Annotated in this window: 206 protein-coding genes, 2 tRNA genes, 1 other RNA gene and 2 riboswitches (2 of these 211 only partly in view); of the genes, 108 read left to right on the forward strand and 101 right to left on the reverse strand. The window is 62.3% G+C overall.

Features of this window, described 5'->3' with window-relative positions; genetic code table 11:
* Positions 1–1,180, forward strand: the 3' portion of a protein-coding gene (locus tag BVG79_RS06505) for an adenine deaminase (protein ID WP_236951321.1). It extends 584 nt beyond the left edge of the window; 1,180 of the gene's 1,764 nt are visible here — the last part of the coding sequence; its start codon lies beyond the left edge, outside the window; it ends in the stop codon at positions 1,178–1,180.
* Here BVG79_RS06505 and BVG79_RS06510 read toward each other — a convergent pair.
* On the reverse strand, positions 1,158–1,817 hold the full coding sequence (locus BVG79_RS06510; RefSeq protein ID WP_085786168.1) for a phosphoribosyltransferase: 660 nt from the start codon (positions 1,815–1,817) through the stop codon (positions 1,158–1,160). The two genes, BVG79_RS06505 and BVG79_RS06510, sit on opposite strands and share 23 nt — an antisense overlap.
* Before the next feature lie 64 nt (positions 1,818–1,881).
* On the opposite strand from BVG79_RS06510, the gene BVG79_RS06515 reads away from it, so the two are divergent.
* Positions 1,882–3,045: an amidohydrolase gene (locus BVG79_RS06515; protein WP_085786169.1), complete on the forward strand. Its 1,164-nt coding sequence runs from the start codon at positions 1,882–1,884 to the stop codon at positions 3,043–3,045.
* On the opposite strand, the gene BVG79_RS06520 is transcribed toward BVG79_RS06515, so the two are convergent.
* From BVG79_RS06520 to BVG79_RS06540, 5 genes are all read right to left on the reverse strand, one after another.
* Entirely contained in the window at positions 3,042–4,418 is a 1,377-nt protein-coding gene (locus BVG79_RS06520; RefSeq protein WP_085786170.1) for a M20/M25/M40 family metallo-hydrolase, read from the reverse strand. The genes BVG79_RS06515 and BVG79_RS06520 overlap by 4 nt on opposite strands.
* Positions 4,418–5,491, reverse strand: coding sequence for an ABC transporter ATP-binding protein (locus BVG79_RS06525; RefSeq protein ID WP_085786171.1), 1,074 nt, complete (start codon positions 5,489–5,491; stop codon positions 4,418–4,420). Before BVG79_RS06525 ends, BVG79_RS06520 begins: the two co-directional genes overlap by 1 nt.
* Positions 5,488–6,276 (reverse strand): ABC transporter permease, encoded by a 789-nt coding sequence (locus tag BVG79_RS06530; RefSeq protein ID WP_085786172.1) that lies wholly within the window; start codon positions 6,274–6,276, stop codon positions 5,488–5,490. The genes BVG79_RS06525 and BVG79_RS06530 overlap by 4 nt, the downstream gene beginning before the upstream one ends.
* 1 nt (position 6,277) lies before the next feature.
* The gene (locus tag BVG79_RS06535) at positions 6,278–7,105 is read right to left on the reverse strand and encodes an ABC transporter permease (RefSeq protein ID WP_085786173.1); all 828 of its coding nucleotides are present in this window, start codon (positions 7,103–7,105) and stop codon (positions 6,278–6,280) included.
* 65 nt (positions 7,106–7,170) lie between these two features.
* On the reverse strand, positions 7,171–8,187 hold the full coding sequence (locus BVG79_RS06540; protein ID WP_085786174.1) for an ABC transporter substrate-binding protein: 1,017 nt from the start codon (positions 8,185–8,187) through the stop codon (positions 7,171–7,173).
* A gap of 216 nt (positions 8,188–8,403) precedes the next feature.
* Here BVG79_RS06540 and BVG79_RS06545 point away from each other — a divergent pair, with 216 nt between their 5' ends.
* A complete protein-coding gene (locus BVG79_RS06545) occupies positions 8,404–8,805 on the forward strand; it encodes a DUF2177 family protein (protein ID WP_418268952.1) in 402 nt (133 codons plus the stop codon).
* A gap of 12 nt (positions 8,806–8,817) precedes the next feature.
* On the opposite strand, the gene BVG79_RS06550 is transcribed toward BVG79_RS06545, so the two are convergent.
* Together BVG79_RS06550 and BVG79_RS06555 are read right to left on the reverse strand one after the other, a co-directional pair.
* A complete protein-coding gene (locus BVG79_RS06550; RefSeq protein ID WP_085786176.1) occupies positions 8,818–9,453 on the reverse strand; it encodes a ChrR family anti-sigma-E factor in 636 nt (211 codons plus the stop codon).
* The gene (locus tag BVG79_RS06555; protein WP_335617545.1) at positions 9,450–10,094 is read right to left on the reverse strand and encodes a sigma-70 family RNA polymerase sigma factor; all 645 of its coding nucleotides are present in this window, start codon (positions 10,092–10,094) and stop codon (positions 9,450–9,452) included. The genes BVG79_RS06550 and BVG79_RS06555 overlap by 4 nt, the downstream gene beginning before the upstream one ends.
* A 160-nt stretch (positions 10,095–10,254) precedes the next feature.
* Here BVG79_RS06555 and BVG79_RS06560 point away from each other — a divergent pair, with 160 nt between their 5' ends.
* The 4 genes from BVG79_RS06560 to BVG79_RS06575 are packed head-to-tail and all read left to right on the forward strand — an operon-like array spanning position 10,255 to position 14,904.
* A complete protein-coding gene (locus tag BVG79_RS06560) occupies positions 10,255–11,547 on the forward strand; it encodes an NAD(P)/FAD-dependent oxidoreductase (RefSeq protein WP_085786177.1) in 1,293 nt (430 codons plus the stop codon).
* Complete coding sequence (locus BVG79_RS06565; RefSeq protein WP_085786178.1) at positions 11,544–12,332, forward strand: DUF1365 domain-containing protein; 789 nt, start codon at positions 11,544–11,546, stop codon at positions 12,330–12,332. The genes BVG79_RS06560 and BVG79_RS06565 overlap by 4 nt, the downstream gene beginning before the upstream one ends.
* The gene (locus tag BVG79_RS06570; protein WP_085786179.1) at positions 12,329–13,453 is read left to right on the forward strand and encodes a class I SAM-dependent methyltransferase; all 1,125 of its coding nucleotides are present in this window, start codon (positions 12,329–12,331) and stop codon (positions 13,451–13,453) included. The genes BVG79_RS06565 and BVG79_RS06570 overlap by 4 nt, the downstream gene beginning before the upstream one ends.
* Positions 13,450–14,904 (forward strand): cryptochrome/photolyase family protein, encoded by a 1,455-nt coding sequence (locus tag BVG79_RS06575; protein WP_085786180.1) that lies wholly within the window; start codon positions 13,450–13,452, stop codon positions 14,902–14,904. Before BVG79_RS06570 ends, BVG79_RS06575 begins: the two co-directional genes overlap by 4 nt.
* Here BVG79_RS06575 and BVG79_RS06580 read toward each other — a convergent pair whose 3' ends face one another.
* Positions 14,905–15,540, reverse strand: coding sequence for a hypothetical protein (locus BVG79_RS06580; protein WP_085787295.1), 636 nt, complete (start codon positions 15,538–15,540; stop codon positions 14,905–14,907). It abuts the gene before it with no gap.
* Between the two features lie 202 nt (positions 15,541–15,742).
* Between BVG79_RS06580 and BVG79_RS06585 the strand changes: the two genes are divergently transcribed.
* Positions 15,743–16,093: a RidA family protein gene (locus BVG79_RS06585; RefSeq protein ID WP_085786181.1), complete on the forward strand. Its 351-nt coding sequence runs from the start codon at positions 15,743–15,745 to the stop codon at positions 16,091–16,093.
* 45 nt (positions 16,094–16,138) lie between these two features.
* Here BVG79_RS06585 and BVG79_RS06590 read toward each other — a convergent pair whose 3' ends face one another.
* On the reverse strand, positions 16,139–16,894 hold the full coding sequence (locus BVG79_RS06590; protein ID WP_085786182.1) for a cytochrome c biogenesis CcdA family protein: 756 nt from the start codon (positions 16,892–16,894) through the stop codon (positions 16,139–16,141).
* Between the two features lie 694 nt (positions 16,895–17,588).
* On the opposite strand from BVG79_RS06590, the gene nrdH reads away from it, so the two are divergent.
* The 5 genes from nrdH to BVG79_RS06615 all read left to right on the forward strand — a co-directional run bounded on the left by nrdH (position 17,589) and on the right by BVG79_RS06615 (position 22,292).
* Complete coding sequence (nrdH, locus tag BVG79_RS06595) at positions 17,589–17,810, forward strand: glutaredoxin-like protein NrdH (RefSeq protein ID WP_085786183.1); 222 nt, start codon at positions 17,589–17,591, stop codon at positions 17,808–17,810.
* A gap of 104 nt (positions 17,811–17,914) precedes the next feature.
* Positions 17,915–18,304 (forward strand): class Ib ribonucleoside-diphosphate reductase assembly flavoprotein NrdI, encoded by a 390-nt coding sequence (gene nrdI, locus BVG79_RS06600; protein WP_085787296.1) that lies wholly within the window; start codon positions 17,915–17,917, stop codon positions 18,302–18,304.
* Entirely contained in the window at positions 18,304–20,460 is a 2,157-nt protein-coding gene (gene nrdE / locus BVG79_RS06605) for a class 1b ribonucleoside-diphosphate reductase subunit alpha (RefSeq protein WP_085786184.1), read from the forward strand. The genes nrdI and nrdE overlap by 1 nt, the downstream gene beginning before the upstream one ends.
* A gap of 17 nt (positions 20,461–20,477) precedes the next feature.
* A complete protein-coding gene (gene nrdF / locus BVG79_RS06610) occupies positions 20,478–21,431 on the forward strand; it encodes a class 1b ribonucleoside-diphosphate reductase subunit beta (protein WP_085786185.1) in 954 nt (317 codons plus the stop codon).
* Between the two features lie 24 nt (positions 21,432–21,455).
* Positions 21,456–22,292, forward strand: a complete 837-nt coding sequence (locus BVG79_RS06615) for a sulfite exporter TauE/SafE family protein (RefSeq protein ID WP_085786186.1) — start codon at positions 21,456–21,458, stop codon at positions 22,290–22,292.
* Here the strand turns inward: BVG79_RS06615 and BVG79_RS06620 are convergent.
* The gene (locus BVG79_RS06620; RefSeq protein WP_085786187.1) at positions 22,283–23,536 is read right to left on the reverse strand and encodes a D-amino acid dehydrogenase; all 1,254 of its coding nucleotides are present in this window, start codon (positions 23,534–23,536) and stop codon (positions 22,283–22,285) included. The two genes, BVG79_RS06615 and BVG79_RS06620, sit on opposite strands and share 10 nt — an antisense overlap.
* A gap of 217 nt (positions 23,537–23,753) precedes the next feature.
* A riboswitch (glycine riboswitch) is annotated at positions 23,754–23,854 on the forward strand.
* Positions 23,855–24,002: 148 nt separating this feature from the next.
* Here BVG79_RS06620 and gcvT point away from each other — a divergent pair.
* From gcvT to cysW, 11 genes are all read left to right on the forward strand, one after another.
* Positions 24,003–25,124, forward strand: a complete 1,122-nt coding sequence (gene gcvT, locus BVG79_RS06625; RefSeq protein WP_085786188.1) for a glycine cleavage system aminomethyltransferase GcvT — start codon at positions 24,003–24,005, stop codon at positions 25,122–25,124.
* Between the two features lie 8 nt (positions 25,125–25,132).
* Complete coding sequence (gene gcvH, locus BVG79_RS06630; RefSeq protein ID WP_085786189.1) at positions 25,133–25,492, forward strand: glycine cleavage system protein GcvH; 360 nt, start codon at positions 25,133–25,135, stop codon at positions 25,490–25,492.
* Positions 25,493–25,527: 35 nt separating this feature from the next.
* On the forward strand, positions 25,528–28,353 hold the full coding sequence (gene gcvP, locus BVG79_RS06635; protein WP_085786190.1) for an aminomethyl-transferring glycine dehydrogenase: 2,826 nt from the start codon (positions 25,528–25,530) through the stop codon (positions 28,351–28,353).
* A gap of 178 nt (positions 28,354–28,531) precedes the next feature.
* Positions 28,532–28,717, forward strand: coding sequence for a hypothetical protein (locus tag BVG79_RS06640; RefSeq protein ID WP_085786191.1), 186 nt, complete (start codon positions 28,532–28,534; stop codon positions 28,715–28,717).
* A 208-nt stretch (positions 28,718–28,925) separates the two neighbouring features.
* Positions 28,926–29,744, forward strand: a complete 819-nt coding sequence (locus BVG79_RS06645) for a UDP-2,3-diacylglucosamine diphosphatase (RefSeq protein ID WP_085786192.1) — start codon at positions 28,926–28,928, stop codon at positions 29,742–29,744.
* 36 nt (positions 29,745–29,780) lie between these two features.
* A complete protein-coding gene (locus BVG79_RS06650; protein ID WP_085786193.1) occupies positions 29,781–30,878 on the forward strand; it encodes a glycosyltransferase in 1,098 nt (365 codons plus the stop codon).
* A gap of 211 nt (positions 30,879–31,089) precedes the next feature.
* Complete coding sequence (locus BVG79_RS06655) at positions 31,090–31,569, forward strand: Lrp/AsnC family transcriptional regulator (RefSeq protein ID WP_085786194.1); 480 nt, start codon at positions 31,090–31,092, stop codon at positions 31,567–31,569.
* A 15-nt stretch (positions 31,570–31,584) separates the two neighbouring features.
* On the forward strand, positions 31,585–32,691 hold the full coding sequence (locus BVG79_RS06660) for a sulfate/molybdate ABC transporter ATP-binding protein (RefSeq protein ID WP_085786195.1): 1,107 nt from the start codon (positions 31,585–31,587) through the stop codon (positions 32,689–32,691).
* Positions 32,688–33,686, forward strand: coding sequence for a sulfate ABC transporter substrate-binding protein (locus tag BVG79_RS06665; protein WP_085786196.1), 999 nt, complete (start codon positions 32,688–32,690; stop codon positions 33,684–33,686). The genes BVG79_RS06660 and BVG79_RS06665 overlap by 4 nt, the downstream gene beginning before the upstream one ends.
* The gene (gene cysT / locus BVG79_RS06670) at positions 33,683–34,531 is read left to right on the forward strand and encodes a sulfate ABC transporter permease subunit CysT (protein WP_085786197.1); all 849 of its coding nucleotides are present in this window, start codon (positions 33,683–33,685) and stop codon (positions 34,529–34,531) included. Before BVG79_RS06665 ends, cysT begins: the two co-directional genes overlap by 4 nt.
* Complete coding sequence (cysW, locus tag BVG79_RS06675) at positions 34,528–35,352, forward strand: sulfate ABC transporter permease subunit CysW (RefSeq protein ID WP_085786198.1); 825 nt, start codon at positions 34,528–34,530, stop codon at positions 35,350–35,352. Before cysT ends, cysW begins: the two co-directional genes overlap by 4 nt.
* On the opposite strand, the gene BVG79_RS06680 is transcribed toward cysW, so the two are convergent.
* The 4 genes from BVG79_RS06680 to BVG79_RS06695 are packed head-to-tail and all read right to left on the reverse strand — an operon-like array spanning position 35,353 to position 40,967.
* Positions 35,353–37,755: a DUF3772 domain-containing protein gene (locus BVG79_RS06680; protein WP_236951322.1), complete on the reverse strand. Its 2,403-nt coding sequence runs from the start codon at positions 37,753–37,755 to the stop codon at positions 35,353–35,355.
* Positions 37,752–38,780: a cysteine synthase A gene (locus tag BVG79_RS06685; RefSeq protein ID WP_085786199.1), complete on the reverse strand. Its 1,029-nt coding sequence runs from the start codon at positions 38,778–38,780 to the stop codon at positions 37,752–37,754. The genes BVG79_RS06680 and BVG79_RS06685 overlap by 4 nt, the downstream gene beginning before the upstream one ends.
* Before the next feature lie 34 nt (positions 38,781–38,814).
* Positions 38,815–39,759 (reverse strand): NUDIX domain-containing protein, encoded by a 945-nt coding sequence (locus tag BVG79_RS06690; protein ID WP_085786200.1) that lies wholly within the window; start codon positions 39,757–39,759, stop codon positions 38,815–38,817.
* Positions 39,759–40,967 carry an SAM-dependent methyltransferase gene (locus tag BVG79_RS06695; protein WP_085786201.1) on the reverse strand — a complete coding sequence of 403 codons (1,209 nt, stop codon included), beginning with the start codon at positions 40,965–40,967 and terminating at the stop codon, positions 39,759–39,761. Before BVG79_RS06695 ends, BVG79_RS06690 begins: the two co-directional genes overlap by 1 nt.
* 295 nt (positions 40,968–41,262) lie before the next feature.
* Between BVG79_RS06695 and BVG79_RS06700 the strand changes: the two genes are divergently transcribed.
* The 6 genes from BVG79_RS06700 (at position 41,263) to BVG79_RS06725 (ending at position 45,083) form a co-directional block, all read left to right on the forward strand.
* Positions 41,263–42,309 (forward strand): ABC transporter substrate-binding protein, encoded by a 1,047-nt coding sequence (locus tag BVG79_RS06700; protein ID WP_085786202.1) that lies wholly within the window; start codon positions 41,263–41,265, stop codon positions 42,307–42,309.
* A 48-nt stretch (positions 42,310–42,357) separates the two neighbouring features.
* Positions 42,358–42,705: a transfer-messenger RNA gene (gene ssrA, locus BVG79_RS06705) on the forward strand.
* A 100-nt stretch (positions 42,706–42,805) separates the two neighbouring features.
* The gene (locus tag BVG79_RS06710; RefSeq protein WP_236951323.1) at positions 42,806–43,270 is read left to right on the forward strand and encodes an SspB family protein; all 465 of its coding nucleotides are present in this window, start codon (positions 42,806–42,808) and stop codon (positions 43,268–43,270) included.
* Between the two features lie 20 nt (positions 43,271–43,290).
* On the forward strand, positions 43,291–44,685 hold the full coding sequence (fumC, locus tag BVG79_RS06715) for a class II fumarate hydratase (RefSeq protein ID WP_085786203.1): 1,395 nt from the start codon (positions 43,291–43,293) through the stop codon (positions 44,683–44,685).
* A 1-nt stretch (position 44,686) separates the two neighbouring features.
* Complete coding sequence (locus BVG79_RS06720; RefSeq protein ID WP_085786204.1) at positions 44,687–44,866, forward strand: DUF4169 family protein; 180 nt, start codon at positions 44,687–44,689, stop codon at positions 44,864–44,866.
* Positions 44,856–45,083 (forward strand): ribbon-helix-helix domain-containing protein, encoded by a 228-nt coding sequence (locus tag BVG79_RS06725; protein WP_085786205.1) that lies wholly within the window; start codon positions 44,856–44,858, stop codon positions 45,081–45,083. The genes BVG79_RS06720 and BVG79_RS06725 overlap by 11 nt, the downstream gene beginning before the upstream one ends.
* Here the strand turns inward: BVG79_RS06725 and BVG79_RS06730 are convergent.
* The 9 genes from BVG79_RS06730 to efp all read right to left on the reverse strand — a co-directional run bounded on the left by BVG79_RS06730 (position 45,037) and on the right by efp (position 54,164).
* Positions 45,037–46,422: a cytochrome P450 gene (locus BVG79_RS06730; protein WP_085786206.1), complete on the reverse strand. Its 1,386-nt coding sequence runs from the start codon at positions 46,420–46,422 to the stop codon at positions 45,037–45,039. The two genes, BVG79_RS06725 and BVG79_RS06730, sit on opposite strands and share 47 nt — an antisense overlap.
* Entirely contained in the window at positions 46,419–47,639 is a 1,221-nt protein-coding gene (locus BVG79_RS06735) for a hypothetical protein (protein WP_085786207.1), read from the reverse strand. Before BVG79_RS06735 ends, BVG79_RS06730 begins: the two co-directional genes overlap by 4 nt.
* Positions 47,640–47,645: 6 nt before the next feature.
* Positions 47,646–49,250, reverse strand: coding sequence for a glucose-6-phosphate isomerase (gene pgi, locus BVG79_RS06740; protein ID WP_085786208.1), 1,605 nt, complete (start codon positions 49,248–49,250; stop codon positions 47,646–47,648).
* On the reverse strand, positions 49,247–49,918 hold the full coding sequence (gene pgl, locus BVG79_RS06745) for a 6-phosphogluconolactonase (protein WP_085786209.1): 672 nt from the start codon (positions 49,916–49,918) through the stop codon (positions 49,247–49,249). The genes pgi and pgl overlap by 4 nt, the downstream gene beginning before the upstream one ends.
* Positions 49,919–49,921: 3 nt before the next feature.
* Positions 49,922–51,370 carry a glucose-6-phosphate dehydrogenase gene (gene zwf / locus BVG79_RS06750; protein WP_085786210.1) on the reverse strand — a complete coding sequence of 483 codons (1,449 nt, stop codon included), beginning with the start codon at positions 51,368–51,370 and terminating at the stop codon, positions 49,922–49,924.
* A gap of 152 nt (positions 51,371–51,522) precedes the next feature.
* The gene (locus tag BVG79_RS06755) at positions 51,523–52,122 is read right to left on the reverse strand and encodes an HNH endonuclease (RefSeq protein WP_085786211.1); all 600 of its coding nucleotides are present in this window, start codon (positions 52,120–52,122) and stop codon (positions 51,523–51,525) included.
* Between the two features lie 70 nt (positions 52,123–52,192).
* Positions 52,193–52,861: an alpha/beta hydrolase gene (locus tag BVG79_RS06760; RefSeq protein WP_085786212.1), complete on the reverse strand. Its 669-nt coding sequence runs from the start codon at positions 52,859–52,861 to the stop codon at positions 52,193–52,195.
* Positions 52,862–52,925: 64 nt separating this feature from the next.
* Complete coding sequence (locus BVG79_RS06765; RefSeq protein WP_236951324.1) at positions 52,926–53,549, reverse strand: DNA-3-methyladenine glycosylase family protein; 624 nt, start codon at positions 53,547–53,549, stop codon at positions 52,926–52,928.
* Between the two features lie 48 nt (positions 53,550–53,597).
* The gene (efp, locus tag BVG79_RS06770; protein ID WP_198167825.1) at positions 53,598–54,164 is read right to left on the reverse strand and encodes an elongation factor P; all 567 of its coding nucleotides are present in this window, start codon (positions 54,162–54,164) and stop codon (positions 53,598–53,600) included.
* 104 nt (positions 54,165–54,268) lie between these two features.
* Here efp and epmA point away from each other — a divergent pair, with 104 nt between their 5' ends.
* Positions 54,269–55,312 carry an EF-P lysine aminoacylase EpmA gene (gene epmA, locus BVG79_RS06775; RefSeq protein WP_085786215.1) on the forward strand — a complete coding sequence of 348 codons (1,044 nt, stop codon included), beginning with the start codon at positions 54,269–54,271 and terminating at the stop codon, positions 55,310–55,312.
* A gap of 52 nt (positions 55,313–55,364) precedes the next feature.
* On the opposite strand, the gene ndk is transcribed toward epmA, so the two are convergent.
* Positions 55,365–55,787: a nucleoside-diphosphate kinase gene (ndk, locus tag BVG79_RS06780; RefSeq protein ID WP_085786216.1), complete on the reverse strand. Its 423-nt coding sequence runs from the start codon at positions 55,785–55,787 to the stop codon at positions 55,365–55,367.
* Between the two features lie 150 nt (positions 55,788–55,937).
* On the opposite strand from ndk, the gene BVG79_RS06785 reads away from it, so the two are divergent.
* From BVG79_RS06785 to BVG79_RS06800, 4 genes are all read left to right on the forward strand, one after another.
* On the forward strand, positions 55,938–57,797 hold the full coding sequence (locus BVG79_RS06785; RefSeq protein ID WP_157115646.1) for an ABC-F family ATP-binding cassette domain-containing protein: 1,860 nt from the start codon (positions 55,938–55,940) through the stop codon (positions 57,795–57,797).
* Positions 57,798–57,996: 199 nt separating this feature from the next.
* On the forward strand, positions 57,997–60,342 hold the full coding sequence (locus BVG79_RS06790; RefSeq protein WP_085786217.1) for a bifunctional diguanylate cyclase/phosphodiesterase: 2,346 nt from the start codon (positions 57,997–57,999) through the stop codon (positions 60,340–60,342).
* 67 nt (positions 60,343–60,409) lie between these two features.
* Positions 60,410–61,036: a MarC family protein gene (locus tag BVG79_RS06795; RefSeq protein WP_085786218.1), complete on the forward strand. Its 627-nt coding sequence runs from the start codon at positions 60,410–60,412 to the stop codon at positions 61,034–61,036.
* A gap of 3 nt (positions 61,037–61,039) precedes the next feature.
* Positions 61,040–61,618 carry a retropepsin-like aspartic protease family protein gene (locus tag BVG79_RS06800; protein ID WP_085786219.1) on the forward strand — a complete coding sequence of 193 codons (579 nt, stop codon included), beginning with the start codon at positions 61,040–61,042 and terminating at the stop codon, positions 61,616–61,618.
* 6 nt (positions 61,619–61,624) lie between these two features.
* Here the strand turns inward: BVG79_RS06800 and BVG79_RS06805 are convergent, their stop codons facing one another.
* The 5 genes from BVG79_RS06805 to BVG79_RS06825 form a co-directional block, all read right to left on the reverse strand.
* Positions 61,625–62,365, reverse strand: a complete 741-nt coding sequence (locus BVG79_RS06805) for an ABC transporter permease (RefSeq protein ID WP_085786220.1) — start codon at positions 62,363–62,365, stop codon at positions 61,625–61,627.
* Positions 62,362–63,189: an ABC transporter ATP-binding protein gene (locus tag BVG79_RS06810; RefSeq protein WP_085786221.1), complete on the reverse strand. Its 828-nt coding sequence runs from the start codon at positions 63,187–63,189 to the stop codon at positions 62,362–62,364. Before BVG79_RS06810 ends, BVG79_RS06805 begins: the two co-directional genes overlap by 4 nt.
* Positions 63,190–63,342: 153 nt before the next feature.
* Positions 63,343–64,416, reverse strand: a complete 1,074-nt coding sequence (locus tag BVG79_RS06815) for an ABC transporter substrate-binding protein (protein ID WP_085786222.1) — start codon at positions 64,414–64,416, stop codon at positions 63,343–63,345.
* Positions 64,417–64,732: 316 nt separating this feature from the next.
* The gene (locus BVG79_RS06820; protein ID WP_085786223.1) at positions 64,733–65,539 is read right to left on the reverse strand and encodes a BtpA/SgcQ family protein; all 807 of its coding nucleotides are present in this window, start codon (positions 65,537–65,539) and stop codon (positions 64,733–64,735) included.
* A 43-nt stretch (positions 65,540–65,582) separates the two neighbouring features.
* Positions 65,583–66,383: an SDR family NAD(P)-dependent oxidoreductase gene (locus BVG79_RS06825; RefSeq protein WP_085787300.1), complete on the reverse strand. Its 801-nt coding sequence runs from the start codon at positions 66,381–66,383 to the stop codon at positions 65,583–65,585.
* 148 nt (positions 66,384–66,531) lie between these two features.
* Here BVG79_RS06825 and BVG79_RS06830 point away from each other — a divergent pair, with 148 nt between their 5' ends.
* Genes BVG79_RS06830 through BVG79_RS06845 form a run of 4 tightly spaced genes read left to right on the forward strand, consistent with a single transcriptional unit; the run spans position 66,532 to position 71,380 of the window.
* The gene (locus BVG79_RS06830) at positions 66,532–68,016 is read left to right on the forward strand and encodes an FGGY-family carbohydrate kinase (RefSeq protein ID WP_085786224.1); all 1,485 of its coding nucleotides are present in this window, start codon (positions 66,532–66,534) and stop codon (positions 68,014–68,016) included.
* A complete protein-coding gene (locus BVG79_RS06835) occupies positions 68,013–68,660 on the forward strand; it encodes an HAD family hydrolase (protein WP_085786225.1) in 648 nt (215 codons plus the stop codon). The genes BVG79_RS06830 and BVG79_RS06835 overlap by 4 nt, the downstream gene beginning before the upstream one ends.
* A 9-nt stretch (positions 68,661–68,669) precedes the next feature.
* Entirely contained in the window at positions 68,670–69,890 is a 1,221-nt protein-coding gene (locus BVG79_RS06840; protein WP_085786226.1) for an amidohydrolase family protein, read from the forward strand.
* A gap of 2 nt (positions 69,891–69,892) precedes the next feature.
* Positions 69,893–71,380, forward strand: coding sequence for a gamma-glutamyltransferase family protein (locus BVG79_RS06845; RefSeq protein ID WP_085786227.1), 1,488 nt, complete (start codon positions 69,893–69,895; stop codon positions 71,378–71,380).
* Here BVG79_RS06845 and BVG79_RS06850 read toward each other — a convergent pair.
* The 5 genes from BVG79_RS06850 to BVG79_RS06870 are packed head-to-tail and all read right to left on the reverse strand — an operon-like array spanning position 71,371 to position 76,608.
* Positions 71,371–72,228, reverse strand: a complete 858-nt coding sequence (locus BVG79_RS06850; RefSeq protein WP_085786228.1) for a DeoR/GlpR family DNA-binding transcription regulator — start codon at positions 72,226–72,228, stop codon at positions 71,371–71,373. The genes BVG79_RS06845 and BVG79_RS06850 overlap by 10 nt on opposite strands.
* 59 nt (positions 72,229–72,287) lie before the next feature.
* Positions 72,288–73,520 carry an amidohydrolase family protein gene (locus BVG79_RS06855; RefSeq protein WP_085786229.1) on the reverse strand — a complete coding sequence of 411 codons (1,233 nt, stop codon included), beginning with the start codon at positions 73,518–73,520 and terminating at the stop codon, positions 72,288–72,290.
* Between the two features lie 3 nt (positions 73,521–73,523).
* Positions 73,524–74,549 carry a questin oxidase family protein gene (locus BVG79_RS06860; protein ID WP_085786230.1) on the reverse strand — a complete coding sequence of 342 codons (1,026 nt, stop codon included), beginning with the start codon at positions 74,547–74,549 and terminating at the stop codon, positions 73,524–73,526.
* Positions 74,546–75,955, reverse strand: coding sequence for an FAD-dependent oxidoreductase (locus tag BVG79_RS06865; RefSeq protein ID WP_085786231.1), 1,410 nt, complete (start codon positions 75,953–75,955; stop codon positions 74,546–74,548). The genes BVG79_RS06860 and BVG79_RS06865 overlap by 4 nt, the downstream gene beginning before the upstream one ends.
* A complete protein-coding gene (locus BVG79_RS06870; protein ID WP_198167826.1) occupies positions 75,955–76,608 on the reverse strand; it encodes a pyridoxine/pyridoxamine 5'-phosphate oxidase in 654 nt (217 codons plus the stop codon). Before BVG79_RS06870 ends, BVG79_RS06865 begins: the two co-directional genes overlap by 1 nt.
* 157 nt (positions 76,609–76,765) lie before the next feature.
* Positions 76,766–76,913, forward strand: a riboswitch (FMN riboswitch).
* 109 nt (positions 76,914–77,022) lie between these two features.
* Between BVG79_RS06870 and BVG79_RS06875 the strand changes: the two genes are divergently transcribed.
* Positions 77,023–77,661 (forward strand): riboflavin synthase subunit alpha, encoded by a 639-nt coding sequence (locus tag BVG79_RS06875; RefSeq protein ID WP_085786233.1) that lies wholly within the window; start codon positions 77,023–77,025, stop codon positions 77,659–77,661.
* Here BVG79_RS06875 and BVG79_RS06880 read toward each other — a convergent pair whose 3' ends face one another.
* Positions 77,662–78,117, reverse strand: a complete 456-nt coding sequence (locus BVG79_RS06880) for a DNA polymerase III subunit chi (RefSeq protein WP_085786234.1) — start codon at positions 78,115–78,117, stop codon at positions 77,662–77,664. It lies immediately after the preceding gene.
* Positions 78,118–78,127: 10 nt separating this feature from the next.
* Complete coding sequence (locus BVG79_RS06885) at positions 78,128–79,603, reverse strand: leucyl aminopeptidase (RefSeq protein ID WP_085786235.1); 1,476 nt, start codon at positions 79,601–79,603, stop codon at positions 78,128–78,130.
* Positions 79,604–79,753: 150 nt separating this feature from the next.
* Between BVG79_RS06885 and lptF the strand changes: the two genes are divergently transcribed.
* Genes lptF through rsmA form a run of 6 tightly spaced genes read left to right on the forward strand, consistent with a single transcriptional unit; the run spans position 79,754 to position 87,210 of the window.
* Complete coding sequence (gene lptF, locus BVG79_RS06890) at positions 79,754–80,893, forward strand: LPS export ABC transporter permease LptF (protein ID WP_085786236.1); 1,140 nt, start codon at positions 79,754–79,756, stop codon at positions 80,891–80,893.
* On the forward strand, positions 80,890–81,981 hold the full coding sequence (lptG, locus tag BVG79_RS06895; RefSeq protein WP_085786237.1) for an LPS export ABC transporter permease LptG: 1,092 nt from the start codon (positions 80,890–80,892) through the stop codon (positions 81,979–81,981). The genes lptF and lptG overlap by 4 nt, the downstream gene beginning before the upstream one ends.
* 3 nt (positions 81,982–81,984) lie before the next feature.
* The gene (locus tag BVG79_RS06900) at positions 81,985–84,150 is read left to right on the forward strand and encodes an LPS-assembly protein LptD (protein WP_236951325.1); all 2,166 of its coding nucleotides are present in this window, start codon (positions 81,985–81,987) and stop codon (positions 84,148–84,150) included.
* Between the two features lie 22 nt (positions 84,151–84,172).
* On the forward strand, positions 84,173–85,408 hold the full coding sequence (locus BVG79_RS06905) for a peptidylprolyl isomerase (RefSeq protein WP_085786238.1): 1,236 nt from the start codon (positions 84,173–84,175) through the stop codon (positions 85,406–85,408).
* Positions 85,405–86,364: a 4-hydroxythreonine-4-phosphate dehydrogenase PdxA gene (pdxA, locus tag BVG79_RS06910; protein ID WP_085786239.1), complete on the forward strand. Its 960-nt coding sequence runs from the start codon at positions 85,405–85,407 to the stop codon at positions 86,362–86,364. The genes BVG79_RS06905 and pdxA overlap by 4 nt, the downstream gene beginning before the upstream one ends.
* Positions 86,365–86,367: 3 nt before the next feature.
* Positions 86,368–87,210: a 16S rRNA (adenine(1518)-N(6)/adenine(1519)-N(6))-dimethyltransferase RsmA gene (gene rsmA / locus BVG79_RS06915; protein WP_085786240.1), complete on the forward strand. Its 843-nt coding sequence runs from the start codon at positions 86,368–86,370 to the stop codon at positions 87,208–87,210.
* A 28-nt stretch (positions 87,211–87,238) separates the two neighbouring features.
* On the opposite strand, the gene BVG79_RS06920 is transcribed toward rsmA, so the two are convergent.
* Positions 87,239–87,883: a DUF4167 domain-containing protein gene (locus BVG79_RS06920; RefSeq protein ID WP_085786241.1), complete on the reverse strand. Its 645-nt coding sequence runs from the start codon at positions 87,881–87,883 to the stop codon at positions 87,239–87,241.
* 80 nt (positions 87,884–87,963) lie between these two features.
* Between BVG79_RS06920 and BVG79_RS13835 the strand changes: the two genes are divergently transcribed.
* Positions 87,964–88,098 carry a hypothetical protein gene (locus BVG79_RS13835; RefSeq protein ID WP_257789400.1) on the forward strand — a complete coding sequence of 45 codons (135 nt, stop codon included), beginning with the start codon at positions 87,964–87,966 and terminating at the stop codon, positions 88,096–88,098.
* On the opposite strand, the gene prmC is transcribed toward BVG79_RS13835, so the two are convergent.
* Complete coding sequence (gene prmC, locus BVG79_RS06925; protein WP_085786242.1) at positions 88,095–88,925, reverse strand: peptide chain release factor N(5)-glutamine methyltransferase; 831 nt, start codon at positions 88,923–88,925, stop codon at positions 88,095–88,097. The genes BVG79_RS13835 and prmC overlap by 4 nt on opposite strands.
* A complete protein-coding gene (prfA, locus tag BVG79_RS06930) occupies positions 88,922–89,980 on the reverse strand; it encodes a peptide chain release factor 1 (RefSeq protein WP_085786243.1) in 1,059 nt (352 codons plus the stop codon). Before prfA ends, prmC begins: the two co-directional genes overlap by 4 nt.
* A 103-nt stretch (positions 89,981–90,083) precedes the next feature.
* Between prfA and BVG79_RS06935 the strand changes: the two genes are divergently transcribed.
* From BVG79_RS06935 to BVG79_RS06945, 3 genes are all read left to right on the forward strand, one after another.
* A complete protein-coding gene (locus tag BVG79_RS06935) occupies positions 90,084–90,944 on the forward strand; it encodes an ATPase (RefSeq protein WP_085786244.1) in 861 nt (286 codons plus the stop codon).
* Positions 90,945–91,030: 86 nt separating this feature from the next.
* Complete coding sequence (locus BVG79_RS06940; protein ID WP_085786245.1) at positions 91,031–91,957, forward strand: homoserine O-succinyltransferase; 927 nt, start codon at positions 91,031–91,033, stop codon at positions 91,955–91,957.
* Between the two features lie 12 nt (positions 91,958–91,969).
* Positions 91,970–92,539, forward strand: coding sequence for a TetR/AcrR family transcriptional regulator (locus BVG79_RS06945; RefSeq protein WP_085786246.1), 570 nt, complete (start codon positions 91,970–91,972; stop codon positions 92,537–92,539).
* Here BVG79_RS06945 and BVG79_RS06950 read toward each other — a convergent pair.
* The 8 genes from BVG79_RS06950 to BVG79_RS06985 all read right to left on the reverse strand — a co-directional run bounded on the left by BVG79_RS06950 (position 92,523) and on the right by BVG79_RS06985 (position 99,901).
* Positions 92,523–93,614, reverse strand: coding sequence for an ABC transporter ATP-binding protein (locus tag BVG79_RS06950; protein ID WP_085786247.1), 1,092 nt, complete (start codon positions 93,612–93,614; stop codon positions 92,523–92,525). The two genes, BVG79_RS06945 and BVG79_RS06950, sit on opposite strands and share 17 nt — an antisense overlap.
* Entirely contained in the window at positions 93,611–94,420 is an 810-nt protein-coding gene (locus BVG79_RS06955) for an ABC transporter permease (protein ID WP_085786248.1), read from the reverse strand. The genes BVG79_RS06950 and BVG79_RS06955 overlap by 4 nt, the downstream gene beginning before the upstream one ends.
* Complete coding sequence (locus tag BVG79_RS06960) at positions 94,417–95,292, reverse strand: ABC transporter permease (protein WP_085786249.1); 876 nt, start codon at positions 95,290–95,292, stop codon at positions 94,417–94,419. The genes BVG79_RS06955 and BVG79_RS06960 overlap by 4 nt, the downstream gene beginning before the upstream one ends.
* Before the next feature lie 154 nt (positions 95,293–95,446).
* On the reverse strand, positions 95,447–95,935 hold the full coding sequence (gene rpsI, locus BVG79_RS06965) for a 30S ribosomal protein S9 (RefSeq protein ID WP_085786250.1): 489 nt from the start codon (positions 95,933–95,935) through the stop codon (positions 95,447–95,449).
* Positions 95,936–95,937: 2 nt separating this feature from the next.
* A complete protein-coding gene (gene rplM, locus BVG79_RS06970) occupies positions 95,938–96,399 on the reverse strand; it encodes a 50S ribosomal protein L13 (RefSeq protein WP_085786251.1) in 462 nt (153 codons plus the stop codon).
* A 147-nt stretch (positions 96,400–96,546) separates the two neighbouring features.
* Entirely contained in the window at positions 96,547–98,010 is a 1,464-nt protein-coding gene (locus BVG79_RS06975) for a carboxypeptidase M32 (RefSeq protein ID WP_085786252.1), read from the reverse strand.
* 3 nt (positions 98,011–98,013) lie between these two features.
* Positions 98,014–99,150: a heme A synthase gene (ctaA, locus tag BVG79_RS06980; RefSeq protein WP_085787302.1), complete on the reverse strand. Its 1,137-nt coding sequence runs from the start codon at positions 99,148–99,150 to the stop codon at positions 98,014–98,016.
* Between the two features lie 13 nt (positions 99,151–99,163).
* Positions 99,164–99,901 (reverse strand): RNA methyltransferase, encoded by a 738-nt coding sequence (locus tag BVG79_RS06985; RefSeq protein WP_085786253.1) that lies wholly within the window; start codon positions 99,899–99,901, stop codon positions 99,164–99,166.
* A 126-nt stretch (positions 99,902–100,027) separates the two neighbouring features.
* Between BVG79_RS06985 and BVG79_RS06990 the strand changes: the two genes are divergently transcribed.
* Positions 100,028–100,654, forward strand: coding sequence for a thiamine phosphate synthase (locus BVG79_RS06990; RefSeq protein ID WP_085786254.1), 627 nt, complete (start codon positions 100,028–100,030; stop codon positions 100,652–100,654).
* Between the two features lie 6 nt (positions 100,655–100,660).
* On the opposite strand, the gene BVG79_RS06995 is transcribed toward BVG79_RS06990, so the two are convergent.
* Positions 100,661–101,110, reverse strand: a complete 450-nt coding sequence (locus BVG79_RS06995) for a type II toxin-antitoxin system RatA family toxin (protein ID WP_085786255.1) — start codon at positions 101,108–101,110, stop codon at positions 100,661–100,663.
* Positions 101,111–101,290: 180 nt separating this feature from the next.
* On the opposite strand from BVG79_RS06995, the gene hpt reads away from it, so the two are divergent.
* Positions 101,291–101,836, forward strand: coding sequence for a hypoxanthine phosphoribosyltransferase (gene hpt, locus BVG79_RS07000; RefSeq protein ID WP_085786256.1), 546 nt, complete (start codon positions 101,291–101,293; stop codon positions 101,834–101,836).
* A 177-nt stretch (positions 101,837–102,013) separates the two neighbouring features.
* Here hpt and BVG79_RS07005 read toward each other — a convergent pair whose 3' ends face one another.
* Positions 102,014–103,099, reverse strand: a complete 1,086-nt coding sequence (locus BVG79_RS07005) for a DUF6456 domain-containing protein (protein ID WP_236951326.1) — start codon at positions 103,097–103,099, stop codon at positions 102,014–102,016.
* Positions 103,100–103,329: 230 nt separating this feature from the next.
* Here BVG79_RS07005 and BVG79_RS07010 point away from each other — a divergent pair, with 230 nt between their 5' ends.
* Both BVG79_RS07010 and guaA read left to right on the forward strand, forming a co-directional pair.
* Complete coding sequence (locus tag BVG79_RS07010) at positions 103,330–103,686, forward strand: DUF6477 family protein (protein ID WP_085786258.1); 357 nt, start codon at positions 103,330–103,332, stop codon at positions 103,684–103,686.
* 9 nt (positions 103,687–103,695) lie between these two features.
* Positions 103,696–105,252 carry a glutamine-hydrolyzing GMP synthase gene (gene guaA, locus BVG79_RS07015; RefSeq protein ID WP_085786259.1) on the forward strand — a complete coding sequence of 519 codons (1,557 nt, stop codon included), beginning with the start codon at positions 103,696–103,698 and terminating at the stop codon, positions 105,250–105,252.
* A gap of 65 nt (positions 105,253–105,317) precedes the next feature.
* Here the strand turns inward: guaA and BVG79_RS13535 are convergent, their stop codons facing one another.
* Entirely contained in the window at positions 105,318–105,503 is a 186-nt protein-coding gene (locus BVG79_RS13535) for a hypothetical protein (RefSeq protein WP_157115648.1), read from the reverse strand.
* 170 nt (positions 105,504–105,673) lie between these two features.
* Between BVG79_RS13535 and ccmI the strand changes: the two genes are divergently transcribed.
* Positions 105,674–106,879, forward strand: a complete 1,206-nt coding sequence (gene ccmI, locus BVG79_RS07025; RefSeq protein ID WP_085786261.1) for a c-type cytochrome biogenesis protein CcmI — start codon at positions 105,674–105,676, stop codon at positions 106,877–106,879.
* Positions 106,876–107,346, forward strand: a complete 471-nt coding sequence (gene ruvX, locus BVG79_RS07030) for a Holliday junction resolvase RuvX (protein ID WP_085786262.1) — start codon at positions 106,876–106,878, stop codon at positions 107,344–107,346. The genes ccmI and ruvX overlap by 4 nt, the downstream gene beginning before the upstream one ends.
* On the opposite strand, the gene dusA is transcribed toward ruvX, so the two are convergent.
* From dusA to BVG79_RS07045, 3 genes are all read right to left on the reverse strand, one after another.
* Positions 107,335–108,339 carry a tRNA dihydrouridine(20/20a) synthase DusA gene (gene dusA / locus BVG79_RS07035; protein ID WP_085786263.1) on the reverse strand — a complete coding sequence of 335 codons (1,005 nt, stop codon included), beginning with the start codon at positions 108,337–108,339 and terminating at the stop codon, positions 107,335–107,337. The genes ruvX and dusA overlap by 12 nt on opposite strands.
* A gap of 95 nt (positions 108,340–108,434) precedes the next feature.
* On the reverse strand, positions 108,435–111,548 hold the full coding sequence (locus BVG79_RS07040) for an efflux RND transporter permease subunit (protein WP_085786264.1): 3,114 nt from the start codon (positions 111,546–111,548) through the stop codon (positions 108,435–108,437).
* Positions 111,549–111,550: 2 nt separating this feature from the next.
* Complete coding sequence (locus BVG79_RS07045; protein ID WP_085786265.1) at positions 111,551–112,825, reverse strand: efflux RND transporter periplasmic adaptor subunit; 1,275 nt, start codon at positions 112,823–112,825, stop codon at positions 111,551–111,553.
* A gap of 338 nt (positions 112,826–113,163) precedes the next feature.
* Between BVG79_RS07045 and BVG79_RS07050 the strand changes: the two genes are divergently transcribed.
* The 4 genes from BVG79_RS07050 (at position 113,164) to BVG79_RS07065 (ending at position 118,392) form a co-directional block, all read left to right on the forward strand.
* A complete protein-coding gene (locus BVG79_RS07050; protein ID WP_085786266.1) occupies positions 113,164–114,744 on the forward strand; it encodes an ABC transporter substrate-binding protein in 1,581 nt (526 codons plus the stop codon).
* 96 nt (positions 114,745–114,840) lie between these two features.
* Positions 114,841–115,824 carry an ABC transporter permease gene (locus BVG79_RS07055; RefSeq protein ID WP_085786267.1) on the forward strand — a complete coding sequence of 328 codons (984 nt, stop codon included), beginning with the start codon at positions 114,841–114,843 and terminating at the stop codon, positions 115,822–115,824.
* Position 115,825: 1 nt separating this feature from the next.
* Entirely contained in the window at positions 115,826–116,761 is a 936-nt protein-coding gene (locus BVG79_RS07060) for an ABC transporter permease (RefSeq protein WP_085786268.1), read from the forward strand.
* On the forward strand, positions 116,758–118,392 hold the full coding sequence (locus tag BVG79_RS07065; RefSeq protein ID WP_085786269.1) for an ABC transporter ATP-binding protein: 1,635 nt from the start codon (positions 116,758–116,760) through the stop codon (positions 118,390–118,392). Before BVG79_RS07060 ends, BVG79_RS07065 begins: the two co-directional genes overlap by 4 nt.
* 44 nt (positions 118,393–118,436) lie before the next feature.
* On the opposite strand, the gene BVG79_RS07070 is transcribed toward BVG79_RS07065, so the two are convergent.
* Entirely contained in the window at positions 118,437–119,171 is a 735-nt protein-coding gene (locus BVG79_RS07070; protein ID WP_085786270.1) for an RlmE family RNA methyltransferase, read from the reverse strand.
* Positions 119,172–119,358: 187 nt separating this feature from the next.
* On the opposite strand from BVG79_RS07070, the gene BVG79_RS07075 reads away from it, so the two are divergent.
* Both BVG79_RS07075 and BVG79_RS07080 read left to right on the forward strand, forming a co-directional pair.
* Complete coding sequence (locus tag BVG79_RS07075) at positions 119,359–120,468, forward strand: Ppx/GppA phosphatase family protein (protein ID WP_085786271.1); 1,110 nt, start codon at positions 119,359–119,361, stop codon at positions 120,466–120,468.
* Positions 120,465–121,412 carry a glucokinase gene (locus tag BVG79_RS07080; RefSeq protein ID WP_085786272.1) on the forward strand — a complete coding sequence of 316 codons (948 nt, stop codon included), beginning with the start codon at positions 120,465–120,467 and terminating at the stop codon, positions 121,410–121,412. The genes BVG79_RS07075 and BVG79_RS07080 overlap by 4 nt, the downstream gene beginning before the upstream one ends.
* A gap of 105 nt (positions 121,413–121,517) precedes the next feature.
* On the opposite strand, the gene BVG79_RS07085 is transcribed toward BVG79_RS07080, so the two are convergent.
* Both BVG79_RS07085 and BVG79_RS07090 read right to left on the reverse strand, forming a co-directional pair.
* A tRNA-Asp gene (locus BVG79_RS07085) sits at positions 121,518–121,594 on the reverse strand.
* Between the two features lie 28 nt (positions 121,595–121,622).
* Positions 121,623–121,699, reverse strand: a tRNA-Asp gene (locus BVG79_RS07090).
* A 263-nt stretch (positions 121,700–121,962) separates the two neighbouring features.
* On the opposite strand from BVG79_RS07090, the gene BVG79_RS07095 reads away from it, so the two are divergent.
* Together BVG79_RS07095 and BVG79_RS07100 are read left to right on the forward strand one after the other, a co-directional pair.
* Positions 121,963–122,982, forward strand: coding sequence for an LLM class flavin-dependent oxidoreductase (locus BVG79_RS07095; protein WP_085786273.1), 1,020 nt, complete (start codon positions 121,963–121,965; stop codon positions 122,980–122,982).
* A gap of 222 nt (positions 122,983–123,204) precedes the next feature.
* Positions 123,205–123,816 (forward strand): outer membrane protein, encoded by a 612-nt coding sequence (locus tag BVG79_RS07100; RefSeq protein ID WP_085786274.1) that lies wholly within the window; start codon positions 123,205–123,207, stop codon positions 123,814–123,816.
* Between the two features lie 48 nt (positions 123,817–123,864).
* Here BVG79_RS07100 and BVG79_RS07105 read toward each other — a convergent pair whose 3' ends face one another.
* Genes BVG79_RS07105 through BVG79_RS07120 form a run of 4 tightly spaced genes read right to left on the reverse strand, consistent with a single transcriptional unit; the run spans position 123,865 to position 127,781 of the window.
* On the reverse strand, positions 123,865–124,599 hold the full coding sequence (locus tag BVG79_RS07105) for a proteasome-type protease (RefSeq protein ID WP_085786275.1): 735 nt from the start codon (positions 124,597–124,599) through the stop codon (positions 123,865–123,867).
* Between the two features lie 9 nt (positions 124,600–124,608).
* Positions 124,609–125,409 (reverse strand): transglutaminase family protein, encoded by an 801-nt coding sequence (locus BVG79_RS07110; RefSeq protein WP_198167827.1) that lies wholly within the window; start codon positions 125,407–125,409, stop codon positions 124,609–124,611.
* Between the two features lie 4 nt (positions 125,410–125,413).
* The gene (locus tag BVG79_RS07115) at positions 125,414–126,355 is read right to left on the reverse strand and encodes an alpha-E domain-containing protein (RefSeq protein WP_085786277.1); all 942 of its coding nucleotides are present in this window, start codon (positions 126,353–126,355) and stop codon (positions 125,414–125,416) included.
* A 1-nt stretch (position 126,356) separates the two neighbouring features.
* Entirely contained in the window at positions 126,357–127,781 is a 1,425-nt protein-coding gene (locus BVG79_RS07120) for a circularly permuted type 2 ATP-grasp protein (RefSeq protein WP_085786278.1), read from the reverse strand.
* 171 nt (positions 127,782–127,952) lie between these two features.
* On the opposite strand from BVG79_RS07120, the gene murD reads away from it, so the two are divergent.
* The 4 genes from murD to BVG79_RS07140 are packed head-to-tail and all read left to right on the forward strand — an operon-like array spanning position 127,953 to position 132,746.
* A complete protein-coding gene (gene murD, locus BVG79_RS07125; RefSeq protein ID WP_085786279.1) occupies positions 127,953–129,353 on the forward strand; it encodes a UDP-N-acetylmuramoyl-L-alanine--D-glutamate ligase in 1,401 nt (466 codons plus the stop codon).
* Positions 129,354–129,394: 41 nt separating this feature from the next.
* A complete protein-coding gene (gene moaA, locus BVG79_RS07130) occupies positions 129,395–130,414 on the forward strand; it encodes a GTP 3',8-cyclase MoaA (RefSeq protein ID WP_085786280.1) in 1,020 nt (339 codons plus the stop codon).
* Entirely contained in the window at positions 130,414–131,694 is a 1,281-nt protein-coding gene (locus BVG79_RS07135; RefSeq protein WP_085786281.1) for a 3-deoxy-D-manno-octulosonic acid transferase, read from the forward strand. Before moaA ends, BVG79_RS07135 begins: the two co-directional genes overlap by 1 nt.
* Positions 131,691–132,746, forward strand: coding sequence for a glycosyltransferase family 4 protein (locus BVG79_RS07140; protein ID WP_085786282.1), 1,056 nt, complete (start codon positions 131,691–131,693; stop codon positions 132,744–132,746). The genes BVG79_RS07135 and BVG79_RS07140 overlap by 4 nt, the downstream gene beginning before the upstream one ends.
* Here the strand turns inward: BVG79_RS07140 and BVG79_RS07145 are convergent.
* From BVG79_RS07145 to BVG79_RS07170, 6 genes are all read right to left on the reverse strand, one after another.
* A complete protein-coding gene (locus BVG79_RS07145) occupies positions 132,743–134,092 on the reverse strand; it encodes an NAD(P)/FAD-dependent oxidoreductase (protein ID WP_085786283.1) in 1,350 nt (449 codons plus the stop codon). The two genes, BVG79_RS07140 and BVG79_RS07145, sit on opposite strands and share 4 nt — an antisense overlap.
* Positions 134,093–134,197: 105 nt before the next feature.
* A complete protein-coding gene (locus BVG79_RS07150) occupies positions 134,198–135,370 on the reverse strand; it encodes a type III PLP-dependent enzyme (RefSeq protein ID WP_085787303.1) in 1,173 nt (390 codons plus the stop codon).
* Between the two features lie 305 nt (positions 135,371–135,675).
* Complete coding sequence (locus BVG79_RS07155; RefSeq protein ID WP_085786284.1) at positions 135,676–137,100, reverse strand: NAD(P)(+) transhydrogenase (Re/Si-specific) subunit beta; 1,425 nt, start codon at positions 137,098–137,100, stop codon at positions 135,676–135,678.
* Between the two features lie 15 nt (positions 137,101–137,115).
* Positions 137,116–138,702, reverse strand: coding sequence for a Re/Si-specific NAD(P)(+) transhydrogenase subunit alpha (locus tag BVG79_RS07160; protein WP_085786285.1), 1,587 nt, complete (start codon positions 138,700–138,702; stop codon positions 137,116–137,118).
* 236 nt (positions 138,703–138,938) lie between these two features.
* Positions 138,939–139,724 carry a gamma-glutamyl-gamma-aminobutyrate hydrolase family protein gene (locus tag BVG79_RS07165; protein ID WP_085786286.1) on the reverse strand — a complete coding sequence of 262 codons (786 nt, stop codon included), beginning with the start codon at positions 139,722–139,724 and terminating at the stop codon, positions 138,939–138,941.
* Positions 139,725–139,817: 93 nt separating this feature from the next.
* The gene (locus BVG79_RS07170) at positions 139,818–141,947 is read right to left on the reverse strand and encodes a malate synthase G (RefSeq protein ID WP_085787304.1); all 2,130 of its coding nucleotides are present in this window, start codon (positions 141,945–141,947) and stop codon (positions 139,818–139,820) included.
* Positions 141,948–142,141: 194 nt separating this feature from the next.
* Here BVG79_RS07170 and pepN point away from each other — a divergent pair, with 194 nt between their 5' ends.
* On the forward strand, positions 142,142–144,706 hold the full coding sequence (pepN, locus tag BVG79_RS07175) for an aminopeptidase N (RefSeq protein WP_085786287.1): 2,565 nt from the start codon (positions 142,142–142,144) through the stop codon (positions 144,704–144,706).
* A gap of 54 nt (positions 144,707–144,760) precedes the next feature.
* On the opposite strand, the gene BVG79_RS07180 is transcribed toward pepN, so the two are convergent.
* Complete coding sequence (locus tag BVG79_RS07180; protein ID WP_085786288.1) at positions 144,761–145,369, reverse strand: transglycosylase SLT domain-containing protein; 609 nt, start codon at positions 145,367–145,369, stop codon at positions 144,761–144,763.
* A gap of 174 nt (positions 145,370–145,543) precedes the next feature.
* On the opposite strand from BVG79_RS07180, the gene gatB reads away from it, so the two are divergent.
* Both gatB and BVG79_RS07190 read left to right on the forward strand, forming a co-directional pair.
* The gene (gene gatB / locus BVG79_RS07185; RefSeq protein ID WP_085786289.1) at positions 145,544–147,055 is read left to right on the forward strand and encodes an Asp-tRNA(Asn)/Glu-tRNA(Gln) amidotransferase subunit GatB; all 1,512 of its coding nucleotides are present in this window, start codon (positions 145,544–145,546) and stop codon (positions 147,053–147,055) included.
* A gap of 24 nt (positions 147,056–147,079) precedes the next feature.
* Complete coding sequence (locus tag BVG79_RS07190; protein ID WP_085786290.1) at positions 147,080–147,514, forward strand: DUF4177 domain-containing protein; 435 nt, start codon at positions 147,080–147,082, stop codon at positions 147,512–147,514.
* Between the two features lie 12 nt (positions 147,515–147,526).
* Here BVG79_RS07190 and BVG79_RS07195 read toward each other — a convergent pair whose 3' ends face one another.
* Entirely contained in the window at positions 147,527–147,781 is a 255-nt protein-coding gene (locus BVG79_RS07195; protein WP_085786291.1) for a BolA family protein, read from the reverse strand.
* Between the two features lie 92 nt (positions 147,782–147,873).
* Here BVG79_RS07195 and BVG79_RS07200 point away from each other — a divergent pair, with 92 nt between their 5' ends.
* Together BVG79_RS07200 and cobS are read left to right on the forward strand one after the other, a co-directional pair.
* Positions 147,874–148,509, forward strand: a complete 636-nt coding sequence (locus BVG79_RS07200) for a J domain-containing protein (protein ID WP_085786292.1) — start codon at positions 147,874–147,876, stop codon at positions 148,507–148,509.
* A gap of 94 nt (positions 148,510–148,603) precedes the next feature.
* Positions 148,604–149,578 carry a cobaltochelatase subunit CobS gene (gene cobS / locus BVG79_RS07205; protein ID WP_085786293.1) on the forward strand — a complete coding sequence of 325 codons (975 nt, stop codon included), beginning with the start codon at positions 148,604–148,606 and terminating at the stop codon, positions 149,576–149,578.
* Between the two features lie 68 nt (positions 149,579–149,646).
* On the opposite strand, the gene BVG79_RS07210 is transcribed toward cobS, so the two are convergent.
* A complete protein-coding gene (locus BVG79_RS07210; protein WP_236951327.1) occupies positions 149,647–150,231 on the reverse strand; it encodes an NADPH-dependent FMN reductase in 585 nt (194 codons plus the stop codon).
* Between the two features lie 78 nt (positions 150,232–150,309).
* Between BVG79_RS07210 and BVG79_RS07215 the strand changes: the two genes are divergently transcribed.
* The 6 genes from BVG79_RS07215 (at position 150,310) to aat (ending at position 157,014) form a co-directional block, all read left to right on the forward strand.
* The gene (locus BVG79_RS07215) at positions 150,310–150,681 is read left to right on the forward strand and encodes a winged helix-turn-helix transcriptional regulator (RefSeq protein ID WP_085786295.1); all 372 of its coding nucleotides are present in this window, start codon (positions 150,310–150,312) and stop codon (positions 150,679–150,681) included.
* A 48-nt stretch (positions 150,682–150,729) separates the two neighbouring features.
* Positions 150,730–152,595 (forward strand): cobaltochelatase subunit CobT, encoded by a 1,866-nt coding sequence (cobT, locus tag BVG79_RS07220; protein WP_085786296.1) that lies wholly within the window; start codon positions 150,730–150,732, stop codon positions 152,593–152,595.
* A 9-nt stretch (positions 152,596–152,604) separates the two neighbouring features.
* A complete protein-coding gene (locus BVG79_RS07225) occupies positions 152,605–154,407 on the forward strand; it encodes an aminopeptidase P family protein (RefSeq protein WP_085786297.1) in 1,803 nt (600 codons plus the stop codon).
* Between the two features lie 127 nt (positions 154,408–154,534).
* Positions 154,535–155,017, forward strand: a complete 483-nt coding sequence (gene accB / locus BVG79_RS07230) for an acetyl-CoA carboxylase biotin carboxyl carrier protein (protein WP_085786298.1) — start codon at positions 154,535–154,537, stop codon at positions 155,015–155,017.
* Between the two features lie 9 nt (positions 155,018–155,026).
* Positions 155,027–156,376, forward strand: a complete 1,350-nt coding sequence (accC, locus tag BVG79_RS07235; protein WP_085786299.1) for an acetyl-CoA carboxylase biotin carboxylase subunit — start codon at positions 155,027–155,029, stop codon at positions 156,374–156,376.
* Positions 156,377–156,381: 5 nt separating this feature from the next.
* On the forward strand, positions 156,382–157,014 hold the full coding sequence (gene aat / locus BVG79_RS07240) for a leucyl/phenylalanyl-tRNA--protein transferase (RefSeq protein WP_085786300.1): 633 nt from the start codon (positions 156,382–156,384) through the stop codon (positions 157,012–157,014).
* On the opposite strand, the gene BVG79_RS07245 is transcribed toward aat, so the two are convergent.
* From BVG79_RS07245 to BVG79_RS07260, 4 genes are all read right to left on the reverse strand, one after another.
* Complete coding sequence (locus BVG79_RS07245) at positions 156,978–157,340, reverse strand: DUF2155 domain-containing protein (RefSeq protein WP_085786301.1); 363 nt, start codon at positions 157,338–157,340, stop codon at positions 156,978–156,980. The two genes, aat and BVG79_RS07245, sit on opposite strands and share 37 nt — an antisense overlap.
* Positions 157,333–157,725 carry an NADH:ubiquinone oxidoreductase subunit NDUFA12 gene (locus tag BVG79_RS07250; protein WP_085786302.1) on the reverse strand — a complete coding sequence of 131 codons (393 nt, stop codon included), beginning with the start codon at positions 157,723–157,725 and terminating at the stop codon, positions 157,333–157,335. The genes BVG79_RS07245 and BVG79_RS07250 overlap by 8 nt, the downstream gene beginning before the upstream one ends.
* 25 nt (positions 157,726–157,750) lie before the next feature.
* Positions 157,751–159,022, reverse strand: coding sequence for an ATP-dependent Clp protease ATP-binding subunit ClpX (gene clpX, locus BVG79_RS07255; protein WP_085786303.1), 1,272 nt, complete (start codon positions 159,020–159,022; stop codon positions 157,751–157,753).
* Between the two features lie 150 nt (positions 159,023–159,172).
* Positions 159,173–159,796 carry an ATP-dependent Clp protease proteolytic subunit gene (locus BVG79_RS07260; RefSeq protein ID WP_085787305.1) on the reverse strand — a complete coding sequence of 208 codons (624 nt, stop codon included), beginning with the start codon at positions 159,794–159,796 and terminating at the stop codon, positions 159,173–159,175.
* 278 nt (positions 159,797–160,074) lie between these two features.
* Between BVG79_RS07260 and BVG79_RS07265 the strand changes: the two genes are divergently transcribed.
* Both BVG79_RS07265 and BVG79_RS07270 read left to right on the forward strand, forming a co-directional pair.
* On the forward strand, positions 160,075–160,455 hold the full coding sequence (locus BVG79_RS07265) for an ElaB/YgaM/YqjD family protein (protein WP_085786304.1): 381 nt from the start codon (positions 160,075–160,077) through the stop codon (positions 160,453–160,455).
* Positions 160,455–160,799: a phage holin family protein gene (locus tag BVG79_RS07270; RefSeq protein WP_085786305.1), complete on the forward strand. Its 345-nt coding sequence runs from the start codon at positions 160,455–160,457 to the stop codon at positions 160,797–160,799. The genes BVG79_RS07265 and BVG79_RS07270 overlap by 1 nt, the downstream gene beginning before the upstream one ends.
* Positions 160,800–160,813: 14 nt before the next feature.
* Here the strand turns inward: BVG79_RS07270 and BVG79_RS07275 are convergent, their stop codons facing one another.
* On the reverse strand, positions 160,814–161,680 hold the full coding sequence (locus tag BVG79_RS07275; RefSeq protein ID WP_085786306.1) for a YihY/virulence factor BrkB family protein: 867 nt from the start codon (positions 161,678–161,680) through the stop codon (positions 160,814–160,816).
* Positions 161,681–161,889: 209 nt separating this feature from the next.
* Between BVG79_RS07275 and BVG79_RS07280 the strand changes: the two genes are divergently transcribed.
* Positions 161,890–163,521: an alpha-D-glucose phosphate-specific phosphoglucomutase gene (locus BVG79_RS07280; protein ID WP_085786307.1), complete on the forward strand. Its 1,632-nt coding sequence runs from the start codon at positions 161,890–161,892 to the stop codon at positions 163,519–163,521.
* On the opposite strand, the gene BVG79_RS07285 is transcribed toward BVG79_RS07280, so the two are convergent.
* Positions 163,514–164,200, reverse strand: coding sequence for a fumarylacetoacetate hydrolase family protein (locus BVG79_RS07285; RefSeq protein WP_085786308.1), 687 nt, complete (start codon positions 164,198–164,200; stop codon positions 163,514–163,516). The two genes, BVG79_RS07280 and BVG79_RS07285, sit on opposite strands and share 8 nt — an antisense overlap.
* A 141-nt stretch (positions 164,201–164,341) precedes the next feature.
* Between BVG79_RS07285 and BVG79_RS07290 the strand changes: the two genes are divergently transcribed.
* Both BVG79_RS07290 and BVG79_RS07295 read left to right on the forward strand, forming a co-directional pair.
* A complete protein-coding gene (locus tag BVG79_RS07290; protein WP_085786309.1) occupies positions 164,342–165,607 on the forward strand; it encodes a capsule biosynthesis protein in 1,266 nt (421 codons plus the stop codon).
* Entirely contained in the window at positions 165,604–167,556 is a 1,953-nt protein-coding gene (locus BVG79_RS07295) for a capsular polysaccharide biosynthesis protein (RefSeq protein ID WP_085786310.1), read from the forward strand. The genes BVG79_RS07290 and BVG79_RS07295 overlap by 4 nt, the downstream gene beginning before the upstream one ends.
* Positions 167,557–167,571: 15 nt before the next feature.
* Here the strand turns inward: BVG79_RS07295 and nrdR are convergent, their stop codons facing one another.
* From nrdR to dnaG, 4 genes are all read right to left on the reverse strand, one after another.
* Positions 167,572–168,036 carry a transcriptional regulator NrdR gene (gene nrdR / locus BVG79_RS07300; RefSeq protein WP_085786311.1) on the reverse strand — a complete coding sequence of 155 codons (465 nt, stop codon included), beginning with the start codon at positions 168,034–168,036 and terminating at the stop codon, positions 167,572–167,574.
* Positions 168,037–168,121: 85 nt separating this feature from the next.
* Positions 168,122–168,703, reverse strand: coding sequence for an exonuclease domain-containing protein (locus BVG79_RS07305; RefSeq protein ID WP_236951328.1), 582 nt, complete (start codon positions 168,701–168,703; stop codon positions 168,122–168,124).
* Positions 168,704–168,766: 63 nt separating this feature from the next.
* Complete coding sequence (rpoD, locus tag BVG79_RS07310; protein ID WP_085786313.1) at positions 168,767–170,746, reverse strand: RNA polymerase sigma factor RpoD; 1,980 nt, start codon at positions 170,744–170,746, stop codon at positions 168,767–168,769.
* 212 nt (positions 170,747–170,958) lie between these two features.
* The gene (gene dnaG, locus BVG79_RS07315; protein ID WP_085786314.1) at positions 170,959–172,941 is read right to left on the reverse strand and encodes a DNA primase; all 1,983 of its coding nucleotides are present in this window, start codon (positions 172,939–172,941) and stop codon (positions 170,959–170,961) included.
* A gap of 125 nt (positions 172,942–173,066) precedes the next feature.
* Here dnaG and BVG79_RS07320 point away from each other — a divergent pair, with 125 nt between their 5' ends.
* Entirely contained in the window at positions 173,067–174,350 is a 1,284-nt protein-coding gene (locus BVG79_RS07320; RefSeq protein ID WP_085786315.1) for a hemolysin family protein, read from the forward strand.
* Between the two features lie 57 nt (positions 174,351–174,407).
* On the opposite strand, the gene BVG79_RS07325 is transcribed toward BVG79_RS07320, so the two are convergent.
* The gene (locus tag BVG79_RS07325; protein WP_085786316.1) at positions 174,408–175,181 is read right to left on the reverse strand and encodes a hydroxypyruvate isomerase family protein; all 774 of its coding nucleotides are present in this window, start codon (positions 175,179–175,181) and stop codon (positions 174,408–174,410) included.
* A gap of 148 nt (positions 175,182–175,329) precedes the next feature.
* On the opposite strand from BVG79_RS07325, the gene fsa reads away from it, so the two are divergent.
* Genes fsa through BVG79_RS07340 form a run of 3 tightly spaced genes read left to right on the forward strand, consistent with a single transcriptional unit; the run spans position 175,330 to position 177,614 of the window.
* The gene (gene fsa, locus BVG79_RS07330; RefSeq protein WP_085786317.1) at positions 175,330–175,983 is read left to right on the forward strand and encodes a fructose-6-phosphate aldolase; all 654 of its coding nucleotides are present in this window, start codon (positions 175,330–175,332) and stop codon (positions 175,981–175,983) included.
* On the forward strand, positions 175,984–176,694 hold the full coding sequence (locus BVG79_RS07335; RefSeq protein ID WP_085786318.1) for a DUF484 family protein: 711 nt from the start codon (positions 175,984–175,986) through the stop codon (positions 176,692–176,694).
* Positions 176,691–177,614 (forward strand): tyrosine recombinase XerC, encoded by a 924-nt coding sequence (locus tag BVG79_RS07340; protein WP_198167921.1) that lies wholly within the window; start codon positions 176,691–176,693, stop codon positions 177,612–177,614. The genes BVG79_RS07335 and BVG79_RS07340 overlap by 4 nt, the downstream gene beginning before the upstream one ends.
* A 6-nt stretch (positions 177,615–177,620) precedes the next feature.
* Here the strand turns inward: BVG79_RS07340 and ileS are convergent, their stop codons facing one another.
* The 3 genes from ileS to BVG79_RS07355 form a co-directional block, all read right to left on the reverse strand.
* Positions 177,621–180,533 (reverse strand): isoleucine--tRNA ligase, encoded by a 2,913-nt coding sequence (ileS, locus tag BVG79_RS07345; RefSeq protein ID WP_085786319.1) that lies wholly within the window; start codon positions 180,531–180,533, stop codon positions 177,621–177,623.
* A 194-nt stretch (positions 180,534–180,727) separates the two neighbouring features.
* Positions 180,728–181,714: a YcjF family protein gene (locus BVG79_RS07350; protein ID WP_085786320.1), complete on the reverse strand. Its 987-nt coding sequence runs from the start codon at positions 181,712–181,714 to the stop codon at positions 180,728–180,730.
* Positions 181,711–183,099 (reverse strand): YcjX family GTP-binding protein, encoded by a 1,389-nt coding sequence (locus BVG79_RS07355; protein ID WP_157115650.1) that lies wholly within the window; start codon positions 183,097–183,099, stop codon positions 181,711–181,713. Before BVG79_RS07355 ends, BVG79_RS07350 begins: the two co-directional genes overlap by 4 nt.
* Before the next feature lie 92 nt (positions 183,100–183,191).
* Here BVG79_RS07355 and truA point away from each other — a divergent pair, with 92 nt between their 5' ends.
* From truA to topA, 5 genes are all read left to right on the forward strand, one after another.
* On the forward strand, positions 183,192–183,959 hold the full coding sequence (gene truA / locus BVG79_RS07360) for a tRNA pseudouridine(38-40) synthase TruA (RefSeq protein ID WP_085786321.1): 768 nt from the start codon (positions 183,192–183,194) through the stop codon (positions 183,957–183,959).
* Positions 183,960–184,053: 94 nt separating this feature from the next.
* A complete protein-coding gene (locus BVG79_RS07365; RefSeq protein WP_085786322.1) occupies positions 184,054–185,892 on the forward strand; it encodes an autotransporter assembly complex protein TamA in 1,839 nt (612 codons plus the stop codon).
* 14 nt (positions 185,893–185,906) lie between these two features.
* A complete protein-coding gene (locus tag BVG79_RS07370; protein ID WP_085786323.1) occupies positions 185,907–190,007 on the forward strand; it encodes a translocation/assembly module TamB domain-containing protein in 4,101 nt (1,366 codons plus the stop codon).
* A 57-nt stretch (positions 190,008–190,064) separates the two neighbouring features.
* Complete coding sequence (gene dprA, locus BVG79_RS07375) at positions 190,065–191,150, forward strand: DNA-processing protein DprA (RefSeq protein ID WP_085786324.1); 1,086 nt, start codon at positions 190,065–190,067, stop codon at positions 191,148–191,150.
* Positions 191,151–191,246: 96 nt separating this feature from the next.
* On the forward strand, positions 191,247–193,862 hold the full coding sequence (topA, locus tag BVG79_RS07380) for a type I DNA topoisomerase (RefSeq protein ID WP_085786325.1): 2,616 nt from the start codon (positions 191,247–191,249) through the stop codon (positions 193,860–193,862).
* Between the two features lie 53 nt (positions 193,863–193,915).
* On the opposite strand, the gene BVG79_RS07385 is transcribed toward topA, so the two are convergent.
* From BVG79_RS07385 to BVG79_RS07395, 3 genes are read right to left on the reverse strand one after another with little or no spacing between them, the layout of a single operon-like run.
* Positions 193,916–195,757 (reverse strand): methyl-accepting chemotaxis protein, encoded by a 1,842-nt coding sequence (locus BVG79_RS07385; protein WP_236951329.1) that lies wholly within the window; start codon positions 195,755–195,757, stop codon positions 193,916–193,918.
* Positions 195,758–195,793: 36 nt separating this feature from the next.
* Entirely contained in the window at positions 195,794–196,312 is a 519-nt protein-coding gene (locus BVG79_RS07390) for a chemotaxis protein CheD (RefSeq protein ID WP_085786326.1), read from the reverse strand.
* Positions 196,313–196,323: 11 nt separating this feature from the next.
* Positions 196,324–197,256, reverse strand: coding sequence for a CheB methylesterase domain-containing protein (locus BVG79_RS07395; RefSeq protein ID WP_085786327.1), 933 nt, complete (start codon positions 197,254–197,256; stop codon positions 196,324–196,326).
* Between the two features lie 170 nt (positions 197,257–197,426).
* Between BVG79_RS07395 and BVG79_RS07400 the strand changes: the two genes are divergently transcribed.
* The 7 genes from BVG79_RS07400 to BVG79_RS07430 are packed head-to-tail and all read left to right on the forward strand — an operon-like array spanning position 197,427 to position 202,160.
* Positions 197,427–197,681: an STAS domain-containing protein gene (locus tag BVG79_RS07400; protein WP_085786328.1), complete on the forward strand. Its 255-nt coding sequence runs from the start codon at positions 197,427–197,429 to the stop codon at positions 197,679–197,681.
* Positions 197,678–198,046, forward strand: coding sequence for a response regulator (locus BVG79_RS07405; RefSeq protein WP_085786329.1), 369 nt, complete (start codon positions 197,678–197,680; stop codon positions 198,044–198,046). Before BVG79_RS07400 ends, BVG79_RS07405 begins: the two co-directional genes overlap by 4 nt.
* A gap of 4 nt (positions 198,047–198,050) precedes the next feature.
* Positions 198,051–200,072 carry a chemotaxis protein CheA gene (locus tag BVG79_RS07410; RefSeq protein ID WP_157115651.1) on the forward strand — a complete coding sequence of 674 codons (2,022 nt, stop codon included), beginning with the start codon at positions 198,051–198,053 and terminating at the stop codon, positions 200,070–200,072.
* A 2-nt stretch (positions 200,073–200,074) separates the two neighbouring features.
* The gene (locus BVG79_RS07415; protein ID WP_085786330.1) at positions 200,075–200,548 is read left to right on the forward strand and encodes a chemotaxis protein CheW; all 474 of its coding nucleotides are present in this window, start codon (positions 200,075–200,077) and stop codon (positions 200,546–200,548) included.
* Complete coding sequence (locus BVG79_RS07420; RefSeq protein ID WP_236951330.1) at positions 200,542–201,396, forward strand: CheR family methyltransferase; 855 nt, start codon at positions 200,542–200,544, stop codon at positions 201,394–201,396. Before BVG79_RS07415 ends, BVG79_RS07420 begins: the two co-directional genes overlap by 7 nt.
* A gap of 18 nt (positions 201,397–201,414) precedes the next feature.
* On the forward strand, positions 201,415–201,804 hold the full coding sequence (locus BVG79_RS07425; RefSeq protein ID WP_085786331.1) for a response regulator: 390 nt from the start codon (positions 201,415–201,417) through the stop codon (positions 201,802–201,804).
* Positions 201,801–202,160, forward strand: a complete 360-nt coding sequence (locus tag BVG79_RS07430; protein ID WP_236951331.1) for a hypothetical protein — start codon at positions 201,801–201,803, stop codon at positions 202,158–202,160. Before BVG79_RS07425 ends, BVG79_RS07430 begins: the two co-directional genes overlap by 4 nt.
* 6 nt (positions 202,161–202,166) lie before the next feature.
* Here BVG79_RS07430 and glmS read toward each other — a convergent pair whose 3' ends face one another.
* Entirely contained in the window at positions 202,167–203,978 is a 1,812-nt protein-coding gene (gene glmS / locus BVG79_RS07435) for a glutamine--fructose-6-phosphate transaminase (isomerizing) (protein WP_085786332.1), read from the reverse strand.
* 128 nt (positions 203,979–204,106) lie between these two features.
* Here glmS and pepT point away from each other — a divergent pair, with 128 nt between their 5' ends.
* Complete coding sequence (pepT, locus tag BVG79_RS07440) at positions 204,107–205,339, forward strand: peptidase T (RefSeq protein WP_085786333.1); 1,233 nt, start codon at positions 204,107–204,109, stop codon at positions 205,337–205,339.
* Here the strand turns inward: pepT and prpB are convergent.
* The 9 genes from prpB to BVG79_RS07485 form a co-directional block, all read right to left on the reverse strand.
* On the reverse strand, positions 205,336–206,238 hold the full coding sequence (gene prpB, locus BVG79_RS07445; protein ID WP_085786334.1) for a methylisocitrate lyase: 903 nt from the start codon (positions 206,236–206,238) through the stop codon (positions 205,336–205,338). The two genes, pepT and prpB, sit on opposite strands and share 4 nt — an antisense overlap.
* Positions 206,239–206,260: 22 nt before the next feature.
* A complete protein-coding gene (locus BVG79_RS07450; protein ID WP_157115652.1) occupies positions 206,261–206,896 on the reverse strand; it encodes a GntR family transcriptional regulator in 636 nt (211 codons plus the stop codon).
* A gap of 41 nt (positions 206,897–206,937) precedes the next feature.
* Complete coding sequence (locus tag BVG79_RS07455) at positions 206,938–208,458, reverse strand: MmgE/PrpD family protein (RefSeq protein ID WP_085786335.1); 1,521 nt, start codon at positions 208,456–208,458, stop codon at positions 206,938–206,940.
* Between the two features lie 22 nt (positions 208,459–208,480).
* Positions 208,481–209,965 (reverse strand): tripartite tricarboxylate transporter permease, encoded by a 1,485-nt coding sequence (locus BVG79_RS07460; RefSeq protein ID WP_085786336.1) that lies wholly within the window; start codon positions 209,963–209,965, stop codon positions 208,481–208,483.
* A 1-nt stretch (position 209,966) separates the two neighbouring features.
* Positions 209,967–210,452, reverse strand: coding sequence for a tripartite tricarboxylate transporter TctB family protein (locus BVG79_RS07465; protein WP_085786337.1), 486 nt, complete (start codon positions 210,450–210,452; stop codon positions 209,967–209,969).
* 68 nt (positions 210,453–210,520) lie between these two features.
* Complete coding sequence (locus tag BVG79_RS07470) at positions 210,521–211,492, reverse strand: Bug family tripartite tricarboxylate transporter substrate binding protein (protein ID WP_236951332.1); 972 nt, start codon at positions 211,490–211,492, stop codon at positions 210,521–210,523.
* Between the two features lie 193 nt (positions 211,493–211,685).
* The gene (locus BVG79_RS07475; RefSeq protein WP_085786338.1) at positions 211,686–213,158 is read right to left on the reverse strand and encodes an inorganic phosphate transporter; all 1,473 of its coding nucleotides are present in this window, start codon (positions 213,156–213,158) and stop codon (positions 211,686–211,688) included.
* 109 nt (positions 213,159–213,267) lie between these two features.
* Positions 213,268–213,738 (reverse strand): NUDIX hydrolase, encoded by a 471-nt coding sequence (locus tag BVG79_RS07480; protein WP_085786339.1) that lies wholly within the window; start codon positions 213,736–213,738, stop codon positions 213,268–213,270.
* A gap of 142 nt (positions 213,739–213,880) precedes the next feature.
* On the reverse strand, positions 213,881–215,356 hold the full coding sequence (locus BVG79_RS07485; protein ID WP_085786340.1) for an MDR family MFS transporter: 1,476 nt from the start codon (positions 215,354–215,356) through the stop codon (positions 213,881–213,883).
* A 483-nt stretch (positions 215,357–215,839) separates the two neighbouring features.
* Between BVG79_RS07485 and BVG79_RS07490 the strand changes: the two genes are divergently transcribed.
* Complete coding sequence (locus tag BVG79_RS07490) at positions 215,840–219,802, forward strand: non-ribosomal peptide synthetase (protein ID WP_085786341.1); 3,963 nt, start codon at positions 215,840–215,842, stop codon at positions 219,800–219,802.
* On the opposite strand, the gene BVG79_RS07495 is transcribed toward BVG79_RS07490, so the two are convergent.
* On the reverse strand, positions 219,771–221,021 hold the full coding sequence (locus BVG79_RS07495; RefSeq protein WP_085786342.1) for a glycosyltransferase: 1,251 nt from the start codon (positions 221,019–221,021) through the stop codon (positions 219,771–219,773). The genes BVG79_RS07490 and BVG79_RS07495 overlap by 32 nt on opposite strands.
* A 145-nt stretch (positions 221,022–221,166) precedes the next feature.
* Here BVG79_RS07495 and BVG79_RS07500 point away from each other — a divergent pair, with 145 nt between their 5' ends.
* The 6 genes from BVG79_RS07500 (at position 221,167) to BVG79_RS07525 (ending at position 228,340) form a co-directional block, all read left to right on the forward strand.
* The gene (locus BVG79_RS07500; RefSeq protein WP_085786343.1) at positions 221,167–222,333 is read left to right on the forward strand and encodes a nucleotide sugar dehydrogenase; all 1,167 of its coding nucleotides are present in this window, start codon (positions 221,167–221,169) and stop codon (positions 222,331–222,333) included.
* A gap of 125 nt (positions 222,334–222,458) precedes the next feature.
* Positions 222,459–223,313, forward strand: coding sequence for an ABC transporter permease (locus BVG79_RS07505; RefSeq protein ID WP_085786344.1), 855 nt, complete (start codon positions 222,459–222,461; stop codon positions 223,311–223,313).
* A gap of 2 nt (positions 223,314–223,315) precedes the next feature.
* On the forward strand, positions 223,316–224,137 hold the full coding sequence (locus BVG79_RS07510) for an ABC transporter ATP-binding protein (RefSeq protein WP_085786345.1): 822 nt from the start codon (positions 223,316–223,318) through the stop codon (positions 224,135–224,137).
* A 108-nt stretch (positions 224,138–224,245) separates the two neighbouring features.
* Entirely contained in the window at positions 224,246–225,982 is a 1,737-nt protein-coding gene (locus tag BVG79_RS07515) for a DUF1800 domain-containing protein (protein ID WP_085786346.1), read from the forward strand.
* Positions 225,983–226,001: 19 nt separating this feature from the next.
* Positions 226,002–227,243: a DUF1501 domain-containing protein gene (locus tag BVG79_RS07520; protein ID WP_085786347.1), complete on the forward strand. Its 1,242-nt coding sequence runs from the start codon at positions 226,002–226,004 to the stop codon at positions 227,241–227,243.
* A 47-nt stretch (positions 227,244–227,290) separates the two neighbouring features.
* Entirely contained in the window at positions 227,291–228,340 is a 1,050-nt protein-coding gene (locus tag BVG79_RS07525; protein WP_085786348.1) for an ABC transporter substrate-binding protein, read from the forward strand.
* Positions 228,341–228,376: 36 nt separating this feature from the next.
* Here the strand turns inward: BVG79_RS07525 and BVG79_RS07530 are convergent, their stop codons facing one another.
* From BVG79_RS07530 to BVG79_RS07540, 3 genes are all read right to left on the reverse strand, one after another.
* On the reverse strand, positions 228,377–229,966 hold the full coding sequence (locus BVG79_RS07530) for a gamma-glutamyltransferase family protein (RefSeq protein WP_085786349.1): 1,590 nt from the start codon (positions 229,964–229,966) through the stop codon (positions 228,377–228,379).
* 27 nt (positions 229,967–229,993) lie between these two features.
* On the reverse strand, positions 229,994–230,509 hold the full coding sequence (locus BVG79_RS07535) for a cell wall hydrolase (RefSeq protein WP_085786350.1): 516 nt from the start codon (positions 230,507–230,509) through the stop codon (positions 229,994–229,996).
* 102 nt (positions 230,510–230,611) lie between these two features.
* Positions 230,612–230,686 carry the 3' portion of an error-prone DNA polymerase gene (locus BVG79_RS07540; RefSeq protein WP_418268889.1) on the reverse strand. It continues 3,255 nt past the right edge of the window, so only the last 75 of its 3,330 coding nucleotides appear in the window; its start codon lies off the right edge, out of view; its stop codon occupies positions 230,612–230,614.

Here is a 230,686-nt window from a genome sequence, read left to right on the forward strand (position 1 = left end):
GCGCGGGATTGTCGATGCTGGTTTGGCATCGGGCAAGCTGGTCTGCGGCCATGCCCGTGGGCTGCTCGACGCCGAACTCCAAGGCTTTGTTGCCGCGGGCATTTCATCTGACCACGAAATCAGCGCCGCAGATGATTTCATGCAAAAAATCCGTGCCGGTCTGACGATAGAACTACGCGGCTCGCATGACTATGTCTTGCCCGGCGTCGTCGCCGCGCTGAAGACGCTGCCCCACATGCCGCAGACGCTGACGATCTGCACCGACGACGTTTTCCCCGACGATCTGACGGCCAAAGGCGGCATGGCGGATGTGCTGCGACGCCTTGTCGGCCACGGCATGCCCGCTATCGACGCCCTGCGCGGTGCCACGCTGAACGCGGCGATGCGCCTCGGGCGGGCCGACTTGGGCGCGGTCGCCCCTGGCCGCCGCGCCGATATTGCGGTTTTTGCTGATCTGGTGGGCTTCCGCGCGACGTTGGTGCTGGCCTCGGGGCGCATCGCGGCGCGCAACGGCATGCCCACCCGCACCGAATCCGCCACTTCGGACCTGCCCTTCACCGATACGATGAAGCTCGATCCGCTGATTGCTGACGCGTTCGACATTCGCGCCAGCGGAGATGTGGCGACAGTGAACACCGTCGTCACGCCCCGTTTCACGCGCTGGGGCACCGCCGATCTGCCCGTAAAAGACGGCATCGTTCAGGTGCCCGCCGATATGCTGCGGATGGCCGTGATCCACCGCCACGGCCTTGCCGACCCGACGCCAGTTGTCGGACTGCTGCAAGAATGGGGCAGCTGGTCAGGCGCGATCGCCACCACAATCGCGCACGATAGTCACAACCTGAACGTCTTTGGCTCGAACACGACCGACATGGCGGTCGCCGTAAACGCGCTGATTGCATGCGGTGGCGGCATGGCCGTGGCAAAAGACAGCAAAATACTGGCTCTCTTGCCCCTGCCTGTCTGCGGCCTTCTATCGGATGCGCCGACACCCGAGGTTGGCGTCGCGCTGGAACAGCTGCGCGACGCGGCCGATCAAGTGGCCGATTGGCTGCCGCCGGTGCGCACGTTCAAAGCCTTGGTCGGCGCATCGCTGGCCTGCAACCCCGGCCCGCATGTCACCGACATAGGCATCGCCGACGGCAGCACGGGCGAAATCAGGCAGACTGTTGCGGGCTGACCGCCCATCCAGCTGCGCCTTGGTGCAAGATCGGGGTGGAGAACGCCCCGATCACCGGCAAACTCAACCGTCCGCGCCAGCTATCGCCCTGCAGCATCGCAGCGCCCACGGCCAAGGGCGCAACGCCTGCAATGTCCATCAGCTTCAACACTGTCGCAATGGATGCGCCGCTGGATAACACGTCATCGACCACCACAACCCGCTTTCCTTGCAGCAAAGCCAGCATACGCGGGTCGATATACAGCCGCTTGCCGCCGCCGGGCGTCGTGATCGAGGATAAGGGCAGCGACAGCGCCTCATCATACCAAAACTTGCGTGAATATCCCAGCGGAACCAAGCGATTATGCCCCAAGCGGCGCGCTACAGCCTCGGCCAACGGCAAGCCCAGCGTGGGCACAGCAACCACAACCTCGGGCGCATAGTCATGCAAACCAGCGGCGACAGCATCGGCCAAGGCGTCCAGCACCGAAAACCCCGCTTGGTTCAAGATCAACGAGGCTACGCCCCGCCCATCGGGCAGCTTGCGAATGGGCAACAGAATTTGCCGATCGCCTAACGCCACCGCAAAGCTGTCCTGATCTGCCTGCACTCCCAGCGTCAGATCGGTGTAAAGCTGTTGCCAGACATCTGTGCGCATGCGCGCCTCCTTTGCAGTGGATGTTTTCCGCTTTAATATGGCCGCAATCGAAAGGCCCTAAAAAATGACTGATCTTATCTCGCCCGCCGCCCACGCCGACCTTACGGCGCTGCGCCGCGACCTTCATACCCACCCCGAGCTGGGATTTGAAGAACATCGCACGTCCAAAATCGTGGCCGAACGTCTGGCAGCCGCGGGTCTGCAGGTGACGTTGGGTCTGGGCGGCACGGGCGTCGTGGGCACGCTGCGCAAAGGTACCGGCAACCGCGCAATCTTGCTGCGCGCCGATATGGACGCGCTGGCCATGACCGAGGTCACAGGCCTGCCCTATGCCAGCTTAACACCCGGAAAAATGCACGCCTGCGGGCACGACGGCCACACCGTCATGCTGCTGGGCGCGGCCGAGGAAATGACCAAGCGCGACTTTTCGGGCACCGTACATTTCGTGTTCCAACCCGCCGAGGAAGGTCGTGGCGGCGGTGCAGCAATGGTGCGTGACGGGTTCTTTGATCAGTTCCCTGTTGACGCTGCTTACGGCCTGCACAATGCGGTCGACATGCCGCTGGGCGCCATCGCTGCTGTCGAGGGGCCGCAACTGGCCAGTTCCGACCGCTGGCGGGTGACCTTCCGCGGCATGGGCACGCACGGCGCCAAGCCCCACAACGGGCGCAACCCCATGACCGCTGCCGGTCTGTTCCTTGCGCAGGTGCACAACATCGTCGCGCAAGAGGTTAACCCCCTGAAAACCGCCGTCATCAGCGCCTGCGCCATGCATGCCGGTGACTTCGAAGCGCTGAACGTCATCCCCGCCGAGGCCGCTATCGGCGGCACCGCCCGCAGCTATGACCCAGCGGTGCGCGATTATCTGGAAGAGGCCATCGGCCGCCACGCGCGGGGCATCGCCGCCAGCCTCGGGATTGCGGTGGATTACACCTATACGCGCGGCATTTCAGCCGTCGTGAACGAGGCCGCGCCGACCGAGGTCGCCCGCCGCGCCGCCGCCCGCGCGCTGGGCAGCGATGCGGTGATCACCGCGAATGACCCTGTCATGGCTGGTGATGATTTTTCGGAATTTGGTATGCGGGTGCCCGGCTGCTACGCGCACCTCGGCATGGGGCCGATGCGCCCAGGCGGCCAGCACCACGGCACAAACTACGACTTCAATGATGAATGCATTCCCGCTGGCGTCGCATGGTGGTGTGCCGTGGTCGAGGAAGAGCTGCGCTAAACCTTAGCCAGATCATCCATTACATTAACCCAAGCTTTCATGCCTTTGTGAAAGCTTGACAAATCATACTTCTCATTGGGCGAGTGGATGCGGTTGTCAAAGCGGGCGAAGCCCACCAGCAGCGCATCCACACCCAAAATACCGTTCAGCGCCCCGATGATCGGGATCGTCCCGCCGGTGCCGCATGTGGTCGAGCTGCCCCATTCGGCGGCAAGCCCCGCCAATGCGGGGGCCAGATAGGGGTTATCGGCCTGCGCGGCCCACGCGGGCGACAGGCCGTGGTCGGCAAATTCCACCGTGCAATCTGCGGGCATTTGCGACCGGATATGCGCCTGAAAAGCCGCGCGGATCTTTTCGGGGTCTTGCCCTGCCGCCAAACGGAACGACACTTTGGCATGCGCTTTGGCGGGGATCACGGTTTTAAAGCCCGGCTCGGTATAGCCGCCCCAGATGCCGTTGATCTCACAACTCGGGCGTGCCCAGATTTGCTCGAGCACGGAATAGGCCGCTTCGCCCGCAGGCACGGCACGGCCGACGCCGCCCAAAAAGGCCGCCGCATCAAAAGGCAGCGCTGCCCATTCGGCGCGGCGTTCTGCGGGCGGCATTTGCACGTCATCGTAGAAACCCGCAAAAGCGACCCCGCCTTCGGGGCTACGCATGCTGGCCAAGGCTTGCGTCAGCACAGTCACCGCATTGGCGGCGGCGTTGCCAAACATGCCCGAATGCAGATCGCGGTCACCCGCGGTGACGCTCACTTCCTGCCCCAGCAGCCCACGCAGGCTTGTGGTGATGGCGGGCGTATCCTGCCCCCACATATCGGTATCGCAGACCAGGACCAGATCGCAATCCAGCTCGTCCTTGGCGCTTTCAAGGAAGGCGGCCAGCGATGGCGAGCCGCTTTCTTCCTCGCCCTCGAACAGGAACGAGACGCGCAGCGGCAGGCTGCCCTTCACCTCGATATAGGCACGGCAGGCCTCGACAAAGGTCATCAGCGCGCCCTTATCGTCTGATGCACCGCGCGCGACGATGTGAGTCTCGTCGCCAACTTTGCGCAAGATCGGCTCGAACGGATCGCTGTTCCACAGCTCTAGCGGGTCGGCGGGTTGGACGTCGTAATGGCCGTAGAACAGCACATGCGGCGCATCGGCTGGCCCCGGCAGGTGGCCGACAACCATCGGGTGACCGGTGGTCGGGCGGACGCTCGCCTCGGCCCCCATCGCCTGCAACGTTTCAGCCAACCACGCGGCGCAGCGGGCCACATCGCCGGCATAGGCAGGATCCGTCGAAACCGAAGGGATACGGATAAGTTGGAACAGCGACTGAAGCCGCTGATCCAAGGTGGCGTCGATATGTGCCAGAACGTCGGCCGACATCAGGATTCGACCGGAAGCAGGCAGCACTGGTCGGCGTCCGGCACCAGAATGGCGGCGGTGCCACTCTCGTACGGGGTCGCCAGCGGGCCGTTTGCGGTGATCTGACCGGCGGGCGTCGCGCATTGGTACTGATAGGCGCGGCCCAGATAGGTGCGCAGGCCCAGCGATACCGGCAGGCCGGTTCCCACGGGTTGCCCTGCGGCGGGCGTCGCCACCAAACCTTCGGGACGGGCCGCCAGAATGAAACGCTTGCCCGGCACAGCGAAGCGGTCTTTGGGCAAGTCAACCAGCATACCGCCAGCCGCCTCAGCGCGGACGCTGGTGCTGTCTTCCGACACCACGGTCATTTCCAGCAGGTTCTCGAACCCGACGAAATTGGCGACAAACGCGTTTGCAGGCTTGGAATACAGCACTTCGGGCGTATCCAGCTGCATGATCTGCCCCTTGTTCATGATCGCGACACGGTCCGAGATCGAGAACGCCTCTTCCTGATCGTGCGTCACATAAAGCGCGGTCGTGCCGTTTGCCTGTTGCAGACGGCGGATTTCAACCCGCATGTCAACGCGCAGCTTGGCATCAAGGTTGGAAAGCGGCTCGTCGAACATCAGCAGCGGCGGCTGGATCACCAGTGCGCGGGCCAAGGCGACGCGCTGACGCTGCCCGCCCGACAGGTTTGCCGGATAGCGATCCGCGTAACCGCCAAGGCCTACCAGATCGACAAACTCGTTCGCGCGGCGCTTGCGTTCATCGGCGGGCACGCCGCGCTGCTTCAGACCAAAGGCCACGTTATCGCGCACGCTCAGGTGCGGGAACAGCGCGTAGGTCTGAAAGACCAGACCAATGTCGCGCGCGTGGGCCGGCAAGCGCGTCAGATCACGCTCGCCCAGCTTGATCGTGCCGCTGGTAGGTTCCAGAAAGCCGGCCACCAGACGCAGGGTTGTGGTTTTGCCGCAGCCCGATGCACCCAGAAGCGAGACAAGCTCGCCCTCTTTCACGTGCAGGGACAGATCCTCCAGCACCTTGGTGGTGCCGTAGTGGGCGGTGATGTTTTCAAGGTTCAGAGATACGGTCATTTTGTCATGAATGTCAGGCCGAGTGTCCGTTCAACCATTGCCATAACGACAACGGTGACGAGCATCAGCAATACGGAAACAGAGGCGATGGTCGGGTCGAAGAACTGCTCCATATGGGCGAGCAGTTGGATCGGCAGGGTCGAAACCCCCGGCCCCGTCAAGAACATCGAGACGGAAACATCGTTGAGCGAGGTAATAAACGCTAGGATGAACCCAGCAATAATACCCCCACGGATGTTCGGCAGTACGACGGTGAAGAACGCTTTCCAGCGCGGGCAGCCCAAGCTGACGGCCGCTTCTTCGATCGAGAAATCGAAGCTGTTCAGCGAGGCGCCAACAACACGTACGCAGTATGGCAAAACCAACAGCGCGTGCGCCAGCATCAATGTAGTCATCAGCGGCAGGTTCGCGCCGATAGCTACGGTTTTCATCATAGAAAAGCCCAGCACGATCTCGGGGATCAGGATGGGCAGAACATAGATATTGCCAAGGAACTGCGGTAGCTGCACGCGAAAGCGCGCCAGCGCGTATGCGGCCGGAATACCGATCACCATCGACAGCGCTGTGCCGGCAACGGCCAGTGTAAACGACGTGATAGCAGTGCGGCGGAACGCACTGATATCAAAAGCGTTTTGGAACCAGTGCAGCGTCAGCCCCTGCGGCGGAAACGTCAAATACGTCGTATTCGACAGTGCCGCGCCCAAGATGATGATCAGCGGCGCCAGCAAGAAGACAAAGACGACTGCGGCAAAGGCAATCAGGAACGGATTGATTTTTTGCTGCATGTCAGCCTGCCACGGGGTTAAGACGGCGTGCCAGTCGCGACATCGCCAGAACGGTGATCAGCGTGATCACGACCATGATGGCCGCGACCGTCGAGGCCCCGACCCAGTCGAACATGACCATCGCGCGTTGGTGCAGGAACGTGCCCATCATCATCTGACGCTCGCCGCCCAGCAATTGCGGTGTGGCATAGGATGTGAACGATCCGGTAAACACCAGCACCGCCCCCACGATCAGCCCGGGAACCGACATCGGCAGGATCACCTGCCGGAACGCCGCACCGGGTTTCGCCCCCAGCGAGGATGCAGCCTCGGTCAGGTCTTTCGGGATGCTTTCCAGCACGCCAACCAGTGTCAGGATCATCAGCGGCACGAACAGGTAAACCATGGCCGAGATCACCGCACCTTTGGTGTAAAGCATCGAAAGCGGTTCCGATATCACCCCCGAGTTAAGCAGCGTGGTGTTGACGATGCCGTTGCGCCCCAGCAGCACCAGCCATGCGAACGAACGCACGACCACGCCCGTCAACAGCGGGAAAACTGCGGCCACGATCATCAGGCTTTTCAGGCGCGCCGGTGCGCGCGCAACCACCCAAGCGGTCGCAAACCCGATGACGACCGAGATAACGGTTGTGATTGCGGCAATTTCAAACGTCCGCCACAGCACCCTACGGCGCAGGCCCGAATTGAAAAAAGCCTCGTAATTGCCAAAAATTCCATTGGCGTGATCAAACGATGATCCCAGCGTAGCCAGAACCGGCCACCCCAAGAACAAAAGCACCAGCAACAATGCTGGTGCGCTGAGCAGCCAAGCGCGAAGGCGATTGGACATTCACGGTCCTTCCTAAATGAAAGGTGCCCCGATTGGGGCACCCCTTAATCAAGTTCTGCGGCTAATTACATGCCGAAGATTTCGTTCCAACGTTCAATCCAGTCGGCCTTGGCGGCGTTCATGGCGGCGTAGTCGATGCGGTTCAGGGCGTTTACAGCGTCTGCGCCATATGTCCAGAGGGCAGCTTGCTCGGGCTCAAGCAAAACTTCGCTATTGATCGGTGCGTCGACGCCCTGCTCGGCGTTCTTCTGTTGCACTTCTTGCGACAAGATGAAGTTGATGAACTGGTACGCCAGTTCGGTATTCGCAGCGCCCGTCGGGATGTTGACGGTGTTCAGCGTAGCGATATCGCCTTCTTCCAGCGTAGCCCATTGCATGGTGGGCACGGCAGCGGTCAGCGATGCAAAGGTGAAGTCCTGCGCGATAGCGACCGATGCTTCGCCGGTCGAAATCAGGTTCACCATTTCCGAACCCGTATTGTAGTTCTTGGCCGAGTTGACCTTCAGTTCCTCGATCGCGGCAAAGGCTGCGTCGGGGTCTGCGAACGCGTCAACGCCTGCATGTTGGCCAGCCAGCGTTACGACCATGGGGCCCGCGGTGGTGGTGATGCCCGGCAGCGTGACCGACGAGGCCAGATCAGCGCGCCACAGGTCGTTCCACGAAGTCAGCGGCTCGGCGCGGGCGGTATCGTATGCGATGCCAACGCGGCCGATGGTGTAGGCCGGGCCGTAGCCGCCTTGCGGGTCGCGACCGATTTCATAGATGTTTTCCAGATTCGGGATCTTCGATGCGTCGATCGGCTGGAACAGGCCCTGCTCGATCCCCTGCTGCGAGAACGAGTCAGTCAGGTAAATGATGTCGATGCCCTGCCCGCCGCGCGCGGCCAGCTTGCCCAGACGGTCAGCGTTGTTGCCGGTTTCGAATTCGATCTCGCAACCGCAGATTTCCTTGAACGGGTCAATGATGTTTTCTTGCAGTTTGTCGCCGTTATAGCCCCACCACGAAATGGTGAAGGTTTCGGCATGCGCCATGCCTGCGCCCAGCGCGAGGACGATGGCCGAAAGGCTGGTAACAGATTTCATCGAAGGGCTCCTGAAAGGTGGACTGATGTTTCCGATAGAGAGCACACCCGCGCTGCGCAACCGCTTTACCGCGCAAAGCACCTAACGTGATCGGGCGTTGGCTGTAGCCTACCATCCATTCGATCATTTTTTAAGCTGTTCAATTGCCGCATGTGTGATCCAATTGCGCGGAAGGCGCGTAATACGACCGAAATCGGTTAAGGGGTCTGCCTTATGTTGCACGCGATTGGGTTGTATGTTGTCACCGCCGTCCTGTTTTTAGCGCTGGATGTGATTGGTATTACCAAGATCGTCCAGCCGGTGTTCGCGCGCCATATAGGGCCCCTTTTGGCCGATCCCATCCGGATCGGTCCAGCGGCGGTGTTCTACCTTTTTTACGTCCTCGGCCTTTTGTGGCTGGTGTCGCTGCCCGCACTGCGGGCGGGGGCACCGCTGCAGGCGCTGGTCGGCGGGTTGATACTGGGGTTGTTGTGCTACGGCACGTACGAATTCACCAACTACGCGACACTTGCCGACTGGACATTGGAACAGGTCGCGGTTGATCTGGTTTGGGGCACCTGCCTCACCGGATTTTGCGCTTGGGCCGGCGTTGCGATCTTCAGCGGAAAGCTGGCGTAAGCCAGCCAACCGCTAGATCCGAAACAGCGGCTGCAGCAAGCGCGGGATGAAGGAAAAAAACTTCAGCGGCGCATCGGTCGCCGCAAGGCAAATGCAAGCCTGACCCGCGTCTGCGATGGGTTGATGTTCGACATCATCATGCGCGGTTTCAAGATCGCCCCGGCCAAAACGGCCCTGCACATCCGAAAAGCTTCCCTGCAGCACCAGCGTCAGTTCCAACCCTCCATGGGTGTGTTCGGGAACGGCGCAGCCTTGCGGAATATACAGCAGCCGCAGTGACCCCGTATCGTCGGCAGACAGGATTTGCTGGCGAATGCCGCCCCCCAACATACGCCAGCGCGGCGGCTGGCCATTCAGCGCCTGCATTACAGGGGCAGGAAAAATACCCGAAGCCCGCACCGCAGGCGGCTGAGCCACAGGGGCATCCAGCGCCGCCAACATGCGCGCGCGCGCATCGCTGTGCAGGGCGACGGTGTCCAACGCTTCCAATACGATGCCTCCAACCGTGTCGGAAACCTCCAACCGAGTGCGGCATTCGTCGCAAATCGATATATGCGCAGCAACAACAACGGCAAATGGATGCGCCAGACGGCCATCTGCATATTGGCGCAGCAGATCGTCGGTGATGTGGTGATTAATCTCGGTCATGGCTTGATATCTTTCAGCTCGTGCCGCAATCGATCCAGCGCAAGGCGTATGCGCGATTTGATCGTTCCCAGCGGCAGGCCGGTTATCTGGCTGATTTGGCTATGCGGCAGGTCTTCGATATAGGCCTGCTGGATGGCGCCCTGCTGTTCGGGCGACAAACGCGACATGGCATCGCGCAAACGCAGCGTTTCCTCGCGCAGGGCCATCGCTTCGGTGGCGTCACAGGCCTCGGTCGGCATATGGACGATCAGGTCCGGCAGCGGCAGCGGCTTGCGCCGCGTCAGGTCGATCTGACGGTTGCGGGCGATGCGGTAAATCCAGGCGGAGGCCTCGGCCCGCTGCGGGTCGAACTGGGCGGCCTTGTGCCAGACAGCCAGCATCACATCCTGCACGACATCCTCGGCCGATCCGTCGCGCAAACCGCGCCGCATCATCATCGCCTTGAGGCGCGGGCCGAAGTGGTCGAACAACACCCCAAACGCCGCGCGATCACGCCGGTCGCGCACTGCGATCAGCGCGGCGGTCATGTCGGAATAGGGGCTTTGTTGCACAGTCGCGCTCTCCTCGGCTGTGGCGATGTTTCGCACAGCCGCGCGCACAGGCAACCCCATATCGTCGCGCACCAGTTCTGATCCTTGCATTTCAAGCCCTTGTCGCATGCAAGCGATTACGCCGCTCGCACAGGATTGGATCATTAGCGGACGATTTTGCTGATCCAGTTTGCTACAAGATGCGTAATCACCTGCAGAACGACCGCACCAAGGCCCGCAGAAACAGGCCCCACAAACCAAGGAATGTCCGATGCCTTTTGATCTGAGTAAAGGCGCCCCCCAGCGTATCGCCATTATCGGCGGCGGCATCGCAGGGCTTTCCAGCGCGTGGTTGCTGGGGCGCCACCACCAAGTCACCGTTTACGAGGCCGCGCCGCGCTGGGGTGGCCACGCCCGCACCGTGATGGCGGGGCGCAACGGGGATGTGGCGGTCGATACGGGGTTTATCGTCTTCAACCACGCCAACTATCCGCACCTGACGTCCCTATTCCATGCGCTGGACGTGCCGATCAAGAAAAGCGACATGAGCTTCGCCGTCTCGCTCGATAGCGGGCGCGTCGAATTTGCGATGAACACGCTGGGGTCTATTTTTGGCCAGCGCCGCAATATGGTCGACCCGCGCTTTTACAGCATGCTGACGCAGATCCTGCGGTTCAATGCGCAGGCCGAATCCGTCGTTGCGGCCTATCCGGGGCTGAGCATCGCGCAGCTGCTAGACCATATGCGCCTGGGCCGACGCTTTCGCGAACACTATCTATATGCCCTGTGCGGCGCGATCTGGTCGACGCCCCGTGGGCAGATCGGCGATTTCCCAGCCGAGGCCCTGCTGCGGTTCCTGCGCAACCACGCGCTGCTCTCGCGCGAGGGGCAGCACCAATGGTGGACGGTCGGCGGCGGCAGCATCAGCTATGTGCAGCGCTTGACGCAAGCCTTGCGGCAGATGGGCGTTGCGCTGCGCGTCGGCACGCCCGTCCAATCCGTCACGCGGGCGGCGGATGGCGTCACCTTGCGCGCCGCTGGCAGCACACCCGAGGTGTTTGATCAGGTGATCTTTGCAAATCACGCCGATCAGGCGTTGGCGCTGCTGGGCGACCCCACCCCGCCCGAGACGCAAGCCCTCGGCGCGATCAGGTTTCAGGAAAACCGCGCGGTGCTGCACAGCCACACTGGCGTCATGCCGCAGCGCCGCGCGTGTTGGAGCTCGTGGGTCTACCGCACGGACCGTTCCCTCGGGGCCGAGCGGAACGTCGGCATCAGCTATTGGATGAACCGGCTGCAAAGCCTGCCCGACAGCGACCCGCTGTTCGTAACGCTGAACCCCGAAATCCCCTTGCCGGACGCCGCAATTTACGACGAAACAACCTTTCATCACCCCGTATTCGACGGCCCTGCTTTGCAGGCGCAAAGCCAGATCGCGCAGATGCAGGGCGATAACCACACGTGGTTTGCAGGTGCATGGCTGCGCAACGGCTTTCATGAGGACGGTTTCGCCAGCGCCATGCGGATCGCGCGACGCCTCCTTCCGCTTGGGGTCCGGCCGTGACGGTTTCGCTTGCTGATCGGTTGGCGGGGGGTGCCGTGCTGCACCTGCCGACCGACGTCGGCCATGCACGGCGCGGCCCGCTGCAACACCGCTTCCGCTATCACGTTGACTACCTGCTGTTCGCACCCGAAGCCACATTGAAACGACCCCGCCTGTTCGGGCGCAACCGGCTCAACCTGTTTTCGTTTTACGATGCCGATCACGGCGGCGCGCGGGGGAACGGGTCAGGCGCTGACTGGGCGTGGGACCAGTTTGCCGCTGCGGGTCTGCCCAAACGCGCGGGGCTGGTCATGGCCCTGCTGACACAGCCGCGCTTTCTGGGCTACTGGTTCAACCCCGTCAGCTTCTGGATGGTGATCGAGGGCGACACCCTGCGCGCCGTCATCGCCGAGGTGAACAATACCTTCGGGCAGCGCCACAGCTATATTTGCCACCGCCCCGCGTTTGCCCCCATTGCAGCACGCGACCAAATCGCCGCGCAAAAGGTGTTCCATGTCTCGCCCTTTCAGGACGTGCGCGGTGCATACTTTTTCAACTTCAGCCTGCACCCCGACCGCCTTGCGATCCGCATCCAGCAGATCGACGGTGAAAACGGGCTGGATGCGGCGATGACAGGGCGCTTTCGCCCCCTGACCAGCCGGGGCATTGCCGCAGCCGCCGCACGCAGGCCCGGCGGCGCATTGCGCGTATCCGTCCTGATCATCTGGCAGGCACTGAAACTGCGTCTGAAAGGCGCCGCGTGGCGCAATCTCCCCCCTCCACCCTCGAACGAGATCAGCAAATGACTCCTCCTTCTCAGCATCGTTTTCTGGCCGCACTCGAAGGGATCGAGCATGGACGCCTGCACCTGCGCACCCCGGAGGGGCACCAGTATCAATTCGGGTCTGGCGGCCCCGAGGCCGACATCGAAATCCGCGACTGGGCTGTGTTGGCGGGCCTGACAGGGCGCGGAAAGATGGGCCTTGGCGAGGCGTGGATCGACGGCAAATGGCACGGCTCGTCCCCCGAGGCGGTGCTGGCCCTGATGCTGCGCAACCTTGACCGCCTGCCTGCTGCGGGCCCGCTGTCGCGTCTGCGCGCACATTTGGCCGCCCGCGTGCTGCGCGGCGCTACGCGCCAGCCGCATTGGGGCGGAAACGAATTTTTCCAGATGTGGCTTGGCCCGTCGATGGCGTGTTCAGGCGCATTTTTCGGCGCGCATGATGATTTGGAACAAGCCCAGTTGGAAACCCATCACCGTATTTTGGACTGCTTGGGCAACCGCAGCACTCTGCTGGAATTGGGCTGCCAATGGGGCGCGTTTACCGAAGTCGCCGCGGAATCGGGCTATCGCGTCACGGCCGAGGCTGCAAACCAATCCCAAAAAGGCTACGCCGATGCGCGTCTGGATGGCCGCGCCGTGGTGCGGCTGCGGCCCGCCCCGATGCACGAGCGTTTCGACAGTATCGTCGCCATCGAAACGATTGAAACTCTGCCCCAGCGCGCGTGGCCCGCGTTCTTTGCCAAAATCAAGGCCAACCTTGCCCCGAACGGGCGTGTGGTTTTGCAAACAGTGACGGTGCCCGATAGCGAGTTTTCCCTCCACCGCACCCGCCGCGACCTGCTGCGCCAGCAAATTATGTCTGGCGGCACCCTGCCCTGTAACGCGATTATCGCGCATCTGGCAGCCCGCGCGGGGCTATCGCTGCAAACCAGCCATTCATTTGGGGCCGATTACGCGCGCACCTGCCGCCAATGGCGCGACAGGCTGCTGGGCAATAGCGACCGTCTGCGTCAGTTGGGCTATGATGCGCGCTTCGTGCGGGGTTGGCAATTCTACCTCGAAGGGTGCGCCGCGGCTTTCGCCACCGGCCTAACCGATGTCGCCCAGATAGAGTTGACCCATATCCATGGTGCAGCCGCATGACCGCCCCGGGGGTTTTCTGGCTGACGCGCGATTTTCGCTTCGCCGACAATGCCGCACTCGCGGCGGCGTGCATCGATGGCCCCCTGCTCGCGGTTTTTTTGCTAGATCCGGTCACGCTGGCGCAGGGCGCGGCCAGCCGTTGGCGGTTAATGCAGGCGCTGCGTGCCTTTGACGCCGCCTTGCGGCGGCGCACGGGCGGCGTCGGCGTGACTGTGCTGAGCGGTGCCCCCGAGGATGTCTTTCCGCCGCTTTTGCAGCAAACGGGTGCGCGGCGAATCCACCAGTCCGACTGGCCCGTACCGCAGATGCAGGCGCAGCAGCAGCGTCTGCGTGGCGCGCTGGCACCTCTAAACGGGGCGCTGCATCTGCATGGCGGCCACCTACTGACGCACCCCCATCGCGTGATGACCCAACAAGGCACGCCGTTTCGGGTCTTCACCCCCTTTGCCCGTGCCCTGCGCCGGTTGGGGCCGGACCGTCCCGGCCCAGATGCGCCGCCGCGCATTACTGCATCAACAACAGGCCCAGCAGGCATATCGCTGGATAGTGTCAATCTTTCGCCCGATATGCACAGTGGCGCCTCGGTTTTAGAACACTATGCCCTGCCCTCTGGCGAGGATGCCGCGCTCGCGCGGCTGGAGGCGTTCTTCACCCGTGCGGCACCCTATTCCAGCGCGCGCGATCGCCCCGACATTGATGCGACATCCGGCATGTCCGAGCACTTGGCCTCGGGCGAGATCAGCCCCCGCCGCCTGTGGGCCATCACTGCCCTGCGCGCCGAGGCTGAACCCGCGCTGGCCGGCGCACTGCACACCTTTTTATCCGAGGTGATCTGGCGCGAGTTTGCATGGCACCTGTTGCTGGCATTTCCGCAAATGCCCCGTGCCGAATGGCGCGGCGAATGGGCTGATTTCCCGTGGCGCGGCGCGAATAGCGGCTTCACAGCATGGCAGCAGGCCCGCACAGGAATAGGATTGGTAGACGCAGGTCTGCGCGAGATGCGAGTGACCGGACGGATGCATAACCGTGTGCGTATGGTGGTGGCCAGCTGGCTGACAAAACACCTGCTGACCGACTGGCGGCTGGGTCTAGCGCATTTTGCCGACAGCCTGACCGACTGGGACCCCGCCGCGAATGCGATGAACTGGCAATGGGTCGCTGGCTGCGGGCCAGACGCCTCGCCTTACTTTCGCATTTTCAACCCCGAAAAGCAGGCGGCCCAATTCGACCCCGATGGCACCTACCGCGCCAAATGGTTGGCAGGATGGAACGCAACTACCGCGCCCCACGCTGCCGCCTATTACGACACGCTGCCATCATCGTGGCAGGTGCCGCAGCCCTGGGTCGCCGATGGTGATGCACAGCGCTTGTCAGCCGGACGTAACGCCGCGCTTGCGGCCTACTCGGCCTTCAAATCGAACGACGCCTCGCCGCGTTTTGAGGGTCTTTAGTTAAAACAGCACGCCAACGGCCAAGGTAATAAAGGGCACGACCGGCAGATCGTCGAGATCCGCGTTCAACCGTGCGATTTCACCTTCCACATCTGCACGATCGGCAGGGGACAAGGCGCTGATACCGTCAACCTTCAGCGCGTGTTTCACCAACTTCGCCCCGACCTCGGCCCGCAACGTCATCCCCGAGAAGAAGGCATAGCGGTAGCCCAGCGCCAAAACCGGTGCCACATTGCGCGTCTGCCGCATCTGGAACCGGAAATCCCCCGTAATATCGCCAGAATCTGTGCTGATCGTATCGGCATGCCCATCAAACGCATAGCCGCCGAACAGTAGCCCCGTAGACAGGTATAGCCCGCGATAAAGCCGGTAGTCGGCGACGACCCCCATCGCTTGAACATCCAGATCACCGCGAAGACGCGTGCCGTCGACGTCAAACTCGTCCTCGAGCCCCCCGAAAAAGATGGGCAAGCGTATGGTCGTGCTGTCGCCCGGGGCGAAACTGGGCGCGGCGTATAGCCCCAGCGTCGAGGCCCCCGCCTCGACCCCAAAGGGCCCCGATGGGGTTTGCGCCTGCGCCAGCCCTGCAAAAACGGCGGCACATAACGCAATGACGGCAGTCAGTATAGCTTTCATCGGCATTGCTCCTGCGGGCGCGGCTATGCCACGCTTTCCTTCGGGACATGCTATCCGCCGCGCCTTAAGGAACGGTTACCACCCCACAGCGGCTGAACGCTTGCGCGCTGCGCGCCGACCTGCCACAACATCCGCGCAGTACAGTTGCATATCAAAGGTGCCGGGCCGATCCGGCGCCCCAGCCCAACAGGAAGAGACCCGTATGTCCGAGATTAAGCGCATCGAAACTGGGGCCCGCATGAGCGCCGCCGTCGTCTTCAACGGTATCGCCTATTTGGCCGGCCAATGCGAAGCCCCCGGCGAAGATATTACCACCCAGACCACCGCCGTTCTGGCCGAGATTGACCGCATTCTGGCCTTGGCTGGCACCGACAAGACCCGTCTGCTGACCGCGCAAATCTGGCTTAAGGACATCGACGCCGATTTCGCTGGTATGAATGCTGTGTGGGACAAGTGGGTCGCCGCAGGCCACACGCCTGCGCGTTACACGGGCCAAGCCTCGCTGGCGACGCCGGACTACAAGGTGGAAATCATCGTGACGGCGGCTGTCTAAAACTGCGTCATTGCGCGCCCCGCCTGTCTGCGCGGGGCGTGCGCCTTAGCCAATGACGGCCAGCGCCGGAAATGTTTCCAGCAACCACCAGCTGAACGCCGTGAATTGCCCGGTGATCATCAGCAGGCCTACCGTCCACAGCATCAGCCCCGAGATCCGCTCGACCCGCTCCATATGGCGGCGCATGAAGGCCATTGCGCCCGTCAGGCGCGGGAAGAATGCCGCGACCAGCAAGAACGGAATGCCGAGGCCCGCCGCATAGAACGCCAGCATCGCGGTGCCGCGCCCCAAGTCAGCCCCCGATGCGGCGAGGCCCAAAATCGCGCCCAGAATCGGCCCGAGGCAGGGTGTCCAGCCGAAGGCGAACGCCAATCCCAGCACATAGGCCCCCAGGGCCGAGCCACCCTTGTCCCCCGCATCGATGCGCGCCTCGCGCGCGAGAAACGGGATGCGCAGGATGTTCATGAAGTGCAGCCCGAACAGCATGATGATCAAGCCTGCAATAATCAGCGTAATGTCTTGATAGCGCAGGAACACCCGGCCCATGGCCGAAAACGCGAATCCCAACAGGATGAAAACGGTCGACAGCCCCAAAACGAAAAAGACGGCGGCCAGCAGAACACCCCGGCGCGCCCGCGTGTCTTGCCCCATATCCTTAACCGAGACGCCCCCCATATAGGCCAGATAGGGCGGCACGATCGGCAGAACGCAGGGGCTGAGGAACGACAGCGCCCCTGCCAGCAAGGCGATCAATGCGGCAAGAAGGAACCCCGCGTCCAGAAAGGTGGCTGCATCCAGCATTTTACGCCTCGTCTTTGAAATCGTTTCGTTCAAATCGTTGCAACCGCTTTAGCCGCTTGTTGCAGCAAGGTCACGCCCCGCTGCGCCGCGCGCGCTTCACAAGTTGCTTAGCAGTCTGGCCGCGGGTTACGCGCCAGGCAGAATCGTTCGCGCCGTTAACCATTGGGATGAAAAATCCGCGGTCAGGCTGCGAATCTACGCTCCGTTGCCGTGCGCAAGACGGCTGTTCGGCGGTATGCGCGACGGGTCTTGCCGATCGCACAATTATTGACCTTTCGTCACGCAAACCGCCCAGCCCCTTGCCCCGTTGGCCCCGCAGCCCGCCGCGAAATGCGAGGACCTAAAGATAGTTGCGATGCGGACTTGCCTTCACGGATCGCCGCGCTTTAAAGCTGGTTCCACGCGCCCCAATTGGCGCTGTGCGCGCTGACGTTCGGTCGCCACCGGGCCAGGCGCAAAAATCATCACAGCCGCTGCCATCGGTTCTTGACTACAAGCGCACCGACGCAATATGTTGACGGAAGACCAAGCAAGACCACAACCTGATGTTTCGACGCGGCCTAAAAGCCATCATCGGCAGCATGTTGCAGATGCTTTAAATTGAGTGACTTACAACAGTAATGGCACCCTGCCGCGACCCATTTCACCCATGGGCCGACCGGTAGCGGCGCCCCAAAACAAAGGGACACGAGGCATGTCGATCATGATCTATTCCAAGCCCGGCTGCGTGCAGTGCACGGCAACCGCTCGCGCAATGGATGCACGTCAAATCACCTTTGAAATGGTCGATATTACTGTCGACGAAAGCGCCTTTGCGGCCGTCGAAGCCTTGGGCTATCGCCAGCTGCCCGTCGTCGTGGCCGATGACCAGCATTGGTCGGGCTTTCGCCCTGACCGCATTGCTGCCCTCGCTTAACAGGGCGCTGTTTTAATACGGTGCCCGTCATACGGCACCGTGCTCGCATTTCCTGACCTGCCGCCTACCACCGCACCCTAGCGGTGCTGCGGCGGCGAGGCACCATGATACCCGTGATCTATTTTTCGTCCGGAACGGCGAATACGCACAAGCTCGCCGTCAAACTTGAACGCCCGCTGATGCGAATCCCGATCCGACAGGACGACCCCCTGCCGCAGCCGGACGCGCCCTTCGTGTTGATGGTGCCAACCTACGGCGATGGCGAGGGGCGCGGCGTGGTGCCAAAGCGGGTGATACAGTTTTTGAACCTGCCCGAAAATCGCGCCCTTTTGCGCGGGGTGATCGGTACAGGGAACAGGAACTTTGGGACATTGTTTGCACAGGCCGCCAAAGTTGTGGCCGCAAAATGCGGTGTTCCAGTGCTATATACTGCGGAGCTGGCTGGTACCTCGGCCGACGTCCGCGCCATAAACGATATACTAGCGAGGCTGTGATGCTCGACCAAGACTCCAAAAACCACGTGATCCCATCGGTTTGGAACGGGCTGGACTATCATGCCCTGAACGCTGTGCTGAACCTGCCCGATGGCAACGGGCGAATCTCATTCGAAGCGGACCGTCTGGCCGCGCGCGAGTATTTTCTACGTCATGTGAACCAGAACACGGTGTTTTTCCACAGCCTGGAAGAAAAACTGCGCTATCTGGTCGACGAAGGCTATTACGAGGCCGAAGTGCTGGACCAGTACTCGACCCCGTTCAAGGAATCGATCTGGGCGCAGGCTTGGGCGCATAAGTTCCGCTTCTCGACCTTCCTCGGCGCGTTCAAATATTACACCAGCTACACGCTGAAGACCCGCGACGGTAACCGCTATCTGGAGCGGTTCGAGGACCGCGTCGTCATGGTCGCGCTGGCACTGGCCCGCGGCAACGAAGTGCTGGCCCGCCGCATCGTCGACGAAGTGCTGACCGGCCGCTTCCAGCCCGCGACCCCCACCTTCCTGAACGCGGGTAAAAAGTCGCGCGGCGAGCTGGTGTCGTGCTTCCTGCTGCGCTTCGAAGACAACATGGAATCCATCGGCCGCGGCATCAACTCTGCCCTGCAGCTGTCCAAGCGTGGCGGCGGCGTTGCCCTGCTGCTGTCGAACCTGCGCGAAGCTGGCGCCCCGATCAAGGGCATCGAGAACCAATCCTCGGGCGTGATCCCCGTGATGAAACTGCTGGAAGACAGCTTCAGCTACGCCAACCAGCTGGGTGCGCGCCAAGGCGCCGGTGCCGTGTATCTGCACGCCCACCACCCCGACATCATGCGCTTCCTTGATACCAAGCGCGAGAATGCGGACGAAAAGATCCGCATCAAAACGCTGTCGTTGGGCGTCGTGATCCCTGACATCACATTCGAATTGGCCAAGCAAAACGCAGATATGTACATGTTCTCGCCCCACGATGTGGAAAAGGTGACGGGCAAGGCGTTCGGCGACATCTCGATCTCGGATCACTACCATGATTTCGTGAACGATCCGCGCATCCACAAGACCAAGATGAAGGCCCGCCAGTTCTTCCAGACGCTGGCCGAAGTGCAGTTCGAAAGCGGCTACCCCTACATCCTGTTCGAAGACACGGCGAACCGTGCGAACCCGATCGAGGGGCGCATCAACATGTCGAACCTGTGTTCAGAGATTCTGCAGGTCAACAGCCCCTCGGTGCTGAACGAAGACTTGGGCTTTGCCGAAATTGGCTCCGATATTTCGTGCAACCTCGGCTCGCTGAACGTAGCCAAGGTGATCGACAGCGGTGATATCGGCGCAGCGGTGGAAACCGCCATCCGCGCCCTGACCGCCGTCTCGGAAATGAGCGCGATCGACTCGGTCCCCTCGGTGCGCGCCGGTAACGACCGATCGCACGCCATCGGCCTTGGCCAGATGAACCTGCACGGCTTCCTGGCCCGCGAGCGGATCCACTACGACAGCCCCGAGGCTTTGGACTTCACCCGCGCCTATTTCGCGGCCGTGGCCTTCCACGCGATTGCCGCATCAAATAAGGTGGCGATCGAACACAAGGCAACCTTCGAAGGCTTCAAGCAGTCGCGCTATGCCGACGGCAGCTTCTTCGATATGTATCTGGAAGAAAGCTTCCTGCCGCAAACCGACAAGGTGCGCGAGATTATGGAACGTTTCGGCGTGGCCCTGCCCAGCTTTGCCGATTGGGGCGCGCTGAAGGAAAAGGTCATGGAACATGGCCTTTATAACCGCAACCTGCAGGCCATCCCGCCGACGGGTTCGATCAGCTACATCAACCACGCGACAGCCTCGATCCACCCGATCGCGGCGCAAATCGAAATCCGCAAAGAAGGCAAGATCGGCCGCGTTTACTACCCCGCGCCCTATCTGACCAACGAGAACGCGGAATACTACCGCGACGCCTATGAAATCGGACCCGAGGCGATCATCGACCTTTATGCCGAGGCCACGCGTCACGTCGACCAAGGTCTGTCGCTGACCCTGTTCTTCCCCGATACCGCCACCACGCGCGATATCAACAAGGCGCAAATCTACGCCTGGAAGAAAGGCATCAAGACGATCTACTACATTCGCCTGCGCCAAGCTGCCCTTGCCGGCACCGAGGTGAAGGCCTGTGTATCCTGCCAACTCTAACCACCAAGAGCCCGACAGTGACATTCCAAGCCATCAACTGGAACCGGATCGCGGATGACCGCGATCTGGAAATCTGGAACCGCCTGACATCGAATTTCTGGTTGCCGGAAAAAGTGCCGCTGTCGAACGACATCCAGTCGTGGTCGGCCTTCACCGACGCCGAGAAAGAGCTGACGATCCGGGTTTTCACCGGCTTGACGCTGCTGGATACCATTCAAAGCAGCACCGGCGCCCCTGTGCTGATGCGCGATTCCATCACGCCCCACGAAGAAGCCGTCTACGCGAACATCGCCTTTATGGAGGCGGTGCACGCGCGATCCTATTCGTCGATTTTCTCGACGCTGTGCACCACGACCGAGATTGACGAAGCGTTCCGCTGGGCCGCCCGCAACCCCGAGTTGCAGGAAAAAGCCAAGCTGATCGAGGCCTGCTACAGCGACGACAGCCAACCCCTGAAAAAGAAGATCGCCTCGGTCTTTTTGGAAGGGTTCATGTTCTATTCCGGCTTCTACCTGCCCCTGCACTGGGCCTCGCGCGCAAAGCTGACGAACACGGCTGACCTGATCCGCCTGATCATTCGGGACGAAGCGGTGCATGGCTATTACATCGGCTACAAGTTCCAGCTGGGTCTGGCCAAGCTGCCGCAGGACGAACAGGACGCGCTGAAATCCTTCGCCTACGACCTACTACTGCAACTATACGAGATTGAAACCCGTTATACGGCCGACCTTTACGACAGCTTGGGCCTGACCGAAGACGTGAAGCAGTTCTTGCACTATAACGCCAACAAAGCGCTGATGAACTTGGGCTTCGATCCGATTTTCCCGGACGAGATCACCAATTTCAACCCGGCTGTTCTGGCTGCGCTGGCCCCTGACGCGAACGAAAACCACGACTTTTTCTCGGGGTCGGGTTCGTCCTATGTCATCGGGCGCACGGTTCCGACCAGCGACGAAGACTGGGCATTCTAAACCGCAAGAAAGGCCCTGTCGCTTATGTTCGAGGCACTTAGCCTGCATACTTTGCTGCCAATGGGGGGCGCGCTGGTTATAGCCGGCGCGCTTTCCGGCCTTTTGGCAGGCCTGTTCGGCATTGGCGGCGGCGCAATCGCCGTGCCCGTGCTCTACGAGATTTTCCGCCTTTTGGGCATAGACCCGACTGTCGCGATGCCCTTGGCCGTCGGCACATCGTTGGCGATTATCGTGCCCACATCTTTCACCTCGGCCCGGGGCCACTACCAACGTGGCACGCTGGATCTGCGGATTATCCGGCTGTGGGCGTTCCCCGTGGTGATCGGTGTCGTGCTGGGCGCGGCCATTGCACGCATTGCCAGCCCCGCTGTGTTCCAGATCGTGTTTATCGTCGTTGCATCGGTCAACGCCGTTAAAATGCTGACCGGCGGTGGCGGCTGGCAGATTGCACAAAGCCTGCCGGGCAAAGCGGTGATGCGTGTCTACGGCTTTATTATCGGGGTGCTATCATCGCTGATGGGCATCGGCGGCGGCACGATCACCAATCTGGTGCTGACGCTTTACGGGATTGATATCCGCCGCGCGATTTCCACCGCAGCAGGCGTCGGCACGCTGATCGCCCTGCCCGGCGCGATCGGCTACATGATCGCAGGCTGGGGTAAGCCGGGCCTGCCGCCCGATGCGATTGGCTATGTCTCGACCCTGGCGTTTCTGATCACCATCCCGACGACAGTGCTGGTCACCCCACTGGGGGTGCGACTGGCCCATACATTGCCGCGCCGCACGCTCGAGGTTGCTTTCGGCGTCTTCCTTCTGCTCGTCTCCAGCCGGTTTGTGTTCGATCTGGTGTTTCAGGCGTAACGCGCAAATGCCAGATCGTCGGACTGGATCGCCGTCTCGCGCCCGCTGATCACATCGGCCAAAACGCGCCCCGAGCCAGCGGACATTGTCCACCCCAGCGTGCCATGGCCGGTGTTCAAAAACAGGTTCGGGTAGGACGTCGACCCCACAACAGGCGTGCCGTCGGGGGTCATGGGGCGGAATCCCGTCCAGAATGTCGCCTTTTCTAAATCGCCCGCATCGCCAAACAGATCGGTCAGCGAGTGATCCAACGCGGCGCGGCGCTTTGGACCAAGGCTGCGGTCAAAGCCGGTAATCTCGGCCATGCCGCCCACGCGGATGCGGTCGCCAAGACGCGTGATGGCAATCTTGTGGGCCTCGTCCATCACGGTTGATTCCGGCGCGCGATCATAGTTCTGGATCGGCGCCGTGATCGAGTAGCCCTTCATGGGATACACGGGCAGTTTCATACCCAAAGGTTTGACAATAAAGGGCGAATAGCTACCCATGGCGACGACATAGGCATCGGCCGTCATCACGCCGGTGCTGGTTTCGACGCCAGTAATCTTGCCGCCATCATGCATCAGGCGATTGATTGTCACCCCGTTATGGAAGGTCACGCCCCGTGCGGCGGCCATCTGCGCCAGATTGTTGGTAAAGATAAAGCAATCGCCCGTCTCGTCCCCCGGCAGATAGAGGCCGGCTACGATTTTGTCTTGCGATGCTGCAAGGCCAGGCTCCAACCGCACGCAGCCAGCCGCGTCCAACATCTCAAAGGGCACGCCTTCGGCACGCAGCACCTCGATGTCCTTCTGCAGGCCGTCGACGGTTTTTTGGTTTCGAAACACCTCCAATGTGCCCTTCTGGCGGGCGTCGTATTCGATGCCTGTCTCGATACGCAGCGCCATCAGGCAGTCGCGGGAGTACTCGGCCAGCCGCATCATGCGCCCCTTGTTCACCGCATAGGCTTTGGGGGTGCAGTTCATCAACATCTGCCACATCCAACCGATTTTACGCGGCTCGGGCATGGGGTTGATGATCAAGGGCGGGTATTTGCTGAACATCCACTTAATGGCTTTCAGCGGGATACCGGGGGCGGCCCAAGGCGTTGAATAACCGGGTGAAATCTCGCCCGCATTGGCAAAGCTGGTTTCCAGCGCAGGGCCGCCCTGCCTGTCAACGACAGTCACCTCGTGTCCATCGGCGGCCAGATACCACGCGGTGGTGACACCAATCACACCCGAGCCCAAAACCAAGATCTTCATTCGTGCCACCGATCGCTGCGTAAAGTCGCCGCGAGTATACGCAATACCCGCGCAAGAGTTTCGCAAAGACAGCGCCCGCGCACCGCCGCTTGCGGCTTTTCAACCGAAAATGGCGCAGTATTCCGAATATTCTACGGTATGATTTAATTTTCATCGAATGATCTTCGACAACCATGAAACCCCTTGTCAGAATCGGCGCGGGCTTGCTAACTGCACCTCGTCAGAATCGGGAGAAACCGGCGCAGCCCTCGGGCAAACGCTGGTGCCGAAGGAGCAACCGCCCCGGTAAACTCTCAGGCAAAGGGACCATTCTGGCAACGGACTCTGGAGAGTGGCGCAAGCCCGCCGAAGGGATAACGATCTCAGGCGCCCGGTAACGGGTGAAGACAGAGGGGGCACGAAATAGCAGGCGCACGCCTGTTTGAGTGCTTGGCCATAGGCCAGCCGTTGCTTTTGGGGGTTGGCCATGGCCGAACTGATGACGAACGCGCTGCAGCAACTGCCGCTTGCAGCCCTTCACCATGAATTGGGCGCAAAGATGTGCCCCTTCGCGGGCTATGAAATGCCCATCAATTACCCCGCCGGCGTGATGAAAGAACACATCCATACCCGCACACATGCGGGTCTGTTCGACGTTAGCCATATGGGCCAAGTCTTGCTGCAGCCCAAAGGCGACATGGAGACGCTGGCGCTGGCGTTCGAACGGCTGATGCCCGTGGACGTGCTGGCCGTAAAGCCCGGCCGCCAGCGTTATGGCCTGTTGACGAACGAAGACGGCGGTATTTTGGACGATCTGATGTTCGCCAACCGCGACGATCACTATTATGTCGTCGTCAACGCTGCCTGCAAAACCGCCGACCTCGCTCACCTGCGCGCGCATCTGTCGGATGTCGCCGATGTGATTGAAGTGACAGACCGCGCCCTGCTGGCATTGCAAGGCCCTGACGCCGAAGCGGTTCTGGAGGCCATCGTGCCCGGGACCGCAGCGATGCGTTTCATGGATGTGGGCGTTTTTGGCGATCTGTGGATCTCGCGCTCGGGCTATACCGGCGAAGACGGGTTCGAAATTTCGGTGCCACTGGATCAGGTCACGGCGTTTGCGCACAGCCTGCTGGCCGACACGCGCGTGCAGCCCATCGGTCTTGGCGCACGCGACAGCCTCCGCCTCGAAGCGGGTCTTTGCCTTTACGGCCACGACATCGACACCACCACCAGCCCAGTCGAGGCCAATTTGACATGGGCGATTCAAAAAGCCCGTCGCACTGGTGGCGCGCGCGAAGGCGGTTTTGCCGGCGCTGATCGTATTCTACGCGAAATGCGTGACGGCCCTAGCCGCTTGCGCGCGGGTTTGCTGCCGGACGGCCGCGCCCCCTTGCGCGAGGGTGTGGAACTGATTGAAAATGAACAGGTGATCGGGCGGATCACATCGGGTGGCTTCGGCCCCACTTTGGAACGCCCTGTCGCAATGGGCTATGTCCCGACTGCCAAAGCCACCGTCGGCACCGAATTGACCGCCAGCCTGCGCGGGCGGGCGCAAGGTGTAAGCGTTGCCGACATGCCCTTCTTTCCAAACCGTTATAAACGCTGAGAGCCCCAATGAAATATACCGAAGACCACGAATGGCTGCGCGTCGATGGTGACGTGATCACCGTCGGCATCACCGAATTCGCCGCCGAACAACTGGGCGATGTCGTTTTCGTCGAACTGCCCGAGCTGGAAACCATGGTCTCGACCGGCGATGAAATTGCCGTGATCGAAAGCGTCAAGGCCGCATCCGAGATTCTCGCCCCGCTGAACGGCGAGATCATCGAGGTGAACGCAGAACTGACCGACAACCCCGCGCTGGTTGGTGAAGACCCGCTGGGCGCCGGCTGGTTCTTCAAGATGAAAGTCGACGATCTGTCGACCCTTGATGGGTTGATGGACGAAGAAGAATACCAGAACCACATCGCGTAAATTCCGCACGCGCAGCATTTTTGGCAAGGTTACCAATGTCTTATACGCCGACTACCTACGATCCCTACGACTTTGCAAACCGCCGCCACATCGGGCCTTCGCCCAGTGAAATGGCCGAAATGCTGCGCGTTGTCGGCACCCAATCGCTCGACACGCTGATCGACGAAACCATCCCCGCCAGCATCCGTCAAAAGGACGCGCTGGATTGGGCGCCGCTGTCCGAACACGACCTGCTGGCGCGCATGCGCGAGGTTGCGGGCAAGAACCGCGTTCTGACGTCGCTGATCGGCCAAGGCTATTATGGCACCGTCACCCCGCCCGCGATCCAACGCAATATTCTGGAAAATCCGGCGTGGTACACCGCCTACACCCCCTACCAGCCCGAGATTGCCCAAGGGCGGCTAGAGGCACTGCTGAACTATCAGACGATGGTCGCCGACCTGACTGGTCTGCCCGTCGCCAACGCCAGCTTGCTGGACGAAGCCACCGCTGCCGCCGAAGCCATGACCATGGCCGAACGTAGCGCGAAATCGAAGGCCCGCGCCTTTTTCGTTGACCGCAACTGCCATCCGCAGACCATCGCGGTCATCCGTACCCGCGCCCTGCCCCTTGGCATCGAAATCATTGAAGACGCGCCTGAGGCCCTAGACCCGACTGCTGTCTTTGGCGCAATTTTCCAATATCCTGGCACCTATGGCCACGTGACTGATTTCACCGCCGCCATCGCCGCCCTGCACGATGCCAAGGCGATTGCCGTGGTTGCAACCGACCTATTGGCCCTGACCCTGCTGAAAGAGCCGGGCGCGATGGGGGCCGACATTGCCGTCGGCTCGTCGCAGCGCTTTGGCGTGCCGATGGGCTACGGCGGCCCGCATGCCGCATTTATGTCTTGCCGTGACGATCTGAAACGGTCGATGCCCGGCCGTATCGTGGGCGTGTCGATTGATGCCCGCGGCAACCGCGCCTACCGCCTGTCGCTGCAAACGCGCGAACAGCACATCCGCCGCGAAAAGGCGACGTCGAACGTTTGCACCGCGCAAGCCCTGCTGGCCGTCATGGCCTCGTTCTATGCCGTCTTCCACGGCCCCGTCGGCCTACGCGCCATTGCCGAGCGTGTGCACGGCAACGCCACCCGCCTTGCCAGCGCGCTGAAGGCCGCTGGGGCAGAAGTGTCGCCCGATGCGTTCTTCGACACCATCACCGTCAAGGTTGGTGTCGGCCAAGCCGGTATTCTGGCCGCAGCCGAACAGCGCGGCATCAACCTGCGCAAAGTGGGCCGCGACCGTGTTGGCATCAGCGTGGACGAGACGACCGATGCCGATGTGATCACCCGCACTCTGGCCGCCTTCGGCATTACCGAAGCCGCGCCCGAGGGCTTTGCCCTTGGCTTCCCCGACGCACTGCTGCGCACGACCGACTACCTGACGCACCCCGTCTTCCACATGAACCGCGCCGAATCCGAGATGATGCGCTATATGCGCCGCCTGTCGGACCGCGATCTGGCGCTGGACCGCGCTATGATCCCGCTGGGCTCGTGCACGATGAAGCTGAACGCAGCCGCCGAGATGATGCCCATCACTTGGCCCGAGTTTAACCAGTTGCACCCCTATGCGCCCATCGATCAGGCCGCGGGCTACCACTTGGCCATCAACGACCTGCAAGAAAAACTATGCCAGATCACCGGCTATGATGCGTTTTCGATGCAGCCGAATTCGGGCGCGCAGGGTGAATACGCGGGGCTGCTGACGATCGCGGCCTTCCACCGCGCAAACGGCCAAGGGCATCGCGACGTCTGCCTGATCCCGATGTCGGCGCACGGCACCAACCCTGCATCGGCCCAAATGGCGGGCATGAAGGTCGTCGTGGTGAAATCCTCGCCGAACGGCGACATTGATCTGGAGGACTTCCGCGCGAAGGCCGAGGCGAACGGCGAAAATCTGGCCGCCTGCATGATCACTTACCCCTCGACCCACGGCGTGTTCGAGGAAACCGTGCGCGAGATTTGCGACATCACCCATGCCTTCGGCGGTCAGGTCTATATCGACGGCGCGAACATGAACGCGATGGTCGGCCTTGTGAAACCGGGTGAAATCGGCGGCGACGTCAGCCACCTGAACCTGCACAAGACCTTTGCCATCCCGCACGGCGGCGGCGGCCCGGGCATGGGCCCGATCGGCGTCAAGGCCCACCTTGCCCCCTACCTGCCCGGCGACCCCGAGGTCGGCGGCGAAGGCGCGGTCTCGGCGGCATATAGCGGTTCGGCGTCGATCCTACTGATCTCGTGGGCCTATTGTCTGATGATGGGCGGCAGCGGCCTGACGCAAGCCACCCGTGTCGCGATTTTGAACGCGAACTACATCGCCGACAGCCTGCGCGGCGACTACCCGATCCTGTTCAAGGGCAACCGTGGCCGCGTCGCGCATGAATGTATCATCGACACCCGCCCATTCGCCGAAGCAGGCGTCACGGTTGAAGATATCGCCAAGCGGCTGATCGACAACGGCTTCCACGCCCCGACGATGAGCTGGCCTGTTACCGGCACGCTGATGGTCGAGCCGACGGAGTCCGAAACCAAAGCCGAAATCGACCGCTTTGTGACGGCGCTGAAGGCCATCCGTGCCGAGATTCGCGACGTCGAAAACGGCGAGATTTCGCCCGAGGACAGCCCCCTGCGCCACGCGCCCCACACGGTCGAGGATCTGGTGGCCGACTGGGATCGCAAATACCCCCGCGCACAAGGTTGCTTCCCGCCCGGAGCCTTCCGTGTCGACAAATACTGGCCGCCTGTCGGCCGCGTCGACAACGTTTACGGCGATCGCAACCTGATCTGCACCTGCCCGCCAATGGAAGACTACCTTTGACCCTTATTTATAAGGGCTAGCGCTAACATGATGCGGGGCTGCCACGGGCCCCGCATCTTCGTCAAAATTAACTTGATTTCCCCCCAGATATCCCTTGAACGCCGCCATCCGCGCATATAGGTGCCCTGCGCAATAGTGCCGGGAGCCCCGGTTCGTAGTGATGCAATTTAGGTGCAACATGTCTGATTCGGTGCCGCAGCAGGGCGACAATCTGCAACAGGTATCGCAGGGGCAATCGCAAGCCGCGATCAGCCCAAACCAATCGCAACGCGCACGCCCCAGTGCCAGCACGCAAATGGGCGCAGGTAGCACGGACGACAGCTATCCGCCGCGTTTCATTTTCCGCGATCTCGCCAGTATCTGATCCAGCATCCGATAAAGCGTGATCTGACAGGATGGGTTTTGGCTGTTCGGGCGCGTCAAACGCCCCCGCCCGACGCAAGCCGTTGTGCCCCGTGGCCGTGCGATCTGCATGTTGGTAACAATTTGCAGCTCGCCCGTAGGCAAGGACGTTGTTTAGGTCTATACGCCTAGGGATTAACGACCACGTTGCAACAGCCACAGGCGACCCGATGAGAAGTTCCACTCCCGTTTCCAGCCAGAACACCGGCGCAGGGCAAACGCCCAAACGTGTGCGCACGCTGTTTCTGTCGGACATGCACTTGGGCTCGCGCGGCGCGCAGGCCAAGATGATCCTGGAATTTCTGGACGCCTACGACGCACCGACGATCTATCTGGTTGGCGATATTGTCGACGGCTGGCGGCTGAAAAAGTCGTGGTACTGGCCGCAGACCCACAACGAGGTTGTGCGCGCCCTGCTGCGCAAGGCCGATAGCGGCACGCGTATCATCTACCTGCCCGGCAACCACGATGAATTTCTGCGTGACTATCCTGGTGTGCACTTCGGCGGGATCGAGATTATCGACCGCGTCATCCATGTCAGCGCCACCGGCAAGCGCTATCTGGTTATCCACGGCGACCAGTTCGATGCGGTGATCACCAAAGCCAAGTGGCTCGCCCATGTGGGCGACTGGGCCTATACGTGGGCGATGGGTTTGAACTCGATCATCAACTTCGTGCGCCGCCGGATGGGCCTGTCCTACTGGTCGCTGTCGGCAGTTGCGAAAAGCAAAGTGAAGAAGGCGGTGAATTTCATCGGCCACTTCGAAGATACCCTGTCGGTCGAGGCGCAGCGCAGCGGTACCGACGGTGTAATCTGCGGGCATATTCACGCCGCTGCGAACCACATGATGGGCGATGTGCACTACCTCAACACCGGCGACTGGGTTGATGGCTGCACCGCGCTGGTCGAACACGACGACGGCGAATTCGAGGTGATCTACTGGAACCGCCCGAATACGTTGCAACTAACCGACAACCGCGTCGCCTGATCTATTGCCGCCCGAATAACGACGACATAGCACAATATGTATACAATACTAGCAGCCTACGCCCTCGGCAGTCTTTGCGCACAGGCCATCACCTGTGCCGTCACTGCGCGCCATGCGACGAAAGACACCCCCGAAGGCGTCGTGCCCGACGGCATTACAGTGCTGCGTCCTGTCTCGGGTCTGCACCCGGGGATCGAGGATACGATCAAATCCAGCTTTGGGCTAACCGGATGCCCGCACGAAGTTATTTTCTGCATCTCGGATGCGAATGATCCGGCTATCCCACTGGTTCAGGCTGCCCTTGCCGCCCACCCCCAGCATGATGCCAAGCTGTTGATCGGGCTGGACGAAAGCAGCTTCAACCCCAAAATCGACAACCTGCAAAAAGGCTGGGCCGCAGCGAAATATGAACGCGTGCTGATGGTCGACAGTAACGTCCGGCTTGCCCCCGATACCCTCTGCGTCGCCGAAGGGTTGCGCCAACAGCAAGACGTGGGCCTTGTCAGCTCACCCCCGCTGGCCGTCGAACCCGAAGGCTTCGCGGCCGAGCTGGAAACCGCGTTTCTCAATTCCCACCAATTGCGCTGGCAGTTGTTCTCGGACGCGCTGGGGTATGGCTTTGCCCAGGGCAAACTGCTGTATCTGCGCAAAGAACAACTGGGTAATATGGGGCTGGATGCGCTGACGGTAGAATACGCCGAAGATGCCGCTGCGACCAAGGTGATCCGCCGCCAGAACATGCGCGTCGTGCTGATGCTGCCGCCTGTCAGCCAAATCGTCGGGCGCCGCCGCCTGAAATCAATCTGGGGCCGCCAAGAACGCTGGGCCCAGCTGCGATGGAATTCGTTCTCGGTTCAATATCTAGCCGAGATCTTTTCGGGCGCGTTCCTGCCCTTCGTTGCGGCCGCTATCGCGTTTGGCTGGTGGGCTTTGGCCTTTGCCGCCGTCTGGTACTTGATCGAGATTTTGATGATCCGCCGCTGTGGCTGGCACCTTAGCCTGAAACAGGCGCTGTGCCTGCCGCTGCGCGATGTGCTGCTGCCTGTGGTTTGGGTGATCGGTCTGATCAAGCGGACCTACGAATGGAATGGCCATATCATCCGCCTATCGCGCGCAGGGCCGGACCAGAACTAACCCGCACGATTCGGAAAAATATTCCCCCTATTCAAGCCTTCCCGCTTGGATAGGGTTTTTTCATGTCGAACGATCATTCAAAAGTAGAATTTAATTCCTTTTTGATCGCAAAAATCGCCAATTCTTTTTCCTTGAAATAGACGACCACAAAAGTCGATATTTATTTAGCGGGTAAAAAAACCTGCAAATCAGCGATGCGGAAGGCGACCAGATGGGGAAACAAGCTTTGGATAGGATCGATCGCAAGATCATCCACGAGCTGATGCGCGACGCCACTCTGCCTATTGCCGAGCTGGCTGACCGCGTGAACCTGTCGCAAACGCCATGCTGGAAGCGTGTCCGTAAACTGGAAGCCGCAGGCATCATCACCGGCCGCGTCGCTGTGGTCGAGCCCGCTGCCATCGGCCTCGGCCTCAGCGTATTTGTCGAGATCGAGGCGACCGAGCACACAGCCGAATGGCGCAGCGCCCTGACACGCGTCGTCAAGGACTTCCCCGAGATCGTCGAAGCGCACCGCATGGCGGGCGATGTCGATTACCTGATCAAGGTTGCCGTGCCCGACATGGCCGCCTTTGACGCCTTCTATGTCAAACTGACCGAGACGCTGCCCTGCCGCAACGTGACATCAAAATTCTCGATGGAGCGGATCAAGGCGACCAACGCCTGGCCCATCGACATTACAACGCCGTAAGCAGGAACCCGACCTATGGCCATCCAGATCAACCAGCTTGCCAAGCACTTTGGCCAAACCCAAGTGCTGCGCGGCATCGACCTGAACATCGAAAAAGGCGAGCTGGTGGCGCTGTTGGGGCCGTCCGGCTCGGGCAAGACCACCTTGCTCAAAATCATCGCGGGGCTGGAATGGCCCGATGCCGGCGCCCTGCAGGTTGACGGTGCCGATTGGCTGCAACTGGCGGCCAAAGATCGCCGCATCGGCTTTGTCTTTCAGCAATACGCGCTGTTCCCGCATATGAGCGTGCGCGACAATCTGGCCTTTGGTCTGACTGTCGGCAGCCGCGCCAATCGCCCGGGCAAGGATGTCATCCGCCGCAAGGTCGATGAGCTGTTGCAGTTCCTGCAAATCCCGCAACTGGCTAACCGTTTCCCGACCCAGCTTTCGGGCGGGCAAAAGCAGCGTGTGGCGCTGGGGCGGGCTTTGGCGATCACCCCCAGTGTGCTACTGCTGGACGAGCCGTTCGGAGCCCTGGACGCAGCCATCCGCCGCGACCTGCGCCGCTGGCTGCGCGACGTGCACGAGGCCACCGGATCGACGACCATTTTCGTCACCCACGACCAAGAGGAAGCCTTCGAACTGGCCGACCGTGTTGTCGTGATGGGTGACGGCAAGATTGAACAAATCGGCACCGCCGACCAGATTCACGACCACCCCGCATCGCCGTTTGTCGCGCGGTTCATGGGCGCGACGGTCGAACTGCCGGTGCAAATGCACGCAGGCCGCCCCGAGGCCCGTGGATTGGATCTGTCGCGCATCGCTCGCCGTCCGCTGCCCGACGGTGCCGCAACGCTGTTCGTGCGCCCGCAAGACATCACCCCCGTCCTTGACCCCCACGGCGACTGGACGGTGACACGCCGCAGCAGCACCGGTGCCCAGCTGCGTCTGGTCGCCACCCACCCTACCTTGGGCGAGGTCGAAGTTGACCTGCCCCGCCGCGACGCCCCCGACGGGCTGGCTGCAGGCGCAACGCTGACCCTGCGCATCGAGGTCGGAACCCTTTTCACGACGCCAGCGGCACCCCAGACCGCAGCGACCCATACCCTTCACGCCGCCCCCCGCAAGGAGAATGCCCAATGAAATCCCGTTTCTTTCTGGCGACCGCCCTTGTCGCCACGCTCGGCACATCGCCCGCCTTTGCACAGGACAAACTGCTGAACGTCAGCTATGACGTCGCGCGCGAACTGTTCGAGGCGCTGAACCCCGTATTTGCCGCCCACTGGCAGGAAACCACCGGCCGCACGGTCACAATCGACCAGTCGCACGGCGGTTCCTCAGCGCAGGCGCGGGCCATTCTGGAAGGCCTGCCCGCCGATGTTGTCACCTTCAACCAAGAGACCGACATCGACGTTCTGGCCAACGGCGGCCTGGTCGACACCAACTGGCGCGAAGCCCTGCCGAACGGCGCATCGCCGTGGTATTCACTGCCCGCGTTCCTTGTGCGCGAAGGCAACCCCAAAGGCATCGAAGACTGGGACGATCTGGCGCGCGAGGGTGTGCAACCCATCTTCCCGAACCCCAAAACCAGCGGCAACGCGCGCTATACCTATCTGGCGGCCTATGCCTATGCGCTGGCGACCAACGGCGGTGATGATGCCGCTGCGCAGGAATTTGTCGGCAAAATCTTGGCCAACGTGCCGGTTTTTGACACCGGCGGCCGCGCGGCAACCCAAACCTTTGCCGAACGTGGCATCGGCGACGTGCTGGTGACGTTCGAGGCCGAGACGGCAGGCATCGCCGAAAGCTACGCCGACCAAGGCTTTGTGCGCGTGACCCCCTCGCGCAGCCTCTTTGCGGCCTTCCCCGTCGCGGCTGTCAGCGCCAATACCGAACGCAACGGCACGATCGAGGTCGCCAATGCCTACCTTGAATGGCTGTATTCCCCCGAAGCGCAGCGCATTGTGGCCGAATACCACTACCGCGTGAACGACCCTGAGGTTGCCGCCGAATTCGCCGACCAGCTTCCTCAGGTCGAACTGGTCACCGTTGACGACGCCTTTGGCGGCTGGGCCAACGTGAACGCCGAACACCTTTCGGACGGTGGTATTCTGGATCAGGTCTTCGTAAACCGATGATTTCACTTGCCCACCCTATCCGGCGCAAGCGTGTGTTGCCGGGGCTGTCACTGAGCCTCGGCACAACGCTGTTGTATGTAGCGCTGATAATCTTGCTGCCGGTCGTCGCACTTGTGCTGAAGGGCGCGGCCATCGGGCCTGAACGGTTCGTGGCGATCGTGACGTCGCCCCGCACCGTCGCCGCGTTCAAAATCACGCTGCTGGCCGCGACCGCAGCGACGATTATCAATGCGCTCTACGGCCTGCTGATGGCTTGGGTGCTGGTGCGGTACGAATTTCCCGGCAAGCGCATTCTGGATGCGCTGATGGATGTGCCCTTTGCCCTGCCAACAGCCGTCGCGGGCCTTGCCCTGACGGCGCTGTTTTCCGCGAACGGCTGGTTTGGATCGCTGCTGGATGCCGCCGGCATCAGCGTGGTCTATACCATCTGGGGCATTATCATCGCCATGACCTTCACCTCGATCCCATTCGTGGTGCGCACGGTGCAACCGGTGCTGGAGGACCTTGACCCCGCGCTGGAACAGGCCGCCGAAACGCTGGGCGCTAGCCCGTTTACCGTGTTCCGGCGGATCGTGCTGCCCGCCATCTTGCCCGCATGGCTGGCGGGGGCCACCGTGTCTTTCGCGCGGTCATTGGGCGAATTCGGGGCAGTTGTCTTTATTGCGGGCAACATCCCGATGAAGACGGAGATCGCCTCGCTGCTCGCGTTCATCCGGCTGGCCGAATACGACTATAACGGCGCTGCGGTGATCGCGCTTTGCCTGCTGGCCATCGCGCTGGTGCTGCTGGTCGTGTCGAACATCTTGCAACACTGGGCATCCCGCTACCGCGAGGCAAACCGATGAGCACGCACCCGATGACAGGGCGCCCCACGCGCACCGCGCATATCCTTATCGCCACCGCGGTTGTTCTGACGTTAGCGCTGGTTGTGGCCCCGTTGGTCTATATCTTCAGCCGCGCCTTTGCTGATGGCTGGCAGGTCTACGCCAGCAACATCATGAACCCGATGACACTGCACGCTATCGGGCTGACCGCACTGGTTGCAGTCATAACGGTGCCGCTGAATATCGCGTTTGGCATTGCGGCCGCGTGGGCCATCGCCAAATTCCGATTTCCGGGGCGTGGGGTTCTGGTCACGATGATCGAGATTCCCTTCTCAATCTCGCCCATTATTGCGGGTATTGCTTACCTGTTTCTGTATGGGCGTTCGGGCCTGTTGGGGCCGTGGCTGCTGGAACATAACCTGCAGGTCATGTTCGCCCTGCCGGGCATCGTCCTTGTGACGATGTTCGTGACATCGCCTTTCGTTGCGCGCGAGATCTTGCCGCTGATGCAGGCGCAAGGTTCGGAACAGGAGCAAGCTGCGGTCACGTTGGGGGCCAGCGGGTGGCAGATTTTCCGCCGCGTGACGCTGCCCAACATCCGCTGGGCGCTACTTTACGGCGCGGTGCTGTGTACCGCGCGCGCTGTGGGTGAATTCGGGGGCGTTTCGGTCGTCTCGGGCAATATTCGGGGTCAGACCAACACCCTGCCGCTGCATGTCGAGCTGCTGTTCAACGACCTGAACACAACGGGCGCCTTTGCTGCCGCATCAACCCTGACCGTCATTGCACTGATCGCGCTGGTAGTGAAAGCGGCGCTGGAATCGCGCCGCCAAGCCCACTGATCAGGTCGCCGCTGGCAGCGGAACCAGCCCGTTACGGGTCTGGATGCCTGCGGCGTTAAACCGCCGCGCGATATCGACGGTGATGTCCGAACGCACCGTGCCGCCCGAATTGATGTCGCGCACAAGGGCCTTCACCTCGAAATTCATAGTGTCAGCCGCAAATCCGGTCATCAGAACAGCCGGCTTTGTCGATAGCAGCACCATCGGGTGCGCTTCGGCGGCGGCGCGCATAATGTCCATCACCTGCGTGGGGTCGGTACCGTAGGCGACAGTCGCCGCGACTGTAATGCGCCCGACCGCATTCCCCCGCGTCCAGTTGGTGACCGAGCCCGACACAAGCGTCGCATTCGGCACGATCACGTCGCTGCGGTCAAAAGTCTCGATCCGCGTCGAGCGGACCGACACCTCGCGCACATAACCCGAGACACCGCCAACCTCGATCCAGTCGCCCTGCCCAATCGCGCGACCGGCCAGCAGGATGATACCGGCGACGAAGTTCTGGACCACGGTCTGCAGCCCAAAACCGATACCAACCGACAGCGCACCTGCAACCACGGCCAGACTGGAAAGGTTCAGGCCCGCCAGCGTAAATGCCAGCAGCGCGGCCAGCGCCAAGCCGACATAGCGGATCGCCGACAGCATCGCGGTTTGCGCGCCTTTATCCAGCCGCGTGCGCGGCAAAACGGTGGTCGTCATCGTCGACTGCACCAGCCGCGTGATCATGTAACCCACAGCGAACACAACCAGAAATGTAAGAACGCCGCTGGGCGACAGCTGCACATCACCGACGGTGAAGCCCTCGCCCAGACGCGCGGCAAGCTCGCTCATATCCTCGACGCGCACCCCCCAAATCAGGGCGGCCACAGGTATCGCAGCGATCATCAGGGCAATCGCGACCAATACCGGCCAAAGGGAATTCTGCGCCAGATCGCGCGAATGCAGAACAACAGCAAAGATGTCGAACACGAACCACTGCAGCGCTACCAGCGTTCCCAGCAGCAGTATCGTCATCACGGCGGGGTACAGCATCCATTCTGCGGCCCGGCCATAGCCAATCAACAGGGCAATCGGACCAAGGACAGCAATGACCTGCGCCATTTTGGCGACGAATCGTAGCATCAGCGACCACAAAAGCGTGCTGCGATTATCTTCGCCGTCGCCTGTGCCCTCGCGTTCCACCTGCGGAGCATTGTCCAGCAATCGGCCATAACGGAACAGCGTCAGCGCCACGAAAAGCACCACCGGCAGGCTGAAAGCATTACGGACGGCGGCAGATGTGTCACCGGTTTCCATCATGGCCACCAACAAAATGCCCGCGGCCATGACGACACCCAGTTCACGCGTGAGCCGCTTGCCTCGGGCCCGAACCTCGGGGGTGAAATCGAAGGGACGCGGGTTTGCACGGCTGTAAGCGAAAAAGCGTCCGCCGACCCAGCTAACCGCAACAATCAAACCACCCGCCATGGGCAGCGCGCCGATGACAAAAGCGGCGCGATAGCCGAACAAGCCGCTGGTTTGAAGTGCCCAAGTCAGCAGCAGCACACCAAAGAATTGCAGACCAGCCCGCGCGGCAGCCGACAAAAAACCCGTGACGTTGTCATATTCGGGGTATTTGTGCCCGATGCGCGCGCGCACGCGGCGGCTCGCGGGGCCCGCGCAGAACATCAGCGCCACGCCCAATACCGCGATCAAGATGACCGGGAACGCATGGGCGCGAAAGGTAGCCTGCCGCGACGCGCTTTGAAACGATAATTTAACCTCGGTCGCGAGTGCTTTGATACTAAATATGAATTGCGAATAAGCCTCTGTCAGCGTTGCCGGGTCTAGCGGCGAGTCTGTTCGCGTCAGCAAGGCCGCATGCTGTTTCACCCGCAGCGTGCGATCGATCTCGGCAATCAACCCATCGGCCTGCGCGTAGGCTTCGCCAGCCAAGATCGCCGGTGCCTGCAAGATCGCCAGCTGCGACTGCAGCGCGGTCCGGCGCGACGTGATGGCATTGGCTGCATCGGTGTTGGTCCCCAGCGCCGCGATCTGTGCAGTGACCGTTGCGATCCGTTCCGAATTCTGGTCGCGGGCGGGCGAAAACATATCGCGCCATGTGACCAATTCCGACCGCATACGTTCCAGCGCAAACGTGGACGGCGACGGCAGGGCGACCAGCGCCTCGGCGTGGGCGGCGAATTCAGCCCATCCGGCATAGTCGATGCCACTGAAAATACCAAAGGGAATACGTGCCGTATCAGCGGCGTCATCAGACGCCTGCGCGGCGTCGGCGGCTTCAGCATCAGCGTCAGCGGATTCGCTGGTTATCGCCTCTGCGGTCGCAGCTGTGTCCTGCGCGATAGCGGGCATCACCCATATTGCCAGCAGGGCGGCAAATATACCCGTCCGAAATGCGATCATGCTACGACATCCGGCAACGCCGCTGCCTGGGCGTCCATCCACGCTGGGACAGGCAGATTTTTGGCCCGCAAAAAGTCAGGGTTGAACAGTTTAGACTGATAGCGCGTCCCGCCGTCGCACAGCACCGTCACAATCGTATGCCCCGGCCCCAGCTCGCGCGCGAGGCGGATGGCCCCGCCGATGTTGACCCCCGTCGAGCCGCCCACGCACAGCCCTTCGTTCTGGAGGAGGTCAAAAATCAGGGGCAAAGCCTCAGTATCGGACACGTTATAGGCGAAATCGGGGGTGAACCCTTCGAGGTTGCCGGTGACGCGGCCCTGCCCGATCCCTTCAGTGATCGAGTTGCCCTCGGACTTCATCTCGCCCGTACTATACCAACGGTAAAGGGCAGATCCGTCAGGATCGGCAAGGGCGATTTTCACACCTTTTTCCTGCAAGGCCAGTCCCGTCCCCGCCAAAGTGCCACCTGAGCCGACAGCCGCGACGAAACCGTCGACAGCGCCGCCCGTTTGGTCCCAAATCTCGGGTGCAGTCGTCTCGATGTGGGCCTGCCGGTTCGCGGTGTTATCGAACTGGTTCGCCCAAATCACGCCCTTGGGGTCGGTTTTCGACAAAGCTTCGGCCAAGCGCTGCGAATAGCGCACGTAGTTGTTCGGGTTTGAAAAGGGCGCCGCGGGCACCAAAACCAGCTGCGCGCCCGCCAAGCGGATCATGTCCTTTTTCTCTTGGCTTTGTGTTTCGGGCATAACGATGACAGTCCGAAACCCCATCGACGCGCCTACCAGCGCCAAGCCGATACCGGTATTTCCGGCCGTCCCCTCGACAATCGTGCCGCCCGGCTGCAAATCGCCGCGCGCAATCGCGTCGCGGATGATGAACAGCGCGGCGCGGTCTTTGACCGATTGACCGGGGTTCATAAACTCGGCCTTACCCAAGATGATGCATCCCGTCGCCTCGGATGCGGCGCGCAGTTTGATCAGCGGCGTGTTTCCGACAGCGTCGGCGAGGTCTTGGCGGATTGTCATGGGGAAGGCCTTTTTATTGGGGCGTTCCCTTGATTTAGGACTGGCCTGCCCCCGAAATCAAGCCGCGACGCAAACCTTCGCGGCGGCGGGCCAATTGCAGCAACAGCAACTGTAGTGGCCCCGCATTGATCTCGCCACTATCTACCGCGTCCAATGCCTGCACGAAGGGCAGTATGTGCAGGCGCAAATCCTCGGCCTCCTCGGGTAAACCCCCAAAGGCGGGGTGGTGGTCGGGCAGATCGGTGATTGCTATGAAACAGTGGAAATATTCGCTACTCGCCCCCGGCGATGGGTAATACCCCCCAACATCCACCAGCGAGACAGTGGAAAGCTGCGCCTCCTCGATCAGCTCGCGGCGGGCGGCATCGGCAGGGGCCTCGCCTGCATCGACCAGCCCTGCGACGGGCTCGAGCAGCCAAGGCTGCGGGTCGGCGCGGCGCAGCGGGCCGGGGCGGATCTGCTCGACCAGCAGCACGCGATCAAGGCGCGGGTCGTAGGGCAGCATCAGCGCAGCATCGCCGACAACCAGCACATCACGCAACTGCGGCCCCGAATCGCTGCCGTCGAATCGCTTATAATCGACCGCGATCTGCGCCATCCGGTGAAAGCTGCCGACGAGCGGCGCCGCGTCGCGCCACCTGAAGTCATGCGCGGGCTGGCGGGTGATGCTGAGTGGGCGCTGACTGCCCTGCGCCAAGGCCTGTGCGGCAGCGCGGGCCAGCACACGCGGCATCATGGCAGGCAGGTCGGCTGGCCAACGGCCCAAGGCTAGCTCGCGCAAAGCTAAAGCCAGCGTGGCGGCATCGACGCGCGCGCCACTAACGCGCCCATCCACAATAGTACCGCCGGCGGCCGTCACAAATTCATGAAGCCGCGCCGCGCCTGCGGGATCGGCTTGCAGCGTGTTTCCGTCGACCTGCCCGAAATAGCGCGCCACCTTGGGGTCGGCCCATGGCTCGGCCAGCAGAAAGCGTTCCATCAGGCTGGCTTCGTCATCGAGACTTGCATCACGTTGCAGCCGCCGCCGTGGAAGACCCCCGCGCAGCTGGTCAGGTAGAAGTCCCACATCCGCTTGAACCGGTCGTCGAAGCCCAGCTTCGCGATGGCTGGCCAAGCCTGCTCGAACCGTTCATACCAGCGCCGCAGCGTGATCGAGTAGCTTTCGCCGAATTCCTTTGCACCAGCGTAGGTCATACCCGCCGATGCGATCTGGCTTTGCATCACCGCGTGGCTGGGCAGCATGCCGCCCGGAAAGACATAACGCTGAATGAAATCGACGCGGCTGCGGTAGTCGTCAAAGCGGTCATCGCGGATGGTGATGGCCTGCACGGTCGCCGTTTTGCCGGGCTTCAGGCAGTCGTTGATCTTGCCAAAGTAGGTGGGCCAATATTTCTCGCCTACCGCCTCGATCATCTCAATGCTGGCGATGCCGTCGTAACTGCCAGTTTCGTCACGGTAATCTTGCAGCTTGATGGTGACCTTATCGGTCAGACCTTGGCGGACCATCCGTTCCTGCGCGAAGTTGAATTGCTCTTGGCTGATGGTCAGGCAGGTGACGTTCAGGCCGCGCTCTTTTGCGGCGTATTCGGCGAAACCGCCCCAACCGCAGCCGATTTCCAACACATGATCGCCCGGTTGCGCGCCGATCAGATCGACCATCGACTTATATTTGCGCGTCTGCGCGACCTCGAGGCTCTCTTGCGGGTTTTCGTAGATGGCGGACGAATAAGTCATCGTTTCGTCCAGCCACATGCTGTAGAAATCATTCCCCAAATCATAGTGATACGAGATGTTCTTGCGCGCTTGCTTCTTGCTGTTCGACTGCAGCCAGAACCGGATCCGCTCAACCCACTGGGCCAGCGGCAAGCCGCGGAAGCTATCGAAGACAATCTCGAATTCGTCGTTGATAAGGTCAAAAAACGCCAGCAAATCCGGCGACGACCACTGGCCATCCAGATACGCCTCGGAAAAGCCAAGGTCGCCTTCGCGGATCAGGCGGGCGAAAACCTCGGGGTCGTGAATGTCGATGCGCGCAACATAGCCCGCGCCCGCGCCCTCGGCCCGAAAAACGCGGCCATCAGGCAGTGCCAGATCCAGCCGCCCGCGCGGCAGCTTTTGGGCAATGCCGAAGACCGATGAAAAATAGCGAGGCAGGTTCGACTGACCCTCTGTCGTCGTCAGGATCATAATGTGTTCTCCCTAAACCTTAGCGGCCCCGTTGGGGTCTGATCCGATCCGATTTCTTGGGCCAGATTATCCTGCGCGCGCGCAATGTCACGCGGACTATGGCTGATTTCGCACATTTAATGGCCCCCGCCTGTAAACAGCGCGCAACGGTTGGGCGAAATTTCGCATATAAATTAGGCACAAACCCGAAAAACACCGCCATCCGCAAAGTCATCTGCCCCACTGCAAACTTGCGCGGCAAGGCCAGTGGCGGCTAGGGTTGGCCCAGCACCCCCCGTCGTCAACGGAGATATGAATGAAACTCGCTATGATCCTGGGCGCCGCTTCGTTTGCCGCGCTTGCAACTGCTGCCGCCGCGCAGGACCCCGAGCTGCTGGTCTACGACTATCCGGCGTTTGAAAACCCCGGTTTCCACCAGCCGTATATCGATAAATACGGCGTCGGCCCGACCTTCGCGTTTTTCGGTGATGAAGAAGAAGCCTTCCAGAAGCTGAATGCGGGCTTTCGTGCCGACATCACGCACATCTGCGCCGGCACCGTGCCGAAATTCACCGAAGGCGCCGCCAACCTGATCGAGCCGTGGGACACATCGCGCCTGACGTATTTTGCCGATCTGAACGCCGACCTGCTGGGCACCGATATGCAGGCGCAGGGCGATCTGTTCTTCTTGCCGACTGACTTTGGCACCAGCGCCATCGCCTACAACCCCGACGAGGTTCCGGCCGAGGATGTCGCCTCGCTGAATGTATTCCTGAATCCGAAATACGCCGGCCGCATGACCATTCCCGACAACGTGGATGATGCCTACGCCCTCGCCTATCTGGCGACCGGCGTCACCGATTGGACTGACGCGACCCCCGAACAATTCGAGGCCGCCTCCGCATGGCTGCGCGAGGCGCATGCCAATATGCGCACCTATTGGGTCGATCCGGCCGAGCTGGCGCAGCTGATGGCGACCGGCGAAATTCTGGTCGCCTGGGCATGGAACGAAACCTTCCCGACGATGGTCGCCGAAGGCCGCCCGATCGGCTTCCAACGCGAACCGGCCGAGGGCTCGTCCCTGTGGCTGTGCGGATACCTGAACATGGCCAACGGCCCGGGGTCGGAAGACAAAGCGTATGACTATGTCAACGCCATGCAATCGCCCGAAACCACCAAGGCGCTGGTCGACGCGGGCTTTGCCCAAGCCAACGCCGTCGCCATGGAGAATATCTCGGAGGAAGAGCTGACCGCTGGCGGCATCGGCACGATCGACGCCCCCATACTGGCCCAGCTGCCGATGACCGTCGAACAGCGCGAGCTGCACGCCGAAACGTTCGAGATGATCAAAGCAGGGTTCTAAGCCGAACGAAATGACCTACGGGGCGGCAGCGCAATCTGCCGCCCTTTTCGTATTGAAATCGGCCCCGTTGCGGCCTATCTAGGCGGTGTCCTTCGGGACTATGGGCATAAACGCGCTCGGAATAAGCGGATCGGACCCGGGGGCGGTACCCGGCGGCTCCACCATATCCTTATTGGGGGATCATGGGGCCGAAACAGGATCGACGAACGTGTAAAGGGGATGGCTTTGTCCCGGTGAGGTACCACCGTTATCGGTCCGTATTGTACAGTTGCCAATAACAACCGTGCTCCGGCAATGGCTCTGGCTGCTTAAGCAGTTCGAGTCGCCGAAACTAAGTCCTAACGCTTAGCCGCGTTAGGCGGGGTTCGCAGGTACCTGGCAACAGAAACCTGCACTTCCCCCCTTCCCCAATTCGGCCCGCAGAACCCCAGTTCCCCCTTTCATCCGACGGGCAAATGGGGGTATCTTGCAGTAAATTTCTGGGGTGGAGGAAGAAGTGGCCCGCTCGATCGATTATGGTAAACTCATGCACCGCGCGATGCGGGGTTTGATTCAGGAAATACTGGGCGATGTGGCCCAAGGCGGCCTGCCGGGCGAGCATCACTTCTTCATCACATTCGACACGAACCACCCCGATGTCGAACTGGCGGATTGGCTGTTCGACCGCTACCCCGATGAGATGACGGTAGTGCTGCAGCACTGGTTCCAAAACCTTGATGTGACGGACGAAGGGTTCTCGGTGGTGCTGAACTTCGGCGACAACCCCGAACCGATCTATGTCCCCTATGACGCGATCCGCACCTTCGTCGACCCGTCGGTCGAGTTCGGCCTGCGTTTCGAGGCGCAAGAGGACGAGGAAGACGACGACGCCGAGGCGCCCATGGCCGAGATGCTCGAGCCGGAAGAAGATGGCCCCCGCCCGCAAGCCGAGATTGTCAGCCTCGACCAATTCCGCCGTTAAGCGCCCTAGGATATTTGCATATGACAGCCTTTCGCACCGAGACCGACAGCTTCGGCCCGCTTGAAGTTCCTGCCGACAAGTATTGGGGCGCGCAAACGCAGCGATCCATCATCAACTTCCCCATCGGGTGGGAAAAGCAGCCGGTGCCGATCATCCGCGCACTGGGCGTGGTGAAAAAGGCCGCTGCGACGGTTAACCAAGGATTCGGCGATCTGGATGCGCCCTTGGCCGACGCGATTATCGCCGCCGCGACCGAAGTAATCGACGGCAAGTTCGACGACAACTTCCCGCTGGTTGTCTGGCAGACAGGCTCGGGCACGCAGTCTAACATGAACGCGAACGAAGTCATCTCGAACCGCGCGATCGAGATGCTGGGCGGTGTGATGGGGTCAAAAAAGCCCGTGCACCCGAACGATCACGTGAACATGGGCCAGTCGTCGAACGACACCTTCCCCACCGCCATGCACGTCGCAATTGGCATGCTGGCGCGCGATGTGCTGCTGCCGGGGCTGGACAAGCTGTCCGCCGCGCTTTGGGCCAAGGCTGAGGAATTCAGCGCGATCATCAAAATCGGCCGGACGCACACCCAAGACGCGACCCCGCTGACATTGGGGCAGGAATTCAGCGGCTACGCCACGCAGGTCGATAAAGGCATCGCGCGCATCAAAATGGCGCTGCCCGACATTTACGAACTGGCCCAAGGCGGCACAGCCGTCGGGACCGGCCTGAACACCCGCAAGGGCTTCGCGGAAAAGGTCGCCGCAGAAATTGCGGCCATCACCGGCCTGCCCTTTGTCACCGCCCCCAACAAATTCGAGGCGCTGGCCGCGCATGACGCGATGGTCATGTTCAGTGGTGCGCTGAAAACGGTGGCGGCCAGCCTGTTCAAAATCGCCAATGACCTGCGTTTGCTTGGCTCTGGCCCCCGTTCTGGTTTGGGCGAGTTGATCTTGCCAGAAAACGAACCTGGCTCCTCGATCATGCCCGGCAAAGTGAACCCAACGCAGGCCGAGGCGCTAACCATGGTCTGCGCCCATGTGATGGGTAACGACGCCGCCGTCGGTTTTGCCGGCAGCCAAGGCCATTTTGAGCTGAACGTTTACAATCCGATGATGTCCTATAACGTGCTGCAATCGATGCAGCTGCTGGGCAATGCCGCCAGCAGCTTTACCGACAATATGGTCGTCGGCACGCAGGCCAACGTCGCGCGTATCGACAAGCTGATGAAAGAAAGCCTGATGCTGGTCACAGCGCTGGCGCCGACCATCGGCTATGACAATGCGACCAAGGTTGCCAAAACCGCGCATAAAAACGGCACCACGCTGCGCGAGGAAGCTATCGCTTTGGGGTTGGTCGATGGCGAGACGTTTGACCGTATCGTGCGCCCCGAAGACATGATCGGGCCGCACGGGTAAAATGGCCGAGGTTGTAAACCTCAACAAGGCCCGCAAAGATCGTGCCCGCGCCGAGGAAAAGATGCGGGCCGACCAGAACGCCGTAAAGTTCGGCCGTACCAAGGTGCAACGCGCAATCGAGGCGACCGCACGCGAAAAGGCCAAGCAGGCGTTGGATCAGGCCAAACGTGATGAGCCCTGACCTGCGGCCTGCCAAGCATTCCGTCACCCTGCACGGCCATCGCACCTCGGTCGCGCTGGAGCCCCCCTTTTGGGCCGCGTTTCGCGCCATTGCAGCGCGGCGCGATATGGCGCTGAACGCACTGGTGGCCGAGGTTGACGATGCGCGCGGCGATGTCGGTCTCGCGACAGCTATCCGGTTGTTTGTGCTGGCGGATTTACAGGCCCGCGTGGGGTGACGCGCAGCCAAATACCATCCTTGGCGCGCACGGTCATATAGGCAACGGGCACCGGATCGCGGCCCTCTACCACCTCGAACCGGAAGTCCCGTAGCAGCATTGCCAAGATCAGCGTACCTTCTAGCATGGCGAAGCCTGCACCCACGCATACGCGCGGACCTTCGGAAAACGGCATATAAGCGTCGCGCGCCGATGCTCTGCACTCGGGCGTTGACCAGCGGGCGGGGTCGAAATCGTCGGGCGACTGCCAAAAGCGCGTGTGGCGGTGCAGGTGCCACGGCGACAGCACAATCTGCGCGCCGACCGGCACGGCCCTGTCGCGGAACGTTTCTGGTGCAGTCGCCTCGCGGACCATCATGGGCACAGGCGGGTAAAGACGCAGCGTCTCGCGGAAGATGTCGCGGTTGATGCGCAGTTTTGACAGCGCGCTAAATTCGGCTGCCATACCCTGGGCCTCGCGCGCGGCTTGGTCCTGCCATTCGGGATATAGGGCGACCAAATACAGCGCCCAGGCCAAAGCCGACGCGCTTGTCTCATGCCCCGCCAAAAAGAAAATCGCGACCTGATCCACCATCTCGGCAGGGGTGAATAACGCCCCTGTTTCGGGGTCGGCGGTCGTCATGATCTTTGTCGCCAGATCGTCGGGGGCCGTGCCGGCCGCGATCTGGGCTTGCCGCTCGTCCACCATTTTACTGATCAGCCGACGAATGCGGCGCGCTGTTTCGCCCGTTTTACGGCTGGGAAAGCGCGGCACCCACGCGGGCAAATTGATGAACGCCCCAAGGTTCATGACAGGACGGCTGCGCTGATGATCGCGAAACGCCTCGAACACCTCGCGCGCGACATCACTCTCAATCGGGATCGAGAACAAAGTCCGAAAAATCACGTCGGCGGCGGCGTGACTGGCATGGTGGTCAATCTCGACCACACTTCCTGCTGGGGTCGCACCAAGGCGTGCCACGGCGGCTGCGGCAGATTCCCAAATGACGGGAAAAATCTCGCGCAGGCGGCCCCCTTCAAACGCGGGGTCAATAATCCGTCGCTGCTGCTTCCATTGGGCGCCGTTGGTCAAGAACACGGAATCGCGCCCCAAAAGCGGAATGAGGCCTGCGGCAATACGGTCGGACTTCGGGAAGTCGTCGGGGCGTTCTTTCAATACCACTTTCGTCAAGGCGGGATCATTCACCATGAACGAATGAAAGAAAGGCGTGCGCATTTCAGCCATCCACGCCTGGTAGAGCTTATCGCTCTGCGCGGATAAAATATCGTTACGAAACAACCGCAGATAGCGCCAGATCGAGACGCGACCCACGCGAGATGAGGGTTTTGGCGGGGTCATGCAGTGTCCCGAAAAGAAGAAAGCGGCCGCGCAAGCCGCGAGGCGGAATGGGCGCGCCCCCGATAGCGGTCGGCAAGTTTTACGGGGCCCGCCGTGATCAGGAAATAGTCGTAATCGCGCGGGCGATCAAACGCATGCAGGTATTGAAAGTGCAGCCGGAACCATTTGCCACGCAGATCACGCTGCATCTGCGCCGACAATGTTTGCGTGAACGCAGCGGATAGGACAAGCGGCGCAAGCTGCGGGTCGGGCGCAACGCCAGTTACAGCCGGCGGGTCGCAAAGAGCAAAGCAACAGGCGTCGCCCGGGGCCGACACATCAACCCATGCCACACGCTTCTGCCCAGCCAACATTTGCAGATCGGCCCGCAGGCGCTGCGCATCCGGCAAAAACGACATCATAGGAATGACTTGACCCAACGTCAGAAGTGCCAGCCTGTCGTCTGCCTGCCCCGTGCGCATCACATCGGCGACCACCGAAACCGCCAACTGAGCGCCCGACGAATGCCCGATAACCAGCACCTCGTCGTAGTCTTGCGATAGGGCGGCAGTCACCTCGCCCGCGAACTGCGCCAGCCGTGCCTGCAGCGCGGGGGCATATGCGCCCCGCCAATGGGCCGCAAATGCATAGTCCAGCATCAAATAATGCGCCAAAACCTTGCCATCGCGTGCCTTGAACCAGCGCAGCACCGCATAGGCAGCGGCGGCCGCCAGCGCGCACCACACCAGCGCCCGAGACCAACCCGCAAGTGGCAAGGCAAGGGCCACCGCCCCGACTGCGCCGCCCAACAAAAGCGCGGCAATCGCTTGAACCAGCAAAATCGCAATCGGATAAAAAGCGGCCAAAACAGGCCCGCGGCGCATCTGCGCCAGCCGAAACAGCGTGCCTGTCGTGGTGTAGATCCACAAAGTACGGACCATCTGCAGGTAGCTGTGCAGAATGCCGCCCTTCATCTGGTCCCGCACCAGATCCGACCAGACCAGCAGGGCTATATCGGCTTGACTGGTCTCGCCGTCGACCGTCACCTCGGCCTGCCACCCGAATGGCCCTTTGCCCTTCGAACGCGGTAGTATGTTGAAGGTGTAGCCTGAAATATCGGCCTGCGCGGCGCCCTCGCGCCGGTAAAACTCGCGATACCGGCGCGGATGCATGGGGTCAAATCCGGCGATGTAGAACACCTTGCGGCGTTTGACTTCGGGCGCCCGCGCCGGATTCATCGGGTACTACGCGCCCGCGCTGCGCAAAAAGCCGACTAGCGCCTGCGTCGAGGCGTCCTGCCCCGCCGCCGTCGCGGTGCCGTCCACAACGGGTTGCAGCTGTGTGGCCAGCTCTTTCCCCAGCTCGACGCCCCATTGGTCGAACGAATTGATGCCCAGAATCGCGCCTTCGACAAACACGCGATGCTCGTACAGCGCCACAATCTGCCCCAAGACATAGGGGGTCAGCATCTCGTACGCCAAGGTCACCGACGGGCGGTTACCTTGAAACACACGATGGGCAGCCTGACGGTCCAATTCGGGGCCGGTGAAGCCCTTGGTCGCGGCAATTTTACGCGCCGCATCCAGATCGCGGCCCTGCATCAGCGCTTTGGATTGGGCCAGACAGTTTGCGATCAGCAGCTCTTGCTGATGCTGCAGGTCGGGTTCATGCGCGCGCGCGGCGATCATGAATTCGCACGGGATAACGCGCGTACCCTGATGGATCAGCTGGTAGAAGGCGTGCTGGCCGTTGGTCCCAGGTTCGCCCCAGACAACTGCGCCGCTGTGGTATGGCAACGCGATACCGTCCATCCCGACGCCCTTGCCGTTGCTTTCCATCTCGAGCTGCTGGAGATACGCCGGCAGCCGGCCAAGGCGGTTGTCGTATGGCAGCACGGCCCGGGTTGCATAGCCGCAAGCGTGACTATGCCATAGCCCGACCAGCGCCAGCAGTGCAGGCAGGTTCTGGTCCCACGGCGCGCTGCGGAAGTGGCTGTCCATCGCAGCGCCGCCGGCCAAAAACGCCCGGAAATGGGCCGGTCCCACGGCCAACATCACCGACAGGCCGATCGGCCCCCAGACGGAATACCGTCCGCCCACGTAGCTGCCAAACCCGAATACGCGGTCCGCGGGGATGCCGAAAGCAGCCGTCTTGTCCAAATCGGACGAGATCGCCGCAAACTGCGCCGCAGGATCCGCAACAGACGCCGCCATCCAGTCACGCACGGTTTCGGCATTCGTGATGGTTTCGATGGTGGTAAAGGTTTTGGATGACACAATCACCAGCGTCCGCGTGGGGTCGCAACGCTTCAGCACCTCGGCTACGTCACCGGGGTCGATGTTACTGACAAAGTGGCACCGCGGCCCATCGTGATAGGGCGACAGCGCCCGCACGGCCATCACGGGCCCCAAATCCGACCCGCCGATCCCGATGTTGATCACGTCGGTGATCGACCCACCCGCGCCGGTAAAGCTGCCGTCGCGCACAGATGCGGCAAAAGCCTCCATCCGCGCCAGTGTTTCGCGGATCCCCGACATCACATCTTCGCCGTCGACGATAATAGGCCCGGCATCCATATTGCGCAGGGCGGTGTGCAGCACCGCGCGGCCCTCGGTCTCGTTGATGGGTTGGCCCGTGAACATCGCCTCGCGCTTTTGCGCGACACTCGCCGTATCCAACAGGCCCAGCAAAATGTCGCGGCTGGGGCGGTCAATCGTTGTCTTGGAATAATCGAACAGCAGCCCGTCGTGCGTCAGGCTGAAATCGGCCGCACGCGCCGCGTCATCAAACTGCGCAACAATCGGTTTAGCTACCGCTGCACGGTCTTGCAGTTGTTTGAAATCAATCATGATTCTGCCCAGTGAATGGTTGCGCCGCGCAGCACTGCCGCAACGGGTGCGCTTTCGGGCGACAACGTGCGTGCCCGCTCGAATGCCTCGCGTTTTGCGGGACCAATAATCAGAATATGGCGGTTCAGCGCGCCATTGAGCACGGGCGCCGTCAGCGTCATCCGCACCTCGGGCGCGCCGGGGGCGCGCATTGGCAACAGTACGTCAGGTCCGTTCAGCGCGTCGGTCAGGCGATCAGCCCCCGGAAAGATCGAGGCTGTGTGCATATCCTCGCCCATTCCCAACAGGCAAACGGTCAGTGGCAAACACGGCGCGATCCCCTCGGATAGGGCAGCCAGCGAGTCCTCGGGCTCGGGCGTTTCAGCATGGAGGGGGATGTAGTTCGCCTCGTGCGCGCGGCTTGTCAGCAGGCGCGACTTGATCAGGCGCGTGTTCGACCGCGGGTTGCCTTCGGGCACCCAACGCTCGTCGGTCAACATGACGTCGACACGTCCCCAATCCAAGTCAGCCGCGCAGAGGCTGTCGAAAACCGGGCCGGGCGTTGTACCACCCGGCACGGCCAAACTCGCCCGCGCGCCGCCCGCCAGCGCCAAGCGCAGCTCGCCGGCGATTTGGTTCGCCAGCGTGATCATCATAATGTCGGAATCGGGATATTCGATGAATTCCATGTCTTACGCCTTGATATCGCGCCAGCGGCGCCCGTCGCGATGCAGCAGCATCAACGCATCTTCGGGGCCGGACGAGCCCGGGACATATTGCTTCGGCACGTCATGGCGCGCTTCCCACCCTTCGATGATCGGGTCGGTCCAGCCCCAGGCTGCCTCGACCTCGTCGCCGCGCATGAACAGGGTTTGGTTGCCGCGAATCACGTCCATGATCAGGCGCTCGTATGCCTCGGGCGCGTCAGCCTCGCGCAGCGCCTCGGCGAAGGTCAGGTCCAGCGGCACATCGATCAGGCGCATACCGCCCGGACCGGGTTCTTTGACTGTCACCGTCATATCAATCCCCTCGTTCGGCTGCAGCCGGATCGAGAGGATGTTGCGATGCGGGGTCGTGTCACCCTCGAAGATCGAGTGGCCGAGAGCTTTGAAAATGATCGAGATTTCCGACGTGCGGGCCCGCAATTTCTTACCAGTGCGCAGATAGAACGGGACGCCAGCCCACCGCCAGTTCGCAATCTCGCAGCGCATAGCGACGAAGCTTTCGGTAAACGACCGCAGGTTGCCCGCGTCTTCGCGGTAGCCGGGGGCCGTGTCGGTCGCTTCATACTGACCGCGTACGATGTGGTGCGGCGCGACGGGCTGCAGCGCGCGGATGACTTTCAGCTTCTCATCGCGCAGCGCATCGGCATCGTAGATCGCAGGCGGCTCCATCGCGATCAGGCACAGCAGCTGCATCAAGTGGTTCTGCACCATGTCGCGCATCGCACCGGATTTGTCGTAATAGGCCCCGCGCCCGCCAACGCCAACGGTTTCGGCCACGGTGATCTGAATGTGGTCAATGTAGTGGTTGTTCCACAGCGGCTCGAACATCATGTTGCCGAACCGCAAGACCATCAGGTTCTGCACCGTCTCTTTGCCAAGGTAATGGTCGATCCGGTAGATCTGAGTCTCGTCAAAATGCTCGGCCAGCGTCGCATTCAGTGCGCGCGCGGTTTCCTGATCACGGCCAAAGGGCTTTTCAACCACCACCCGCGCCTGCGAGCCCGCGATCTCGTAGGAGTTAAGCCGCTCGGCCAAGGCGCCGAACAGGCTAGGCGCAACCGAAAAGTAAAAAGCTTGCACGCGGTCGGTGCTGGTTTTGGTCTTCAGTTCTTCCCAACCATCGTCGCCAGTGGCGTCAATCGGGACATAATCCAGAAGATTAAGAAAATCCTCTAACCCCTCTGAATTTTCGTCATATTCTGCAGAAAACTCTTTCAACGCTTCTTTCGCAAATAGCCGATACTCCACCGGCGAGAGGCCTGCGCGCGCAGCGCCGATCAAGCGCGTTCCATCCTCGAACTGGCCGGCCAGATACCGACGGAACAGGGCGGGAATGATCTTGCGGCGGGCCAGATCGCCAGTGCCGCCAAATACGATCAGATCGAAAGGGGCGACCGGGATGACACGAGATACCATGAGATGCCTCCGCTAGGATGCCGGATAATCCGACCAAATACCCCCCCTTGCGGCATGGCGGCAGGGGGTCCAGTCAATACCTTAGCACCGGCTTATGGCAGGCTCAAACCCAACAACTTCACTTGGCAGAAATTTGTCGTCTTTTTCGCGCATCACGCCTCTAACTCGCTGTCCCAGTACAAATAATCCTGCCAAGTGACATGCAAAGCGCGCGGCTTGAACCGCCGACCGACCGATTGCAGATCGGATGCAGTCGGCTCGCGCGCGGGGCGCATCAGTTGCATACCGGCCTGTCGCAAGCTGCGCGATCCCTTGTGCAGGTTGCACGGCTGGCACGCTGCGACAACGTTTGTCCAACTGGTTTTGCCCCCGCGCATACGGGGCACCACATGGTCAAACGTCAGATCACTGGTCGAACCGCAGTACTGGCAACAAAACCCATCGCGCAGAAAAAGATTAAAGCGCGTGAAGGCCACGCGCTTTCTAGGTTTGACGTAATCTTTCAGCACGACGACCGACGGTATCCTGATCGTTCTTCGCGGACTGTGTATCGTGGCGTCATACTCGGCCACGATGGATATTCGATCCATCACCACGGCCTTTACAGCCTCCTGCCATGGCCAGAGTGATAGCGGATAATAGGATAGCGGGCGGTAATCCGCGTTCAGCACCAGCGCCGGATGCCGCTTCAGGTCAGCCTCTTCCCGCACGAAGGCCGTGCGAAAATCCTTGTGATGTGACAGATCCTGCATGGTTCCCCCGCACGGTCATTACGCATAGCGCCACCATATGCGCTTATTGACCCAACGGAAAGACACAAGATCAGCTATACCCCAAGCGATCGCGCATGAAGGCCAGTGCAACCTGCAGACCGTCCTGCGCGATGGTATGGCCTGCCCCTTTCTGGATATGGGCGAAAATCTCTTTGAAACCGGCGTCTTGCATGGTCTGGACGGCGCTCGGCAGGTTTTCGGGGGGAACGGTCGTGTCCTGATCACCGTGAATAAGCAACGTGGCTGGGAATACTTGCGCCTCATCGGCCAGTGCCGCCGGGCGCAGCATGCGGCCAGCGATAGCAACCACGCCAGCCACAGCATCCTCGCGGCGCGGGGCCGCCAGTAACGACATCATCGCACCCTGCGAGAAGCCGAACAAAATGACCTGCTCGGGCAGCAGATCTTCGTCCACCATGATGCCATCCAGAAACGCTTGCAGATCATCCAGCGAACGGGTGACGGATTCCTCCACCTCCTCTTGGCTGGCACCATCGACCCAAGGGATCGGGAACCACTGAAAGCCGCCCGGCCGCCCCGCGCAGCGTTCGGGCGCATCGGGCGCGATGAACAGCGTATCGGGCATATGCTCGCCAATCAGCGAGGCGAGCGAGAGCAGATCCTCGCCATTGGTACCGTAGCCATGCAGGAACACGACGGCGGATCGCGTCTCGCCGCTGACGGGTTCTTCTCGTAGGGCGTTGAGGGCACGGGTCATGGCTTCACTCCTGCAAATGTTTGCCGCAAGGCTAGCTAAAGACCCCTAAAATGGCCAGCACCGATTAGACGCCCGCCCGCCCCTTCACCTCGCGATACCAACGCCATAACAACGTCGCGGCAACGGATCGCCAGGGCTGCCACGCCTCGGCGAGCTGGCGCAGCGCACGTTCACTCGGGCGCGCCTCGAGGGTGAACAGGTCACGCGCGGCCTCTTGCAAAGCCAGATCGCCTGCTGGCATCACATCGACACGCCCCAGCGAAAACATCGCATAAATTTCGGCCGTCCAGCGTCCGATACCCGGTACCATAACCAGCTGGTCGATGACTTCCCCATCCGCCAGTAGCGGCAGGCGGTCAAAATCGATCCCGCTGGCGGCCAGTGCACGGGCGTATTTTACTTTCGGGCGGCTAAGCCCGACCGCCCGCATTTCATCGTCGGTCGCCCCCAGAATGGCGGCAGGCAGATGTAGCCCTGCCCCCTCGACACGGGCCCAAATCGCGCGGGCCGATGCTGTGGACACCTGCTGACTAACGATGGCGGATAAAAGACGAGGGAACCCCTGCGCATCGCGCCGCAATTCCAGCGGGCCGATGATCGACAGGGCATGAGCAAAGCGCGGCTCGGCATTGGACAGCCAATCGCTGCCGCGTTGCAATAAATCTAGATCAAGAACCTGTTCCGCCATGGCCGAACCATGGCACATTGCGGCGGAACAGGGAAGAACAAAAAGGGATCAGTCCTTGGCGCGTTCGACGTAAGAATTATCTTCCGTCAAAATGATGATGCGCGTGCCGGCCGAAATATGCGGCGGCACCATCACGCGGATGCCGATGTCGGTCATCGCGGGCTTGTAGGACGACGACGCGGTTTGGCCTTTCACGACCGGCTCCGTCTCGGTGATTTCAACGGTCACACGCTGCGGCAACTCGATGGCAACGGCGGTGTCTTGGTAGATTTTCAAGAACACACGCAGGCCGTCTTTCAGGAACGCCTTTTGGTCGCCGATCACATCACCATCAACGGTGATCTGCTCATAGCTGTTCGGCTCCATAAAGTGGAAGCCTTCGCCGTCTTCATAGAGGAAGTCGTATTCCACATCCTCAACGTGGGCGCGTTCAAGCGACTCGGTGGTTTTCCAACGCTCGGACACCTTTACACCATCCGAGATGCGGCGCATGTCGACTTGGGTCACAGGCGTGCCCTTGCCGGGGTGGAAGTTTTGCGCGGTCAGCACGGCATACAGCTTGCCGTCGATTTCCAGAACGTTGCCCTTGCGGACGCTAGAGGCGATGACTTTCACGGGGTTCATCCTTGTGATCGGTGCACCACCGCCCTAGGTAGGCGGCAGCTTTGCCTCGCTGCTAGCGTGGTTTGGCCGCAATTTCCAGCCCGCAAGGCAGAATTATGACGAATCCATCCGATCAATGGTGGTCGCCCCACCGCCACAGCGAACGGCGCGGTCTGCTGCTGGCGCGAAACCGCATCCAGCGCGCCCTGCGCGACTGGCTGGACGCCCAAGGGATGACCGAGGTTGACCCGGTCGGCCTGCAGGTCACGCCGTCGAACGAGGCGCACCTGCACGGGTTTGCCACAACTGCTATTGGCAATGACGGCGCACCGCGGCAGATGTATCTGCATACATCGCCAGAATTCGCGATGAAAAAGCTGTTGGCGGCGGGTGAGACCGCGATCTACACCTTTGCCCACGTCTGGCGGAACCGCGAACGTGGCCGCCTGCACAGCCCCGAATTCACCATGCTGGAATGGTATCGCACAGGCGCGGATTACAGCGTGTTGATGGATGATACCGCCGCGCTGGTCCGCACTGCCGCGACCATCACTGGAGCGGCCCAACTGCATTTCAACGGCATATCCTGCGACCCCTTCGCGCCGTTTGAGCGGTTGTCGGTGGCCGAGGCATTTCTGCGCTACGCGGACATCGACCTGCTGGCGACAATCGCCGCCGACGGCACGACCGACGCTGCGGCCCTCGCAACCGCCTTGGCGCGCACGGGTATTGCGAGCAGCGCCGACGACACGTGGTCCGACATGCTGTCGCGCGTTTTAGTGGCACGGGTCGAGCCGCATCTGGGCCACGAACGCATTACCGTCCTTGACCGCTACCCCGCCGCCGAAGCTGCCCTTGCCCGCCGCGTGCCCGGCGATGCGCGCGTGGCCGAGCGGTTCGAGGTTTACGCCTGCGGGGTCGAGCTGGCGAACGGCTTTGGCGAATTGACCGATGCCGCCGAACAGCGCCGCCGGTTCGAGATCGAAATGGACGAGAAAGAACGCATCTACGCCGAACGCTACCCGATTGACGAGGCATTGCTGGCCGCCCTGCCCCTGATGCCGCCAACCGCCGGTATCGCGCTGGGGTTCGACCGTCTGGTCATGCTGGCCACCGGCGCGCCGCGCATCGACGATGTGATCTGGGCCCCTGTCGAATAAAAAACCCGCGCCGATCAGGGCGCGGGTTCAAACCGTAAAACGTGGCTAAAAATTAGCCGACGATTTCGAGGCCTGCGAAGAAGAAAGCGATTTCTTCGGCAGCAGCTTCGGGGGCGTCCGAACCGTGGACCGAGTTCTCGCCAACCGATTCAGCAAATTCTGCGCGGATGGTACCGGCAGCTGCGTCCTTGGGGTTGGTCGCGCCCATGATTTCGCGGTTACGCACAACAGCGTTTTCGCCTTCCAGAACTTGGGCGATGATCGGGCCCGAAGCCATGAATTCGCACAGCTCGTCATAGAAGGGACGCTCGGCGTGGACGATGTAGAACTGGCCAGCTTGTGCCTTGGTCAGGTGAATGCGCTTTTGTGCGACGATGCGCAGGCCAGCTTCTTCGAACTTGGCGTTGATTTTGCCGGTCAGGTTGCGGCGGGTAGCATCGGGTTTGATGATCGAGAAAGTGCGTTGGATCGCCATTTTCTTGTCCCTTATAAGTGTGGGGACACGCGCCCCCGGTTGCATTTGGCGCTGCCCTATCATGCGATTTATCCGCTGAAAAGCCACTTGAGGGCGATTGACCCGCCAAGCGCGTTCAGGCAAGACCCGCGCAAGCGAAAGGGGCCCGTTATGCTGAAGATTTCCGATATTTCCTACTCGGTCGAGGGGCGGCCCCTGTTCGAACATGCCTCCGCCGTCATTCCGACCGGTCACAAGGTCGGCCTTGTGGGCCGCAACGGCGCGGGCAAGACGACGCTGTTCCGCCTGATCAAGGGCGAATTGGCGCTGGACACCGGTGTGATCGAAATTCCCAAAGGCGCGCGCATCGGCGGTGTCAGCCAAGAAGTGCCGGGCAACGAAGTGTCGCTGCTGGATACAGTCATCGCCGCCGATACCGAACGTGCCGAGCTGATGGCCGAATCCGAAACCGCGACCGACCCGCACCGCATTGGCGAAATCCAGACCCGTCTGGCCGACATCGACGCGTGGTCGGCCGAGGCGCGCGCCAGCAACATCCTGCGCGGCCTTGGCTTTACTGACGAAGAACAGCGCATGCCCTGCTCGGCTTTTTCGGGCGGCTGGCGGATGCGCGTGGCGCTGGCAGGGGTTCTGTTCTCGCAGCCCGACCTGCTGCTGCTTGACGAGCCGACCAACTACCTCGACCTTGAAGGCGCGCTATGGCTGGAATCCTATCTGGTCAAATATCCGCACACCGTCCTCATCGTCTCGCACGACCGCGAATTGCTGAACCGCTCGGTCACCGGCATTATGCATCTGGACGAGCGCAAGCTGACGTATTGGAGCGGCCCCTACGACCAATTCGTGCGCCAACGCGCCGAACAGCGGGCCGTGCAAACCGCCGCCGCCAAGAAACAGGACGCCCGCCGCGCCCACCTGCAAAAATTCGTCGATCGTTTCCGCGCCAAGGCCAGCAAGGCCAAACAGGCCCAAAGCCGCGTCAAGATGCTGGAAAAGATGGAAACCATCCGCGCCCCCGAGGATGCGGCCGCCACCGTCTTCACCTTCCCCGAGCCCGAGGAACTGTCGCCGCCAATCATTTCAACCGAGAGCGTATCGGTCGGCTATGATGGGCATGTCGTGCTGCGCAACCTGAACCTCCGCATCGACCAAGACGACCGCATCGCCCTGTTGGGCCGCAATGGCGAGGGTAAATCGACCCTGTCGAAGCTGCTTTCGGGCCGCCTTGCGCCGATGGGTGGCAAAATCGCCCAGTCGAATAAGCTGCGCATCGGCTTTTTCGCACAACACCAAGTGGACGAGTTGTTCGTCGACGAAACCCCGATCCAGCACCTGCAAACCGTGCGCCCGGGCGAGCACCAGTCGCGCCTGCGCGCCCGCCTTGCCGGCTTTGGCCTGATGGCCGATCAGGCCGAAACGCTGGTCGGCAAGTTGTCGGGCGGCCAAAAGGCGCGCCTCTCGCTGCTACTGGCCACGATTGACGCCCCGCACCTGCTGATCCTCGACGAGCCGACCAACCACCTCGACATCGAAAGCCGCGAGGCTTTGGTCGAGGCGCTGACCGCCTACACCGGCGCCGTCATTCTGGTCAGCCACGACATGCACCTGCTATCGATGGTGGCCGACCGGCTGTGGCTGGTCAAAGACGGCCGCGTCTCGCCCTACGAGGACGATCTGGAGGCTTACCGCCGCCTGCTGCTGGAAGGCGCAAAGCCCGCTGCGTCGAAGACCGAGCCCGAAGCCCCGAAGGTCCGCAAGGTCAGCCGCGAGGAAATCGCTGCCCTGCAGTCCGAGGTGCGCAAATGCGAGGATCGCCTGCAAAAGATCGACGACATGCGCAACAAACTGGCCGCAAAGCTGGCCGACCCCGAGTTGTACGAGGACGACCGTCGCGGCGATTTGGCGGTTTGGAACAAAAAATATGCCGAGGTGATGGACGCGCTAGCCCGTGCCGAAAGCATGTGGGTCACCGCCAGCGAAAAGCTGGAAGCCGCCCGTAAGCAAAGCTGAAACATCCAGCCTGCGCCCGCGGATGCACGCTGCATTCGTGGGGGCAGCGCGGCAGGTTTCACACCACACTCCGACAAAATAGCGACAGCAAACGCAATTTTACCAGAAAGCGATGTCATTTCCTGCCCTTGTGGTAAGGAATGTGAAACCCTCGCTATGGTGAAGTTACGACGTTAAGCACTTTATGGTGGTCGCCGGAATGTTCTACGTCCTCGAATGCGTCACGCAAAAGCATGATCCCACTTTGGTGGCGCTGGCGCTGATTATCTGGATGATCGGCGGCACGAGCCTATTTTTGCTGATGCGACGCGCGCAGGAAAGCAACAGACGCCGCCAACGCCAATGGATCGCCATCGCAGCCGTCAGCGCGGGTGTCGCCGTTTGGGGGACGCATTTCGTCGCCATGCTATCCTACGACGGCGGCGTACCCTTCACATTTGAAATTCCGCTGACGGTGGTTTCTGTTCTGGTAGCGATCGTGCTGTTTTGGGTCGCCCTGCAGGCGTATTTCAAGCTGAATACGCCGTATAACCCGCTAATATCAGGAACGCTTCTTGCCTTTGCCATCGCAGGAATGCACTTTACTGGCATGGCCGCGATCGATGCCGCAGCCGTGGTGAATTATGATTTGAGCATGATCGTTTGGGGCCAGATCGTAGCCAGTCTTGCGGCCGTCGCGGCCTTCTATGTCTTCGACAAGATGCCGGGTCGACGCGGCATCATGGTCGCTATGGCGCTGTCGCTAATCGCTGTGGGCGCCATGCATTTCACCGCGATGAGCGCGACGCAGCTGATCCCCGACCCAACGCGAGCCGCCGTCAATGACAGCGACAGCCGCCAACTGATGATCGCGATGACTGTTTCAGCCTCGATCATGCTGGCATTGATCGCACTGGGAACATCTTTTGTAGATCGCTACTTGAACGATCTACGCGGCTTGGTCGATGCGTCACTGGACGCCATCGCCATTTTGCGCGATGGCACAGTGATCGACGCGAACGACCGCTTTCTGACTTTGGTCGGCGCGCGGCGCGACATGGTTATCGGCAGCGAAATTGCAAAAATCGTCGTCGCACAGGACGGCATGCCGCTGGCCGCCCTTTCCAAAACCGCGACCGAAGGCCAACTGACGCAAAGCAACGGCGAAATGCGCCCGGTCGAGATCGCGGCCCACGTCATCGAATACCGCGGGCGCGACTGCCAGGTGATCTCGATCCGCGACTTGACGCGTATCAAAGAAAGCCAACGACGCATCACGCACCTGGCCAAGCACGATTCGCTGACAAATCTGCCGAATAGGGCCACCGCCATGCAGGCCATGTCGCAAGCGATGGAAATGGCCGCACTAAACGGGGAACAGATAGCCGTCCTCGCGCTGGACCTCGACAGGTTCAAGGCGGTGAACGACATTTTCGGCCACCAAGAAGGCGACCGCGTTCTGTGCCAAGTGGCCGACTATCTGCGCACAGCCGTCCGTTCGACCGACCTTGTCGCTAGGTTAGGCGGTGACGAGTTCGTGATTATCCAAACCGGTGCAAGCCAGCCCCAAGGGGCCAAAGCGCTGGCAGATCGCATCATCGCTATTTTCGCGCGTGACCAAGCCGAGGCAAAAAAACTGCGTACCGTCGGCACCAGTATCGGGATTGCGGTCTTTCCCAACGACGCGGCAGACCCATCCAGTCTGCACCATGCTGCCGACTTGGCCCTCTACCGCGCCAAGGCTGCCGGTCGCGGCACCGTCTGTGCCTACGATGTCGCCATGGACAATGAACAGCAGCAGCGGCGCGAGCTGGAACACGACATGACCCAAGCCATTGCGCGCGGCGAGTTTTGGCTAGCCTATCAACCTCTGGTCAATTCGCAATCGCGCGCTGTGACAGGTTACGAGGCCCTCCTCCGCTGGGACCATCCGCGCCTCGGGGCTGTGCCGCCTGACCGATTCATTCCCTTGGCCGAAGAAACCGGCGCGATCATCTCAATCGGCGAATGGGTTCTACAAGAAGCCTGCCGGCAAGCTGCGACATGGCCCGATGACCTGCGGATCGCGGTAAATGTGTCTGCAGTGCAGTTCTGGGTGCCGAACCTTGTCGATACCGTCCGAAACGCCCTCAGCATCAGCGGCCTTGACCCGCATCGTCTGGAGCTGGAAATCACTGAAAGCGTCGTCATGCGTGATAACGACAGCGTCGTCGCAACGCTGGATGAATTGCGTGAACTGGGCGTCTCGATTGTCATGGACGATTTCGGCACAGGCTTTTCATCCCTCTCGAACCTGAAAAGCTATGCGTTTGACAAGATCAAAATCGACCGCAGCTTTATCGCCACGATCGACAGGGACACGTCATCGCGCGCGATCATGCGGGCTATTGTCGGCCTTGGACATTCGATGAACTTGCCTGTCGTCGCCGAAGGGGTCGAGACCGAGGAACAGCTGCACCTTGTCGCACTGGAGGGGTGTGTGCAGGTTCAAGGCTACCTATTCGGGCGGCCTAGCGTCGCACCAGCGTTTGAAACGCGCCAAGTTTCTGCCATTGTTGGGGCCTAATCATCTGGCGCGACAGGCCATCCCTCGGCTAGGTTAGCGCATACGGCAAAAAAAAGCGACGGGACATATGCTGACGACGACGGCCGCGATCACCGCGTTCACAACGATATTCGTCATGATCGACGCCCCCGGCCTGACGCCGATCTTCCTGTCGATGACCCATGGGATGAGCGCGGCGCACCGCAGGCTTGTAGCAATACGCGCTTGCTTGGTCAGCCTCGGGCTGATGATGTTTTTCCTGTTTTTGGGGCAAGCCGTGCTGGATTTCATCGGCATTTCAATCCCCGCCTTTCGTATTGCGGGTGGGGTTCTGCTATTCCTAACCGCCCTTGATATGCTGTTTGAGCGGCGCCAGACGCGGCGGCGCACCAGCGCCGAAGGCGCGCTCGATCCCAGCCACGACCCGTCTGTTTTCCCCTTGGGTATTCCGCTGATCGTCGGGCCGGGGCTAATTACGACGCTGATCCTGCTCGCCTCGACGTCCGAAGGGGCCTTGGGCCTTGCCGTCGTTGCGGCGATGGCAATCATCAATATCGGCATTGTTTTCGTGACATTCTTGGCCGCCCCCAGCATCGGAAAGCTGCTGGGCACCACGGGGCTGAACGTGATGACCCGCCTTCTCGGCATGTTTCTGGCCGCGCTTGCGGTTCAGTTCATTCTGGACGGCATCCGCAGCGCGAACCTGATGGGCTAACGGATGAGCGGAGATGACGTCGTTCGCTTGGTCGCCTTGCTGGTCATTTTGATGGCTGTTGGCGGCACTTTCATCGCCAGCGGGCGCGGACGCATAGGGCAAATGGCGCAGCACGCTGCCATCTGGGGGCTGATCTTTCTGGGCGCGCTGGCCGCCATCGACCTATGGCCGACCATTTCCCAAACCGTGCGCCCCCAGCAAACCCAAGAATCGGGCGGCGTTGAATCGGTTTCGCTGCGCGAGGATGGCCACTATTACCTGACGCTGCAGGTGAACGGTCTGCCCGTCGTATTCGCGGTTGACACCGGTGCAACTGATGTCGTGCTGAGCCAAGCTGATGCGCGCCGCATCGGGATAGATGTAGCAAATCTGGCCTACGTGCGAACGGCGCAAACCGCGAATGGCACAGTACGGCTTGCGCCAGTGACGTTAGATACCGTCGTACTGGGCGACTTCACCTGGCACAAACAATCCGCCGTGGTGAACGAGGGCGAGATGGGCCAATCGCTGCTGGGGATGAGCTATCTGCGCCACTTCCAGCGGATCGAAATTTCCGACGGCCGTCTTGTGCTGACCCGCTAGGTGACACTACCAGCGGATCACCAACCGCTCGGCTAGTGTCACAATTCCGACCAACACCAACGATGTCAGCGCCGACAAGAAAATCGCGGCCCACATCTGCGACAGATTCAGGAAGTTCGTCGCCAACACAATCGTTGCGCCCAGCCCCTTCGACGTTCCCATGAACTCGGAAACGACGGAACCGACCATCGCCGATGTGATCGACAGCTTGGCCCCGGCAAACAAATGCGGCAGACTGCTGGGCAACCGCAGCCGCAAAAACACCTCGGTACGGCTGGCAGACAGCGCGCGAAACACGTCATGCGCCTCGCGATCTATGGCACTTAGGCCCGTCATCGCATTGATCAGCAGCGGAAAAAACGCCGCCACGCTGGCAACGATGATATGCGGCACCGCATTGAACCCAAAGGCCACGATCAGCGCGGGCGAGATTGCGACCACCGGCGTCACATTCAGCAACAGCGCAACGGGAATGATCGCCATCCGCAAAAAGCCGAAATAGACCATCAACACGGCCAGCAAAACTGCCGACCCCGCCCCGAACGCAAACCCCACCAGCGCGTTGGCCAAGGTCACACCCAGATTATCAAGGTAGAACAAGGGCCTCTTGCCGAATTCCGCGATGATATTAGCAAACGGGGGTAGAATGGACTTGAGGTTTTGCGCCACCCATTCCCAGCCAAGGTAAAGGGCACCGAACACCAACAGCGGCGCAACCACGCGCAAAAGCGTCTCGCGGCGGATCATTCGTCGGCCTCCCATCCCTCGCGGAGGATGCTTTGCACCTCGCGCACCTTGTCGATGAAGGCCGCGCTTTCCAAAATGGCGCGGCTGCGCGGGCGCGGCAGATCGATATCGACAACCCGATGCACGCGGCCGGGGCGCGGCGTCATCACCACGACCTTGTCCGACAACAGTACCGCCTCGGGCGCGGAATGGGTCACGAACACCACTGTTTTGCGGTTCTTTTCCCACACGTCCAACAGGCGCAGCCGGATCGCCTCGCGCGTCAGTTCGTCCAGCGCGGAAAAAGGCTCGTCCATCAGCATCAGCGGCGCGCCCTGCACGAAGCCGCGGGCAATCGCCGCGCGCTGGCGCATGCCGCCCGAAAGCTGCGCAGGCCGCGCATGGGCAAAATCGGCCAACCCCAATTCGGCCAAAACCTTGTCGGGGTCTTCGGGTATCCGCTTACGATCGCCCGCAGGCATACGGTCGGCGGCGCGGTTCACAAATTGCGACAGCAGAATATTCGACCGGATCGACAACCACGGCAGCAGCGCCGCGCTTTGCGGCACCCAAGCGACATTTTTGGCCCGCGCCGCCTGTGCGGGGGTTTCGCCAAACAGACTGACGGTGCCTGCGGTCATCTCCTCCAGCCCGGCCAGAATCCGCAGCAGGGTGGTTTTGCCGCAGCCCGATGGCCCGAACAACGTAACAAACGTGCCTTCCTGAAAGGTCAGATTCACGTCAACCAACGCCCGCACCACATCGTCACCACGATCAAAGGTCTTGCTGACCTGATCGATAACGATTGCTCCGGTCGGCGCAGCGGCGCCCAAGGAGGTATTCATACGAGGATCTTCCCCACACAGATGTCGTTTACGGCGCGCCTCGACTTTACAGGGCGACACCCTACCCTGCAATCGCGCCGCACAACAGCCTTGGTGGCGATTAGCGCGGCGGATAGCAAGATATCATTAACGAACCAGAGTGTTAAAGGGTGCTTAGGGCGCAGGCCAGATCAGCGCGCCCGCGTCGTCATAAATCGCATCAACGTAAACGGTGCTCATCGCGGTGGCGACGTCGGGCTTGTTCTGCACCAGGCCGAAACGCTCCAGCATATCGGCTTCGGGTTGCCATTGCGCGACGCTTTGCTGGCCCAGCGCCATACCGGCGGGAAGGCTATCGGCGACCAGCGCCACCTCGGTATTATAGCGCACGCGCGACGTGTCGATGTCATAGCCTGCGGTCGACAGCTCGGCCGCCCACTGCAGCGCTTGGTCCAGATTGTCGGGGCTTTCGTTCATCCACGCATAGGCCTTGAACGTGGCGCGCAGAAAATCCTCGATCACGGTGGGGTTGGCTTCGGCAAAAGCGATATTCGCGATCTGCGTGTTGAAATTCGACTGGATGCCGAACGCGTTCGGATCCCATTCGGTGACCTCAAAGCCCTGCGCTTCCAGCGCGCGGGGCTCGTTCGATTTATACGCCCCAAGGCCCTGCACCTGCCCGTTCGACAAAATGCTGGGGTCGAACCCGACCGAGACCCAGTTGATCGTTTCCGGATCAATCCCGTTATCAAGGAACATGGCCGAGAACTGCGGCGCGACGGCCCCCTTATACCCGACGGTCTTGCCGACGAAATCGGCCAGAGTCTCGATGCCGCTGCCGGCCATGGTAATCACTTCGATCGCGCCGACGTTGCCATAGGTCGCGATGCCGACGATTTCGGCGCCGTTATCAATGCCGACCATCGTGTCGGACGGGCCACCGATACCGGCCAACTGCGCGGTATTGGCCGACACCAACTGAATATTCGTGCCCCCCGGCTGGATGGTCAGATCGATGCAGAGCGCGTCGTAAAGGCCCAGCTCTTTCGCAGCGACAATGTCCAGAATGCCGGTCGACGCCGCATAGGCGAAGGAGGTCAGAAAGATCACCTCGCCCGGCGCTTTGTTCAGCGCGCAACGTTCTGGGCTGATGTCTTGCGCGCTGGCGAGGGCGGGAGAAAGTCCGGCACCTGCAACGGTCAGCGCCAAAAGGCTCAGCTGCGGCATCTGGAAGGAAGGAAGGGTCATGCGGCATCCTTGTGGGTGTAAAGGGGGATGTAGGCTGCATCCAAATTGGTGTAAAATACGGGAACGGCGCACAGCCGCAGCCCCGCAAATCTTGCGCCGACCCTAGACCAGTGACTTCAGCAGAGCAACGCTTTGCCGCAAAGCGCAAACACAAATACACATAAACGAACATTTTTCAGGAATTTCGCACAAAACAAGCGCGATTTTTATACCCTTTGCTCCCCACGCGCAAAGCCGCGAATCTTGTCGCGCTGCAGCCCTATGCAAAACAACCGGGCCACGGTTGGCAGCCCGGTCGTGCAGGGCACTGCCCTACTTAGGCGCGGCCCGCTTTAACGACCGCCATGAACGCTTTGGCGCGCTCAGGATCGACGGCATTCCACGTGTGGCCATCAACCTTCAACGACGAGCCGACGATGCAGCCATCGGCAATCTTTAACACATCTGCGACCGTTTCGTGCTTGACCCCCGTGTTGGCCAGCACCGGCACATCCGGCAGCACTGCTTTGACGTTTTCCAGATCCAGCATTTTGGCCGCCTCGCCCGTGATGGCACCCGATACCAGAACCGCATCGGGGATCGACGAAAACACGGCCGAGCGGGCGCGATCGGCCAGTGGGCGACCATCCATCGAATGGGCGAATTCGGCCGAGACGTTGTTCAAGATCACCAGATCCTTGCGATCCAGACGGCGCGCGTAGCGCATGGCGCGCCCGGCGTTCGGCGTCCACGGCCCCATATCCGATGCGTAAGTGCCGGTGAAAATCTCGCGAATGAACGACGCGCCGGTGGCGGCGGCCAGCGCGACGGTGGCATCGGGGTCCCACAGGACATTGACACCGAACGGTTTTTGCAAAACCTCGCGCAGGCGCCCGATGACAAAAGCCATGGCCGAGGTCGTTGCCACATCGACATTCAATTCGTAGGGGCGGTCGTTTTCGTTGCCGAACATCACCGCGTCGACATCGGCGGCTTGCAGGGCCTGCAAGTCTTTCAAGGCGGCGTTGTAAATCCCCTCGATCCCCGCATCCGCGTCATACAGCGGCGTTCCGGGCATCGGGTTCAAGTGCACCATCGCGATGACGGGCTTGATCCCCGGAAACAACTGCGCGAATTTCGTCATTCTTCTTCTCCGTTCTTGTTCCGCGCGATCCTGCGGCGGAACATCATGTCATGTAGACGCCGCCGGTCACATTGATCGCCTGCCCCGTCATAAAACGCGCGGCGTCCGAACACAGGAAGACGACCACACCGGCCACGTCCTGCGGGGTTTCAATGCGACCCAGCGGGGTCTGCGAAATGTAATCGGCCTGCACGGCGGCGGGGGTCATGCCGCGCAACTCGGCCTCCCACACCAACTCGCGCTCTTGCATGGCGGTGCGGACGAAACCGGGGCAGACGGCGTTCACGCGAATGCCGCGCGGGGCCAGTTCGCGCGCCAGCCCCTGCGTCCAACCCACGACGGCGAATTTGCTGGCCGAATAATGCGCCAACAGCGGCGCACCGACCTTGGCCGCCAGCGATGCGGTATTGACGATGCAGCCCTTGGCTGTGGCCATAAAATAGCGCGCGGCGATCTGGTTGGTCAGGAACACGCCGCGGGCGTTCACGTCCATGTTGAAGTCCCAGTCGTCATCGGTCAAATCGCACGCCGCGCGCATGGTTGAAACGCCTGCGTTTGCGATACAGATGTCGACCGTTCCGGTCAGCACCAGCGCCTGATCGAACGCAGCCTGCACGGATGCGCGTTGACGCACGTCGATGGCCACTGCGTGGTGCCCGTCCCCCAAGGCTGAAGCGGCTGCGGACGCGGCGGGCAGGTCAAGGTCGGCAATCACCACCCGCACCCCCTGGGCTGCCAGCCCCTGCGCGATGGCAAGGCCGATGCCACCGGCACCGCCTGTCACGAACGCGACCTTTCCGCTCAATCCTGGGTGTTGCTGTACTGCCAGTTCGTGTTCGCCCATTTTTCCATCACCTTGCGCCCCTGTTTTTAGCAAGCACAGTTGCGATATGACCTCAAGCACAATGTTTGCAAATGTTCTGTTGCGCCCGAATTTTTGTTCCGCTTTGCTCTTATTTGAACATTCCTGCGCAGACTGAAAGACCTTCGCCATGCCCGTTTTTCTGGGTCTCGATATCGGGACGACATCGACCATCGGTATCTTGATCGATAGCGCCGGGGCCGTGCTGACCAAGGCCGCGCGCCCCGTGACCCTTTACGCCGATCACCCCGGCTGGGCCGAGGAAGACCCACAGCAGTGGTGGGACAACGTCTGCGCGCTGATCCCCGATCTGCTACAGGACAGCGGTTGCGCCGCAGCTGATATCGCGGGCATTGGCGTTGGCGGCATGCTGCCAGCGACGATCTTGCTAGATGCGCAAGGCCACGTGCTGCGCCGCGCGATCCAGCAAAGCGACGGCCGCTGCGGCGCGGAAGTCGCCGAGATGCGCGCCCAGATCGACGAGGCTGCGTTTCTGGCGCAGGCTGGGAACGGCGTGAACCAGCAATTGGTCGGCGCCAAGCTGCGCTGGCTGGCCCGCCACGAACCGCAGGTGCTGGCGCAAGCCGACACCGTCATGGGCTCGTATGACTATATCAACTTCAAACTGACGGGCGTGCGCGCGATCGAACAGAACTGGGCGCTCGAGGCCGGTGTCGTTGCCGTCGCCACGCACCAGATCGACCCTGCTCAGGCCGAGGCGACCGGAATTCCCGCCCGGCTACTGCCCCGCCTTGTCGCCGCAACCGAGGTGCTGGGCCACGTCACCCCCGACGCTGCCGCCGCAACGGGGCTTGCCGCTGGCACGCCCGTGATGGGCGGCGCGGCCGATATGATCGCGTCATGTCTGGGCGCGGGTGTGGTGGCAAATGGGGATGTTCTGCTGAAATTCGGCGGCGCCGTCGATATTTTGACGGCGACCGATACCGCCCACCCCGACGCGCGGCTGTTTCTGGACTACCACCTTATCCCGGACCTCTGGATGCCGAACGGCTGCATGTCGACCGGCGGCGCGGTGCTGAACTGGTTCGTCGATACGTTTGCCGCCGACATTACCCCACTCGACGGCTCGCGCCACAAAGCGCTGGACGCGCTGGCCGCTCAGCGCCCCGCGGGGTCGCTGGGGCTGGTGTTTCTGCCCTATCTACTGGGCGAGAAAACCCCCCTGCACGACCCCGATGCCAAGGGCGTGTTCTGGGGGATGACCCTGTCGCACGATCTGGGGCACATCTGGCGCGCGCTGCTGGAATCCTATGCCTATGCTATCCGCCACCACATCCAGACTTTCGCCGAAATTGGCTACAACCCGCAGCGATTCTTCGTCTCGGATGGCGGCGCGCAAAGCGATGTCTGGATGCAGATCGTGGCCGATGTCATTGGGCAATCGCTGCAACGCCTTTCGGGGCATCCCGGCACCTGCCTTGGGGCCGCATGGGTGGCTGCTGTCGGCACCGGCGCGGCTGAATGGGATGGCATCACAGCCTTTACCCAGAAAGAGGCCCTCATTTCACCCAACGCTGCGCATCGTGCCTTGTATGACGCGCAGTTTGCCGCTTTCCTGAACCTCTATCAGCGATTGAAGGGCTTCGGTGTATGAACAGCTTTCCGTGGCAGGGCGTCGCATGGGATATTGACGGCACCTTACTGGATTCCGAGCCGCTGCACGCGCGGTCGCTGACGGCGGTTTGCGAGATGTTCGGCGTCGCTGTGGCCGCCGATGACGCGCAATTTGTGGGCATGCACATTATCGATGTCTGGAACGTGCTGCGCCCCCTGTTTCCCGCCGGCACGACCGAGGCTGACTTCATGGTGCCCCTGCGCGCCTATTACCGCAACAACGCAAGCGACCTCGCCATTATTCCCGGCGCGCGCGACGTGATCACCGCCCTGCATGATGCAGGGGTGCGGCAGGTGTGTGTCTCGAACTCGACCCGCGACGTTGTGGACATCAACCTTGCCACACTGGGAATGAACGCGCTGCTGCAAGGCGCGCTGAGTTTGGACGATGTGACACGCGGCAAGCCTGCACCCGACCCCTACTTGCAGGGCGCGGCGCTGCTGGGCCTGCCGGTGGATGCCGTTCTGGCGGTCGAGGATAGCCCCACGGGGGTGCGGTCGGCGCAGGCGGCTGGACTGGCCGTTGCCATGTATGTGCCTGCGGGGCACCCCGAACCCACCGATGTCACCCCTGATTTCATCATCAGCCGCCTTGACCAGATCCCCCTGCTAATCCCCCGCTGAGAGGACACTATGGCCATCGTCATCGACAATCTGCATGCGGGCGGCGCGCCCTTTTCCCTGTTGATCGCCGATGGCGTCATCGCGGCCATCGGCCCCGACAGCGACATGCCAGCCGACACGGTGCGTTACGATGCGGGCGGGGCGCTGCTGTCGCCGGGGTTTACCGATGCACATGTGCACCTAGACAAGGCAATGATTCTGGGGCGCTGCCCGATTTGCGAGGGCACCCTGCCCGAGGCTGTCCACCTGACCGCCACCGCCAAAGCCGCCTTTACCGAGGACGATGTCTACGCCCGCGCCGAGGCCGTGATCGAAATGGCTGTCCGCGCAGGCACGCAAGCCATGCGCAGCTTTGTCGAGGTTGATCCCCGCGCGGGACTGCGCAGCTTCCACGCCCTCAAGCGGCTGCGGGCCGAATGGGCCGATGTGATCGACCTGCAACTATGCGTCTTTGCGCAAGAGGGGCTGACGCAAGAGATGGAAACCGTCGACCTGATGCGCGAGGCCATGGCCTTGGGCGGCGACGTGGTGGGCGGGTGCCCCTATACCGACCCCGATCCGGTGGCGCATGTCGGGCTGATCTTCGATCTGGCCGCCGAGTTTGATGCGGATGTCGATTTCCACGTCGACTTCAACCTCGACGCGTCAGGGTCCATCCTGCCCGAAATCATCGACCAAACCACGCAGCGCGGCTGGAACGGGCGCGTCACGGTGGGACATGCGACCAAATTTGCAGCCTTCCCCCCGTCGCAACGGGCCGATCTGGCGCGCCGCATGCACGCAGCGGGTGTCGCGCTGGTGGTGCTACCCGCGACCGACAGCTACCTGAACGGCGACGCGTCCGACCCCATGCGCCCCCGCGGCGTCGCGCCCGCCTATGCCCTGTCCCAACTCGGGGCGACCGTCGCGGTGGCAACGAATAATGTCCAAAATCCCTTCACGCCCTTTGGCGATGCAAATTTGCTGCGTATGGCAGGGTATTACGCCAATATCGACCAGCTATCGTCCGACGCGCAGATGGAGGACGTGTTCGCCATGATCTGTGAAAAGCCCGCGCATATTCTGGGGCGTCAGGGGCATGCGCTCACCGTTGGGGCACCTGCAGATTTCATCTTGCTGGCCGCCGACAGCCGCGCCGATGCTGTGCGCGCCAACAGCCCCGTGGTGGGCGTCATCAAGGGTGGCAAGATGCGGCTTTGGGCCCCACGCCAGCCCCTGACCCGGGGCTGAACATGGCTTTTTGCGCCATCAGCCCCCACCCTGAAGCGACGAAAATCGGCAACGCGCTGTTGGCCGATGGCCACAGCGCCGCAGCCGCCGCCGTCGCCATGGGGGCCTATCTTTCCGTCGCCATGCCACATTTTTGCGGGATTGGCGGCGATGCGGTCTGGTTGGTCAGCGATCGCACGGGCGCGGTACAAGCGATCAACGGCATTGGGCAAGCGTTCGACTTCACCGCGCAGGTCGACCAAATCGACACACGCGGGCCGCGGTCCATCCTTACAACAGCCGCCGCCGTCGCCACGTGGGACGCTGCTCTGCGCCTGTTTGGCGATACCACGGCGCTTTCGACCCTGCTCGGCCCAGCGGCCCGGGCCGCGGCCGATGGGATCGTGGTAACCCCATCGCAAGCGTTCTGGCGCGACATGCGCGCCGAGGAGATGGCCGCGTGGCACGGTTTCGCCCCCTATCGCAACGCGCCTGCTGGTAGCCTGCTGCGACAGCCTGCGCTGGCCAACACCCTGACAGCGTTGATCGAAAACGGCTTGCCTGATTTCTACACAGGCACACTCGCCAACACCATTTTGGATGATCTGGCGCAGTTGGGCGTGCCCGCCACCGCCGCTGATTTGGCCGCGACCAGCGCCCGCGTCACGCCTGCGCTTTCGGTGGGCTATCGCGGCGCGCAGCTTTACGCACCCCCGCCGCCGACCCAAGGGGTCACCACCCTTCAGATCATGGGTATTCTGGCAGCCAGCGGCCCTGCACGAACAGGCGCCGCCGACTACCACCTGATGGTCGAAGCGGTAAAACGTGCCTTTCTGGATCGCCGCACGCTAGACGATTCACCGCAGGCCCACGCGGCAGCTATTGCGACGCTGGCCCCCGCGCATCTGCAAGCGCAGGCCGCAGCGATCGACCCCAATCAGGCCCTGCCCTGGCCGTGGCCCTACAACAGCGCCGATACCGTCTATTTTGCCGCTTACGACCAGAATGGCGGCTGCGTTTCCGCACTGCAAAGCACGTACTTCGACTGGGGTAGCGGCTGCGTTTTGCCCCAAACGGGGCTGATCTGGCATAACCGCGGGGCCAGCTTTGGCTTGACCGACGGGCCGAACCGCCTTGCCCCGCGCAGGCGACCCTTTCATACGCTGAACCCCGGGATAGCGACCAAGGGCGGCAAACCCTGGCTGCTTTACGGCACGCAAGGGGCCGACGGGCAGCCGCAGACGCTGACCGTCCTGCTACGCCACGCGATCGACCAGAACCTGCCCCCCGCCGATGCCCTACGCGCGCCGCGCTTTCTGCTGGGGCGCACATTTTCGGACGGGCGTGATACGCTAAAGCTTGAACCGACGGGGTATGAGGATGCGCTGCGCGCCCTTGGGCACCAGATCAGCCCGATCGCGCCGCTAAGCCCGTTGGCCGGCCAAGCCGGCATGATCCGCATCGAGGGTGAGACTGTGACCTGCGCGCACGACCAGCGCGGTCAGGGCTGATCCTGCCGCCCGCCGACAACGCGGACATCAACGCCCGCCTCGCGCAGCAGCGCATCAAGTTCGGCGGGGGGCGGCGCGTCGGTGATCAACACCGATATATCCTGCAGCGCGCAAATCCGCGTCAGGGACATACGCTCAAACTTCGATGAATCGCACAGAACCACGCGCACGGCGGACTGGTTCACATAGACACGCTTCATTTCGCTGTCTTCGATGGAATAATCGAACAACCCGTCGGCCGTCAGGCCCGACACGCCGATGACCGCGACATCGAAAAACAGTTGCGAGAACTGGCTTACGGCAATAGGGCCGGTGATCGACATCTCGTCCGCGCGCACGCGGCCGCCCGCCAGATACACCTCGGACGGGGATTGCGACAGCAGCTGCGCCACGCGGACCGAGTTGGTGAACACCCGCTTGCGCGCGGGCTTTTCCATCATCTGCGCGACCAGATAGACCGATGTTCCCACATCCAGCGCGACCGTGCGATATTGCGACAAGATCCGCGCCGCTTCGTGGGCGATGGTTTCCTTGGCGGCGCGGTTGCGGGCGAAACGGGCGTCGAACTCGGGCTCGATATCATCGACCACCGCATGGGGCCCGCGCGCGGTGGGCACTGCGCCGCCGTGGACGCGGGCCAGATGGCCCTCGGCCTCCAGCTCGGCCAGATCTCGGCGCACGGTCATGTCGGATACATTGAATTCCTTGGCCAAATCGACGACCGAAACCGACCCGCCCGCATAAAGGCGTTCCAAAATGGCTGCCAGCCGCGCTTGCCCCGGCAGTTTCTGCCGCTCGTGCGGGGCGGGGCTGCGGGTGGTCGGGGCTTGCCAATCGTCAGAATTCATACGTCTCAGGCCCCTGCTGTTTTACTGCGCAAAACAAATCGCAGTGATATGCCCGATTTTTACGATTTTCGGGCCAATGAAGGCAAGCCCGAGTTACCCGGCGACTGCCCCCCAACCAGCTTGCCATCCACAGCAACAACCCGACCCGCCTTGATCACAACCCGCTCGCCCGCGCGGTCGGCGACGGCCTCGGCAATGCTGGCCGCGCGCAGCAGGATAAAATCGGCAGGCGCGCCAACCGCCAGCCCCGTGCCGCTACGCCCCAGCAGGGCCGAAGGCACAGTGCTGACCAAGTCATAGGCCAGCGCCAAATCGGCATCGGCCCGAAAGTCCTGTCGATCACACAGAATTCCCGCGCGCTCTAGCAGATCGCCGTTACCGAAAGGTGACCACGCATCGCGAATATTGTCATTGGCCGCAAACACCTGCACCCCTGCGGCGCGCAGGGCCTTGATAGGCGGCATCGGCACTGGCCCAGGGGCAGATGTCATGATCGACACCCCCGCGCGCGCCAGATGATCGGCCACCTCACCCAGTCGCGCGTCGCCCAACGCGCCCAGACAGAAGGCGTGGCTGACGTTGACGCGGCCCTGCAGGCCCAGCGCCTCGGTGCGCAGGGCAATCTGTTGCAACTCGTGCGCGCCCAGATCAGCGGGGTCGTGCAGGTGAATGTCCACCCCAACGCCGTATTTGTCGGCCAGCCCGAAAACCGTATCGAGATGCCCGGTAATGTCCCCATCAATCCCCGCCGGATCGAGGCCCCCGACCAGATCGACCCCCGCGCGCAGCGCCGCAGCCATCAGATCGGCCGTGCCCTTGTCGCGCAAAATACCCGATTGCGGGAAGGCGACGGTCTGGATGTCGACCAAATGGCCGTGGGTTTCGCGCAGCGCCAGAACTTCCTCGACGTGCCGCAGCCCGATTTCGGTGTCGATATCGATATGGCTGCGCACGGCCACGGTTCCGTAGGTGGCCAGTCGATCCAACAGCGCGCCGCCGCGCAGACGGACGGGCACATCCAGATCGCGCCGCAACTGCCGCTCGGCTGCAATGCGGGCGGCCACCGTTTCGCCGGGCAGGTGCGGAATGAACGGCAGGCCAATCAGCGTCTTATCCAGATGGATGTGCCCGTCGACCATGGCGGGCAGCGCCAAACGCCCGCCCGCATCAAAAACCGGCGTGTCGGCGGGCTCGGGCAGCGCCCCAATGGCCGCGATACGCCCCTGCCGGATCAGGATCGACTGGGTGCCTAAATCACCCAGCCGCAGGTTTTTCACAAACAGATCGTCCATACCCTACCCCCCTATCAACTTTACCCGCCGCGCGGCGACAACGCGGTAGAGCGGATCGCCCCAGAATGCCCCCTCTTGATACGCCGAGAAGGTCAGGCTGATATCATGTTCGTCTGGCGATGCGCAGGCCGCTGAAAAAATATCGGGCCATTCGGGCGCGGGCGCCGCGCGCATTTGCTGCAGGGCCTCGGGGGTGGGAAGCGTCGGAAAGCCGATTTTGGGGATGAGCGCCGCAATAATCGCCCACAGGATTGGGTAAAGCGCATCGGGGTCGTCCAGATGCGGGCGTATGGTGCGCAGCCAATGAAAACCTGTCACGGCGTGCAGGGCGGAAAAATCCATCGTTTGGGCATAAAGGGCCAGCGAGAGCGCCGCCATCTGGCGCGGGGTATCTGGCGTCATTTCCAGTCGGCCCACCAAGGCGGGAAAGGCGGGCAAGGCGCAGACCGCGCGAATGTTGTGCCACAGCAGGTCTTCCTCGACCGTATAGCTGCGGGCACCCGGCAGGTCATACATCCCTGCGATTATATCTTGCGGGTTTTGCGTGCGCGGCAGCGCGGCGCGGTCCATCGGCACGTCCAGATAGCAAGCGGCCCAATAGCCCAGCGCGTGCCCAACCTCGGTCGGGTTTTTCCCGATGATCGCATAGGCCAGCCGCATCAAAGGATGGAACGCGCTGCCCGCCATGCCTTGCGCCAAGCGTGGCACATAATGGCGGATGGCCTGATCGGCCCCGCGCTGCGCGACCTCGGCCACGAAGAAGGCGCGCAGGTCGGCCTCGCGCGTGCGATCGCCGATCGCCGTGCCCCATGTGGTTTGATCCAGCGGGCCTTTCGACGCTGGCTGGGGTGGAACCTGTTTGGCGATGACATAATCGCCATACCACGCGGCGATACGGGCATTATCCGCGCCCATCTGGCGCATGGCCTCCATCACCATCGGGGCGTGATTGGCCAGCAGAACCGGAAATTCCGCCGAATCCGCCTGTGCGCGGGCGAACGCGTCACCGTGGGGGGGCAGGTCTGTCATGCGTTATCCTTCCCGTCGCTGCGCGGCACGAAATGGACATCGTTGAATGCCTCGTAAGCCGCCAGAAAATGGTCGCGGTTTTCTTGAAATAGCTGGCGGGCCAGCGCAGTGACCAGCATCGGTATCCCGTATTTCGCGCCGGTAATCCCGTTGGCAACCGGCCCGAAGCTAAGCATCGCCGCGGCGTTGAACATATGGATGCGGCTGATCCAGACCTGCGCCGGATCATGCGGTAGCAGTTCGAAATCATACCCCAAATAGGGGTGCGCCGCCAGCGCGCGGTGACCTAGCGCTGCGGGCGGCGTGTAGACATCGCCCCACAGCTTGACCAACCCTGCCACCGATGACAGCTCGGGCCGGGCCGACAGGTCGGATGTGTAGCCCGTACCCAGCAGCAGCTGGTCAACCTCGAACGTGCCGCAAGCGTTTTCAATGCGCACGCGCCCCGATCCTGTCAGGCTGTAATGCGAGGCCCCCGCCCCCGCGTGGTAGTGAAAGCGCGGATCAAAGGCCGCGCGATTGTACTGGTCTTGGGTCGGGGGGATGCCCATGGTGAAATAACGGTGCATATAGCGCCAGCGATGGTCATCGGGCAAATCAGCGTAATGGCCCAGAAAGCCGGGGAAGTTCATCCACGCCAATCCCTCGGTCGCCGCGAAACCGGCGCGGCGCGCAAAGTGGGTCACGGATCTCGCGCCCCGTTCCAACGCTGTGACCGACCAGTCGAAGGCTGACGTCGCGCCGCCGATAACGGCAACATCGCGCCCCGCCAAACCCGCATCGCTGCAAATATCGGCCGAATGCGTGTACATATCGCGCGGTAAGGCCGCTATCTCAGGCGGAATCCACGCCGCGCCGCTACCGACCAGGCCCGTGGCCATCACCACGTGCCCCGCCTGCACGTATTTGCGGCCCGTTGGCGTCGCCAGCTCCAACCTCACGCCCGATGGCGCTGGGGCAAGCCCGACCAGCGTCGTATCGTTTTCGACATGCAGGCCCGTCACCGCCCGAAACCAGATCAGATATCGCATCCAATCCTCTTTCGCGGGCTTGTCCAAGGCGTCCCACGCGGCGGTGCCGTAAGTTGCCTCGTACCACGCCCGCAGGGTCAGGCTGGGCACCCCCAAATCGACCGACGCCAGATGCTTGGGCGAGCGCAGGGTTTTCATCCGCGCGGCGGTGACCCAAGGCCCCTCTTGCCCTTTGGGGCGCTGGTCGATGACCAGCACGTTGTTGATCCCCCGCCGCTTCAGCCCGAACGCCACCCCAAGGCCCGCCAAACCCGCACCGCAGATGACCACATCGTAACTGTCCGGCGCGCGGGCGGGCAGCCAATCGCAGGCGAGCCCCTCGATCCGATCGAGTTCCGAGGCGACTTGTGCCTGCAAGGCGGCAAGGGCGCCCATCAGGATTGCACCATGCCCTTGGACCAGACCCCACCGCCCAGCGCGTAATGTATGCGGCGGTTCAGTGCGTTGGAGTGCCCTTCCCAAAATGTCATCGCGTCAGGGCGGATACGGTACCATTTCCAATAGGGCGGCCGCGCGATGGGGTCGTGCCCCTCGGCCAGCGCGCGAAAGGCGGCCAGCTGCGCCGCCTCGTCCGGCAGGGGCCGCCCCTGAAACGACACCGCGCGCGAGGCCTGCACCCAGCGCGGGTCTTGGGCAAAACGGAGGTCGTTTTCCGCATCATCCGCGACCGCGACCGTGCCAGTGAAGTTCACCGATTGCGCCGTCTCGCGCCAATAGATCGACACTGCCGCGCGGCCCGTTTCGGCCATTTCGGTACCCTTGCGGCTGCCGAAATTGGTCGTGAACAAGATGGTGTCGGCCTCGACATCCAACATCTGCACTGTGCGGCTGGACACCACACCCGCCCCGCTGGACGTTGCCAGTGTGACATACATCGGCTCGACCGCGGCGATAGACAGGATGTGCGCGACCCAATCACCCAGCAAGCGCAGCGGGTTTTCCGGGGCGCGTGTCAGGTCAAGCGAGGCTGCAGCTTGCGCAGGTTTCGGGGGTGTATGCGTTTGGGGGCGCAGCAGGTCGTTCATCATCCGTGTCCTTATCGCGTCACCTTTGGCTAGCATGTTCCATTTTGGTGGAAAAGGTTTGATGATGTTTGATCGCCGCGCAGCCCGCAGATGCGCGATTTGGGAACAATTATTGTGCAATCGTGCCGATTGACGTTGGCGGGCCGCGCTGTATTTTGGCTTTTGTCTTCGGGGCGAGGCGTAATTCCTCACCGGCGGTAGGCGCGGCCATCGGCCCGCGCAAGTCCGCGAGCGCCTGCGGTGCAGGGTCAGCAGATCTGGTCAGATGCCAGAACCGACGGTCATAGTCCGGATGCAAGAAGACGGCCCGATGCCGCCCACGCGCACAAAGGGCCCAATCACCCTGGAGCGCCCTTTGACGCACATGAAGGAGCGTACCACATGACGAAATCGACCCAAATGGCGGGGGGCCGCTGAATGTTCACCGGCATCGTCCAAACCACCGCACCCGTTCTGCGCGCAACGCGCGGAAACGAGGTTCTGACCTTCGCCCTCGGCATGACGCCAACGCTGCTGGACGATTTGAAAATCGGCGCGAGCGTGGCAATCGAGGGTTGCTGCCTGTCCGTCACCAGCATGGGCGAAGGCTATGCGACATTCGACGCTATGCTGGCCACGCTAGAGCGGACTAATCTGGCCCGCATCGCCGACGGCGTCAGTGTGAATGTCGAACGATCCATGAAACCCACCGACGAAAACGGCGGGCACATGGTGTCGGGGCACGTCTCGACCACGGCGCAGATCACGGCCCTTGAAACCGAGGGGCCGAAAGCACGCATTTCGTTCCGCGTCGCGCCCGAATGGGCCAAGTATATCTTTGTTCGCGGTTTTCTGGCCGTCAACGGCTGCAGCCTGACCGTGGGCGACGTGCAAGAAGACCCTGCAGGCGACATTTTCACGGTCTATCTGATCCCCGAGACGCTTCGTTCGACCACGTTCGGCACTTACAAGGTCGGCGACTACCTGAATATAGAGGTCGAGCACCAAACCATGATCACCGTCGAGGTGATGGAGCGGACACTGACGCGTCTGCTGCGCGACAAAACCCTCGCGTAATCAGATCTTTTCGGCCTTTTTAACCCAACGCCCATCTTCTTGGGCGAAATAGCTGGCGGGGATCCCCTGCCCCGTCAGCGCCTTCCACTGCGCGCGGGCATGGTCCAGCGCCTGCATGTCGTTGCCGTCGAAAATCAAAACAGTGCGGGCCGTCGCCGCGCATTCGCTGGCGGTGGCGGTCGCCATGTCGATGCAAATCAAGCAATCGCAGGGCGGCAGGTCGTTCGCGGCTGTCAGCAGAACAGGCTGCAACGCATCGTGCGGGCCACCCGCCAGCCCATGGGGCAAAAAGCCATCGTCGCGCCGCCACAGATCCAGATCCAGCGCGGCCAATCGCCCGACATCGGTGCCGCGCACCACCACCTGCCAGCCGCGATCCAGCGACCGGCCCAGCAGCACCGGCAGTGTCGCGACCACCGGCCCCTCGGTCAGGTGGAAGAACTGGATCTCAGCCATTCGAAATGCCTCAGGACTTCTCGAAATGCTCTTGGATCAGGCGGTTGATCAGCGCGACCCCCCAGCCCGTCGCGCCGCGCGGTGCCAGCCGCGAATCGCGCGAGAGCGACGCGACACCCGCGATATCAACATGTGCCCACAGCGTGCCAGGCTGGACGAACCGCGACAGGAATCGCGCTGCGATGATCGCGCCGCCCTGCACTGCGCCTTTATTTTTCACATCGGCCACGTTTGATTTCAGGCTTTCGTCGAATGCGGGGGGCATCGGCATCGGCCACAGCCCCTCTGATTCGGTGCGCGATGCCCCCATCATGCGCGATGTCAGCGTGTCGTCATTGCAGAACAGCCCCGCATATTCGGCGCCCAGCGCAGCGATGATGTTGCCCGTCAGGGTGGCAAAGTCGATCATCACGGCGGGTTTGAAACGTTGCTGCGCATACCACATCACGTCGGCCAGCAGCAGGCGCCCCTCTGCATCGGTCGAGATGATTTCGACCGTATCCCCCTTCATCGATGTGAACACATCGCCCGGGCGATAGGCATTGCCGGCGGGCATGTTTTCGACCAGCCCGACGACGCCCACAACGTTCACCCGCGCGCGCCGCAGGGCCAGGGTGCGCATCACGCCGCACACCAGCGCCGCGCCGCCCATGTCCATGGTCATATCTTCCATGCCGCCGGGGTTTTTCAAGCTAATCCCGCCGGTATCGAAAACGACGCCCTTGCCGATCAGCGCCAGCGGCGGTGCATCGCTGTCGGGTAGTCCCGTCCATTGCATGACGGCGACCTTGGTCGGGGTGACGCTGCCCTCGCCCACCGCCAGAAGCAGGTTCATGCCCAAGGCGCGCAGATCGTCTTCCTCCAGTATCTCGATTTTCAGGCCGAGATCAGCCATCCCAGCAATACGGCTGGCAAATTCGCTGGTGGTCAGGATGTTAGCAGGCTCGTTCACCAAGTCGCGAGTAAAGAAGACCCCCTCAGCTAGCGCTGCCAGCGGCGACGCGGCACGGGCGACAACTTCGGGGTGGCGCAAGTAAAACACGACCTGACCGCGCGCGGGGGCGGCCGCGGTTTTGTGGTCACCGAAGTGATAGCTGCGCAGCGCAAGCGCGTGGGCGACTTCCTCAATCCGCGCGTGGTGACCGGCGAAAATCGCCAAGCCACCCGGCGCCACATGGGCAGCCAGTGCAGCGCCAGCCGTGCGCGCTTCATCAACGCTGGGGCGCATCGGCAGGTTCACGATCAGCAGCTGTTCCGATGCGATCCCCGCTGGAAAGCCAAGGCTGAGAATGGTGCCCGGGCGCGAGGACGTCCAGCTTTCGCTGGCCAGCAAGCGCGACAGCGATTTGCGCGTTGCCGTGTCCAGTTTGCGCAACTGCAAATCCAGTTTACCTGCGGGGTCGATGATCAGGGCCAGACGTTGCCCTAGGGCAGCCAGTTCAATATTGGCGGAATCACGGAAATCGATCGGCAGCGGCGTGGTCATATCGGGCCTTTCAGTCGAACTTTTCAGGGCGATGGCAATGGCTTGTTGGCATAAAGCTACCCGTAAGCGCGCCTGAAAACCAGATACCAGTTCAAACGGACACAGCGATCAGTTATCCAACACAAAGAACCCGCACGAAGGAGAAGGCCATTGGGACGTTTCGACAGATATCTTCTGTCGCAGCTGATGACGCTGTTTGGCTTTTTCTCGCTCGTGCTGATCATGGTCTATTGGGTCAACCGCGCGGTGGTGCTGTTCGACCAGCTGATCGCAGACGGCCAAGGTGTGTGGGTTTTTGTTGAATTTACTGCCCTATCGCTGCCCGCCATCATGAAACTGGTGCTGCCGCTGTCGGCCTTCGTCGCCAGCGTCTATGTCGCCAACCGCATGAGTGGCGAATCCGAACTCGTGGTCGTGCAGGCGACGGGGTTTTCGCCGTGGCGCTTGGCGCGGCCGGTGCTGGTCTTTGGCCTGATGGTCATGGGTCTGGTGCAAGTTCTGGCCCATGAACTGGTTCCGTTATCGAACCAGCGCCTTGCCTTCCGGCAGCTTGAGGTCGCCCAAAGCGCCACCGCCCGCCTGCTGCAAGAGGGGGAATTCACGACGCCCGTCACGGGCCTCACCCTCTATGTCCGCAAGATCGACCCCGGCGGCGAGATGCACGACCTGTTCCTGTCGGATACCCTCGCCACCACCTTGGATACCGTTTACACGGCCACCCGCGCCTATCTGATCAGCACGAACGGCATCCCCCAACTGGTCATGCTTGACGGAACGGCGCAAAGCCTGTCGCGCGCGACGGGGCGGATGACGGTGACGTCTTTTTCTAACTTCACCTACGACATCAGCACATTGATGCCAGGCGGCGGGCCACTTGCGCCCAGCTTGCGCAGCACCACCACGCTGCAGCTACTGCACCCCTCGGATGAACTGCGGGCCCTTTACGACGACAATGCCATCTGGGCCGAGATCCACGACCGCGCGAGCGAGCCGATGCTAGGGCTGATTGGGGCGCTGATGGGCTTTGCCACGCTGCTTCTGGGCGGGTTTAGCCGGTTCGGGCTGACGCGGCAAATCGCAGGGGCTGTCGGGCTAGTGATTCTGATCAAAGGGATCGAATCCGTTGGAACGGGCGCTGTGCGGTCGGATGGCGCGCTTTGGCCGCTGTTGTATCTGCCGTTGGTCTGCGGCTTGGCCATTACCGCGCTGCTGCTGACGCTGGCCGGGCGCCCGGGCCTATTGCGCCGCATTAAAAGCACCCTCACCCCGTGGCGGAGGGCCGCACAATGATCCTGCACCGTTATTTTGCGTGGCGCTACCTGAAGGCATTTCTAAGCACCGCGGCCGGTTTCTTTCTGATGCTGATGATGATCGAATTGGTCGAGCAATTGCGCAGGTTCGGCGGTCAGCTTGATTTCGGGGCGATCATGCAGCTGACGCTGCTGAATGTGCCGGGGACATTCTACACCGTGCTTCCGCTGGTCGTGGTAATCTCCGCGTTGATGCTGTTTTTGGGGCTGGCCCGTTCGTCAGAAATGGTTGTCACGCGCGCGGCGGGCCGGTCTGCCATCATCGCGCTGGTATCGCCGGTGGTCGTGGTGTTTCTGATGGGGATGCTGGCGGTGATGGGGATGAACCCGATCGTTGCGGCAACCAGCCGGCAGTATGATGCGCGTATCGCAACGCTGACTGGCGGCGGTCAGGTGCTGCAGTTCAGCAATGGCGCCATCTGGCTGCGCGAAGGCGACGCCGACGGCCAAAGCGTGATCCGTGCCGGGGCCAGCGACACAGATGGCACGACGTTCCGCGACGTGACGATGATCTCGTTCGACCCGCAGGGCCACCCCTATCGACGCATCGCCGCATTGGATGCGACATTGGATAGCAGCGGCTGGCTGTTTCATGGCGTCAAGGTTTGGCCGCTGGGGCCCGACATCAATTCCGAAGCAGCGTCCGAAGTCTCGGATATGCTGCGTATCCCCTCCAGCCTGACCGCCGATCAGATTCGCGACAGCTTCGGCAGCCCGTCCAGCATATCGGTGTGGGAGCTTCCCACCTTCATCGCACGGATGGAGGCTTCGGGCTTCGCAGCGCGCCGCCATGTAGTTCATTTGCAAAGCGAATTGGCGCAGCCCGCATTTTTGGTCGCCATGATGCTGATCGCCGCCGTCTTCACTTTGCGCCATCAGCGCGGCGGGCACACCGGCATAATGGTGCTATTTGCAGTGCTGATCAGTTTTTCGCTTTATTTCGTCCGCAACCTCGCGCAGATCCTAGGCGAGAACGGGCAGATACCGCCGGTTATGGCAGCATGGGTCACCCCATTGGCCGCCATTGCGCTGGGGGTTGGCCTTTTGCTGCATCTGGAGGACGGCTGACATATGGCCCCGACATATTTGGACCGTAAGTCACACCCCCTGCGCAGCTTGCTGGCGGCACTGCTGGTCAGCAGCAGCATGGTATTGTCGGGCGGCGCAGCTGTTGCCCAGCAACAGGCTGACCAACCTACGCTTTTGGCCGACCAGATCGTCATCGATGATGAAGGGCGTCTGGTTGCAACGGGCCACGTGCAGGTATTCCACCAAGGCACCGCCCTGACCGCGTCCGAGGTTATTTACGACCGAGATAGTGACGCGCTGACCCTGTCGGGCCCGATCCTGATCCAACGGCCCGATGGCACCGTGATTTCGGCCGAGGCTGGGCAGCTTGACCAGGAGTTGCGCGGCGGCCTGTTGCAAGGCGCGCGGATGGTGCTGGACCAACAATTGCAACTGGCCGCTAACGAGGTGCGCCAAAGCCCGAACGGCGTGACCCGCCTGACGCGCGTTGCGGCGACATCCTGTCAGGTCTGCGGCACCAGCACCCCGCTGTGGCAGATCCGCGCCGCCCGCGTTACCCACGATACCGAGAGCCAACAGATCTGGTTTGAAAACGCGGTGCTGATGGTGCGCGACGTGCCCATCGCTTGGCTGCCCGCGCTGCGCGTTCCCGCACCAGGTGTAGCCCGCGCGCGGGGTTTTCTGGCACCGGGCTTGGTGACATCGACCTCCTTGGGCGCCGGTGTGCGGTTGCCGTATTTCCTGCCCATCGGGGATTCGCGCGATGTTACGCTGACGCCCTATCTGGCCGCGAACGGCAAAGCCCTGCAGGCTGACTATCGACAAGCGTTCTCGTTCGGGCGGCTGCGGGTGAACACGTTGGTCGGACGCGATGAAATCCTTCCCGACGATTTGCGGTACTATATCGACGCGGCGGGCGATTTCCGCATCTCGCCCGGCACGACGATGCATCTGCAACTGCAGCAAATTTCGGACACGGCAGTAATGAATAACTATGGTTATTCCTATGCCGACCGCCTGCAAACGGGTGCCGAGGTTCTGCGCATCAACAACAACATCCTGTCGACCTTCGGCTTCTGGGGTTACCGGTCGCTGCGCGGCAGCGAGACTAACCGCTCGCTACCGCCCTATCTGGCCTTTGGCCGCTGGGAACAGGACGTAACCCTTCCCTATGTGGGCGGGCGCCTGACCTATGGCGCGGAATACGCGGGCCTGTGGCGCACCGACGATACGCCAGGGCCGCTGGGCCGTGATGTCAGCCGCCTTTCGACCTTTGCCGAATGGTCGCGCAACTGGACCCTGCCCATGGGCCTGCGCCTGCGAACCGAAGCCGCGAGCTACGTGCTAGCCTACGGTATAAACGACGACCCCGCGTATTACGACCAAGCCGTTCGCGTGCAACCCTCCATCGCCACGACGCTGTCATGGCCGCTGATGCGGCGTGAAAGCGGGGGACGCACCCAGTATTTGGAACCTATCATCTCGATCGGCTGGGCCGACGGCTATGGCCGCAATGTCCCGAACGAGGATTCGCCCATTGTCGAGCTGGACACCGCGAACATGTTCGCTTTGCAGCGCTACCCCGGGCAGGACGCGGTAGAATCGGGCGCGCGGATGGGCATCGGGCTGCGGTGGGGCTTCGTCGATCCATCTGGTTGGGCTGGCGGGCTTACCGTCGGGCGCATTCTGCGGCAGGATTTTGCCGATTCCAGCCCGATCAGCTCGGGCACGGCCGAGCGTGCGAACGACCTGCTGCTTGAGGCCGAACTGGTCTCGCCGGCGGGGTTCAGTCTGGATGCCCGCACATTGATCAATGACAAGCTGGACGGCTTCGGTAAGTCGGAATTGCGGCTGAATTGGTATCATTCCAACTACAACCTGACCGCAGCCTTCATCAACCTGCCCGAAGAGCCATGGGAAGACCGACCGCGCAAAATAACCGAACTCACCCTCGGCGGCGCCTATAGGTTCAATGACACATGGCGCGTGTCCAGCGATCTGCGTTACGATTTTGCGGCAAGCCAGATCATGCGAAACGGATTTTCGATGCAGTGGCAGAACGAATGCGTTGTTGTAGACCTTTCGGTCTCGCGTCGCTACACATCAGCGTTGTATGTCGAACCTGCGACCGAATTCGGTCTGTCGGTGAACCTTACCGGTTTTTCGGTGGGGGGCGTCCGTCGGGCCAGCTCGGCTTGCGGCACATGACTGAACCGGCAGGAGAAGGCCAATGACCCAGATGCCCGAAACCAAAGCGCGCGGCGCGGCCCGCCACATGCGGCTGGTCGGCGCGCCACTGCTGGCGGTGATGCTGATGACGGCGGCCATGCCCGCCGCAGCGCAGGGGTTGTTCTCGCCGGCGATCACGGTGGACGACCGTGCCATCACGCGATTTGAAATCGACCAGCGCGCAAAGCTGCTGTCGTTCTTCAACACCCCCGGCGATCTGCAAACGGTCGCGCGCAACCAGTTGGTCGACGACGCGCTGCGTCAAGCCGAAATGACCCGCTACAACCTCAGCCTGACGGACGAGCAGTATCAGGCCGCGCTGAACGAATTTGCCGGACGCGCCAACCTGACCAGCACCCAACTGGCGACGACGCTGCGCGAACAAGGCATCGATCCGGCGGCGCTGCGCGATTACCTGCGTGTCAACGTCTTGTGGCGTGATTATATCCGCGCGCGGTTCAACACCCGCGTCACGATCACCGATGCAGACATCGACGATTATATCGCCCGAACGACCACGGCCAGCCAAGGCATGCAGGTGCTTTTGTCCGAGGCGATCCTGCCCCTGATCCCCGGGCAAGAGGATCAAATCCGACAGATCGCAACGCAAATCTCGCAGATCAGCTCTGTGCAGGCGTTCTCGGATGCGGCGCGGCAGTATTCCGTCGTGCCCTCGCGCGAACAGGGCGGCCAGATGGACTGGGTGCCGCTGTCTAACTTCCCTGCCGGGTTGCAAAACCTGCTGCGTAGCCTGCGCGAGGGTGAAGTAACCAGCCCGCTTTACGTTGAAGGCGCCGTTGCCCTGCTGCAGCTGCGCGGCCTGCGCGAAGGGCCGGTCAGCGCCCCGCGCATTGCATCGATCGAATATGCGACCTTGCGCGTCGCCAGCACAGACGAGGCCGCCCGCCTGCAAGGCCGCATCGCGGTGTGTGACGACATGTACACCTACGCGCAGGGCGAAAGCGCGGCCAGCGTTGTGCGGCAGACCCTGCCGCCCGCCAATGTCCCGACAGATATCGGCGTGTTGCTAAGCAGCCTGAACCCCGGCAATAGCCTGATCACGCCCGCCGCAGATGGCAGCGCGACCATCGTCATGCTGTGCGCCCGCACGCCCGAAGCCCCCGCCACCCTGACACGCGATGTCGCCAGCAACATGCTGCGCGGCGAGCGTTTGGAAAGCTACGGCGACGGCCTGATTGCCCAGCTGCGCGCGAATGCGGTGATCCGCGGACTATGACCATTGCGATCACTTGCGGCGAGCCCGCCGGTATTGGCCCCGAAATCGCCGTAAAGGCGTTTTCGGCGCTGCGCGGCGAGCTGCCGGTGCTGTGGATTGGCGATCCTCGCCACCTGCCAAACGGGACGGATTTCGTCGTCGTTGATGACCCTACCGGCCCGATCCCGACCGATCGCTTTCCCGTGCTGGCGCAGAACTACGGCCCCGCGCCGCGACCCGGTGTTGCCGATCCGGCGCTGGCGCATGGCGTAATCGCCGCGATTGAAACGGGCAGCCAGCTTGCCCTGCGAGGCGTGATCGACGGCATCTGCACTGCGCCAATCCACAAAGCCGCGTTGGTGAAGGGCGCAGGTTTCCCCTACCCCGGACATACCGAATTTCTGGCGGCCCTCGGTGGGGTCGATCAGGTTGTAATGATGCTGGCCTGCGATGCCCTGCGCGTCGTGCCGGTGACAATCCACATCGCCATCACCGATGTTCCGCGCCGCCTGACGCCCGAACTGCTGGCACAAACCCTGCGGATCACCCACGCGGGGCTACAGCGCGATTTCGGGCTGGCGGAACCCCGCATTGCCGTGGCCGGCCTGAACCCCCACGCCGGTGAAGAAGGCCTAATGGGGCACGAGGAGATCGACATGATCCGCCCTGTGCTGGACGAGTTGCGCGGCGAGGGCTTGAACCTGATCGGCCCGCTGCCCGCAGACACGATGTTCCACGCGGGCGCGCGGCGCGGCTATGATGTCGCCGTTTGCATGTACCACGACCAAGCGCTGATCCCCATCAAGACGCTGGATTTTGCAGGCGGCGTGAATGTCACGCTGGGCCTGCCGTTCATTCGCACATCGCCAGACCATGGCACGGCCTTTGATATCGCCGGAAAAGGCATGGCCGACCCGTCGTCAATGATTGCAGCCCTGCGCATGGCGGCGCAAATGGCGGCAGCACGAAAGGTTTAGCCGATGGCCGCAATCGATTCCCTCCCTCCGCTGCGCGACGTAATCGCAACGCATGAACTGTCGGCTAAAAAGGCGTTGGGGCAGAACTTTCTGCTGGACCTGAACCTGACGGCGAAAATCGCGCGGCAGGCTGGCAATCTTGCCGGATCGGACGTGCTGGAAATTGGCCCCGGCCCCGGCGGCCTGACGCGCGGCCTGCTGGCCGAGGGCGCACGCCGCGTGCTTTCGATTGAAAAGGACGACCGCTGCCTGCCTGTGCTGGATGAAATCGCCGCAGCCTATCCCGGTCGTTTCAGCTACATCCACGGCGATGCCCTGCAGGTCGACCCGCTGGCCCACCTGACGCCGCCCATCCGCGTCGCGGCCAACCTGCCCTACAACATCGGAACCGAACTACTGATCCGCTGGCTGACGCCGCCTCAGTGGCCCCCATTCTGGGAAAGCCTGACTCTGATGTTCCAGCGCGAAGTGGCCGAGAGGATCACAGCAAAACCCGGCACAAACCATTACGGGCGCCTTGCGATCTTGGCGCAGTGGCGTGCGGATGCGAAAATCGTAATGGACCTTCCCCCGCAGGCCTTCACGCCGCCGCCCAAAGTGTCGTCAGCCGTCGTCCACCTGACGGCCCTGCCAGAACCGCGCTATCCCGCCGACCTGAAAGTGCTGGAGCGTGTCACCGCAGCCGCTTTCGGGCAACGCCGCAAAATGTTGCGCGCATCCCTTAAAAGCCTGTCGCCGCAGATCGAAGACATCCTGAACGCGGTTGGCATTCCGCCGACGGAACGCGCTGAACAGGTGGATATTGAGCACTTCTGTGCGTTGGCCCGCGCCCTCGCGACTGCATAAAAAAACCGGCCCTAAGGCCGGTTTTTCATTACTCGGTCGTCTCGTGCGAGACATTGCCCGCTTCAGGCTTGCGCGTGCGGCGCGGGGCGCGCGGCTTTGCAGCAGCACCTTCGCCTTCGTCCGCACGCACAGGCGGACGGCGGCGGCGCTGGGGTGCGGGTGCGTCGGCAGCCACATCCTCGACGGGAACGGTTACAACTTCATCCGCATCGATGCTTTTTTCGGCGGCCTCGGGCACTTCGACCAGATCATCGACGAACGTCTCGTCTGACGCGAAATCGGCGACTTCAGCGGGCATGTCTTGCGCCGTCACCTCGGGGCTAACGTCATTTTGGTTGCGCTGGCGGGCCGAGCGTTCGCGGTCGCGTTCGGCTTGGCGGTCACGGTTGGCTTGTTCCATCTCTTCGCGGGCGCGGTCGACTTCGCGCTGCGCCTCGGCCAACATGCGGGTGTAATGCTCGGCATGTTGTGCAAAGTTTTCGGCATTCACGCGGTCGCCAGACAATTGGGCGTCACGGTGAAGCTGGTTGTACTTTTCGATAATCTGCTGCGGCGTGCCGCGCACCTTACCGTCGGGGCCCGAGCTGTCAAAAACCCGGTTGATAATATTGCCACCAAACGGCCGGTTATTACGGTTCTTATTCCCGCGCGAGCGTGATTTGGAAGATCTCATTGGGCTTTGATCCAGCCTATTGATTGCTATTGCAAATGCACCCCCTACCCGACCCTACGCCGCCAAGCAGTTTGGCGATCATGCAGAAGGTCGAAATGGGCGGGCGTTCAGCGCGGGAAGGTTATCTACCTTCCGCATCGCTGCGTGCAGGTAGCGCGTTATTCAGCCCGAAAGCAAGTAAAAACTGCGAAAAAATTGCTGCAATCACGCATTAATGCGAAAAAATCAGGTTCCGGTCGCGCCCGTCCATATCTTTGCGCAAGCCGGTGCACCGCAGCCCTGCTGCCAGCCCAATCGCGCGGACGGCTTCTGCCTGTGTTGGCCCGAATTCAACGATAATGCGGCCCTGCGGTGCTAACAGGCGCGGCGCATCGGCCAGTATCGCGCGGTAGGCCGCCAGCCCATCGCCGCCATCGGTCAGCGCCATGTCCGGCTCCCACGCGGTGACATCAGGGGCGAGGGTCGGCATTTCGTCCAGCGCGATGTAGGGCGGGTTCGAGACGATCAAATCGAACGGGCCAACAACTGCCGCGCCCCAGTCCGACAGGATGAACTGCGCGCGCGCCTGCAGGCCCAGCTGCACGGCGTTATCCTGCGCTACGGCCAAAGCGGCGGGCGACAGATCAACCCCCACGCCTGTGGCGCTGGGTTGTTCGGACAGCAAGGTCAGCAAGATACAGCCCGATCCGGTCCCGATATCCAGCACGCGGGTGAACGGTGCCTCTAGCGCGGCGGCGACCAACTCCTCGGTCTCGGGGCGCGGGTCCAGCACATCGCGCGTGACGCGAAAGCTACGCCCGTAAAACAACCGCCGCCCGAGGATTTGCGCCATCGGCTGGCGGGCCGCACGCTGATCGACAAAGCCTTGAAACCGCGCGGCAGTGTCTACCGTCACGGGATCGGGCAAGACCAAGGTCAGGCGTGCCGCGGCGATGCCCAACGCTTCGGCCAGCAATAGGCGCGCATCGCGGGGCGCATCCTCGACCCCTGCCGCGCGCAACTGCAGCACAGCCGCGCGGATCAGGTCGTTGCCGCTTGTCACAGCTGCGCCATCTCGGCCAGCAAGGTGGCCTGCGCATCCGCGACCAGCGCGTCGACGATCTCGTCCAGATCGCCCTGCAGGATCTGGTCCAGCCGATACAGCGTCAGGTTGATGCGGTGGTCAGTCATACGGCCTTGAGGGAAGTTGTAGGTGCGAATGCGTTCACTGCGATCACCCGAGCCTACCTGCGCCTTGCGGTCAGCCGAACGCGCGCCATCGACGCGGCTGCGCTCCAAATCATAAAGGCGCGCGCGCAGCACATCCATCGCCAGCTCGCGGTTGCGGTGCTGCGATTTTTGCGAGCTGGTCACGATAATGCCGGTGGGAATGTGCGTGATGCGCACCGCCGAATCCGTCGTATTGACGTGCTGCCCCCCCGCACCCGAGGCGCGCATCGTATCAATACGAATATCTTGCGGGCTGATTTCGATGTCGACGGCTTCAGCCTCGGGCAGCACGGCCACTGTTGCAGCCGATGTATGGATGCGCCCGCCACTTTCGGTTTCGGGCACACGCTGCACGCGGTGCACGCCAGATTCGTACTTCATGCGGGCAAAGACGCCCTCGCCCTCGATCCGCACGACGACTTCTTTGATGCCGCCCAGCTCGGTCGTCTGCTCCTCGATGATCTCAAACCGCCAACCTTTGGCTTCGGAATAACGTTGATACATCCGCAGCAGGTCGGCGGCGAACAGCGATGCTTCGTCGCCGCCGGTTCCGGGGCGGATTTCCAGCATCGCGGGGCGTGCGTCGGCCGCGTCACGTGGCAGCAGCGCCTTTTGCATCGCCAGCTCGGCCTCGGCAAAGGCGCTGCGCAGTTGCGGCAGCTCTTCCTCGGCCAGTGCCCGCATGTCCGGGTCGGTCAGCCATTCCTCGGCACTGGCCAGATCCGCCTCGAGCTGGCGGTAATGGTTCAGGGTTTCGACCACGGGCTTCAGCTCGGAATATTCGCGGCCAAGGCTGGCAATTTCCGCGCCCGACAGGCCGGATTGCATCTTGGCCTCCAGAAACTGGAAGCGATCGGTCAGTTGGGCAAGTTTTTCCGCAGGTATCATGGCGCTTCAATGCCCGTAGCCACGGGGCGGGTCAAGCGTGCGCAGACTTGACGCGCTGCTGCGGGGGCGGCACACCTGAACCACAACGCCCGAGGGAGCCGCCATGATCTATGATTCCGCCCAAAGCTGGCGCGATGCGCCGCAAAAGCGCGTGTTGTTCTTTGGCATGTCAGGCCTTGGCAAAACGCATGTCAGCCAAATCCTGCGCGATCAGGGCGACTGGTTCCACTACTCGATCGATTATCGCATCGGTACACGTTATCTGGGCGAGGAAATCGCCGATAACGCCAAGCGCGAGGCGATGAAAAACCCCTACCTGCGCGAGTTGTTGATGAGCGATTCGATCTATATCGCCTCGAACATCACCTTTGCGAACCTGAAGCCGGTTTCGATGTGGCTGGGAAAGCCTGGCGACGTGACCAAAGGCGGCCTGCCCTTCGCCGAATACCAACGCCGCCAGACCATGTTCCGGCGGGCCGAGGAAGCCGCCCTGCTGGATACGCCCCATTTTATTGATCGCGCGCACGCCATATACGGCTATCCTCATTTCATCTGCGATACCGGCGGTTCGATCTGCGAATGGGTTGACCCGAATGACCCGGACGACCCCGTGCTGACCGCCCTGTCGCGCAACACGTTGATGGTCTGGATCAAGGGCAGCGACGCGCACACCGCCGAACTGGTGCGGCGCTTTGACCGCGCGCCGAAGCCCATGGCCTATCAGCCCGCGTTTTTGGCCCGCAAATGGGATGAATATCTGGCCTTGCGCGCCATTGCGCCCGATGCCGTCGACCCCGACGATTTCATCCGCTGGACTTATGCCCAAGCGCTGGCGCACCGGCAGCCTTTGTATCAGGCAATGGCCGACAACTGGGGCGTGACCGTCACCGCCGAAGATATCGCCGCCGTGCGCAGCGCCGCCGATTTCGATGATCTGATCGCAGCAGTGCTTGACGCGCGTTAACAGGCAGGGGGTGCGGCATTCGCTGCCCCTTGCCCTGCGGCAGCCAGCGGCATACATCAGCGGCCTACGTTAAAAGGTTCCGCCCCATGCCGATCAAACTGCCAGAAAACCTGCCCGCCTACGACGTCCTCTCGCGCGAGGGCGTGATGGTCATGTCGGAATCGCGCGCGGGGCGGCAGGACATTCGCCCCCTGCGGATCGGGCTGCTGAACCTGATGCCGAAAAAGATCCAGACCGAGAACCAGTTCGCCCGTCTTATCGGTGCGACGCCCCTGCAGATCGAGCTGTCGCTGATCCGCATGAGCGAGCACCAGACCAAGAACACCGCCGCCGAGCATATGGAAGAATTCTACCGTCCGTTTTCCGACATCAAAGCCAGCGGCGAGAAGTTCGACGGCCTAATCATCACCGGCGCGCCGATCGAGCACCTGCCCTATGAGGAGGTGAGCTATTGGGACGAGCTGCGCCAGATTTTCGACTGGACGCAAGACAACGTCTATTCGACCTTCGGTGTGTGCTGGGGCGCAATGGCGATGGCCTATCACTTCCACGACATCCCGAAATATGACCTGCCGCACAAAGCCTTTGGCTGCTTCCCCCACCCTGTCGAGCGGGCAGGATCGCACATCTTGCGCGGTTTGTCGGACGAGGTCTATGTGCCCGTGTCGCGCTGGACGGAACTGCGCGCCGATGACATTCGCAACGCGCCTGGGATGGACATTCTGATCTCGTCCCCGGAAACCGGCCCGTGTCTTATCGAAGAACCGGCGCAGCGCCGTCTTTATGTGTTCAACCATTTCGAATACGATAACGACACGTTGAAGCAGGAATACGATCGGGACGTGGCCAACGGCACGCCGATAAACGTGCCCACGCATTACTACCCCCAAAACGACCCCGCCCAGACCCCGAAAAATCTGTGGCGTGGCAGCGCGCACCTGATTTACGGTAACTGGATCAACGAGATCTATCAGGGCACCCCCTACGATCTGGCGACTCTGACCCGCCCCTAGGAAAGCAACGGCATGGCCAAAACCGGCTACCACCACGGCAACCTGCGCGCGGCACTGCTGGATGCGGCGCTAGCGTTGGTGGCCGAACGGGGCCCGAACGGCTTTACCCTTTCCGAGGCGGCGCGCCATGCTGGCGTCACCCCCGCAGCCATTTACCGCCATTTCGCTGGCCGCAAAGACGTGCTTGTAGCAGCGGCTGATCATGGCTTTGCCATGCTGGCGGCTGACCTGCAAAAGATTACCCCCGCGGCAGGCCCCGGCCCGTTGCGCGCGGCGGCACAGACGTTTCTGGCCTTCGCACGGCGGCAGCCAGGCCATTACATCGCGATGTTCGAAAGCGGCCTGTTGGCCGACCCTGTGCTGTCCGATGCGATTGACCGTACTTTTCATGTGATGGACGCCCTTGCTGCGCCGATGCAGATCACCGCAATCCCCCCGCGCGCTATCACGGCGCAGCTGTTGGCTATCTGCCATGGCACGGTCGAGCTTTACGCTCGTTCCGAAAAAACAGACGCCGCCCAGCTGCTGGACGGCGCTGTGTCGATTTACCTGCGTGGGCTGACGGTCAATCCTTCAGAATGACCAAAGCGCGTTCTTCCCATGCGACGCGGGTTTTTTCGCCCACGTTCAGCACGGGGCGGCTGATCAAGTTCTTCATCGAGATCGTCAGCGGCTTTTCCACCCCCGCGATACGCACGTCGTAATAGGTCATATCGCCATAATAGACGACCTCGTCCACGACACCCTCCACGACGCGGCGATCAGTCTGCTCGCCCTCGTACAGGATCGTCAGCGTCTCGGGGCGGATGCCCACGATCGTCTCGCCAAACTCGCAGCCGCCCGGGGCTTGCTCGGGCGGGACAGTCGCCGCACCAAGGCCCACGACATCCAGTTGAATGCTGCCCTCGGCAACCTCGAGGACTTTTGCGCTGAAGAAGTTCATCTTGCCGATGAACGATGCCACGCGCTTGCTGACGGGGCGGCGATACAGCGTTTCGGGGTCGGCCAGCTGGCCGATCTGGCCTTCAAACATCACGGCGATGCGGTCGGACATGACCAGCGCTTCCTCTTGGTCGTGGGTGACCAGAATGAAGGTGATGCCGACCTGACGCTGCAGCTTGATCAACTCGACCTGCATATGCTCGCGCATGTTCTTGTCGAGGGCCGAGAGAGGTTCGTCCAGCAGCAGAACCTTGGGCTTCAAGATCAGCGCCCGCGCCAATGCCACACGCTGGCGCTGGCCACCCGAAAGCGCATGGGCCGAACGGCTGCCGTAGCCACCCAGACCAACCATTTCCAAGGCCTCAGCGACCGCCTTGGCCTTTTCATCCTTGCTGCGGCTGTCTTTGCGCAGCCCGAAAGCCACGTTCTGCGCGACGCTGAGGTGCGGGAAAATCGCGTAAGACTGGAACACCATATTCGTCGGACGTTCGTTCGCGGGCACGCGGCGCATGTCTTTGCCGTCGATCAGCATGACGCCTTCGCCGATTTCCTCGAACCCAGCGATGGTGCGCAGCAGCGTGGTTTTACCGCAGCCCGACGGGCCCAGAAGCGAGAAAAATTCGCCCCGCCCGATCGTTAGGTCAACCTCGCGCAGGGCGTGGTAATCGCCGTACCATTTATGGATACCGCGCAGCGTAATCAGTTCTTCTCTCACAAGAAGCCCCCCCGGTCTTTGACGCCGGCCCGGGCCAAGCCGCGGCGACGGAAAAATTCAGCAATAACCAAAAGCAGGATCGAGAGCCCTACCAAGATCGTCCCCAGCGGCATCACAACCGGCAGTTGGTCGATCTTGCGCGTCAGGCCCCAGATATAAACCGGCATCGTCGGGCTGGAGCCCGTCAGGAACGACGCGATAATGTATTCATCCAAGCTAATCGTGAACGAGATCAGCAGCGACGACACGATCCCGGGCGTAATCAGCGGTAGCGTCACGCGGACAAAAGCCGACCATTCGGTTTCCCCCAGATCCAGCGCCGCTTCCTCGAGCGAGGGGTCGATGTTGGCGAAAGCCCCGTTCAGGATAGCGATGGTAAACGGCATGGTGATCAACGTGTGCGCCGCGATCAGAATCCACACGTTCAGCGTCAATTGCAGGATCTGCACACTGACGACAAGCAAGGCGACCGCCATGATAATCTCGGGCAACACCAAAGGCGCCATGATCAGCCCCATGATGCCCGCCTTGAACGGAAAGCGGTACAGCGTCCCGGCCCGCGCTGCGGCCATGCCGAGCACGGTCGAGAAAATCGCCGACATCATGGCCACGAAAAGCGAGTTCTTCACCGCGACGTGCAGCACACGGTTGTCCCACAAGGCCTCGAACCAGCGGGTCGAGAAGCCTTGAAGCGGGAATGCGATGATCGTGCCGGAATTGAACGCAAACAACGGCAGCAGGGCAATCGGCGCGTACAGGAAGATCAAGTACAACACCGCATAGGTTTTCAGGCCCCAGGATTTCATTGTCGGCCCCCCATCCAGCGACTGCACAGCACCACGAAGATCAGGCTGACCACCGCAACCGACAGCATCGAGATCACCGCGAGCGCCGCCCCCAAGGTCGGCTTGTTGATACCGAGGAACATGCTTTGGATCATGTTGGCCATCAGCTTGCCGCCCGGCCCGCCCAGCAGTTCAGGCGTCACGAAATCACCCACCGTCGGGATAAAGACGATCAGCACCGCCGCGACGATCCCCGTCACAGACAGCGGCAGGGTCACACGCAGGAAGGTGGAAATCTTGTTCTCGCCCAAATCCTGCGAGGCCTCGAGCAGCGAGCGGTCGATTTTTTCCAGCGCAACGAAGATCGGCAAGATCGCAAAAGGCGCATAGGAATGCGCCAGCGTCACGATCACAGCGCCCATGTTATAGTTGATCGCTTGCAGCGGCTGGTCGATCACGCCCAGCCACAGCAGGGCCGAGTTGATGACGCCGTTATAGCCAAGGATCACTTTCCACAGCACAACGCGGATCAGATAGGACGTCCAGAACGGAATGGTGATCAGCAGCAGCCACAGCGACTTGCGGCTGGGATCGACCTTGAATGACACGAAATAAGCGATCGGATAGGCCAGCAGCACCGTGACCAACGTCACTGCCGCCGAAACCATCAGCGACCGCCCTAGCAGCAAGCGGTAAAGCGGGTGGCTCAGCGCCTCTTGGTAGTTGGCCAAGGTGGGCGTCATGTCGTAGCCCACCGTCTGTTTGCTCCAGAAGCTGAGCAGCACAACCGCGCCCAGCGGTATGGCCAGCATCACCAACGCGTAAAAGAACGGCGGGGACACCAGTAGCAGGCCCTTGCGGGCGCCGGGGTCACTTAGCATGCCTTTTGCCATTATCTCAGCACTTCTCCCGCAGAGTTCGTCCCATGGTTGGCCATTGCATGCCGCCTTGGCAACAGCTTTTCGGCCCCTTCCCCCTTTGGGGGCAAAAAATGCAAAAGGGCGCGCCAAACGGCACGCCCCCAAGCCACGGCATAAGCCGTAAAATTTAGCGCTTCGAGAACTGGAAGCTGCGGCGGGCCTTGGCCTTACCGTATTTCTTACGCTCGACAACGCGGCTGTCGCGGGTCAGGAAGCCAGCAGCTTTCAGCGCCGGGCGCAGGGCCGGGTCGAACAGTTGCAGGGCCTTCGAGATACCGTGCTTGACCGCGCCGGCTTGACCCGACAGGCCACCACCGGTGACGGTTGCGAAAACGTCGAACTGGTCGACAACGCCCGCAACTTGGAAGGGCTGACGCAGGATCATTTGCAGCACGGGGCGTGCAAAGTAGACCGGCATTTCCTTACCGTTGACGGTGACCTTGCCCGTGCCCGGCTTGATCCAGACGCGAGCGACAGCGTCTTTACGCTTGCCGGTTGCGTACGACCGGCCCAGCGAGTCGCGAACGGGTTCGCGCGGGGCAGCAACAGCGACGACGACAGCCGATTCACCAGCAGCAGCGGCCAGTTGATCGAGCGATTTGATCTGATCGGCCATGATTATGCAGTCCTCGTGTTCTTCTTGTTCCACGAAGCAACGTCCAGAACCTCGGGGTTTTGGGCTTCATGGGTGTGGGCCGAGCCAGCGAAGACGCGCAGGTGGGTCATTTGCTGACGGCTCAGACGGTTGCCGGGAAGCATGCGCTTGACGGCTTGCATGATCACACGCTCGGGGTATTTGCCCTCGAGGATCTCGCCCGTGGTGCGCGACTTGATGCCGCCCGGGTGACCGGTGTGCCAGTAGTTCGGCTTTTCGCGCTTGTCGCCAGTCACTTGCACTTTTTCAGCGTTGATGACGATGACGTTGTCGCCCATGTCCATGTGGGGGGTGAACGACGGCTTGTGCTTGCCGCGCAAGCGCATGGCGATGATCGAGGCGAGACGGCCCAGAACAACGCCTTCAGCGTCGATCACGACCCACTTCTTCTCGATATCCGCCGGAGTAGCGGTAAAGGTTTTCATTGTCTTTTCCAGTATACGCGGACACCCGTGGGTGCCCCTAATTGGGATGGGTGGCTTATAGGCGGTTAAACGCGCCAGTCAAGCCACCCACACCTGATAAAACCGTTTATAAACAGTGCGTTACAAAAACGGTATTATTTTACCCCATTAAAGTGCGTAAAGCGAACCGAATTTTTGCTGCAAATACGCAATCAGGGGGCCTTCGGTCGGTACGCCGCCACACGCACGGGCGATCAGGTCGGTCGGCGCGAACAGGCCGCCGTGCTGTTGCACATGGGTGCGCAGCCACGCCGTCGCGGGGCTGGGGTCGCCATTGGCCAGTGCATCGTCCAGATTGAGGATGTCGGCACGCAGGGCTGCGTGCAGGCAACCTGCGTAAACATTCCCCAAGGCGTAGGTCGGGAAATAGCCGAACAAGCCAGCGGGCCAGTGCACGTCTTGCAGCACACCTTGCGAGGGCCGCGTGACAGTCAGCCCGAAATCGGCCGCGAAACGGTCATTCCACGCCCCTTCCAGATCGGCGACAGCCAAGTCGCCTGCAATCAGCGCCCGCTCCAGATCAAACCGCATCATGATGTGCAGGTTGTAATGCACCTCGTCCGCCTCGGTTCGGATATAGCCCGGGGCGACACGGTTGACGGTGCGGACGAAATCGCCTTCGGAAACGCCGAAATCGCCAAAGGTGTCGCGCATGCGCCCGAACAGCCAGCTACAGAACGCGGGGCTGCGCGCCAGCTGGTTTTCGTAAATCCGGCTTTGGCTTTCATGCACCCCCATCGACACGCCATTACCCAGCGGCGTCAGCGCAAAATCGGGGCGGATGTTTTGTTCGTAGGTCGCGTGCCCGACCTCGTGAATGGTCGAGAACAGGCAGTTGAATGGATCAGCCGCGTCTGTGCGCGTGGTGATGCGGACATCGGCCCCCGACCCCGACGAAAACGGATGGACTGCTTTGTCGATCCGCCCGCGGTTCAAGTCGTAGCCGAAAGCCACGGCAAGTTCGGTCGACAGCGACATTTGCAACGCCGGATCGAAATCGCCCTGAACTTCGGCCACGGCGGGCTTTTCGGCAATCGCCGCGCGCAGCGCGACAAGGCTGGGGCGCATAGCATCGAAAATGCCCGCGATTTGCGCCGACGGCATATCAGGCTCGTAGCCATCCAGCAGCGCGTCATAGGCCGAACCGCCTTGTGCCAGCGCCTGCCCCTGTTCAGCTTGCAGCGCGATAACCTGCTGCAGCGTCGGCAGGAATCCGGCCAGATCCTCGGCCTTGCGGGCGGCGATCCAGCGGTGCTGCGAGATCGCGTTGACGCGTGCGATTTCTGCAGCCAGATCGGCGGGAATGCGTGTTGCGCGGTCATAGCTACGCTGTGCCTGCGCCACCATGGCGCGCTGCACATCGTCTTGCGGGACAGCGGCCGCCAGCAGCTCGGCGAAGGCAGGCGCGGTGCGGCGCGCGTGGATCACCTCTTCCAACGCGCCGATTTCCTCGGCGCGTTGTTCGGCGGCCCCTTCGGGCATGACCGTTTCCTGATCCCAGCCAAGGCGGCCAACAATCTGCGACAGCGCCTCGGTGCGGCGCAGATAGGCGTGCAATGCGTCATACCCCATGGCTTAGCCTCGCAGACTGTCGGCGACGGGATACCGCGCCAGATAGCGCAGGTTGATCGCGGCCATCCACAGGCCCACTGCGCCGAACTGGTGCAGAATCGCCAGTTCCAACGGCGAGGCGTGAACGACCGTGATGATGCCCAGCGCGACCTGCACCAACATCACCGCCAGCACGATATTCGCGGCAAAGCGGGTACGGCTGAAGGGCGAACGGCGGGTTTTCCACCAGACAAATAGCCCCACCACGAACAGCAGATACGCGACCGAGCGGTGGACGAACTGCACCGTCCCCTCGTTTTCAAAGAAATTCCGCCAGCCGGGGATCAGCGAGAACGGCTCGGGCGGGAAGAAGCTGTCACCCATCAGCGGCCAAGTCGGGAAAGACCGGCCCGCATCGATACCCGCTACCAGCGCGCCCAGCAGAATTTGCAGCAGCGTCAGCGCCACCAACACCGTCGCGATGGTAAACAGCGGGCGTTCCTGCGCGCGCCCCGCGACACGCAAATCCGACCCCGTGCGCGCCAGCAGCAGGAAGAACCACCACATTACGCCGAGCGTCAGGAAGGCCAGCCCCAAGTGCGTCGCCAGACGATAGCTGGCCACCGCGACCATGCCGTCTTGCAGGCCCGAATGAACCATCCACCAGCCGACAGCACCTTGAATACCAATCAAAACGCCAACGCTGAACAGACGCCCCGTCCAACCCGGCGGGATGCGTTTTGCGACCCAGAAACCAATAAAGCCCAGCGCCCACACCAGCCCCAAAGCGCGGCCCAGTTGGCGGTGGCTCCATTCCCACCAAAAGATAAATTTGAAGCTATCGACAGTCATATCCGCGTTCAGCAGGTGGAACTGCGGAATTTGCTGATACTTTGCAAACTCAGCCTCCCACGCGGCCTGTGTCATCGGGGGCAGCGCGCCAGAAAGGGGGCGCCATTCGGTGATCGACAGGCCCGAATCCGTCAGACGGGTCAGACCGCCGATGACGATCATGGCCATGACCATGAAGAACATAAGTGTCAGCCAAATGCGGATAGCCTGACGCGCGGGCTTGCGGCCGCCGTCAATACCGCCGGGTGCAGGGGCAGTCTTTGCCCCCTCGCCGACATCCTCAAAAAGCTTGCGGGGTTGCGTTGCCATCGTTTCCTCCAGCTTAGCCGCGCGGGCGCAATAATTGGCGTAGCATGCCATGCAACGTAGCCACATCGGCACGTGTGAAGGGCATACGACTCCAAAGGTTGCGCAGGTTCAGTTTCATGCTCGCCGCCTTGTGGTCGGGGAAGAAGAAACCAGCTTGATCCAGTTCTTGCTCGAAATGCGTAGCAAGGGCTTCGACATCGCCGGTGGTCGCCCATTCGGCGCCGGCCATCTCGATCCGCTCGGCCGCAACGGCCTCGGTCGCGCGGCGCCACTCATAGGCGCTCAGCAGCACGCATTGCGCCAGATTGAGCGAGGGAAAATCGGGGTTCACCGGCACCGTGATAATCACGTTCGCGCGGGCGATGTCGTCGTTTTCCATGCCGGCACGCTCGGGGCCGAACATGATGGCGACTTTCTCGCCCCGCGCGGTGCGGGCGGCGGCGTCGGCCAAGGCGGCCTCGGGCGACATGACGGGTTTCGTCAGGCCGCGCGGGCGCGCGGTGGTGGCGTACACAAATGTGCAGTCCGCCAGCGCATCGGCGGTCGTGTCGTACAGCTGCGCCTCGTCCAGCAGGCGCCCCGCGCCCGATGCCATGGCAACCGCCTTTTCATTCGGCCAGCCATCGCGCGGCGCGATGACACGCATCCGGTCGAGGCCGAAATTCCACATCGCCCGCGCGGCCGCGCCGATATTCTCGCCCATTTGCGGGCGGATCAAAACAAAGGCGGGTTGAGGCGTTCCAGTGGGCATGCGGGCGTCCAAGCGTTGTTTTGCGAAGCCCTTAGCCCCCCCGTCCCCACAAGACAAGCGCAACCACTGGCCGTGCGCCCCGTTCCGCGCTATAGCCTGCAGCAACTTAAGTTGATGAGACCCGCCATGACCGATACCGCTGATGATCTGCCGCAGATCTACCTGATCTCGCCGCCGGCCTTTGACCTTGATGTGTTCCCCGCCCTGCTGGCCGGTTGCCTTGATCGGGTCGAAACCGCCTGCGTGCGCCTTGCCCTTGCATCGCAAGACGAAGACACGATCCAACGCGCCGCCGACGCGCTGCGGCAAGTGACCCATGATCGCGACATCGCGCTGGTGATCGAAAACCACGCGCTACTGGTCGAACGGCTGGGGCTGGATGGCGTGCACCTGACGGATTCGGCGCGATCTGTTCACAAAATGCGGCGCGATTTGGGCGAAGACGCCATCGTTGGCGCGTTCTGCGGCGCATCGCGCCACGACGGGCTGACTGCAGGCGAGATGGGGGCCGACTATGTCAGCCTCGGGCCGGTGGGCAACAGCCTGCTGGGCACCGGCACCCACGCCACGCTAGAGCTGTTCCAGTGGTGGAGCGAAATGGTCGAGGTTCCGGTTGTCGCCGAAGGCGGCCTGACGCCCGAACTGGTGCGCCAACTGACCCCGCACACAGACTTTTTCGGCATCGGTGCCGAGATCTGGGAAGCCGAAGCCCCGGCAGAAGCCTTGGCCCTACTGGCCGCGGCCCGCAGCTAACGACGATCAGGCCGCGCCGTAAAGATCGGCGGCGCGGCGTTCGAATGCGGCAACGATCTGGCGCATCGCCTCGTGAAAAAACAGGCCAGCCGCGCCTTGCAACAGCTTGTTGCGAAAAGCAAAATCGACATCAAAGCTAACCTCGCATCCCGCATCGGTATCGCGGAACTGCCAGCGGCTTTCCATATGCTCGAACGGCCCGTCGATATAGCTGGTGTCAATGCGCAGATCATCGGGCCACAGCACGACGCGGCTGCCGAACTTTTCGCGGAACAGTTTGAACGAGACGATCAGATCGGCCAGCATCACCTGATGGTCGCCCATATCGTCCACCTTGCGCACGCGCGCGCCTGCGACCCACGGCAAGAACTGGCCATAGGCCGCCACATCGGCAACCAGATCGTAAACCTGACGCCCATTATAGGGCAGCTGGCGCGTTTCGTGGTGGCTGGTCATTTTCTGTCCGACTTACCAATACTTGGTGGATACGCGATCACATCGCAAACCGTCTGGGGCAAAGTGGCCGCAAGTTCAACCCGCAACTTGCCCGCTGACGCGCCCAAAGCCCTTGCCAAACCTGCACCCACGGCGCGATAAGCCCCCTGCCTTAGCCACATCCCCCAAAGGATCGCCCATATGACCGCGCTCAAACCCTATGTCATTGACCAGATGATCTCGGCCAAAGCGATTGCCGCCCGGATCGAGGAACTGGCGCGCACGATTGCAACCGAATTTGCCGACACTGACAAGCTGGTTGTGGTGGGGCTGCTGCGCGGATCGTTTGTTTTCATCGCCGACCTCGTCCGCGAGATTGAACTGCCGATCGAGGTCGATTTCATCGAGGCATCGTCCTATGGCGATGCGATGGAAAGCTCGCGCGAGGTACGTATTCTCAAGGACTTGCGCGGGAAGATTGAGGGCCGTGACGTGCTGCTGGTCGAAGATATTGTCGATACCGGTCACACGCTGCACTATGTCACGCGGATTTTGAACGAACGCGGCCCCCGCCGCCTGCGCACTATCGCGCTGCTCGACAAGCCCTCGCGCCGTGAGGCTGATTTTCACGCCGATTGGATCGGTTTTTCGATCCCCGACGAATTTGTTGTCGGCTACGGGATCGATTTTGCACAACGCAACCGTAATCTGCCCTATATTGGCAAGGTGCGTTTCCTCGAGGAGTGATCCATGGACATGCGATGGCTGATGCGTGCGAAACGCTGGGCGCAAAACCCGCCCAGCGCGAAGCAGGTGCGATTCGTTTTTATCGTAATCGCAATCTGCCTGGCCATCGCGCTGGTGGCGCATGTGTTGGGGGCTGACAGTAAACCCCAATCGATGCGACTACCCCCCATCCGGTAGTCAGCCGACTTTCGGGGCGAACGCCCCGAACGCGTCGCGATAATGCGCGGCCAGCCGCTCCAACGCGATTTTCAGCACGACTTTTCCTGACCGTGCAGCCCATCCGTTGCGGCGCTCGATCACCTCGATCCCTTCAAGATGGCAGCAACATTGCAGCGCCACATCGCCCAGGCCCGGCCCCAGCGCGCGCAGTGCGGCCGTCAAGCGGCGGCGTGCGTCGATGGCCGCAATAGGCCCGCCTGCGGCAAACACACGGCTGTCGGCGGGCCCTGTCAAGAAACGCGCCCAATCCTGCGCGCCGCCGGGGCCCATATTCGCCAGCTCAAAATCTTCACGCAATCTCTCACCTATGCTTATCAAATCTTTGGAAAGATATGGATTTCCGTCATAGTCTTTCCGACGTCCCAGTGCAGCCAGCGGGCTTGCCCCCATGACGCTGCGAAAGTGGCTCAGGCGCGGGGCACCGTCCTCCAGTTCGGGCAAAGGCGCGCGTCCCGCAGCCTTCAACTGCCGCAAATGCGCCTTCCCCGTGGTCGAAATACGATAGCGCGCGACGCGCGCGGCGGGGGCGTCACTGGTAATCCAGTTTTGCAGCACCAACCGTTCAGCCACCGCGCGCGGCACCACGGCAATGCGTGTGGGCGATTGGCCTGCCGCACTCTCGCGCACCAGAATGCCTTTCTCCATCTCGGCGGCCAGCGCCAGCGCCACGCCTGATTCCGCCATACGGTTCAAAATCCGCATGGTTTCAGCATCGTGAAAGCTGCCCTCGGCGGCCGCGGCGCGCGTTTTAGGGGGGGCCGCGCGCGTCTTACGCACCAACCCCGCCGCAACGGCTGCGGGGTCGCGCGCGAGGCTGCGCAGCGCTGTGTCGATCAGCGGGTCGTCGCGCTCCATCTCGACCTTGCGGATCTGACGCAGAATGGTCGAGGGGTGCACCTGCGCCTCGCGGGCGATTTCGCGGATGGGTTTGCCGTCCTCGGTATGTGCCAGATAATGCCGCGCCGCAGTGGGCAGCCACAGAGGCCAGACGGCCTCGTCCTCATGGCCATGCTCTGCGTGGCGTTGCATTTCGATACTGCCCATCGCGTTACCCTTCCGTCCGGCGTTGCGAAACCTGTTCACTGCAGGCCTTCACCACAACCAAGAGGAGAATTGGTTACCTATTGGTTAATAGAAGGCACTGGATCATATAATTATTTCCAAATTCTAAAGACTAGCTACACAATCGGACGTTGCATTGCGCCATCCCGCAACGGCAGCTGCATCATGGCATCTTGGGGGCAACTTGAAACCCGCTATCCCCAGGAATCCCCATGTTAGACACCACACCCGCCCCCCGCCACCCGCTGCTGACACGCGTCGCCGCGCTGCGCCGCCCCGCCCTTTTGGCCAGCGCCGCCCGCTTTGGCCGCGAGGATTACTGCCGCGCAACCCACCTGCCCCGCTTGCTGCACCGCATGACACCGCCACCCCCCGCCGTCGCACTCGCGGCGCTGATCGAGATGGAGGACGCCGCGAATACCGCTCGCCGGCAGGGCGATGCGACCTATGTGATTTCGGCCCATGTTGCCCTTTTGTCGGCGCTGGTGGCCGAGGCAGGTCAACTTACCGCAGATCTACACGCGGCAGCGGCCCAAACAGCCCTTGAAAGGCAACCGGATGCGGCCTAAAGCCAGCCCATGACACATCATGATCGCCTCCTCATCATCGACTTTGGCAGCCAGGTGACGCAGCTGATCGCGCGCCGCCTGCGCGAGTTGAATGTCTACTGCGAAATTCACCCCTACCAGAACGTCACCGACCAGTTCCTGCAGGACTTTGCACCCAAAGCGGTGATCCTGTCGGGCGGGCCCGACAGCGTGACGCGCGACGGTAGCCCCCGCGCGCCGGAAAGCCTCTGGGGCTTTGGCGTGCCTGTGCTGGGCATCTGCTATGGCCAGCAAACCATGATGACCCAGCTGGGCGGCAAGGTTGAACGTGGCCACGGCACCGCCGAATTCGGTCGTGCCTTTGTGACGCCCGCGGCCGACCAGTTGTCGATCCTTGACGGCTGGTTTGCCGACGGCAACGAACAAGTCTGGATGAGCCACGGCGACCACGTCAGCCAGATCGCCCCGGGCTTCAAGGTTTACGGCACATCGCCGAATGCACCCTTCGCCATTACCGGCGATGTCGCGCGCAACTTCTACGCCGTGCAGTTCCACCCCGAGGTGCACCACACCCCCAAGGGCGCAAAGCTGTACGAAAACTTCGTGCGCCTTGCAGGCTTTACCGGCGATTGGACGATGGCCGGCTACCGCGAGCAAGCGATCCAGCAGATCCGCGAACAGGTTGGCGACAAGCAGGTCATCTGCGCGCTTTCGGGCGGCGTCGACAGTTCGGTCACGGCTATTTTGATTAACGAGGCGATCGGCGACCAGCTGACCTGCGTCTTTGTCGACACCGGGCTGCTGCGCAAAAACGAGGCCGAGGAAGTCACGCGGATGTTCCGCGAAAGCTACAACCTCAACCTAATCGCGGCTGACGAAAGCGACCTGTTCCTCGGCGCGCTGGAAGGCGTGACCGACCCCGAGGTGAAGCGTAAAACGATCGGCCGCCTGTTTATCGAGGTCTTCGATAAATACGCCGCGCAAATCGACGGCGCCGAATTCCTCGCCCAAGGCACCCTCTACCCCGACGTGATCGAATCGGTCAGCTTCTCGGGCGGGCCGTCGGTGACGATCAAATCGCACCACAACGTGGGCGGTTTGCCGGAAAAGATGGGCCTGAAACTGGTCGAGCCCCTGCGCGAGCTGTTCAAGGACGAGGTCCGCGCGCTGGGACGCGAGTTGGGCCTGCCCGAGCAGTTCATCCGCCGCCATCCCTTCCCCGGCCCCGGCCTTGCGATTCGCTGCCCCGGCGAAGTGACCCGCGAAAAGCTGGAAATCCTGCGCAATGCCGATGCGGTCTATCTGGACCAAATCCGCAAGCACGGCCTGTACGACGAAATCTGGCAAGCATTCGTTGCGATCCTGCCGGTGCGTACGGTCGGGGTCATGGGCGATGGCCGCACATACGACTACGCCTGCGCGCTGCGCGCGGTGACATCTGTCGACGGCATGACCGCCGACTACTACCCCTACACGCACGAATTCTTGGGCGAGACGGCGACCCGCATCATCAACGAAGTGCAGGGCATCAACCGCGTCACATACGACATCACGTCGAAGCCCCCCGGCACGATCGAGTGGGAATAAACAAAAAGCCGCGCAGGGTCACTCTGCGCGGCTTTTTTTTTGTAATCTACTGCAAGCCTGCCTTCTTAGGGCTGCGGTGGGGTCGGCGTGATACTTTCGGCGGCCTCAACTGCGGGCGGGCGAGTCATCTGTGCAGGCATCACTACCGTGTAAAGCAGCGCAACAGCAACAGCGACCGCGATGGACAGCAGTGCAATCGCCCCCCATCCAGCAGTGCGCGGTGCCGGCGGGCTGTAGGTCGGTTCGGACATCGGCGTCCCCTCTTCCAAATCATGAGCCTTAGTGCCGATTGTCGCGGCCCCGCCCCACACTGTCAATCGACCGATTGTGAACCCCGACAGCGCGATCTGCCGCAACAACCCTTTCGCTAAGCCCCCCGGGCCGTTAGAGAGGGGCAAGCCCGGCATTTGGAGGCCAAGTCATGATGTTCTGGATCGTTGCACTGCTGATGGTGCTGATTGTCACCGCAGGAATGGTCGCGCCCCTGCTGCGCCGTGTCCCGGGCGCAGCCCACAGCGATGCGGAAGACATCACGATCTATCGCCAGCAACTGTCCGAAGTCGACCGCGATCTGGCCCGAGGCACGCTGCTTCCCGAAGAGGCTGAACGCACCCGGACCGAGATTTCTCGCCGTATTCTCGCCGCTGACGTCGCCCGCGCGCGCCCCATCGGCAGCGCCCCGCGCAGTGCAAACGCCATCGCGGCGGTGGCGACGCTTGCCGTGCTGCTGGGTGGCACCGCACTGGTCTATTTCGATATCGGCAGCCCCGACCGTGGCGATCAACCCTTCGCCACGCGCATCAACGCCGCCGAGGATCTGCGCGCGAACTTGCCCAGCCAAGCCACGCTAGAATCTGAGGCCCCCGCATTTGTGGCCCCCGCCGATGCGCCTGCAAACTATGAAACGCTGCAGGCCAACCTGCTGGCCGCCGCGCAAGACAACCCCGATGTTGTCGAAAACTGGCAAATCCTTGCGCTGTTCCAATATCGCTTGGGTGCCTTCGCGCAAGCCGCAGATGCGATGGAAAAAATCATCGAGGTCAAGGGCGGCGATGCGACGCTGGATGACCGTCTGGCGCTGCTGGAAACCATGATTTCTGCAGCCGGCGGCCACGCCTCGGCAGAGGTGCGCGATATGGTCACCAGCATGCTGGCCAGCAACCCTGACCAACCTGGCCCGATTTTCTATCAAGGTCTGGTCGATGTCGATGTTGGCCGCGCGGACCTGACGTTCGCGGCTTGGCGCGCCTATATTGAGGGCAACCCGCTGCCAAGCGCCTACACCGAACAAATGCGCAGCCAGTTGCCCATGGTCGCCGAACTGGCAGGCGTGCGCTACACCCCGCCCGAACTGGTCGCCCCCACAGCCGCCGACATTATGGCCATGTCGCCCGAACAGCAGCGCGTCGCCATTGAAAACATGGTGGATTCGCTGGGGCAGCGCCTTGCTAACGCGGGTGGCCCGCCTGACGAATGGGCACAGCTGGTGCGCGCCTTGCGCACGCTTGGCCGCACGCAGCAAGCAGCGAACATCGTGGCAGAAGCCCGCCGCACGTTCACCGACGACCCCGACGCTGTGGCCATCATTGAAGAGGCGGGCGAAGCTCCGGTTGGCCAGCTGCCGTGATCTGCGACACCGTTGAGGATTTTGCCGCGGCATTGCCCACCACGCGCGCGATCTGCGGGCTCGACTTGGGCACCGTCACGATTGGTGTCGCCGTGTCAGACGGGATGCGGCGCGTTGCCTCTCCGCTCGAGACGATCAAACGCAAGAAGTTTACACTGGATGTGGCGCGGCTGTTGGAAATCGTCGCCGCCCGTAATATCGCCGGAATCGTCTTGGGCTTGCCGCTGAATATGGACGGATCAGAGGGGCCGCGCGCGCAGTCGACCCGCGCCTTCGCCCGCAACCTGTCGCGGCTGACGGACCTGCCCATCACCTATTGGGACGAGCGCCTGTCGACCGTCGCCGCCGAGCGCGCGCTGCTAGAGGCCGACACATCGCGCAAGCGCCGCGACGAGGTGATCGACCACGTCGCCGCAGGGATTATCTTGCAAGGCGCGCTGGACCGGCTGGAATATCTAAGCCGCTAAGCTGATGACGGCGGCCAGCGCCCGTTCGACCGTGGCAACGCCCGCATCATCGCGCGTGCCTTCCTCGGACAGAATCCGCCGCCAGTGACGCGCGCCGGGGCGCCCTGCAAACGCCCCCAGCATATGCCGCGTAATCTGGTGAAGCCGCCCGCCCTGCTGAATGTGATCTTCGATGATGGGGAACATCGCAACGACGGCGTCTTCGGCGGTCGTCGTGGTGCCAGCCCCCCAAATCGTCGCATCGGCCGCACCCAAGATGTCGGCCGGTTCATGGTAAGCGGCGCGGCCGATCATGACACCGTCAAGCCCACGATCCAGTAATTCACGCGCTGCGGCCAGTGATTTAACCCCACCATTCAAGCTGATGTGCAACTGCGGAAACGCCGCTTTCATGGCGAAGACCAGATCATAATCCAACGGCGGCACATCGCGGTTTTCTTTGGGCGACAGCCCCTGCAGCCACGCCTTGCGCGCATGGATAGTGACTCGGCGCACACCGGCGGCAGCGATCTTTTCCAAAAACGCGGGCAAAACCTCCTGCGGATCCTGATCGTCCACCCCGATGCGGCATTTCACCGTTACCTCAACGGGGCTCGCCGCCATCATCTCGGACACGCAGGCCGCGACCAGATCAGGCTGGCGCATCAGCACAGCGCCGAAGCTACCCGACTGCACGCGGTCGGACGGGCAACCGCAGTTCAAATTAATCTCATCATACCCCCACGGGGCCGCGATGCGCACAGCCTCGCGCAGTTGCGCGGGGTCCGAGCCGCCAAGCTGCAGCGCGACAGGGTGTTCAGCCGCGCGAAAATCCAGCAGCCGCGTGCGCATTCCGTGAACAATCGCCGGCGCCGTCACCATCTCGGTATACAGCAACGTGTTTTTGCTGAACTGGCGGTGAAACACACGGCAGGCGCTATCCGTCCAGTCCAGCATCGGCGCGACGGAGAGGCGGCTTTTCTCGGTAACGGTCTGCGGGGCGGTCGGGGACATCGGGGGCTCATCTAACGGGGGTTGGCCGCGCTATAGCGCAAAGGATGCCAGATGACGAGACGCGAAAGGCCCCGCGATGTGCGGGGCCTTTGGGTTTAGTGGCCTGCCTCGGCCCCGTGGTCGGGGGCAGTCGGGAAGAACTTGCGTGCCCATTTACCAAATGTGTCGATAAACGTCAGCACCACGGGCACCACCACCAGCGTAAGAATGGTCGAGGAAATCAGTCCCCCGATCACGGCATGCGCCATGGGTGCGTTCTGCCCCGATCCGCCCTGAATGTTCAGCGCCATTGGCAGCATACCGAAGATCATCGCAAGCGTGGTCATGATGATCGGGCGGAACCGCGTAAAGCCCGCCTCGATCAGCGCATCATACAGGTTCATGCCGCCGCGCACGTGTTGGTTGGCGTTATCGACCAGCAAGATGGCGTTCTTCACCACCAGCCCCATCAACATGATGAACCCGATCGCCGAATAGATATTCAGCGTCGACCCGCCAATCAACAACCCCACAATCACCCCAATCAGCGACAAGGGCAGCGCCATCATGATCGCGAAGGGTTGCAGCAGGCTGCCGAATTGCGACGCCAACACCAGATAGATTGCGATCACGGCCAGCAGCAGCGCCTGCATCGCCGACGATCCGGCATCGCCCAAATCTTCAGCCTCGCCGCCCATCGACGCGCGGTAGCCCGTCGGCAGGTTCAGGCTGTCGATAGCGGCTTGGGTGGCCTGCATAGCGGTGCTGAACCCCTCGCCCGCAAGGTTGGCTTCGACCAGAACCGTGCGCATCTGGTTGTACCGGTTGATTTCCGATGCGCCGAGGGATTCGGTGATGTCGGCCACCTGATCCAGCCGGATCAGCGTGCCGTCGCTACCTGCCCCCACAGGCAGCTTGCCCAGTTCGGCGGGATTCGTCCGCACGGCACGCGGCAGTTGTACATAAACGGCGTAGCTGTTGTCGTCGCTATCGTTCCAGTCCCCGACATCGGCCCCGGCCATCATCGGCTGCAGCGCCGCGCCGATCGACGACATCGAAAGCCCCAAATCACTGGCCGCATCGCGGTTCACCCGCACGCCGATCACCGGCTGCGCAATCGACATGCTTGAGTTTACATCGGCCAGCCCCTCAATCTGCTGCAGCTTGCCTACAAGTTCGCTGCTGATCTGGCCCAGAACATCCAGCGACTCGCCCTGAATGCGCACCTGTATGGGGGCCTGGTTCATGCCCATGCCGCTGGCGGCCATGACTTTCACATCCACCCCCGGCAGCGCGCGCAATGCATCGCGGACGGGCAAGGTGATTTCGGTGGGCGTGATACTGCGTTGGTCTTTGTCGACCATACTGACATTGATCGTCGCTGTCGTGGTACCATCAACCGAACTGCCCGAGGCGACGGTCGCATACGTCCGCTCGATCTGCGGGAAGCTGTGCAGGATGTCGTTCGCCTGACGAATTTTCAGCGCGGTATAATCCAACGACGATCCGGCGGGCGTCTCCAACGTCACCGTGAATTCGCCGTTGTCGCCCGCAGGCGCAAATTCGGCACCCACGCGCGGCAGCAGCGCGAACGACCCAACGAGCGCCAGCAGCGCGAGCAGCAGCGTGGTATAGCGGTGGCGCAGCGCGCCGCGCAGCACGCTACGGTAGCCATGCGACAGCGCCTCGAAAAAGCGGTCAAAATGGTTGATTGTGCGCCAAACTGGGCCTTTTTTGGTGTTTTTATCGGCAGCCGGATCATACCAGATCGACGACAACATCGGGTCGAGTGTAAAGGCCACGAACATCGAAATCATAACCGAAATCGCGACGGTGACGCCGAACTGCAGGAAGAATCGCCCCATGATCCCTTCCATGAAGGCGACGGGCAGAAACACCGCGACGATCGACAGCGTGGTGGCCAGAACCGCCAAGCCGATTTCGTTCGTCCCGTCGAGGGCCGCCTGAATATGCGATTTGCCCATGTGCAGGTGGCGCATGATGTTTTCGCGCACCACGATAGCATCGTCGATCAACAACCCGACCGCCAACGACAGCGCCATCAGCGTCATCACGTTCAGCGTAAAGCCCAGCGCCAGCAGCGCCGTCATCGTCCCGATCAACGAGATCGGCAGCGTCAGCCCCGTAATAACCGTCGATCGCCACGAATTGAGGAATAGGAACACGATCAACGTCGCTAGAACCGCCCCTTCGATAATCATGTCGCGGACAGTGTGGTAGCTTTCTTCGACCGATGTCGAACCGTCGACCACCACCTCGACCCGCACATTGTCGGGCAGGTCACGTTCCATCAACTGGGCGACGGTGTGGCGGATATCCTCGGCGACGCCTACGGTATTGGCGCCCTGCTGCTTCACCACATCAATCGCAAGCGCCGTCTGCCCATCCAGCAGCGCCAACGACGACACCTCGGCCGTGCCCAGATCGACATGGGCCACCTCGCCCAGCCGCACGGGCTGGCCGCCGCGCCGCGCGACGATAATGTCCATAAAGTCCTGTGCGCGCGCGATCTTGCCTTCGATCTGAACCGATTGCACCTCGACGCCATCGTCGAACTCACCCGCCGAAATATCGACGTTCTCGGCGCGGACGGCCGACAGAACCTCGGTCGCGGTGACACCGAAAGCGTTCATCCGGTCGGGGTCGAGCGAGATGTTCACCTGCCGGTCCAGTCCGCCCACCACCGACGCACTACCCACGCCGTTGATCATCGACAAGCGCGGCACGATAGTATCTTCGGCGAGTTGGGTCAGGTCCTCGGGGGCCATGTCATCCGAGCTGATAGCAAGTGAAATCAGTGCCATAGCCGATGGATCGAACCGCAAAATCACCGGATCGTTTGCCGCATCGGGGAAGTTCGCCGAAATCTGGCTAAGCTTTTCGCGCACGTCTTGCACGGCGTCGCTGCTTTGCACATCCAGATTGAAGGTCATAATGACCATCGCGCGCGAGGTTTGCGCGATGGACTCAATCGTGTCGATCCCCGCGATGGTATTCACCGCATCCTCGATCGGCTTGATGAGGTCACTCTCGACCGCTTCGGGTGATGCGCCCTGATAGGTCACCACGGTCGCGACAACAGGGAAGTCGATGTCGGGGAATTGCTCGACCGCCAAGCGGTTGAACGAAAAAGCCCCGAGGACCATGATCCCGATCATCACCATCGCGGCGAAGACGGGCTGATTGACGCTGATGCGTGTCAGAAACATGCTTAATCCTCGACGAAGGTGACAAGGTCGCCCGCGGCCAAGCCCGACAGCGGCAGCGAAATCACACGGTCACCCGCCGCAAGGCCGGTCAACACTTGCACCTGTTCACGCGACCAGTCGGTGTTCAGCGTCACATCGCGACGTTCGACTTTGTCGTCAACGACCACCAGCACGTAGTTCGTGCCCCCCTCGGTCCGGATGGCGCCGACCGGCAGCACCAGCGCATCGGCTTCCTCTTGTGTGACAACCTGACCAATGGCGAACATGCCGCCGCGCAGGAAGCCGTCGGCGTTATCAATCATAATGCTGACCGGAATCGTGCGGCTGCCGGTAGTTGCAACAGGGCTGATACGTTCGACCACCCCTTCGAATGTGCGGCCCGCGATGCCGTCGACGGTGATGGTCGCCTTTTGGCCTACGGCCAGCTGCACGCTATCTGTGACGGCGGCGTTGGCCTGCATTTCCATGCGCGACATATCGACGATGGTCAGCAGCTGGCTGCCAATCGACACGAAGGCCCCAGGGTCTGTATTGCGTTCGGACACGACGCCATCGAACGGCGCGCGCAGGGTCGCTTTCGACAAGCTCAATTCGGCCGAGCGGATCTGGTCTTGCATCGCCGACAGGTTCGCGCGCTGCGCCTCGACGTTGGTGCGCGTCTCGTCCAGCGTGGAGTTGGTCGAAACCCCGCGCCCAACCAGTTCCTGCACGCGCGCCAGTTGCGCCTCGGCCAGTTCCAGTTGCACCCGCGTGGCATCCGCGTTCGAGCGCGCCAGATTAAGCTGCAGCGTCAGCGCCTCGACATTGACCTGCACCAGCACATCACCAGCCTTCACCTGATCGCCAACGCGCACGGAGACGCTTTCGACGACGCCGCTGGCCTCGCTGGAAAAGGCGACGCTATTGGCCGGCGCCACCGCACCCGTAACCTTGACCTGCCGCTGCAACAGCGTGGGTGCCATTACGACATTTTCGGCGGCATTCACCTGCAGGCGGGGGGCATCGGCTGGCACGGCTTGTGTAGCGGCGGCGGCTTGCTGCGCGTCCGCAGCGGCGGTGCGCTGTTGGTAGACAATCGCGCCGCCACCGGCCAACACCACAATGCCCAGAACAATCCATGGCCATTTGCGCCGCTTGGGCGGCAGCCCTTCGCGCGCGCGACGCGCGTTTTCGAATTCGCGCCGCGACATGGCCCATTCGGGCTTGGCCATATCGGCGGCGGGTGTCGGTGTTGTCGCAGGCTTGGCGGACGATTCGGTGCCTTGAGTGTTCGCCATACGTGACCTCTTGTAAAACGTGCGGCTGCGCGGGGCTCGCGCCATCGTGTCGTTTGCATGCATAATTACGGTAAGCGCGCGAAATATCCGAGAGTTATTACGAACACCCTAGTTAAGAGATGCAATAAATCAGGGCTTTGTTGCTGAAATTTCGCAAAAAGTTTTACCTTTTGAAAAAAACCGCCGTTTTTCGTGCAGAAGAGTTGAGAAAACGGCATGCAACGTGCAAGTTTGTCGCACCCAGCCAACCCGTACGTCATTTCCAGTAATTGTTTTACGACAGCCAACGTTTTGTAGTCCGGAGCGGGTAAGATACACACCAAGATCGGAGACGACCTATGTCAAAGACCTTTCTGCGCATCACGGCCGCACTGCTTGCCAGCACAATGCTGGTCACGGGTGCCTCGGCAGAAACCATCCGTTGGGCACGCTCCAGCGACGCTCTGACCCTCGACCCGCATTCGCAAAATCAGGGTGTCACCCACAATTTTGCGCACCACATCTACGAGACGCTTGTCGATCGCGGGATCGACGGCGCGCTGGTGCCCCGTCTCGCCACCGAATGGAATATCAAGGAAGACGACCCCAACGTTTGGGTCTTCAAGCTGCGCGAAGGCGTGGTTTTCCATGACGGCAACCCGTTCACCGCCGAAGACGTCGTCTTCTCGCTGGACCGTGCCCGTTCGGAAAAATCGAACATGCGCCAGCTGCACGTCGGCATCGCCGAGGTTGTCGCCGTTGACGACCACACGGTCGAAGTGCACATGACTGGCCCCTCGCCGCTTTATCCCAACAACCTGACCAACACGTTCATCATGGACAAAGACTGGTCCGAGGCGAACAACGTCGTCGAGGTGCAGGATTTTGCCGCCGGCGAAGAAAACTATGCCGTGCGCAACACCAACGGCACAGGCCCCTACACGCTGGTCGAGCGCGACCCCGATGTGCGCTCGCGCCTTGTCGCCTTCGATGGCCACTGGGCCGAGAAGCCGCAGATCGACGAAATCATCTACCTGCCCATCACCGAAAACGCGACGCGTATTGCCGCGCTGCTGTCGGGCGAGGTTGATTTCGTGCAGGACGTTCCGGTGCAAGACATCGAACGGTTGCAGTCCAGCGATGGCATCAACGTCACCACCGGCCCTGAAAACCGCAGCATCTATTTTGCCTATCGCATGGATGATGCGCCGCTGAAGTCGTCGAATGTGACCGATGCGAACCCGTTTGCAAACCCGCTGGTGCGCGAGGCGATCCACCTGGCGGTTGACCGCGACGCGATCCAACGCGTTGTCATGCGCGGCCAGTCGGTTCCGACCGGCATCGTCGTACCGCCGTTCGTGAACGGCTGGACCGAAGAACTGGACGCCTACCCCGCACCCGACGTCGCCCGCGCCCGCGAGCTGATGACCGAGGCGGGCTACCCAGACGGCTTCACCGTTACGCTGGACACGCCCAACAACCGCTATGTCAACGACGAAGCTATTTCGTTGGCCATGGTCAACTTCCTGGGGCAAATCGGCATCCAAGCGACGCTGGCATCGCGCCCCGTCGCGCAGCACTCGCCGCTGATCACCGCGAACGAGACCGACTTCTACCTGCTGGGCTGGGGTGTTCCGACCTTCGATTCGGAATACAACTTCAACGACCTGATCCACACGAAAGAAGGGTCGTACGGCGCCTATAACGGCGGCCTCTATTCGAACCCCGAAGTCGATGCCATGATCGAAACCCTTGGCACCGAAGTCGATCTGGACAAACGCAACGCGACCATCGCCGCCATCTGGGACATCGTGCAAGCAGAACGTATGCTGCTGCCGATCCACAATCAGGTGCTGGCCTATGCCTCGCGCGGCAACCTCGAGATCCCCGTCCACCCCGAAAACACCGTGCTGATGCACAGTGTGACGCTGTCGGAATAATCGGCTGATCCCGCCGGGCCTGCTGTAGTGATACGGCGGGCCTTTCTCGGCTTACCCCTTGCGCGGTAAGCCACCAGATCAAGAAAGTTTCACCACATGTTGGTTTTCGTTCTGCGCCGACTTGCGCAGTCTGTGGTGGTCATGCTGGCGGTCTCGCTGATCTCCTTCATGATCTTCCGCTATGTTGGCGATCCTGTGGCCTCGATGGTGGGCCAAGACACCCGGATCGAGGATATGGAGCGGCTTCGGCAATCCTTGGGCCTGAATGACCCGTTCTACGTCCAGTTCTGGACCTTCGTCACCAATGCGCTTCAGGGCAATTTCGGAATTTCCTACCGGCTGCAACTGCCGGTCACACAGCTGATCTTTGAAAGGCTGCCGGCAACGCTGGAACTTGCGTTCGTCTCGGTCGTGCTGGCACTTGTCATCGGGGTCGGCCTTGGCATTTTCACCGCGCTCAAGCGCCGCTCGTTCTGGGCGGGGTTAATCATGTCGCTGTCGCTGGTGGGGGTGTCGCTGCCGACGTTCCTGATCGGCACGGGGCTGATGAACCTTTTCGCAGTCGAATTGCAATGGCTCCCCTCGTTCGGACGGGGCGAGACGGTCGAGGTTACCCCGTGGTGGCGCACCGGGTTCTTGACGCAATCGGGCCTGCGGTCGCTGATTTTACCCGCGATCACGCTGTCGCTGTTCCAAATGACGCTGATCATGCGGCTTGTGCGATCCGAGATGCTGGAAGTGCTGCGCCAAGACTACATCCGTTTTGCACGCGCCCGCGGCTTGCCCGAACGCGTCATCAACTTCCGTCACGCGCTGAAAAACACGCTGGTGCCGGTGATCACCATCACGGGTCTGCAGCTGGGGTCTATCATCGCGTTTTCGGTGGTCACCGAGTCGGTCTTTCAATGGCCGGGGGTCGGATCGCTGTTCATCAATTCGGTTGCGACGGTCGATGTACCTGTGATGGCCGCCTACCTGATGTTCATCGCGTTGGTCTTCGTCGTGATCAATCTGGCCGTCGATATTCTGTATTATCTGGTTGATCCACGCCTACGGATCAGCGCACGTGCGGGGGCGTAAGATGAGCGAAACCCAAACCAACCCGACCCGCCTACAGCGGTTTTTCAACAGCGATATCTGGTGGTCGTTCCGCCGCTCGCCAGTGGTGATCGTCGCGGCGATTGTCGCCTTCGCGCTGATCGCAATGGCCGTATTCGCGCCGTGGATCGCCCCTTACACCCCCTTCAACCCGTCCTCGAACAACCTGATGGATGGCTTCACCCCGCCGGGCGGCCAAGGCTTTTCCGGCAACACCTATCTGCTTGGCACCGATAACCAAGGCCGCGATATCCTGTCGACGCTGTTTTACGGGTCGCGCGTGTCGCTGTTCGTCGGGTTCATGGCCACCGGCCTTGCAATGCTGATTGGCATCACACTGGGCCTGATCGCGGGCTATCGCGGCGGCGCAGTCGATGCCGTCATCATGCGTATCGCCGATGTGCAACTGTCGTTCCCTGCCATCCTGATCGCGCTGCTGATCTTTGGTGTCGCCCAAGGCATCCTGCCCGCCAGCCAACGCAATGCTATGGCCGTCTGGGTGCTGATTCTGGCCATCGGGTTATCGAACTGGGCACAATTCGCGCGTACGGTGCGCGGGTCGACCATGGTCGAAAGCCAAAAAGACTACGTCAACGCCGCGCGCCTGCTGGGGCGTAACCCGCTGGCCATTATCGTGCAGCATGTCCTGCCGAACGTGATGGGGCCGGTGCTGGTGATCGGCACCATCAGCCTTGCGCTGGCCATCATCGAGGAAGCTACCCTGTCATTCCTGGGCGTCGGAATTCCGGCAACACAACCCAGCCTTGGCACGCTGATCCGCATCGGCCGCGAATTCATGTTCTCGGGCGAGTGGTGGATCCTGGCCTTCCCCGCCCTCACGCTTGTCCTGCTTGCGCTTTCGGTCAACATTCTTGGCGACTGGCTGCGCGATGCCCTGAACCCGAGGTTGCGTAAATGACCCCTCCTGTTCTGAAAGTCGAAAATCTGGTGGTGGACTTTCCACTTCGGCGCGGCAACTTCCGCCCGCTGCGGGGCGTCAGCTTTGAAATCGCCGCGGGCGAAGTTCTGGGCGTTGTGGGCGAGTCTGGCGCGGGCAAGTCGATGACGGGCGCCGCTGTCATCCAACTGATCGAACCGCCCGGGCGCATCACCGGCGGCGCGGTGTATTTGTCGGGCACCCGTATCGACAACCTGCCCGAGGCCGAGATGGCCACGCTGCGCGGCAAGCGCATCGGCCTTGTCACCCAAGACCCGCTGACGTCGCTGAACCCGCTGTTCACCATAGGTGACCAGTTGGTCGAGACGATCCGCCAGCACATGGATCTGACCGCCGAAAAAGCGCGCGAGCGGGCCATTTCCCTGTTGACCGAGGCGGGGATTCCCGACGCCGCCGGCCGGATTGACGCCTATCCGCACCAGTTTTCGGGCGGCATGCGCCAACGTGTGGTCATAGCCCTCGCCATCGCGGCCGAACCCGAACTGGTCATCGCGGACGAGCCCACATCGGCGCTGGATGTGTCGGTGCAGGCGCAGATCATTCAGGTTTTGAAAGACCTGTGTGCACGGCGCGGCACGGCCATCATGCTGATCACGCACGATATGGGCGTCATCGCCCAGATCGCCGACCGCGTGATGGTGATGAACCAAGGCGAGGTTGTCGAGACAGGCCCCGTCGGCCAGATCATCCGCAATCCGCAGGCGGATTACACGCAGAAGCTGATTGCCTCGATTCCGACGATCCGGCGCGGGGTGGTGACGCAAGCGGCTGTGGTCGCGCGGCCTGAAACGCATGTGCAGGTTGAAAATCTGGTCTGCGATTTCAATGCAGGCGGCGGGCTGATCGCACGCATGCTGGGCAAGTCGCCATCGGTGTTTCGTGCGGTCAACGATGTCAGCTTCAGCATCCCCAAAGGCAAAACCTATGGGTTGGTCGGCGAATCGGGCTCGGGCAAGTCAACTTGCGCGCGGATGATCGCCGGGCTGATCCGCCCGACGGCGGGCCGCGTGTTGGTCGGGGGCAAAGACGTCTGGGCCGATCGAGAAGGCGCCGAACAGCGCCGCCGTAACGTGCAGATGATCTTCCAAGACCCTTATGCCAGCCTCAATCCGCGCTGGCGGGTCAAGGACATCATCGCCGAACCGCTGAAGGCCCTCGGGCTTGCATCGGGCGGGTCCGAGGTGACCGACCGCGTCGCGGGGCTGCTGCGCGAAGTGCGCCTTGATCCGTCGGCGATGGAAAAGTTCCCGCACGAGTTCTCGGGCGGGCAACGCCAGCGGATCGCCATCGCCCGGGCACTGTCCAGCCAGCCGGCGTTCATCGTCTGCGACGAGCCGACATCGGCGCTCGACGTCTCGGTGCAGGCCCAGGTGCTGGATTTGATGGCACGCCTGCAAGAAGAATACGGCCTGACCTATCTGCTGATCAGCCACAATCTGGCTGTCATCCGCCAGATGGCGCTGGATGTCGGCGTTCTGCACCGCGGTGTGTTGGTTGAAAGCGGGCCAGTCGATCAGATCTTCGACAACCCGCAGGCTGACTATACCAAGATGCTGCTGGATGCCGTGCCGGATTTGGCGGCAGTAGCCTAGGCATATGCGCAAAAGGAAAGGCCGGGGGAATCCCCGGCCTTTTTTTATCCCCGAAAGCCCGTCGCGACGACGAACTTTTCCGAACTATCCGACCGCGACGACGGTGGCTTCACGTTTTCGACCTTGGTGAATTTCTGTTTCAGGATTTTCTGCAGATCACCTTCGGCCCCGCCAGCCAAAACCTTGCAAATAAACGTACCGCCGGGCGAGAGGATGTCGAAAGCCAAATAGGCGGCAGCCTCGCACAGCGCGATAATACGCAGGTGGTCGGTCTGCTTGTGGCCCGACGATGCGGCGGCCATGTCCGACATGACGACATCAGCCTCGCCGCCCAGCCATTCCTTGACCTGCGCATCGGCATCATCAGCCAGAAAATCCATCTGCCGCAGCTCGGCCCCCGGAACGGGGACGACCTCTTGCAGGTCAAGGCCGATGATGCGGCCGATAGGCTTGTTCGGCCGCTCGCCCAGCGAATTGATGCGCGGCACGGCCACCTGAAGCCAGCCGCCCGGCGCGCAGCCAAGGTCAACTACACGGGCGCCTGGCTTCAGGAAGCCGAATTTGTCATCCAGTTCCATGATTTTGTAGGCCGCACGCCCACGGTAACCGTCGGCTTTGGCGCGCACGACATAGGGGTCGTTCAGCTGCCGTTCCAGCCACTTCGTCGATGACAGCTTGCGCCCCTTGGCGGTCTTGACCTTGACCGTCAAATCGCGCTGACCCCGGCCCGAGGTATTGCCCGATTTGGCGCCCGATTTCGGCGTAGGGGACTTGCTCATGGGGTATCCTTCAGATCTGGCGCGACAGGTGCGGCGAAGTCGTGCTTTTATCCCCTGCCGCCATGGAAACGCAAGCGATTGACCCAAGGGCGACGACGGAATTCCTGCACCGCAACCCTATGGTGCCTTGCGAAATGTGCAAAGGGTTCTTAACTTCTGACCTAACTTGATAAAGGAGGGCGGGAAAATGCCGCCCAGGCGTCCCCAACGCGCGGGCGCATTCCCCAAGGCGGTCGAGTCGCCCGCGCAGAAGAACCATGCCCGCTCCAGGCTTTATGCCGCGTTGGATCTGGGCACCAATAGCTGTCGAATGCTGATCGCCCAACCAAGGGGTAATCAGTTGCAGGTGGTTGATAGCTTTTCAAAATCTGTCCAGTTGGGACAGGGTTTGGAAAGCACCGGCAAACTGTCGCGCGCTGCCATGCAACGCACGATTGCGGCTTTGCACGTCTGCAAGCAAAAACTGGTGCGTCACGGCGTCAAGCACATGCGGCTTGTCGCGACCGAAGCCTGCCGGCGCGCCAGCAACGGGCGGTCCTTCATCGCGCAGGTAAAGCGCGAAACCGGCCTGCAGCTGGATATAATTAGCCCCGAGGAAGAAGCCCGCCTTGCCGTAATCTCATGTGCACCATTGGTCTCGCCCAAGGCGGAGCAAGTGCTGGTCGTCGACATCGGCGGCGGCTCGACCGAGCTTGTCTGGCTGGATCTGACCGACGTGCCCGAACGCGAACGCTCGCGCGCGATCATGCGGCTGCATGCAGGCTTCCGCCCGACGGGAACCGATAAGCCCGTCGCCAAGGTCGTCGACTGGATCTCGGTTCCCTTGGGCGTTGCGACGCTGCGCGAGCAGTTTCAGGACGTCGAGGACGATGCTGCCCGATTCGCGTTGATGAGCTGGTATTTCGAAGAACACCTGGCCGCTTTTGCCCCATCGACCCAGCAACAGCCGCAAGAAGGCTTCCAAATTATCGGCACATCCGGCACGGTTACCACGGTTGCCGCCAGCCACCTTGGGTTAAAGCGCTACGACCGTACCAAGGTCGACGGGCTGCAAATGACCTCGTCACAGATTGATTCCGTGATCCGCGATTATCTGACGCTTGGCCCCGAAGGGCGGCGCACAGACCCCAGAATCGGCCGCGACCGCCATGCCCTTATCATGTCGGGCGCAGCCATACTGCAAACCATGCTGCGGCTTTGGCCAACCGAGCGCCTCTCGGTTGCTGATCGCGGCTTGCGCGAGGGGCTACTCTACGCTCAAATGAGCGCTGACGGCCTGATGTTGGAGCCCAAATGACGCCTGAACTTTCCTTGGTTGCCGACATCGGCGGAACGAATACGCGCTTGGCGCTGGCTAGTGCGGGGCGCGTGCAGCACGATACGGTGCGCCGCTTTGCGAACGAGGGGCGCCAGCTGCCCGATATCTTGCAAGAGTATCTGGCCGCGGTGCTGCCCGATGGCCGACCCACACGGGCCTGTCTTGCCTTGGCAGGGCCGATCGACGGTGACACCGGCGCTATGACCAACCTGTCGTGGACGATCCGCGCGCCGGAAATCGCGGCCTTTACCAGCGCCGGACGTTGTTTGTTGATCAATGACTTGCAGGCACAAGGGCACGCGCTGGCGGGCCTTGATTCGGCCGATCTGACAGCGATCATCGACGTTACCCCGACCAAAAATGGCGCGCGATTGGTGATCGGCATGGGCACGGGCATGAACGCCGCTGCCGTTTTCCCGACGGCGCAGGGCGCTTTTGTGCCACCCGCCGAGGCTGGCCACGTCAACCTGCCCGCCAACACTGAAAACGGCCGCCGCGTTGTTGACTGGATGCTTGCCAACCTTGGGCAGGCGCAGGTCGAAGACGCCCTGTCCGGCACCGGCTTCGTCAAAGTCCACAACGCCCTGCATGGCGAGGCGCTGACCGCCCCCGACCTGCTGGAGTTGGTCGAGGCTGGCGACGAAAAAGCCGTGCTGACGATGGAAACCGTTGTCGCGCTGATGGGCGGCGTTGTCGGCGATCTGGCCCTGACCTTCCTGCCCCGCGGCGGCATCTACTTGACGGGCGGTTTTGCCAGCGCAATGACCCCTTGGCTGACGAAGCCCCACTATAACGCCATCTTCACGCAAGCTTTTGCGAACAAAGGAAAGATCAGCCCCGTCATGGCGGCGTTCCCCCTTTATGTCATCGGTGATGATTTCGCGGCCCTGCAAGGCTGCGCTGCCCACTTGGCCAACGGCTAAGGGGCAGCCCCCTGCCCGCGTCACAAGTGCGAAACACGGTACGACAAAAACGAAAGAGCCGCTAAAAGCGGCCTTCGCGTTCAAAAACATTTTCTGAAGAAAGGATGGCGCGGTTGACGGGGCTCGAACCCGCGACCCCCGGCGTGACAGGCCGGTACTCTAACCGACTGAGCTACAACCGCGCATCGTCCATTTCACAAAAGTCAGCAGTGGCGCGGTTGACGGGGCTCGAACCCGCGACCCCCGGCGTGACAGGCCGGTACTCTAACCGACTGAGCTACAACCGCGCTTCGCTGCTAACCGGCTTGTGACCGGATGTAGGCCTTCTACGCATAGCCCCCGCAGCCGTCAAGCGCGCAACAGCGCAAATCCGCTACGTAAACCTGCATTTACCCCCCAAAAACCGCATGACCTATCGTCAGCGCGGCCTTGGGCGCACACCTGCACATGCCCTGTGCGTGACTGCAGCGATTGGCGGGGCAATCAGATCTTTAAAAACGCACCCAGATGCACGACCTTTAGGAAAATCCATTCAGCCCCGGAGGGGATTATGAAGAAAATTGGTTTCCTGTCTTTCGGCCACTGGTCGGACACGCCCTATTCGCAAACCCGCAGTGCCGCTGACGTTCTGACTCAATCAATCGAACTGGCCGTTGCGGCCGAGGAAGTCGGTGCCGACGGCGCGTATTTCCGCGTGCACCACTTTGCCAAGCAACTTGGCTCGCCCTTCCCGCTGCTGGCCGCCGCAGGTGCGCGCACCAGCCGAATCGAACTGGGCACCGGCGTTATCGACATGCGCTACGAAAACCCGCTCTATATGGCCGAGGATGCGGGCGCTGCCGACCTGATCGCGGGCGGACGTCTGCAGCTGGGCCTCAGCCGTGGATCGCCCGAACAGGTGATTGACGGCTGGCGCTACTTCGGTTTCGCCCCGGCCGAGGGCGAGAGCGACGCTGACATGGCCCGCCGCCATACGCAGGTCTTTCTGGATGTGCTGCAGGGCAAAGGATTCGCGCAACCGAACCCGCGCCCGATGTTCCCCAACCCGCCGGGCCTGCTGCGGCTCGAGCCGCACTCGGACACTTTGCGCAAGCGCATCTGGTGGGGTGCCGGTTCCAACGCAACCGCAGTTTGGGCGGCGAAGATGGGTATGCACCTGCAAAGCTCGACCCTGAAAGACGACGAAAACGGCAAACCGTTCCATGTTCAACAGGCCGAACAAATCCGCCTGTATCGTGACGCATGGAAAGACGCCGGCCACGAGGGCACCCCGCGGACGTCGGTCAGCCGCAGCATTTTTGCGATCACCAACGACCAAGATCGCAGCTACTTCGGCCGCGATGGCGCCAGCCGCGACCAGATTGGCTTCATTAACGAAACGCGTTCGATCTTCGGGCGTTCCTACGCGGCCGAGCCCGACCAATTGATTAAAGAGTTGGCCGAGGATGAAGCCATCGCTGAAGCAGATACGCTGCTGCTGACGATTCCGAACCAGTTGGGCGTTGAATATAACGCGCATGTATTGGACGCGATCATAAAGCACGTCGCACCGGCGCTGGGCTGGAGATAACTTTCGTGTGATGGCAAATGGCCGCCGATGCCCGTACGGCACGGCGGCTATTTGCTGCTCATGTTAACGCAAGTCGCAAATAAGCAACAAATCTTTACACCTTCACCCATTGAAACGACCCGCATTCAGGCACAGTTAAGGCCCAACGAGGCAGGGATCATTGGTGAGGCCTGATCGTTCTTTTCGCACCACCCAAGGTGGCGCATCCTGAGGAGAAAAAACATGAAGCGCATTCTTGCTGCTACTACCGCCCTTGTTGCTTCGGCAACTGTTGCTCACGCCGGTGGCCTGGCTGCCCCGACGATTGAAGCTCCGGTCACTGCACCGGTTGCAGTCATCGTTGCTGCACCCGTCGTCGGCGCCTTCCAAGGCGGCTACGTCGGTGGCGCGCTGACCTACGGTTTCGCTAGCGACTACGCTGGTTCGACCGATGATGTCGACGGCTTCGGTGCCGCTCTGCGCGCTGGTTACGACTGGCAGTTCGGTTCGTGGGTTCTGGGCCTCGGCGCAGAATACGGCTACAGCGACGTCAAAGGCACCATCGCAGGTACCGACGTAAGCCTGGACGACACTAAGTCGGTCTTCGCTCGTGCTGGCTACGCGCTGGACACCTGGCTGCCCTACGCCACACTGGGCTACACATGGAGCGGTTACGACAACGGCACCACTTCGGTTGACCTGGAGGGCGCAAGCTACGGTCTGGGCGTTGAAAAGCTGTTCACCGCAAACTGGTCGGGCTTTGCTGAATACACCGTCAACGACTTTGACGATGTAAACGGCGTCAGCGACCTCGACACCCAAGCTGTCAAGCTGGGCGTGAACTACCGCTTCTAATCGAAGCAGAAAAGGGCACCTTCGGGTGCCCTTTTTTTTGCCCTGCTGCTATTCCGAAAGAACAGGATCCGGCAGGCTTTGAAATGCGCCGCGTAGCGCCTCGCCCCAAGAATTCGATATCATTTGATAGTAGGCATCATCGGGCCCAATGCGCCATGCATGGCCTGCATCGAATCGGTCGCGGCGGTAGATCAGCGCGTCGAACGGCAATCCCACCGACAAATTTGCCTTCACGGTCGAGTCGAAGCTGACCATCAGCAATTTGACCGCTGCCTCGTAGCGCATCTCGGGATCGAAGGCGCGCACCAAGATAGGGCGGCCGTATTTCGTCTCGCCGATTTGCAGGAAGGGCGTATCGGCCCCCGCTTCGATAAAATTCCCTTCGGGATAGATCATGAACAGGCGCGGATCGCCCCCGCGCACCTGCCCCCCCACGATGATCGAGGCGTTGAACGTCGAATCTGCGCGTGGCCCGCCCTCGGCGTGGTTCCCGATAACATCGCGCAGCGTCTGCCCGACCATCGTCGCCACCTGAAACATCGAAGGCAAATCCAGAATCGCGGGATACCGCTCGCCCGGGGCTTTGGTGCGTTCTTCCAGCAAGCTGATGACAGCCTGCGTGGTCGCCAAATTGCCCGCCGTCATCAGCGTGATGTGCGCGTTTTCATTGCTCCATGTGAACAGCTTGCGATAGGTCGAAATGTTGTCCAAGCCCGCGTTCGTGCGGGTATCGGCCATAAAGATCAGCCCGTCCGCCATCCGCAGCGCGCAGCAATACGTCATGTCATGCCCCTATTGTTGTTGCACGACGACATTTACAGAAAGATGTTCCTGCGCGGGGCCGTGCCGCGTCCCAGATACAGGCGCAGCCTCGGCGTAGTCCAGCCCCGTTGCCACGCGCACATAGCGGGCATCGGGACAAATACCGTTTGCGGGGTCGAACCCCAGCCACCCCAAGTCGGGCAGATAGACCTCGGCCCAGGCATGGGCGGCCTCGGTCGCGCTGCCATCCTCGGTCGACAGGTAGCCAGACACATAGCGCGCGGGGTGCCCCATATGGCGCGCGGCGGCGATGAACACATGGGCGTGATCTTGGCAAACGCCCTGCCCGATGGCCAGCGCTTCCTCGGCTGTGGTGCGCGCGTCGGTCTGGCCGGTTTTGTAGGCGACGGTTTCGCCTACGGCGGCCATCAGCGCGTGCAACGCATCCAGCGGCGGGCGCCCCCGTCCAAGCCCGCTGACCAGCGCCCTCACCCGCGGCCCGATGGCGGTGCGCGGCGTCGCGTGCTGGTACAGCCAAAGCGGCACAAACCCTTGATGCGGCCCGACCACACCTGCAGCATCGGTCACTTCGACGACGCCGGTGCTGATGATCGACAGTTGCGTCGTACCCGGGTCGAACGCCAGCAGGGCAACGCCATTGCCGTGCTGATCGTCGAACTGCAACTGCAACCGCCCCCCCTCGACCGTGCTGTCCCATGATAGCACGCGCTGGTTCTGGCTGTCGCGCGGGGTCATCCGCAGTTGCAGCAGGCCATAGGGCACCGGCCCGTCATAGTCATAAGTGGTCACGTGGCGAATGTTCAGGCGCATGGGGTCACTCATAGAACCGGTAATCCACTTCGATCTGGGCGCTGATTTCGGCCATGAAGCCCATGAAATCTTGCAGATATTCATGCAACCCTATTTCGAAAATCGCATCCACCTCGCGCGAGAGGTGCGTGACGCAAAGGGCCTCGATCAGGGCGTGGCAGTGCATGCGCTGGCCATAGTCGCGCGCCAAATGCTGCATGTTCGCATTCAGCACGCCGCCGCAATAGGCCAGTGATCGCGGCATGCGGCGATCCAATATCAGGAACTGCGCAATCTCGCGCGGGCGCGGGTCTTGGCCATAGGTCATGCGGTAGCCCCCCTCGCCCGAGACCGTGCGCAAGATGCCGTCCCACTGCACGTTATCAAGGCTGCTGCCCACGGCAGACGCGGTCGGCAGCAGGACAAAATACTTCACGTCCAAAATGCGCGCGGTGTTATCGGCCCGCTCGATAAACGTGCCGAGGCGGATGAAGTTGTGGATGTCGTTGCGCAGCATTGTCCCCGAAACAGCACCGCGCACATAGGCCGACTGCTGGCGGATTACCTGCAGCACGGCCGGTAGTTCGCTTTCTTTGACCTGCGTTTTCAGCATGTCGCGCAGCAGCATCCACGTCTGGTTCACGGCCTCCCAGACCTCGCGGGTCAGGGCGGTGCGCACAAGGCGGGCGTTATTGCGGGCCCCTTCGATCACCCTGATGACCGAGGACGGGTTTTCACCGTCGCGCAGCATCCAGTCGACCGCCTGCGCACGCGTGACGGTGGTGCCGTATTTTTGGCGATATCCCCAATCCATCGCGGCGGCCTGCAGAATCGAGGACCATTCCTCGTCGCCCTCAGCGCTGGTCAAGGCAATACGCATTCCTGCGGCGATCATGCGGGCCGTGTTTTCCGACCGCTCCAGATAGCGGAACATCCAGTATAGGCCGCCGGCTGTCTTTCCTAGCATGTCAGTCCTCCAGCACCCACGTGTCCTTGGTGCCGCCCCCCTGCGAGGAATTCACCACAAGACTGCCCTTTTTCAACGCCACACGGGTCAGACCGCCGGGGGTGATCTTCACCCCCTCGGGCGAGACCAGCACATAGGGCCGCAAATCGACGTGGCGCGGCGCAAGACCGGCGTTGGTAAAGATAGGCACGGTCGACAGGCTCAGCGTCGGCTGCGCGATGTAGTTTGCAGGCTTGGCTTTCAACTTGTCGCGGAAGGCGGCGATTTCCTTTTTGCTGGCGGTCGGGCCGACCAGCATGCCGTAGCCGCCCGATCCGTGCACTTCCTTCACTACCAATTCGGGCAAATGCTCCAACACATAGGCCAAAGAATCTGCTTCGGAACAGCGCCACGTGGGCACGTTCTGCAAGATCGGCTTCTCGCCTGTGTAGAACTGCACGATGTCGGGCATGTAGGAATAGATCGCCTTGTCATCGGCAATCCCTGTGCCGGGGGCGTTGGCGATGGTGATGCCCCCAGCCCTATACACATCCATGATGCCTGGCACGCCCAGCGCCGAATCCGGGTTGAAGTTCAGCGGGTCCAGATATTCGTCGTCCACGCGGCGATAGAGGACGTCAATCGCCTTATACCCCTCGGTCGTGCGCATCGCGACGCGGCCATCGATGACGCGCAGGTCGTGCCCCTCGACCAGTTCGACGCCCATCTTGTCGGCAAGAAAGCTGTGTTCGTAATAAGCCGAATTGAAAATCCCCGGCGTCAGCACCGCGACAACGGGGTTGCCGTTGCACGCTGCGGGCGCGCTGGCTGCCAGCGACCGGTGCAGGTTTTTGGGGTAATTCGACACCGACTGTACGCGGTGCTTCATGAAAAGTTCGGGGAACATGTGCAGCATCGTCTCGCGGTTTTCCAGCATATAGCTGACCCCCGAGGGCGTGCGCGCGTTATCCTCCAGCACATAAAACTCGTCCTCGCCGGTGCGCACCAAATCGATCCCGACGATGTGCGTGTAAACGCCGCCTGCGGGCTTCACCCCAATCATTTGCGGCAGAAAGGCGGCGTTTTTTGCTATCATTTCGGCCGGAATACGGCCCGCGCGGACAATCTCCTGTCGGTGATAAATGTCGTGCAAAAAGGCGTTGATCGCCCGCACCCGCTGTTCGATCCCGCGCGACAGGCGCGTCCATTCGCGCCCCGAGATAATGCGCGGAATAATATCAAAGGGGATCAGGCGCTCGGCAGCCTCTTGCTGACCATAGACGTTGAAGGTGATCCCAGTCAGGCGGAAGACGTCCTCGGCTTCGCGCTGCTTCTTGCGCAGTCGAGCCAAGCTTTCGCCCTCGAACCATTGCTGGAAGGTTGCATAGGGGGACCGCAGCTCCCGGCTGGTGCCCCACATTTCATCAAAGGTCGGACGCGTGTTCATACCTTAACCTTAATCGGGCAAATGCAACCCGCAATGGGCAGCCGCAGACGGGCTGTCCCTAAACTGATCAGACGATTAAAAACCGTGCAAATCAAGCTTCACGCGCGACGCTTGCAACCGGTGCACGCCTGCGCCTATCTGTCCCCAACAACAAATGCGGAGTCGCGCGCGATGATTGCGGTCAAAGGATATGATGGACAGAAGGTCGCTGTTCTGGGGCTGGGACGATCGGGGCGTGCGACGGCGCATGCGCTGCGTGCAGGCGGGGCCGAGGTTATCGTCTGGGACGACGGCGCCCCTGCGCGCGAGGCTGCCGCGGCTGACGGGTTCGACATCGTCGATCTGACCCGCACCGACGCTTGGGATGGCGTACGTTTGCTGGTGACATCGCCCGGCATTGCGCATCTTTACCCCGCGCCCCACCCCGTCATCGCGGCTGCATGGGCGGCTTTCGTACCGGTCGATAACGACATCGGCTTGTTTTTCCGGTCATACGCCGACCATACTTGGGACGATTTCGACACCCGCCCGCGTGTTGTCGCTGTCACCGGATCGAACGGCAAATCGACCACGTCGGCGCTGATCCATCACGTGCTGGAAGAATGCGGCCGTCCCGCCCAGCTGGCGGGTAACATCGGGCGCGGCGTGCTAGATCTGCCCCCTGCCCGTGATGGCGAGGTGGTGGTGCTGGAACTGTCGTCCTACCAGACCGATCTGGCGCGAGCGCTGACCCCTGATATTGCCGTGCTGACCAACATGTCGCCCGACCACCTTGACCGCCACGGCGGCATGGGCGGCTACTTTGCCGCCAAGCGCCGCCTGTTTGCCGAAGGCGGCCCCGACCGCGCCGTGATTGGCGTGGACGAGAACGAGGGGCGCTATCTAGCCAACCAGATGATCGAAGGCCCCGGTGATGACCGCGTGATTTTCACCTCGGCCGGCCAAAAGCTGGAAAGCGCGGCTTGGGCGGTTTTCGCGCGCAAGGGTTTTCTGACTGAATGGCGCAAGGGCCGGCAGATGGCCTCGATCGACCTGCGCGAGGTTAAGGGGCTGCCCGGCGCGCATAACCACCAGAACGCCTGCAATGCCTATGCCGTCGCCCGCAGCCTTGGCCTAGGCCCCAAAGCAATCGAAGCCGCGCTGCACAGCTATCCCGGCCTGCCCCATCGCAGCCAGCGCATCGCCGAGAAAGACGGCGTCGTCTATGTGAACGATTCCAAAGCCACCAATGTCGACAGCGCCGCCAAAGCCCTGCAAGCGTTCAAGAATATCCGCTGGATCTGCGGCGGGTTGGAAAAAGAAGGCGGGCTGGGCGGATTGCTGCCTTATGTCGGTGCGGTCAAAAAGGCTTATGTCATTGGCCGCGATGCGCCCCATTTCGCCCTGCAACTGACCGGTGTCGAGGTGGAAATCTGCACGACGATGGAAGCCGCCGTCGCCCACGCCCATGCCGACGCGGAATCGGGCGATGTCGTACTGCTGGCCCCCGCTACCGCCAGCTTTGACCAATACGACAGTTACGAACGCCGCGGCGAAGATTTCATCCAGCAGGTGAAGCGCATCATTTCGTGATGCCGCTTGCGCCACGCCAGACACAGGATTAGCTAAGGGCCATGGATACGTTGGACCTGCGCCATACGCCGCTGATCGACCCTTTCGCCCGGCAGATCAGTTACCTTCGCCTGTCGGTCACCGACAGGTGTGATTTTCGCTGCGTGTATTGCATGTCGGAAAACATGACATTCTTGCCCAAACGCGACCTGCTGTCGCTGGAGGAGTTGGACACGCTGTCCAGCGCGTTCATCAGCATGGGTATCCGCAAGCTGCGCATCACCGGCGGCGAGCCGTTGGTGCGCCGTGATATCATGCAATTTTTCCGCGCGATGTCCCGCCACCTCGACAGCGGCGCGCTGGACGAGATTTGCGTAACCACGAACGGCAGCCAGCTGGAAAAACACGCGGCCGATTTGGCAGCAGCCGGTGTGAAGCGACTGAATGTCTCGCTCGATACGCTGGACCCGCAGAAGTTCGCCGAAATCACCCGTTGGGGCCGCCTTGACCAAGTGTTGCGCGGGATTGATGCCGCCCAAAACGCAGGGCTGCGCGTTAAAATCAACGCCGTCGCACTGAAACACGGGAATGATGACGAGCTGTTCAATCTGGTCACATGGTGCAACAGCCGCGACCTCGACCTGACGTTTATCGAGGTGATGCCGATGGGCGACATCGGCAACGAAGACCGGCTGGACCAATACTGGCCGCTGACCGACCTGCGCGCCAAACTGGCAGAACAATACACGCTGGAAGATTTGCCGCTGAACACGGGCGGCCCTGCGCGCTATGTGCGCGTCGCAGAAACCGGCCAGCGCATCGGTTTCATCCAGCCGATGACCCATAATTTCTGCGAAAGCTGCAACCGCGTGCGGGTCACCTGCACTGGTACGATTCACACTTGCCTTGGCCAAGAGGGCAGCATGGACCTGCGCGAGGCCCTGCGCAGCGATGCTCCGCTGGCGCTGGAACGGGCCATCCGCACCGCCATCGGGCAAAAGCCCAAGGGGCATGATTTCGATTATTCGCGCGGCATCGTGGCTGGCCAGATCAGCCGCCACATGAGCCATACCGGCGGCTGATGTCGGGCCCGACCATTCCGCTACGCCTATACGGCTGGCTCGCCCCACGCCTAATTGCCCGCCGCCTGCCCGCGCTGCAAGAACGTATGGCCGGCGCAGGCCTTGCCCCCCGCGCGCCAGAACGCGAGGGCATCACCACTATACCCCGCCCCGCAGGACGCACGGTTTGGCTTCACGGCGCGTCGGTCGGTGAAGGCTTGGCGCTGCTCGATCTGGCAAAAGGGTTGCGCGACGCTGCGCCCGACCTGACCTGCGTGCTGACCACCGGCACCATCGGCGGGGCCGAAGTCATCGCGCCGCGGCTGACGACGGGCATCATCCACCAATTCGCCCCACTGGACGACCCTCGCTTCGTCACGCGGTTTCTGGACCACTGGCAGCCCAGCCTCTGCGTGCTGACGGAAAGTGAAATCTGGCCCAACACCCTGCAGGCCCTGCGTGCGCGCGGTATATCGGCCGCACTGGTGAATGCCCGCCTGTCGGAAAAGTCACTGAAGCTGTGGGCGCGGCTACCCAAGACCGCCGCGCAGCTGTTTGGCACCTTCGCGTTCATTCACTGCCAAGACGACAACACACGCCAAGCCCTGCACGCGCTGGCGCCCACAGTACCACTGCGCGTTGGCCAGAACCTGAAAGCCGCCGCCGCGCCCCTGCCCGCCGACCCTGCCCGCCTGCAAAGCCTGCGCGATGCCATCGGCACGCGGCCGGTGTGGATCGCTGCCTCGACCCACGCGGGCGAGGACGAGGTGCTGCTGGACGCGCACCGCACCTTGCTGCAAACCGACCCCGATCTACTCATGATCCTTGCCCCGCGCCACCCCGAGCGTGCGCCGCAGATTCTGCCGCTGATGGCCGACCTGCGCATCGCGCAGCGCAGTACCGGCGCATTGCCCACCTCCGACACGCAGGTCTATCTGGCCGATACCTTCGGCGAGACCGGCCTGTGGTATCGCCTCGCCGACGTTGGCTTTCTGGCCGGGTCGCTGCTCCCCCAGATCGGCGGCCACAACCCGTGGGAGGGTGCGGCCCTCGGACTGCCACAGCTATCCGGCCCCTATGTGCAAAACGCAGCCGCCGACTATGCCGCCTTGACGGCTGCGGGCGCGCTTTGGCAGGTTCAGGGTGATATTGCGCCGCATCTGTCCCGCCTGCTGGGTGATGCCGACGCCCGCGCGCAGGCCAGCGCTGCCGCCCTTGCCGCCGCCGCCAGCCAGGGGACACAGCGCGCAGATGTGTTGCACGACCTGCTCGCCCTTCTGCCCGAGAGGAATGCCGCGTGAAAAAAACCGTCGCTACCCTTGATGTGATCGCACCTAACCTGAAAAAGCGGGTCTCGGGCGTGACATCGACCATCATGCGGCTGGTGCCGCTGCAGGCCCGCAGCATTGCGATTGCAACCACCGGCCCCGCCATTCCCGCCGACGTTCCGCATGTGCCACTGGGCGATGTCGTCACCATGTCGCGCCGTGGCCCCCATGGCAGGCGCGTCTGGCACGCCCGCCGCAATAACGAGATGCTGGCAGGCCTCGCGCTGAAATACCTGCTGGGCAAGAAGCTGGCGCTTGTATTCACCTCGGCCTCGCAGCGCGAACACAGTGGCTATACACGCTGGCTGATCCGCCAAATGGACGAGGTCGTGGCCGTCTCGACACGCAGCGCGCAGTACCTGCAGCGCCCCAGCACGGTGATCTACCATGGGATTGACACCGACACATTCGCCCCGACTGCGGATAAAGCGGCACTGCGCCGCGCGCTGGGGCTGCCCGTCGACGGGCGGCTGATCGGCTGCTATGGCCGCGTGCGCGCCCAAAAGGGTGTTGATGTTTTCGTCGACGCCATGATCGCCACCCTGCCCGCGCACCCCGACGCGCATGGGATTGTCATGGGCGGCACGACTGCCCAGCACCAAGACTTTCTTGCCGCGCAGCAAGCCAAAGTCGCAGCTGCTGGCCTGCAAGGGCGCATCCACTTCCTACCCGAAGTCCAGCCGTTGGACATGCCGCGTTGGTTTCAGGCGCTTGATCTGTATATCGCCCCGCAGCGCTGGGAAGGGTTCGGCCTGACGCCGCTGGAATCAATGGCCTGCGGCGTGCCCGTGATCGCCACGCGCGTGGGCGCGTTCGAAGAACTGATCCTACCCGATGTCACAGGCCGCCTTGTCACCCCCGGCGACATCCCTGAAATGACTGCGGAAATCGCGGCGATTCTGGACGACCCCGCCAAGCTGCTGCGTTGGTCGGCTGCCTGCCGCCCCCATGTGCTGGATCATTTCCGCATCGAAACCGAGGCCGAAAAGCTGATCGCGATCTATCGCCGCCTGCTAGACGCCTAAAGCGCGCTGCCAAAATCCACGCGCGATCCATCGGAAAACCGCGACAGGCAGAACCGCGACAGGTCGTGGCGCGGCGCGTTATTCAGCACCAGATCAGCGGTAACGCGCCCCACGCCCGGCCCGATGCCAAACCCGTGGCCACACATGCCGGTCGCAATCGTCAGCCCTGGCAGGCTGACCGCGCGGTCAATCACCGGCACCACGTCGGGCATCGTGTCGATCATCCCCGCCCATGCCTGTTCGATCCGTATCGGTGCAGCAGCAGGGAACATCGCATTCAAGCGATCCAATGCGGCGTTCAGATAGGACATGTTCGGCGCGGGGTTCAAAACCCGCGTGACTTCAAACGGGCTGACATCGTCCGCAGACCAGTTACGCTTTTGCGTCCAGCTGTCGGGGTAATGCGCGGGGCCCCATGGCACCAGTTTGGTCGATTTGAAGTCGCGCCGCAGTTGCGGCAGATAGGCCCGGAAATTGCGGAAAGCCGCCGGGCCGATGTAGAAGTCGTGAACGTCGGACGGTGCGAGCGTCACACCGCCGTCCAAGCGGCGACGGAATGCGAACAGCCCTGTCGAGGCCTGTCCCGCAGGCGCCTGAAACGCCGATGTGCGCGCAACTGACGATCGCACAGCCAGCTGCGGAATATGCACCCCAACGCGCCGCAACAGCAGCGACGACCATGCACCGCCAGCAACCGCAACCTCGGACGCGGCGATCCGGCCACGCTCGGTCACAACGCCCGCGATGCGGCCGCCTGCCACATCTAAGTCGCGCACAGCGCAGTTTTCAACGATTTGCACCCCGCGGGCTACAGCCGCGCGGGCGAGCGCGGGCACGGCGATGTGCGGCTCGGCCTTCATATCGCTTGGGGTGTAAAGGCCGCCGACACCGCAGTCGGCAGCGCCGGGCAGCAGCGACTGCACCTCGGCGGGGGTGACAATACGACTATCCAGCCGCCATGCGCGGGCGTGGCGCAGCCAGTCCTCGTACCTCCCCAGCGCGCGCCCGCTGCGCGCAACGTACAGCGTCCCCTCTTGTCGCAGGCCAATGTCGGTATCCAGCTGCGGCGCAATCTCGGCCCAGATCCGGTGCGATTCCGCCATGATCGGAATTTCGCCCGCATCGCGCCCTTGGTTGCGGATCCAGCCCCAGTTGCGCGACGACTGCTCGCCCGCGACCCGCCCCTTTTCCAGCACCACGACCGATTGGCCCGCTTCGGCAATAAACCACGCCGTCATCAGCCCGATGATACCACCGCCCACCACGACAACATCGGCGGACGCGGGAATCATCGTGTTATGCACAATAGGCGCGGCTTCGGTGACAGGAAAAGGGCGGTCGGACATGTCGTGGCCTCGGGGCGGTTTTAGCAGACCTATGCCTAAACCCGTAACGGCCCCAGCCACAACAAAAAACGGCGCGAGATATCCCCGCGCCGTTTGAATTCAAGATCAGATGGCCACGACATCCAGCGGAGGGAAGCCGTTGAAACACACCGAAGAATAGGTCGATGTGTAGGCGCCCGTGTTGCGGATCAGCACTTTGTCACCCGACTTCAGCGCTAGCGGCAGGTTCATCGGGCGCTTTTCATACAGCACGTCAGCCGAATCGCAGCTGGGGCCAGCAACGATGCAGGGGCCGACAGCCTCGCCATCGTGGGGCGTGACGAACTGGTAGCGGATCGCCTCGCCCTCGGTTTCGGCCAACCCCGAGAAGCGGCCAATCGACAGATAGACCCAGCGGTGCATATCGCGGTCGGACTTGCGGCTGGTCAGGACGACCTCGGCCACGATCATACCAGCTTCGGCAACCATGCCACGGCCAGGCTCGGCCATCACGCGATCGACATGGCCGAAACGCTCGGTCACCAGCGACATGACGTTCGAGGCGTAGCGCGTCGGGCCTTCGATATCCTCGCCGTAGAAGGCGGGAAATCCACCGCCGATGTTCAGCAGCGACAGGTTGTGGCCGCGCGCCTCGGCTTCGTGCCACACGCCTGCAAACGCGTCCAGCGCGGGGATCCAGAACTCGGCCCGGCGGGTTTGCGAGCCGACGTGGAACGAAAAGCCCAGCGGCTCGAGGCCCAGTTCAACCGCGCGATCCAGCAGCGCCAGCGCCATATCGGCGTCGCAGCCGAACTTGCGCGACAGCGGCCAATCGGCTTGGCTGGCTTCGACGATCAGGCGGATGTAAACCTGCGATCCCGGTGCGTTTTCGGCGATTTTCACCAGCTCTTCTTCGGCGTCCGCAGCAAACAGCGTCACACCTACCGAGGCGGCGAAAGCGATGTCGCGGGCACGCTTGATGGTGTTGCCGTAGGAAATGGTTTCGGGGCGCGCGCCCAGTGCCAGGCACATCTCGATCTCGCCACGCGAGGCGCAATCAAAGTGCGACCCCAGATGCACAAGGCGTTCCAGCACATCACGGTGCGGGTTGGCTTTTACGGCATAGTGGATATCGGCATGGCCAAGGCCGGCTTTCAGCGCGCGGTACTGGTCTTCGACACGGTCGATATCCAGCACAAGCGTCGGCTTGTCGAAATCAGCCGAAGCGCAGAAGTTTTCCAGTCGGTTTGCAGCAGCCGAACGGGCAGGCGCAATAGCGCCAGCAACAAAAGCAGTCATTTGCATCTCCACAAGACCGGGCCCGACGATACGGGGGGCCATTCAGTTCAAAAGGAGACGTTACCGTCGCTGCATAAACACGGTCTGCGTGACTGCTTGCGGCCAGAGGCGCGTGCGTTGGCGTCTTGAGGGGGCATTTGGGGCAAAATGTGATTCATTGCAAGACCTGATTTTCAAGAAAATCCCAATGCGAAAAAAAACGCCGATTGTCCCATGTTCCTATAGGGTTGCCTGACCGGATGGAAAAGAAAAGCCCCGCGCAGCCAAGTGGTTGCGCGGGGCCGATTTTTACGCCGAGAACAGGCTTAGTTGATCTTCGGCAGCAGCTCGTCCAGCGACTTTTTGGCGTCGCCGTAGAACATGCGGGTGTTGTCTTTGTAGAACAGCGGATTCTCGATACCCGAGTAACCGGTGCCCTGCCCGCGCTTCGACACGAAGACCTGCTTGGCCTTCCACACTTCCAGCACAGGCATGCCGGCGATCGGGCTGTTCGGGTCTTCCTGCGCCGCAGGGTTCACGATGTCGTTCGAGCCGATGACGATCACAACATCCGTATTGGGGAAGTCGTCGTTGATCTCGTCCATCTCCATCACGATGTCATAGGGCACTTTGGCTTCGGCCAGCAGCACGTTCATGTGGCCCGGCAAACGGCCCGCAACGGGGTGAATGGCGAAGCGCACTTCTTTGCCGGCTGCGCGCAGCTTGCGCGTCAGTTCGGACACCGACTGTTGGGCCTGCGCCACCGCCATACCGTAACCCGGCACGATGATGATGCTGTCGGCATCGTTCAGCGCACTGGCGACACCGTCGGCATCAATCGCGATTTGCTCGCCCGTCACTTCCATCGCGGGACCTTTGGCCGCACCGAAGCCGCCCAAGATAACCGAGACGAACGACCGGTTCATAGCCTTGCACATGATGTACGACAGGATGGCACCCGACGAGCCCACCAGCGCACCAGTGACGATCAGCAGGTCGTTGCCAAGGCTGAAGCCGATGGCCGATGCAGCCCAGCCCGAATAGCTGTTCAACATGGACACAACGACGGGCATATCCGCACCGCCGATGCCCATGATCAGGTGGTAACCGATGAACAGCGCCAGCACCGTCATCAGCAACAGCGCCCAAGCGCCGGCACCGTTCAGATACGCGACCAGCAGAATCAGCGACAGAACAGCCGCACCAGCGTTCAGCCAGTGGCCGCCCGGCAGCTTGGTCGCCTTACCCGTGATTTTGCCCGACAGTTTTCCAAAGGCGATAATCGACCCCGTAAAGGTCACCGCGCCGATAAACACGCCAAGGAAGGTTTCAACTTTCAGGATGTTCACCTCGACCGGCGTTTTATGCGCGATCAGCGCGGCAAAACCGGTCAGCGTGCTGTGGTCAACATGCGCGACGCCCGACAGGACGATATGCGTGTTGATACCAATGAAAACGGCAGCCAGACCGACGAAGCTGTGCAGCGCGGCAACCAGCTGCGGCATCGCGGTCATCTCGACCGTCTTTGCCAGCCACCAGCCCAATACGCCGCCGATGATAATGGCAAGACCGACCAGCCAGTAGAAACCGACCGAATCCCCCATCAGGGTTGCCAGCACGGCCACAGCCATACCGGCGATACCATACCAGACCGCACGCTTCGCGCTTTCTTGCCCCGACAGACCGCCAAGGCAGAGGATGAACAGGATGGCCGAAGCAATATAGGCCGCTGAAACAAGAGCGTAAGACATTTACCCTGCCCTTCCTTACGACTTTTGGAACATGGCGAGCATCCGCCGTGTGACAAGGAAACCGCCCACAATATTGATCGAGGCAACGAGGATCGAGATCGCCGACAAAATAACGATCAGCCACCCGCCCGAGACCTCGGCGCCAGCACCGATCTGCAGCAGCGATCCCAGAATGATGATGCCCGAAACCGCATTGGTCACGGCCATCAGCGGGGTGTGCAGGCTGTGGCTGACGTTCCAGATCACTTGGAAGCCCACGAAACACGCCAGCACGAACACGACGAAGTGCGCCATGAAGCTCTCGGGCGCGACCGAGCCGACCAGCAGCAGCAGCAGTGTGCCGATCACCAGCATGCCGACCTGCGTGACGGTCTGTTTTTTGAACGTGGCGGCCTCGGCAGCCTTCTTTTCTTCGTGGGTCAGCTCTTTCGGCTTGGCGGAGGGCTTGGCCGCTGCAATTGCCTGAACCTTCAGGGGGGGCGGCGGGAAGGTGATCGCGCCGTCGTTCGTCACGGTCGACGAACGGATCACGTCGTCTTCCATGTTCTGCACCAGCACGCCATCTTTCGCGGGCGTCAGGTCGGCGATCATGTGGCGAATGTTGTTCGCATACAGCGTCGAGGATTGCGCAGCCATCCGCGAGGGGAAGTCGGTGTAGCCCACAATCGTGACGCCGTTGTCCGAGACGACCTTTTGGTCGGCCACGGTCAGGTCACAGTTGCCGCCACGCTCGGCGGCCAGATCGACCACGACCGAGCCGGGCTTCATCGCCTCGACCATGTCTTTGGTCCACAGCTTGGGCGCAGGGCGGTTCGGGATCAGCGCGGTGGTGATCACGATATCCATATCGGGCGCCAGCGCGCGGAACTTCTCCAACTGCTTGGCGGCGAATTCGGGGCTCGACGGTTTGGCATAGCCACCCGTCTCGGCACCGTCTTGGTTGTCGGCGAAGTCGAGGAAGACAAACTCGGCCCCCATCGATTCAATCTGCTCGGCCACTTCGGGGCGCACGTCGAACGCATAGACAATCGCGCCCAACGAGGTTGCAGCACCAATCGCGGCCAGACCCGCAACGCCCGCACCGACGACCAGAACCTTAGCCGGCGGCACTTTACCCGCAGCGGTCACTTGCCCCGTCAGGAAGCGCGGGAAGTTGTTCGCCGCCTCGATCACCGCGCGGTAGCCCGCAAGGTTGGCCATCGACGACAAGGCATCCATCTTTTGCGCGCGCGAGATGCGCGGCACCATTTCCATGGCGATGACGGTTGCGCCGGCAGCCTTCGCGGCCTCCATCCCTTCGGCGTTCGCCGCGGGGTTAAAGAAGCTGATCAGCGTCTGATCCTTGCGCAGCAAGGCGTTTTCAGCCGCGGTCGGCTGGCGAACCTTGACGACAACATCGGCCTCGGCCCACAACGCGGCGGCGCTGGGAACCACGGTCACGCCAGCGGCCTGATAGGCTGCATCGCTGAAGCCCGCGCCAATACCGGCGCCGGTCTCGATCAGGCAGCTATGCCCCAGCTTCTGCAAATCCTTGGCCGAAGCGGGGGTCATCGCGACCCGGGCTTCGCCCTCATAAATCTCTCTCGGTGCACCGATTTTCACGGGCCTTCTCCCCCTTCGTTCACGTCAGGTGGCTGACAACATGCGCTGCGGGCGTACCGCAACCTATTCCGCAAAAGGACTGCCCCTCGCAAGAATATTTCACAAAGCCACAGTTTCACCTTCAGGAAAGAATTGATGGCGCAATTCATTCCCATCTACAATGGCTCTATAGCATAAAAAATCGCGCGCCGCACTTTAACGCACGATGACGGGCGGCGCCGGGCGACGAATAGGCCTTAGGCCGGAACCATCGTTGCCTTTTGCGTATCGGCCCAGCGCGTTACGGCATCCCCGAACGACGAAAACAGCGCGTGCGAAACAGGATCTTGCGTCGCGCGCCATTCTGGGTGCCATTGCACCGACATGGTGAACCCTGGGGCGCCATCGACATAGATCGCCTCGGGCGTGCCGTCATCGGCCAAGCCGTCAACGCGAATGCGCGCGCCGGGGGTCTTGATGCCCTGCCCGTGCAGAGTGTTGGTCATCACTTCCTCGGCCCCCAGCATCTGCGCAAAAAGCCCGCCCTTGGACAAAGTCACGCGGTGGCGCAGCGCGTAGCGTTCCTCCAGGGTGCCTTCGGGGGGCATGCGGTGGTTCATGCGGCCCGGCAGATCGCGGATTTCAGGGTAAAGCGTGCCGCCCATGGCGACGTTCACTTCCTGAAAACCGCGGCAGATCCCCAGGAACGGCTGCCCACGCTGCACGCAGGCGCGGATCAGCGGCAGCACCACAGCATCGCGGTTCCGGTCGAAATCGCCGTGGGCGGGGGTCGGCTCCTCGCCATATTCTTCGGGGTGCACGTTCGGGCGGCCGCCGGTCAGAATGAAGCCGTCGCAGGTCTCTAGCAGGTCGTTCAGCGTGACCATGGCCGGATTGGGCGGCACGATCAGCGGCATCGCGTTCATAATCTGCGCGACGGCCGTCGCCTCCATCTGGCCCGCAGCCATTACCGGGAAACGTTCGTTCAGCAGGTAATTATTGGCGATGATTCCGATGACGGGGCGGCGCGACGGGCGTGACATAGACCTCTACTCGATCAGCTGGGCGCCCGCGCGGCAAAGGGCGCGGGCTGTGGCAATTGATTGAGTGTTGCCCACCCCGCGCCCTTCGGCAAGTCACATCTGGGCTTTTCGTTGCAGTCGCCGCTGGTGCAGCACCGGTTCGGTGTATCCCGATGGCTGTTCGCGCCCCAAAAAGACCAAATCGCAGGCAGCTTGAAAAGCCAGCCCATCATATGCGGGCGCCATCGGCACATAGGCGGGATCGCCCGCGTTCTGGCGATCAACAACAGCGGCCATCTTGCGGAATGCCTCGGTCAGCTGCGCGGGGGTGATAACGCCATGGTGCAACCAGTTCGCCAACGCCTGCGCGGAAATGCGGCAGGTGGCGCGATCCTCCATCAATCCAACGTCGTTGATATCGGGCACCTTGGAACAGCCAATACCTTGGTCGATCCAGCGCACCACATAGCCCAGAATACCCTGCACGTTATTGTCCAGCTCGCGCGCGACATCCTCGGGGGTGAAGTTGCGGCCGGTGGCGACCGGCACCGTCAGCAGCGCGTCCAGCGTGCCGCGCGGCCCGCCCGCGGCGATTTGCGCCTGACGCGCGGCGACGTCGATCAGGTGGTAATGCAAAGCGTGCAGTGTGGCGGCAGTGGGTGATGGCACCCACGCGCAATTCGCGCCAGCCTCGGGGTGCGCGACCTTTTGGGCCATCATATCAGCCATCCGGTCGGGCATCGCCCACATCCCCTTGCCGATCTGCGCCTTGCCACGCAGCCCGCATGCAAGGCCGATGTCGACGTTGCGCGCTTCATACGACTGGATCCACGGCTGAGACTTCATCTCGCCCTTGGGCAGCATCGGCCCCGCTTCCATCGCGGTATGTATTTCGTCACCCGTGCGGTCGAGGAAGCCGGTATTGATGAACGCCACCCGCGACTTCGCCGCGCGGATACATTCCTTCAGGTTCACCGAGGTGCGGCGTTCTTCGTCCATGATACCCAGCTTGACCGTGTCACGCGGCAGGCCCAGCAGATCCTCGACAAAGGCAAAAACCTCGGCGGCGAAGGCGACCTCGGCGGGGCCGTGCATCTTGGGCTTCACCACATAAACCGTGCCCGTGGCGGAATTGCGCGGCCCGTGGCGGCGCAAATCATGCAGCGCGATTAGCACCGTCACCGCTGCATCGACCAGCCCCTCGAACGCGTCCTGCCCTGCGGCGTCTTTGATAAACGGGTTGGTGGTCAAATGGCCGACGTTGCGCACCAACATCAGGCTGCGCTGGCGGACGGTAAATTCGGCGCCGTCCGGCGCGGTGAAGGTGCGATCTGCGGCGATCTGGCGGGTGATGGTCTGGCCGGCTTTATCGAACGTCTCGACCAGATCGCCGCGCATTAGCCCCAGCCAGTTACGATAGGCCAGCGTCTTATCCGCCGCATCGACCGTCGCGACGGAATCCTCGCAATCCATGATGGTGGTCAACGCGGATTCAACGCGCACGTCAGCAATACCCGACGGATCGCCCTGCGCGTTCGCATCTTCAGGATCAACTTTAATCTCAATACCCAACCCGTTCACTTTGAACAGGAAAGATGAATCAGTTGATCCAACAAACTGACGGGGGTCTTTCAGCCCGACGCCCCCGACAGTCAAAGCACCATCGGTGACGGCCAAAGTGCCAGCGCCCTGCCAGCTTCCCGTGGCCAGCGGCACAACCTTGTCCAAATGCGTGCGAACCCAGCCGATGACGGCTTTAGCACGGGCGGGGTCAACCTCCCCCTTTGGCGGCAGGCTTCCCAGCGCATCGGTGCCGTAGAGCGCGTCGTAAAGCGAGCCCCAGCGCGCATTCACCGCATTCAGCGCAAACCGTGCATTGGTGATAGGCACCACCAGTTGCGGCCCCGCAAGCGAGGCGAATTCAGGGTCGGTATCGCGGGTTTCAATGGCGAAATCGGGGCCCTCGGGCTCGATATATCCGATCTCCTCCAGAAAAGCGCGATAGGCGGCGACGTCAAACGCCTGACCGCGATGGGCGATGTGCCAGTCATCGATCTGGCTTTGCAGATCGGCGCGGCGCTGCAGCAGCGCGGCATTGCGCGGGCCAAAGTCGTTGACCAGCGTGGCAAGGCCACCCCAGAACACTTCGGGTGCAACACCCGTACCCGGCAAGGCCTCGTCCTCGATGAACTGCGCCAAGGCCTGCGCGACGCTAATACCGCCACGCGCAACATAATCCTGCATTTCGCCCTCCTCCGACGATCGGTTACCCCAGCGGTAGAACAAAGACAGCGTCGGGGCAAGAATTGGCTGTTGCCGTTGGGTTTTCACGCGATAAGAACTTGCTGCAACGCGCCTTCGCGCCTAGGTCTGGCGCGACACCGGCGTGGCCGCTGCAACACCATGCAGCCCCCGCCGGACAAAGCAGGGAGGCTTTGATGCCAGCGAACCAGACGTCCGTCGTGCAGCCCCAGAAGATCTATCTGGCCGATTACACCCCCCCGACCTATCTGGTCGAGCACGTCGACCTCACCTTTCGCCTTGCCCCCAAAAACACCCGCGTTCTGGCGCGCATCCGCTTTGTCCCGAACCCGGCCGCGACCAGCCGCGATTTCTTTTTGCATGGCGAATTGCTGACGCTGATCAACGCCAGCATTGACGGGACGCCCGTCACCCCGACGCTGGTCGAGGGTGGCTTGAGCTGCGATGTACCCGACGCGCCTTTCACTTGGGAATCCGAGGTCGAGATCGCGCCGATCGAAAATACCGCGCTTGATGGCCTCTATATGTCAGACGGCATGTATTGCACCCAATGCGAGGCCGAGGGCTTCCGCCGCATCACATACTACCCTGACCGCCCCGATGTGATGGCCCCCTTCACCGTGCGCATCGAAAGCGATCTGCCGGTGCTGCTGTCGAACGGCAACCCCGCCGATCGCGGGGCCGACTTTGCCGTCTGGCACGACCCTTGGCCGAAACCCAGCTACTTGTTCGCATTGGTGGCGGGTAATCTGGTGGCCAAGCGCGGCAGCTTCGACACCATGTCGGGCAAGCACGTCGACCTTGCCGTCTGGACGCGCCCCGCAGACGCCGCAAAAGCCGACTTTGCCGTGGGCGCCCTTCAGCGCGCCATGAAGTGGGACGAAGACGTCTATGGCCGCGAATACGATCTGGACGTGTTCAACATTGTGGCGGTGTCCGACTTCAATTCCGGTGCGATGGAAAACAAGGGGTTGAACATTTTTAATACCGCCGCCGTTCTGGCCAGCCCCGACACGGCAACCGACCTCGACTACGAGCGGGTCGAAGGCGTCATCGCGCACGAATATTTCCACAACTGGACGGGCAACCGCATCACCTGCCGCGATTGGTTCCAGTTGTCGCTGAAAGAGGGGCTGACAGTCTTCCGCGACCAACAGTTCACGGGCGATCTGCACGGCCACGCGACCAAGCGCATCCGCGATGTCATCAAGTTGCGCGCGCGGCAGTTCCGTGAAGATAACGGCCCCCTCGCCCATAACGTGCGCCCCGAAAGCTTTGTCGAGATCAGCAATTTCTACACCGGAACCATCTATGAAAAAGGGGCCGAGGTCATCCGCATGCTGCGCACGCTGGTTGGGCCCGAGGCCTATGCCAAGGCGCTGGATCTGTATTTCGCCCGTCATGACGGCCAAGCTGCCACGATTGAAGATTGGCTACAGGTGTTCGTCGATGCGACCGGCCGCGACCTGACGCAGTTCAAGCGTTGGTATAGCCAAGCAGGCACCCCGCGCGTCGCCGTGACCGAAGACTATACCGACGGCACCTTGACCCTGACCTTGCGCCAGACGACCCCACCTACCCCCGGTCAGACGGACAAACAACCGCTGGTCATTCCGGTCGCAGTGGGCCTGCTGAACCCCAACGGCGACGAAGTCGTGCCGACGACGGTGCTGGAACTGACGGGTGCCGAACAAACCTTCACCTTTAGCGGGTTGGCCAGCCGGCCAGTGGCGTCGGTTCTGCGGGGCTTCTCGGCGCCTGTCATTTTGCAGCGCGAACAATCGGCCGAGGAACTGGCGTTTCTGATGGCACATGACACCGATTCCTTTGTACGGTGGGATTCGGGGCGTGCGCTAGCCTGCCAAGTGCTGGTCAGCATGGTGCGCGATCACGCCGCACCCCTGCCCGCCTATCTGGATGCCATCGCAGCGACGCTGGCCGACGAAACGCTAGACCCCGCGCTGCGCGCTTTCGTCCTTGATCTGCCGTCCGAGGAAAGCACCGCCCAGACCCTGTTTGATCTGGGCGCCACCCCCGAACCCGACGCGATTCATGATGCGCACGAGGCTTTGAAAAATCATCTGGCCGAGCATATGGTCACGCTGCTGCCGCAAGTCTACGCCGCGTGCCAGATCAACGAAGCCTACACGCCCGATGCGGCGCAGGCCGGCAAGCGGGCGCTGGCGAATGCAGTGCTGAACCTGATCTCGCGCAACGATGGCGGCGCGACCGCCGAGATGCAGTTTACGGCCAGCAACAATATGACCCTGTCGCTAGGCGCCCTGCACAGCCTGTTGGACGTCGGCCAAGGGCGCGCCGAGCTTGCCGCGTTTGCGCAGCGTTGGGCCGACGACCGGCTGGTGATCGACAAATGGTTCAGCCTGCAGGTCTCGCTGGCCGCGCCGCGCCGCTTGTTGGCGGTTTTGACCGATTTGACCGGGCTGGAAAGCTTTGACTGGAAAAACCCGAACCGATTCCGCGCGGTGTTTGGGGCCATCACCAGCAACCCCGCAGGCTTCCATCAGGCCGACGGCAGCGTCTACCGCCTGATGGCCGACTGGCTAATCCGCCTCGATTCGGCGAATCCTTGGACAGCCTCGCGCCTGTCGGCCGCCTTCGATGGCTGGCGTCGGTATGACAAGGCGCGCCAAGGGCTGATGCGCGCGCAAATCGAGCGCATTGCGAAAACCCCAGCCATCTCGCGCGAGATGGCGGAAATGGTGGGCCGGATGTTGGGCTGACGATGCCCGACTATCGCCAAATCAAAAGGCCGGACGCTATGTCCGGCCTTTTTATCAACCTGCGCAGTAAGGTTGCGCCGAGACCCAGCGCGCCATCTGCGCGCGTTTCTCGGGGTTGGTAAACGGCCCCCAGTCGGCAGCAAGGCCGCCGCGACCGGTCGCCACAACGCCATCGCGCGTTACGGCGCTGGTGGCGATGCGGACCGCGCATTCCAAATTCGATGTACCATCTTGCAGCGCGGTGCCTGATTTTGCATCGCATCCATGGCCTTGCGCGGTTGCAGGTGCGATCTGAACCAACCCGAACCAACGCCCGCCGCCGCCAACAGCCTGCGGGTTCCAAGTGCTTTCGTGCCGCGCAAGGGCCGAAAAAAGCCCCGCCCAGAAGGCCGCGCGGTCATCCTCGGACGCAGTTGCGTAGCCGGGGCACCATGTCGAGATGTCGCTGGGAACTTCGGACAGCAGCGGCGCGCCTTCGGTGCGCAGGGCGTCAAGCGTGGCTTCTGTCCATTGGGGGGCCTCGGCGCGGTGATCCCACTGCATAATGGGCAGTGCAGCTGGTACGGTGGCTTCGGTACTCACACAGGCCGATAGTGGCACTATTGCCGCAGCAGCAAGGCCCAAAGCCAGCCATCTGCGGATCGATAGGGTTACGGTCGACAATTGTCCCGGTCTTTCGACTGTTTCATCGGGCCGAACAATTGCTACGAAACGACAGGCTGTCTACCCACCCAAATCGTGATCGGCAGAAACCCGCGCACCCCCTGCCGCCCCGCCAAGGCTTGAAGCGGGGCGCGGCAGGCCTTACAGAACGTGCGAAACCAGAGGAATGTGACAATGCTGGATCTGACTTACGATGCACCAAAGCCCAAGGTAATCGCCGGGGCGAAATATGACTGGGAACTGGTCATCGGCCTGGAAGTGCATGCGCAGGTCGCCACCAATGCCAAGCTTTTCTCGGGCGCATCGACCGGCTTTGGGGCCGAACCCAACAGCCACGTCGCCTTTGTGGACGCGGGCATGCCCGGTATGCTGCCTGTCATCAACGAAGAATGCATTGCCCAAGCCGTCCGCACCGGGCTGGGCCTGAAGGCGCAGATCAACCTGCGCTCGGCGTTTGACCGCAAGAATTATTTCTACCCCGATCTGCCGCAAGGCTATCAAATCTCGCAGCTTTACCACCCCATCGTGGGCGAAGGCGAAGTGCTGGTCGAAATGGGCCCCGGCATTGCCCGCCGCGTCCGGATCGAGCGTATCCATCTGGAACAAGACGCTGGTAAGTCGATCCACGATATGGACCCGCACATGTCCTTCGTCGATCTGAACCGCACTGGCGTTGCGCTGATGGAAATCGTCAGCCGCCCCGACATTCGCGGCCCCGAGGAAGCCGCCGCCTATGTTGGCAAGCTGCGCCAGATCATGCGCTACTTGGGCACCTGCGACGGCAACATGCAAAACGGCAACCTGCGCGCCGATGTGAACGTGTCGGTCTGCCGCCCCGGCGCCTATGAAAAATTCATGGAAACCGGTGACTTCGGCTACCTTGGCACACGGTGCGAGCTGAAGAACATGAACTCGATGCGCTTCATCCAGCAAGGCATCGAATATGAGGCCCGTCGCCAGATCGCTATTTTGGAAGACGGCGGCACGATCGATCAAGAAACCCGCCTGTACGACCCCGAAAAGGGTGAAACGCGCAGCATGCGGTCCAAGGAAGAGGCGCACGATTACCGCTACTTCCCCGACCCCGACCTGTTGCCGCTAGAGATCGAGCAAGCGTGGGTTGACGACATCGCCGGCAAGCTGCCTGAACTGCCAGACGCCAAAAAAGCGCGCTTCATGGCCGCCTTCGGTCTGACCGAATATGACGCCAGCGTGCTGACGGCAGAATCGGAAAACGCGGTCTACTTCGAGGAAGTCGCCCAAGGCCGCGACGGGAAGCTGTCGGCCAACTGGGTCATCAACGAACTGTTCGGCCGCCTGAAGAAGGACAACCGCGAGATTAAAGACAGCCCCGTATCGCCTGCCCAACTAGGCGGCATCGTGGCGCTGATCTCCTCAGGCGACATTTCGGGCAAGATCGCCAAAGACCTATTCGAGATCGTCTACACCGAAGGCGGCGATCCGGCCGAGATCGTCGAATCGCGCGGTATGCGTCAGGTCACCGATTTTGGCGCGATCGAAACAGCAGTCGATGAAGTCATCGCTGCCAACCCCGCACAGGTTGAAAAAGCCAAAGCCAACCCCAAATTGGCAGGGTGGTTCGTGGGTCAGGTCATGAAGACGACTGGCGGCAAGGCGAACCCGGCGGCTGTGAACGACATCGTCGCGCGCAAGCTGGGTCTTTAACGCCCTCGGCAAAGGAGCAAGGCCATGACTTTTGAATATCGCGTCGTCGCAGCCCCACGCCGTGCAGAAAAGCACCGTGGCGCTAAATCGACCGAGGACCGCTTCACCCGCACCCTGGAAGTGCTGATGAACGAGATGGCCGCCGACGGCTGGGATTACCAGCGCGCCGAAAGCCTACCTTGCGAAGAACGCCATGGCCTGACGGGGCGCACGACGGTGTATCAAAGTGTGCTGGTTTTCCGCCGGCCGGTCGCCGCGCCGCAGCAGGCGCCAGCTATCGCACCCACCGCCCCCGCAAGCGCGGTACCTGCGCCCACGATCGCCGCGCCCAAAGTGGCGGATGCGCCAGCGGCCCAGCCCCGCGTTACCCCTTCGTTGGGGGGTGCGGCACTGGGCGGCGCAACCGCAGATGAGCCGCCGCTTAAATCGGCTATTATTCCGCCTCTGAAAGCGGACTAGCCCGCACAGCACTTAATCGAGGTTGAGCGAAAGCGCGTGGATTTTGCCCATAATATCTGCGCCCAGCGCAGTGTGAATCGCGCGGTGTCGTTCGATTCGGGTCATCGGCGCCAGGCTTTCGGCGCGCATGTCCACGATCCAATGCGACTCGCCGCCCTCGGTATAACCCGCATGGCCACGGTGACGTTCGCTATCGTCGGTCACGTTCAGGTGCTGGGGTTCAAAGGCAGCGGTCAGGCGCGCGCGGATTTGTTCGGCCATCGTCATATTTTTCAACCATCCTCTTCAATTCTCTGACGCTTCATCTAAACTCTCGCCCTCGAGTCGGGAAGGCAGGCAGTGTCGGAAAGGCAGTCACGATGAAAAGCGACCCCTTCGGTTTTGATATATCCGTATCAACCGCAAAAAAGAAAAACCCGCGCGCAAGACGCGGAATGTCGGGTGCGGTCGAAACATCGAACCGCAACTGCGACAAGCCGGGCTGCGAGGCACACGGCCAATTCCGTGCGCCCAAATCGCCCGATACGCTGGATGATTTCTGGTGGTTCTGCAAAGACCACGTGCGCGAATACAATCTGAAGTGGAACTTTTTCGAGGGCGTGCCCGAGACCGAGTTGCAAGACCAGATCGACAGGGAAAAGGCCTGGGGCCCGACCAAGCCCTTTGGCAAGCGCACGGACGAGCAACGCGCTTGGGCGCGCCTTGGCGTTGATGACGCGCATGAAGTGCTGGGCGAGAATGCTACCCGCAACCACGGCCGCGCGGGCCCCGAAGGCGCCCGCCGCCGCCTGCCCCCCACCGAACGGCGCGCCGTCGAGATTCTGGAAGTCGCCGAAACCGCGACCAAGGTCGAGATCCGCAAGGCCTACAAGGCGCTGATCAAGATGCTGCACCCCGACATGAACGGCGGCGACCGCAGCCAGGAAGAACAACTGCAGCAAGTCGTTTGGGCGTGGGAACAGGTCAAGGAAAGCCGCAGTTTCCGCGACGAATAGCGCTGGCTGCCCAAAGCTGCGGCAAGCGCGCCTGACTGGCTTGCACATCACACGCGGATCATCCACTAGTCAGGAAAAGCATTTGGGGAAGATCATGGCGACAGACAACGTCAAACCGACCGAGGATGTCTCGGTCCGCGAGGTTTTCGGTATCGACACCGACATGCACGTAAAGGGTTTTGCCGAGGCAAGCGACCGCGTGCCCGCGATCGACCCGACGTACAAGTTCGATCCCGACACGACCTTGGCAATTCTGGCCGGGTTCGCCTACAACCGCCGCGTGATGATCCAAGGGTATCACGGCACAGGTAAATCGACCCACATTGAGCAGGTCGCTGCGCGTCTGAACTGGCCGACCGTTCGCGTGAACCTTGATAGCCACATCAGCCGTATCGACCTGATCGGTAAGGACGCGATCAAGCTGAAAGACGGCGTGCAAGTGACCGAGTTTCAGGAAGGCATTCTGCCTTGGGCCCTGCGCAACCCCGTCGCCATTGTGTTTGACGAATACGACGCAGGCCGTCCTGATGTAATGTTCGTCATCCAACGCATATTGGAAACCGATGGCAAGCTGACCCTGCTGGACCAGAATCAGATCATCGACCCCCACCCCTTCTTCCGCATTTTTGCGACGGCCAACACTGTGGGTCTGGGCGATACGACGGGCCTTTACCACGGCACGCAGCAGATCAACCAAGCCCAGATGGACCGTTGGTCGCTGGTGGCCACGCTGAACTACCTGAGCCACGACGCAGAAACTGCGATTGTGCTGGCCAAGAACGCCCACTACAACACGACCGAAGGCCGCAAGACTGTCAGCCAGATGGTCGCCCTCGCCGACCTGACGCGCAAGGCCTTCATCAACGGCGAGTTGTCGACCGTGATGAGCCCGCGGACCGTGCTGGCATGGGCCCAGAACGCCGAGATCTTCCGCAATGTCGGCTATGCGTTCCGCCTGACCTTCCTGAACAAATGCGACGAGCTGGAACGTCAGACCGTGGCCGAGTTCTACCAGCGCTGCTTCGCCGAAGAACTGCCCGAAAGCGCCGTTTCCACTGCGATCAAATAAGCGGCCCGGCCACGCAACAAAAAAACCCCGCCAAACGGCGGGGTTTTCTGTTTCAGGCAGCGCCCTGATTAGCCGCGAGCGGCCTTCAGTGCGTTCGCCCACCAGACCAGATCGTCGAAGGTGGCTTTGACAGCGCCGTCCAGCGCGGGGGCCACATCCGACATCGGTGCGTTCACGCCGCCCAAGGGGTGGACCTTGAAGAACTCGCCGCCGCCCAGGTGGATGGCGTTGCGGACGGGGGCCATTTGCAGCTCGACCGCGATACCGCGCAGGTGCTCGACCGCACGGCCAGCGCCCAGACCGCCGTAACCGAAGGCCGACATCGGCTTGCGGGCCCATTCGACCGACGATTGATCAAGCGCGTTCTTCAGCGCGCCGGTGATCGAGTGGTTGTATTCGGCGGTGACGAACAGGTAGCCGTCGAATTCGCCGATTTTCTTTTGCCATGCGATAGCAGCGGGATCTTGCGAGGGAACCCAAGCGTTCGAAGCAACTTCGTTGAACAGCGGCAGATCGAAGTCTTTCAGATCAACCAGCTCGGCGTCGAAGTCGTCGCGGGCTTGGGCTTGTTCCAGAATCCATTGGGCGGGCTTGTCGGCAAAGCGCGAATCGCGGGTCGAGCCGATGATGATTGCAATCTTGGGCTTGGACATGTTGGTTTCCATTGGTTTGTGAGTTACGATTGGTTACCATAAAGCGCAGCGGCAAAGCTGGCGCAAGAAGGCACGATTATGCAACCAGATTACCATGACGAAACCTCTAGCTGCTTGCGCGCCAGCGAACTGCTGGGACGAATCGCCAATAAATGGACGCTTCTGATCGTACGCGAGCTGGGAACAGGGCCGAAACGCTTTAATCTGCTGCGACGCGACATTGGCGATATCTCGCAAAAAATGCTGTCCAGCACCCTTAAATCATTAGAGCGTGACGGGATTGTGATCCGCGATGTGACCCCGACGATGCCGCCGCAGGTCGAATACAGTCTGACCGCCTTGGGCCGCGACATGAAGGCCCCCGTCGAAGCGCTGGCAAGCTGGGCGATTCAAAATGCGGATACGATTGATGCAGCCCGCAAGCGATTCGACATGCACAACCACGGCTAAGGGCGACTGGCCCTTGCCCGTACGCGCGCGTGGTGGTTTATCTTAGGCATGACAAACACGCCCGACAACCCCGCAGATCCGTTCAAGAAAGCCTTGGCCGAGGCGACCCGCGTGCTGGCCGATGACCCAGATCTGTCGGTCAGCTATACGCTGGACCCGCCGGGCCTGTCGGGCGATGCCATGCGCCTGCCGCAAGTCAGCCGCCGCCTCACCCGCGAGGAAGTGTTGCTGGCGCGGGGCACCGCTGACGGTTTGGCGTTGCGCCACCGCTATCACGACCCGCAAATTGCCGCGCGCTACGCCCCGCAAGGCCCCATCGCGCGCGAGCTGTATGAGGCGATGGAAGCAGCCCGTGTCGAGGCGTTGGGCGCGCGTTTCATGCCCGGCACCGCCGACAACATCGACGCCCGCATTGCCCATGACGCGCAGCGCAAAGGGTACGAGCAAATCCGTAACCAGAAAGACGCGCCGCTAGCGACTGCTGCGGGTTATCTGGTGCGGCAGCTTGCCACCGGGCGCGACCTGCCCGCCGGCGCCGACAACGTGTTGAGCCTGTGGCGCGATTATATCGAGTCCCAATCCGGCGCACGTCTGGATCAAGTCGTCGAGCTGCTGGATAACCAGCAAGCCTTTGCCCGCTTTGCCCGCGCCGTCATTGGCGATCTAGGCTATGGCGACCAGTTGGGCGATGACCCCGATGTCGAGGATCCCGAATCCGAAGAAGACGCCTCCGAGCAGGAGGAGGAAGAAGCCCCCGAGTCGCCCGGCGGAGACGAGGAAGAAGACGAGCAGGACAGCGCCCCCGAGCGGAGCCAAGACGAGCAGCAAGATCAGGCCGAGGCACAGGTTTCAAGCGACGAGGATGACGATTCCGAGGATGTCGAGGAACAGCAGTCCCCTGACGCCGACGCCCCGCCCGAGCCGCCGACGCCCGCGCCCTATTCAGACGCCGACCCAACCTACAAGGTCTTCACGACCGAATTCGACGAGACAATCGCCGCCGAAGATCTGGCCGATACGACTGAACTCGAGCGTCTGCGCGCTTATCTCGATCAACAGCTTGACCCGCTGAAGGGCGCTGTGGGCCGCCTTGCGAACAAGCTGCAACGCCGCCTGATGGCCCAGCAAAACCGCAGCTGGCAGTTCGACCGCGAGGAAGGCATCCTTGATGCCGCGCGGCTGGCGCGTGTGGTTGCGAACCCCACCCTGCCCCTATCCTTCAAAGTCGAAAAAGACACCGAATTCCGCGATACCTGCGTGACGCTGGTGCTGGACAACTCGGGCTCGATGCGCGGCCGCCCCATTTCGATCGCGGCGATTTGCGCCGACATTCTGGCGCGCACGCTGGAGCGGTCGGGGGTGAAGGTCGAGATTTTGGGCTTCACCACGCGCGCGTGGAAGGGTGGCCAATCGCGCGAGGCGTGGCTGGCTGCTGGCCGCCCCGCCCAGCCGGGGCGTTTGAACGACCTGCGCCACATCATCTACAAGGCCGCCGACGCCCCGTGGCGGCGCGCCAAGGCCAACCTCGGCCTGATGATGAAGGAAGGCCTGCTGAAGGAAAACATCGACGGCGAAGCGCTGGAATGGGCGCATCGCCGCCTTGGGGCCCGCCCCGAAGCCCGCAAGATCATGATGATCATTTCGGACGGCGCGCCGGTGGATGATTCCACCCTATCGGCCAACCCGTCGACCTTCTTGGAAAAGCACTTGCGCGACGTGATCGCCATGATCGAAAAGCGAAAACAGGTCGAGCTGATAGCTATCGGAATCGGGCACGACGTGACGCGCTATTATCAACACGCCGTCACCATTACAGACATCGACCAACTGGCCGGCGCAATGACAGAACAACTGGCCGCGCTATTTGAATCGGACCCGCGCAAACGCGCGCGGGCCATGGCCAACCGCAAGTAAGGACCTGCCATGTACCAGAATTACACCGTCGCCTCGCGTCCCGAACAAGGCCCGCCGCGGCTGGCGGCCCTGCGGGCGCAGATGGCAGCAGCAGGGGTCAACGCGTGGTTGGTGCCGCGCGGCGATGCGTGGCGGGGCGAATACGTCGCGCCCTGTGACGAACGCCTTGGCTGGCTGACCGGCTTCACCGGTTCCGCCGGTTTCAGCGTGGTCACCATGGACGAGGCAGGCGTCTTCATCGACGGGCGCTATCGCTTGCAGGTGCGCAAGCAGGTCGCTATGCCCGAATTCACCCCCGTCCCCTGGCCCGAGGAACAGCTGACCGACTGGCTCGCCCCCCGCCTGAACAGCGGCGATGTGCTGGGCTTTGATCCGTGGCTGCATTCGATCGACGAAGTGAAGGCGCTGCATAAAACCTTCGACCCCAAGGGCGTCGCGCTGAAGCCGCTGGAGAACCTTGTTGACCTGATCTGGACCGATCGCCCCGCCCCGCCCGCCGACCCGTTCACCGTGCATCCACTGGAATTTGCGGGCGTAGACCACGCCACCAAACGCGCGCAAATCGCGACAGGCCTGCAAGCTGCGGGGGCGGATGCGGTTGTCATCACGCTGACCGATTCCATCGCGTGGCTGCTGAACATCCGCGGCACCGACGTGGCGCACAACCCGATCCCGCACGCGTTCTTGATCTTGCGGGCCGATGGCACCGGCACGCTGTTCGCCCGCCCTGGCAAAGCCGACGACGTCCGCGCGCATCTGGGCGATGACGTCGCCGTGCAGGATCAGGCCGATTTTCTGCCCGCACTGGCTGCGCTGGGCGGCAAGGTGCAGATCGACCCGGCAAATGCCGCGTCGATTATCGGCAGCACTCTTGTCGGCGGCGGAGCGACGTTGATCCCCGCCCTCGACCCCTGCCTGATGCCCAAGGCGTGCAAAAACCCGGCCGAGATCGAGGGTATGCGTCTGGCACAAGACCGCGACGCTGTCGCCATGATCAACTTCCTTGCATGGCTGGATGCCGAGGCCCCGAAGGGCGCGCTGACCGAGATCGACATCGCCGTCCAGCTGGAAGGGTTCCGCACCGCGACCAACGCCCTGCGCGAGATCAGCTTTCCGACCATCGCGGGCGCTGGCCCGAATGGGGCGATCATGCACTACCGCGTGAACGAGGAATCGAACCGCCGCCTGAACACGAACGAATTGATGCTGGTCGATTCCGGTGGCCAATACGCCGACGGCACCACAGACATCACGCGCACAATGCTGGTCGGCACCGCACCCAGCGATTCCATTGAAAACTACACCCGCGTCTTGCAGGGGCTGATCGCAATCAGTCGCGCCCGCTTCCCGCGCGGTGTGGCCGGCATGCATTTGGACACGCTGGCCCGCTTCAATCTATGGACAGCTGGCCGCGACTTCGATCATGGCACCGGCCATGGCATCGGGGCCTACCTGTCGGTGCACGAAGGCCCCGTGCGCCTGTCGCGCATCTCCGACATCCCCCTGCGCGAAGGCATGGTTCTGTCGAACGAGCCCGGCTATTACCGCGAGGGCGACTACGGCATCCGTCTGGAAAATGCGATCACCGTTGTTGCGGCACCAGCGCTGGCAGGGGCAGATGCACGCGACATGTTGGCCTTTGAAACGTTAACCTACGTCCCGTTCGACCGCCGCCTGATCGACGCCAATCACCTCTCGCGCGATGAAACCGACTGGATTAACGCCTATCACGACGAGATCATCCGTCGCTACAGCCCGCGTCTTTCCGGCGATGTTAACGTTTGGCTGAAACAAGCCTGCGCGCCCCTTTAGCGCACGCACGGAACACCCCTGTGAAGGCTTGCTGACCACAGCAAGCTTTCCTCGGTCGGCAAGATCGCCTATAAAGCCCGAAATCACGGCCATTTGGCCCCAAGACTGTAAAAAACGCGAGGAAAATATGAGCGAACAGACCTCTCACGACAGCGATGTCAGCTTTATCCGTGCTTTGGCCGAACTACTGCGCGAGAACGAACTGACCGAGCTGGAGGTCAAGCGCGAGTATGGTGACGACAACACGTTGAACGTGCGGGTCAGCCGCCAAGTTCAAACCATCGTCCAAGCTGCGCCCGTGATGGCCGCCGCCCCTGTGGCTGCTGCCCCCATCGCCGCCACCGTTGCTGCAACCGCAGCCGACCCCGCATCGCACCCGGGCACCGTGAAATCGCCAATGGTGGGCACCGCCTATCTGCAACCCGAACCGGGTGCACCGTCGTTCATCACAGTTGGTGCCTCTGTCAAAGAAGGCGATACGCTGCTGATCATCGAAGCGATGAAAACGATGAACCAGATCCCGGCGCCGCGTGGCGGCAAGATCACTCAGATCCTGATCCAAGATGGCGAGCCCGTCGAATACGGCGCCCCGCTAGTCGTTATCGAGTAAGGTCGCACCATGTTCGATAAAATCCTGATCGCCAACCGGGGCGAAATCGCCCTGCGCGTGATCCGCGCCGCGCGCGAGATGGGGATTGCCACCGTTGCTGTCCACTCGACAGCCGATTCCGACGCCATGCACGTGCGCATGGCCGACGAGGCCATCTGCATCGGGCCGCCGCCCTCGTCGCAAAGCTACCTGTCGTTCCCCGCGATCATCGCTGCGTGCGAAATCAGCGGGGCGCAGGCGATCCACCCGGGCTACGGCTTCTTGTCGGAAAACGCGAACTTTGTGCAAATCGTTGAAGATCACGGGCTGACCTTCATCGGGCCGCGCGCGGAACACATTCGCATCATGGGCGACAAGATCACCGCCAAAGATACGATGAAAGCGCTGGGCGTGCCCTGCGTGCCGGGTTCCGATGGTGGTGTGCCCACCGTCGAGGACGCCCGCCGCGTCGCGCTGGAGATCGGATATCCCGTCATCATCAAGGCGACTGCCGGTGGCGGTGGGCGCGGTATGAAGGTCGCCCAAGACGCGACCGAGATCGACCGCGCGTTCCAGACGGCCCGTTCCGAGGCGAAAGCCGCCTTCGGCAACGACGAAGTCTATATGGAAAAGTACCTGACCACCCCGCGCCACATCGAGGTGCAGGTGTTTGGTGATGGCAAGGGCAAGGCCGTGCACTTGGGCGAGCGTGACTGTTCGCTGCAGCGCCGCCACCAAAAGGTGCTCGAGGAGGCCCCCGGCCCGATCATCACCGCCGAAGAACGCGCCCGTATCGGCAAGACCTGTGCCGACGCTGTCGCGCAGATCGGCTATGCCGGCGCAGGCACGATCGAGTTCCTGTACGAGAATGGCGAGTTCTATTTCATCGAAATGAACACCCGCCTGCAGGTCGAACATCCGGTGACCGAGGCCATCTTCGGGGTTGATCTGGTGCGCGAGCAAATTCGCGTAGCATCGGGGCTGCCCTTGTCGTTCGAACAGGACGACCTGAAGATCAACGGCCACGCGATTGAGGTCCGGATCAACGCCGAGAAGGTTCCCGCCTTCACACCCTGCCCTGGCAAAATCACCCAATACCATGCGCCCGGCGGCCTTGGTGTTCGGATGGATTCGGCAATCTATGACGGCTACTCGATCCCGCCCTACTACGACAGCCTGATCGCCAAGCTGATCGTGCATGGCCGCGACCGGACCGAGGCGCTGGCGCGCCTGCATCGCGCGCTGGGCGAGCTGATTATCGACGGCGTGGACACGACGATCCCGCTGTTTGACGCGCTGCTTGCTGACCCGCAGATTCAATCGGGCGACTACAACATCCACTGGCTGGAAAGCTGGTTGGAAAGCTACAACGCCCAATAAGAACGATGGCCGCCTTAACGCCTGATGACGTTTTGGCGGCCTATCGCTTCGGCATTTTTCCGATGGCCGAAAGCCGCGACGACCCGCACCTGTTTTGGGTCGACCCCGAGATGAGGGGCTTGCTGCCCATCGACGGCCTGCATATTTCACGTAGCCTTGCGCGGCGGATCAGGCGACAAGATTTCCGCATCACCTACGATACTGCGTTTCACCCTGTCATGGCAGGTTGTGCTGATCGGCCCGAGACATGGATCAACCCTCCGATCTTTACGCTCTACAGCGCCCTTTACGACATGGGGCATGCCCATTCGGTCGAGGTCTGGTCTGGTGACGATCTGGTTGGCGGCAGTTACGGCCTGAAAATCGGTGGCGCGTTTTTTGGCGAGAGTATGTTTTCCCGTCAAACAGATGCCTCCAAGGTCGCCCTCGCCTACCTGACGACATCGCTACGCAGCGCGGGCTACAGCTTGTTTGACACCCAATTCCTCACCCCTCACCTCGCCAGCCTTGGCGGGCACGAGGTGCCCCGCAAAAGCTATCGCGAGATGCTGAGCAAGGCAGTTGCAAGGAAAACCGAGGCGAAGCTGCGCGTTCCGCAGGTTCACGAGGTGCTGCAGCTCAGCGGCCAGACATCGTAACGGGCATTGTCCAGCGCGTTGATCGCCGGCGAAGATGCGATCATCCAGCCCATAAAGATGGGCTCGAGGTTGTTTCCGAATTGGATCGTCAGCATCTGAAACGCATCGCCTGCCGGGTTTTCAGTCGGAAATCGGCAATCACCCAAGGTGACAGTCAGCATGCCCACACGGCCACTTTCGCCGTTACGCAGGCTCAAATCAGTCACCGTGCCGCTCAGCTTATCCAGCACGCGCAGCGAACCACCGGGTGCCGAGGTCGCGGCTTCTTGCGCTAGGGTTGCGGCAGGCAGGCAAACGACAAGCAGCAGCGCGGAAAGTTTACGCACGCTGCACCTTGGATGCAGCCTCGGGCGACCAAGCTTCGTAATCCTCGCGCACCACAGGCACCTTGCGCAGGATTGAACCTGCGGGAACCCAAACCGCATCAGACCCAGTGGGGTTGGCTACGGCAGGCAAGCCCGCCAAAACATCGGTCGGAATTTCGTTCGTGGAATGGTGCAACCAACCATGCCATGCAGGAGGGATCACGCTGGCGTCGTTTTCGCCCGCATAAATCACCCAGCGACGTTCGCGCGCGCGGTCGGTGTAATAGATATTACCCTGACCGTCTTTTCCCACCTGAACGCCCATGCGCCAAGTGAAAAACTGGGTGTTCAGCGTGCGGCCATTCCACCAGGTAAATAGACGCGACACGGTTTTCAGTATGCCCATCTTTCCCTCTTGTATGGCCACCGCCTCAGCTGGCTGAGACGGCGGCTTTCTTTTCCTCGCCGTGGATCTGCAAGGGCTTGGCCCCCTGATTCACCGACTCTTCGTTGACGACAACTTCGGACACAGTGTCCAAACCGGGCAGCTCGAACATCGTATCCAACAAAATGCCTTCCATGATCGACCGCAGCCCGCGCGCACCGGTTTTACGCTCGATCGCTTTTTCGGCGATGGCCTTCAGCGCATCCTCGGTAAAGGTCAGCTTCACGCCTTCGATGTCGAACAAGCGTTGGTATTGCTTGACCAGCGCGTTCTTCGGCTCGCTCAGAATTTGGATCAGCGCAGCGACATCCAGGTCGGTCAGCGTCGCGATCACTGGCAGACGACCGACAAATTCGGGGATGAGGCCGAATTTCAACAGGTCTTCAGGCTCCAGATCCATGAACAGCTCGCCCACGCCGCGCTCGTCCACCTCGCGGACACTGGCGTTAAAGCCCATGCCCTGCCCTTTGGAACGCTGCGCGATAATGCGGTCTAGACCGGCAAAGGCACCGCCACAGATGAACAGGATGTTCGTCGTGTCGACTTGCAGGAATTCTTGCTGCGGGTGCTTGCGGCCACCTTGCGGGGGAACGCTGGCAACCGTGCCTTCCATAATCTTCAACAGCGCTTGCTGCACACCCTCGCCCGACACGTCGCGCGTGATCGAGGGGTTGTCGGATTTGCGCGTGATCTTGTCGACTTCGTCGATGTAGACGATGCCGCGCTGCGCGCGCTCGACGTTGTATTCGCTGGCCTGCAGCAGCTTCAGGATGATGTTTTCGACATCCTCGCCCACGTAGCCCGCTTCGGTCAGCGTGGTGGCATCGGCCATGGTGAAGGGTACATCCAGAATGCGCGCCAGCGTTTGCGCCAGCAGCGTCTTACCCGAACCAGTCGGGCCGATCAGCAGGATGTTCGACTTCGCCAGTTCGATGTCGTTATTCGTTTTGGCGGCGTGGTTCAGGCGCTTGTAGTGGTTGTGCACAGCGACCGAGAGGACGCGCTTGGCGTGTTCTTGGCCGATGACGTAATCATCCAGCACCGCGCAAATTTCGCGCGGGGTGGGCACGCCATCTTTGACCTTCAAAGCGCCGGTCTTGGTTTCTTCGCGGATGATATCCATGCACAGTTCGACGCATTCGTCGCAGATGAATACCGTTGGGCCTGCGATCAGCTTGCGCACCTCGTGCTGGCTTTTGCCGCAAAAGCTGCAATAGAGGGTATTTTTGCTGTCGCTGCTGCCGGATGTGCTCGCCATCTTGCTCCTCTGGCCCTCGCCAAGTTCGGTGGGGTTTTGCCCCGCAATAAGAACGTAGGACAGGGCTGTCCCGTCTACAATGCCAAATTCCGTATGCCCTTCGCTTTCGTAAGGGCATGGCTAACGGACGGCGGTGCCGCCCGTCGCTATTTACTTCGCCGGAATATCTTCGCGCTTTTCCAAAATCGCGTCGATCAGGCCGAAAGCTTTGGCTTCGGCAGGCGACAGGAAGTTGTCGCGATCCAGCGCGGCCTCGACCGCTTCGTAATCTTGGCCGGTATGGTGGACATAGATCTCGTTCAGGCGGCGCTTCAGCTTTTCGCTTTCGCGGGCGTGGATCATGATGTCGGTCACCTGCCCTTGGAACCCGCCCGAGGGCTGGTGAACCATCACGCGGCTGTTCGGCAGCGAGAAGCGCATGTCTTTCTCACCAGCTGCCAGCAACAGCGAGCCCATCGAAGCCGCCTGCCCGATGACCAGCGTCGAAACCTTGGGGCGAATATACTGCATAGTGTCGTAAATCGACAGGCCCGATGTCACAACGCCGCCGGGGCTGTTGATATACATCGAGATTTCTTTCTTGGGGTTTTCCGCCTCGAGGTGCAACAGTTGTGCCACGATCAGCTGGCTCATGCCATCCTCGACCGGGCCGCTGACGAAAATAATACGTTCTTTCAGCAAGCGCGAGAAAATATCGTAAGCGCGTTCGCCGCGGCTGGTTTGTTCGACCACCATCGGAACGAGGTTCATGTAGGTTTCAACGGGATCGCGCATCGTTCCTGCTTTCTTGATGGCGACGGCAGGGCCGCCGCTGAATGAAAAGTCCTGAATCAAAGTTGTAGTGGCCCGCGCGGGCAGCTTCAAGCCTTGCCGCCCGATAGATCGCGCGGCAGCCCGCTTTGCCGCCCGCTGGCGGCGCGCGCCGGAAAGATTTATGAACGAAAACGTTGCAACGCGGTTATTTACGCCCATATCATAAAATGTACGTGACGTTGTTAACGCGGCGACCACGGCAACAACCCGTGTTGATCGCCACCAAGAGGAGCAATGAAATGGCTACCACTGAAAAGACGACGACCGAAAAGCAGGCTGAAAAGCAAGCTGACAAGGTGATTTCCGATCTGCAGGATCAAGTTGCTTCGTTGAAGGCCGAATTGGGCCGCATCACCGAAAATTTTGCCGATGCCGGCAAAGACGCTGCCCGTGGCCTCAGCGAGCGTGCGGGTGAAGCAGTAAAGACGGCCAAAACCCGTGCCCGCGACATCGCATCCGACGTCGAGGATCGCGCACATGTCGAGGCCGAGCGCCTGAAAGAGGGTGCCGCCCGTGGTTACGAGCAGGCCTCGGACTTCATTAGCAAGCAGCCGGGCACAGCCGTCGGTCTTGCCGCTGGTGTCGGGTTCCTGCTGGGCGTTCTGATGAACCGCCGCTAATGTTTTCGCAGATCGAAGCCAAGATCGAAGCGGTTACGCGGCGCAGTCTTTTGACGCTACTGGCGGCGATCAGCTTGCTGATCGGGCTGGCGTTCCTGACTGTCGCTGCGTGGATCGCGCTGGCCGACTTGGCCAGCACCTTGGTTGCGGCGTTGGTTATTGCCGGCGTCTGGGTGATTGGCGGCGCGATCATGCTGCTGCTGGCGGGGCGCGATAAGCCGCCTGCCCAGCCGGCAGCGCCGCCCGCGCCCTCGATAGACCCTGCTCTTGCGCTGATTTCGGCATTTTTAACTGGGTTCACATCAGGCGCAACGCGCAATAACGACCGCGATCGCGAACACTAGACCAAGGCGCGGCCCTATATCACGGCCGCGCCGCGTCTTGCGGCGATTTCCGCATTCAGCGCGCCGCCCAGCAGCACCAGATATGCACTGATATAGAGCCACATCATCAACGCGATGACGGCACCGATAGATCCGTAAACCTCGTTGTAATTGCCGAAGTTCCCGACATAGAGGGAAAAGGCGTAGCTGACAGCCAGCCACAACCCCAGAACGATAACCGATCCGGGTGTGATCCAACTGAACCGCAAACCGCGCCGCCGCTGCGGCCCATAGCGATAGAGCAGCCCCAGACAGAACAGCACCGAGGTGAGCAGCAGCGTCCAACGCAGCACGTTCAGCAAGGTTGCGACATTGCCAGGCGGGTCGAAGAACACCACGATCAGCGGCACGATGACAGTTGCCAGCAAGCCGATCATCGCAATGCCGACCAGCGCAATCGTCATCATCATCGCAACGAAAGTATGCACGAATCCATTGCGCGCGGGGGTGCCCTGCATCGCGTTCAACCCTTCAGCCAGCGCCCCAACGCCTGCGCGCGCCGACCATAGGGCAACCAGCGTCGAAACCGTCGTCGCCCACCCCAGCGTGCGCGGGCCCGGTGCGATCAGCCGGTTCACCTGATCTGCGACCAAATCATAGGCGGCGGGCGGCATGAATTCGCGCGCCATCGCCAGTTGGTTTTGTACAACCACCGGGTCGGCCAACATACCGAACAGCGCGATGAGCGCGGTCAGCGCCGGAAAAAGGCCGAAGACCCCCCAGAAGGCAACGCCTGCCGCGATCAGGCCAACATGCTCGCCCGAGCCACGATTCCACACGTCCATCAAAAACACAAACGCGCGCCGGATGGGCAGCGGTACAACTTTGACAAGCTGCTTCAAACGGATCTCCAGACATGTCCAGTTGCGGCAGTTCTATTCAGTCAGGGCAAAAGGGTTGGATTTCAACCCCCTTTGGGCGGATGACCGTGCAGAATGCACCACAAACAAGGGGGCCTCATTGACAATGCGCTGCCTCCTCCAGCAAGCTGCTCACACATTTGTAATCCGCCACCCACACCACGGGTTGGCCCAATAGCGGAACGCCGAAATTGGCAATCAAGACCCAAGCGACCACGCCCATCGCGGGCCAAAAGCCCGGCACCAGCGGCCTTCGCAAGCAAACATCCGTCTTCATGCAGCCCCACTTTCTGGAAAATTACGTCCAAGCCATTTTTGATGGCATCGGCGGGGTAGCTGGCAAAACGCTGGTGCTGGGCGGTGACGGTCGATTTTTCAACGACACGGCCTCGGGCATTATTTTGCGCATGGCCGCCGCCGGTGGGGCCAAACATATTATCGTCGGGCGCAACGCCCTGCTATCCACGCCCGCCGCATCGCACCTGATCCGCAAACGCGGTGCCGATGGCGGGCTGATCCTGTCAGCCAGCCATAATCCCGGTGGCCCGGACGGCGACTTTGGCCTGAAATTCAATATGCCAAACGGCGGCCCCGCCCCCGAGAGTGTGACTGACCGCATTTTCGAGGCGACGAAGACCATCACCGCCTACCAGATCTCGGATCAAGTGGCCCCTGCGCTGGACACGGACGGCACCTTCGATCTGGATGGGATGGCCGTCGAGGTGGTCGACCCCGTCGCCGATTACGCCGACTTGATGGAAACACTTTTCGACTTCAGCGCTATCCGCGCGTTGTTCCTGAGCGGCTTCCGAATGAAGTTCGACGCCATGCACGCCGCCACCGGCCCTTACGCGCGCGAGATTTTCGTGAACCGCTTGGGCGCCACCGGCGACAGCGTGGTAAACGACACACCCCTGCCCGACTTCGGCGGCGGCCACCCCGACCCGAACCCCATCTGGGCAGCTGATCTGGTGGCAACAATGTCCGCCCCTGACGCGCCGGATTTTGGCGCTGCCAGCGACGGCGACGGTGACCGCAACATGATCATGGGCAAGGGGCTTTATGTCTCGCCCTCGGACAGCCTTGCCGTGCTGGCCGCGCTGATGCATCTGGCCCCCGCCTATGCCGAAGGGCCCAAAGGGATCGCGCGTTCCATGCCGACCTCGGCTGCCGCCGACCGCGTCGCCGCCGCCAAAGGTATCTGCAGCTTCGAAACCCCGACCGGCTGGAAATTCTTCGGGAACCTGCTGGATGCCGACATGGCGACGATCTGCGGCGAGGAAAGCTCGGGCACGGGGTCGAACCACGTCCGCGAAAAGGACGGCCTTTGGGCTGTGCTGTTGTGGCTGAACATTCTGGCGGCCACGGGCAAGCCGGTCACAACGCTGCTTGCCGAACACTGGGCCACCTATGGTCGCGATTACTACACCCGCCACGACTATGAAAACGTCGATGCGGCAGCGGCCCATGCTGTCTACAACGGCCTGCGCGACAAGCTGGCCAGCCTTCCGGGCCAGAACGTCGACGGGCTGGTGATCGAACGCGCCGACGAATTCGCCTATGATGATCCGGTCGATCAATCGCGCAGTGCCAACCAAGGCCTGCGGATTTTCTTCAAGGGCGGTGCCCGCGCTGTTCTGCGCCTGTCGGGCACCGGCACGGTCGGTGCGACGTTGCGCCTTTATTTGGAGCAGCCCGAGCCGAACCTGCAACGCCAAGCCGAAGACCCGCAGCGCGCCCTGGCCCAACTGATCGCCGCCGCCGGCGCACTGACGCAAATCAACGCGCTGACCGGCCGCGACCAGCCCGATGTGATCAGCTAAGGTAGCTGACGCGCAAATCCTCCAACCCGGGGAAGGTGCCGACCAGCACGTCCCCGGGCTGGACCCTGCCAACGCCTGCGGGCGTTCCGGTCATGATCAGATCGCCCGCGCGCAGGTGATAAAGGCGCGAGACGATGGCGACGGTCTCGGCCACATTCCACACCATATCCGACGGCGGCTGCGATTGGCGCAGCGCCCCGTTCACTGTCAGCTGCAACGGGGCTGACAGATCGGGCTCAAAGCCGCGCGTCAGCGGGCCGATAATGGCGGCGTCTTCAAAGTTTTTAGCTGTATCCCACGGACGACCCGCCGCCTTTGCGATGTTTTGCAAGTCGCGGCGCGTCATATCCAGCCCGATTGCATAGCCCCACACCAATGCAGCGGCGGCGTCGGGCGTCAAATCGTGCCCCTCACCACCGATTGCGACGACCAGCTCAACCTCGTGATGCAGATCCTCGGTGGCGGGGGGGAACGGCAGGTCTTGCCCAGATTGGGCCAAATGGTTGGCGTCTTTCATAAAGAAAAACGGCGCTTCGCGGTCGATCGTGTTCCCCAATTCGGCGGCATGGGCGGCGTAGTTGCGACCGATGCAGAAGATGCGGCCAACCGCGAAACGTGCGGTTTCGCCTACAACGGGCAGGCTGGGAACGGCGGGCGGGGGGAATATGGTATCTGTCACGCGCGGGGCTTCCTACTATGTTTACAAACATTTGGCGCGCAATAAGACGCATTGGCAAGCGCCTTCCTTTGCTTCATTGTCATATGACCTGCAGCGGGCGCGGCGTGCGGGCGACACGCCCCGCCACAGAATGTGACTGGCATGCAAAAGTTTCTGTTTCTTCAAGGCCCGCACGGGCCGTTTTTCGCATCCATCGGCCGTATGTTGCAAACGGCGGGTGCAGATGTCTGGCGCGTGGGTTTCAACGCGGGCGATGATGCCTTCTGGCCGGATAAATCGACCTACATCGCCTATACCGGCACGGTGCAAGACTGGCCCGCTGCCTATCGCGGCATCATCGCCGCACACGGAATTACCGACATCATCCTATACGGCGACACCCGCCCGATCCACGCGACTGCAGTGGCCGTTGCCAAAGAATTGGGCCTGCGCGTGCATGTATTCGAGGAAGGCTACCTACGCCCCTGGTGGGCCACTTACGAGCGCGGCGGATCAAACGGGCATTCGCGCCTGATGGATATTTCCGTCGCCCAGATGCAAGGCGCATTGGCGCGGCGCGACAACGAAGTGACCGAGGCCCCTGCCCATTGGGGCGATATGCGCGAGCATGTTTTTTATGGTGCGCTCTATCATTGGTTCCTCACGGTCGGCAGCAGATCCTACCCCAACTTTCAGCGCCACCGCGAACTTACCCCCTTGCAAGAGGCGTATTTCTACACCCGCCGCATGCTGTCCGCGCCTTTCATCGCGATCGAGCGTCAACTCAAGACGCGGAAAATCAAGGACGGCGGCTTTCCCTACCACTTGGTCCTGATGCAGTTGGAACACGACTCGAGCTTCCAGATGCATTCCCCCTTCCGCAAGATGGAGGAGTTTCTTGACGTCGTTCTGGCTGGTTTTGCCCAAGGCGCCCCGCGCCACCACCAAATTGTCTTCAAGGCTCACCCACTAGAAATGGGCCGTCGCCCCTATGCCGCGATGCTGAAGGTCATGGCCGAAAAATACCAACTGGTCGGGCGCATTCACTATGTCAGCGGCGGCAAGTTGAGCGGCCTGCTGGACCACGCGAAAACCGCCGTGACCGTCAATTCCACCGCAGGCCAACAGGCACTGTGGCGCGGGCTGCCGCTAAAGCTGTTCGGCACCGCGATTTACGACAAACCAGGGCTGGTGTCACAGCAGGATATCGTCGAATTCTTCCGCGCCCCCCAGCGCCCCGATAGCCGCAGCTACCGAGATTATCGCGCGTTTTTGCTGGAAACCAGCCAAGTTCCGGGCGGATTCTATTCGCGCCGCGCGCGCCACCAGTTGATGCGCCGCGTCGTCGACCAAGTTCTGGCCGATAATGACCCCTATGACGCGGTGCTAAGCAGTGACGACCCAACTGGGCTGCGCGTCGTGAAATGAGGCTACGCTACTTCAGCCTCGGATTTTTGACCCAGCGGCGGGTGCGGCGCATCATGGCGTTGGCGGGGTATGATCTGCGCGCTGGCTGGCCGCGCGAAAACGACGGTATCGCCGTTTGGGGTGCGACGCGGGTTAGCCAGCGCGGGCGTAAAGTTGCAGCGATGACGGGGCGGCCCTTAATCACAGTCGAAGATGCCTTCCTGCGATCTGTTCTGACAGGGCGGTCAGGCGCGCCAACGATGGGGTTGTTGATCGATAGCCAAGGGCTGCACTTCGACCCGCAACGCCCCTCGGCCTTGGAAAGCTGCCTGCAGACCATAACCTTGACCGCGCCCGAGCAGGCCCGCGCCGCAACCTTGATCGACCGTATCCGCAGGCGGGGCCTGTCGAAATATAACGCGCACGACCCCGATCTAGCGCCGCCGCAAGCGGGCTATGTGCTGGTCATCGACCAAACGGCGGGCGATGCCGCCGTCCGTGTCAGCGGCGGTGATCGCGCTGCGTTTTTGGCCATGCTGCAGGCCGCGCGCGCTGAAAACCCCGGCGCGCGCATTTTGGTCCGCAGCCACCCCGAGACCACCGCGGGCCAGCGCGGCGGTCACTTCACCGCCGCTGATTTGCGCGACGGCGAAGCTTTTGCAGACGGGCCCTACGCACCCTATCACCTGCTGAAAGACGCGCAGCGCGTCTATACCTTTTCATCGCAAATGGGGTTCGAGGCGATCTTGGCAGGGCACCACCCCGTGATTTTCGGACAGCCGTTCTATGCCGGATGGGGCCTAAGCGACGATCGCAACCCGCCGCCGCGTCGCAGCCGCACCCTGTCCGTCGCGCAGCTTTTCACCGCCGCAATGATCCGCGTACCGATCTGGTATGACCCCCATACCGATAGCCTGTGCCAGATCGAAACCGTGCTCGATAACCTCGAGGCCGACCAGAGGGCCTGGCGTGAAGACCGCGCAGGTTGGCGTGCGCTCGGCATGCGGCTGTGGAAACGCGCGCCCTTGCAGCGCGCTTTCGGGCGCTACAAGCCCGTCCGCTTCGCGGGCGCTGCGGAGGGTCGGCGGACGATGGTATGGGCCAATAAATACATGCCCGACATGGGGCCCGCCGTTCGGGTCGAAGACGGATTCATCCGCTCGCGCGGGCTGGGGGCAGAACTGGTGCCTGCAGCCTCGCTGGTACTCGACGATCTGGGAATTTACTACGACCCCACCCAGCCCTCGCGCCTAGAGGCGATGATAGCAGCCCCCGTGTCGTCCGACGACTGCGCACGCGCCGCGGCGCTGCGCCACCAGCTGCTGCAAGCGGGGGTCAGCAAATACAATTTGACCGGTGCCGCCATGCCCCCACTGCCCACCGGACGCCGTATCCTCGTCCCCGGTCAGGTCGAAGACGACGCCTCGATCCGCTTGGGGGCTGGCACGGTGCGCACCAACGCGGCGCTGCTGGCAGCCGTACGCGCCGCGAACCCCGACGCCATTCTGGTCTGGAAACCCCACCCCGATGTGGAAGCGGGCCTGCGCCCGGGCAAAGTTGAAAACCCCGCACAATGGGCGGATGTAACGCTGGACCGCGTGGACGCCGCCGCAGCCATCGACGCGGTGGACGAGGTTTGGACAATGACCTCTACCCTCGGGTTCGAAGCGCTGCTGCGCGGCAAGCCTGTGACCTGCTTTGGCACGCCGTTCTACGCTGGTTGGGGCCTGACGCGCGATATGTCGCCCGCCCCTGCACGGCGCACGGCACGCCCAGATCTCGACAGCTTCACCCACGCGGTGCTGATCCGCTATCCGCGTTATTTCCACCCTGAAACCGCCATGCCCTGCCCGCCCGAGGCAGTCGTCGACTGGCTGAAACGCGGCAACGCGCCGCCGCGCGGGCCGTTCAACCGCATCATCGCCAAAGCACAAGGTGCGCTGGCGGGCTGGGCGTGGATTTGGCGCTAGGGCTGGCCGCTGCCCTCAGTCGCCCTTGGCGATGGGGCGCAGCTCGGCCATGAATTTATCGAAATCGTCGACCGCTTGGAAGTTCCGGTAGACGCTGGCAAACCGCACATAGGCCACCGTATCAAGGCGCGCGAGCGTCTCCATCACGATCTCGCCGATCTGCTTGGACGACACCTCGGCATCGCCTAGGCTTTCCAAACGGCGCACGATACCCGAAATCATCTGGTCGATCCGCTCGGCATCGCTGACGCGCTTTTGCACGGCGATCTTGACAGAGCGCTCCAGCTTGGTGCGGTCGAAATCTTCGCGGCGGCCGTTCGATTTCAGGACAGTCAAATCGCGCAGTTGCACCCGCTCATACGTGGTGAAGCGACCCGCACACGCAGCACAGAAGCGCCGCCGACGGATAGCGACGTGATCCTCTGCCGGGCGGGAATCCTTCACTTGGGTGTCAACATTTCCGCAAAAGGGGCAGCGCATGTCTTGATCTATCCTCTGGCAGCGAAGTTATCCACAGGCGTGACTATAGCACCCCCGCCCCGCTTGGATAGAGGGAACCGTGCAGTTACCGCACGGCAGAGCCTTGATTTCGCAGGGCTGACGGCTTGCGGACTAAATCGCTGTACGGCAGGCCTGTGCGGCTTTCCGCCCGCAAGACGACTTCTGCCGCAGCACGGGCATCCTCGCCCGCGTCGTGGTGGCGAAATTCCAACCCGAGGGCCTTTTTCAGGTTTCCCAACCCATGCCCCCCGCCAGCACCCTTCAGTTCGGGCCAAACGCGCCGCGCCAGTGTCACACTATCAGCCCAAGTCCATTCAGGCGGCTCCAGTGCAGCGCGCGCAGCCGCTGCCGCAAAGCAGCGGCTGTCAAAGGTCGAATGTTGGAAAATCGTATATCGCGCCAAAAGTGGGCTTAAGGCGCGAAAGGTCGGCGCAAACTTCGGCGCGCCCACAACGGCAGCGGGCCGGATGCCGTGCACAGCGATATTGTTCGATGAAAACCGATCCTGCGGGTCGATCAACGAGACCCAGACCTCGATCGAGTTATCGGGCCGCACCCCGGCGATGCCAATTTGGCAAATGCTGTGCGCACTATAATTCGCGGTTTCGACGTCGAGTGCCAGGAACCGAAAGGGGCCGGAAAGCATTGGCATCAAAATCCACAAATTGAACATCCCCCAACAGGTTACGCCGCCGGGGGATGCTGATTTTTACTGATCCAAGAAGCTGCGCAGTTTGCGCGAGCGGCTGGGGTGTTTCAGTTTGCGCAGTGCCTTCGCCTCGATCTGGCGAATGCGCTCGCGCGTCACGCTGAACTGCTGGCCAACCTCTTCCAAGGTGTGGTCTGTGTTCATGCCGATACCAAAGCGCATGCGCAGGACACGCTCCTCGCGCGGGGTCAGGCTGGCCAGAACGCGGGTCGTGGTTTCCTTCAGGTTTTCCTGAATAGCGGAATCCAGCGGCAGGATCGCGTTCTTGTCCTCGATGAAATCGCCCAGCTGGCTGTCTTCCTCGTCCCCGATCGGGGTTTCGAGAGAGATCGGCTCTTTCGCGATCTTCATGACCTTGCGGACTTTTTCCAGCGGCATCTGCAGCTTTTCGGCCAGCTCTTCGGGCGTCGGCTCGCGGCCGATTTCATGCAGCATCTGCCGACTGGTGCGGACCAGCTTGTTGATCGTCTCGATCATGTGCACCGGAATACGAATGGTGCGCGCCTGATCGGCGATGCTGCGCGTTATGGCCTGACGGATCCACCATGTCGCATAGGTGCTGAACTTGTAGCCTCGGCGGTATTCGAACTTATCCACAGCCTTCATCAGGCCGATGTTCCCTTCCTGAATCAGATCCAGGAATTGCAGACCGCGGTTTGTGTACTTTTTGGCGATCGAGATCACGAGGCGCAGGTTCGCCTCGACCATCTCTTTCTTGGCCTGACGGGCTTCTTTTTCGCCCTTCTGAACTTGCTGCACAATGCGGCGGAATTCGTTGATGTCGACGCCGACATACTGCCCCACCTGTGCCATCTCGGCGCGCAGTTCCTCGACCTTCGGGCGCGAGCGTTCGATCAGCATCGCCCAGCCACGACCGGGCTTCTGACCCATCCGTTCCAGCCACGCCGGATCCAGCTCGGAGCCGCGATATTCGTCGATAAACTCTTTACGGTTGATGCGGGCTTGGTCGGCCAACTTCACCATGGAACTGTCGATCGACATGATCCGGCGGTTGATGCCGTACAGCTGGTCGATCAGCGCGTCGATGCGGTTGCTGTGCAGATGCAGCGAATTCACCACTTCAACGATGCGCTGGCGCAACTCTTGGTACTTGGCTTCCTCGGCGGCCGAGAAGCTGGCGTCTTCTTCCATCTTGGCGCGCATGCGCGCCTCTTGCAGTTCGGCCAGATCGGCGGCTTCCTCGGCGATTGCATCCAACGCTTCCAGCACGCGGGGGCGCAGGGCGGCTTCCATGGCCGCAAGGCTCATGTTGCCCTGTTCGTCATCGTCATCGTCATCGTCGCCGCTGATGGGGTTGCCATCGGCGTCGAATTCGGCGCCACGCTCGCGCATTTTGGGGGCAGCGGCGGCACCCGATGCGTCGACCACGGGGGCGTCGTCATCTTCGCCCATCTGGTTGCCGAAGGTCGCTTCCAGATCGATAACGTCGCGCAGCAGAACAGCCTCGTCCAGCAGCTCGTCACGCCAGATGGTGATCGCGTTGAAGGTCAGCGGGCTTTCGCACAGGCCCGCGATCATCGTGTTGCGGCCAGCCTCGATCCGCTTGGCGATGGCGATTTCGCCCTCGCGCGACAGCAACTCGACCGATCCCATCTCGCGCAGGTACATCCGCACGGGGTCATCGGTGCGGTCGGTTTTCTCGACCTCTGGGCCCGCCAGCGACAGCTCGCGCGTGCCGACGGTCGCGATTTCGCGCGATGTGCCGTCGTCTGCGGGTTCTTCGGTCTCGTCTTCCTCGGTGACCTGAATACCCATTTCCGACAGCATCGACATCACGTCCTCGATCTGGTCGGAGGAGACCTGATCGGGCGGCAGAACGGCGTTCAGCTGGTCATAGGTAATATAGCCCCGCTCGCGCGCGTCGGCGATCATCCGCTTTACCGCGGCTTGCGACATGTCGAACGAGATGTCGTTGTCCTGATCGTTGTCTTTGACGTCGTCAGAGTCTTTCACAGCCATGATGGCTCCCTTGCAGGTAGTGAACGCGGGCGGATTTCCCCACCTACGGCATATTCAATTCAGCCCGAGGCACCTGCCCCGCGCCACGAATGGGCGAATCACGCTTATCGGCCCGAATCAACCCCGAACACGGGTGATTCGCAACTGATTCGCCCCTAAACTATCACACTGCGTGCCAGTGTTGCGCCCATTGCCCGTTTGCGGGCGTTGCGCTAGGCCTTTTCAGCCCCGCCAGACTTGTCGATCCGCGCCAAAAGCGCATCAAAAGCGTCCAGCTCGTCACGGTTCAAGCGCGCGCCATTGGCCCCGATTTCGTAGGCGGCTTTATCGTCGTCATCGCCGCGCCCCGCGCGGTCCAATGCCTGCGCCGCGCGCCCCAGACGGAAAGTGACAGTCTCGCCGGGCAAGTCCTCCCAATCCTCTAGTGCTTCTTCGATCTCGCGGGCGTGGCCACGGCGGGCGTTCAGCTTTGCAAGCTCTTCCGCCAAACACATGCGCGCGGTCTCGATATCGCCTGCCCTACGCACGGCAGGTGAAATAGCCACATGGCGCTCGGCGAACAGCCTTTCAAGGGGGGCGTCGCCAATTGCCGTAACAATGGCATCGCGCAGATCGGGTTGATCGATGGCCCGCAGTATCGCGCCGCGCAGGGCCTGATGATCGGGGCGGTGGCAGGCCATCCGCTCCAGCTCGGTCTCGAATTCTGGCAAGATGGCAGGACAGTTGATGACGGTTGCCAGAATCACGGCTTCGCGCAGGCTGTCTTGGTCGTCCATATTGCGCGCCAAAATAGACGCCCGCACGGCGGCTGTCGGCAGCCCCGGCGCAGCTGGTGCGCCGCGCCCCTTGGCGCGCGGGGTCCACGGCGCATCGCGGCCGCGGCCCACAGGCGCAGCCACTGCAGCGGGCACTGTGCCGAACAGGCCCTGCCGCAGGCGGTTAATCTCCTCGCCGTAATGCGCCTTGATCGAGGGGTCGCGGATGGTGCGGATCAGCGCGCGCAGTTGCTTGTCCAGCGCAGCACGCCGTTCGGGGCTATCGAAAACCTTGCCGTCGGTTTCGCGCTGCCACATCAAGCGCACCATCGGCAGCGCGCCGTCGATCACCGCCTGCATCGCGCCGCGCCCTTTGGCCTTGATCAGATCGTCCGGGTCCTGCCCCTCGGGCATGATGGCGAAACGCAAGCCCTTACCAGCCTCCAGCAGCGGTAGCGCCAGATCGATCACCCGCAACGCAGCCCGTAGGCCCGCCGTATCGCCATCCAGCGCGATGATAGGCTCGTCCGCAATGCGCCACATCAGCGCCAGTTGATCAGCCGTTACCGCCGTCCCCAAAGGCGCGACGGCTGCGTGGAAACCCGCCTCGGACAGGGCGATCACGTCCATATACCCTTCGGCGACGATCAGCGGGTGGCCCTTGCCTGCGGCTTCGCGGGCGGGGCCGATATTGAACAGACTGCGGCCCTTGTCGAATAGCGCCGTTTCAGGGCCGTTCAGGTATTTTGCGCGGGCGTTCGGGTCCATCGCCCGCCCGCCCAGGCTGATCGCGCGCCCGCGTGCATCGCGAATGGGAAAGATGATGCGCCCGCGAAAACGGTCATAGGGTTGCCCGCCATCGTCGGGTTTGATCACCAACCCCGCATCGACCATCAGGTCGGGGGCCACGCCCTTATCCGTCAGATGACGCAGCAGGCCCGTGCGATTATCGGGCGCGAACCCCAACCCCCACCGGTCCCACGCCTCGGACGAGAGGCCGCGGCGCTGCAGATAGGCCCGCGCAGCCTCGCCCGCTTGCGTCTTTAGCTGCATGCGAAACACCTGCACGGCCTGTTCCATCACATCAGCCAACTGGGTGCGGCGGTCAGCGCGCTGCTGGGCCTGCGGGTCGCGCGCGGGCATCTGCATGCCAGCCTCGCGCGCCAAAATCTCGACAGCCTCGGCAAAGCCAACGTTCTCGGTTTCGCGCACGAATGAAATCGCGTCGCCCTTCGCGTGGCACCCGAAGCAATAATAATAGCCCTTGCGGTCATCGACGTGGAAGCTGGCCGATTTTTCCTGATGGAAGGGACACGGCGCCCACATGTCCCCCTTGCCCGGGTTCGACTTGCGCCGATCCCAGACCACTTTGCGCCCGACCACCTGTGCCAATGACAGGCGGCCTCGCAGCTCATCTAGAAAACCTGCAGGAAGACTCATGGCGCTAATATCGTATCGCCCCCGCCCCGTGTAAAGGCGTGGCGCACGCATGCCTCAGCGGCATTGCAATGGGGCAGCGCATCTCGTAGAGTTTTCCTATCTTCCACAAGGTCAAACAGGACCCCGTGTTAACAGAAATATTCATCGTGGTCGCGCTGACCCTGCTGAACGGCGCGCTGGCCATGTCCGAGCTTGCCGTCGTATCATCGCGGCGCGCCAAACTTAAAAGCCTGTCCGAGGCTGGCAAGACCGGCGCAACCACCGCATTGCAACTGGCAGAAGACCCCGGACGTTTCCTTTCAACAGTGCAAATCGGCATTACCGCCGTCGGCGTCCTGTCGGGTGCGTTTTCGGGGGCCACGCTGGGCCTTCGGCTGACCGGCTGGCTGGCCAGCATGGGCATGGCCCAAAATCTGGCAGACGTTCTGGGCGTGGCGGTGGTTGTGATTTCAATCACTTACCTGTCGTTGATCGTTGGCGAGCTGGTGCCCAAGCAAATCGCCCTGCGCGACCCTGAAGGGGTGGCCGTGCGCGTCGCCCCGCTGATGAAAATCCTCTCGCGCGTGGCGGCACCCATTGTGTGGTTCCTCGACCTGTCGGGCCGCACGGTACTGCGCTTGCTGGGCCAATCGGGCCAGCAAGATCAGGCCGTGACCGAGGAAGAGGTTCGCGTGATCTTGTCCGAGGCGCGTGACCAAGGCGTGATCGAAAGCGAAGAAGGCGAGATGCTGTCAGGCGTCATGCGCTTGGCCGACCGTAACGCCCGCGGCCTGATGACCCCACGCCGCGAGGTCGAGTTTCTTGATCTGGAAACTCCGGTCGAGGACATCATCCCGACCATCCAAGCCATCGGCCGCCCGCGTATTCCGGTGCGCGCCCGCGAAACCGATGAAGTTTTGGGCATCCTCTACCTGACGGATGCGGTCGGTGCGATTGCCCGCGGCGAGGCGCTGGACCTGCGCGCCATGATCCGCGAGGTTCCGGTCGTCTACGAAAGTGCCGACGCGCTGAACGTGATCGAGATTTTGCGCAAGTCCGCGAACCACATGGCCCTCGTCTATGACGAATACGGCAGCTTTGAGGGGCTAATCACCACGGGTGACATTCTGGAGGCGATCACGGGCACCTTCCAGGAATCCGTGGCCGAGGAACCCGCCTTCGTCACGCGCGAAGACGGCAGCCATTTGGTCGCCGGCTGGATGCCGGCCGACGAATTCTGCGACCGTATCGGCATCCCGCGCGATCTTGCGGGCGATTACGAAACCGTCGCAGGCTTGGTGCTGAACCACCTGCACCACCTGCCCCAACTGGGCGATACGGTCGAAGCCGGTGGCTGGAAGTTCGAGGTAGTGGATCTGGATGGCAGACGGATCGACAAGATCCTCGTCAGCGAAGTGCCCCGCGAATAAAATGCAAAAGGCGCCCCAAGCGGGCGCCTTTTCATTTGGGGGTATGGCACGGCCAGATCAGATTGACGCGTCAGCGCGGCGCAGCCAATCCAGCCCCATCTCTGTCGAGCGTGCGGGAATATATTCGCCGCTGACCCAGCCATCATAACCGTCGGCGTCTAGCAGGTCGAAAAAGGCTTTGTCGTCAAACCCCTCGCCCGCAGGTTCGGCCCGTTCGGGGTACGAGGCCACCTGAACGTGGCTGACCAGATGGCCGTAGGCCTTCCACGCGTCGATCACCGACCCCGCGATTGCCGCGACATGATAGGTGTCGAACTGCAGTCCCAGATTATCGGCACCAACCTCGGCAATAATAGCGTCGGCGCGGCCAAGGTCGTTCAAAAAATACCCTGCCACATCCTCGCGCGATTTCGGCTCGATCGTCAGCCGCACCGGCAGGTTCGCCACCTCGGCACAGGCCCAACGCAGGTTGTCGACCATGGTCGCATGGGCAACATCACCGTCTGCCGCGCCCGCCATCACCTGAATGCGCAGCGCGCCCATGGCATTAGCAACACGCAGCGCGCGCTGAAAATCGCGGCGAAAGTTCATCTCGCCCCCGGGCACTGCGGCAAAACCGCGGGGGCGCCCCGTGTAATTGGGCGGCGGCGCATTCATCGCCACCAGATCCATTTTATACTGACGCAGGCGGCTTAGCACCTCGACAGCGGAATATTCATACGGAAATAATATTTCTACGCCTTTGAACCCAGCCGCGCTTGCTGCGGCGAACCGGTCCATAAACTCCAGTTCATTGAACAACAGAGTTAGATTGGCAGCAAACTTTGGCATCTAACACTCATACACTCAACATCAATCCGGTCGGTAGACCGCCGTTGTAGCCGCAAGTCAACCTTACAATGTAATCAGGGGTTCACGCGAAGGCCCCAATCAGGTAAATGCCCAACCAAAGCGCCATGTGTCATCAGGGAAGACAAATATGAAATTCTTCGTCGATACCGCCGTCATCGAAGAGATCCGCGAGCTGAACGATCTGGGTATGGTTGACGGTGTCACCACCAACCCCTCGCTGATTCTGAAGTCGGGCCGCAACATCCTCGAGGTGACCCGCGAGATCTGTGACATCGTCTCCGGCCCCGTCTCGGCCGAGGTCGTTGCCACCAAAGCCGACGATATGATCGCCGAAGGCCGCAAGCTGGCCGCGATCGCGCCGAACATCGCCGTGAAAGTGCCACTGACGTGGGACGGCCTGAAGACCTGTAAAGTCCTGTCGGACGAAGGCTTCATGGTCAACGTCACACTGTGCTTCTCGGCCAATCAGGCGCTGCTGGCGGCCAAAGCCGGTGCGACGTTCATTTCGCCCTTTATCGGCCGACTGGACGACCAGAACATCGACGGGCTGGACCTGATCGAAGATATCCGTACCATCTACGACAATTACGACTTCCAGACCCAAATTCTGGCCGCATCGATCCGCTCGGTGAACCACATGTCGGATTGCGCCAAGATCGGTGCCGATGTGGCGACCGCACCGGCCAAGGTGATCAAGTCGATGGCGAACCACATCCTGACCGACAAGGGTCTGGAACAATTCATGGCCGACTGGGCCAAAACGGGGCAGAGCATCATCTGAATGACCGACGACCTCTCTCGCATTGATGACGCGCTACGCACGCGCATTTTGGCTGATCCCGCGCTGCTGCTCGAGGATCAGGACATTATGCGCGCGCTGGTGGCGGCGAACGACAAGGCCATGGGCCAGAACGTCGTCGACCTGCGCGGCATCGCGATGGAGCGTTTGGAAGAAAGGCTCGACCGTCTGGAAGACGCCCACCGTTCGGTGATCGCCGCCGCCTACGAAAATCTTGCGGGCACGAACATGATCCATCGGGCAGCGCTCGCGCTGCTCGATCCGCTCGATTTCAACGCGTTCATCGCGTATCTATCGCAAGACCTACCCACGATCCTGCGGCTCGACAGCGTCCAACTGGTGCTAGAAGGGGCCGAGGGTGAGGCCGCTGCCATCATCGGGCGCATCGCACCCGCCGTTGTCGCAACTGGCCCGGGCTTTGTCGACCACTACCTGACCGAGGGGCGCGCCCACTCGCCCCGCCCCGTCACGCTGCGCCAAATTGCCTATGGCAACGAAGGTCTATACGGCGCGCAGGCTGCGCATATCCAGTCCGAGGCTTGCTTGCGGCTGGACTTGGGTGAAAGCCGCCGCCCCGCATTAGTGCTGCTAGGGTCCGAGGACCCCCACCATTTCGACCCGCAACACGGCACCGAACTTCTCAGCTTTTTCGGTGGCATGCTGGAACGCAGCATGCGCCATTGGCTGAAATGATCCTCTCCCCCGCGCTCGAGGATGCCTTGGCGCGGTGGTTGATCTACCGCAGCGCCATTGGTGGCGCGGCAGATGCCACGGTCACGGCCTATCGCCACGATGTCGCCGCGTTTTTGGCGTTTATGACACAGCACAACGGCGCCCCGCAGGGTTTGGCCGCCATTTCGCGTATCACGGTCAGCGATATGCGCGCGTGGATGGCCCATGCCCGCGCCGACGGGCTATCGTCGCGGTCGCTGGCGCGGGCGCTGTCGGCGGTCAAATCCTTCTACGGCTGGCTTGCCCAACGCGAGGGGTTCGAGGCCACCGCGGTTTTGGCCGCCCGCGCACCCCGCTTTCAACGCAACCTGCCCCGCCCGCTTGAGCCCGACGACGCGAAGGCGCTACTATCACGCGTCGAAGTACAGGCGAAGGAGCCGTGGGTCGCCGCCCGCGATCTGGCCGTAGTCACATTGCTATACGGCTGCGGACTGCGCATTTCCGAGGCGCTGTCGCTGCAAGGTGCCGACCACCCCCTGCCCGACGTGCTGCGGATCACCGGCAAGGGCGGCAAGCAGCGCGTCGTGCCGGTTTTGCCCGCAGCGCGCAAAGCTGTCGCCGATTACGTCCGCCTTTACCCTGCAGACCTGCCTGCCGACGGCCCGCTGTTTCGCGGGGTGCGCGGCGGGGCGCTGAACCCGCGCCTGATCCAGAAAACGGTCGAGCAAGTCCGTATGCAGCTGGGCCTGCCCGCCAGCGCCACACCGCATGCCCTGCGCCATTCGTTCGCGACGCATTTGTTGGCGGCGGGCGGTGACTTGCGGTCTATTCAGGAATTGCTGGGCCACGCGTCACTGTCGACGACGCAGGCTTATACGGCGGTCGATGCCGCCCATCTGATGGATATTTACGACCGCGCCCATCCAAAGGCGCGGTCGTAAGGCCGATTACAGGCCTTTTTCAGTCAATGCCGCATCGCAGCGCGCGCAGGTGCCAGCGTGGCTGTGCGTGCCGACGTCAGGCAGGATTTTCCAGCAGCGCTGGCATTTCTCGCCTGTGGCCATCGCAAACACGACAGCCGTATCAGCCACATCAGCGATGCGGAACGCGCCTTCGGGTGCGGGATCGGTTTTCACCACCACATCCGACGTGATGCAGATGTCGGCGAAGTCGAGGCCTTGCAGCAGCTGCGCGACATCGGGCGTGACAAACACCTCGGGGGCCGCTTCCAAGCTGGCACCGATGGTCTTGGCCTGCCGCTCGATTTCCAGCGCGCCGGTCACGGTGCGGCGGACTTGACGGATGGTCGCCCATTTCGCGGCCAAAGTCTCGTCCAGCCAGTCGCCCGGCGTCTGCGGAAAGTCTTGCAGGTGGATCGAGCTTTCGGGGAAACGTTCCAGCCAGACTTCTTCCATGGTGAAGACCAGCACGGGCGCCAGCCACGTCGTCAGCCGCTCGAACAGCAGGTGCATGACGGTGCGCGCGGCGCGGCGGGCCAGCGTGCTGCCATCGCAGTACAGCGCATCCTTGCGGATGTCGAAGTAGTAGGCCGACAGATCAACGGTGGCAAAGTTGAACACCGTCTGGAAAACCGACTGGAAGTCGAACGCCGCATAGCCGGCGCGCACCTGCACGTCCAACTCGGCCAGACGATGCAGAACCCAGCGCTCCAGCTCGGGCATTTCGGCGGGGGCGACGGCCTCATTGGCCGTATACCCATCCAGCGCACCCAAGATGTAGCGCAGCGTATTGCGCAAGCGGCGGTAGCTGTCAGCGGTGCCTTTCAGGATTTCCGGCCCGATGCGCTGGTCGCTGGTGTAGTCAGCCTGCGCGACCCAAAGGCGCAGAATATCGGCGCCGTATTGGTCGATCACCGCCTGCGGCACGATGGTATTGCCCAGCGATTTGGACATTTTCATGCCCTTCTCGTCCAAGGTGAAGCCGTGCGTGACGACGTTCTTGTACGGCGCGCGGCCGATGGTCGCCGACCCTTGCAGCAGCGAGGAATGGAACCACCCACGGTGCTGGTCAGTGCCTTCCATGTAGACGTCGGCGATCTGGTCGGGTGTGCCATCGGCACGGTCGCGCAGCACGAACGCATGCGTCGATCCGCTGTCGAACCACACATCCAGCACGTCGAAGACCTGCGTGTAGTCCTGCGGGGCAACGACGCCCTCCAGCACCTTTTCCTTGAAGCCTTGGGAATACCAGACATCCGCCCCCTCGGCATCGAACGCGGCTTTGACGCGCGCATTCACCACCTCGGACTTCAACAGGAAGTCGGCGTCGGTCGGCTTGGCCCCCGTTTTCACAAAACACGTCAGCGGCACGCCCCACGCACGTTGGCGCGACAGCACCCAATCCGGGCGGTTCTGGATCATGGTGAACAGACGGTTTTTGCCGGTCGCGGGGGTGAAATGGACCAGCCGCTCGATCGATTCCAGCGCGCGCTTGCGGATGGTGTCGCCATAGGTGGCCATGCCATCATCCATCGCGCGGTCGATCGCCACGAACCATTGCGGCGTGTTGCGATAGATCACCGGCGCCTTCGAGCGCCATGAATGCGGATAGCTGTGCTTAATCTTGCCCTTCGCCAGCAGCGCGCCAACGTGGGCCAACTTACGCAGAACCTCTACATTCGCGCCGCCATCTTTGCCGTTGGGGTCGATGACATACAGCACCGGCTTTTCTTCACCCGCGCGGGCATTCGCGCCAAAAATGGGCAGATCAGCGCGGTACGAGCTATCCTCGGTCACGTTATAGGTCATCGGCAGGCCGAACTTCAGGCCCAGTTGGTAGTCGTCATCACCATGGCTGGGCGCGGTGTGCACAAAGCCGGTTCCAGCGTCGTCGGTTACGTGATCGCCCGGCAGCATGGGCACGTCATAGTCCCACTCGCCTGCGCCGCCCTCGATACCGCGGAATGGGTGTGCAAGTTGGGTGCCATCGAATTCGCTGGTGGCCACATCGCGCAGCAGGCGGAATTCGGTGACTTTGGCAGCGGCGAACACCCCCTCGGCCAAAGCCTGCGCCAGAATGACCTTTTCGCCAACCATTGCGGTCGATTTTTCCTCGGTCGCCACAATCTCGTACAAGCCGTAAGAAATTGCGGGGTTAAACGCGACCGCGCGGTTTTGCGGGATCGTCCACGGCGTCGTCGTCCAGATCACGACAGCGCCTTCCAACCCCGATACCGGCTGGAAACGAACCCAGATCGTGTGGCTGGTGTGGTCGTGGTATTCGACCTCGGCCTCGGCCAGCGCGGTCTTTTCGACGGGCGACCACATCACCGGCTTCGACCCCTGATACAACGTGCCGTTCATCAGGAACTTCATGAATTCATCTGCGATGACAGCTTCGGCATGGAAGTCCATGGTAAGATAGGGATCTTCCCAGTTTCCCGTCACCCCGAGGCGTTTGAATTCATCGCGTTGGACATTCACCCAATTCGCGGCGAATGCGCGGCATTCCTGACGGAAAGCGACGATGTCGACCTCGTCTTTGTTCAGGCCCTTGGCGCGGTACTGTTCCTCGATCTTCCATTCGATCGGCAGGCCGTGGCAGTCCCAGCCGGGCACATAACGCGCGTCAAAGCCCATCATCTGATGGCTGCGCACGATCATGTCCTTGATCGTCTTGTTCAGCGCATGGCCGATGTGCAGATGGCCGTTCGCATAGGGGGGGCCATCATGTAGAATAAAGGGCGTCCGGCCCGGCTTTTCGCGCAGGCGGTCGTAGATGCCCATTTCTTCCCAACGGGCCAGCCATGCAGGCTCGCGCTGGGGCAGACCCGCGCGCATGGGGAAGTCGGTTTTGGGCAGGTTCAGGCTGTCTTTATAGTCGGGCGTGTCGGCGCACATCTGGGGCGTCCCTAGAATAACATGTTCGGTTTGAAGGCGGTGCGGATCACCCAGACACCTTTGCCCGACACCCTGACACCTCAGGGCGTCGGGCGGATAATTCGTGCAATCAGGGCGAAAACGCCGGATATGGTGCTGACATGTCTCATCTTGACCGCGCTTATAGGGGGACAGCCACAGGGCAGCAAGGGCGATCAGCCACGATTGAACAGCCCCACCAGCGCACCGCGCAGCAGCCCCCGCACGCTAGGACGAGTGCGGTTGATGAACGGCACGGGGCGGCAAACCTCGATTGCGGCGACGCCGACGCGGGCGGTCAGCGCCCCGTTGATGACCCCTTCGCCGAACCGGCGCGACACTTTGGACATCACGCCGCCGCCCACGACGGAATCGATCATGTCGTCACCCACGGCGACCGCGCCGGTGGCGACTAGATGCGTCATCACCGTGCGCAGCAAGCGCCATGCGCCAAAGGCCCCCGCCCGCCCGCCGTAGATTTCGGCGATGCGGCGGATCATGCGGACGTTGGCGGTCAGGGCCGAGATTAAATCGGCCAGCGCGATAGGCACGACAGCCGTCACCGTCGCCACGGTGCGCGCGGCTGCCTGCACCTCGGCCTCGGCGGCGGCATCCAGCGGTGCGACCAATTCAGCCTCGGCCAAGGCCAGCAGGCCCGAGGCGTCCAGCACCTCGGGGGCCCGCTCGCGCACGCGCTGCAGCCCCCAGTTTAAATCGCTCCGGCGGGCATAGAGGCCTTCCAGCTGTGCCACCACTTGCTGCGCCGCCGACAAATCATCGCCCGCCAGCGCAGCCGCTGCGGCGCGTTGCACGCCGTCGATCCGCCCCAGCCGCGCCATTGCAGCCAATTCGCGGATCAGCACCACCAGCAGCGCCCCCACAAACAGCGCAAACAGCGCCGTCGCGATACCGCCCAAAACGGGCGAGCGGGCCAGCAAGCCGTTCACATAGTCCCACGCCGCCAGCGATGCGATAAATCCCACCAGCGCCACCAAAGCCGACCAGAACCACTTGGCCACACGCCCCGCCGGACGCGCGGCAAAGGCTGCAACCTGCTGCATCACCGCCGCGCGGTCGGTTGGGGTATCATCGGGAATGGGAGCGGCAGTGGCAGGGTTCGCGGCGGTGTCGTCGTCGCGTTCGAACAACATCGGGCCACTCATAGGCGATCTCCGATCAGGAATTGGGCGGCTTTGTCCAGCCGGATATGCGGCAGCCCGTCGCCCGCCCGCAGGCTGAGGGCGGCGGGGGCGAAATTCATAATACCGTAATCGGCATCCAGCCACTTCTCGGCCCCTTCGCGCGCGCGCGACAGCAGGCGTTGCGGCTCGTCGGGCAGATCGCCGGGGTAAAAGGCGGCTTGGCGGCCACCATCCAACAATTTGCCACGCACGACGCCCAAAATGCTGCCTTCGTGCATGACATCTTCCTCGACAGTCGTGCGCAGGGCGGCGATGGACATCGCGGCTGTAGCGGCGCCCGAAAACGCGGCGCGGTCGCGCGCCTCGCGTAGCAGGCTTTTGGTGATCGCGGTCAGGCGGGCGTGCTGGCGGTGGTGCAAATGGTCGGCCTTGGTCGCGGCAAACAGGATCTTCTCAACCCGCCGCGCGCCGAACAGGCTGGCCAGAAAAGCGTTACGCCCGGGGCGGAAGGCACCCAGAATATCGGCCATCGCGACGCGCAAATCCTCGACCGCGCGCGGGCCGGCGTGGATGGCGCCCAGCACGTCAACCAGCACGATTTGCCGGTCGATCTTGGCAAAATGGTCGCGAAAGAATGGCTTTACCACCTGCGCCACATAGGCATCGTAGCGCCGCCGCGCCTCGGCCCCCAAACTGCCGCGCGGATAATCGCCCGCGGGCAGCGGCGCAAAGGTCAGCACGGGCGAGCCCTCCAGATCACCAGGCAACAAAAAACGCCCGGGCGTGCAATCGGAATAGCCCGCCGCGCGCGCGGCCTGCAGATAGGTCGCGAACCGCTGTGACAGGTCGCGCAGCACCCCTTCGTCAAAGGGCTGCGCCGGATCGATCAACGACAAGGCGGCCAGAAACCCCTCAGCCTCGGCCCTGCCGCGCGCGCGTCCCAGCGCCTGCGTCGACCACGCGGAATAGGTTTTTTCCAGCAGCCCCAGATCAAGCAGCCATTCGCCGGGGTAATCGATGATATCCAGATGGACGACTCGCTCGCCGGTAACGCTGCCCAACATACCGCGCGGGTTCATCCGCAGCGACAGGCGCAGTTGGCTGGTGCGGCGCGTACCCTCGGGCCAATAGGGTTCGGCGGAGGTCAGGGCGTGGTAATGGTCCTCGTAGGCGAAGCGGGGCACCGTATCGTCGGGCTGCGGCTGCAAATAAGCCGTGCGGATATCGCCATTGGCGGCGGCGACCAGCTGCGGCATCCGGCCCCGATCCAGCAGGTTAGACACCAGCGAGGTGATGAACACCGTCTTGCCTGCCCGCGACAAGCCCGTCACCCCCAGCCGGATCACCGTATCGCCCACCGGTATACCAAGGTTGCGCAGCAACCCATCCCCGAAGAAAGCAGCCAAATCAGCCTCCTGTTGTTGGGATTTAGTGATAGCGGCAGGTTTGCGCGTTGCACAGGATTGATTTTCCGCCCCGCCCCCACTAGGCCAGCGCCATGCCACGCTATGCCCTGCTTGTAGAATATGATGGCCAGCCGTTTTCGGGCTGGCAGCGCCAGACCTCGCACCCCTCGGTGCAGGGCGCGATCGAAGCTGCCCTCGCCAAGCTCGAGGAAGGCCCCCACACCATTGCCGCCGCAGGCCGCACCGATGCGGGCGTGCACGCAACGGGTCAGGTTGCGCATTGCGACCTGACGAAAGACTGGGACCCGTTCCGCCTGTCCGAAGCGCTGAACCACCATCTGCGCCCGGCACCCGTCGCAATTTTGCGCGCCGCCCGCGTCGCTGACGACTGGCACGCCCGCTTTTCCGCGCACGAGCGGCGCTATACCTTCCGCCTACTCTCGCGCCGCGCGCCGCTGGCCTTTGAACGCGGCCAGTTTTGGCGCGTGGGCCACCCGCTGGACGCCGATCTGATGCGCGCGGGCGCAGCCCACCTGATCGGCCTGCACGATTTCACCACATTCCGTTCGTCGATTTGCCAAGCCAAAAGCCCCGTGAAGACGCTGGACGAGGTGACGATTACCGAGATCCCGCGCCACGACGGCACCGAGTTCCGCTTTTTCCTGCGCGCGCGATCGTTCCTGCACAATCAGGTGCGCTCGATCGTGGGGACACTGGAACGGGTTGGTGCGGGCGCGTGGCAGCCTGACGATGTCGCCGCCGCGCTGGCCGCGCGCGACCGCGCCGCTTGTGGGCCTGTCTGCCCCCCCGAGGGCCTTTACCTTTCGGGCGTCGAATACCCAAACAGCCCCTTCCCCTAGACCCTAAACTACCGCAAACTGGGGTAAACGGGGCGACGGTCGAGGTGGGAATGTATTAACACCTCGACACCGCCGACGATAAAAGGATTTGCCCGTGCCAACATTGCGCCCTTTCCGCCTATCAACATCGGTTTTTGCGCTGGCGCTGGTGGCTTTACCCTTGGCCGTCGGGGTCGGGTTCACCCCGCGCGCCGATGCGCAGCAAGTAAATGTCAACGTCAGCGGCGATGCCGATGGCCTCGAATCGGCAATCCGTGGGGCGTCGCTCAGCTTTGCGCTGACCGAGGATACCGAGGGTGAAAATGTCAGCCAAGATTATGTTGCGGCCGCGCGCGCGGATTACCGCCGTATCCTGACCGCGCTTTACGCGCAGGGCTATTACGGCGGCACCATTTCGATCAAGGTTGACGGCCGCGAGGCATCGACCATCGCCCCGCTGTCCGCGCCCGCGCGCATCGGCACAATCGCGATCGACGTAACCCCCGGGCCGCAATTCCGCTTTGGCACCGCCGCCATCGGCCCGCTGGCCCCCGATACAGAACTTCCCGATGACTTCACCACTGGCGAGGTCGCGCGCGCCAACACCATCCGCGATGCGGCCAACCGGTCGACCACCGCATGGCGCGAGGCGGGCCATGCCCGCGCCACCGTCGCCAGCCAACAGATTACCGCGATCCACGACCAAAACCGGTTGGACGCCACCGTTACCCTGCGCCCCGGGCCGCAGCTGACCTTCGGCACGCTGACCATCACGGGGAATGAGCGCGTCCGGACCGACCGTATCCAACGCATTGCGGGCTACCCCGAAGGTGCCATTTTTTCGCCCGATGAACTAGACCGCGTGGCCACGCGTCTGCGGCGCACGGGCGCGTTCCAGTCCGTATCTCTGCAGGAATCCGACACGATCGGCCCCAACAACACGCAGCCCATCGCCATGACGGTGGCTGAAATGCCGCCCCGCCGGTTAGGCTTCGGGGCCGAGATTTCGACCGACGAAGGCCTTGCCCTGTCCACCTACTGGATGCATCGCAACATCCGCCATGCGGCCCAGAACCTGCGCTTCGACGCGGCGATCAGCGGCATCGCGGGCGAATCCGGCGGCCCCGACTACAGCGTCGGCGTGACATTCAAGCGGCCCGGTTTCGTGAATTACCACAATGACCTGACCATCAGCGCCCTGCTGGAACGGCAGGACGAGGCCGACTACCTGCTGGACCAATTGACGCTGAACGCCTTGGTCACGCGCTACATCTACGACAACCTGACCGTCACCGGCGGCTTTGGCCTGCTGATCGCGCGCGAGGAAAGCGCCGGTATCACGCGCGAATATACCCTGCTGACCATGCCGCTGACGGGCACATTGGACAACCGCGACAACGCGCTCAGCGCAAAATCCGGCTGGTATCTGAACTTGGCAATCACGCCCTTCATCGGCCTGAGCGACATTGACAGCGGCGTGCGCCTTTATGGCGATGCGCGCTACTACCATAGCTTTGGCGAACGTCTGACATTCGCTGCCCACGGCCAACTGGGGTCAGTTGTCGGCCCTGATGTCGAGGAAGCGCCGACCGACTACCTGTTCTATTCGGGTGGCGGTGGCACGGTGCGCGGCCAATCGTACAAATCGCTGGGCATTCCCATCACCCGTAATGGGCAGGAAGTGACGCTGGGCGGCACCAGCTTTATCGGCGCGCAATTGGAAGCCCGCTTCGATCTGACAAACAGCATCAGCCTTGTCGGCTTCTATGATCTGGGCATGGTCGGCGCCGATCCGCTGCCCAGCGACGGCGATGAATGGCAATCAGGTGCAGGTCTGGGGCTGCGCTACAATACCCCCATCGGCCCGATTAGGCTGGATGTGGCCACACCGGCCAACGGCGATGATGCCGGCAAGTCGGTGCAGGTCTACATCGGTATCGGTCAGGCGTTCTGAGGGGGAATGAGATCATGAAAAAACACTACCTCGCTGCCGCGCTGCTGTGTTCTGTCGCAACCACCGCCCTTTACGCCCAAACGCCAGAGCAAGACCGCGACCCCGGTTTTCTGGCGGGCCTGATTGAAAACAGCCTGTCGGGCGCGGGCCGCACCGTGCAGATCGACGGCTTCAAAGGCTTGCTGTCGTCGCAAGCCACGATCGAGCGAATGACCATCGCCGATGATGACGGCGTGTGGCTGATCGCCGAAGATCTGGTGCTGGATTGGAACCGCGGGGCGCTGTTCCAGCGCCGTCTGGCCATTAACGAACTGGGCGCGGGGCGCATCTCGGTGCTGCGCGCGCCTAAAGGCGACCCGGCAGCGCCGCCAACCCCCGAAGCCAAGCCCTTCTCGCTGCCCGACCTGCCAGTCAGCGTGGAAATCGGCAGCCTGAAGCTGGACCGGCTGGAAATGGGCGAGAGTTTCTTGGGCGAGGAAGTCATCGCCACCCTCTCGGGCGATGCCACCCTGTCGGGCGGCGCTGGCGATGTGAAGCTGGACGCCTACCTGATGGAAACGCGCGAGGGCTCGATTGAGCTGTCGGGCAGCTATTCCAATGCGACGCGCCAGCTGGCGCTAGATCTGGATTTGAAAGAACCCGAAGGCGGCCTGCTTTCGGGCCTATTGAACCTGCCCGGTGCCCCTTCGGTCGATCTGACGTTGCAAGGCACCGGCCCGATTGATAACTACACGGCCAACCTGAACCTTGCGACCGACGGCGTGCCGCGCATCACCGGTACGGGCGGGGTTGAGACCGTCGCGGACGCGGAGGGCGCGGCAACCGGCCAGCAATTCGCGCTGGATATTCAAGGCGATATGACCGCCCTGCTGCCTGCCGAGTATCACGAGTTCTTTGGCCAGAATTCGACCATCAAAGTCGATGGAACGCGACTGGCCGCCGGTGGCTTTTCGCTGCCGACCCTTGCGATCAAAACCCAAGCCTTCGACTTGCAAGGGCGGGCCGAGATCGCAGCGAACGGCTGGCCGACCAGCTTTTCCCTGACGGGCGAAATCGCCGATGCCAGCGGCCCTGTTACCCTGCCTGCAGGACAAGATATCTCGATCGGGCGGGCCGATCTGGATGTCAGCTTTGATGCGGCCACGGGCGACGAATGGCGCGCCGACATTACGGTTAACGACCTGAAAACCCCGACCGCCACCGTGCCTCTGATCACGGTGACCGGCGGCGGGGTGATCGACCCCGCAAATGCCGCGACCAGCTTCTCGGCCGATCTGGACTATAGTGCCAGCGGCGTTGCCACGAACGACCCCGCCCTCAACCAAGCGCTGGGCGAGACGATTTCGGGGCAGCTTTCGCTGCTGCGCGCGGGCGATGCGCCGTTCCAAATCAAGTCGCTCAGCGTCAACGGGCCGGGGATCACCTCGAACCTGACCGGTACGGTTGACCTTGATGGGCCGGGGCTAGTGGCCGACGCGCAGCTTGCCTTGCAGGCCGACGATCTGTCGCGCTTTGCCGCCCTTGCCGGGATTGATCTGGCAGGCGGGGCCGATCTGACAATTGACGCCCGCTATGCCGCCGCCGATCTGGCAACAACGGTGACCATCAACGGCACCACCCAAGACCTCCGCACCGGCATAGCCGAAGTCGACCCCTTGCTGGCCGGCCGCGCAACCGTCAGCATCGAGGCGGCGCGCGACCAAACCGGCACGCGCGTGCCGCGCTTTGAAATCAGCGGCCCGCAGCTGACGGCCAATGGCAACGCCAACATTACATCCGCCGCCAGCGCGGCGACCGTCACCGCGCGGCTAGCCAATGTGGGCGTGGTTGTCGATGGCGTGACCGGCCCCGCAACCCTGTCGGGCAGCGCGGCGCGCACTGCCGATGGCACAATCGATGCCCAGTTGGGCGCTAGCCTGCCCGGTGGCAACCTGAATGCCACCGTGCACCAGCCGGCGCAAAGCGAAACGGCGCAAGTCAACCTGACCGCCGATATGTCCGACATCGCGCCCTATGCGGCGGCCTTTGGCCAAAACCTGGGCGGCGCGGCGCGGGTCAGCGTGCAGGGCACGGCCAGTCTGGATGCCAGCCAACTGGATCTGGCCGTCGACATCAACAGCCAGAATCTGTCGCTGGGCCAGCCCCAGATCGACCCCATTTTGGTAGGCGACGGCAGCATTACCGGGCGTATCATCCGCACAGATGCCGACACTGCAACGCTACAGGGCTTTGCCCTGCGCCTGCCCGCCGTGACTGCGGATATTACCGGAAACATCACAAACCTGACGACCGACCCCGCCTTCGCCGGCGAGGCAAAAGCCGCGGTCGCGGACCTATCCGCGTTTTCGGCCATCGCTGGGCGCAGGCTTAGCGGTGCGGCCAACGCCACAATTTCCGGGTCGGCCTTGGCATCCGCGCGCCAGTTCGACCTGACGCTGAACGGACAAGCGGTCGATATAGACCCCGGCGTTCCTGCCGCTGCCACATTGCTGCGCGGTACGGGAACCATCGCAGCGCGTGCGGTGCGCGGCGATGGTGGCGGGTTGGAACTGTCAGGCGTGAACGTCGCTTTCCCGAATTTCACTGTTACCGGCAACCTGTCGGGCGCAGGCAGCGCTGGTCAGGCACAGTTCGAGGCGCGCCTTGCCAACATCGGCGTGTTTACCCCCGAGTTTTCGGGTCCCGTCACCGCAACCGGCACCGCCGCCCTGAACCAGGCTGGGCTGTGGGTCGTCAACACTACCGCGCAAGGGCCGGGCGGCAGCCAAGGCACATTGTCGGGCACGGTTGATCCGGCAGGCCCTGTGAACATGCAACTGCGCGGCAACGCGCCGCTCAGCTTTGCGAACGGGTTCATCGACCCCACCCGCCTGAACGGCCAGGCGACGTTTGATCTGGCCGTCAATGGCGCACCCGCGCTGGAGAACGTCTCGGGGCAGGTGCGGATCAGCGATGGCCGCTTGGCCGTGCCAACCCTGTCGCAGGCGCTGACAGACATCGGCGGCACCGTCAATCTGGGCAGCGGCCGTGCGGTGATCAATATCTCGGCAGGTGCGAACGATGGCGGGCGTTTTGTGCTGTCGGGACCGGTCGGCCTGGCCGCGCCTTACACCGGCGATCTGGTGCTGGACCTGCAGGGCGTCACGCGGCGCGACCCGCTGCTTTATGAAACATCGGCATCGGGCCGCATTACCATCAAGGGCCCGCTGACCGGCGGCGCGATGATCGCGGGTGCAATCGACCTTGGCCAGACCGAAGTGCAGGTCCCCTCGTCATCCGTAGGGGCGCTGGGAAGCCTTCCGGAGGTTAACCACATCCGCGCCCCGCAGGACGTGCGCCAGACACTCGCCCGCGCAGGCCTGTCGCTGACGGGCGGCGAAGCTGGCAGCAGCGAAAGCGGCGGGCGCAGCAGCAGCGTCGCCTATCCGCTTGACCTGACGATCCGCGCGCCGGGGCGCATCTTTATTCGCGGCCGCGGGCTGGATGCGGAATTGGGCGGCGAACTGCGCGTCACCGGCACAACCGCCAATATCATCCCGATGGGGCAGTTCAGTCTGGTGCGCGGCCGCCTTTCGATCTTGCAGCAGCGGTTTGACCTGACCGAAGGTAACATATCGCTGGAAGGCGACTTCAACCCCGTCCTGAAGCTGGTGGCCGAAACGAAAACCAGCAGCGGCACGACCGTCAACGTCACGCTAGCCGGTTCCATCTCCGAGCCGACGGTGACGTTCTCCTCGCAGCCCGAACTGCCGCAGGACGAAGTAATCGCCCAGTTGCTGTTTGGCCGTGACCTGTCATCGCTGTCGGCGTTTCAGGCGGTGCAACTGGCGGCGGCGGTCGGCACGTTGATGGGCGTGGGCGGCGGCGGCATTGTCGAGAACCTGCGCGCCGGTGCAGGGCTGGACGATCTGGATATTACGCAGGACGACGAAGGAAACGCGGCGCTTCGCGCGGGGAAATACCTGTCGGACAATGTTTATACAGATGTCACCGTCGGCACGAACGAGACAGCTATCAACCTGAACCTAGAACTGACGGATGAAGTGACCGTGAAAGGCAGCGCCAGCAGCGAAGGCGACACCAGTCTCGGTATTTTCTACGAGCGTGACTACTAGGCCGTTAATCGCCCATTAACCATGTTCCGCGATCCCTGACAAAAAAGGGGGGCGGGCATGGCGGACGACGCAGTTGATTGGGTGCAGCTCTATCGCTCGCGGCGCGTGGGGGCCGCGACGTTCTGGCGGCTGCTGCACGATCACGGGTCGGCACGCGATGCGCTGCTGGCCCTGCCCGATATGGCCCGCGCGGCGGGCGAAGTTGATTACACCCCCTGCCCGCGCGGCGTGGCCGAGGCTGAGGTGAAACGCGGCCACCGTGTCGGCGCGCGCTTGGTGTTAGGCAATTCCCCCATCTACCCCGCACACTTACGCACAATCGCTGGCGCCCCGCCGTTCTTGTGGGTCAAGGGCGACACCGCACTTTTGCAGCGCCCGACCGTCGCGCTGATAGGGGCGCGCAACGCATCGTCTCTGGGGATGCGCATGGCGGGGGAACTGGCGCGCGGGCTGGGCGCGGCAGGGCATGTCATCGTGTCAGGCTTGGCGCGCGGGATCGACGCCGCGGCCCATCAGGGCGCACTGGAAACCGGCACAATCGCGGTGATGGGCAGCGGGATCGACGAATGCTACCCTATTGAAAACAAGGAATTATACACAAAAATCGCGGCAGACGGCCTGCTGATCAGCGAACTGCCCCCCGGCACGCCACCGCACGCCCGCCAGTTCCCCGCCCGCAACCGCATTGTCGCGGGCCTCGCGCAGGCCGTGGTGGTGGTCGAGGCTGCGCTGAAATCGGGCAGCCTGCTGACTGCGCGCGACGCTTTGGACCAAGGGCGCGATGTCATGGCCGTGCCCGGCCACCCGATGGACGGGCGTGCAGGCGGCTGCAACGCGCTGCTGCGCGACGGCGCGCTGCTGGTGCGCGACGCGCATGACATTCTCGAAGCGCTGGACACCCCCACCCCGCGCCAAGCAACCCTGCCGCTACCGGCCCCACCGCCCCAGCGCCCGCATGCGGATGACCCGAGGGCGTGCATCCTGGCGCAGATCGGCGTGACCCCGACGCCGGAACACCTGCTGCGTGACACGCTGGGGCTGGATGCCCGCGCCGTCACCCTAGCGTTGTTCGATCTGGAATTAGAGGGTGTAATTCACCGTCCCGGCGGCGGGCTGGTTGCGCTGGGCAGCGGTCGCCCCTAACTATCAGTCGAACGCGATACCACGCCCCCTTGCGCCACAAGGGCAAAAGACACTATCGGGGCAGTGTGATTTCGCAGGCCAGTGAAAAGGTTCAATATGCCCGTTGTCGTTGTCGAATCTCCTGCCAAGGCCAAAACGATCAACAAATATTTAGGGTCGGATTATCAGGTTCTGGCGTCGTATGGGCATGTGCGCGATTTGCCGCCCAAAGACGGATCGGTCGATACCGACCACGATTTCACCATGAAATGGGAAGTCGACGCCGACAGCAAAAAGCACATCAAGGCCATCGCCGACGCGCTGAAGTCCGACCCGAACCTCATCCTCGCCACTGACCCGGATCGCGAGGGCGAGGCGATTTCGTGGCACTTGGTCGAGGCGCTGACAGATCGCAAGGCGATCAAAAAAGACACACCGGTCAGCCGCGTGGTATTCAACGCCATCACTAAATCGGCCGTGACCGAGGCGATGCAGAACCCGCGCCAAGTCGACACCCCACTGGTTGATGCCTATCTGGCCCGCCGCGCGCTGGACTATCTGGTCGGCTTCAACCTGTCGCCGGTTCTGTGGCGCAAGCTGCCGGGCGCAAAATCGGCGGGGCGCGTGCAATCGGTCTGCCTGCGTGTTATCGTCGACCGCGAGGTCGAGATCGAAAAATTCCGCGCCCAAGAATACTGGTCGGTCTCGGTCGAGATGGAAACGCCGCGCGGGCAGATCTTCACCGCGCGCCTTGTGGCACTGGCCGGCAAAAAGCTGGATAAGTTCGACCTTGGCAATCAGGTCGCCGCCGAGATGGCTGTGCAGGCCGTCAGCTCGCGCGCGCTGGCCGTGCAAGGGGTCGAGGCGAAGCCAGCGCAGCGCCACCCCTCGGCCCCCTTTATGACGTCGACCCTGCAACAAGAAGCCAGCCGCAAGTTTGGCATGGGCGCCAAGGCGACCATGTCGGCCGCGCAGCGCCTGTATGAAGCGGGCTTGATCACCTATATGCGGACGGACGGCATCGACATGGCCCCCGAGGCTGTGGCCGCCGCTCGCGATGCCATCCGTGAAAAGTTCGGGGCTGACTACCTGCCCGCCAGTCCGCGGATGTACAAAAACAAGGCCAAAAACGCGCAAGAGGCGCACGAATGCATCCGCCCGACCGATATGATGCGTTCGGCCGAGCAGTTGAAAATCACCGACAGCGACCAACGCAAACTGTACGACCTTATCTATAAACGCACAATTGCCAGCCAAATGGCGGCTGCACGGCTGGAGCGGACGACCATTGACATTGGCCCCGCCGATGGTCAGGTCGGCCTGCGCGCGACCGGCCAAGTGGTGCTGTTCGACGGCTTTCTGGCGATCTACGAGGAAGGTCGCGACGACAGTACCGACGAGGATGAAGGCCGCCTGCCCCAAATGATGCAGGGCGAGGCGCTGAAAAAGCTGGCCGTCACCCCCGAGCAACACTTCACGCAAGCCCCCCCGCGCTACACCGAGGCCACGCTGGTCAAGCGGATGGAGGAGCTGGGCATCGGGCGTCCGTCGACCTATGCGTCGATCGTCACGACCATTCAGGATCGTGGTTATGTCGAAAAAGACAAGGGCCGCCTGATCCCGCAGGACAAGGGACGGCTGGTGACGGCCTTCTTGGAAAACTACTTTCCACGCTATGTGGAATACGACTTTACAGCCGATCTTGAGGACCAGTTGGACAAGGTCTCCTCGGGCGATGCCGATTACAAGGACGTGCTGCGCCGGTTCTGGCACGACTTTTCCGCGGCCTTGGGCGAGACGACCGAGCTGCGGATCACCGAGGTTCTGGACAAACTTAACGAGGTTCTGGCCCCCGTCATCTTCCCGCCGAAGCCCGACGGATCCGACCCGCGCGCGTGCCCCAACTGCGGGACGGGTCATTTGTCGATGCGCACCGCGCGCACCGGCGGCGCGTTTATTGGGTGCTCGAACTACCCCGAGTGCCGCTTTACCCGCCCCTTCGGCCCGCCCGAACTTGCAAATGACGCCATCGGCCCCGACGGCCGCCTGCTGGGGCACGACGAAGGCGACGCGATCACCCTGCGTGATGGCCGCTTCGGCCCTTACGTCCAACGCGGAGAAGCGACCGAAGAGGTGCCAAAGCCGCCTCGCGCCAGCCTGCCCAAAACATGGCCCGCGTCAGAATTGACGCTGGAAAAGGCGCTGGATTTGCTGAACCTGCCGCGTCAGGTTGGCCCGCACCCCGAAGATGGCGTAATGATTGAGGCTGGCCTTGGCCGCTTCGGCCCGTTCATCAAACACGGGACAACCTATGCAAACCTGAAGTCGGTCGATGACGTCTTCGATATCGGCATGAACCATGCAGTCGAACTGCTGGCGCAAAAGCTGGCCGGTGGGCGTGGTCGCGCGGCTGCGGCGAAGCCCCTGAAAGAGTTGGGCGATCACCCCGATGGTGGCGCTATCGCCGTGATGCCCGGCCGCTATGGCCCCTATGTAAAGTGGGAAAAGGTCAACGCGACGATCCCGAAGGAGATCGAGCCCGAGGCGATTACACTTGAGCAGGCGCTGGAACTGATCGCAGCCAAGGCCGCAAAGAAACCCGTGAAAAAGGCCGCTAAAAAGCCCGCAGCAAAAAAACCGGCAGCGAAAACTGCGACCAAGGCCAAAACGACCAAAGCCGCCCCCCGCAAGACAGCCGCGAAGAAGGCAGCCGAGGCCCCGTCCGAAGACTAAGCCGTCAATGATGGTAAAATGGGCCGCCCTTGTAATGAGGGCGGGCCATTTTACTAGAATTCAATGAATTTTCCGCCGCCTGCGCGTAGACGCCTTTCAGGGATGGCCGCAGCATGCGCTGCTGGCGCGCGACGGACCGATGGCGTCGCGACATTTTGCCGGATGGGCACCACCGGCGACACAGCGTTGATCTGAAAGGCTTTCAGCTCGCGCGCAAGTTCGTCGGCGCGGGCGTGCAGCGATGCAGCGGCAGCGTTGGATTCTTCGGCGACGGCCGCGTTTTGCTGTGTCACCTGATCCAACTGGTTCACGCCGATGTTCACTTCGCCAAGGCCGCTCGATTGTTCATCCGCCGCCGCAGCAATCGAGCTGACCTGCTGCGACATCTCGCCCGCCTTGGCCAAAATCTGCGCCAAGCTTTCGCCTGCTTTTGTCACCAACCCTGATCCGGTCTGCACTTGCGCGGCACTTTGCGAAATCAGTGCCTTGATCTCGCGCGCGGAAGCGGATGCCCGCTGGGCCAACCCCCGCACCTCGGACGCGACGACAGCGAAACCACGGCCTGCCTCGCCCGCACGGGCCGCTTCAACGCCCGCATTCAGCGCAAGCAGGTTGGTCTGAAATGCGATGTCGTCGATCACGCCAATGATACGAGTGATCTGCGCCGAGGATTTCTCGATCTCGCGCATTGCGCCCACCGCATCGCGCACCACATCCGCGCCCTCGGCGGCGATGGCATGGTTGTCGTGACTCGCCTTTTCGGCGGCGCGGGCAAACACGGCGGTCGATCGGACGCTTTCGGTCAGTTCATTCAAGGCTGCGGCAGATTCCTCTAGCGTCGCAGCCTGCGTTTCGGCGCGGTGGGCCAGGTCTTGTGACGCCGCTGTAATCTCCTCGGACCCACCGCGCACTTGTCCCGCAACGTCCGAAATGCGCGACATCGTGCCCGCTAACACCTGCAAAACATGGTTGAAGGCGGCCCGCAGCGATTCGTAGTCTTGCGGAAAGGGGTCGGCAGCGGGACTGCCGATCGGCGTGCGCAGATCACCCTGTGCCAGCCTTTCAAGCCCGGCGCCAATATCGGTGACGACACGGGTTTGCCGATGTGCGGCGTCTGCCAGCCGCTGCGTATTTTCGTCGTCTGCACGTCGCTTTTCGGCGGCCAAGCGCTGCTGTTCCAGCGCGTTTTTCTTGAACACTCCCAAAGCGCGCGTGATCTGATCAATCTCGCTGTGGGCCGAAGTTTCGGGGATTTCGACCGTCAAATTGCCACCCGACAGTGCTGTCGTCTGCTGCAGCAAGCGGCCAATCCGCCGCGAAAGGTTTTGCGACAGGATGATGGCAATACCCGCGCCCATGACAAGCAAAACGGCATTTCCGATCATAACCTCGCGGATGGTTTGGGCGATCAGCGCCCGCGATTGGTCGGCCAACGCGTCGCCTTGGACATGGGCTGTCTCGCGCAGAGCCGCGCTTTGGTCGATCAGCGCGTCTAACTCGGCTGCAAGGGTAGCCTGTGCTTGCGGGCCCATTGGGCCGATTGCAGTGGCGGCCTGTCGCCACTGATCCAATGGCAGGTCGCGGACAGTGGCATAGAGCGTGTCGGCGCCGATCACACCCGCCTGCGCCAATGCGTTGGCTTGCGCACGCATTGCGGCGGATATTGACGCGACACGCCCGCCATCCCCCAGCTCCTGCGCGCTGCGCAGCTCGGCGGCTTGCAGGGCCACATCTGCTGCCGCAAGCGTCAAAGCCGTGGCGGCTTCACCCAAGCTAGCGACATCGCCCAGTTTTTGCAGGCGCAGCCAACTCAGGCCGCTGAAGCCCGCCGCAAGAGCCAAAATTAGGGCAAAACCCAAAGCAATCAGCGGCGCAACGCGCATATTCCTGACCATAATACCCTCGTCAAAAGTCGTGCCGGCATGCGGCGATTAGAAAATCTCGATTGCACCTGCGACGGGTCGGGTTGGCGCCTCGCGTACGGGCGAGTCTGCGGCGCCCAGCAGCAAAAGTTGCACGCGTCCCCCGACAGGCCAAAACCGGATACGGCGCGCCTCGGTGCCGCCAAGGTCGGCGGCCAGAATGGGAATACCTTCAGCTGCAAGAAATTCGCGCGCCGCCAGCGCGTTGCGTTGGCCAATATCCGACAGCCCCGCCACGATGCGTGCGCCGCCAAAAATCTTGGCTTGCAGGCGCCCGCGCACCGCGCCCTGACGCAAAAGACCGTTGGTCAACCGCTCCATCGCGGCGGCGGCGTAGCGGTTATCACCGGCGTCGCGCCCTGCGTCAGGCAGCAAAAAGTGGTTCATGCCCCCGATATTCCGCTGCATATCAAAGATGCAGGCGGATACGCACGAGCCGAGAACCGTCGTAATCATCACCGACGGATCATCGGAAATCGCGCAATCACCCTGCACGACATGAATTGTTTTGTGGCGGGTCAGGCTCACCTGAAGCTCCCTTACCGTAGCGGCGCGGGCGCGCGCGCGGCTTCACCCGTTCGTAGGAGCGCGGCTGCAATACGGTTCAGTGGCAAAACTTCGGACACGCCGCCACGTTCCACTGCCATGCGCGGCATGCCCCAGACGACCGAACTGTCGCGATCCTGCGCGATGGTATGGCCCCCCGCGTCGTAGATGGCGCACATGCCGTTGGCACCATCGGCCCCCATGCCCGTCAGCAACGCAGCACGCACGTCAATCTCGGGTGCTAGTGCAGCGCCGTCGGAAAACAAGACGTCGACCGACGGGCTATGCCCCGCGACCGGCGGCCCCGCCAGCAGCCGTGATCGCAACACCCCTGCCCGCCGCGTGACGCCCAGATGACGGTCGGATCGTGCTGCAACGTGGATGGTTCCGGGTGTCAGAATCACGCCCTCGGCCGCGACGCGCACCTGCGGCGCCAGAATCTGATCCAAGCGGCGCACAAACCCTTCGGCAAAGCCATCGCGGATGTGTTGGACGAGAAGAACCGGCGGGCAGTCTGCGGGAAATGTCGTTAAAATTTTCTCGATTGCGGCAATGCCACCGGTGGACGCGCCGATCAGAATAAGCTGTGAAATCGCTGCGCCATACGTCACCACCGAGGCGGGCGGATGCACGCGAATGCCACTGATGATCTGCTGCGCCATTTCCGAAAACGACCCGCCGCCCGCGGCAAAGATCAAGCAATCGACCCCCGTTATACGCGCCTTGGCGATAACACTCGCACGGTTTTCCACCCCATCTGCGACAGCAATTCGCTGGGGGCGGCGCGCATCCAGCAGCATTTCAGCCTCGCTCGCGTGGCCCGCACCGGCCACGCGCATCCCAGGCGCGGCCAGCAGGCAGGCACGGATCAAATGGTGTCGGCGTGTGCTGTCGGCATCGACGATCAGCAGCAGGGGTTCGGACAACGGCAGGCTCCTTCATATCGTGGCTCTAGGGTGGCGCAGAAAAGTTAAGAAAAGTTCAGCGGCGGCGCGAACGCATGGCAACAGATTGTTAAGCGGCACCTGCTAGCGATTCGGAAACACTGCTCGCAGGGCCCGCCCCGCGCAGCGCCTGCCAGATCAAGGGGAATGCCGTGACCGCCCTCATCCTGCCCGTAATACTCGACCGAAAGGCAGCAACTGCCTTGGCCGCGCAGCTTCTGCCTCATCGCGGTACGGCGCTGCAGCTGGATGCGCAGCCTGTGCAGCGGATCGGTGGGCTGGGGGTGGAAGTCCTGCTGGTCGCACGCAAACAGTGGGAAAGCGATGGGGTGCCGTTCACGATAAGCGGCTGGACACTAGACGCAGCAGCCACACTGCAGGTGATGGGTGCCGAGGTGTTGCAATGAGCGCCCGCATTCTTGCAATCGACGATTCCCCGACCATCCGCAGCTTGGTTGCGCGCGCGCTGCGCAACGCGGGTTTCGACGTGTTTCTGGCGGCTGATGGCGTGGAAGGCGTCGGCACATTGATGGACGCCGACCCTGCCCTGATCATCACCGACATCAATATGCCGCGCATGGACGGCTTTGGCGTGATCGAGGCCGTGCGCGCCAGCAAATCGCACGCCGACGTTCCCATTTTGGTACTGACCACCGAAAGCGGCGACGACCTGAAGGCGCGTGCGCGGCAGGCCGGCGCGACTGGCTGGATTGTGAAACCGTTCGAAGACGACAAGCTGGTCGCCGTGATCGACCGCGTCTTGGGACGTTAACGGCATGGCTGAAATGGACGAGTTGCGTGATCTATTCTTTGTCGAGTGCGACGAGCTGCTGGACAGCTTGGCCGCAGGCTTGCGCCAGATGGAGACACCGTGCCACGACAAGGAAACGGTCCACGCTGTCTTTCGCGCCGTTCACTCGGTCAAAGGTGGCGCGGCGGCGTTTGGCCTCAGCGTGCTGGTGACTTTTGCACATCGGTTTGAAACCGTGCTCGACCTGATCCGCAGCGATCGTGCCGCCGCAGACCAGCAGGTGATGCCTGTGATGCATCGCTGCGCCGATTGCCTGGCCGACCTGATCGCCGCCGCGCGGCAGGATAGCCCTGCCGACCAGCCCCGTGTCGACGCGCTTTTGGCCGAGCTAGACCGGCTGATCGGCGGCGGCGGGAGTGACGATGCGGTAGCTTTCACCCCCATTTTGCTGGACTTCGCGATGCCCGAGGGGGACGAATCTGGCTTTACCATTCGTTTCACCCCGCATGCGGCGCTGTACCGCTCGGGCAACGACCCTCTTGCCCTGTTGGTCGCGTTGCAAAAATTGGGCGACATGACCGTCACCCTACAGCAAGACGCCCTTCCCTCGTTGGAGGATTGGACCGCCGCTGAACCCGCGCTGCAATGGCACATCACGCTGCGAACGGCGGCCGACCTGTCAGAAGTGCGCGCTGTCTTTGAATTTGTCGTAGATTGTTGCGATCTGGAAATTGCACCGATCGTGCAGGATGACGACGCCTTCACCCCCATCGTGATCGATTTCGACGCGGTACCGGACCCTGTACCCAGCAACGCGCCCGCCGCCGCCCCATCGCCCACCGCCGAGGCGACCGCAAGCATCCGCGTCAACTTGGACCGTGTCGACAGGCTGATGAACATGATCGGTGAGTTGGTCATTAAAGAGGCTATGCTTTCCCGCATTATTCAGACGGCAGGGCTGGCACAGGATCTGGATGTTACGGCAGGCCTTGATGCTATCCGGCAGCTAGCTGGTGAAATTCAGGAAAGCGTCATGGCGATCCGCGCGCAGCCGCTGAAGCTGGTGTTCCAGCGCATGCACCGCATCCTGCGCGAGGCAGCCGATGCCACGGGAAAACCCGTGCAGTTGATCACCACGGGCGAGCAGACCGAAGTCGACAAAACCATGATCGAGCGGTTGATGGACCCGCTGACACATATGATCCGCAACTCGGTCGACCACGGGCTGGAGGATGAAGTGACGCGTCAGCGCCGCGGAAAACCGTTGCAAGGCACAATCACATTGTCTGCGGCCCATAGGTCGGGGCGGGTGCAGATCGAGGTCTCGGACGATGGCGGCGGCATCGATCGCCCGCGCGTGCGTCAGATCGCCGAAGACCGTGGCCTGATCCTGCCCGGTACCCAGCTGACACCGTCGGAAATCGACCAACTGCTGTTCCTTCCAGGGTTTTCGTCCAAGGCCGAAGTTTCGGCCATTTCGGGACGCGGCGTCGGGCTGGATGTCGTCCGGCGCGAAATCATGGCCCTTGGCGGGCGCGTCATGATCACCTCGGTCGAGGGGAAAGGCACAACCTTTGCCATTACCCTTCCCCTTACCCTTGCGGTGTTGGAGGGGATGCTGGTTCAGTTGGGCGACCAAACCATGGTGCTGCCCATAACCTCGGTGCAGGAGACCCTGCGTCCCGCCGTATCGGAACTGCACCGGCTAGGCGACAGCGGGCGCATGATCAGCAATCGTGGCGACATGATCCCGATTATCGATCTGGGGCGCGCTTTTGCAATGCGTGACACCCCCACGCCCTTGGAAGATGGCGTCCTGATCGTGGTGGAGACCGACAGCCAAAAACGCGCGGCCCTGCACGTCGACGGCATCGTCGACCAGCGGCAGGTGGTGATCAAAAGTATCGAGGAAAACTACGGTCGCGTCGCCGGCGTCTCGGCGGCGACTATTCTGGGCGACGGTCAGATTGCCCTTATCATCGACCCCGAGGAAATCGTTCTTGCCTCGGGCAGCGACCGAACCCGTTCCCTAGCAGCGAGCGCCTGAGCATGCTTCAGTCCATCACGCATAATTCCATTGGTAAAAACGACGTGGTCGCCTTTAAACTGGCGGGGCAGGACTTCTGCATCGACATCGGCCTCGTGCGGGAAATTCGCGGTTGGGCGCCCGCGACCGTGCTGCCGCACGCGCCGCCCTACATCAAAGGCGTCATCAACCTGCGCGGCGCGGTGGTGGCGGTGGTCGATCTCGCGGCTCGGTTGGGCTTTGCACCGACAGAACCCTCGCCCCGCCACGTAATCATCATCGTTCTGTATGACGGCAAGGTTGTGGGCCTGCTGGCGGAGCTGGTCTCGGACATCGTCACGATCGATGACGCGCAGATTCGGGCGGTGCCCGACATCGCCTCCGACCCCTCGCGCGAGTTTATCTCGGGCATGGCCACGTTCGACGACGGCCGCATTTTGCGCAAAATCGACCTAGCCCAATTACTACCGGGCACCGAGGGCTTCTCCTCATGCTGACAGCGCAAGACACCGCACCCGCGATGACGGCGGCCCAATTCGGCAAGCTGTCGCAGATCGTCCACAGCGACACCGGCATAGTGCTGAGCGAGGCAAAACGCGGCCTGCTGGTCGCGCGCCTCTCCAAACGCCTGCGCGCGCTGAATATGGCCGACTTCGGGGCTTACTGCACGCTGCTGGACAGCGACCGCGGCAAAGAGGAAAGACGCCACCTCCTCTCGGCGATCACCACCAACGTGACAGCCTTTTTCCGCGAGGGGCACCATTTCGATGCGCTTGCGCGCGATGTGCTACCCCAACTGATAGCGCGGGCGAAGGCGGGCGGGCGTGTGCGGCTGTGGTCTGCGGCGTGCTCCTCGGGCGAGGAGGCCTATTCGATGGCGATGACCGTGCTGGATGCCTTTCCCGATGCGGCGCAGCACGATGTTCTGATACTGGCGACCGACATCGACCCCGAGGTTGTCGCTCGCGCCGAATCCGGCGTCTATCCCACCGACACCATTGCGGCGATCGGCGGGCAGCGCCTTCGCAAGTATTTCGACCAGCAGGGCGACAGTTTTACGGCCAAGCCGGCCCTGAAGGCCATCATGCGGTTTGGCGAGTTGAACCTGCACCAGCCTTGGCCGTTCAGCGGCACGTTCGACGTCATTTTTTGCCGCAATGTGGTGATCTATTTTGACACAGATATGCGCCGCAGCCTGTGGCAACGCTTCGCTACTGTGCTGTCGAGCGACGGCGCGCTGTTTATCGGCCATTCCGAACGTGTCGACGGCCCTGCGGCACAACAGTTCCGCATCACCGGCGCCACTCAATATCAGCTGGTCACCCCCACCAGCCCTTCGCATTAAGACCCCGAGGAGACCGCGATGCCATTGAAGGCAAACCTGCAGGTGATGGTTGTCGACGACATGACCGTCAGCCGCGCCCTGATTGAACAAGCGCTGGATTGGGCGGGCATAACCAAAGTCCAGTACGAAGCGAACGGCGAAAAGGCCCTGAACCGCCTCGTGGCCTCGCCAGTGCATTTGGTGATTTCGGACTACAACATGCCCGGCATGGACGGGCTGGAATTGCTAGAGGCGCTGCGAGCGAACCGATCAACCCAGCGGATTGGTTTTATCCTGATCACCGGCACCGCCAGCAAGGAACTGATCGAACGTGGCCGCAAGGCCGGCATGAACAACTTCATCGCAAAGCCCTTCACCAAAGAAGCGCTGCTGCACTGTATCGAAGCCGTCACAGGAAAACTGCAATGAGCGCCATGCGAAAAATCAATACCCGTGAAGACCTGTCCACCGTGCTGCGCCGCACCGCGGTTGAAGCCGAAGGCCTGGCGATCAGCCTCGGCACATTGGACGCCGAGCTGGGCGTGATGCTCAGCCGTTTGGGGCCGGACAGCACCGGCAACCTGCATATGGCCGACGGCGTGCGACAGGCGGCAGCGGGACTGGCCCTGTTTTTACGCGGAATCGCAGCCACCATCGGGCCGGACGGGCGCTGCGATGCTATCGGCGCAGCGCAACAGTTGGGCCTGCGCGCACAGGCCGCGCGACTGGGTGGCACCACGATTGCCACCCCAGTTTCGGGCTTGCAGGACCTGTGGCTGGACTAGGCCGCGCTATTCAACCGTGACTGACTTGGCAAGGTTGCGCGGTTGGTCGACATCCGTGCCCTTGGCCACCGCTGTGTAATAGGCTAGGAACTGGGCAGGCACCGCATACAAGATCGGCGCCCAAACTGCATCGACGCTGGGCATGGTGATAGTCGCCCACACACCTTCGCCCGCTTCGGCTATCCCGTGCGCGTCACTGACTAGCAGTACCTTACCGTGGCGTGCCATGACCTCTTGCATGTTCGATACGGTTTTGTCGAACAGACCATCGGGCGGCGCGAATACAATCACAGGCACGTCGGCATCAATCAGCGCGATGGGGCCGTGCTTCAGCTCACCTGATGCATAAGCTTCAGCATGAATATAGCTGATTTCTTTTAACTTTAACGCGCCCTCCAGTGCCAGAGGGAACATCGGCCCGCGCCCCAGAAACAAGATGTCGCGTGCTTGCGCCAACTGTTGGGCCACCGCAGGATAGGCGTTTGCGCCATCAATCGCCACGTTCATTAGCCCCGCGACTGACCGCAAGCCCTGCACGTGCGCCGCAATTTGGGCATCATCTATCGTGCCGCGGGCCTTTGCCGCTTGTAGCGCCATCAGCGCCAAAACGGTCAATTGGCACGTGAAGGCTTTGGTCGATGCGACACCGATTTCCACCCCCGCCCAGATCGGCAAAACGCAATCAGCCTCGCGCGCGATGGATGATGTGGGAACGTTCACCACCGCAACAACCTGCGCCACCTGCCCCCGCACATGGCGCAGCGCGGCCAGAGTGTCAGCCGTCTCGCCCGATTGGCTGACAAAAACGGCCATGCTGCGCGGCGACAGGACGGGGTCGCGGTAGCGGAACTCGGAAGCGACGTCGATTTCAGCTGGGATGCGCGCGATCTGCTCGAACCAGTATTTGGCGACATGGCAAGCATAGCTGGCTGTGCCGCAGGCCACCAACACCACGCGATCCACACCAGTAAAATCAACCGGCAGCGCGGGCATTCCACCTTCGTCGATATAGGCAGCCAAAGCGTTCGCGACGACGGTCGGCTGCTCGGCGATTTCCTTGGCCATGAAGTGGCGGTAACCTGCCTTATCGACCCGCGCCTGATCAACCGCGATGCGCTGCAACGGGCGGGTGACCGGCGCACCCTGCGCGTCAAAAACCTGCGCACCGGCGCGGGTAATGACCGCCCAGTCGCCCTCATCCAGATAGGTCAAGCGGTCGGTCAGCGGTGCCAGCGCGATGGCGTCCGACCCCACGAACATCTCGCCCGTGCCATGGCCAATCACCAGCGGGCTGCCGCGGCGGGCACAGATCATCAGGTCGTCGTACCCCTCGAACAGCATGCACAGGGCAAAGGCCCCCTCTAGCTGCGGCAGAACCGCGGCCACCGCCGCAGCGGGGCTTGCGCCGCCCTGCAACGCGCGGCCAATCAGCAGCGCGACGATTTCCGTGTCAGTCTGCGAGGTCGGCAACACGCCCTCATCCGCCAGCGCCGCGCCCAGCGCGCGGTAGTTTTCGATGATCCCGTTATGGACAACCGCGACGCCATGGCCCGTGTGCGGATGGGCGTTTACCTCGGTCGCCGCACCGTGGGTGGCCCAGCGGGTGTGCCCGATGCCTGCGCGCCCGGCCAACGGGGCATGTACCAGATGGTCGGACAGGTTCACCAGCTTGCCCACCGCGCGCCGCCGCCCTATCGCGCCATTGTTGACAGTGGCGATCCCTGCGGAATCGTAACCACGATATTCCAGCCGCTTCAGCGCCTCGACCAACAGGGGCGCAGCCTCGTGCTGCCCCAAAACGCCTACAATCCCGCACATCGCTGCCTCCGGTTTCTTTTGGGGTTTAGTAGACGTGCAGCGGGGGTGCGCCAAGGGCAGGCTTGACTTCGCAAGCCCGAACGCGCCCCCTAACCGGCAACGAGTCGCCCAAATTGAAAGGATTCCGTATGTCTTTCGCCCGTGAAGTCGAAGACCGCTTGGTACGCTACGCCGCCATCGACAGCCAAAGTGATGCCGACAGCACCAGCCAGCCCAGCACGGCAATCCAGTTGGATATGATGACGCTGCTGCGCGATGAACTGCTGCAGATGGGGGCGCAAGACGTGCAGCTGACCGATTACGGCGTAGTTCTGGCAACGGTGCCCGCCACCGTCGACGGCCCCACCATCGGCCTGCTGGCCCACGTAGATACCGCCCCGCAGTTCAACGCAACGGGTGTGAAGCCGCGCGTTGTGCGCGGCTATAACGGGGGCGACATCACCTACCCCGACAACCCCGACCTGATCCTGTCTCCGGCCGAATACCCGTATCTGGCGCGAAAAGTGGGTGAGGACATCATCACCGCATCCGGCACGACCCTGCTCGGGGCCGACGACAAGGCCGGTGTCAGCATCATCATGACCGCCGCGCACCACCTGCTGACCACGCCCGGGCTGAAGCACGGCAAGATCCGCTTGGCATTCACCCCTGACGAGGAAATCGGCAAAGGCGTGGACGCGCGGCTGCCCGCAGATCTGGCGGCCGATTTCGCCTATACTTTCGACGGCGGCGCGGTGGGCGAAATTGAGTACGAGAGCTTCTCGGCCGACGGGGTGCAGATCGTGGTCAAGGGCGTCTCGATCCATCCGGGTCAGGCCAAGGACAAGATGGTTAACGCCGTGCATCTGGCCGCCAAAATTGTGCAAACCCTGCCCCAAGCAACAATGACCCCTGAAGTGACCGAAGACCGCGAGGGGTTCATCCACGTCACCGAGATGACCGGCGGCTCGTCCGAAATGCGCATTACGCTGATCCTGCGCGACTTTGAACTGGACGGGTTAGAGGCCAAGGGCGCGCTGGTGCGCAAGATCTGTGATGCCGTCGCCGCAGGCGAGCCGCGCGCCAGCATCACCTGCACCATCCGCCCGCAGTACCGCAACATGCGCTACTGGCTGGAAAAGGACATGACGCCTGTCGAACTGGCGCGCACCGCAGCCCGCGCCGTCGGGATCGAGCCTGTATCAGTGCCGATCCGTGGCGGCACAGATGGCTCGCGCCTGACGGAGATGGGCGTGCCCACCCCCAACCTGTTCACCGGCATGCAGAACATCCACGGCCCGCTGGAATGGGTATCAGTGCAAGACATGGACCGCGCCACCCAATTCTGCCTGGCCTTGCTGGAAGGCGCGACCGCCCGCTAAGGCGCAACGCTGAGCGCGATCGAGGTGTCGAGCGCCTCGAAAGCGTTCAGGCCGATCAGGTCGTAAAGCTCGGCGCGGGTCTGCATGTCGGGGATCATTGCGGCGGGCGTCCCATCGCGCGCGATGGTTTGGTACAGCCGCGCCTGCGCCTTGTTCGCAACGCGCAGGCTGGACACCGGCCAGATCACCATATCATAGCCCAGATCCTGAAACTCCTGCGCGGTCAGCGCGGGGGTGCGGCCGAATTCGGTCATATTGGCTAGCAGCCTCACCCCCGGCAACGCCGCCCGTACCTGACGGAACATCTCGACCGAGGTCAGCGCCTCGGGGAAGATGGCATCGGCCCCCGCCGCAACATACAGCTTGGCGCGCGCGATCGTCCCCTCGATCCCCTCGCTGGCGGCGGCATCGGTGCGGGCGATAATAACCAGATCGCGGCGGGCCCGCGCGGCGGCGGCGACCTTGGCGGCCATATCATGCGCGCCGGCCAGCTTTTTATCATTCAAGTGGCCGCATTTCTTGGGCAAAAGCTGGTCTTCCAGATGCACAGCACCCGCGCCGGCTTCCTCGAATACGCGAACCATATGCATGACGTTCAGCGCCTCGCCATAGCCGGTGTCGCCGTCGACCAGCAGCGGCAAGCCGGTGGCGCGGGCGATCTGGCGGATGAAAAACGCCACCTCGTCCACCGTGATGATCCCAAGGTCGGGCAGCCCCATGCTGGCCGTCATGGCCGCACCCGACAGATAAAGCGCGTCAAAACCCGCCGCCTTGGCTTGCAGGGCGGCCTGCCCGTTATGTGCGCCCGGCAGGCGCAAGATTTCGGGACGATCCAGCAAGGCGCGAAAGCGCTGCCCTGCGGGTGTGTGTGGCAGATCCGTGGCAACCAGATAGGTCATATCCTCCCCCTCCCAAGGGATATCAGGTGACGAAGGCCGCCTCGATATGGCGGCGCATCAGCAGTTCGGCCACATCGCCATCGCGTTCGATGATGGCATTCGCGATGCGGCGGTGTTCGACATACGATCGCCGGATACGGCCAGCCTCGTCGCGGCGGGCGCGGCGGACCAACTGGAACAACGGCCAAAAGCGGTCGTTGATCAGGTCGATCAGATGGGTGTTGCGCGACATGGTGGCCACGCGGTGGTGAAAGTCGGTATTCGCGCGCGACTGCCAGTAATCCAGTGGCCCGTCGCGTTCCAAAACATCGCGGTGCGCGTCCAGCATAGTGGCGAGGGTTTTCAGCTCGTCCTCGGTTGCATTCTGGGCGGCTTGGCGGGCGGCCAACCCCTCTAGCGCGCCGCGCACGGCCATCAGGTTGGCGCGCATCGCCTCGTCCGGCACGATGACGCGCACCCCTTGCCGCAAACGGTGCGTGACAAGGCCCCGCTCCTCCAGCCGCCGGATCGCCTCGCGCACGGGCGCGCGGCTGATCTGGTCGGCAGCTGCGATCTTCGGCTCGGACAGCTTGGCGCCGGGGGCCAGATCACCTGAAAGGATTTGCCCCAGCAGGCGGTCGTACACGCGGTCAACAAGGCTGTCGTCTTGGTCTGTCATCAGGTCGGCCCCTATGGGCAGCCCCCTGGGGGGCCGCGGCATCACAGCCCGTGGTCGAATATCCCTGCGCCAGTGACACTGGCAGGGGTGACGCGACCGGCGGGCAAGGCGGGAATTAGCAGGTCGATCTCGGGCGGGGCAAGCGTGGCAAGGGCATGGGCCGCAGCGGTGAAACGTTCCAGCGCCTCGCTGCCCAATTCCGCGCCAGCCAGCGTTTGCAGCTTGCCGACATAGGCGTCCCACCCCCAAGGGGCCTTGCCGTTGGGGTGCGCATCGGCCACGCCGCGCGCTCCTTCGATCACCGTGCCATCGCGTAGGGTTATGATGATCTTGCCGCCGAACTGGCGCTTGTCGGGGTCTTGTTCGTGGTAGCGGGCGGTCCAATCGGGGTGCTCGACCGTGGTGATCTTGTGCCACAGACCGCGCTTGTCCGCCGCGCGGGCGCGCTCGCGCGTGTAGCTGTCGACATGGTGCCACGCGCCATCTTCCAGTGCGACGGCAAGGATATACATGATCGAATGGTCCAGCGTCTCGCGGCTTGCCTCGGGATCGGACTTTTGCGGGTCTGCCGCGCCCGTGCCGATCACGTGATGCGTATGGTGCGAGGTTTCCAAGACGATGCTTTTCACCTGATCCCAATCGGGGATCTGGTGGCCCATCTCGATCGCCAGATCGATCAGTGCCTGCGCCTGATATTCAGCCGAATGCGCCTTGGTATAGGTTTCCAAAATGGCGCGGGGGCTTTCGCCAGCTTCGGGCAAGGTAACGTGATAGACGTCGTCCTTGCCGCCCAGCATCCAGGCGATGACGGAATCCTCGCCCTCGTAGATAGGCGATGGCGACCCCTCGCCCCGCATGGCGCGGTCGATGCATTCAACTGCAAGCTTGCCGGTGAAGCCGGGAACATAGGCCTTCCAGCTGGAAATTTCGCCCTTGCGGCTTTGGCGGGTCGAAAACGACAGGTGCACCGCCTGCCCCACCGCTTGATAGATCACCTCGGGCGGCAGGCCCAGCATCGCGCCGATGCCGGCGGTCGTCGCGGGGGCCAGATGCCCCGCGTGGTCTTTCTTGTATTTATGCAGCGAGATCGCCTTCACCAGCGCGACGTGGACTTCGTAGTGCACCGCGATCCCACGGGCCAGATCGGCCCCCGACACGCCCATCTGCTGCGCCACCGCGATCAGGGGCGAGATTGCGTCGCCGGGGTGCGAGTATTCGGCGGCCAGAAAGGTATCGTGATAGTCCAACTCGCGCACGGCAGTAGAATTCGCCCACGCGGCCCATTCCGCGTCGAACCGCTGGGTGGCAGGCAGGCCATACAGCGTCGCACCGCCCTTTCGTGGGTGCCCTAGCGCCATCGCGCGGGCCGATGCAACCGGCCCGCGATTGATCGCCGCCAAAGCCACCGCCGCATTGTCGACGATGCGGCACGCGATCATCTCTAGCACGTCGGCATCCAACGGGCCGGGGTTCGCGGCGAAGCTGGCGATATGCCACGCCAACTGGTCTTCCCGCGGCAGACGGGCGCTGGAAGGGTGGACCCGCACATCGTAAGTCTTCATTTTCTCTCTCTTTTTCGGGTTATCACGCGGCGGCGCGCAAGCGGCGCAGCAGCATCGGCACAAGGAACGTGCCCGCAGCAATCAATAGCAAAACGACGGATGTCGGCGTTTCCAGCAGCACCCAAGGGCTGCCTTGGCGCGACGCAAGGGCGACCCGCAGCTGGTTTTCGGCCATCTGCCCCAAGATCAGCCCGATCAGCACAGGCGCGATGGGGAAATCGTATACCCGCATGACATAGCCCATCAGCCCGATGGCAACCATCAGCATCAGATCGACGACCGAGCCTGACACGCCCCAAATCCCGATTAGCGCAAAGATCAGGATGCCCGCGTAAAGCTGCGGTTTCGGGATGGACAGCAGCTTCACCCAGATGCCCACCAGCGGCAGGTTCAACACCAGCAACATGGCGTTGCCGATGTACAGCGACGCGATCAGCCCCCAGACCAGTTCGGGGTTGGAATTGAACAGGTTGGGGCCCGGTTGCAGGCCGTAGTTCTGGAACGCCGCCAGCAAGATGGCAGCGGTGGCCGATGTCGGCAGGCCCAGCGTCAGCAGCGGCACCAGAATGCCTGCGGCAGCGGCGTTGTTCGCAGCCTCGGGGCCGGCGACGCCCTCGATCGCGCCGTGGCCGAATTCTTCGGGCTTTTTGGCCAGCTTACGTTCCAACGTATAGCTCAGCATTGTGGGGATTTCCGACCCGCCCGCTGGCAATGTGCCAATAGGAAAGCCGATCACCGTGCCGCGCAACCAAGGCTTCCAGCTGCGGCAAAAATCCTCGCGCGTGAACCAGCGTCCGCCGACTTTCAGCGGCTTTTCCTGACTACGGTCATAGCGCGAGGCGACGAACAGAATCTCGCCCACCGCAAACAGGGCAACCAGAACGACCGTCAGCTCCACGCCGTCCAGCAGATCGGCGACGCCGAACGTCAGGCGCGGCTGGCCGGTCATCTGGTCGATGCCGACGGTGCCCAGCGCCAGCCCGATGAACAGCGATATGAACCCCCGCACCCGCGAGGCCCCCATCACCACCGCAACCGAACAAAACGACAGCACAGTCAGCGCGAAATAGTCGGCGGGGCGCAGAATAAAGGCCAGTTCGGCCACGCTGGGGGCAACAAAAGTCAGCGCGATGGTGGCAATCGTCCCCGCGACGAACGATCCGATGGCGGCTGTGGCCAGCGCCGGTGCGCCGCGCCCGTCGCGGGCCATCTTGTTCCCCTCCAGCGCGGTCATCATGGAACCGGCCTCGCCCGGGGTGTTGATCAAGATCGAGGTGGTCGAGCCGCCGTACATCGCCCCGTACAAAACGCCCGCAAACATGATGAACGCCGCTGTCGGCGCGATCGAGATGGTGACCGGCAGCAAAAGCGCGATCGTCAACGCAGGACCAATGCCTGGCAACACGCCAATCGCGGTGCCCAACACCGACCCGACCAGCGCCCAAAGTAGGTTCATCGGCTGCAACGCGACGCCAAACCCGTAAATCAGCTGTTGAAAGCTATCCATGTCAGCCCCCAATGAAGGGCAGGAAGTCGCCCAGTTGCAGCCCCAAGGCGTTGAAAAGCAGCCATGATAAACTGCCCAGTACCAGCCCAACGCCCAGATCCAGCCACAGCGTCCGCGACCCGAACGCGCGCGCGACAAGCGTGAAGCTGATCATCGCCGTCAGCGGCAAACCCAGCGCCTGGATGGTCACAATGGGCACCGCCGCGGCGATCAGGGCGAGAGCAAGCGCCTTGTGGTTCACGGGTCGGTCGGTGTCGGCGCTCTCGGTCGCCTGCGCCTCAAACGTGGCACCGCGCAGGATCTGGATCGCCAAAATCCCGCCCAGCAGAACCAGCCCCACGCCCACGATCATGGCGAAGGCCCCCGGCCCTATGCCCGCGTATCGGCTAGCGCCCGGCAAGAAACTGGCGCCCCATATACAGACACCGCCCATGCCGATCACGATAGCCGCAAGCCAATACGGGCGTGCTGCGTGAAAAGAAGTCATCGGATTTCCCTTTCGGGTCTATCGGGTGAAAAGGTGGCAGGGGCACAGGCCCCTGTCTGTACGGCCTGCTATTCGATCAGACCTGCCCCTTTCAGGATGTCGCCGATGCGCTCGTTCTCGGCGGCGATGAAGTCGCCGAATGCGGGGCCGGACAGATAGAACCCGTCCCAGCCTTGCGTTTGCAGCACCTGCGCCCACGCGTCGCTGTCGTTCAGCGCATCAAAGCGCGCGACCCATTCGGCGGCGTTGTCGGCGGGCATGTCTGGCGCGCCCAAGATGCCGCGCCAGTTCGCGATTTCCACATCAAAGCCCGCTTCTTTGAAGGTCGCGACATCGGGCAGGCTGGCATGGCGTTCGGCCGATGTGATGCCAAGGATACGGATGCGGTCTTGTTCCTCGAACGGGACGAATTCCGAAATGCCCGAGATCCCGGCCACAAGCGTGCCGTTCACAATACCCGTCACGGTTTCGGCCCCCGATGTTTGGGGGATGTAGTTCAGGTCGGCCACCGGAATATCGGCGGCTTGCGCCAACAATGCCAGCGCGATGTGGTCAACCCCGCCCGCCGAGCCGCCGCCTACCGGCACGGCACCGGTGTTTTCCTTCAGCGCGGTGACCAGCTGCTCCAGTGTCTGGATCTCGGACCGCGAGTCGACGGCGATCACCAGATGTTCGGCCGTCAGCCGCGCGATCGGCGTATATGTCGACAGATCAATGGGCGAGCTGTTCAGCATGATCGACCCTACCGTGATGGCGCCGAACACGGCCAAGGCATCAGCCTTGCCCTTTTCACTGTTCTGAAACGCCGCCAGCCCGATAGTGCCCCCCGCACCGCCGGTATTCGTAAAGCTGACGCCATCGGTGTAGATACCGGCGGCATTCATGGCGCCAAAGGCCTGCCGCCCGGTGCCATCCCACCCCCCGCCCGGCCCTGCGGGGATCATGACCGACACATCTGCCGCAGCATTGGTGGCGTGCAGACCCGCGCCCAGCATCACAGACACCGCGCCAAGCACGGCAATCTTCTTGATATTCATCATTTTCTCCTCCCATCGTCGCGCTGCGCCGAACCCTCCACAGTTCTGTCGGCAGAATGACGTAATGACAGTGAAAATCATTCCACATGCGGCGGTCAATCAAAATTATGTCGACAGAATTAAGTTTGACCGCAAAAGAAAGGCCCCCAGTCGGAGGCCTTTCTTGCTACATATTGGAATATCGGGATTTTATCGCTTAGCCGACAAAAAGCCGCAGAGTTAGGAAAGAGAGCGCCGAGAGGAACGCAGTCGCGGGAACTGTGATCACCCAAGCCGCTATGATCGTCAGGAAGTGGGAACGGCGCACCAATTTGCGGCGACTACGTTCCTCGGTGGCGATGCTGGGGCTGGTGGGGCTGTTATCGTCGCCGCGACTCATGCGGCGAGCCTCGGTCCATTCGCGGAAGAACCCTACGCCGAAAATGCCGCCAATGGCGATATGGGTCGAACTGACCGGCAGCCCCAGCCACGACGCAGCAATAACGGTAACGGCTGCCGAAAGGGCGACACAATAGGCCCGCATCGCGTTGAGCTTCGTGATCTGGTCGCCCACCATGGCAATCAGCTTCGGCCCGAACAGCAGCAGCCCGACCGAAATCCCCAACGCACCAATGACCATCACCCACGTCGGGATTGTTATGGCGCTGCTGCTGTCCTGCCCCAGCGCGTGAACGATAGCGGCCAGCGGGCCAATAGCGTTCGACACATCATTCGCGCCATGCGCGAAGCTCATCAATGCGGCCGAGAGGACCAGCGGCAGTTGGAACAGCACCTTCAGCGACTTGTTCCGGTTCTCAAGCCCCTTGGCCTTGTAGCGCACATAAGGGCGCGACAGCAGATAGGCAATAACGCCCGCAGCCAGTCCGATCAGCAGCGCGCCGCCAAAGGTGACATGCACAATCTGCTTCAGCCCTTTGATCGTCAGATATGCACCAAACGCCCATGACATCACGCCGATCAGCACCGGCACCCAGACACGCGCGGCCGCAATCTTGTCGGCACGGTCGATGATCAAGCGATGCAGCGCAGCCAACACGGCCGCCGCCAGCACGCCGCCCAGCAGCGGCGAAATCACCCAGCTGAGGGCGATACGACCGATCCCGCCCCAATCGACCCCCCCGAAACCAGCCGCTGCGATGCCTGCGCCCAGCATCCCACCCACAATCGCATGTGTGGTCGAGACCGGCGCGCCGATCCACGTTGCAAGGTTGATCCAGATTGCCGACGACAACAGCGCCCCGATCATCGCGATGACGAAAATGTCGGTGCTGGCAAAGCTGGTCGGCGCGACAATGCCGTTGGCTATGGTGCCCACAACCTCGCCACCAGCGATCAGCGCGCCGGCGGTTTCGCATACGGCTGCAATCGCCAGCGCCCAGCCCATGGTCAGTGCCTGCGCACCGACCGCGGGGCCCATATTGTTTGCCACATCGTTGGCGCCGATGTTCAGGGCCAGATAGGCCGCAAAAACCGAAGCTAGCACAATCATGACGCCGCCGGGCAAACCGCCGACGATCAGCGTCGCCCAGACAGCGGCCAGTGCGATAAAAACCATGGCGACACCAATGCCGACCAACGGACGCGCCACATAGAACGCGGCATCCTCGACACGCGAGATACGGTTCAGATCGCGATCGAGGGCCTCCCACGTGCGCTGCGGGCCCTGCAAAGGGGCGGTCGGGGTTCGACCTTGGGGTGTGGCCCCACGGCCTGTGTCAGAACGATCGCTCACAGTGACCTCTTGCGTCGTATGGATCGGATGGGGTTTTGCCGCTGGCTCAGGCGTGCGCGACCACGCTGGCGCTGTCGCGCAGCAGGGCTTTTAGCTCGGGCTCGTCCACCAGCCGAGCGGCCTCGTCGGGGCTGACCCAGCGACGCTCGCGGCGGCCCGCCTCGGGGTAGGTTTCCAGCAAGGTGCGCACTTCGATGGCGTAGACGTCAACTTCGGTGCGCACAGGCACGTTGCCGCGCATACGCTTGACGTAATGGTATTGGCCGATGCGGGTCGGGCCTGCGCCAACGGGGCTGATGCCCGCCTCTTCCCAGGCTTCTTCCAGTGCGACGGCGGCGCTGTCACGGCCGTTTTTCGGCCAGCCCTTGGGCACAATCCAACGGTGCGTGGTCAGCGATGTGATCAAGAGCACTTCGAACGCCCCTGCATTCACACGCCAGCACAGGGCGGCAACCTGAAAGCGCGCCGGGCGGCGCAGCATGGGCGCGATGAAATTGACCCAGAGTGATTTGAACATGGCAGGCCTCATTCAGGCGACGACAGCTTACAGGGCCTGCAAAGCCAGCTTTTGCCGTGGAAGCCAAGGCCTTGCAGAAACAAAACCTGCCCTTACGGGCAGGCTTCGCTGAATTGTGACAGTTTTATGACAGCGCTATATGTCAGTGATTTTCGCCGGGGGATTTTCCCTGCACAAAAAACGCGCCGACAATCGCAAGGATCGACAATGCGCCGGCGAGGGTAAACGCCGTCTGAATACCCCCCAGAATCGCATCGGCGACATCCGCCCCGCCGGTCGCCAGCGCCGCGCTGCGCAAAGTCATGACCGAGATAAGAACCGCGATCCCCGCCGCGCCCGCAACCTGTTGCAGCGCGCTGACCAACGCTGAGCCGTGGCTGTAAAGCTGCTTGGGCAGCGCCCCAAGGCCCGAGGAAAACAGCGGCGTAAACAGCAAAGCCAACCCAACGCTTAAGGCAAGGTGCGCAACCAGCAGCAGCGCGATCGAGCTGCCCGAGGCCGACATAGTGAATAGGGCTACCGTCGTGAGCATCGAGCCGGGCAACACCAGAACGCGCGCGCCGCGGCGGTCATAGATCCTTCCGACGATGGGTGCCATCGCCGCCATTACGAGACCGCCCGGCAGCAGCATCAAGCCCGATTGCAAGGTCGTCAGACCTTGCACGTTCTGCATCAGGATCGGCAGCAAAATCACCGCGCCGAACAGGCCCAACATAGAAAACGCCAGTACGATCAGCGCCACAGCATAGGCCGGATGACGCAGGGTGCGCAGGTCTAGCAAGGCACGATTTTCACGCTGCAGTCGCAACTGGCGCAGAACGAACAGAACCAAAGCAATCGCCCCGATAGCGGGCGACAGCCACAGCGGCAATGCGCTGCCGCCGCCATGCGCAGCGCCCTCGCCAATCGAGGACAGGCCATAGACCAGCCCGCCAAAGCCGATAGCCGAGAGGACGACCGACAGCAGATCGAGCGGTGCCTTGCGCGTCTCACCGATGTTCCGCATCAGCTTATACCCAAGGGTCAGCGCCGCCAATCCGACAGGCAGAACCAGCCAGAACATCCAGCGCCAGCTCAGCACCTCTAGAATGACGCCCGAGATGGTCGGGCCTAGCGCGGGGGCGACCGAAATCACGATAGAAATGTTACCCATCGTCCGGCCGCGGCTTTCCGGGGGCACGACCGTCATCACGGTCGTCATCATCAGCGGCATCATGATGGCGGTGCCGACCGCCTGCACGATGCGGCCAACCAACAAAAAACCGAATGTCGGCGATGCGGCGCAAATCAGCGTGCCCAAGCAAAAGCTGGTCATGGCCACGATAAACACCGCACGCGTTGTCAAACGCTGCATGATGAAGCCCGTCGTCGGGATGACGACAGCCATCGTTAGCAGGAATGCCGATGTCAGCCACTGCGCCGCGCTGGCCGAGATATTCAGATCGGCCATCAGGCTGGGCAGCGCCACGCTCATGATCGTCTCGTTCAGGAAGACGACGAACGTGGCCACAAGCAACAGTGTGATAACAATGCGGTTGCGCGCTTTTTCTTCGGCGGATTGCGCTGACGCGGATGGCGCGGGGTCGTGTGACCCAGCGAGGGAATCAGGTGCTGACATCGGGATGCTCGGGATAAGGGTTTGGGCCGCGCAAAGACGGACAGGCTATTGATCAGCGCACGCAGCCAGAGTCAAGGCGTTCGTCGCCTTGGGCACGCAACCAAAGTGATTGCGGACGCACGGCCCAATTAACGGCGCACTATGGCAGTTTCATGTCGTCTGGGGCTCGCCGCGCGCTTTTTCTTGCGCCCTTCAGATGCACATAAGGCTGCCGTGAATGGCGCGCGCCTCATCTGCGGCATGCGCAAATGGTTAACATGCAAACAGCCACTCACCCTCATTGCTCTGCACAATTATGCGGCATTTTCCATGCAAGTTAACATGTTAGGCGCATCATACCTTGCCCACTCTGGTTTTATTTTCAATCTTAGGTTGCGTAATAGTAAACGTCACCGTTCTGTTAAACGCTGATGCCAGCGTCGACATAAGCGACCGAATTAACCAATCGATACACAACTTTTCCGCGAAACCGGAGGGCACCCCATGACCAGCACAGCACACGACCTGCCGCTTACAACAGCCCAGCGCGGCGTCTGGATGGGTGAATTGCTGCGGGCCGGTGGCGGCACATTCAACATTGCCGAAGCCATCGAAATCGCGGGCACGATCGACCCCGAAACGTTCCGCCGCGCGATTTTGCATGTGACGGATGAGGCCGAAACGACGCGCGTCGCTGTGCGCGTCGGCACCAATGGCCCCGTGCAAACCGTGCTACCGCACTTGCGTTGCCCTGTGCCTTTTGTCGACCTCAGCACACATCCCACCCCCGACATGGCGGCCAATAACTGGATGATGACACGCCTTGTCGCACCCGTTGATCTGGCAAAGGACCCGCTGTGGCAAAGCGCGCTGCTGAAGCTGGACGAAGCCCGCTTCGTCTGGTTCCACTGCGCCCACCACATCGTGCTGGACGGCGCCTCGGCCGGTATGATCGTGGCGCGCGTGGCTACCGTCTACTCGGCCCTTGCAAAAGGCGAAGACCCCGGCCCCGCGCCTTTTTTGCCCCTTGCAACGCTGATCGAATCCGAGGCCAGCTATAAAACCAGCACCCGCCGCGCGCTGGATTTGGACTATTGGCGCAATCAGTTGGATGCGCCGCCGCAGCCCGTCACCCTTTCGACTAGCGGACATCAGCCTGTCGATGACGTACAACTGGCGCGCCAAGGTTTCGTGGCCGCGAACCGCACATTCTCGCCGGCGCTGACCGCAAAAATGGCCGCCGAAGCCAAGGCCCTTGGCACCAGCATCCCGCAGTTCCTGACGGGTGTTCTGGCGACCTATATCTACCGGATGACAGATCAGGGCGATCTCTGCCTCGGGATGCCAATGACCGGGCGTATCGACAGAACCATGCGGCAAGTGCCCGGCATGGCCGCGAACGCCGTCGTCCTGCGCTTTGCGATGCAGCAAGACCTGCGCTTTAGCGACCTGTTGGCGCAGGTGCGTCGCACCATGCGCGGCGCGCTGAAGCACCAAGGCTTCCGGTACGAAGACCTGCGCCGCGCCTTGGGGTTCCACCAAGCGCAAGAACACCTCTCGCGCGTCGCCATCAATATCGAACCGTTCGACTATGACTTGTCATTCGGCGGGCACCCCGCCCGCAACCGCAATATCAGTAACGGCATCATGGAGGATCTGACGATCTTCGTTTTTGACCGGCAAGATGGCTGTGGGCTGGACTTCGGGTTGTACGCGAACCCCGCGCTTTACACCCAAGCCGCGCTAGAGGACCACCTGACCCGCATCTTCGCCATGGCCACCGCGCTGCTGGACGATCTGGACGCCCCCCTTTGCGCGCTGCCCCTGCTGACACCCGCCGAGACTGACGACCTGTCTGCCGACCACACCGCCACCTTGCGCAACTGGGGCAGCGCAACACCGGTCACCGCGCTAGAGGATGCAGCCCTCAGCGCCCCGGCGACCATCGCCGTAGCGGATACGACCGGCCCGCTGACCTATGCGGGCTTGGCCGATTCAGTCGGCCAGCTGTCAAGCATGCTGCACGGCGCGGGTGTGCGCCCGGGCGATATCGTCGCGCTGATGCTGCCGCGTGATCGCCGCCAGATCATCGCGATGCTGGCGGTTGCAGCGACGGGCGCGGCTTGGCTGTCGCTGGATACCGAAGGCCCTCGCGACCGCAACGCTGCAATCTTGGCCGACGCCCGCCCCGCCCTGATTTTGACCGAAGACACCCTGCCCCACGGCCTGCCCGCAGGCCTGCCCGTTCTGGGGCTGGATCGTTTCGGCACACCCGGCCCGCTTTGCACACTGCCGCCCAGCACCGCGCGCGTGCCCGCAGGCACCGCCTATCTGATTTACACATCCGGCACCACCGGCCAGCCCAAGGGTGTGGTGGCGCATTGGGCGGGGCTGGACAATTTGCTGCACAGCATGGCCGAACATCTGGCCTTCACACAGGACGAACGCTGGCTGGCGACCACGTCGATCACGTTCGACATCTCGATCCTCGAATTCCTGCTGCCCATTATGGCAGGCGCGCGGCTGGTCATTGCCCCCCGCGCCACCCTTGCCGACCCCGAGGCGCTGGCCCGCATGATCGCAGCCCACCACATCACGATGATGCAGGCCACGCCCACCTTCTGGCAGATGTTCATCGGCGCGGGCCAAGCCGCCAGCCTGGAGACAGTGCGGCTGCTCTGCGGCGGTGAGCCGTTGTCGCCCGCCCTGGCGCAGAAGCTGCACAGCGCAGCGCGGGCGCTGATTAACGTTTACGGGCCGACTGAAACGACAATCTGGTCCAGCATCCACCATGTGACCGCCGCCGATTGCACCAAGGCGGCCATTGCGGCGGGCGTGCCCCTGGCCAATACGCAGTTCTACATTCTGGATAGCGCGATGAACCCCGTGCCGAACGGCATGCCCGGGCAACTGGCCATCGGCGGCGTGGGTGTCAGCACCGGCTATATCGGACGCGATGACCTGACGGCCAAGGCCTTCGTGCGTGATCCCTTCCACCCCGACGCGCAGGCGCGCCTCTACCTGACGGGCGACCGCGCGACGCGCGATGCGGCTGGGCGGGTCACCATTCTGGGGCGCAGCGACGGGCAGATCAAAATCCGCGGCGTGCGCGCCGAGGTGGCCGAGATTGAAGGCTCGCTACTACAGGTGCCCGGTGTAGCGCAGGCCGCCGTGCGGCTGTGGCCCGCCGGCATCGGCGCATTTCTGGCCGCCTATCTGGTGCCGTCGCAGGGCAGCACGCTGCAGCCCGACCCTGCAGCCATTCGCACCGCCGTCGCAGGCCTACTACCCCAGCAATTGGTGCCGACGCGGTACATGATCCTCGACAGTCTGCCCGTGACGGCAGCGGGCAAGCTGAACCGCAACGCCCTGCCCGAACCCGAGGTTGTCGAAGCGCAGCAGCGCCAGAAACTGCCCGAAACCGATGCCGAAATCGCCCTGTTCGAAGCTTGGGCCGAGGTGCTGGGCCACCGCAATTTCAGCACACAGCACAGTTTCTTCGATTTGGGCGGCGACAGTCTGGCGGCGGTGCAGGTGTCGTTCATTCTGGCCGAACGTGGCTACCGCCTGCCCGTGCCCGCCCTATTCGGCCACCCGACCATCGCCGGCCTTGCCCCAACGCTGGAGGGCCGCAACGACGCGCTGGCGCTGCTGCAGGAAACCGCGCTGCCGCTGCGCACGGGCGGCAAAGGGCGCCCGATTTTCTGCATCCACCCTGTCCTCGGCCTTTCGGTCGGGTTCGCCAGCCTGCTGCCACATGTTCCAGCCGATCGCCCGATCCTCGGGCTTCAAAACGCGGGGCTGATGCAAAACGGCATGCCGCCGCTGGATATGGCTGGGCTTGTGCAGCATTACATCAAACGCATCCGCGCCGCCCAACCCGAGGGGCCCTACACGATAGTCGGCTGGTCGATGGGCGGGTTGATCGCCCACGCAATCACCGAAGCGCTGGAAAATGAAGGCGAGCAGATTGCGGCGCTGGTCATGCTGGATAGCTACCCCATCCCGCAGGGTAACCAAAGCGACGACTGGCTTATCGCGCAGGCTATGCCGTTGATGGGCATCGACTTTCCCGCAGGCGCCCCCGCATCGCTGGACGACATGGCCGATCTGTTGGTGCAGGGTTTGGTCGACGATGCCGACGACCTGCCGATTACAGCCGAGGACATCGGAACGCTAATCAACCTGCTGAAACCCGTCGCGGCGCGCAATTTGCAACTGATGCGTGGCTGGCAGCCGGGCCATGTGCGGGCGGACGTGTTGTTCTATCGCGCCGCCAACCGTGGGTCAGCCCTGTCCCTGGCTGAACCTGCGCTGTGGCTCCCCCATGTCGGCGGTGCTTTGCGAGTCAAGGATGTCGCCGCCACCCATATGGAGATGCTGCGCCCCGACATCGCGCAGATCGTTGCCGCGGGCGTTCTGGCGACCGAAGCCGTCACACAAACCCCCACGCTTGTAACTGGGTGACAGCTGCGTCAGCGCCATCCTCGGCGCGGACTTTTTGCCCCAGCGCTGCAGCAGCCTGCTGCAGTGGCGGCGATAGGGCCGCCCCCATCGCCTGCGCCAGCGCATCGGGCGACAGATCCGCTACGCGCAGCGCAGGGGTTGCCACGCCGATCTGGCACAATTGCCACGCCCAGAAGAACTGGTCGCCGACGAAAGGCACCGGAATGGTCGGCACACCCGCCCGCACTGCAGCCGCCGCCGTGCCCGCCCCGCAGTGGTGCACCGCTGCAGCCACACGCGCGAAAAGCCATTCGTGCGGAATGTTCCCCACGACATGTATCTGCGGATCGTCCTGCAAATACGACCCGAGGCCCGCCCACCCGCTGCCGACCACCGCGCGCACGCCCGCCAGCCGCGCGGCAGCCTTGATCGTCGCGGCCAGCCGCCCCGCCTCGCCAGTGTTCATGCTGCCAAAGCCAAGGTAGATGGGCAGCGGCCCTGCGGCCAAAAACGCCGCAAGCGCGGGCGGCGGGGTGAAATCATCGGCGGGCGGCAAGACAAAATACCCCGGCAGTGCAAACCGATCGCCCCATTCAGGTTGGCGCGGCACGACATGGGGGCTGACGCCCAGCAAAACCTTGCCGCCGGTCGCCTTGGGGTCGTGCCACGGCCCTTTCAGCCCGTAGCGCGGCAAGCCCAGCGCATCGCGCATTTCGTTCGCGATGCTGCGCGTCAGCAGCCACGAGGTTTGGCGCAGCAGCCGATGCAGCGCCACATTCATCCCGCCCCGCAGCCGCGTGGGCGGCAGCCAGACCGGCGGCAGCGCGCGGCTGGTCTCGAGGGGTTGCAACTGCGTCTGCACAAAGGGCAGGCCGCGCATTTCAGCCAGACTTGCGGCGACCAGCGAAATATTCCCCGACCCGATAAACAGGCGCACGCCATCTGCAGCGGCCAGCGCCTCGCGCGGCCAATGGCGGGCCATCTCGCGCGTCTCGCGGATCACGACTTTGGCGGCGGCGGCGCTTTTGCCACGCCCCAACGCGGCAGGGTTGCGCCGCAGCATACCGGCGAAATCGGCCGTCACGGGGGCGTAATCCAAACCGGCGGCGCGGATCTGCCCCTCAAACCCGGTGTCGGCAGCCAAGCGCACGGGCAAGCCGCGCCGCATCATCGCGCGCCCCAGTGCGATGTGGGGGCGCACATCACCCTCGGTCCCGACAGTCATAATCAATGTCGTCATATCCGCCCCGCAGCCGTTTCCAAATGGCTAGCATGCTGCGGGCAAGGCGCAAAATCCAAACGCAAGGTTTCATTGGTTTTTTTCGCCGGCAGCGGTATCGTCGCACCGCAGGCCGGATGCTGCGCATGAAATGGGAACTGGGCAGATGAAAATCGCCGTCTTCGGTCTGGGCTATGTGGGCCTTGCCAATGCTGTGCTGCTGGCGCAGCACAACACCGTCGTCGCGACCGATGTGGATGCGCAGCGGGTTGCGGCTGTCAACGCGGGCCAAAGCCCCGTGCGCGACGCCGATATTTCCGCCTTTCTGGCCGACAGAAAATTAGATCTGCGCGCGACCACCGATGCGGCTGAAGCTTGGCAAGATGCCGATTATATCGTCATCGCCACCCCGACCGACTACGACCCCGCCACAAATGCGTTCGACACCTCATCCGTTTCCGCCGTCGCGCGCGCTGCCCATAGCGCGAACCCACGCGCGAGCATCGTCATCCGCTCAACCATTCCCGTCGGCTATGTGACCGCGCTGCGGCAAGAGCTGGGCACGGATCAGGTTTTCTTCAGCCCCGAATTCCTGCGCGAGGGGCTGGCGCTGCACGACAACCTGCACCCCAGCCGCATCATCATCGGTGACGACAGCCTCGCCGCGCATCGCTTTGCGGCCCTGCTGCAAGGTGGCGCGGCTGTTGCAGACATCCCCACCCTTTTCACGCCGCCCGCCGAGGCCGAGGCGATCAAGTTGTTCGCCAACACCTACCTTGCGCTGCGCGTCGCGTTCTTCAACGAACTTGATAGCTATGCTTTGGCACGGGGGCTGGATAGCCGCGCGATCATCACGGGCGTCAGCCTCGACCCGCGTATCGGCGATCATTACAACAATCCGTCATTCGGCTACGGGGGCTACTGCCTACCCAAAGACACGCAGCAGTTGTTGGCGAATTACCACGACGTGCCGCAAAATCTGATCCAAGCGGTAGTCGATGCGAACGAGACGCGCAAAGCGTTTCTGGCCCGCGAGATTATTGCAACCGGCGCCAAAACCGTCGGTATCTATCGGTTGGTGATGAAGGCGGGGTCGGACAACTTTCGCCAAAGCTCGGTGCAGGGGATTATTTCCCATCTTTTGGCCCACGGCGTCACCGTGCTGATTTACGAGCCTGCCCTGCACGCAGACACCGTCGGCGGTGCCCAGCGCGTTGCGGACTTGGATGCGTTTTTGCAGCAATCCGACCTGATCGTTGCAAACCGCATGGCCCCCGCGTTGGGCGGCGTCCGCCACAAGGTTTTCACCCGCGATCTGTTCAGCGCCGACTAAGAACACCCGGCTAGCCCTACCGCACCCCGTTGCCAGTGCCGCCCAATTGCGCCATCACACCCCCAGCAGCAACGGCGCTGGAGACGCCCGCGCCGCCAAAAGCACGTTTTCCATAGGTGAATGACATGGGTAAGCTACCCACAGCCGCGCGTCGGGATGGGCGCGCCGGATTTGACGACGCCAGTATTGCCACCAAAGCCAAAGCCGCGCGGGCGCGCCGGCGCAGCGCGATCATCGCCTGGCAGGTTGCCATCGCAATCCTGATTGTCGCGGCGATGTATGCGCTGAACGCGACCCAAGGCAACCTGACGATGCCGCGCCCCGATGCTGTTCTGCGCCAGTTGGTCACGATGATAGGCGACGGGACGATTCCCAAAGCCCTCGGGCAATCGCTGACAGTTCTGGTCGCGGGCTTTGCGCTGTCGGCGCTGACGGGCATTGTCGGCGGGGTGATTTTGGGCGGCTTTCCATTTGTCGGCCGCGTGATGGACCCGTTCGTCAATGCGATCAACGCCACCCCGAATGCGGCGTTTATTCCATTGGTGATCGTGTGGTTCGGCCTTTATACCGAGGCGAAGATCGTGGTGGTCTGGAACGCCGCCTTCTTTCCCATCCTGATCAACACGGCGGCAGGCATCGCGAATGCGAACAAAGACCTGACCGAAATGGCGCAGGCCTTCGGCGCAAAGCGGCGCGATCTGTTCCTGTCGGTCATGGTGCCCGATGCCCTGCCCTCGATTCTGACAGGGCTGCGGATCGGCGTTGCCGTGTCCACGGTGGGCACGGTCATCGCCGAACTGACGATGGCGCAGTCGGGTTTAGGCGGGCTGCTGACGGCTGCGGGGAACAGGTTCCAAATGGACAGATATTTTGCGGTGGTCATCATTTTGATGATCCTCGGCACGCTGATCACCAGCGGCTTGCGACAGATTGAACGGCGCTTCGGCCGCTGGCGCATCGCACAGGCCGAGGGGCGCTGACCATGACACAACCCCTCATTTCACTGCGCAACGTCGGCAAGACCTTCAAAGATGGCAAGGTCGTCGCGCTGCAAGACATCACGCTGGATATTGCCGCGGGCGAATTCGTCAGCCTTGTCGGCCCCAGCGGCTGCGGCAAGACCACGCTTTTGCGGCTGATCAACGGCCTGATCCCCGCAGACAGCGGCGAGGTGCTGTTCAAGGGTGCCCCGCCCCAACCCAGCGCCGATCTTGCCATGGTGTTCCAGTCGGCCCGCCTGCTGCCTTGGCGCACGGTTGCCGACAACATCGGCTTTGTGCTGGCCCTGCGCGGCATGGCGCGGCGCGACCGCGAGGCGCGCGCCCTTGCGCTGCTGGGGGCGGTGGGCCTGCGCGATTTTGCCGACGCCTTCCCGCACGAGCTGTCGGGCGGGATGCAGCAGCGCGTGGGGCTAGCCCGCGCCCTTGCGGTCGAGCCCGAAGTGCTGCTGATGGACGAGCCGTTCGCCGCGCTGGATGCCATGACCCGCGAGACGTTGCGTGCCGAACTGTTGCGGATGTGGGAACGCCGTCGGATGGCGATTGTCTTTGTCACGCATGACATCGACGAGGCGATCCTCCTTTCGCAGCGGATTGTCATGCTGCGCCCACGCCCAGGTCGCGTCGACAGCATTGTCCCCGTCGATCTACCCGCGCCACGCTGGCAAGGCGATGCCCGCGCCCTGCCCGCCTTTACCGCCTTGCGCGCGCAATTGTGGGACAAGGTGCACCAAATGGCGGGCGACGGCGTTGCACTCGAGGAATTGGCAGGTGCCTTTGGGGAACTGCCCTCGCTGCGAAAATAGGATCTTCCTATCGCCAAAATAGGGCGACAATACGCCACGCCAAGACTACGCCATCGTCAATAGCGGCGCCGTGCTAACGGCCCCGCTTGCGACGAAGGATAGACCCCGATGGATACGCAACCCGCTGTCACCGCGCCAAAATCCGGCGATCTTGGCCCGATTTCGGCACAGCATTGGGGCGCAGCCCAAGCAGCCCACCTGCTGGAACGCGCGGGCTTTGGCGGCACGCCAGCCGATATCGACACCCTAGCCGCGATGACGCCCGAAGCAGCCGTCGACCATCTGATCCGTGGCGGCGACACCAGCGCCCTGCCTGCATTCGATGAATCCGACATTTGGGACCCGACGCTGCTGAACTTCCCCGTCAGCCGCCCCGCCGCGACCGCGCTTGCGGAACAGACCGGCTGGGCGATGGGGGTGGCGGTAAAACCCGGCGGGGCTCGCCCGCTGCAACCGGTGACCGACCGCTTCTTCTATTGGCTGCGGGCAACCGTGCTGGAAACCCACCGGCTGGCCTTTTGGTGGATGGACCGCATGGTGCGCAGCCCCCATCCGCTGCAAGAAAAGATGACGCTGTTCTGGCACGGTCACTTCGCCACCAGCGAGGAAAAGCTGCGTGATTACCGTAAGATCCGTTTGCAGCTGGACACGCTGCGGGCGGGCGCCTTGGGCAATTTTGGTGCCCTGCTGACCGCCGTTTCCAAAGACCCCGCCATGCTGGTATTTCTGGACGCCGCGCAGAACGTAAAAGGCGCCCCGAACGAAAATTTCGGCCGCGAGGTCATGGAACTATTCACCATGGGCGTCGGCAATTACACCGAGGATGACATCCGCGAGGCAGCTCGCGCGTTTACCGGCTGGGGCAATAACGATCTGACCTTTGTTTTCGACCCAGACAGTCACGATGCGGGCGAAAAGACCTTTCTGGGCCACACCGGTCATTTCGATGGCGATGACATTTTGCGGATCATTCTGGCGCAAGACCAGACGGCCATCTACATCGCCAGCAAAATCTATCGGTTTTTTGTGCGCGACGACTTGTCGTCCGATGTGGCGCAGCGCCTTGGCGCGCTGCTGCGCGCGGGCGGCTACGCGATTGCGCCGTTCCTGCGGACGCTGTTCCTGTCGCAAGATTTCTACAGCACCGCCTCGGTCGGCACGCATATCAAATCCCCGACCGAGCTGATCGTTTCGACTTATCGCAAGCTGGGGCTGTCGCACCTGCCGGGCATCCCCGACCCCGGTGTCGTCGGCAAAACGCTGGGGCAGGTTTTGCTCTACCCGCCGACCGTCGCCGGTTGGGGCGAGGGGCGATCCTGGATCACCCCCGGCCTGCTGTTCGAGCGCGGAAACTTTGCGCAGGACGTGCTGTTCCCCGACATGATCAGCTTTAGCGACCCCCAACTGAACCCCGGCGGCGAAGTGCGGCGCGTGAACGCCAATATCAACGCGGGGATGGAGATTACCGCCGTCACGCTGGAAGATGGCGCCGCCCCCAGCAGCACCGCTGGCCTGCGCGAGACGTTCAACACCCGCTACGCCAGCTTGCAGGGCTGGCAGCAAGCCATGCGGCGGGTGAAACCCATCCCGCGCGATGCCGCCGCATTCAGCCTGACCGCAATGGTGCTGGATGCAGGTGGCCGCACCACAGGCGCGGCCGTCGATGCGCTGGCGGCGCGGTTCCTGCGCGTTCCCCTTCCCGCCAGCGTGCGCGACGCATTGGTGACGCTACTGAATGACGAACTGGGCACCAGCGATCTAGCCATCGCCCAAAGCTACTTGGAACAGCCGCTGCGCCTGGTCGCGCACGGCATCATGAGCGCCCCTCAATACCAGCTGGCCTGACCAGCAGGAGGATACGACGATGGCAAAGACACCCAAACTCAGCGCAGCCGAACGCGACGGGCTGATCAAATCGGGCTATGGCAGCATGGTGATGCAGGGCGCAGGCGGCATCACCACCTCGCCCGTGTGGTCACAGGTCGCGGGACAGGACAAAGGCGACCAAATTCTGGTGATCGTCGAACTGTCGGGCGGTAATGACGGGCTGAACACCGTCATCCCCCATGCCGACGACGCCTATTACCGCGCCCGCCCGCACCTTGGCATCCGCAAGCAGAACCTGATCACCCTCGACCAGCATTTCGGCTTTCAAAAGACGATGACGGGGTTCGAGCGGCTATTTAAAGACGGGCAGATGGGGATCATTCACGGCGTGGGCTATGACCAGCCGTCGTTCTCGCATTTTTCATCGATGGCGTTTTGGCAAACCGGCGCGCCGAACAGCGGCGAGGCCTATGGCTGGCTGGGCCGCATGGCCGACGCGCTGGACCCGCTGGGCCATAATGCGAACATGCTGGTGAACATCGACGATCACCAATCGCTGGCCGTGCGCGCGATGAACCATGTACCGCTAGTGTTCGACGCACCCGAAAAGTTCACCCGCCGCGCCTACCACGCCGAGGCTGACGTGATGCAAGCCATTGACCGACGGGGCAATAACGGCGGGAATACCTCGCTCGATTTCATGATGGACATTGCCGCCAGCGCCAGCAGTAGCGAGCAGTTGGTGCGCGATGCGTGGAACGCCTATTCCAGCCCTATCGATTACGGGCTGGTGCCATTCGGGCTGGAACGCGTCGCGGCGCTGATTGCAGCCGAGTTCCCGACCAAGGTCTATTACGTCCCCTATCGCAACAACGCCTTCGACACGCATGTCTACCAATCCGACCTGCACGCACGGCTGTGGTCATACACATCCGACCACATCGCCGCTTTCGTCGCCGATATGGAACGGATCGGGCGCGGCGATGATGTTGTGGTGATGGTGTTCAGCGAATTCGGGCGGCGCGTGGGTGAAAACACCAGCCTCGGCACCGATCACGGTACGGCAGGCCCTGCCTTTATCATCGGCAAGCCGGTTTTGGGCGGCCATTACGGCGGCGTGCCCAGCCTGACCGATTTGGATGACGGCAACCTGAAATACACCACCGACTTCCGGCGGATCTACTCCACCCTGATCAAGGGCTGGATGGGCCACGACAAGGTCTCGGCCATTTTGCACGACGATTTCGCGCCACTGCAAATGTTCAACCGCCCCCACTGATTTCAAACACCCCCTTACCCGGCGCACCCGCGCCCAAGGAGACGATAATGACCCGCCTTTCCCGCCGCACCCTGATCGGCACCGTGGCTGCCACTGCCCTAACTGCCGCAGCCATGACCGGCGCTCACGCGCAAGACCTGCCGAAGCTGACGGTCGCCCTTGCCGTCATGGACGCCAACTTCAACGTGACAACCGGATCGGCCTTCCGCCTTGCTGCCGACATGGGGTATTTTGAACGCGCCGGTGTGGATGTCGAATTCGTCACCCTGGACGGCACCCCGCAAGCGGTCGCGGCCCTGCGGTCTGGCGCGGTCGATTTGGCCGACATTAGCGTGGACGCGGCCATTCGCCTGCGCGCCGAAAACGACGTGCCGGTGCGCGGCGTTGTGGCAGTGTCGATGGGCAGCGCGTTTCTGATTGCCGCCAAGTCCGATATCGAGACCGTCGACCAACTGGCAGGCCGTAGTTTTGCGATTGCCGACAACGGCAGCCTTGACCATCAATTGACCCAAGCCGTCGTACGCAGCTACGATCTGTCGCCTGACGATATGAACTTTGTCGCCATCGGCGCGCCCGACGTGCGCGTGCATGCCCTGGCTGCGGGCCGCGTCGATGCGACGACCGTCTCGTTCGGGACCTACGCCTCGATCGCGGGAACCGACGGGGTGCATGTGCTGGTGGATGCCGACACCTTCTCGACCCGCGCGCCTGCGCTTTCGAAATTCGTCGCTGGGCTAGAGCCGACCTTGGCCGAGAAAAGCGATGCGATTACCCGCTTCACCAGCGCGCTGATCGATGTCTCGCGCGATATGGAGGCGAACCCGCAGACGTGGATCGACGCTGCCGCCGCCGCCCGCGATGATCTGAGCCGTGACAGCATCGCCGCCACAGCCGAGCTGCTGAAAACCCGCTGGTGCGTGAACGGCTGCATGGAGCCCGAAAGCTTGGCCGGATCAATCGCCTTCGTCTATTCGGGGCCCGACTTTGCCAATACGCCCGTCTTGGGTGTCGATGATCTGACCGACCTCAGCTTTACGCAAAACGCGCTGCAGGCCTTGGGCACCGCAGGTGGCGACAGCTTGGACGCGCGCAACTGATGCAGCGGGCGGGCGCAGTCAGCGCCCGCCCAGCTACTAGAACGCGACGGCTTGGCCGTCTTTGCGGGGGTCGGACCCGGCAACATATCCGCCCTCTTGCGCCACGATCAGCTGCGCGCCGCCAAAGCCGAACACCCCGTCGGGGCTTTCTACGATAATGTCATGCCCCAGCGCCCGCAGCCCGTCGACCAAAGCGGGCGGGAACGTCGCCTCGACTGCGACGCGGCGCCCATCCAGCACGCGCCAGCGCGGCGCATCGGCAGCCGCTTGTGGGTTTTGGCCATAGGCCAGCACGCGCACCGCCATTTGCAGGTGGCCCTGTGCCTGCATCGGGCCGCCCATCACGCCGAACGACATCAGCGGGGCGGTGCCATCGGCAGTCGTCACGAACCCCGGAATGATGGTGTGGAACGGGCGCTTGTGCGGCGCAACGCAGTTGGGGTGGCCCGCCTGCACGTTGAACCCTGCCCCGCGGTTTTGCAGGCTGATGCCGGTATCCGGCACAACCACGCCCGACCCGAACCCCATGTAATTGGACTGGATGAACGACACCATATGCCCGTCGGCATCGGCCGCCGTCAGATAGACCGTCCCCCCGGGTCGCGGCGCGCCGTGGCCCGGGGCACCGGCTACGGCGGGGTCGATCAACTGGCTGCGCGCCGCCAGATAGTCGGGCGCCAGCAGCGCATCGGGCGTAAATTCCATTGCATCGACATCGGCCACGAAGCGGTCGGCATCGGCCAGCGCCAGTTTGGTCGCCTCGATCATCAGGTGGGTCGCGGCGACACTGTCTACGTCATGCGCGGTGATGTCCCACGGCCCCAGCAGACCCAGCGCGATCAACGTGGCGATGCCTTGGCCGTTCGGCGGGATTTCGTGCACAAGCGCGCCACCGAAAGGCTGCGCAAGCGGCGTCACCCAATCGGCGCGGTGTGCGTCCAGATCGGCCATGGTCATCGCCCCGCCGTGGCGGGCGGCATCATCCACCATTTTGCGCGCCAGATCGCCGCGATAGAAGCTTTCGCCAGCGGTCGATGCGATCTCGTGCAGCGTGCGCGCCAGCGCGGGGCGGCGAATGATGTCGCCCGCGACGGGCACGTGCCCGCCCGGCATGAATTCATCGGCAAAGCCGGGCTGGTCTTTCAGTTGCCGCGCCCCATTGGCCCAGAGAGTGGCAATAATGGGCGACAGGGTAAACCCGTCACGGGCATAGCCAATCGCAGGCGCGGCGACATCGGCCAGCGGCAGGCGGCCATAGCGCTGGTGCAGCGCGATCCAGCCCGACACGGCCCCCGGAACCGTCACCGCGTTCCACCCACGCGCGGGGATCTGCCCCTGCGCGCCGAAATAGTCAGGTGTCCACGCCCCCGGCGCGCGCCCCGACGCGTTGAGGCCTTGCAGGCTTGTCCCGTCCCAATAGAGGGCAAAGGCATCCGACCCCACCCCGCAACCTGTGGGTTCAACCACGGTCAGCACCATTGCCGCCGCTACCGCCGCATCCGCCGCCGACCCGCCCCGCAACAGCATCTGCAACCCCGCCTGCGCTGCCAAAGGCTGGGAAGTGGCCACAACATTGCGCCCCAAAACGGGGCTGCGCTGCGATGTGTAAGGGAAACCGTAGTCCATGGGCTGTCCTGTCGTATTGTTTGCCAATTAGCGGAACCACCCGCGCACGGGGGTAATGCCCTCGGTCGCGGGGGGCGGCACGGGTTGGGTGACCAGCTGCACGGGGCGGCGTTCGTAAAACGCATTACCGCCTGCGACGGCCACATAGTGGATATTGTTGTAGCCGGGCCGGTAGGTCGCCGTATGGAAGAACATGGCCTTGCCGACATAGGGGTGGCGCTCGCCCCGCAGCACGGCACGGGCGGCCTCGCGCACCAGCGGCATCTCGTTCATACGACTGGACATAATGCCCGGTGCGAACTGTCCGCGCTGGCCCACAACGCCGCAGACCGATTTCGGATACTGCCCTGATTCCACGCGGTTCATCACCACGCTGCCCACCGCGATCATCCCGTCGCGGCTGGATCGGTTGGATTCGAAATACATCGCGCGTTCCATGCAGTCTTGTGCGCTATGCCCGCCAAAACCGCCGCATCCGGCCAGCGTCAAGGCCATCAGCCCCAACAGGCCGCCCGTTCTGATCTGTCGCAAATTGATGCGCATCCGCTGCCCCGCGCCTCTTTTTTGATATTTTGGCCAGTTAGGCACACCTGCCCCCCAGACGCAAGAAAGCGCCCAGGCGAGGGGCGCTTTTCTGCTGGCGGCTTACCTCGCTAGTGAAAGTCGCGGCTGGGAAACAGCTTTTTGGCCTGATCGCGCGGGTGCTGCGCGCGGGCCGCG

The organism is Ketogulonicigenium robustum, assembly GCF_002117445.1.
Lineage (GTDB): Bacteria > Pseudomonadota > Alphaproteobacteria > Rhodobacterales > Rhodobacteraceae > Ketogulonicigenium > Ketogulonicigenium robustum.

Coding starts and splice junctions, on each gene's coding strand:
- rsmA (WP_085786240.1), top strand. CDS start 86,368: ATGGCCGCAATCGATTCCCTCCCTCCGCTGCGCGACGTAATCGCAACG.
- BVG79_RS06960 (WP_085786249.1), bottom strand. CDS start 95,292: ATGGCAAAAGGCATGCTAAGTGACCCCGGCGCCCGCAAGGGCCTGCTA.
- BVG79_RS07485 (WP_085786340.1), bottom strand. CDS start 215,356: ATGTCAGCACCTGATTCCCTCGCTGGGTCACACGACCCCGCGCCATCC.
- BVG79_RS07110 (WP_198167827.1), bottom strand. CDS start 125,409: ATGCGCCTGAACATTCGCCACGTGACCACTTATGACTATGACGGGCCG.
- accC (WP_085786299.1), top strand. CDS start 155,027: ATGTTCGATAAAATCCTGATCGCCAACCGGGGCGAAATCGCCCTGCGC.
- cysT (WP_085786197.1), top strand. CDS start 33,683: ATGATTTCACTTGCCCACCCTATCCGGCGCAAGCGTGTGTTGCCGGGG.
- BVG79_RS07200 (WP_085786292.1), top strand. CDS start 147,874: ATGAAAAGCGACCCCTTCGGTTTTGATATATCCGTATCAACCGCAAAA.
- BVG79_RS07170 (WP_085787304.1), bottom strand. CDS start 141,947: ATGCAGGATTATGTTGCGCGTGGCGGTATTAGCGTCGCGCAGGCCTTG.
- BVG79_RS06510 (WP_085786168.1), bottom strand. CDS start 1,817: ATGCGCACAGATGTCTGGCAACAGCTTTACACCGATCTGACGCTGGGA.
- pepN (WP_085786287.1), top strand. CDS start 142,142: ATGCCAGCGAACCAGACGTCCGTCGTGCAGCCCCAGAAGATCTATCTG.
- BVG79_RS06985 (WP_085786253.1), bottom strand. CDS start 99,901: ATGCCCACTGGAACGCCTCAACCCGCCTTTGTTTTGATCCGCCCGCAA.
- BVG79_RS06555 (WP_335617545.1), bottom strand. CDS start 10,094: ATGCAAGGATCAGAACTGGTGCGCGACGATATGGGGTTGCCTGTGCGC.
- BVG79_RS06865 (WP_085786231.1), bottom strand. CDS start 75,955: ATGGGCGCCCTTGCCGCCTTGCAGGCACAAGTCGCCTCGGAACTCGAT.
- BVG79_RS07100 (WP_085786274.1), top strand. CDS start 123,205: ATGAAGCGCATTCTTGCTGCTACTACCGCCCTTGTTGCTTCGGCAACT.
- BVG79_RS06785 (WP_157115646.1), top strand. CDS start 55,938: ATGCTGAAGATTTCCGATATTTCCTACTCGGTCGAGGGGCGGCCCCTG.
- BVG79_RS07470 (WP_236951332.1), bottom strand. CDS start 211,492: ATGATGAATATCAAGAAGATTGCCGTGCTTGGCGCGGTGTCTGTGATG.
- BVG79_RS07145 (WP_085786283.1), bottom strand. CDS start 134,092: ATGTCCGACCGCCCTTTTCCTGTCACCGAAGCCGCGCCTATTGTGCAT.
- gcvT (WP_085786188.1), top strand. CDS start 24,003: ATGGCCGAACTGATGACGAACGCGCTGCAGCAACTGCCGCTTGCAGCC.
- nrdR (WP_085786311.1), bottom strand. CDS start 168,036: ATGCGCTGCCCCTTTTGCGGAAATGTTGACACCCAAGTGAAGGATTCC.
- BVG79_RS06875 (WP_085786233.1), top strand. CDS start 77,023: ATGTTCACCGGCATCGTCCAAACCACCGCACCCGTTCTGCGCGCAACG.
- BVG79_RS06515 (WP_085786169.1), top strand. CDS start 1,882: ATGACTGATCTTATCTCGCCCGCCGCCCACGCCGACCTTACGGCGCTG.
- BVG79_RS06655 (WP_085786194.1), top strand. CDS start 31,090: ATGGGGAAACAAGCTTTGGATAGGATCGATCGCAAGATCATCCACGAG.
- epmA (WP_085786215.1), top strand. CDS start 54,269: ATGACGAATCCATCCGATCAATGGTGGTCGCCCCACCGCCACAGCGAA.
- accB (WP_085786298.1), top strand. CDS start 154,535: ATGAGCGAACAGACCTCTCACGACAGCGATGTCAGCTTTATCCGTGCT.
- rplM (WP_085786251.1), bottom strand. CDS start 96,399: ATGAAAACCTTTACCGCTACTCCGGCGGATATCGAGAAGAAGTGGGTC.
- BVG79_RS06540 (WP_085786174.1), bottom strand. CDS start 8,187: ATGAAATCTGTTACCAGCCTTTCGGCCATCGTCCTCGCGCTGGGCGCA.
- BVG79_RS06665 (WP_085786196.1), top strand. CDS start 32,688: ATGAAATCCCGTTTCTTTCTGGCGACCGCCCTTGTCGCCACGCTCGGC.
- BVG79_RS06810 (WP_085786221.1), bottom strand. CDS start 63,189: ATGAATACCTCCTTGGGCGCCGCTGCGCCGACCGGAGCAATCGTTATC.
- BVG79_RS06975 (WP_085786252.1), bottom strand. CDS start 98,010: ATGGGGTATGACGCATTGCACGCCTATCTGCGCCGCACCGAGGCGCTG.
- moaA (WP_085786280.1), top strand. CDS start 129,395: ATGGATACGTTGGACCTGCGCCATACGCCGCTGATCGACCCTTTCGCC.
- BVG79_RS07055 (WP_085786267.1), top strand. CDS start 114,841: ATGTTGGTTTTCGTTCTGCGCCGACTTGCGCAGTCTGTGGTGGTCATG.
- BVG79_RS07405 (WP_085786329.1), top strand. CDS start 197,678: ATGAGCGCCCGCATTCTTGCAATCGACGATTCCCCGACCATCCGCAGC.
- truA (WP_085786321.1), top strand. CDS start 183,192: ATGCCACGCTATGCCCTGCTTGTAGAATATGATGGCCAGCCGTTTTCG.
- BVG79_RS06835 (WP_085786225.1), top strand. CDS start 68,013: ATGAACAGCTTTCCGTGGCAGGGCGTCGCATGGGATATTGACGGCACC.
- pdxA (WP_085786239.1), top strand. CDS start 85,405: ATGACCATTGCGATCACTTGCGGCGAGCCCGCCGGTATTGGCCCCGAA.
- pgl (WP_085786209.1), bottom strand. CDS start 49,918: ATGGAATTCATCGAATATCCCGATTCCGACATTATGATGATCACGCTG.
- BVG79_RS06840 (WP_085786226.1), top strand. CDS start 68,670: ATGGCCATCGTCATCGACAATCTGCATGCGGGCGGCGCGCCCTTTTCC.
- BVG79_RS07530 (WP_085786349.1), bottom strand. CDS start 229,966: ATGGACTACGGTTTCCCTTACACATCGCAGCGCAGCCCCGTTTTGGGG.
- BVG79_RS06620 (WP_085786187.1), bottom strand. CDS start 23,536: ATGAAGATCTTGGTTTTGGGCTCGGGTGTGATTGGTGTCACCACCGCG.
- BVG79_RS13535 (WP_157115648.1), bottom strand. CDS start 105,503: ATGTCCGAACCGACCTACAGCCCGCCGGCACCGCGCACTGCTGGATGG.
- BVG79_RS06580 (WP_085787295.1), bottom strand. CDS start 15,540: ATGAAAGCTATACTGACTGCCGTCATTGCGTTATGTGCCGCCGTTTTT.
- BVG79_RS06820 (WP_085786223.1), bottom strand. CDS start 65,539: ATGACGAAATTCGCGCAGTTGTTTCCGGGGATCAAGCCCGTCATCGCG.
- nrdH (WP_085786183.1), top strand. CDS start 17,589: ATGTCGATCATGATCTATTCCAAGCCCGGCTGCGTGCAGTGCACGGCA.
- BVG79_RS07260 (WP_085787305.1), bottom strand. CDS start 159,796: ATGCGCGATCCCGTTGAAACCTACATGAACCTCGTTCCGATGGTGGTC.
- BVG79_RS06795 (WP_085786218.1), top strand. CDS start 60,410: ATGCTGACGACGACGGCCGCGATCACCGCGTTCACAACGATATTCGTC.
- BVG79_RS06940 (WP_085786245.1), top strand. CDS start 91,031: ATGCCGATCAAACTGCCAGAAAACCTGCCCGCCTACGACGTCCTCTCG.
- topA (WP_085786325.1), top strand. CDS start 191,247: ATGCCCGTTGTCGTTGTCGAATCTCCTGCCAAGGCCAAAACGATCAAC.
- BVG79_RS06845 (WP_085786227.1), top strand. CDS start 69,893: ATGGCTTTTTGCGCCATCAGCCCCCACCCTGAAGCGACGAAAATCGGC.
- BVG79_RS07495 (WP_085786342.1), bottom strand. CDS start 221,021: ATGACGACATTGATTATGACTGTCGGGACCGAGGGTGATGTGCGCCCC.
- BVG79_RS07135 (WP_085786281.1), top strand. CDS start 130,414: ATGTCGGGCCCGACCATTCCGCTACGCCTATACGGCTGGCTCGCCCCA.
- BVG79_RS06550 (WP_085786176.1), bottom strand. CDS start 9,453: ATGACCGAGATTAATCACCACATCACCGACGATCTGCTGCGCCAATAT.
- BVG79_RS07295 (WP_085786310.1), top strand. CDS start 165,604: ATGAGGCTACGCTACTTCAGCCTCGGATTTTTGACCCAGCGGCGGGTG.
- gcvP (WP_085786190.1), top strand. CDS start 25,528: ATGTCTTATACGCCGACTACCTACGATCCCTACGACTTTGCAAACCGC.
- BVG79_RS06860 (WP_085786230.1), bottom strand. CDS start 74,549: ATGACAGACCTGCCCCCCCACGGTGACGCGTTCGCCCGCGCACAGGCG.
- nrdI (WP_085787296.1), top strand. CDS start 17,915: ATGATACCCGTGATCTATTTTTCGTCCGGAACGGCGAATACGCACAAG.
- BVG79_RS07510 (WP_085786345.1), top strand. CDS start 223,316: ATGACACAACCCCTCATTTCACTGCGCAACGTCGGCAAGACCTTCAAA.
- BVG79_RS07250 (WP_085786302.1), bottom strand. CDS start 157,725: ATGGGCATACTGAAAACCGTGTCGCGTCTATTTACCTGGTGGAATGGC.
- BVG79_RS06560 (WP_085786177.1), top strand. CDS start 10,255: ATGCCTTTTGATCTGAGTAAAGGCGCCCCCCAGCGTATCGCCATTATC.
- gcvH (WP_085786189.1), top strand. CDS start 25,133: ATGAAATATACCGAAGACCACGAATGGCTGCGCGTCGATGGTGACGTG.
- BVG79_RS07430 (WP_236951331.1), top strand. CDS start 201,801: ATGAGCGCCATGCGAAAAATCAATACCCGTGAAGACCTGTCCACCGTG.
- BVG79_RS07080 (WP_085786272.1), top strand. CDS start 120,465: ATGACGCCTGAACTTTCCTTGGTTGCCGACATCGGCGGAACGAATACG.
- BVG79_RS06680 (WP_236951322.1), bottom strand. CDS start 37,755: ATGATCGCATTTCGGACGGGTATATTTGCCGCCCTGCTGGCAATATGG.
- hpt (WP_085786256.1), top strand. CDS start 101,291: ATGACCGCGCTCAAACCCTATGTCATTGACCAGATGATCTCGGCCAAA.
- BVG79_RS06590 (WP_085786182.1), bottom strand. CDS start 16,894: ATGCTGGATGCAGCCACCTTTCTGGACGCGGGGTTCCTTCTTGCCGCA.
- rpoD (WP_085786313.1), bottom strand. CDS start 170,746: ATGGCTGTGAAAGACTCTGACGACGTCAAAGACAACGATCAGGACAAC.
- BVG79_RS06535 (WP_085786173.1), bottom strand. CDS start 7,105: ATGTCCAATCGCCTTCGCGCTTGGCTGCTCAGCGCACCAGCATTGTTG.
- BVG79_RS06615 (WP_085786186.1), top strand. CDS start 21,456: ATGTTCGAGGCACTTAGCCTGCATACTTTGCTGCCAATGGGGGGCGCG.
- BVG79_RS07265 (WP_085786304.1), top strand. CDS start 160,075: ATGGCTACCACTGAAAAGACGACGACCGAAAAGCAGGCTGAAAAGCAA.
- BVG79_RS06690 (WP_085786200.1), bottom strand. CDS start 39,759: ATGGAACGCTTTCTGCTGGCCGAGCCATGGGCCGACCCCAAGGTGGCG.
- BVG79_RS06790 (WP_085786217.1), top strand. CDS start 57,997: ATGTTCTACGTCCTCGAATGCGTCACGCAAAAGCATGATCCCACTTTG.
- BVG79_RS07415 (WP_085786330.1), top strand. CDS start 200,075: ATGCTTCAGTCCATCACGCATAATTCCATTGGTAAAAACGACGTGGTC.
- BVG79_RS06830 (WP_085786224.1), top strand. CDS start 66,532: ATGCCCGTTTTTCTGGGTCTCGATATCGGGACGACATCGACCATCGGT.
- BVG79_RS07515 (WP_085786346.1), top strand. CDS start 224,246: ATGGATACGCAACCCGCTGTCACCGCGCCAAAATCCGGCGATCTTGGC.
- BVG79_RS07535 (WP_085786350.1), bottom strand. CDS start 230,509: ATGCGCATCAATTTGCGACAGATCAGAACGGGCGGCCTGTTGGGGCTG.
- BVG79_RS07410 (WP_157115651.1), top strand. CDS start 198,051: ATGGCTGAAATGGACGAGTTGCGTGATCTATTCTTTGTCGAGTGCGAC.
- BVG79_RS06935 (WP_085786244.1), top strand. CDS start 90,084: ATGATCTATGATTCCGCCCAAAGCTGGCGCGATGCGCCGCAAAAGCGC.
- BVG79_RS07005 (WP_236951326.1), bottom strand. CDS start 103,099: ATGGGCAGTATCGAAATGCAACGCCACGCAGAGCATGGCCATGAGGAC.
- BVG79_RS06575 (WP_085786180.1), top strand. CDS start 13,450: ATGACCGCCCCGGGGGTTTTCTGGCTGACGCGCGATTTTCGCTTCGCC.
- BVG79_RS06815 (WP_085786222.1), bottom strand. CDS start 64,416: ATGACCCTTCCTTCCTTCCAGATGCCGCAGCTGAGCCTTTTGGCGCTG.
- pgi (WP_085786208.1), bottom strand. CDS start 49,250: ATGATTGATTTCAAACAACTGCAAGACCGTGCAGCGGTAGCTAAACCG.
- BVG79_RS07520 (WP_085786347.1), top strand. CDS start 226,002: ATGGCAAAGACACCCAAACTCAGCGCAGCCGAACGCGACGGGCTGATC.
- BVG79_RS07210 (WP_236951327.1), bottom strand. CDS start 150,231: ATGTCCAAGCCCAAGATTGCAATCATCATCGGCTCGACCCGCGATTCG.
- BVG79_RS06695 (WP_085786201.1), bottom strand. CDS start 40,967: ATGATCCTGACGACGACAGAGGGTCAGTCGAACCTGCCTCGCTATTTT.
- BVG79_RS07335 (WP_085786318.1), top strand. CDS start 175,984: ATGACCGACGACCTCTCTCGCATTGATGACGCGCTACGCACGCGCATT.
- BVG79_RS07150 (WP_085787303.1), bottom strand. CDS start 135,370: ATGACTGCTTTTGTTGCTGGCGCTATTGCGCCTGCCCGTTCGGCTGCT.
- BVG79_RS06945 (WP_085786246.1), top strand. CDS start 91,970: ATGGCCAAAACCGGCTACCACCACGGCAACCTGCGCGCGGCACTGCTG.
- BVG79_RS07460 (WP_085786336.1), bottom strand. CDS start 209,965: ATGGATAGCTTTCAACAGCTGATTTACGGGTTTGGCGTCGCGTTGCAG.
- BVG79_RS07350 (WP_085786320.1), bottom strand. CDS start 181,714: ATGAGTGGCCCGATGTTGTTCGAACGCGACGACGACACCGCCGCGAAC.
- BVG79_RS07075 (WP_085786271.1), top strand. CDS start 119,359: ATGCCGCCCAGGCGTCCCCAACGCGCGGGCGCATTCCCCAAGGCGGTC.
- cobS (WP_085786293.1), top strand. CDS start 148,604: ATGGCGACAGACAACGTCAAACCGACCGAGGATGTCTCGGTCCGCGAG.
- BVG79_RS06645 (WP_085786192.1), top strand. CDS start 28,926: ATGAGAAGTTCCACTCCCGTTTCCAGCCAGAACACCGGCGCAGGGCAA.
- BVG79_RS07215 (WP_085786295.1), top strand. CDS start 150,310: ATGCAACCAGATTACCATGACGAAACCTCTAGCTGCTTGCGCGCCAGC.
- BVG79_RS07045 (WP_085786265.1), bottom strand. CDS start 112,825: ATGGCGAACACTCAAGGCACCGAATCGTCCGCCAAGCCTGCGACAACA.
- BVG79_RS06735 (WP_085786207.1), bottom strand. CDS start 47,639: ATGAATCCGGCGCGGGCGCCCGAAGTCAAACGCCGCAAGGTGTTCTAC.
- BVG79_RS07070 (WP_085786270.1), bottom strand. CDS start 119,171: ATGAGCAAGTCCCCTACGCCGAAATCGGGCGCCAAATCGGGCAATACC.
- BVG79_RS07425 (WP_085786331.1), top strand. CDS start 201,415: ATGCCATTGAAGGCAAACCTGCAGGTGATGGTTGTCGACGACATGACC.
- nrdE (WP_085786184.1), top strand. CDS start 18,304: ATGCTCGACCAAGACTCCAAAAACCACGTGATCCCATCGGTTTGGAAC.
- BVG79_RS06900 (WP_236951325.1), top strand. CDS start 81,985: ATGGCCCCGACATATTTGGACCGTAAGTCACACCCCCTGCGCAGCTTG.
- BVG79_RS07120 (WP_085786278.1), bottom strand. CDS start 127,781: ATGAACACGCGTCCGACCTTTGATGAAATGTGGGGCACCAGCCGGGAG.
- rpsI (WP_085786250.1), bottom strand. CDS start 95,935: ATGGCCGATCAGATCAAATCGCTCGATCAACTGGCCGCTGCTGCTGGT.
- BVG79_RS06955 (WP_085786248.1), bottom strand. CDS start 94,420: ATGAAATCCTGGGGCCTGAAAACCTATGCGGTGTTGTACTTGATCTTC.
- BVG79_RS06825 (WP_085787300.1), bottom strand. CDS start 66,383: ATGGGCGAACACGAACTGGCAGTACAGCAACACCCAGGATTGAGCGGA.
- BVG79_RS06990 (WP_085786254.1), top strand. CDS start 100,028: ATGACCGATACCGCTGATGATCTGCCGCAGATCTACCTGATCTCGCCG.
- BVG79_RS06755 (WP_085786211.1), bottom strand. CDS start 52,122: ATGCAGGATCTGTCACATCACAAGGATTTTCGCACGGCCTTCGTGCGG.
- ccmI (WP_085786261.1), top strand. CDS start 105,674: ATGATGTTCTGGATCGTTGCACTGCTGATGGTGCTGATTGTCACCGCA.
- ileS (WP_085786319.1), bottom strand. CDS start 180,533: ATGTGCGCCGACACGCCCGACTATAAAGACAGCCTGAACCTGCCCAAA.
- BVG79_RS06995 (WP_085786255.1), bottom strand. CDS start 101,110: ATGACCAGCCACCACGAAACGCGCCAGCTGCCCTATAATGGGCGTCAG.
- guaA (WP_085786259.1), top strand. CDS start 103,696: ATGACACATCATGATCGCCTCCTCATCATCGACTTTGGCAGCCAGGTG.
- cobT (WP_085786296.1), top strand. CDS start 150,730: ATGACAAACACGCCCGACAACCCCGCAGATCCGTTCAAGAAAGCCTTG.
- dusA (WP_085786263.1), bottom strand. CDS start 108,339: ATGTCCCCGACCGCCCCGCAGACCGTTACCGAGAAAAGCCGCCTCTCC.
- BVG79_RS06730 (WP_085786206.1), bottom strand. CDS start 46,422: ATGACCCCGCCAAAACCCTCATCTCGCGTGGGTCGCGTCTCGATCTGG.
- ctaA (WP_085787302.1), bottom strand. CDS start 99,150: ATGGCAACGCAACCCCGCAAGCTTTTTGAGGATGTCGGCGAGGGGGCA.
- cysW (WP_085786198.1), top strand. CDS start 34,528: ATGAGCACGCACCCGATGACAGGGCGCCCCACGCGCACCGCGCATATC.
- BVG79_RS06905 (WP_085786238.1), top strand. CDS start 84,173: ATGACCCAGATGCCCGAAACCAAAGCGCGCGGCGCGGCCCGCCACATG.
- lptG (WP_085786237.1), top strand. CDS start 80,890: ATGATCCTGCACCGTTATTTTGCGTGGCGCTACCTGAAGGCATTTCTA.
- BVG79_RS07290 (WP_085786309.1), top strand. CDS start 164,342: ATGCAAAAGTTTCTGTTTCTTCAAGGCCCGCACGGGCCGTTTTTCGCA.
- BVG79_RS06765 (WP_236951324.1), bottom strand. CDS start 53,549: ATGGCGGAACAGGTTCTTGATCTAGATTTATTGCAACGCGGCAGCGAT.
- BVG79_RS06855 (WP_085786229.1), bottom strand. CDS start 73,520: ATGGACGATCTGTTTGTGAAAAACCTGCGGCTGGGTGATTTAGGCACC.
- BVG79_RS06920 (WP_085786241.1), bottom strand. CDS start 87,883: ATGAGATCTTCCAAATCACGCTCGCGCGGGAATAAGAACCGTAATAAC.
- BVG79_RS06720 (WP_085786204.1), top strand. CDS start 44,687: ATGGCCGAGGTTGTAAACCTCAACAAGGCCCGCAAAGATCGTGCCCGC.
- BVG79_RS07340 (WP_198167921.1), top strand. CDS start 176,691: ATGATCCTCTCCCCCGCGCTCGAGGATGCCTTGGCGCGGTGGTTGATC.
- dprA (WP_085786324.1), top strand. CDS start 190,065: ATGGCGGACGACGCAGTTGATTGGGTGCAGCTCTATCGCTCGCGGCGC.
- BVG79_RS07010 (WP_085786258.1), top strand. CDS start 103,330: ATGTTAGACACCACACCCGCCCCCCGCCACCCGCTGCTGACACGCGTC.
- BVG79_RS06530 (WP_085786172.1), bottom strand. CDS start 6,276: ATGCAGCAAAAAATCAATCCGTTCCTGATTGCCTTTGCCGCAGTCGTC.
- BVG79_RS06585 (WP_085786181.1), top strand. CDS start 15,743: ATGTCCGAGATTAAGCGCATCGAAACTGGGGCCCGCATGAGCGCCGCC.
- BVG79_RS06640 (WP_085786191.1), top strand. CDS start 28,532: ATGTCTGATTCGGTGCCGCAGCAGGGCGACAATCTGCAACAGGTATCG.
- BVG79_RS07115 (WP_085786277.1), bottom strand. CDS start 126,355: ATGCTAGGAAAGACAGCCGGCGGCCTATACTGGATGTTCCGCTATCTG.
- BVG79_RS07225 (WP_085786297.1), top strand. CDS start 152,605: ATGTACCAGAATTACACCGTCGCCTCGCGTCCCGAACAAGGCCCGCCG.
- BVG79_RS07195 (WP_085786291.1), bottom strand. CDS start 147,781: ATGACGATGGCCGAACAAATCCGCGCGCGCCTGACCGCTGCCTTTGAA.
- prfA (WP_085786243.1), bottom strand. CDS start 89,980: ATGATACCTGCGGAAAAACTTGCCCAACTGACCGATCGCTTCCAGTTT.
- fsa (WP_085786317.1), top strand. CDS start 175,330: ATGAAATTCTTCGTCGATACCGCCGTCATCGAAGAGATCCGCGAGCTG.
- BVG79_RS07270 (WP_085786305.1), top strand. CDS start 160,455: ATGTTTTCGCAGATCGAAGCCAAGATCGAAGCGGTTACGCGGCGCAGT.
- BVG79_RS06660 (WP_085786195.1), top strand. CDS start 31,585: ATGGCCATCCAGATCAACCAGCTTGCCAAGCACTTTGGCCAAACCCAA.
- BVG79_RS06850 (WP_085786228.1), bottom strand. CDS start 72,228: ATGAATTCTGACGATTGGCAAGCCCCGACCACCCGCAGCCCCGCCCCG.
- gatB (WP_085786289.1), top strand. CDS start 145,544: ATGCTGGATCTGACTTACGATGCACCAAAGCCCAAGGTAATCGCCGGG.
- BVG79_RS06760 (WP_085786212.1), bottom strand. CDS start 52,861: ATGACCCGTGCCCTCAACGCCCTACGAGAAGAACCCGTCAGCGGCGAG.
- BVG79_RS07040 (WP_085786264.1), bottom strand. CDS start 111,548: ATGTTTCTGACACGCATCAGCGTCAATCAGCCCGTCTTCGCCGCGATG.
- BVG79_RS07505 (WP_085786344.1), top strand. CDS start 222,459: ATGGGTAAGCTACCCACAGCCGCGCGTCGGGATGGGCGCGCCGGATTT.
- BVG79_RS07450 (WP_157115652.1), bottom strand. CDS start 206,896: ATGACAGACCAAGACGACAGCCTTGTTGACCGCGTGTACGACCGCCTG.
- clpX (WP_085786303.1), bottom strand. CDS start 159,022: ATGGCGAGCACATCCGGCAGCAGCGACAGCAAAAATACCCTCTATTGC.
- BVG79_RS07480 (WP_085786339.1), bottom strand. CDS start 213,738: ATGTTCAAATCACTCTGGGTCAATTTCATCGCGCCCATGCTGCGCCGC.
- BVG79_RS06880 (WP_085786234.1), bottom strand. CDS start 78,117: ATGGCTGAGATCCAGTTCTTCCACCTGACCGAGGGGCCGGTGGTCGCG.
- BVG79_RS07385 (WP_236951329.1), bottom strand. CDS start 195,757: ATGGTCAGGAATATGCGCGTTGCGCCGCTGATTGCTTTGGGTTTTGCC.
- BVG79_RS06570 (WP_085786179.1), top strand. CDS start 12,329: ATGACTCCTCCTTCTCAGCATCGTTTTCTGGCCGCACTCGAAGGGATC.
- BVG79_RS07050 (WP_085786266.1), top strand. CDS start 113,164: ATGTCAAAGACCTTTCTGCGCATCACGGCCGCACTGCTTGCCAGCACA.
- BVG79_RS07525 (WP_085786348.1), top strand. CDS start 227,291: ATGACCCGCCTTTCCCGCCGCACCCTGATCGGCACCGTGGCTGCCACT.
- BVG79_RS06800 (WP_085786219.1), top strand. CDS start 61,040: ATGAGCGGAGATGACGTCGTTCGCTTGGTCGCCTTGCTGGTCATTTTG.
- BVG79_RS07325 (WP_085786316.1), bottom strand. CDS start 175,181: ATGCCAAAGTTTGCTGCCAATCTAACTCTGTTGTTCAATGAACTGGAG.
- BVG79_RS07465 (WP_085786337.1), bottom strand. CDS start 210,452: ATGACTTCTTTTCACGCAGCACGCCCGTATTGGCTTGCGGCTATCGTG.
- zwf (WP_085786210.1), bottom strand. CDS start 51,370: ATGGTATCTCGTGTCATCCCGGTCGCCCCTTTCGATCTGATCGTATTT.
- BVG79_RS07370 (WP_085786323.1), top strand. CDS start 185,907: ATGAAAAAACACTACCTCGCTGCCGCGCTGCTGTGTTCTGTCGCAACC.
- BVG79_RS07060 (WP_085786268.1), top strand. CDS start 115,826: ATGAGCGAAACCCAAACCAACCCGACCCGCCTACAGCGGTTTTTCAAC.
- BVG79_RS06870 (WP_198167826.1), bottom strand. CDS start 76,608: ATGATGAACGACCTGCTGCGCCCCCAAACGCATACACCCCCGAAACCT.
- BVG79_RS06525 (WP_085786171.1), bottom strand. CDS start 5,491: ATGACCGTATCTCTGAACCTTGAAAACATCACCGCCCACTACGGCACC.
- fumC (WP_085786203.1), top strand. CDS start 43,291: ATGACAGCCTTTCGCACCGAGACCGACAGCTTCGGCCCGCTTGAAGTT.
- BVG79_RS06700 (WP_085786202.1), top strand. CDS start 41,263: ATGAAACTCGCTATGATCCTGGGCGCCGCTTCGTTTGCCGCGCTTGCA.
- BVG79_RS07420 (WP_236951330.1), top strand. CDS start 200,542: ATGCTGACAGCGCAAGACACCGCACCCGCGATGACGGCGGCCCAATTC.
- BVG79_RS13835 (WP_257789400.1), top strand. CDS start 87,964: ATGCAGAAGGTCGAAATGGGCGGGCGTTCAGCGCGGGAAGGTTATCTA.
- murD (WP_085786279.1), top strand. CDS start 127,953: ATGATTGCGGTCAAAGGATATGATGGACAGAAGGTCGCTGTTCTGGGG.
- BVG79_RS06520 (WP_085786170.1), bottom strand. CDS start 4,418: ATGTCGGCCGACGTTCTGGCACATATCGACGCCACCTTGGATCAGCGG.
- ndk (WP_085786216.1), bottom strand. CDS start 55,787: ATGGCGATCCAACGCACTTTCTCGATCATCAAACCCGATGCTACCCGC.
- BVG79_RS07155 (WP_085786284.1), bottom strand. CDS start 137,100: ATGTCTTACGCTCTTGTTTCAGCGGCCTATATTGCTTCGGCCATCCTG.
- BVG79_RS07095 (WP_085786273.1), top strand. CDS start 121,963: ATGAAGAAAATTGGTTTCCTGTCTTTCGGCCACTGGTCGGACACGCCC.
- BVG79_RS07065 (WP_085786269.1), top strand. CDS start 116,758: ATGACCCCTCCTGTTCTGAAAGTCGAAAATCTGGTGGTGGACTTTCCA.
- BVG79_RS07165 (WP_085786286.1), bottom strand. CDS start 139,724: ATGTCACGCCCGTCGCGCCGCCCCGTCATCGGAATCATCGCCAATAAT.
- BVG79_RS06650 (WP_085786193.1), top strand. CDS start 29,781: ATGTATACAATACTAGCAGCCTACGCCCTCGGCAGTCTTTGCGCACAG.
- BVG79_RS07455 (WP_085786335.1), bottom strand. CDS start 208,458: ATGAAGACTTACGATGTGCGGGTCCACCCTTCCAGCGCCCGTCTGCCG.
- pepT (WP_085786333.1), top strand. CDS start 204,107: ATGTCTTTCGCCCGTGAAGTCGAAGACCGCTTGGTACGCTACGCCGCC.
- glmS (WP_085786332.1), bottom strand. CDS start 203,978: ATGTGCGGGATTGTAGGCGTTTTGGGGCAGCACGAGGCTGCGCCCCTG.
- BVG79_RS07105 (WP_085786275.1), bottom strand. CDS start 124,599: ATGACGTATTGCTGCGCGCTGCGGATGGCGGACGGGCTGATCTTTATG.
- dnaG (WP_085786314.1), bottom strand. CDS start 172,941: ATGAGTCTTCCTGCAGGTTTTCTAGATGAGCTGCGAGGCCGCCTGTCA.
- BVG79_RS06885 (WP_085786235.1), bottom strand. CDS start 79,603: ATGACCACGCCGCTGCCGATCGATTTCCGTGATTCCGCCAATATTGAA.
- BVG79_RS06725 (WP_085786205.1), top strand. CDS start 44,856: ATGAGCCCTGACCTGCGGCCTGCCAAGCATTCCGTCACCCTGCACGGC.
- BVG79_RS06805 (WP_085786220.1), bottom strand. CDS start 62,365: ATGATCCGCCGCGAGACGCTTTTGCGCGTGGTTGCGCCGCTGTTGGTG.
- aat (WP_085786300.1), top strand. CDS start 156,382: ATGGCCGCCTTAACGCCTGATGACGTTTTGGCGGCCTATCGCTTCGGC.
- BVG79_RS06685 (WP_085786199.1), bottom strand. CDS start 38,780: ATGACAATCCGCCAAGACCTCGCCGACGCTGTCGGAAACACGCCGCTG.
- BVG79_RS07190 (WP_085786290.1), top strand. CDS start 147,080: ATGACTTTTGAATATCGCGTCGTCGCAGCCCCACGCCGTGCAGAAAAG.
- BVG79_RS07305 (WP_236951328.1), bottom strand. CDS start 168,703: ATGCTTTCCGGCCCCTTTCGGTTCCTGGCACTCGACGTCGAAACCGCG.
- prpB (WP_085786334.1), bottom strand. CDS start 206,238: ATGACCTATCTGGTTGCCACGGATCTGCCACACACACCCGCAGGGCAG.
- BVG79_RS07500 (WP_085786343.1), top strand. CDS start 221,167: ATGAAAATCGCCGTCTTCGGTCTGGGCTATGTGGGCCTTGCCAATGCT.
- BVG79_RS07490 (WP_085786341.1), top strand. CDS start 215,840: ATGACCAGCACAGCACACGACCTGCCGCTTACAACAGCCCAGCGCGGC.